The following is a 225,583-nucleotide window of genomic DNA, read 5'->3' as shown; positions in this document are numbered from 1 at the left end:
TTTTAGATTATCACAATAATCCGCCATGGGCGGAGTAGATGAAAACCTTTAGTCCTGCTTCAGTGGGACTTTTTTTTTAGATTATCACAATAATCCGCCATGGGCGGAGTAGATAAAAATCTTTAGTCCCGCTTCGGTGGAACTTTTTTTATGCGATAATAGGTTTTAAAAACCCTATATCTGGAAGACTAAGAATCCGTGTAAACGCAAACACAAGTACAAAATAAATTGGGAAGAAAAAATGCTTTTAAAACAGGAATTGATTCGTATTTCTAGAGGTTTCCATATATAAAAGATACGAGATTTTTAGATAGTATTAACTCCTTGCAACGGTCTTAATTTCTTGAAACCTACTATCCCCGAGGCAAGCCATAGGGCTATACCTCTACTGCGCTCAGTACGGGTTTCGCCGGTTTCATTTTGGCCTTTGAGCCAAAAACCGAAATGTTGTATTTTCCTCACCCGGAACTGCAAAAAGCAGTTCCGATCGCTCCAAAGGAGCGATAAATAGGAAACCCCGACCCTAAGCGCCGGGGAATCTTTAGATTGAATAGTTTTACATTCAAAATATGAATGTCGCATTTGGCCACTAGCTCACATCAAAATTAATCCCAAGCTGGGCACTAGTAGACGATACTGTCCGAAGTTATGGGTGGCAGGGTATACTTACCATACTCCAAAACCGTTTTTCCTCCGGCTAAAGTTTGCGTTCCCATTTGATCGGCCATAGTATTGTACAAAAACACTTTTTTTAATTGCCTCAACTTCTGTAGCTTGGGCACATGGCCTTCCTTAAAGTTTGTATGCGACACATTGAGGCTTTTTAGGTGTTGCAAAGAAGCCAACTGTTCAATTTGGTCTCCGGTTATTGAGGTATGATCTAGCTTTAAAATGGTAAGGTTGGGCAAGGTGGATAGGGTACTGAAAATAGCGTCCGAAATTTGGGTGCCTCCTAAATCCAATAGTGCGACCTGCTCCTTTACCGGCAAAAGAGATGCAACATCGGAATCCTCAAAGCTTGGCAAATTTAACGCCGATACTTTCAAAAAATTGGTCGTTTCGCTTATAGGGTGTACATGCAGACCCGTTTCCTTAACTTTCAAAATACTATCCTTGTGGGCTTCAACAATTTCACTGCTAGGATGATCTAACTCGGTTGATTTTGGAAAGAAGGCCGCAAGAAGGGACTTTTCCAGCCCTATTTCTCCTATGGTCTTATCAAAGGACATCCCGTTTTTAATCCAAGCCCCGATCAAGGCCACCTCTTCTTTAGTTGGCTGTCTTTTTCCATCAGGGGGCATATGTTTGTCATCTTCCTTTGGAAGTGCCATCCTTTTAAAAAGTTCACTGCGATCGGGCTGGTTGGCCATCACCACAGGGGCATTCTCACCGCTTGTCTCGATGCCCTCTTTGGTATGTAAAAGCAAATCGCCCTTAGATTTTTTGGGATTATGACAACTTACGCAATTATTGTTTAATATGGGTTGAACAATATCTGTATAGAGTACTGCATTTTGCCAATCCTCTTCTGATAGTACAATTTCCTTTTCCTCGAAAATTTCATATCCCAATGCAGCTTTTAGGGAATTGGGCAACGGTTCTACCAAATAATCTTCGCCATGGGTAATGTTTCCGCCCTGATGCCCCGTAAATGAAATAAGTATAAACATTAGAACGGAATATGCGCTAATAGGGACTTTAGCAAAACTCTTTTTTATTGGAATTTTACCCAGCCTTAGCCACATTAAGAAACAGAACAGCGCAGTGACGATCCCGGACCAGAGATGCCACTGGATCGTTTCGTAAGCATACCCTTCCCCTAGATATTGGAGATATCCCGTAAGGCAGGCAATCGCGGCCGCAAATCCGGCCCATAAATAAATGGTGGCAATGACCTTTCTTAGTTGGTTATGTGTACGGTCATACGCCTGAAAGAGTAAGGCCAGAATGATGAAACCTATTGGTAGGTGCACTAAAAGTGGATGTAACCTTCCTAGAAGTTGTTTTAAAATTTCCATTGCTATTCTTACTGAAGGCCCAATCGCTCCTTTATCATTTTCATCATATATACATTTAACTGCCACTGATCGGCCACGGGTACTTTTGTATAGGGCAAGGTTGGCATGTAGTTTGGAGGCCCGAACTCCGTTGTAAGGGTAAAGGTATCGTTTGTTTTCCAATGATTTCGTATCACTTCCTCCCAAATATCCAGGTGTCTGTCCAAGGCCGATTTCCACTCGGGCGCCCGGAGATCGTTGACCTGTGGCCCCTCGGCATGCCCCACTCGTGCATGAAGATGGGCCGTACGGGCTATGACGGCTTCTAGGTCTTCCTCATTGCTTTCCAACAAAGACTCATGAACCACCATCCAATGACTGATATCCAGATTCAATTTTAGTTTCGGAATCCTGGAAAGATAAGTTTTAGTGTCGGGCAGATTAAAACTAAAACGCCCTCTGTGGGTTTCGTGGTAAACGGGAATATCGTACTCCTTGGAAATTGCGTTTGCTACTTCTATAAACGTCTTGTTCTGCTCAAAAGTAAAAAAGTCGCTCCCTGTATGGCAGTTGATGTATTCCGGGGACAAAGCCACCAATTTTTTCAGATGATCGCCAAAAGCCTTTAGGCTTTCCCCAATGGGCAAGGACTTATTGGTCCCGTTCAAAAAACCTACTTTTAAGCCGTGCTTCGAAAGGGCTTCAAGGAGTTCCTGTTGTTCCTTTTCCGAACTTGGCAACCACACTTCGATTCCGTCATAGCCGGCTGCCTTAGCTTTTTCACAGAATTCATCTATGGTAGCGGTTCGCCCCCAATCCGTTTGGAAGAATAGTATCTTTTTTTGACCTTGGCCATAGCTGTTCATCGCAAGGAGTACCATTACGGTAAAAATTATGGCGCTATATCGTGAAACGTTCATGCCCTACTTTAAAGATTCCGAAATTTTAATCATCAGGATAGAATTTGATGAATTACCTCACCCTCTACATCCGTCAATCGAAAAGGCCTTCCCTGAAAATTGAAGGTAAATTGTTCGTGATCAAATCCTAAAAGGTGCAAGATAGTGGCATGCACATCGTGTACGGAAACCCTTCCATCTATACCTGAAAAACCAATGGCATCTGTCTGCCCATGCGACGCCCCTTTTTTGATACCGCCACCGGCCATCCACATGGTAAAGGCATCCCCATGATGGTCCCTTCCTTTGAACCCCATCGTTTTGCCTTCCCTGTTTTCCTGCATCGGCGTCCTTCCAAACTCACCGCCCCAAACGACCAAGGTATCCTCCAACAACCCCCGTTGTTTCAGGTCTAACAACAACGCACTCATGGGCCTGTCTATCTCCCTGCATTTGTTTTTCAATCCCAAATCTACGGCGGTACTGGGATCCGTGCCATGGGCATCCCAGCCCCAATCGAACAACTGAACAAAACGCACGCCATCCTCTACCAGTTTTCTTGCTAAAAGACAATTGTTGGCAAAGGATTCTTTGCCCGGCTCCACCCCGTACATTTCCTTGATATACTCAGGTTCACTGTTAATGTTCATGACCTCCGGAACCGCAATCTGCATTCTGTAGGCCATCTCATATTGATTGATACGAGCCAGAATTTCCGGATCGGCATATTTGGCATATTCCTTTTTATTGATCTCGTTGATGGCCTGAACGGTTTTCTTTTTTAGATCGCGAGACATTCCATCGGGATCGTCTATATACAGCACCGGGTCTCCTTTGGACCGGCATTGAACGCCTTGGTAAACCGATGGTAAAAACCCGCTTCCCCAAACACTTTTTCCGGCACTCGGGGCTTTTCCACCCGAAGTAAGCACCACAAAACCTGGTAAGTTCTGGTTTTCGGAACCGAGCCCATAGGTAACCCAAGAACCTATACTGGGCCTGCCCAATCTTGGGCTACCGGTATGCATGAACAATTGCGCCGGGCCGTGATTGAATTGATCGGTATGCACCGCCTTCAAAAAAGCTACCTCATCCACTACCTTCTTAAAATGGGGTAGGTTATCCGATACCCAATTTCCGGATTCTCCCTCCTGTTTAAAGGTTGCCTGCGGCCCTAACAATTTAGGCGTGCCACGAATAAAAGCGAATTTCTTTCCTTCCAAGAGCGATTGCGGACATTCTTGGTTATTGAGTCTGGCCAGTTCCGGTTTATAATCGAACATCTCCAATTGGGATGGCGCCCCGGCCATGTGCAAATAAATAACGTTCTTCACTCGGGGCGAAAAAGGTGGGGGCAACGTGGCCAAAGGATTCAAATCGCGTTCGGTAAATCCGGAAGCTACGATCGATTTATTTTTTGATCGGTCAAATGGATCGCATCCCAAAAAAAAGGAACCCAGGGCGAGACCGCCCATACCCGTGGCGCATTGTTTGATGAAATGGCGTCTTGTCTTGACTTCCAGTTCTCGCTGAATTTTTTCCGCTATAAGGTTATCGATATTGGGCTTCATATTTTTCTAAACTATTTTAATTATGCCTTGGTCAAAAATTCGTCCAAGTTCATGACCGCATTTGCGACGACTGTCAAGGCCGCGATTTTATGGGACGGTCTTTCCTTAAGTCCCATAAAGTTATATTCCTTTTCCAATCCCGATTCAAAATCCATCAAAGCATCGTCATAAAGGTTTTTCAGTACCGTTAGTTTTTCCGTGTCAATTTTGGAGCGCATAGCCTTTTCAAACCCCAATGCAATGCCTTCTTCCACATCCTCCCGATCCATTATTTTAGCCAATTCAAAGGCGGCTTCCAAATACACAGGGTCGTTCAAGGTTACTAAGGCCTGTAGGGGTGTGTTGGTGACCGTTCTGCGAATGGTGCAGACCTCCCTACTGCCGGCGTCAAAGGTTATAAAAGACGGGTACGGGCTTGTTCTTTTTAGATAGGTATAAATGGCCCTTCTGTACCGGTCATCGCCTTTGCTTTCCACCCAACTTTCATTACTATATACGGATTGCCAAACACCCTCTGGTTGTGGAGGCATTACCCCTGGACCATACATTTTATCGCTAAGCAACCCGGATACCGCCAGTGCCTGATCTCGTATTTGCTCTGCCGACAAACGCAATCTGGGTCCGCGGGCATACAGTTCATTGTGGGGGTCCTTTTGGTATAGTTCCGGTGTGGCAACAGAACTTTGTCTGTACGTACCGGACATCACAATCTCCTTGACAAGCGATTTTATTTGCCACTCCTGCTCGTTCATAAAACGCAAGGACAACCAATCGAGCAAGGCAGGATGGCTAGGCGGATCTGACTGGGTTCCCATATCCTCTATGGAAGCGACGATGCCCCTTCCAAAAATCTGATGCCATACCCTGTTGACCAAGGTTCTAGCCGTTAAAGGATTCTCTTTGCTGACCAACCATTTGGACATCCCCAAACGGTTCTGAGGCCATTCCTGTAAAAATGGGTTAAGGGATTTGGGCGTACCTGGTTGCACCGTATCCCCAAGAACCATCCAACTGCCTCGCTCAAAAATTTGCGTCGCCCTCGCCATTTGTTCGTTATTCTCAACCATGATGGGTAGTTTGTCCGTTTTGGCATTTAGTAAATCCAAAAATGTTTCGTTTCCCTGAGAATGCCCCCTTTCACCCTCCCCGGGAATATCTTCCAAAAAGGCGAACCAAGTGATATAGCTTGTAGAGACCTGAGGTGCGATTGCGTTGTTCTTGCTTTCAATAAATAAATCGACGGGTTCCTCAATTTGCCGGAAAGGTATCCGGCGGATAATCCTACCTTCGGTTTTATCAATTCCAAATTGGGCAAGTATCTGGCCTTGGGCATTGTTTTCTCGTATGGTCATTACTGTGCCGTTCAACGGGGCACTGTACTCCATATACATGAAGGATGCACCGTTGGTATGGATGTTTTTAAGCTCGCAGGAACCATCTTTCCAGAGGGCGAGATATTTGGTATCGGCAAGTTCCCCATTCACAAAGTTCGCCGCATTATGCGCCAAATATTTGGGTTCCTTAAAAAGTAAGAAGTCGCCATACTGCTGGGCAGTTTCTTGAGTTCCATATTGTTTTATCCAAGAAAGGAGCGCTTCCTTCCTTTTTAATTGTGCTTCATCAAAAAAACGGATGTTGGGACTTTCATCTGGGGTATCCTCGTCTCTTGTGTTATTAAAAAACGCCAAACTTTTGTAATATTCCTCAAATTTAAAAGGATCGTACGTATGAGAGTGGCACTGTACACATTCCATGGTGGTACTTTGCCAAACGGAATACGTAGTGTTTACCCGGTCTATTACGGCGGCCACCCGAAACTCCTCGTCATCCGTACCCCCTTCGTCATTGTTCATGGTATTCCTGTGAAATGCGGTGGCAATCAATTGATCCACCGAAGGATTGGGTAAAAGGTCGCCAGCTAACTGCTCCATGGTAAATTGGTCGTAGGGCATATCCTTATTAAAGGCGTCTATGACCCAATCCCTGTAACGCCACATCGTTCTTCCATTATCCTTTTCATAGCCTTTGGTGTCCGCATATCTGGCAAGGTCTAGCCACCAACTGGCCCATTTTTCGCCAAAGGTTTTCTGAGCCAAGAGTGTATCTACCACATTTTCGTAGCTAAGGTTGCCATTGGTAAAATCGGAATATAAACGTTCCGAAGGCGGCAGACCTGTAATGTCAAAGGCCAATCTCCTTATGAGTACATTTTTATCCGCTGGCGCATTTGGTGAAACCCGCTCATTTTCCAATCGGGCTAAGATAAAGTTGTCGATATCGTTTTGTAAAAAAACGTCTTCCCCTACTTGGAGCATACTCGCCTTTTGGACGATTGTCGGCACTGCTACTTCCTTTGGTAACGAGTACGCCCAATGAGTTCCCCATTTGGCTCCTTGGTCTATCCATTTTGAAAGCAGTTCTATTTCCTCATCGGATAGCCTTGGTTTCTCATAGGGCATCCGCAGTTCGGGATCATCTTCTTTCAACCGTCTTATAAATTCGCTGCCAGCCGCATTCCCAGGTATTATGGCCGGTTTCCCCGATTCGGTTACAGCGAAGGCCTCATCCTCAAAAAGCAGGCTGAAACCACCGCTTTTTTTGACACCCCCGTGACAGGTAATACATTTCGAATTTAATATAGGCTTTATCTGCGTACTGAAGTCAACCTGATCTGCAGAAGTATTACAGGAATAAAATAGTCCAATAAGAAACCATAAAAATGAAATCTTAAGCTCTTTTTTACGTATAATTTTAATATTCATAACCCGTTACGCATTATGCTTTAAAAGAAAAACGTTGTTCATTTTACTGATAATCAGCACCTTGTTTTAGCTATAACACATTTACAATGAACAACTTAAATGCAAATTACGAAAGAATAATGGAAGTATTGATAAAATATCAAAAGAAGACCTTTTAACCTATCCAAAACGTGAGCCCAAGTTTAGCGACTTAGAACGGGTTGGTTTGGCTATAACCGCTGAATTTCCGGGTAATAAAAAATTTCTTGAAACTGACTATCCCTATCCACAAAAAATGACCCGTAGGGTGCTAAATTTTCTATCAGAAATCAAATTAATTTTTGGAAGATTTTAGTTTCATAAAAGATGAATTAGCGGAACTAATAAAAAAACGACAAATGGAACTGAAAGTGATTTTTAGTGGTGCAAATTCTCGTTGTACCGTATAACAGCCGTTTTTTAGAACTTAATTTTACTTTTAAAATATCCGATATATGTGAAAAAGTTTGAACAGTTCAGCTTAGAGACAAGAGTTTGCCAGGGAATCAAAATTGATTTTCTACAATGAAAACTTTGCTCTTTTTTTTAATCAATTCTAAAATCCCAAGATGGTCTTTGTTTTCTACGAGGTTAACAAAATTTGGATCGGCTTTACAAAAAACAAAAAACTGCTCCTTTCTTTGTAGCCTTCCCCAAAATATTTATCCTGTAATTTAATCCGCAGGTTATCCCGCAACCTTATTCAGTACTATCCAAGACTTGTTTTATAGTATCCTTGAGAAAATACCCTCCTGTCTTTTTACTGCCGCAGTACTCAATAAAATCTTCGAGCCTATTAATATCAGATGTTATCGTTCTTTCAGATACATTAAGGGCTTCTTGTAGCTCTGTCGATTTAATGCCGGGGTTACTATAGATTTTGGCAACAAGCGTAACCAACCGGTTTTTTACTCCCCCGGTTAATCCATCAATTGCTCCTCCGATTGCTCCCTCAATTGCTGCATCATTAGCTCCACTAATTCGTCATATGCATCAATTAGATTGCTGGTACAGTACAACCGATCGTCATAACGCTCAACATTATCTTTGCGCACCAAAGCATAGATTTTATAGTGTGGTAAAATATGCTGTATGGTTTCGTCTTTACCAAATAGCAAAATGGCCGCCATAGTATACCCTTCCTTGCCGGTGTCATAGTCCTTTTCCAAAGCCCTGCCTTTTGCAACAATTGTTCGTCGGATAGTGATAACCACGGATGATTTTGATTCTTTCCCCGAATCAATTTCCTTGCTCGCGAGAACAATCAGGGATTAAAATCAGATAGTTGTACAAATAGATAAATTATATCCTTGGAATATTGGTCGCATTTCTCAGATAAATACGCTTATATCAATTTCTTTGCTATGGGCTTCCCTTTTAGCCCAGCATCTACCAAATAAGCTATGAATTGCGCAAAAGGTTCAATATTATTTTCAACACTCGCACTTTCAAGTGTCTTCATATAGACATCCCTTTCTTCAATGGGGATTACCGTCCAAGGATACCCCCCAGAGATAAGCATCGTATTCATTAAGAAACGACCCATACGACCGTTACCGTCCATGTAAGGATGTATGTACACAAAGAAAAAATGACCTAACACCGCACGTACGCAAGCCTCTTTTTCAGACGCCAGCAACTCAAAAAGCAAGGGCATCACATCCCTAACACCATGTACATTGACAGGGGTATGTTTGGACTGTCCAATATAGACTTGGGCATTTCGATACCCTGCCAAATCCGAAGGTTTTAATATTCCGGTGGTAATACTTGGGCCAAATAATTCCCTGTACCAATCGCCGTGTTCTTCATCTGCGACATTACCTGGGTTCTTTCCTTCAACAATCTGCTGTATACTTTTCTTGACCGCGTTGAATGCTAACCAATAACCTCTAGCGGCCATGGCATCCTTTTGTTTTAAGTCCTCTACATTATCCTCGGGATTCCAATTGCCACTTCGAACGCGTTCGATAAGTTCCGGTGTTACATTATATTTTTCTATGGATAAGGAATGATAGGCATCGGTTACGTAGATTTCATCGATTTTTTCCATATATGATTTCAAATCTTCTGGAATGCCCGGAGGTTTCGGAAAGACTGCAATCACAACTTCCCTCATTTCTTGCCACATCAATTTTATTCGATTCACATATGGGGAACGTTCCCTTGGGTCAAATTTAATTGTGGATGGTGCTGTAAATGGGTCTGTTTCCCTAACATCATATCCGGCCGCTGTCATCGTTTTTAAAATCGCGTCCGCAATTTTATCCTGTCCCAGATTTCGGTACGCTCCTACCAGTCTTCCTGCAATGGTTGAGTGCCCACCTTCTAACAGAATTGGTAGAAGTTCGGACGCGTCCTGTATCATCATAAGTGCTGTTCTTGAATCAATGGCCTGTTTCGTGAATATTGAAGGGGTGCTATGTACTATGGAAGAAGCCAAACTAACGATTCGCATTCCTTCACGAATCTCGATTTCAGCAATATCGGGCAAGGGCGATTTCATAACGAATATCGAGGTCCCGAATAACAAGTTTGTAGCTGAATTGTTTCCCTTACTCGATCTAATAATCAGTTGCCCTGGAACAGCATTATTTCCAGCATGGAACATGAGGGATTGTTCCGCTGAAACACAGTAGTCTTCCCCGTAGCGATCTTGTAGATATCTTGCGGAAAAGTCCCAAAAAGAGGTAAACCAAGAAGTACTATCGCCCTGTAGCTCGTCATGCGGTGTGGCAATGTACCAACCCTTTATCACTTCTTTTATAAATCCATTTTTTATTAGTCTTTCTTTATGAACCCTTGAAAGATCATCGGCCCTTATCGCAACAATGCCTGAATCTTGAAGTGCTTTTAACTTTTCCAATGATTCCGCTAATTTCTCTCCCGGTGTTGCCATTTGTATATTTTAATTTTACAGATATCTCTTTTTAAACCTAGATTTCAACGTTGTTCACTGATTATTAATTGATGTTGTGCTTAAATTATTATTAGAGGATGTGCATTATTTATTAATAAGTGTAGTGTTAAAATTATTATTTGATGTAAATTTAGTGATTATCTATTGATTATCAAATCGGTTAAATAAGCTTTTTGACAGAAATAGTCCAGTAGATACCACTTCGAAGAAATAAATTTCTATGAAAATAGTCCCATACTTTGTTACCGATAAAACTTCAAAATCAAATTTTGATTTAGACTGGAGAAAAACTTGCATTTACATTATACAGATGATAGTACTGTAAATCTTTCATAAACCCTTTCATGCTAAGTAGTTAGGAAAGAAGTTTGATATATTGATTGCGTGCAATCTACGTGCAACCTAAAATCAAAAAAGCTTCCAATTTCTTGGAAGCCCTTTATTTACTGGCTGTCCCGGACGGGACTCGAACTTTGCCTAAAAATCCCTCTATTTTATTGAGGCTTTTCACGTAAGATATTGCCTTACACGCCCATTTACTCACCTGAAAAATTTAACATTTTTAACATTTTTTCTGTTTGAATTCGGGGTTATTTGAGGGTTAAAAATGACCTACTTCACCCCATTTGAATTAAAATAGGTTGATAGTAAGAGCTATTTTGAGCCAATTAAATATCCTAATCAACTCAAATTTTCATTATATTTGAGCCGATTATTAAAGCTAATCGGCTCATGAAATACAATTGGCAACAAAATGACTGGCCTAATTTTCGATACGACATTATCGGTATTGAGGATATGTTATTTCAATTCGCTGAGCGAACCGGAAGAATAAGTGGGTTTTTAGAAGGACTTCCCAAAGAAATGCAAACGGAAGCCATGATTAACATTATGGTTTCCGAGGCGATTAAAACCTCTGAAATAGAAGGAGAGTATTTGAGCAGAAAGGATGTAGTATTGTCTATCAGAAGAAATTTGAATCTCCATGCTGAACTTCCTATAGTAAATGACAAAAGGGTAGAAGGCATATCTGAGCTGATGATAGCGGTTAGAAAAAGCGTTTTGGAGCCTTTAACAAAAGAAACCCTATTTTCTTGGCATACTATGCTGATGAAAGGAAACCAAGCTATTGAAGCCGGTGTCTGGCGAACCCACCAAGAACCTATGCAGATTGTGTCCGGTGCGATGGGAAAGGAGAAAGTACATTATGAAGCTCCTCCATCGGCCAAAGTAGAAACGGAAATGACCACCTTTATACAATGGTTTAATTCTACTGCACCGGATGGTTCCAATCCAATTAAACAACCCATTATACGAGCGGCAATAGCACATTTATATTTTGAATCTATTCACCCTTTTGAAGATGGCAATGGCAGAATAGGCCGTGCCATTTCGGAAAAAGCTTTATCACAAAGTATCCAAAGACCTATTTTATTAAGTCTATCAAAATCAATTGAGCAGCATAAAAACAACTTTTATGATGCGCTACAATTGGCTCAGCGCTCCAATGAAATAAAACCTTGGATAACCTATTTTGTAAAAACCGTTTTAGACGCACAAATACAAGCGGAGGAAGAAATTGAATTTACTTTAAAAAAGACCAAATTCTTTGACGTTAACCTAACCGCACTTAATGAACGGCAACTAAAGGTAATTAAAAGAATGCTGGAAGAAGGTCCAAAAAGATTTGAAGGTGAAATGAACGCCAGAAAATACGTTGGCATTGCCGGAACTTCCAAGGCAACGGCGACAAGAGATTTACAAGACTTAGTTGAAAAGCATATTTTTGTTCCGGTAGGAGCGGGTAGAAGTGCAAGGTATTTACTTCAATTGTAGTTTTGTTTTAGTAAGATATTGTTCCGAAAAATAGGCTGAAGAATTAATAATTCATTCCCTATTTTATCTTGTAATGAGTTAGGTTCAGTTAACCAATTGAGCCGATTAGAAAACTAATCGAGCTTCATCGTGTTCTTTAAAAGCATTACTTTTTTCTAATTGGTTCTGCATAATATCTATAGAATTCGCTGTTAGGGTACTACAAAAAAGCTGCGCTCTTTGCAACATCCTAATATATACCTCTGGTTCTGATTGCCTGGTCAATCGTCTCAAAGCCCCTAAATAGTCGTCCCTGTAAACGGTAGGGATCATAATTCTAGTCTGTCCTGCCTTTACAAGTTCAGCATTCATCATTACCCGTGCTATTCTTCCATTACCATCCAGAAACGGATGAATCTCACTGACCATAAACATAATGTAGGCTGCTTTGGCAAAAGGATCATTTAAAACATTGTAATATTCAAACCCTTTTATTAAAGTACCCCGGACCATTGTGTAATCCACAAAATGCGTATTTCCTGATCTATTGTTCTTGTCCTTAAACTTACCTGGCTGTTTGTCCAATCTAGCACCTAAAAGGACTTGATGTCGGTATTCCAAAATCCTTAAAAGCTCTTCTGCTGATGTAGGGAGGGTTTTTATTTCCTTCACATTGCTTACCAATTTATAGGTGCCCAATATATCATGAGAATCCTCATTTCTGTTGGGCAAAGGCTGTTCTGTACTTATTATATTTTTTGCTTCGCCAAGCTCAAATACCGTTCCTTCGATGTAATTGGAAAAATAGGCCTCAAAAAAAGCAAAGTTTTTAAATGCAGATGGCTCTAAGTTTGCATCGGGATAGCTTTTAAACTCACGTTGGTGCAATGCTAAAAATAAGGTTTCGAACAACTTAATTCTTGCCGGGTCGAATGGGGTTCCGAATGCCCTAGCCATCGCTGCGGGAGAGGTCAATATTTTTGAAGTATGGGTGGTTAATAAAGCACTTATCAACCTATCCAGTTTTTCAAATTCCTTTTGCATCATCAACTTTTCGGCTATGACCCTAGATCTATCCCTGACCTCATTTAAAGCATCTTCCCCATTTACCCTAACAATTTGTTCCAGTTTTTCTTCTATCTCAGATAGGGTCAGTGTTTTGGATTCTGGCCCTAGTCTTCTGGAAACTTGCAAATTTTCAAGAAAAACCCTTTCTCTTTGGGAAACATACAATTCCCCAGAAAACAATGTATCCCCTTCAATAGGACCTTCTCCCTGAAGAAACCGTATGGTTATTCCGGGTAAACTTACTTTTTTAGTATAGGTATAGGTTATGAATATATGCCCTTTTGAAGTAGGTTTGAATTCAATAGAAGATCTATGGCTTAATAATGATCCCGGGTATAGTTTTCCGAGAATGGTAAAAAGATTCCTTTTAACAATATCTTCATTGTTATCCGTAAAGTTTGAGGTATAGATACGGGATGCAATTTTCCTGATTTTCCCTTCCTTTTCCAATACCGAAATTTGCCTGCTTATATTGGAATCGCTCGAAGAAAAAATAATTTCTTGGAGGTGTATGGGTATACTTTTTTCCATTATAACTAAATTAAGTAGCTAAAATTACAAATATTTTCCATTATAAAATGATATTTGACCAAATATTTCCAATATAACACAAAAGAGAGATGAAAATATTTTCCATTAAGAAGGCACTTTATAGTATTTCAAACAAATATTTTCCATTATGAGCGCATTATAGTTGAATGTTTTCCATTAGTAGTCATAATTTACCCAAAATGAATTATCCCTTTATGGAGTTCACTCTGTATACTCTTACTTCTCTTTAAAACTTTATCAGGTTATTTTTAGTTAACAAATGGTTATTTATCAAGCTGTTACAGCTAATAGAATACAATATTAGCACACAAAAAAAGTTATTACAAACCAACCACTTTTGTAATACCATGCTTAAAAGGTCCATTTTAATAGAAAAAAAAGCCTCGATAACCTGTAAGCGAAAAGAATGTTAGTATATAGGACACTAATTTAAACCAAAGGCATTATTATTTCTGGATTTAGCAATATTAAATGTAGATAGCTGGAGTCATAATGCAAACAACGGTCAGTGAATGCGATAGGTTTCAGAGGTTGAGGTGAGTAAATTTTAAAAATAAAAGTACTCACCTCATTACTCACCCGAGAGGGCATATTAAATACCATTTAATAAAATGAAAAAAGCCCGTAAACATCATATTTACGGGCTTTTGATAAAATTAAACTAAATTTAAGCGGTCCGGACGGGACTCGAACCCGCGACCCCCTGCGTGACAGGCAGGTATTCTAACCAACTGAACTACCGAACCGTGGCGTAAAGCGAGTGCAAATATACACCGCTTATTTAATTGCACAAACAAAATACTATAAAAAAACACGAATTATAAAAACTTTTGACGCGCCACCAAAAAAGTGTTTAAAACCCTTGAAAATCCCGAGTGCACATCGGCTTCAACATACTGTATTTTGTATTGGGCACATTTTAATTTTACCGCATTAATATAATCGTTTATTGCGGTTTCGTAGTGCTTTCTTATTTGGTGGGCATATACATCTATCTGCGCTCCTGTTTCTACATCGACAAAGCGTTTTGGGGTGTCGTCAAAATTAAAATGAACCTCCTTTTCCTTATCTAATAAATGAAACAGAATAACCTCGTGCTTTTTGTATTTTAAATGTTGTAAGGCATCAAACATGTATTGGTCGTCGGTGTCTTGTAAAAGATCGGTAAAGAGAAAAAACAGACTTCTCCGGTGCATTTTTTCCGCAATTTCATGAAGATGGGTAACCATGTCTGTTTTCTTTTCCGGATTAGCAGCCTGTGCAATTGCATTTAATTTTGCAAATAACATCTGATAATGCCTCTCGCTGCCTTTCTCTGGCGCATAATAACTATAATTGCCTGCATATACACTAAGTCCAACAGCATCTCTTTGCTTTTTCAAAATTTGCATTAAAGCTGCAATAGCCAATACGCCAAAACTAATTTTGTTGAGATTATCCACATCCGGATTTTGAATCGATGGATAGTACATGGACGCCGAGTTATCCAAAATCATATGACACCTAAGATTGGTTTCTTCTTCATATCTTTTGGTATAGAGCTTGTCGGTTTTGGCGTAAAGTTTCCAATCGATATGCTTGGTACTTTCCCCTTTATTATAAATTTTGTGTTCTGCAAATTCTGCCGAAAACCCATGAAAAGGACTCTTGTGAATGCCACTCACAAACCCCTCTACAACCTGTGTAGCCAACAGTTCTAAATTGCTAAAAAGAGAAGATTTTTGAAGTTCCGATACAATATCCATCACACGAATATACGCATAAAAAAAATCCCACTGAAAGGGGATTTTTTACTTTAAGATTATTGTATAGTCAAAGATGCTTAGATCGCTGCATCAATGGCATCGGTATACACTTTTTTGGGAGATACACCTACCTGTCTGCTTACAATTTCACCATTTTTAAAGACCAAAACGGTCGGGATATTACGAACGCCGTATTTGGCTGCAAATTCTTGATTTGAATCTACATCTACCTTGCCCACAACGGCCCTACCTTCATATTCATTGCTTACCTCATCTATAATGGGCCCTACCATTCTACAAGGACCGCACCAAGCTGCCCAAAAATCTACTACTACCGGTTTATCGCTTTTGAGTACCACTTCATCAAAAGTGGCATCTGTTATTTCTAATGCCATATCTATGTATTTATTAATTGTGTAAATTTAGTCATTTATTTTTCGTTTTCCTTACTATGGGTAAATTCCTTTTCCTTATGGCTTTATTGATAAACTTTATATCTTTAAGAGTGCGCCCCCTTGAAAGGGTTTTAAGCTCTTTTATACGCCTCTAAGACCTCTTTTAGGCAGTGCCTTTTTTATGCCCCTCAATCCCCTTTACTGTACAAGAATTACTACTTCTTAGTTTAATTTATAATGTACTTCTTCTGCTTCTAAGGCCGCCAATAGGCTGCTACTAATTTCCACTTTTTGTTTTCTACTTGCTAAATTGACTTTAATTTTTTGCTGTTTTTCGAAGATCGAAAAATGCAACAAATGTTCTCCTTTGTGCGCCGTTAACGTTTTCTTTAATTGATGCACGCGTTCTTCTTGAAGCTGATTAATATCGAAATTAATCGTCAACTTCCGGGCATAGGTTTGCATGACATCCTGTAGCAACATTACATGCGTGAACTTTAAACGTGGTTCGCCCCTTTTACCGGTTTCTTTGTTGATCCATCCTTCCTGAACAAAGACCTTACAATAGACAAAGGCATTAATCATTAAAAAATGTCGGTATTTTAAATATTCTTCTCCAAAAATGCGAAACTCAAAGCTGTCTGTATAGTCTTCCAAGGTGAAAGAAGCCCAACCTTTGCCATTCTTAGACGTTCTATGCTGTACATCGGAAACGACGCCCGCAAAAGTGAGTTCTTTGTTGATGTGGTTTTCTAATGCCGTACATGCGGCCACTCCTGCATTACAAAAGGCGTTTATTTCAGTTTTAAAATCGTCTAAAGGATGTCCGGAAATATAAATACCCACCACTTCTTTTTCCCGTCTTAGCTTTTCCATGGTACCCCATTTCGTGCAAGGAGGAACCACCGGTTCTGCAATTTGCACCTCACTGCTATCTCCAAAAAGACTTACCTGACTAGAATTTTCATTTTCCTGATATTTGGCACCGTATTTTATGGCCTTCTCCAAAAAGGTAATACCGTCTCCGTCATCGTGAAAATACTGTGCTCTATGGGTAGGTTTAAAGGAGTCGAAACCACCTGCAACGGCTAAATTTTCGAACGCTTTTTTGTTAGCCGCACGGAGGTCTATACGTTTGGCTAAATCAAAAACAGATTTATAAGACCCTTGTTTCTTTCGGTGTGCTACAATCGTTTCTACGGCTGCCCGTCCTACCCCTTTTACAGCACCCATTCCAAAACGAATGGCATACGCTTTATTTACAGCAAATTTGTAGAAGGATTCGTTAACATCCGGCCCTAAAACTTGTAAGCCCATACGTTTACACTCTTCCATAAAGAAAGATACTTGCTTTATGTCGTTCATGTTATTACTTAATACCGCAGCCATATACTCTGCCGGATAATGTGCTTTTAAATAGGCCGTTTGGTATGCAATATAGGCGTAACAGGTAGAGTGACTTTTGTTAAAGGCATAGGATGCGAAAGCTTCCCAATCTTTCCATATTTTCTCTAGAATTGTTCTGGGATGACCGTTTTTTTCACCCCCATCCAAAAACTGAGGTTTTAATTTTTGAAGCAGTGCAAATATTTTTTTTCCCATAGCTTTTCGTAGCACATCGGCATCACCTTTAGAAAAACCGGCCAGTTTTTGAGATAAAAGCATTACCTGTTCTTGGTACACCGTAATACCGTAGGTTTCCTTCAGGTATTCTTCCATTTCGGGCAAATCATAGGTTATGCTTTCCATGCCGTTTTTCCTGGCAATAAAACTGGGAATATATTCCATAGGCCCGGGGCGGTAGAGGGCATTCATGGCAATAAGATCATCAAAAACAGATGGTTTTAAATCTTTTAGGTGCTTTTGCATTCCGGGCGATTCGTACTGAAATATTCCTACGGTATCTCCTTTTTGAAATAGGGCATAGGTCTTTTCATCATCTAACGGAAAATCGTCGGGCACCAAATCGATGTTTAATCGGGCTTTTACAATTTTTACAGTATCCTTAATTAAGGTGAGCGTTTTTAATCCCAGAAAGTCCATTTTTAGAAGACCGGCACTTTCCACCACTGAGTTATCGAACTGGGTTACATAAAGATCAGAATCTTTGGCGGTGGCCACTGGCACAAAATCGGTAATGTCGCTTGGGGTTATAATAACGCCACAGGCGTGAATTCCGGTGTTGCGAAGGGAACCTTCAAGAACCCGTGCCATTTGCAGGGTACGACCTTCCAAATCGTCACCTTCGGCGATATTCAAAAGTTGGTTTACCTTTTCAAAATCATCACTTCGAAACTTCTTTTTTAATTCGCCCTCATCTACTCCAAAAATTTTGTCTAGTTTAGACATGGTGGGAATAAGCTTGGCAATGCGATCGGCATCATTTAGAGGAAGATCCAAAACTCTGGCCGTATCTCGAATGGATGATTTTGCGGCCATGGTGCCGTAGGTAATAATTTGTGCTACCTGATTGGCCCCGTACTTTTTAATGACATAGTCCATAACACGTCCTCTGCCTTCGTCATCAAAATCGATATCAATATCGGGCATGGACACCCGATCCGGATTTAGGAAACGCTCAAAAAGCAAATCGTATTTTAAAGGGTCTATATTCGTGATTTTAAGACAGTAGGCCACTACCGACCCCGCTGCCGATCCTCTTCCGGGACCTACGGAAACATCCATATTTCGTGCTTCGCGTATAAAATCTTCCACAATTAAAAAATACCCCGGATAGCCCGAATTTTCGATGGTCTGTAATTCAAAATCAATCCGTTCCCGGATTTCGGGGGTGAGTTCCGGATATCTGTTTTTTGCTCCTTCGTAGGTAATGTGCCTCAAATAGGCATTTTCCCCTCTTTTTCCCCCATCTGTAGCATCATCAGGTACTTTAAATTCGTCTGGAATATCAAATTTGGGCAAAAGGACTTCGCGAGCTAATTCATACGCCTCTATTTTATCGGTAATTTCCTGAATATTAAATATGGCTTCCGGAACATCCTTAAACAACGCCTTCATCTCCTCCGGAGATTTAAAATAGTATTCTTGGTTGGGTAAGCCATAGCGATATCCGCGACCTCTGCCTATGGGTGTGGCTTGTTTTTCTCCATCTTTTACGCATAAAAGCACATCATGCGCATCGGCATCTACCTTACTGCAGTAATACGTATTGTTGGTAGCTACCAGTTTTACGCCATGTTGTTGTGCAAACGCGATTAACACCTGATTTACGCGGTCTTCATCTTCCTGTCCGTGACGAATCAGTTCTATGTATAGGTCGTCCCCAAATTGTGTTTTCCACCACAATAAGGCTTCTTCGGCCTGCTTCTCTCCTACATTTAATACTTTTCCCGGGACTTCCCCATATAAATTTCCGGTGAGTACAATAATGTCTTCCTTGTATTTTGCTATCGTTTGGCGGTCAATTCTAGGAACGTAGTAAAAGCCTTCTGTGTAGGCGATAGAGGACATTTTACAAAGGTTTTGATACCCTTTTTTATTTTTGGCCAGCAGGACTATTTGGTAGCCGTTATCCTTACTGTTTTTATTAAGGCGGTCTTCGCAAACAAAAAATTCGCAGCCAATGATCGGTTTTATTTCTTGCTCTGTGGGTTGTTCCCCTTTTTCGATAAGGGTCTTATTGCGCTCTTTAACACCACTGTTATGTGCTTTTATTTCCTTTACAAAATGAAAAGCCCCCATCATATTGGCATGGTCGGTTAGGGCAACCGCAGGCATCCTGTTTTTAGCAGTAGCCTGCACCAAATCCTTAATATTAATGGTAGACTGCAAGACGGAAAATTGAGAATGATTGTGTAAGTGCACAAAGGAAGCCTCTTCTAAATTGGCAATATTCGCTTTTATTTCGGCTTTAGAAATGCCGGTATCTTTTTGCCAAAGGGCGTCTGCAATTTTTTTTGACGCTTTTTTTAGATTGATGTGCTTTAGACCGATAGGCTGAATTTCTTGTGGATTGGCCATCGAGAATTTTTCAAAATAATCCGATGGAACATCCAGAATTTCTTTGGAATAGTGCTCACGGCGCAGCAGCTCTAGAAAACAACGCGTAGTTGCTTCAACGTCTGCCGTGGCATTATGGGCCTCATTAAAAGGTTCTTTAAAAAGGTAGTGGTGCAATTCGGTAAGGGTAGGCAGCTTAAATTTTCCGCCACGACCTCCCTGAAGTTGGCAGAGCAAAGCTGTTTCCTCGGTACAGGTATCCAATACCGGCAAGGCTTGCAAGGGGTTGGCTACTTGAAGTCGGTGAAACTCAGCCCCCATAATGTTGACATCGAAACCTACATTCTGGCCTACTATAAATGTTGCCTTGGAGAGCGCAAGATTAAATTTTTCCAAGACCTCAGCCAAGGGTACCCCTTCTTTTTCGGCCAGCGCTGTAGAGATTCCATGAATTTTTTCGGCGTCATAAGGAATATTAAATCCGTCGGGCCGAATAAGGTAGTCCTGATGTTCTACCAAAACCCCCATAGCATCGTGCAATTGCCACGCAATTTGTATGCAACGGGGCCAGTTATCGGTATCGGTTATTGGCGCATCCCATCGTTTGGGGAGCCCGGTAGTCTCTGTATCAAAAATTAGGTACATGTTTCGTTATTCGTTGTTGGTTGATGGTTGTTGGTTCTCGGTTGTCGGTTGATAGTTGTTCGTACTTCCTCCTTAAAAACTGTATAAAATTATAAAAACATCCGCTTGTGGTAAAGGTTAGTTGTAAGGAGTTATTAACCTCGGTTAAGCGCAGTCCGTTGAAGCTATTTCGTTGTATTTTGCATTGTGCATATGCTAACGAAGAAAACAGCCAATCACTCAATTATTTGATTTTTGTACGTATTGGTTTGAAGTTTGGTATATTGGTATACTTTATACTAAAAATGCCTAAGCTTTATAGGATGCGACTACATTTATTATCTAATGTGCTTAAGGTATTTAGTTTGGTAGGTTTATTACGTATAAATTCTTTTGACTATTGATAGTAAAGAGTCAAAAGAATTGACTGTTGGTAAATGAGCTACAACCAAAATTAGAGGCTTTGTTGAACAGTAATAAATTTGACGCGGTAGGGTTTGTGCCACCAACCATTAGACCTGAACTCCAGCTGATGAAATATTTGGAAACCCATTTGAAGATCAACTTGCCAAAAATCAATATTCAAAAAATTTCAGGAATTATTCCTATCCCTCAAAAATCACTACACAAACTTGAGGAAAGGATATATAACGCAGAAAATACTTTTGCCGTAACAAAAACAGTAGGTTATAAGCACCTCTTATTATTAGATGAAGCTGTCGGCAGTGGTTCCACCTTAAACCAGATTGCAGGAAAAATCAAAAAGAAAGGCATAGCGAACAAAATAACCGGACTTGCCATTGTGGGAAGTTTCAAAGGCTTTGATGTGGTAACGGATGTGTAAATTAGTGCTGTAGATTCAATCTAAAGATTCCCCGACCCTTGGGTCGGGGTTTCCTATTTACCTCTCCTTTGGAGAGGTCGGAACTGTCTTTTTGCAGTTCCGGGTGAGGTGAAATACAAAATTTCGGTTTTTGGCCCAAAGGCCAAAATGAAACTGGCGAAATACCCCTATGGCTTGCCTCGGGGATAGTCAGTTTCAAGAAATTTTTTATTCAAAAGAATTACCAGTAGCAGTGCTTTCGAGGAATTATTTGGAGTAAGGTTCTCATTATTAGGCATTTTTTTGACCCTTATAGATTTTTGTTTTCAAACATTTCCTAAATCATCTCGGATAATTCCCTTTTAATGGCAATAGCGGAACCGTTTCCACAAGTTCCAGCGATTGCACCATATGAAGCGTACCATTTTTGTACTTTAGGAAGTGTGGGGTTTGTATATGGGCTTTGTAGGCGTCCATATCCTGATAAATTTCCAAAATGGTAATGTAGTTGGGTCTTTCCTTTTCCGAAACCGCATATAGTGTCAGTACGCCCGGTTCTACTCGTAACGAGGTTTCTATCTCTTCTTTTAGAAAAACCTTATAATCTTCCAATTGCACCGAATCAATAACCAATTTGGCTAACCGAACCAGTTGTTCCTTCTCTTGTGCCTTAGCACTATGTAAGGCGAATTGGATAAGCAGTAGAAGAATTAGCGTTTTAAAAGATTTCATCTGTTTCTATGTTTTGGTACACTTTTTAAATTTTGCGAAGTACTTTGGCAGGAACACCCCCCACAATACAATTGTCCGGAACGTCTTTATGCACTACAGCACCCGCAGCCACAATGGCATTTTCACCCACGATAACACCGGGTAAGATTGTGGCGGCAGCACCAATCCAGGCATTGCGTTTTATGAGAATCGATTTTAGATCCAGGTGTTTCCGCTGTGTGGGGTCTATTGGATGGTTTTCGGTAATCAAATTTACTTTAGGACCAATCAACACATCGTCTTCAATGATAATGCCGCCCATATCCAAAAAACTGCATGCGTGATTGATAAACACATTTTTGCCTAAACGTGTGTGTTTTCCAAAGTTGGTATAAAAAGGTATAAACACCGTAGTGCTTTTATGAATTGGACTCCCTATAATTTCACTTAAACGCGCTCGCATCATTTGGATATCCGTAGAAACATTTAGCGCAGGTACAAGTTTTTGGGTTTCTAAAACCACCTTCCAGGCTTCCCGCATCACCGGGTCATCTTTTTTGATAATTCCTCCGGAAAGCAATTTTTTAAGGGTTTCCATATGCTACATATTTCAATAAATTAAATGCTTTTTATGGTGAAATCTAAATCACAATCCATGCGGATAAATGGATAAGCCATTTTTTGATGAAACCTAGCTACCCCCAAGAAGCACATAACTTAGCATTTTCATTTACTAATAAATATTGACTCCATTCTTGGCTAAAATTACAACAATTTTCGATCTCCGAGTTTGGCAAAAAAGGCATCCCTAAAGTTTCGGCTTATGGGGTAGGTTTCTCTACCAATAACCACTTCGTTGGCATGTACCTCATCTAAGTGGCGCATGTTAATGATATACGACCTATGTATACGCACAAAATCCGGTGGCAAGGCATTGGCAATACTGGTTAGGGATACCAACGACATTACTTTCTTAGTGTGGGATATGATTTTGATATACTCTCTTTGAGCTTCTATAACGAGCACTTCCGAAAACAAAAATTTTACAATCCGGGTATCGGTTTTAATGAAGAAATAATCATATTTTTCATCCTTTTCCTGCGCTTTAACCTGAACGGAAAGATAGTCTATGGCCTTATCTATGGCTTTCTTAAATCGCTCAAAAGGCACTGGTTTTACGAGATAATCAATGACATCCAACTCATAACCTTTTACGGCATACGCTTCGTAGGCCGTAATAAGAATCGTTATGGGTCTTTCCGGCAGGTTATTCAGCAGCTCTATCCCGGTTAACAAGGGCATTCGAATATCAAGGAGTAAAATATCCACACTGTTTTCCTTAAGAAAGCGAATGGTTTCCGCACCATTTGTGCAAACCCCTGCGAGTTCCAAATTTCCTATTCGGGACACATAGTCTGCCAGTAGCTTCCGTGCGGGCGGTTCATCGTCGGCAATTAAACAGCTGTACTTCATTTTAAGTCGATGGTTACATGTACCTCAAAATAATCTGATTCTCGATTTAAGCGCAAAGTGTGTTTATGGGGATAAATGAGTTCAAGTCGTTTTTTAACATTGGCTAATCCTACGCCACTTTTCTCCTCTAAGGTATTGCGAACCTCAAGAATATCGTTCTTTAAATAAAAATGAAGTATATCCTCTTTAGTTACGTTCAGTTTTATTTGGATATTGCCGTTCATGGTATTTCCGTGTTTAAAGGCATTTTCAAGAAAAACCAGAAAAATTAAATGGGCAATACGGTGTCCTTCATGAACCCCTTCATGTTCAAAAACAATATTGGGTTTTTCATCTAGCTTTAACCGCCATAAGGATATAAAATTTTCCATAAAATCGATTTCCTTGGACAGAGAAATAAACCTTCCCTGATCGTCGTGGAGCATATGCCGCATTAATCCGGAAAGTTTCATAATGGCGGGCGCCGTATTAGAATCCTTAAAATACGCCATAGAATAAATATTGTTCAAGGTATTGAACAAAAAATGCGGACTCAATTGAAGTTTTAAAAATTTGAGTTCGGAATTCAACTGATTGTTACGGAGTTCAATTTCCCTTTGTTGGGCAGCGATCATTGTAGTAAAGAACCAGATGACTGTGGTAATCAGATAAAAACCGACCACCGGAACCGACCTGATAAAATAGGTGTAGGTAACGGATCTATGGCTTATGCCTAAAAAATAAACGCGAAGCAATACCAGGAGCAGCATAAGGGTAATAGCAGCAATAATGTACAACGAGTACTTGCCCCTACGGTACAGTTTTGGCAAAAGCCATAAAAGGTTTGCGTAAGAAATGGCAGAAGAAATGACCACATCAGAAATCACCGCCTTCCAAACAGCTGCCGGGGAATCTATCCAATTGCTCAGCGAGGCGTACAAAATGGCACCATAACACAACCAGAAAAGTATATGAAAGAGGTATACCAAAAATTTTGATCGAGTAACTGTCTTCATTCAACAAAATTAAGTCGCTAGCGCTTTCTTTTAACCGATTGAAACCCATGGATAGGGGCAATCGTCATTTATTAACATCAACCTTTACCCTTATAGAAAAGGTTGAATATTCCATACGGCAAATTAGGATTTAAAATCATTCATGGCAAATACAATCAACCAAATGAACGGTATTCACTATGGATGCCACTTTTTTTTCATCAAACAGCTAATTCGGTGCCTATGTGCGCACTTATAAAATGAACAAATATGCACTCGTAGATAAAAAAGGGGGATTGGGTGAATGATTTAAGGCACCTATTGATTGGTGCTTTTTCAAGGCTATAAATTACCTAATTTGTAGCCATATAAGAATAAAACTATTAATGACACACATTATGAAATCTTCAATTTTAGCCGTTATTTTTTTAGTTGTGGGAACACAATTCATCTGGAGTCAATCACATTCGACCGCTCTGGAAAAAGAAATTATGCAACTCTCCAAAGACAAATGGCAATGGATGGCCGATAAGGATGTGGCTAAATTAGAGCCTCTGTTTCATGAGAAATCAAGGTTTGTACACATGAGTGGCTCTTGGAAGAAAGATCGGGAACTGGAAATTATAGAAACCGGAAGCATATGGTATAAAAATGCCGATATACACGATGTGGTAATAGAAATCTTTGATGCTACCACAGTGATCTTATGGAACCGCATTACGCTACAGGCCGTAGTTCGCGGCAACGAGGTAACTACCGAATTTACCGTTACCGAAGTCTACAAAAAACAAGGGGATACGTGGAAATTATTAGATTTAACTTTCAGTAGCGTTCGCGACACCCATGAAATTGCGCATTAATTTATTACCTCTAAACATACAACCTATGATTAAAAGAATTGCCTTTGGTTTTTTACTACTTATGTTTTGTGGGCAAATTGCAAGGGCGCAATCCGCAGATATGGAAAACGAAATAAGAGCACTATCTACCCAAAAATGGCAATGGATGGCCGATAAAAATGCCGATGCCTTGGCAGAACTTTTTCATGACAAATCCAAATTTGTACACATGTGAGGCACTTGGGGAAAAGAGCGAGAGGTAGAAATCATTAGAAACGGCTTCATCCACTACAAAAAAGCCGACGTGCTCGAGGTGATGGTAGAAGTGCTGAACGAAAACACCGTCATTCTTTGGAACCGTATTACACTTTTGGCTGTTGTGGGCAGCAATGAGGTTACCAACCCTTTTATGGTGACCGAGGTGTATGTAAAGGAAAATAACCAATGGAAATTGGCCGATTTGACTTTTAGTAAGCTGACGAGCTAAAATTAAAACAGCGCTGTTTTTGAGTGCATTAATTTAGGGTTGCTTAATTTAGAATAGTTAGAAAAATGAAAAAATACATTATAGGGTTGGCATTGGTTTTCAGTATAGCAATTACTGCTCAAGAAAGTGTTACAAGTGCTGTGAAGGTAAAAACAGAACCCGGGATGCTTAGTGGGGTTACCGAGGGAGATGTGGACAGCTTTAAAGGAATTCCTTTTGCCGCCCCGCCCGTGGGCGAGTTTCGCTGGCGACCGCCGCAACCGGTTAAACCGTGGGAGGGCGAATGGGATGCGACAGAATACGGTGCCAATTGCGCACAGTCCGGATGGGGCGGTGCACCCGGTACTATAAGTGCAGGTTCTTCAGAAGATTGTCTTTACCTTAATTTGTGGAGACCCGCTACTGTAAAAACAGACACCAAATTACCTGTAATGGTATGGATTCACGGCGGCGGTTTTGTAGGAGGCAGCGGCTCCGACCCCGGTGCGGCGGGCAATGCATTTGCCAAGCAATGCATTATCTTGATTACCATCAATTACCGTTTGGGACGTTTGGGTCATTTTGCTTTTCCCGCCTTAAGTGCAGCACATCCTGAAGAACCAAAGGGTAGTTATGCCTATATGGATCAAATTGCAGCACTGCAATGGGTTCAGAAAAACGTTGCTGCCTTTGGGGGCGACCCGGACAATGTTACTATTTTTGGTTTTTCTGCCGGAGGGGTTTCCGTTCATTCCCTAATGACCATACCCTCGGCAAAAGGTCTTTTTCATAAAGCCATTAGTGAGTCTGGTGGTGGCAGGGACGGTGTCCTTACGGGAAGACCCATCCGTAAAGAAAATGAGGATCCCTTCTATGCCGTATCCGCAGAAACTATAGGCATAAACTTTGCCCGTAAACATAGAATTACCGGAACAGATGCTGCCGCACTTACTAAATTGAGAGCTTTGAGTGTAGAAGATATTGTGGACAGCGGTCAGGAAACGGATGGCGAGGGAGGGCCACGAACCTATTCCGGGCCAATTTTGGATGGCACCTTGGTTGTAGAAACCGCAGAAAATGCCTACAAGGCAGGGCGTCAGTTAAATATTCCATTACTTATAGGATCTAATAGTGCCGAAATAGGAGGTAGTTTTGTCAATACAAGTACCACTAAAGAAGCACTATTTGCACTTTTTGGCGAATATAAAGATGAGGCCAAAAGCGCCTATGACCCCGATGGCACCAAAGAATTTGCTGAGGTCATTACAAAGTTCAATACCGATTGGGTATGGGCAGAGCCCGGACGGTTTACGGCCAAAGTCTTTGCGGCTAAGGCACAACCAACGTACATCTACCATTTTGGCTTTGTGCCGGCGCCCATGAAAGAGCGCATGCGCTACGGTGCAGGACATGGCTCCGAAGTGGGGTATGTTTTTAACAATTTGCATGCCCGTTGGGGCAACCCGGAAACAACGCCGGAAGAGAAAGAAGTGGCTAAAATTATGAATACGTATTGGGCTAATTTCGCCAAAACCGGCAATCCCAACGGAGATGGCTTACCAAAATGGCCTTCGTACACACCGGAAACCAACCAAATTCTCGATGTGCAGGCCGATGGTCAATTTTTAGGAATCCCGGATCCAAGAAAAGAAAGATTGGATGTCATTGAAAAAGCATTTAATAAATTGAAAAATCAACTGCAAACCCGGGGAATTTAAAAGAATCTCAAAGTAGAAATTGAATTAGAAAAAACAGAAATGAGAAAAGGTACTGAAAACTCGAAGGTGAACGACAAGGAGAATCGCAGCACAAGTCGACGCGATTTTCTTTCAAAATCTACGCTTTTAGGTGCGGGATTGGCAGCAACCCCTTTTGCATTTGCCCAAGGGAACACTACTAATGAAAAAGAAAAAAAACATAACCCTCATCCCGCCAACGAAAAGCGTAGGTTGGGTACCTTGGAGGTTTCCGCCATAGGTCTCGGTTGTATGAGTATGAAAAGTGGTAGCTACAATCCGCCCAGCGACACTAAAGACATGATTCCGGTCATAAGAGGGGCTTTTGATCTTGGTGTAACCTTTTTTGACACAGCAGAAGTATATGGCCCTTTTACCGATGAAGAATTGGTAGGCGAGGCACTACAGCCTATTCGTGACCAGGTGGTTATTGCCAGCAAATTTGGCTTTGAACTGTCAACCGGAAGTCGTGGAGGACGCAATAGTAAACCCGAAAACATAAGAAAGGCCGTAGAGGGCATGCTAAAAAGACTTAGGACAGATCGTATCGATTTAGTGTACTTACATCGCTTAGACCCCAATGTACCTATTGAAGATGTCGCAGGAACGGTAAAGGATTTAATCAAAGAGGGCAAGGCGCTCCATTTCGGACTATCCGAAGTAGCACCAGCAACTATTAGAAAGGCACATGCCGTCCAAAAAGTTGCTGCAGTGCAGAGCGAATACTCTATTATACAACGCACATTAGAAAACGAAGTTATTGACACCTGCGGAGATTTGGGCATCGGTTTTGTGCCTTGGGGCCCGGTATGCCGCGGTTTTTTGGCAGATAAATTTAACGAGTACAGTTGTTTTTCACAAGATTCGCGCCTCTCGGCCGTTCCCTACTTTACGCCCGAAGCTATAAAAGCGCACATGCCGGTACTTAGGCTTGTACGGGCATGGGCAATAAAGAAAGAGGCTACACCCGCACAAATAGCATTGGCTTGGCTAATAGCGCAAAGACCGTACATTGTTCCTATTCCCGGTACCATAAAATTGCACCATGTTAGAGAAAACCAAGGTGCGCTATCCGTTGCATTTTCTAAAGAGGAATTAACGGAATTCAGAACCGCTTTGGAAAAAATACCTTTAGTTGGTGTCAGAGGTCCTGAAACGGCTTTGGTAGATCAATAAAACTCATAAAACCCACTGTTTTTAATGCGAAAATTAGTTTTTCTATTTCTGATTGTTTTCTCCTCTCTGCCGCTATGGTCTATGTTCAGCCCCGGTCAGCTAGAGGAAAAGGTTCTGATTGTGTATTTGTCGCGAACAAACAACACGAAGGCTGTTGCTCAAATGATATATGAACATATAGGTGGGACACTTGTGGCCTTGGAGTTAGAAAGTTCCTATCCGGAAAATTATAAGGCTATTGTGGCGCAAGTTGCCAAAGAAAATGAAACAGGTTACTTGCCGCCGTTGAAAACAAAGATTCAAAAAATGGATGGGTACAAGGTGGTTTTCGTTGGTTTCCCTACTTGGGGAATGCAGTTACCTCCCCCTGTAAAAAGTTTTCTAAGCACCTACGATCTCAGTGGAAAAAAAGTGGTGCCTTTTAACAGCAATGCCGGATATGGTTTGGGCAACAGTATCAAAACGCTAAAAGAAATGTGTCCCAATAGCACTGTTTTAACTGCTTTTTCAACACGAGGAGGCATTGAAAGGGACGGCGTTTATTTTGTGATAAAGGACGAAAAAGAAAAGCAAGTGCGGGATGAAGTGAAAAGGTGGTTGTCCGGACTGGGTCTGTTAAGTGAATAAGCGCTATTTGGTCAATTTAATTTTCAAAAAATAATAATCTCAAATGCCAAATAAAAGATGAATGTTAATATAATGAAAAAGGCAAAGGCTATATCATTAAAAACCAGTATTTTTAGTCAAATGGAGTTTTTTTTTACTTGTCTTCATCAAATTAAAATATAGATATGACATCCACTATCAAAACCCTAAACCGAAGATCATTCTTAAGAGTATCCGCTCTTGCCGGAGGCGGAATGGTTATTGGCGTGAGTTGGTTGGTGGGATGCGAGTCTGGTGCCAAAACGGCTGATGTTCTTCCCAAAGAATGGGTTACATTAAATGGCTTTTTAAAGATCAGCGATACCGGATTGGTAACCATTATGTCGCCCAATCCGGAAGGAGGACAAAATGTAAAAACCGGGATGCCCATGATCGTCGCAGAAGAATTAGATGCCGATTGGGCTAAAGTTATCGTAGCGCAGGCTCCGCTGGACACAGCCAACTTTACCCGTCAGTTTATAGGTGGCAGTCAAGCCATACGTACAAGTTGGAAAACCCTGCGCACCGCCGGTGCAACAGCCAGACAAATGCTTATTGCCGCCGCTTCACAACAGTGGAACGTGCCTAAAGACGAAATAACGACCGATGCAGGAATGTTAAAACACTTGGGCAGTACTAGGTCTGCCCATTATGGCGAAGTGGCCTCATTAGCAGCCTCACTGCCCGTTCCCGAAGATGTTCCGCTTAAAGAAATTTCCGACTTCAAAATCATCGGCACCTCACAGAAAAATGTAGAAGCCAAAAACATCGTTACCGGAAAGCCACTTTTTGGCATCGACACGTATGCGGAAGGCATGTTAACGGCAATGATTGTACATCCTCCTGCTTTTGGCATGAAATTGAAATCTTTTGATGTTGAAAAGGCCAAAGCCATGCCGGGCATCAAAGCTGTGTTTCCCATTAAAGTGCTCGATGATGCCTATGTAAGACAACATTTTGATACCTGCACGTTTCTTGAAGTGATTGCCGTAGTGGGCACAACCACATGGGAAGTGATGAATGCAAAAAAGGCATTAAACGTAGCTTGGGAACCTTTTGAAACGTACACAGAAGAACGTGTTCCCTATGGTGGTCAACAATATACCGTAACCATTCCGGCTGGACTGGTACACACAGAATCCCTCAAAAAAGAAATGTCCGTAAGCGCCAAAAAAAGCGCAAAAACGGTACGCAGGGATGGCAATCCTGAAGAAGCCTTCAAAAAAGCTGCAAAAATTGTAGAGGCTACTTATGTAGCTCCTTTTTTGGCCCATAACTGTATGGAGCCTATGAATTTTTATGCCGATGTCAAGGAAGATAGCGCACAACTTTCGGGATCCTTGCAAAAAGCAGAGCTAACAGAACATGTTTTGGCAGCGAGATTGCAACTTCCTTTAGAAAAAATTGACATACAAATGACCCGTTTGGGCGGTGGCTATGGGCGTCGTTCCTATTCCCATTGGGCGGTAGAAGCAGCACTTATTTCCCAAAAAATGAAAGCCCCCGTAAAATTGGTCTATTCCCGTGAAGACGACATGACCGGCGGCATCTACCGCCCCATGTACCAAGCTACGTTCCGCGCTGCACTGGACGCCCAAAATGAGCTCATAGGGCTGCACGTCAACGCTGGGGGTGTTCCGGAAAGTCCTCTATATGCCAATCGTTTTCCGGCAGGGGCTGTGGCCAACTATTTAGCGGAAAGTTGGACTATGAATACTAATATTACCATTGGTTCCTTCAGAGCACCCCGATCTAACTTTATGGCTGCCTCAGAACAGTCGTTTTTAGATGAAGTGGCTGAAGCTGCAGGAAAAGACCCAATCGATTTTAGACTGGAGCTCTTACAAAATGCCAAAGAAAATCCGGTAGGGCAGCATAATGACTACGACCCGGAACGCTATGCCAGTGTGTTGCACTTATTAAAGGAAAAATCGAATTGGGGTGTTAAAAAACAAGGGGTTTCTCGAGGCGTTGCAGCTTATTTTTGCCACAATAGTTATGCCGCTCAGGTGGTAGATGTAAAGATTAAGAATAACCAAGTGCAGGTAGAAAAAGTGTACACAGCCGTAGATTGCGGATTGGTCATAAATCCCGATGCGGCCAAAAATTTGTGTGAAGGTGCAGTTGTAGACGCTATTGGAACAGCCTTATATGGTGAATTGGGATTTACTGAAGGAAAACCGGACAAAACCAATTTTGACACGTATAGAATGATCCGAATGAAAGAAGCACCAACGGAAATTGAGACTTATTTTGTTCAAAGTGAGATAGATCCTACCGGTCTGGGTGAGCCAGCCTATCCTCCGGTTTTCGCAGCATTGGCAAATGCGCTGTATAAGGCCAAAGGGAAACGAATTTACGAACAACCGTTTATAAAACAGATGAATTCATAAATGGAACAGGAATTTTATACTAAAAAGGAGCAATTGATTGTTTTTCGTAAGTTCTTGTTTGATTTGTATTTACGACATGTCTAAGACATCAGTTATATTTAATAAAATAAAAATCACATGGCACAATTTAATTTAGAAATCAATGGTCAAAAGAGCGTAGTTGATGTAGATCCTACTACTCCCATGCTTTGGGTTTTGCGCGACCATTTAAATATGGTAGGAACCAAGTACGGATGTGGTATTGCGCAATGCGGTGCTTGTACTATTCATATGGACGGCGTGGCTGTACGATCGTGTCAGCTGCCTGTTTCTGCTGCCGAGGGTAAAAAGTTAACCACAATAGAAGGACTATCAAAAAATGGCGATCATCCGGTGCAACAGGCATGGTTAGCACACGATGTACCACAATGTGGCTATTGCCAAGCGGGTCAGATTATGAATGCAGCAGCCTTCCTTAAAGACAATCCAAATCCGACTGATGAACAAATTGAAAACGCCATGAATGGCAATATTTGTCGCTGCGGCACCTATACAAGAATAAAGGCAGCAATTAAAACGGCAGCAACATCTGAATCCTTATAAATCCAAGTGACATGACATCTACAAAATCAACAATCGATAGAAGATCCTTTTTAAGAGTATCCACGCTAGCTGGTGGTGGTATGATGCTAAGCTTTAGCTGGTTGGCGGGTTGTAAACCAAGTAAAGAAGAAGCGTTAGCACTTCCCAAAGAATGGTTTGAACTAAACAGCTATATAAAGATAGGCGACAATGGGTTGATTACCTTATTTTCGCCCAATCCCGAATTCGGTTCTAATGTGAAGACTTCTATGCCCATGATTCTGGCGGAAGAGCTGGATGTGGATTGGAAGAAAGTACTTATTGAACAAGCTGATTTTTTCCCGGAACGCTATGAGCGACAGTTTACAGGAGGAAGTCAGGGCATTCGACAAGGTTGGAACCCATTGCGAACAGCAGGTGCTACGGCCAGGCAAATGTTGGTAAATGCCGCAGCCCAATCTTGGAGTGTTCCGTCTTCGGAAATTACCACTGAGGGAGGCTTTATTTACCACAAAGCTACTGAGAAAAAAGCCAGTTATGGTGAAATGGCCTCTTTGGCCGCAACACTTTCCGTACCGGAAGAAGTGGCATTTAAGGAAGTAAAAGACTATAAAATTATAGGAAACTCTAAGAAAAATGTAGAGGCCAAAAATATTGTAGTTGGCAAGCCTCTATTTTCTATAGATCATACCCCAGAAGGGACTCGCACAGCAATGATTGTCCATGCGCCGGCATTTGGAATGCAACTAAAATCCTTAGACACCTCCGAAGCTTTAGGTTTACCGGGTATTCAAGATATATTTCCTATTAAAGTTTTTAATGAGGATTATGCACGAAATTATTTTGATACGGCCGCATTCACAGAGATAGTAGCTATTGTAGGTGCTACGACCTGGGAGGTGATGAATGCAAAAAAAGCACTAAAAGTGGAATGGGAAAAAATGCCCGAAAGCAGTTTTACCATGGATGCCTTTGGCAATACAATACAGGCAAAAGTACCAGCCGGTTTAGAAAACACCGAAGACCATGTGGTAAAAATGGCCGAATTCGCCAAAAAACCCGGTAATATCTTACGGCGAGACGGCGATCCGGAAAACGCTTTTAAAAAGGCAGATAGGATTGTGGAACGCACGTACACCGCACCCTTCCTTTCGCACAATACCATGGAACCTGTAAACTGTTATGCGCACGTTACTTCGGAAAGCGCTGAAATTTACGGTCCGGCTCAGGCACCTGAATTTACCATGAGAACCCTTTCTGACCGCTTGGGACTTCCAAAAGAAAAAATCCAGATCAAACTGGCGCGCATGGGCGGCGGTTTTGGGATTAGAGCTTACGGACATCACATGGTAGAGGCTGCCGTGATTTCCCAAAAAATTAATGCTCCGGTAAAGTTAGTCTACACTCGAGAAGATGACATGACCTATGGCATTTACAGACCTACCTACAGCGCAACCTATAGGGCAGCTTTAGATAAAAATAATACACTTCTTGCTTTTCACGTAAAGGCAGGTGGCGTACCGGAATCGCCCCTTTTTCCAAATCGGTTTCCCGCAGGAGCTATAGACAATTATCTTGCAGAGGGTTGGGCAGTAGAAAGTAATATTACCATAGGCGCTTTTAGGGCGCCCAGATCTAACTTTATGGCCAGTGCCGAACAGTCGTTTTTAGACGAATTGGCTGAAGAAATGCAAAAAGACCCGATCCAATTCCGTTTAGAATTGCTAGATCGAGCTAAAACAAATCCCGTTGGAGAAAACAATGATTATGATGCGGCACGGTATGCGGGAGTGCTCGAATTGGTGCGAGAAAAATCGGATTGGAGCAACGCACAACTTGGTGTTTCGCGAGGCGTGGCGGCTTATTTCTGTCACAACTCTTATGTGGCAGAAGTGCTAGATATCGTTATAGAAAACAACCAGCCAGTCGTTAAAAATGTTTGTGCCGCAGTAGATTGCGGTATTGTCATTAATCCGGATGCCGCTACCAATATGGGCGAAGGAGGGATTGTGGACGGAATAGGAAACGCCTTTTTTGGAGAACTAACTTTTAAGGATGGTATGCCGGAAAAGAAAAATTTCGATACCTATCGCATGATCCGCATGAAGGAGACACCCAAAAATATCGATATTCATTTTGTGCAGAATGAAATAGATCCAACAGGCTTAGGAGAGCCTTTATTTCCTCCGGTTTTCGCAGCATTGGCAAATGCGCTGTATAAGGCCAAAGGGAAACGTCTCTACAACCAACCTTTTAGCAAGGAATACGCTGCATCCGAAATTCCAAATCAAGAATTAAAAACGTAATAGGCACACTCATAGGGCATAACAAACCCTAGGCAGGAATCAAGTGTTTGCACGGATGCTTTTTAAGGGAACACAAAAGCTGTTGTTTGAAGTAGCGCAAGACGCAACTTTAGCTAATGATATCCAAGCCATAACTTAAAATTAATACGTTAAAAATTCCTAAATATCATAAAGATTGCACAATTTTTAGTAATTTAAACCATTCATTATCAATTAAAACTCATTTTACAAATCAACAACCATGGCAACATTCAATTTAAACATCAACGGTAAAAATCAGGTGGTAGATGTAGATCCCACAACCCCTATGCTTTGGGTTTTACGGGATCATTTGAATCTAGTAGGCACCAAGTACGGATGTGGTATTGCACAATGCGGTGCCTGTACCATTCATTTGGATGGTGTGGCTGTCCGCTCTTGTCAACTACCTGCTTCTGCTGCCGAGGGTAAGAAACTGACCACTATAGAAGGGCTATCAGAAAATGGCGATCATCCGGTGCAACAAGCATGGCTAGAGCACGATGTGCCCCAATGCGGCTATTGTCAAGCGGGTCAAATCATGAATGCAGCAGCCTTCCTCAAGGACAATCCAAATCCTACAGATGAACAGATAGAAAATGCCATGAACGGGAATATTTGTCGTTGTGGCACCTACACACGTATAAAAGCGGCTATTAAAACAGCTGCTTCCAGTAATGTTGTGTAATACGCTTTTTCCTGCCTTTAACGCCAGGTGTACAAGTACTAAATAAAATAATGAACAGAAAATGACAACGTTAAAAACATCATACGGAAGACGATCTTTTTTGAAAACAACCGCACTAACCGGAGGAGGATTGATGCTTGGGTTCAGTTGGTTGGCTTCGTGCCAATCGAAACCAGAAGCAGTGTTGCAAATGCCGAAGGAATGGTTTGACCTAAATGGGTATTTAAAAATTGGTGAAAACGGACTTGTAACGATCATGTCTCCCAACCCCGAAATAGGTCAAAATGTAAAAACTTCTATGCCCATGATCGTGGCCGAAGAGTTAGATGCAGACTGGAACAATGTTCTTGTAGAACAAGCTCCGTTAAACACGGCTATTTTTACCAGACAATTGGCAGGTGGTAGTCAATCGATACGCCAAGGCTGGGAAGGGTTGCGCATGGCAGGAGCAGCCGCAAGGCAAATGCTCCGAGAGGCAGCATCGCAGGCATGGGATGTTTCTATTGACGAAATTACAACAGATGCCGGATTCTTAGTGCACGAGGCAAGTGGCAAAAAAGTGGGTTATGGTGAAATGGCCTCTGCCGCTGCCAAAATTGCAGTACCGGAAGAAGTACAACTCAAAGAAATAAAGGATTTTAAAATTATTGGCACTTCTAGAAAAAATGTCGATGGTTCAAAAATAGTAACCGGTAAGCCCCTATTTGGGTTGGATTACCAAAGCGAAGGAATGTTGATTGCTATGATGGCGCATCCGCCCGCATTTGGGATGAAGCTTAAATCTTTCGACGGTGGTGCTGCGGTAAAATCCATGCCCGGTATAAAAGATGTATTTACCATAAAATCCTATGAAGGGATAGACAAGAATATGTTTGATGCCACCGCTTTTACCGAATTGGTTGTCGTTGTAGGCACTTCTACTTGGGAGGTAATGAACGCTAAAAAAGCACTAAAAGTGGAATGGGAACCCATGGAGGGTTACTCGGATGCGTTTGCCCACTATCAATCAGGAGCAAAAAACTACAGAGAAATGCCGGCAGGATTAGAGAACTCTAGCACTCATATGGCAAAAATGGCCGAATTGGGTGCGAAGTCGGCCAACGTGCTTCGCAGGGATGGTGATCCGGAAGGAGCCTTTAAAAAGGCTGCTCAAGTCATAGAACGAACCTATTCCGCCCCTTTTCTTGCGCATAACACAATGGAGCCCATGAATTTCTTTGCCAATGTTACCCAAGAAAAGGCCGAATTAGTAGGACCCATACAAACTCCGGAATTTTTGGAGCGAAGTGTCGCAGCTCGTTTGGGGATGCCTGTAGAAAAAGTAGACATTCAAATGACCCGAATGGGTGGTGGTTTTGGACGGCGACTCTATGGCCATTTTGGCGTGGAAGCCGCAGTAATTTCTCAAAAATTAAAGGCTCCGGTAAAATTGGTTTACACGCGTGAAGACGATATGACTTATGGGGTGTATCGCCCTGCATACCACGCCACTTACCGTGCTGCTCTCGATGAAAATAAAAATCTTATCGCATTTCATGTGCGCGCCGGAGGAATTCCGGAAAGCCCCATAGCGGCAAATCGTTTTCCGGCAGGGGCGCTAGATAATTATCTCGCCGAGGATTGGGCTATAGCATCGAATATTTCCGTAGGAGCTTTCAGAGCCCCACGTTCTAATTTTATCGCAGGAGCAGAGCAATCATTCCTTGATGAGGTAGCCGAAGCTATGGGTAAAGATCCAATACAATTTCGTTTAGATTTGTTAGATAGGGCCATGAAAAACCCGGTAGGCGAAAATAATGACTATGAAGCGGAACGCTATGCCGGTGTATTAAAACTTGTTCGAGACAAATCGGGCTGGGGCAAAGAGCAAACCAAAACCAATCGCGGTGTTTCTGCGTACTTTTGCCATAATTCTTATGTAGCTCAAATATTGGATTTGGTGGTTGACAATGGCAAACCGGTAGTAGAAAAAGTACATTGCGCTATTGATTGTGGCATTGTCGTAAATCCCGATGCAGCCACAAATTTAGCCGAAGGAGGTATTGTAGATGGTATAGGGCATGCCTTGTATAGTGGACTCACTTTTAAAGACGGAGCTCCGGAGCAGAAAAATTTTGATACGTATCGCCTTATTCGCCACAGTGAAGCACCCAAATCGATAGATGTGCATTTTGTGGACAGCAATATAGACCCTACAGGCTTAGGAGAGCCTCCTTACCCGCCTATTATGGGTGCGCTGGCCAACGCACTATACAAAGCTACCGGGAAACGATTCTATGATCAGCCATTGCTTGTAAATCAAAAGATTATTGGATAAATTTTTAACCCTAGCTCATGGTTTAAGCCCGTGCGCTAGGGTTAATAAATCTAGTATTTAGGCCACTTCTTCGGCTAAAAATTGAGCTTCATACAGTTTTTTGTAGAAGCCGTTTTTCTTTAAAAGTTCCTTATGTTTGCCGCTTTCTACAATCTTACCAGCATCCATCACTAAAATTTTATCGGCTTTTTTAATGGTTCCCAAACGGTGGGCAATTATAATGGAAGTACGTCCTTCAGTAATTTTTTCAGTTGCCTTTTGTATTAATTGCTCGGAATAGGTATCAACGGAAGAGGTAGCCTCATCTAACACCAAAATGCTCGGATTGGTAACATAAGCTCTCAAAAAAGCGATAAGTTGTCGTTGTCCGCTAGACAACATAGCCCCGCGCTCTTTCACATTATACAAATAACCTCCCGGTAAACTCTCAATAAAATTGTGTACCCCAATTTGTTTTGCGGCCTCCTTTATGGTTTCTATGGTAATATTAGGATCCTTTAAGGAAATATTATGCGCTACCGTATCGGCAAACAAAAAAACATCCTGAAGCACCACGGCAATTTTGGATCGAAGTGAACTTAATTTATAGTCGGCAATAGGAACGTCATCTATAGCGATTACACCCGAGTTTATTTCATAAAAGCGGTTCAGCAGGTTAATGATAGTAGATTTTCCGGCACCGGTAGCGCCAACAATAGCTACGGTTTCACCCGCTTTTACTTCAAACGAAATACCGTGCAACACCTCCTCATCTTCGGAATACCCAAAACGCACCTCTTTAAAAGAAATGTCCCCTTTTATATATTCTTTTTCTATGATACCGAGATCGTCTATGTGACTTTGAGTATCTAAAATTTTGAAAACCCTATTGGCTGCCACCATACCCATTTGAAGCGTGTTAAATTTATCGGCAATTTGTCGTAAAGGTCTAAACAACATTCCGGATAACATAATGAACATAAAAATGGTTCCGTAGTCTTCTTTGTCTATATTCGCCACATTTTGAAGCCCTCCATACCACACAATAAGTCCCACCGTAATGGACGATACAATTTCGGCTATCGGAAAGAAAATGGAATTGTACCAGACCGTTTTGAGCCAAGCATTCATATGCTTTTCATTGATCTCTCTAAATTTTTCCTTTTCAATATCCTCTCGCGTAAAAAGTTGCACTATTTTCATTCCCGAAATACGTTCTTGTAGAAATGAGTTTAAATTAGATACTTCTGCACGCACCTCTATAAACGCACCTTTCATTGCCTTTTGAAAGAGACGTGTTGCGTAGCCAATAAGCGGTAAAAGGGCAAAAACCAGTAATGAAAGTTTCCAGTTTACGGCCAGCATCACGGCCGCCACAACGATCATTTTTAATAAATCGGACACAATCACAAAAAACCCTTGGGAGAATATTTCACCAATCCGCTGCATATCCGTCACCGAACGGGTTACCAAAACCCCCACGGAAGAGCTATCGTAATATTTCATCTTAAACCCCATTAAATGCGAAAAAAGATTGATTCGGATATCTTTTATCACCATTTCTCCCAACCAATTGGCATAATAGTTAAAGTAGAGTTGACTTAAAACTTCGCCCAAAAGCACCCCAAGAAGTGCCCAGGTAAGCCCTACTAATTTAGCGCTATCCTTTTCTTTGATAGCACCGTCTATAATTTCGCCAACAATAACGGGTGTTAAAACGGCAAAGGCCGAAAGTACTATGGCGGAGAATGCTACACTAAAAAACGTGATGCGATACGGTTGGGTATGGGCCACTAATCGCTTAAACAATCGGTAATCAAAAGCGTTTCCTGTGTCCTTATCCATGTGTTATATAAATGCGTTCGGGGTATGTTACTTTCATCAAATATAAACCTTTTGCAGGTACCGAAAAACCGGCGTTAGCCCTGTTCTTACTTTCAATAACAGCATTCAGATCTGCCATAGTTAATTTCCCTGAAGCTACTTCCAAAAGGGTGCCTACAATGGCTCGTACCATATTTCGCAAAAATCGATCTGCGGTTATGGTGAAAACCATTTTATCCTCGTCTTGTGTCCACATCGCTTTTGTAATATGGCATTGGTAGGTCTTTACATCTGTATTCGACTTGGAAAAACATTCAAAATTAGTGTATTCCAATAATACGGATGCGGCTTTATTAAGTACTTCTACAGACAACGTATTCTTGATATAATAGGCCGAATCTGTATAAAAGGGGTTTTTCCTTGTGGTAATCCAATACGCATAGGTGCGTTCTAGGGCGTCAAAGCGCGCATGAGCGTCTGTAGTTACCTGTAAAATTTCCGATAGGGCAATATCTTCGGGTAAAAAGGCATTGCATTTGTGTATAAAACGATCCTTTTCGGCAATTTCATCACAATCAAAATGCGCTACCATTTGTTTGGCATGCACCCCGGTATCGGTACGTCCTGCCCCAACCAAGGCAATGGATTTTTTTAGTACGGTAGATAGGGTTTCTTCCAAAACTTCTTGTACAGTAATGGCATTGGGCTGCCGTTGCCAGCCGTGGTACGCCTTGCCGAAGTATGAAAAAACCAGGAAATATCTCAAAAGATTGCTTTATTTTTGTAAGCTGCAAAGATATTGTAATCCCACCAAAAGTGAGTAACAACCTTGCTTTTAATCGCTATTGCACTGTAAAGAGACCATACACCACCTTATGAGACGTATTTTATTGATGTCGGATACCCACAGTTATTTGGATGAGCGGATTTTAGAATATGTAGCACAAGCCGATGAAGTTTGGCATGCCGGGGATATTGGCGCTATTACCGTTGCCGACACCTTAAAAGCGATGAAGCCATTAAGAGCCGTTTACGGGAACATAGACAATCATGAGATACAAATGGAATTTCCATTAGATCAACGCTTTACATGTGAAGAAGTGGATGTGTGGATGACTCACATCGGTGGTTATCCTAATAAGTACAATGTACGCATCAGAGAAGACTTAAAACAAAAACCTCCCAAACTTTTTATAAGCGGCCACTCCCATATTTTAAAAGTGATTTGGGATAAAAAACTGGAACTGTTGCATATGAATCCGGGCGCATGCGGTACACACGGTTTTCATCAGGTACGCACCATGCTCCGGTTTGCCATTGATGGAACAGAAATAAAAAACTTAGAAGTTGTAGAACTTGGAAAAAGAGGATAAGCCGACCAAAGAAGTTATTTGTTAGGTAAGGTCTTCTTTAATCATATTTTCTAAGGCACCTAGGTTGTCAAAAAAAACAAACTCTCCGTTTTTAATGTACGAGATAAGTCCGGTTTCTTCACTAACTACAAGGGCAAGGGCATCCGTTTTTTCCGTGATGCCCACGGCCGCCCTATGTCGGAGTCCAAAACGAAGTGGAATATTCCGTTCGTTAGACACCGGAAGAATTACACGGGTGGCTACAATGTAATTATTTTGAATCACGGCAGCACCATCGTGCAAGGGACTATTTTTATAAAAAATACTTTCAAGGATGGGTTGGGTTACTTCAATGTACATGCGATCGCCTGAAGATTTTACAAAATCGAGCGCATTGTTCCTCTCAAACACCAGCAAGGCGCCTGTTTTTGTAGCACCCATTTTTTCGCAAGCAGCCAAAACCGCCCTAACATCGGTAGATGTAGTGGCCACATCCCGTTTTAGAAATTTAAAATGGCGGACAAAATTCCGTTTGTTGGAAAAGTTGGTAGAGCCTACCATTAACAAAAACTTACGAATTTCTTGCTGAAAGACCACAATTAAAGCAATCAACCCAATATTCATAAACCCTCCGACCATGCTGCTAATCATTTTCATGTTGAGCAATTCGGTGAGTTTCCAAAGACCCCAAACGATAACAATGCCAATAAAAATATTGATGGCTACCGTGCCACGCACCAATTTGTAGATATAATACAACAACAAAGCAACCAACACAATGTCGATGATATCGGTCACTTGAAATTCAATAAAGTTTAAAAAGTCCAATGCGGTGGTTTTTGTAAAAATAGGAAAAATAGATGAACCAAATTTTACAGAGTTCTACCTTTAAAAGCGTCCACCAAGCGAATACACTCTATGGCTTCCCGCACATCATGCGCCCGCAAAATATGGGCTCCACGATCTAGGGCTAAAGTGTGCAAAACAGAGGTGCCGTTAAGCGCCTCTTTCGGGGTGGCACCCAAGGTTTTATAAATGGTTGATTTTCTGCTTAAACCTACTAAAATGGGCAGTTCCAAGGCATGGAATGCATCCAAATTAGACAATACCTCGAAGTTTTGTGCTATGGTTTTTGCAAAACCGAACCCTGGATCTATAATCACATCATTGATACCCGCTTGTCTGGCCAATGCCACTTTTTCTGAAAAATAATGCAATAGATCCTGAATTATATCTGTGTAAACCGCATGCTGTTGCATGGTTTGCGGTGTTCCTTTCATATGCATTAATACAAAAGGCACTTTATGTTTTGCTATGGTAGCCCGCATTTGTGCGTCCAAATTTCCACCGGAAATATCATTGATTAGTGCGGCACCCCGATGCAGGCATTCATCGGCTATGGTACTGCGAAAAGTGTCTACCGAGAAAAGGGCTTCAGGAAATTCTTTAAGAAGCAGTTCTAACACAGGAAGTACGCGTTGCAATTCTTCATCTTCAGATATATGAGGCGCATTGGGTCGGGAACTATACCCTCCAATATCGATAAAAGTAGCCCCTTCGGCCAGCATAACAGCCACTTTTTCGAGTACTGTTGCAGGGTGGTTGTACAAGCCGCCATCATAAAAAGAATCGGGGGTATTATTTAAGATTCCCATAACTTTAGGAAAACTCAGATCTATTAATTGGCCTTTACAGGTAACGGTCATGCTAGCGTGCTATTAAAGATGCGTATAAAAAAGATCAAAGAAGAAGTTTAAACCGCTACCTTTGACCATTTAAAAAATTTAAGCGAAATTTACGCAAATTACTAAGAATACATGCAACAAACCTTAGAACAATACGATGCAGTTATCTTTGTTTGTCGGGATCTATTTTCTAGAAAAATGAACGATTACGGTGCTGCTTGGCGTATTTTGCGCTTGCCTTCACTAACCGATCAAATTTTTATTAAAGCACAAAGAATTCGAGGGTTACAAGAGAATAAGGTTCAAAAAATAAACGAAGATCAAGCCACCGAATTTATTGGCATCATAAATTACGCTTTAATGGCTTTGATACAACTGGAAAAAGGAGTGGCAGAACAACCAGACGTGTCTGGGGAAGAAGCTTTAGAATTGTACGACGCACAAATAGCAAACACCAAAGCGCTTATGGAGGCTAAAAACCACGATTATGGGGAAGCTTGGCGCGAGATGCGCATCAGTTCGCTTACGGATCTCATTTTGCAAAAATTACTGCGGGTAAAACAGATAGAAAATAATCAAGGAAAAACAACCGTAAGCGAAGGCATAAGAGCGAATTATGAAGACATCGTGAATTATGCTGTGTTTGCCATGATACATCTTCAAACCCCATTTCATGAAAAATCAACTCAATTTTTAAAAAAGTAATTTGACGTAGTTTATGAAGTATTTGGTAGGATTTTCAAGGATTGTGGTCGGTGTCCTTTTTATTATAAGTGGTTTCATAAAGTTAAATGATCCTGTTGGTTTTTCGTTTAAGTTAGAGGAATATTTTAGCACCGGCGTATTAGACCTGCCGTTCTTTATGCCCTACGCCTTGGCCATTTCTTTATTTATGGTTATTTTGGAAGTGGTTCTAGGGGTTATGCTCTTAATAGGATTTCGGGTAAAGTTTACGCTCTGTAGTCTTTTGCTGATGATTGTATTTTTTACATTCCTCACCTTTTACTCTGCCTATTTCAATAAAGTTACGGATTGTGGTTGTTTTGGCGATGCCATTAAATTAACACCATGGGAGTCCTTTACAAAAGATGTGCTGTTGTTGGGACTTATCATCATTTTATTTTGGGGACAGCGGTTTATTACGTCCTTTTTAGGGTTTAAAGTAGAACGTATGCTCTTTTTAGGTACGCTGGCAGCCTGTATTTTCTATGGAATATATGTGTTGAGACATTTACCAGTTTTTGATTTTAGACCCTACAAGATTGGGGTAAATATTCAGGAAGGCATGAACACTCCCGAAAATGCACCAAAGCCAATTTATGAATACGCATGGAAGTTTAATGTAAACGGCGAAGAAAAAACAATTGTAACCAATGGCGATTATCCTACAGTTGACGGATCGTATGTTGGCGTAGAAACTAAAGAAATACAGAAGGGTTATGAACCCCCAATACATGATTTTTCTATAGAACAGGAAGGTGAAGATTTTGCTGCTACCCTTTTAGAGGAAGAAAAGTTGATTATGGTGGTGGCTTATGACCTTAGAAAAAGTAATTATGACGCTTTTGAAACGGTTAAAGAAGTTACCGATGCTGCCCTCAAAAAAGGCTATAAAGTGATTGGTATGTCGGCATCCGGGCCTGAATTTTCTAGCGAAGTTGTAAAGAAATACCAATTCGGATTCGAATTCTATTTTACGGACGAAACCACCTTAAAGACCATAGTGCGCGCTAATCCCGGTATCTTGGTAGTACACAAGGGCACAATAGTACAAAAGCTACATCACAACGATATAGACAAAATTGAATTAAATTAAAAATGTATAAATAAGTACCATGGGAAATAAAATAGTGGCAGGAAATTGGAAAATGAATAAAAACGCAGAAGAAACGAAAGCGCTGCTTACTGCACTAACCGCAAAAATTGGGGACACCCCCGCTGAGGTTATGGTAGCGCCGACCTTCGTAAATCTAGCTGCTGCGGTACAGCAGCTACAGCATTCTAAGATAGAGGTTATTGCGCAAAATATGCACTACGCCGATAGCGGTGCTTTTACCGGAGAAATATCGGCAGCAATGTTGTTAGGGGTTGGCGTGCAAACCGTGATCATTGGACACTCGGAAAGAAGAGCCTATTTTGGTGAAACCGACGAAATTCTTGCCAAAAAAGTTGAAGCTGCCTTAGCCAAAAACCTTCGGGTTATGTTTTGCTTTGGCGAAGAGTTGAATGAACGCAAATCTGACAATCATTTCAAGGTCGTAGAACATCAATTAAAAAAGGCTCTTTTTAGTTTGGCTCCGGAAAGCTGGAATCATATCATTTTAGCCTATGAACCCGTATGGGCCATTGGCACCGGAGAAACCGCCTCACCGGAACAAGCACAAGAAATGCATGCATTTATTCGTAAAACCATTGCGGATGCCTATACATCGGAAATTGCTGCTACCGTTTCTATTTTGTACGGCGGTAGTGTGAAACCTTCCAATGCAAAGGAAATCTTTTCGAAACCTGATGTAGATGGCGGACTCATAGGCGGTGCTTCGTTGGTGGCGGATGACTTTTTGGCGATTGTTGCGGCGTTATAACCATCACCACGGTATTTAACCAAAATAATTATAGTTGGGGCTGTCCTATATGGCAGCCCTAAAATTTTTTGAACCTTATGGCTTATAATCACTATATCGAATATGTATTTACCATTACACCACTACAACCGGCATCAGATATTCTCATGGCCGAGTTAGGCGAAGTGGGCTTTGAAAGCTTTCTCGAAACTGAAACCGGAGTGATGGCCTATATTCAAACGCAATTTTGGTCTGCAGATATCCTAAAAGATGTGGCCATCCTTTCCAATCCAATTTTCAAAATTGAGCACCACTATTCGGAAATTGCACAACAAAATTGGAACGCCACCTGGGAACAGAATTTTAATCCAATCTACGTGGAGGATGTGTGCATGGTTCGGGCACCTTTTCATCCTAAACCGCATGTGAAATACGATATTGTGATAGAACCCAAAATGAGCTTTGGTACAGGGCATCACGAAACCACCTATATGATGTTACAACATATTTTGGAGGAAGATTTTCAGCATAAATCCGTTTTGGATATGGGAAGCGGCACAGGTGTATTGGCAATATTGGCAGCCTTGAAGGGCGCTACTCGTATTGATGCCATAGATATCGATAATTGGTGTTACCAGAATGCGATGGAAAATGTAGCACGAAACCATTGTGAACAAATCCGTGTGTTAGAAGGCGATGTATCCTTGCTTGAAGGCTCTATGTATGATGTTATTTTGGCCAATATAAACCGCAATATATTGCTAGAAGATATTCCGCACTATGCGAAATCATTAAATAATGGCGGCATTTTATTGGTAAGTGGATTTTATCAGGAGGATTTAATTTTAATTTCTGAAAAATGTAATCAAATGAAGTTAAAATTTGAAAAAAAACGCATAAAAAACAATTGGGTTGCTGCAAAATATGTATTTTAGTTAGCGTTAAAACCAAAATCTATGAGCAATCAGGAAAAATTCTCAGAAGAACTTCTCATCGCTGAGGAGACGGTAAAACAACAAGAAATCGTTCTCTTTAATGATGAAGTGAACACTTTTGACCATGTCATAGAGACTTTGATTGCGGTATGCGATCATACCCCGGTGCAGGCAGAACAATGTTCGCTTATTGTACACTACAAAGGGAAATGTACCGTAAAAACGGGAGAGTATCAGGACTTAAAACCCCGTTGCAGCAAACTTTTAGAAGCCGGCCTCAGTGCGGAAATTGTATAAATTAGTTCCACCATGGTTGCGGTATGCCTTCCTTTTTTTTTCACCTCCTTTAGTAGCTCAAAATGACCCTGTAATACTATGGGAAGAAAATTTTGAAGGTGCTGCTTTAAACGAATTGTATTGGAATATAGCGCTTGGCAACGGCTGTCCGGAGAATTGTGGGTGGGGCAATAACGAACGCCAATATTATACCAAAGACAATTACAGAATAGAAGACGGCCTATTGTTTATCACGGCACAAAAGGACGGCAGTACTTATACTTCTTCCAAAATTACTACAAAGGATAAGTTTCAATTTCGCTACGGAAAAATAGAAATAAGAGCCAAATTACCCTCTGGCCATGGTGTTTGGCCGGCATTTTGGCTACTGGGTGCAAATATTGATACTGTAGGATGGCCTCTTTGTGGCGAAATTGATATCATGGAGTATGTAGGTAAAGAGCCAGAAATGCTGATGAATGCCATTCATACACAGGCAAGTTACGGCAATACCGTCAACACCAAGAAAACGTTGATTTCGGGTATCGATGAGGGGTTTCATATCTTTAGCGCCCTCTGGACACCGGATCGGATCGATTTTTTTGTGGATGATGTGCTGCGCTATAGCTTCAGCCCGCCAACCAAAACGGAGCAAACTTGGCCGTTTGACAAGCCATTTTATGTGATCTTAAACATGGCCATCGGTGGAAATCTTGGCGGCCCTCAAGTGGATGATACCATTTTTCCGCAAGATTTTGTAATTGATTATGTGCGGATTTTCAAAAACCCTTAAGTCGCATACGCCTTATAAAACGCTAAATGTAGATCTTTTTAGATGTTTATGGTGGATACATTTAAAGTTTGGGTAGGAAATTTAACCATCACCAAGAGATTCTAGGCGAAACGTTTTGATTCAACTTGCGCAACAACTCAACTTCGAAACATCTTTGCCAAAAGTGATGGCGGCCAATTTTATACCTTCTCCTAGGGTTAAATAGGGGTAAAAATTATCCGCCAAGTCTTTTACCGAAATACCGTACTTGATAGCCATGCTTAACGATTGTATTAATTCCCCACCTTCCGGTGCTACTACCCTAGCCCCAATTAAAATATCCGTTTTAGGGTTGCGAATGAGTTTAATGAAACCGCGGGTATCCTGAGCCGCTAACGCTCTTGGAAGGTGAATTAAATCTAATTTTGAAATTTCAAAAGGGATGCCCGCCTTTTCGGCTTCTAATTCATCCATTCCGGCTCCTGCAATTTGTGGGTCTGTAAATACAACCCAAGGTATGGAGGTATAATCTACTTTAGTGCCACCATCGGAAGAAGTGCTAAAGGCGTTTTCTATAGCAATTTTGCCCTCTAAAGCGGCTGTATACACAAATGCGGGTGTGTTAGCACAATCCCCGGCAGCATAGATATGCGACAGATTGGTTTCCATTCTTTCGGTAACAATAATATGCCCCGTTTCTTGAAGTTTTATATTTGTATTTTGCAGTCCCAATGGTTGCGTGTTGGGTTTGGTGCCCGTGGCAACCAGCACTTTCCCCTTCTCCACAATTTTTAGCATAGAGCCGTCTGGACATTGGCAATGAATGATCGTTTCAGTTCCATGCTTTTCAAATTTAATAGCCCGGTAATTGGGTAAGATTTCAATACCTTCTTCCCGCATTTGGGTTTCCAAGGCTTCGCTGATATCTGGAGTCTGGGTGCGCAACACTCTATCCGTAAATTGAATCATACGCACAGGAACGCCCAACCGGTTATACGCCATGGCAATTTCCAAAGCCACATAGCCGGCACCCATAATAGTGAGGCTTTCCGGTTTTACTTCCAAGTTAAAGAGCGAGCTATGGGTTAGGTAATCTATTTGCTGTAAGCCTTCAATATCAGGAATATTCGTGGCAGACCCAGTAGCCAAAAGAAATTTGGAAGCGGTATACTGCGTGTTGTGGTTTACGATGATCGTGTTGTTATCAATAAATGTTGCCCAACCCTTTAGTATGGTTAGATTTTTAAAATCGCTTACCACATCCAAATACTTTTTTTTCTGAAGGCTCGCAACCAATTTATTTTTATTCTGAATAATCTGAGCAAAATCGAAATCCACACCTTTAGGGCTAATACCTTCAAAATTAGAATGTGTGGCGCGGTATACCGTTTCGGCAGCACGAACTAGTATTTTAGAGGGTACACAACCCACATTAACACAAGTGCCCCCAATATCGAGACCCGCATTAACCATTAGGGTGGTTAATCCCAAACTTTCCGCTTTTATAGCTGCCGAAAATGCGGCCGACCCACCGCCAATTATAATGAGGTCATACACACCTACCCCCTTGGTATTCTTGCCCGAGGACGGCTCATTTTTAGTGTCTTTATCCATAGGGCGGGCTTTGTAGTTGGCTGTGCTGTTTATGGTTTTGAGTATGGCTTCCTTGCTGGTTTTAGACGGATCAAAAGTGCATTGACCCGTAGCTTCTGAATACCGTATATGGACAGAAGTGATACCATCCTTCGCTGCCAGCAAATGTTCAATTTCTGTAGCGCAATGATCACAAGTCATTCCTTCAATAGCTATGTGTAACATTGCTGCGCTTGTACTATTTTCATTTCTTTTCATTGGTACAGTGTATTTTTACGGGCAACCACAGTAGTGATTCCCTTTTACTTTCTCAAAACACTCCTTTCCTTCTTTAAAAGCAAAATAGGACAATCCTAAGGTTCCGATACTGTCTATATACTGGATGGCCGTTAATTCGTAGATAGCACTGCTTAGTAACAGAATTACGGACATATAAACGCAAATTTTTGTGCAATTGGCATCTGCTAGTAACGGGGTCGAATGTAATTGATGCCCAATCTTTTTTTTCCAAACGACCAAAATCCACATCACCAAAATGGAACTAATGGAGATAATGACACCCCAAAAAGTAGTTGCAGGAGTATGACCACTCCACAAGGCATATACGGCACTAAAAGTAAGTCCAAGAACCAAAATATAAAAAGCTATTCCCGTAATTTTAAGGGCAGTTCGTTCAAAATGAGCTCTTTGACTTTCAGGTCGTTTTTGGATGCGAAGAATCATAAAAGCAATGCCTATCCCCGAGATCACCTCAATAAAACTATCCGATCCAAAACCAAACAACGCCAAACTTTCATCCTCAAAACCGAGATAGGTTGCCAATATCCCCTCAAATACATTGTAAATTATTGTAAATAAGGCTAGTCCAAATGCGATATTGTAAAGCCTGCGCTGCGTCTTCATAGGTGTGTAGCATTTCTAAATTGTGTTCGTCTTAACTTTGTGTGCTACTCCTGTGTCGCCACCTGATACCCCGTTGTTTTTATTGCATTAATAATGGCTTCCATATTGGTTTTGCTGCTATCAAATTTCACAACCGTTGTGGCATCGTCATAGCTTGCTGTTACATCCAATATTCCGGGCAATTGGTGCACGGCATGAGTTACATGCACCTCACAACCGGAGCAGGTCATTCCGTTTACACGAAACGTAATTTCTGTTATATTCGTGGCTTGAACCACCACAATTTCCTTTTCTTTTGTGGGCGAAAAAATAGGAGCATAGCTAGGGAAAGCCAGCATTAAAGCGGAAAAAATAGTGACTATACCCAAGAAAGTGATGGACTGCATAAATGGCTTTTTTATTTTGCCTTCTTGCTGATTTTCTGTTGATTCGCAGTCGCATTGTGCGCCATTTCCCGGTTCTGAAGGTGTCGTTTTAGGTTTCAGTTTTAAATACCAAGCAAATCCTAATACCAATACGGAAATGGCAATGAGATAGGGTCGAAAAGGCGTGGTCCATGAAAAGGCAGCGGCCAAACCGGTTGTGCCCGAAAGAAGCGCCAAGATTGGGGTGATGCAACACAGGGAGGCAGAAAATGCGGCCAACAATCCGGCTCCAGCAAATGTTGTGGTTCTTATAGTGGAAATGTCAAACGATTTGTTCATGAGAATTTATTTTTTGACTGGCAATGTGTACAAATAGGGGTTTCAGTATATTCAAATTTTCCGTTCTAAGCGCATAGAAAATGGTCTGCCCCTCACGCCTACTTAGCACTACCTTCCTGTCTTTCAGTTTTCGAAGATGTTGCGATACGGCAGGGATGTTCATTCCAAGAATATCTGAAATATCGCACGGACACAGTTCGTTTTCTTCTTCTAACAGAAACAAAATTTTTAAGCGCACTTCATTTCCGGCCAAGGCCAACAAGCCGCTCAATTGGCTAAATGCTTTTTCATTCGCCTTAATAATTTCCCGACAGGTATCTATCTGTACCTTGTCTGCAAATTGTCGGATACATCCTTGCTCCTTTTCCATTTTTTAGAAATTAATTAGGCTGCAAGATACATAATTATATTATTATTTAAGCAAATACTTAAATATATTTTAAACATCCTTTAAACCATGTACGTTGCATGTTTTTCACTCTTTTTAATGCGCGGAAGGTTTAAGGACTATCCAATAACGTGTACTATCACCGAGCCACCTAGTGTGGCAATTTATCTTTTAACAAACCGTACACAAACGTGCCAATTAAGGCTGCAAAAATAACGAGCAGCATACTTAAAACACCCGTGCCTAAAAGAATATACATGGGCCCGGGACAAGCACCGGCAAGTGCCCACCCCAACCCGAAGACTGTGCCGCCAAGCAAGGCACTTTTATAATTTTTTTGTTTCTCAGGTACATTTATGCGTTGCCCATTGCTGTTTTTTATTCCGGCTTTTTTTAAAAAATATAAGGCTAGTATTCCGGTGAGCACGGCTGTACCTATAATACCATACATATGAAAGGATTGAAATTTAAACATTTCAAAAATGCGATACCAGGATACGGCTTCCGATTTTACGAGGACAATCCCAAAAAATATACCTACAAATACATATTTTAAAAGTTTCATTCGGATCAATTTAAGTTGAATAGTTTATTCTAAATATTTTACGTCATACCCCACATAAGTGCTATTGCCCATACCTCTTTTAATTTCTTCCTTCGCTATCGTCAAGGCAAATTTCTTAGTGATTTTAAAGTGCTCATAAGGGTTTTATGAACTAGAAAATTAACGGTAACAAAAAATGAGTCATTACTAAGCCCCCAATAAAAAACCCTATTACGGCAATGAGGGAAGGTAACTGCAAGTTGCTAAGTCCGGTAATGGCATGTCCGGAAGTACAGCCGTCTGCATAACGTGTTCCAAATCCTATTAAAAACCCGGCAAGAAGTAAAATGGAAATGCCTTTTAACGTAAGTACACTATCCCAACCGTAAATTTCTTCCGGGAGTAAAGACGCTCCCACATTAGTAAAACCCATAGCTTGCAAATCGTCAACCGTTTCAGGATTCAGTGCTATGGTAGCGCCGTCCGACAGGAAAAACACGCCGATAAAACCCCCGATAATCGCACCGATGACCACGGCTAAATTCCAACGGTTTGCCTTCCAATCGAACTTAAAAAAGTCTGAAAACTTGTCTGCTCCTGCAATACTGCATAGGGTTTTAAGATTGGAAGACATCCCAAACGTCTTTCCAAAATAAACCAATAACAACATTACCAAGCTAATCAACGGACCCGTAACATACCACGGCCAAGGCTGCAAAATAACTTCCATAGGTTTTGTTTTTTGCAAATATAGGATGAAATACGATTTCCAAGATAAAACGGCGTTCTTATTGCGTTTTATAATATGCTTTCGACAGCGTCTTAGCTTCGCTTACAGGTGTAATTTATCCTTAATTTTACGTAAAATTCGTTTAGGATGACAAAAAAGTATCAAATTTTAGCAGAATACAGGAAACAGGAACACCTTATCTGCATTAGTTTTGTAGATGTTCGTTGATAAGATTTTATAGTAAGAGTTTGGATTTTCTCAAAATAGATTAACTTTAATTGCTTAATCCATAGTTTCAATTGCTTTTTATAAGAAATTCTAAAATGCACAAAACCATAAGTACATGCAAGAACATAATTACCCTAAACTCCATAACGCTTCGTGGCCGGGCGTAGTAGGAAAAGGGCACGATTCAGAGCCACCCATTTCTTTAGATACTATAATAGACCTCACTGCCAAGGCAGAGGTTAATGGAGTAAAATTTGACGGTTTTGATCTGTTTCTATTTGACCCTCACATGAATATTGACTCCACCGAAGACGACATTAAAAAAATGGCTGATAAAGCGCGTTCCAGAAATCTTGAAATTGGCAGTTTGGTGGCGCCGGTTTGGACACCCACCGGGGGTGGTTCTGCCATGGGCACCCAAGAAGAGCGGCGGCAGTTCGTTACTCAAGTGCGAAAATCCTGCGTAATTGCTCAAAAACTAAGAGAATTAGGAGTTCGTCCTAACGGGGTTATCCGCATCGATTCTTCTGTAGATCCTGCCTCATGGGACGCAGACCCTGTAGGGAATACAAAACGTATTGCGCAAACCTTTCGTGAAGCCTGCGATGTTGCCGCAGATTATGGAGAATCCTTGGCAGCGGAAGGTGAAATTTGTTGGGGCGGAATGCATGGCTGGAAATCCATGTTAAACACCTTAGAAGAAGTTAACAGACCTAATATCGGATTTCAAGCAGATATGGCGCATACCTTATTGTATCTGTTGGGATATAACAAGGAAGATGAACGGATACTTCCGGTCGATTTTCAATGGGAAGACAGAGCAACGCTTACGGAAGGTCTCAAAACCTTAACCAAAGCACTTCGACCTTGGACCATCGATTTTCATGTGGCACAGAACGATGGAACTGTTTTTGGAGCCGGAACCCATGATAAGACGGGAAGGCATTGTTTAGCTACCGATCCCAATGGAAAACTAGATATAGCCACAGATGCTGGTCATTGGCTGCGCAATGAAGATGGAAGCCTTACCAAACGGTTTAAGCATATTTGTTGGGACGGTTGTATGTTTCCTAATGAAGTAATGATGCAACAAAAAACATGGAACGATATTTTGGCCACCATGATAGAAGTACGCAAGCGACATGGTTGGTTTGAGGCAGAATAGGATTTAAAAACATAGCTAAAACGATAAAAATGGCAAAAAAGAAAGCGCTTAGAATAGGATTAATTGGGTATGGCTTCATGGGCAGAACCCATTCCAATGCGTATAAGAGGGTGGGCGATTTTTTTCCGGAATTGGAATATCAACCCGTATTAAAGGCGGTATGCGCCCGGAATCCGGAAAGGGTTCAAGCCTTTGCCGAACAATGGGGCTATGAATCGGTTGAAACAGATTGGAAGGTATTGCTTGCACGCGAGGATATTGATGCCATAGATATTTGCACCCCCAATAATATGCATGCAGAAATAGCCATAGCTGCTGCCAAAGCAGGAAAAATGATCCTTTGTGAAAAACCCTTGGCCAGAACCATTGCCGAAGGGCAACCTATGGTAGATGCCGTGGAAAAAGCAGGAGTTAAAAATACGGTTTGGTACAACTACCGAAGGCTTCCCTCTGTCACATTAGCCAAACAACTTATCGATGCCGGAAAATTGGGGCGTATTTTTCATTATCGCGCTAATTTCCTTCAAGATTGGACTATTAGTCCGGAACTTCCCCAAGGAGGAGAGGGTTTATGGCGTTTAGATAATGATGCCGCCGGCTCCGGGGTAACCGGAGATCTTTTGGCGCATTGCATCGATACAGCCATGTGGCTAAATGGGGGCATCAAAGATGTATCGGCAATGACCGAGACCTTTATTAAGGAACGAGTACATACTCAAACGGGGGAAGTACAAAAGGTAGGAATAGATGATGCTTGTATTTTTCATTGTCATTTTGACAACGGTTCCCTTGGATTGTTTGAGTCCACACGCTATGCACGCGGTCATAAAGCCTTGTACACTTTTGAAATTAATGGGGAACACGCCTCCATAAAATGGGACTTGCACGACCTGAATCGATTAGAGTATTTTGATCATAGAAATGCTTCGGAGGAACGGGGCTGGCGGTCCATACATGTTACCGATGGCGATCATCCGTATATGGACAAATGGTGGGTACCGGGATTATCTATTGGATACGAACATAGCTTTGTACATCAGGTAGCCGATTTTTTGAAGAGTATAGAGGACGGAACCCCTTGTTCGCCAACTTTTAAAGAAGCACAAGAAACACAAAAAGTTTGTGAGGCGGTATTAGAATCAGCAAAAACAAAAAGCTGGAAAGATACCGGTGTAACGTGGTAAGTTTTTGTTGATGTGCCGTTTTTTAGTAAAATGCCATTTCCAGCCCACTGTAAAAAAGCAATAGGCGAATAAAATTGATATACATTGAGAACGAACACCGTATTTTTTAAAATTGAATATTCGGTATTTCGGATTTTGGAAGTTAAAGAATTGAAGCGTAAATGGATATGTTTTTAACTAATCGAATAATTACTTACGAATAACAAAAACGAACTTCTAAAAGTGTAAATTCAAATAGCCAACAGCCAACCGCCAACAGAATAGCCATTAACCATTTACAATTAAAACACACTGTACTCATATTAAAAATAACTATTTAAATGGGAGTTTCAATACAAGGGTTTTGTCTACATGGCAAGGAAAAAATAACACCTACCTCGGAGGGACTGGTTACCAGAAACACTGCCGTTGTTGATATGGAATTGCCCACTTTAAAGCACGGGGAAATTTTGGCAAAGACACTCTATACAGGGATTTGCGGTTCCGACAATAGTGCGGCTCTAGGCAAACCCAATTTCGATTGGGTAGAGCGCCCCCGAATTATTGGTCACGAATTCAGTGCAGAGGTACTAGCCACAGGGCCCGGAAATCATGGGAATGTAAAAGTGGGCGATATTTTTACTCCTTTGGCCATGTTGGGTTGTCAGGATGAAAATTGTCCCGCATGCAGTGTGGCGAAATGGAATTTATGTCCCTCCAAACAAATCATCGGTTTTCATAGAAATGGGGGATTTGGTCAGCAGGTTATTCTGGAATCGGATCGTGTGGTTCATTTACTGCCCGGACTAACACCGGAACAAGGAGCCTTGGTAGAACCGCTTTCGGTTGTAGTCAATGCGCTTCATAATAAATGCCATATCAAACCCGGTCAGGATGTGGTAGTTACGGGTTGTGGTATCATCGGATTAATGTCGGCCGAATTGGCCAGAGCTGCAGGAGCAAGGGTGGCTATTACAGGAATTGCCCATGACAGGGATATTCGGTTAAAAAAGGCGAAAGAACGGGGATTTATCACTATAGAAGTTTCTATGGACCGACCACTAAAACTGCAATTGGAAGAAGGAATATCGGATGCTATAGGTATTTCCTTTGGAAGTCACGGTAAGGTTGATTTGTTAATTGAATGCTCCGGAGTGCCACAGGTGCTTACCGAAGCCATTTCCGTAGTACGACCGGAAGGAGATATCTGTGTTATTGCCACCTATCCAAAAGATGTGGAAATCAATGCCACGCATTTAACGAGAACCTCTTTAAATATGAGAGGCTCCATGGGATCCTGTCGCGAAGACTATATGGTAGCTCAAAAATTACTTTTGACCGATATTTTTCCCGCAGCTCATTATATCAATCAATATGATTTTGTAGATATTACTCAGGCCTTTGAAGATTCCATTAAGGCGAATAATGTAAAGGCAGTGATTAAAATGAATTGACAATGCCTTCAATGTGAAAACGGGATAATGTGGAAATGTGAAAATTTGTGAATTTAAAGATTGATAAATTTTAGAAAAAATAATAGTAAGGGTGTACAAAAATTAAAGGAAGGAAATGCAAACCATATTTATCACAGGAGGAACAGGGTGTATAGGATCAGTCACCATTTACAAATTATTACAATCTAATGAGGTAACTAAAATTGTAATCGCCACCCGATCCAATAACACAGATCCCTTGAAGCTGTGGTTTGGGGAAGAATTGAGTCCAAAGCTGGAATTTGTTCAGGTAGATGTAGCCGATTATAAAGGGTTGGAATCCGTGTTGTTAGAGGTTAATCCCACCCATATTATTCATTTGGGGGCGTATCAAAGTCCGGATTGCTCCAAATACCATATCGCAGGAATGGAAATTAATACCGGAGGTACCATGGCTTTGTTTGATGCCGCTGAGAAGCTACCCAATTTAAAACGGTTCGTTTTTGCCAGTTCGGCGGCAGTATACGGAATGCGGTCTATGTACCCTGAACCGGGAATTACAGAAGATGCAGCTTTGGCACCACCAAACCATTACGGCATTTGGAAGTTGGCAGGGGAACATTTGGCCAGACTATTCTATGATACCACCAAGATACCTACCCTTTGTTTGCGGATTAATACCACCTATGGAAAAGGACGAGATAAGGGAAAAACTTCGGCACCCACCAATGCGCTTAAGGCCATTGCTATGGGAACGGTTACCGGAAAAAAAATACCTTTTGAAATGCCTTATAATGGCCGTGAAAATTATCATTTTGTGGAAGATGTGGGAGCTCATTTTGCCGCCTGTACGTTGCAACCCTATGACGGATTTGGAGCTTTTAACATTCATGGCGAAACCATTGCCATCGATACTTTTTTGGATATTGTAAAAGAAGAAGCCAACGCCTTAGGAATGGGCGATTTTGTGCAACTGTCCATAGCCGAAGGAGCCGAACCCAATTTGTTTGTATCCGATTTGAGTCACGCTAAAATAGCAGCTACGTTTAGCGATTTACCACGTACTTCCATCCCGGAAGGGGTACGTAAATCCCTCCAAGAATTTCAGGAAATGGCAAAGAAAGGAATATTAGAATTTTCATAAAAAAACAAATGCGAACCATAAAAATAGGATTACTCGGCTCGGGAGATGTAGCCGATTTACATGCCGAAGCCATAAACACTCTTCCGGGAGCGGTGCTGGTCGGACTCTGGAACCGCACAGCAGAAAAGGGCAAGCAAAAAGCTGCGCAGTATGGCTGTACAACTTATGCCACGGAGGAAGATCTTTTTAACGACCCCGAAATTGATGCCGTTTTCATAGTAACCAATATGGAAACCCACTGCGAATATACCTTACGAGCCGCTGCTGCGGGAAAGCATATTTTAGTAGAAAAACCGGCAGCTTCTAACATTGGAGAACTAGAGAAAATGCAAAAAGCGGTGGCGCAAGCAGGGGTACTCTGTATGCCGGTACACAATTATATTTACGAGGCAGGGATTCAGCGAACCAAAACCATGATCGATAGTGGTAAATTGGGGACAATAACCCAGTTTTATATGCTCTACAATATTCATCATGCAGACGAAATACGAGCGCGGTATCCCGGTGTTATCCGGCAGATTTTAACCCATCACAGCTATACCATGCTGTATCTGGCAGGGATGCCAAAGACCATTTCATGTTTAAAGTATACGGTAGATGCTACGCTAGCGCCTCAGGAAAATGTAGCCATGGCCAACATGCAGATGGAAAATGGAAGCCTGAGCCATCTTTGTGCCAGTTTTGCCAATGATGATCATGCCGGAGATCCATGGACCTGTATGATTAAAGTGATGGGCACCAAAGGAAGTGCCCGGTATAGCTATAGGGATTGGGTAATCAATGAGCGCAATGGACCGCATTCCCAAACCTATTTTTGCTATCCGGAATCGATCAAAAATACAGCCACTCATTTTATCAACAATGTGGTAAGAAACAACGAAAAGCCCCTTTCCAGTTTGGAAGATGCTATTACGTGTCAGCGCATTATTGAGGCCTGTGAAAAGTCGGTTTTGGAGGGAGTTCATGTGCAATTTTAGCCCACAACAAGAAAAATATAATGAAGCAATTTACAATCATATTTTTTTTGGTTTTCATTAGCTGTAAGAACGTATCAAAAATTGAAAGCCGCGTAGACAAAACAGTTTATGAAATGTGGAACAACTACACCAAATCGAATCCAGAATTTAAAAACAGTGAAATCCCAGAATCATGGTATTTCCATACTAATAGGGAAGATGCGAATCGGCTTGCAGCATTAACTGTGAATGGAAAAAAGAAAGCTGCTTCCGGATTATATGCTTGGTATAAAGAAGCTAATGCGGATTTACCAAAAATCGGAACAAAACATATTATAACTGATTTCGATGGAAAAGCACAGGCGATAATCGAAATAAAAAAAGTAGATACCATTCCATTTAATAAGATATCCAAAGATTATGCGGAACTGGATATGGGAACTACAAAGGAAGCACTCAAAAAATGGAAAAAAGCACATTGGGACTTTTTTGAAAGCACACTAGGAGAAAGTAATTCAAAACCAACAGAAGAAATGCTAGTTGTTTGCGAACGATTTGAAAAAATCTGGCCAAAATTGAAACTATAGCGATTGGGTTTGATACATTAAATAATACCAATAAATGGTATTGAGACATATCTTTACGATCTACCAAATATGGAAAGTGAGTGACTGCCTCAAAAAAATCAAATGAACTAATTTAAAGGCATTTCTTTTAAATGTGGGCTTACAAAAAAAATGGATATACGACTTGCAAATAAAATTCAACTTATAAAACAATCTAGGATTAATGCCATTAGAGCCGTAAACCATCAATTGATCAACCTTTATTGGAACATTGGGGAACAGATATGCAAGAAACTTGAAAAATCGGAATGGGGTGATGGTGTATTTACGGAATTAGCCAAGTATATCCAACACAATGAACCTGAATTAAAAGAGTTCTCCGACAAAAACATTTGGAGAATGAAGCAGTTTTATGAGACGTATAAGGTACGTCTAAAACTCTCAACGCTGTTGATGGAAATAAGTTGGTCGTATAATTTGGCAATATTCTCAAGGTGGAAGAGCAGTGAGAATAGGGCATTTTACATGAATATTACCAAACAAGGGAATTACAAGTTTAAATAACTCAATCTTTTTGAACGGATGAAAAATAATAAACCCCACAATCAACCAAACTAAATTAATTATGCCTGTTAAAAATAAAATTATACTGCCTATATTCTTCCTAACTGTTTTAGGTTTGCTTGTTCAAAGCTGTGAAAAATCTGAAAAGACCTTAGCATTAAAAAAAGAGGCTCATATTGTCTTAATAGGCAATAATCTGGCCTCCAGAATGCTGCATTTTGATCATTTTGAAACGGAAATGCAACTGCGCTATCCGGATAGTTTATTACGCTTTAGGAATATGGGCGATGGAGGAAACACACCCGGTTTCAGGCCCCATTCTTCCCGCAATTCGCCTTGGGCTTTTCCGGGAGCTGAAAAATTTCAAACCGAATTAGCGCAAAATTCGGGCAGTGAAGGACATTTTGAAACGGAAGACGAGTGGCTTGCCCGACTAAAAGCAGATATCATCATCGCTTTTTTCGGGTATAATGAATCGTTTCAAGGGGAAGCCGGCCTCGAAAATTACAAAGCAGAACTTCGGGCGTTTATTGCGCATACCAAAAATCAAAAATATAACGGTAAGAATGCACCACAACTGGCTTTGGTTTCACCTATTGCTTTTGAAGACTTGTCGGCTCAACGAGATCTACCCAATGGCGAAAAGGAAAATGAGAATTTAGCACGGTATACAGAAGCTATGAAAGAGGTAGCTGCCACCGATAGTATCTTTTTTGTGGATGCATTTAATGCCTCAAAAACATGGTATGCTGAAGAAAGTGAGAATGTAACCGCAGATGGCTTTCAGTTAAACGATTTGGGCTATCAAAAATTGGGAAAATTGTTGGCAGACACGCTTTTTGGCACTGTAAAAAGTAAGGCAGAAGAAAACAGAAAATTGGTATATAATGCCATTTTAGAAAGAAATTGGTTCTGGCACAATGATTTTAAAATACCCAACGGGGTACATGCTTACGGAAGGCGTTTTGATCCCTTTGGGCCGGACAATTATCCGGCTGAAATTGAAAAAATAAGAGAAATGACCGCCATACGGGACAAAGCGATTTGGGCGGCTACGAAAGGCCAAAAAGTAAATCTAGCTGCCGAAGACGCAAAGACAAAAACCTTACCTCCGGTAGCAACCAATTACAGGTCGAATGATAAGGAAGCAGGGCCAAAATATCTTTATGGAGAGGATGCCTTACATACCATAAAGGTGGCAGAAGGATATAAAATTGAATTATTTGCTTCGGAGGCAGAATTTCCGGATTTGGCCAATCCAACCCAAATCTCTTTTGACAACAAAGGACGATTGTGGGTAGGGGTGATGCCCAGCTATCCGCATTACCGACCGGGGGATAGTAAACCTAATGACAAGCTCCTAATTTTAGAAGATACCAATGGGGACGGTAAGGCCGATACACAGACCATTTTTGCAGACGGTCTTCATTTGACCATTGGTTTTGAATTTGCTCCGGAAGGAGTTTATGTCTCCCAAGGGACTAATTTGGTGCTAATAACGGATACCGATGGAGATGACAAAGCTGACACCAAGGAAATTATTTTAAGCGGCTTCGACGATCACGATACCCATCATGCCATTAGTGCCTTTACTACAGATCCGTCCGGGGCGCTCTTTATGGCCGAAGGTGTATTTCTGCATACCAATGTAGAAACCGCCTACGGACCTGTTCGCGCCACCAATGGCGGCTTTTATCGGTACAGTCCGCAACGGCACCACTTAGAGCGTACCGCACAATTATCCATTCCCAATCCGTGGGGTATTGCTTTTGACGATTGGGGGCAACAGTTCTTTGCCCATACCTCGGGTCCGGATATGACTTGGATGATGCCGGGCACGCTAAAACCCCGCTACGGGGTTGCTTCGCCTCTGCCCAAAAACCTCATTGAAGAGAAACACCGCGTTCGACCAACTTCCGGACTGGAATTTATATCGAGCCGTCATTTTCCCGATGATGTTCAGGGAGATATCATCATCAACAACACTATTGGTTTTTTGGGCACCAAACAGCATACCCTAAAAGATGATCCTAATTCGGCAGGATACCTCAGTACACACCGTATGGATTTGATCACTTCCAGCGATCCTAATTTTAGGCCGGTAGACATGGAGTTTGCGCCCGATGGGTCGCTCTATGTGATAGATTGGCATAATATCCTCATCGGACATATGCAGCACAACGCCCGCGATCCGTTGCGCGACCATGTGCACGGGCGCATTTATAGAATCACCTACCCGTCGCGACCTTTGGTAACACCGGCTAAAGTTGCTGGTGCTACGATTGAAGCACTTTTAGAAAACTTAAAACTCCCGGAATACCGAACTAAATATCGCACTAAAAGAGAATTAAGGGCACGAGACACCCCAGAAGTGTTGTCTAAATTAGCGGTTTGGGTGCAAAATTTGGATACGAATGACTCTAACTATGAACACCACCTGCTGGAAGCACTTTGGGTGAGTTGGGGACTGAACCAAATAGATACCGACCTGCTAAAGCACCTATTGAACGCTAAAGACTTCAGGGCCAGGGCTGCTGCCGTTAGAGTGCTGCGATATGCCGGACACCAAATTCCGGATCAAGCCGATTTGTTGCTGGTTGCGGCGCAAGATGAAAATCCACGGGTGCGTTTGGAAGCCCTTGTGGCTGCCTCTTGGCTAGAAAAAGACAAAGGGATTCCCATAGTAATCGCTGCCGGAACAATGCCTTTAGACGATTGGATGCAATTGCCTTATGAGGCCGCATTAGCGCATCTGAATGGCCATAAGCTTGGCGAGGTTCCCACCGGCCTTATAGAAGATACGGAACTTAAAGATGAGGAATTGTCGCTTTACCTAAAAGGAGAAGAAATTTACAAACGAGAAGGATTTTGTATGACCTGTCACCAACCCGATGGTAAGGGGCTAAGTGCTTCTCAATTTCCGCCTTTAGCCGGTTCTAAATGGGTTACCGGGAGTCAAGAACGCCTTATACGCCTTACGTTACATGGAATGATAGGCCCTATAGAAGTAAATGGCAAAAGCTATCCCGGTCAAGTGCCAATGACGCCTTTTGGCGGCATGTTAAACGATGAAGAAATGGCCGCCGTACTTACCTATGTGCGCAATACCTTTGGCAATAATGCCAGTAGTATTTCCGCCGAAAAAGTGAAGGCCGAACGAGAAAAGACAAAGAACAAAAAAGGATTTTATACCTCAGAAGAATTATTAAAAGACTTCCCCATGGAGTAAGCCAATTTTTCATTAAAATTTTTAGTTCACTGTAATCGTTGCCCTTTGATGATTTTGGCTTCTAGACCGTTACTTTAAATTGGATAGCAAAAAACACCTAAAATGCACCCTCATTTAAGAAAAAAATACAGCACGTAAAATGACCAATTACCTTGTTGATTCCTCTTTTTAATGGTACCTTTAAGGCTACAATAATGTTATTACACTATAGATATTTTCAATAAATCTATAAATATTATAGATAAAACTTATTGATCAAAATGTCGTAATTTAGACTTTTCAAAAGTATTAATCAATAAAAAGGAACAATGGAACACAGTAAAAACTCGAATGAATCTTATGCGACAAACGGCGAAAGCAAATGTCCTTTTAGTGGAGGATCCATTCATAAAGCAGCGGGCAGAGGTACAAAAAATAGGGATTGGTGGCCTAATCAGTTAGATTTATCGATCCTACGTCAACATTCCAATCTCACCAATCCCATGGGTGAAGATTTTAATTATGCCGAAGAATTTAAAAGTCTTGATTTACCTGCCGTAAAAAAGGATCTTGAAAAAGCACTTACCACATCGCAAGAATGGTGGCCGGCAGATTATGGCCATTATGGGCCGTTTATGATCCGCATGGCGTGGCATAGTGCAGGTACGTATCGTATTGCCGATGGTAGGGGTGGTGCCGGATTTGGCACGCAGCGTTTTGCTCCTTTGAACAGTTGGCCGGACAATGCCAATTTAGATAAGGCTCGCTTATTACTTTGGCCTATCAAACGAAAATATGGGAAAAAGCTTTCTTGGGCAGACCTCATGATTCTTGCCGGAAACGTAGCTTTAGAATCTATGGGTTTTAAAACTTTTGGTTTCGGAGGAGGACGCACCGATGTATGGGAACCTGCGGAAGATATTTATTGGGGTTCTGAAGGCGAATGGCTGGGTGATAAACGTTATGCGGGCGATCGCGAATTAGAAAATCCTTTAGGTGCTGTACAAATGGGCCTTATTTACGTAAACCCTGAAGGGCCTAACGGCAACCCTGATCCGCTTGCTGCAGCTAAGGATATTCGGGAGACCTTTGGCAGAATGGCGATGAACGATGAGGAAACAGTTGCACTCATTGCAGGTGGGCATACCTTTGGTAAGGCGCACGGCGCAGCAGATCCCGGTAAATATGTGGGTGTAGAACCTGCGGCTGCCGGTATTGAAGAACAAAGCCTAGGGTGGAAAAACACCTTCGGTAGTGGCAATGCAGGCGATACTATTACCAGTGGACTAGAAGGCGCATGGACTACCACACCGACAAAATGGAGCAATAATTATTTTTGGAACCTTTTTGGTTATGAATGGGAATTAACCAAAAGTCCGGCCGGAGCCAATCAATGGATTCCAAAGCATGGAATGGGTGCAAATACCGTACCCGATGCTCATGATCCGGCCAAAAGACATGTTCCTATCATGTTTACAACAGATCTTGCACTTAAAGTAGATCCCATTTATCACGATATTTCGAGACGTTTTTTAGATAATCCCGATCAATTTGCAGATGCGTTTGCCAAAGCTTGGTTTAAGTTGACGCATCGTGACATGGGCCCTGTAGCCCGGTATTTGGGTCCGGAAGTTCCTAAGGAAACGTTGCTTTGGCAAGATCCAATTCCGGCTGCTTCTTATAAAACCATCACAGAAGAAGATATTACGCTTCTAAAGGATAAGATTGAAGCTTCTGGTTTGTCTGTATCTCAGTTAGTATCCACGGCATGGGCATCGGCATCTACCTTTAGAGGTTCGGATAAACGAGGGGGTGCCAACGGTGCTCGAATTGCACTCGCACCTCAAAAAGACTGGGAAGTAAATCAACCTAAGGAATTGGCTACCGTACTTAAGACCCTTGAAGGCATTAAAAATGATTTTAATACCTCTCAATCCGGTGACAAACAGGTTTCTCTTGCCGATCTTATTGTCTTGGCAGGAGGTGTGGGTATAGAACAGGCCGCAAAAAAGGCTGGACATAAAATTAACGTACCTTTTACGCCCGGCCGTACCGACGCTTCTCAAGAACAAACAGATATAGCATCTTTTGCCGCACTTGAACCGGCTGCTGATGGCTTCCGAAATTATTTCAATGCAAAACACCGCGCTTCTGCTGAAGAAATGTTGCTCGATAAAGCGCAGTTGCTAACCCTCACAGCTCCCGAAATGACTGTGCTTTTAGGCGGTTTACGCGTTTTGAATACCAACTTTGATCAATCGAATCACGGAGTGTTTACACAAAACCCGGAGGTGCTTACCAATGATTTCTTTGTGAATTTATTGGATTTAGGCACCACTTGGCAAAGCACTTCGGATGCACAAAATGTGTTTGAAGGACGCGATCGTATTAGCGGCGACGTGAAATGGATAGGTACTAGGGTTGATCTTATTTTTGGATCTAACTCCGAACTCCGAGCGCTTGCCGAGGTCTACGCTTGTGAGGATAGCAACGAAAAGTTCCTGAACGACTTTGTAACCACTTGGTGCAAAGTGATGAATCTGGACCGATTTGATTTGGTTTCGTAAGGAGTAGCAAAATTTAAAACAAAAGGAGGCTTGGAAACGAGCCTCTTTTTTTATTGGTTATATTTGGTACGCCAGCAGGACTCTGCGCTATATAAAAACCTTAGAGTTTCATCTAAAAGAATCAATAGAAAAGATCCATCATCGTATCAGAATGTGCCTAAACCTGTCGTTAATAAATATTGATAATTAATACCCCCAAGGCTAGACTCACGGTATCGTATATTGTATTTTTACGAGGATTCTGAACTAAAAATTCCTTCTTAAGAATCTAAGGGCAATGAAACAATATCACGATTTACTAAGGCACGTTTTGCAAAATGGCCATCAAAAAGGAGACAGAACCGGTACCGGTACCCTAAGTGTTTTCGGGTACCAAATGCGATTTGACCTGGGTGAAGGTTTTCCTATGGTGACTACCAAAAAACTTCATCTTAAATCTATTGTACACGAGTTGCTTTGGTTTTTAAAGGGAGATACCAACATTGCGTATTTACAAGAAAACGGCGTTCGTATCTGGAATGAATGGGCAGACGAAAATGGAAATCTTGGCCCCGTATATGGCCACCAATGGCGCAATTGGAACAATGAAGACATCGACCAAATTACCGAAATTATCGCTACCCTTAAAAGCAATCCTAACAGTCGACGCATGTTGGTAACCGCATGGAATCCGGGCGTTTTGCCTGACAGTTCCATTTCTTTTTCAGAAAATGTGGCTCGTGGAAAGGTTGCCTTACCTCCTTGCCATGCTTTTTTTCAATTTTATGTGGCAAATGGTAAATTATCCTGCCAATTGTATCAGCGAAGTGCCGATATTTTTTTGGGAGTCCCATTTAATATTGCTTCTTATGCGCTTTTAACGCTTATGATTGCACAAGTTTGCGACTTAGCCCCGGGAGAGTTTATACATACGTTTGGTGATGCCCATATCTATAACAATCACATGGAGCAAGTGGAATTACAATTGAACAGAACGCCGAGACCACTACCTAAAATGATTTTAAACCCTAAGGTGAAGTCCATTTTCGATTTTACCTATGAGGATTTTACTTTGGTGGACTATAATCCTTATCCCCATATCAAAGGAATGGTGGCCGTATAACGAAATGAAGTCATTGTACACTGTAATTTTATACTAAAATGAAAGCTATTTGGAATAATGTTATTATCGCACAAAGCGATAAAACCATCGTGATAGAAAATAATCATTATTTTCCACCGGAAAGCCTTAATATGACTTTTTTTGAACCATCCGATACGCACACCACCTGCCCTTGGAAAGGAATTGCGTCCTATTATACCGTGGTTGTTCAAGGAAATAAAAATGTAGATGCCGCTTGGTACTACCCTGAGGTAAAACCTTTGGCCAAACCAATTAAGGGGTATGTAGCATTTTGGAAAGGTGTTACCATAGAAAATTAATTCTTTGGTAACACCTAAGAATCGTGTTACACTTCTAAGACACCGTTTTCGGTACCTGCAAAATCATTCCACTGAAACCGATCTGCTTCAGAATCATTTACATAAGCGCCATCGATAACATATTTAAACTCGTAGGTGTTTTCTTTCGGTAGTTCAAAAGTACCTTTGAAATTTCCGTTTTTTAATTTTTTTAAAGCACCTTCCTTAGCGCTCCATTTGTTAAAATCGCCTACAACGGCCACTTTTTTTGCGTCAGCCGCGGCTACGGTAAAGGTTACTTTGCATATGGGCTTACTCTTTAAATACTGTTTTGCTATTGCCATGATAATCCATTTTTAAATTTACGATGCAAAGCAATATATAAAAGTACTCATACACAACAAGTTAACAAAGAATTATCATTTTCATAAAAACCGCTACGCTTTCAAAAGGTTATCCTAAAAAACGGGTTCATATTTTCTGAAATAACTAAACTCCATTAGTACATTTTTAGGATCTTCACAATGCTATCAATGTCTTTTTCAAGGTTATAAAAATGAAAACTAAGGCGAATTCCGTCGCCACGTTGACTGCAAACGACATGGTGCTTCGTTACATGTTGAAACAGTTGGTCATCGCCCTTAATATTAAATATGGTACTAAGCGAGTTGCGTTTAAGAACCACATCACTGAGCAATCCTAATGCAGCGAATTCTTTTTTTGCTTTTTGGGAAAGCGCACTAAGGTGAGATTCTATACTATTTAACCCCAATTTTTCGATATACTTTAGGGAAAATTGAAGGCTTCCGAAATTAAAGGTATCCAAGTGCCCCGGTTCTAAAAGTGCACAAAAAGAGGGGTGTTCTTGTTGGGCAGCACTAAAGGCGGCGCTATGTAGCCCAATAGATTTTATATTAAATTGGCTGTGAACGGCCGCTTTGACTAAAAAAAAGCCGCAACCATACCCACCCAATAACCATTTATACGCACTGGCTCCTAAGATGTCGATGCCCGAGGTGTTAAAATTAAAATTTGTAGTACCGCAGAACTGAGTGCCATCTGCAATAATCAACACATCGGGATAGGTTTCCTTTAAAGTCTGTAAAAAACCTAGATCAATCTGAACGCCATCCAACCATTGCGTAAGACTAAGAGCAAGCACACTTATTTCTTCTCGTAGAATACAGGCCTCAATTTCTGCCTCAAGATTTTCCGTAACGGCTACATAGGAAATTGGGAATTCTCGCCGTTCGAATGGCAAATTTATCGACGGATAATCCCTGTCCAGCAATAAGACCCTACGGCGTTTATCTAGCCCTTCCAGCAGTAGATTTAATCCCAAAGAAAAATTTGGAATCAAAGCCACCTCTGTGGGGTTGCAGCCGAAAAACTGACTTACTGTCTGGCGAACGCCAATACAAAAAGCATCGCTTTTAGCTTTAAAGTGGCTCCCCCCAATTAAATAGTCTAAATCGTGTTCTTGGCGCCATTCCCATAGGTCATGGTACAACAGTCCGCAAGCGGCAGTATTCGCATAAATATGTTGCGCAGCTACCGGAAACTCATTTCGAATCTTTTCCATTGCCATTTCGGGTTAAAATGTATTAGGTTTATCTTTGTAGTAAAGATAGTTTTTGGATCGCTGCCTAAAAATTAAATTATCAGAAAATGAAACTTGAAGAACATGAGTTAATTGAATATGCGCAAAGTCGAATAAAACAAAAGAAACGACTTTATAGGCATTTCGTGTTTTTTATAATTGGCTGTATTTTTCTGTGGATTATTAATAAAAGTATGGATGTGGGAGGGCCTTCTGAGTGGTGGCTTTGGGTTGTTCTTTTTTGGTTATTTCTTTTCAGCTACCATACTTTTAATGTCTTTGTAACGCATAGATTCATGAATAGAAAGTGGGAACGTAAACAACGAGAGCAGCTGATTGCCAAGCAACGACAACGAATACAAGAACTACAAAAGGAAATTGAAGTTCATTTTCCTATGTCAGTCATTAACAAAAAAAAGGAATGAGATCACTAATTATGATAGCCGCAGCTGCGGAAAATAATACCTTAGGAAAAAATAATGCCTTATTATGGCACCTGCCGGACGATTTTAAGCGGTTTAAAAGATTAACATTGGGACACCCGATTATAATGGGCCGAAAAACCTTCGAAAGTTTTCCGAAACCCTTACCGCAGCGTAGACATATTATCATTACAAGAGACCAAGGGTACACCACACCTTTCATTGATTGTACTGTGGTGCATTCCATGGAAGAAGCTCTGGAAAAAGTAGCGGAGAATGAAGTTTCTTTTATTATTGGGGGCGGTGAAATTTATGCCCTGGGCTTGCCGTATGCCAATGTCATAGAACTTACCCGAGTACACCATTCATTTGAGGGTGATGCCTTTTTTCCCGAAATTGATGCCGCTGCATGGGAATTGATACAGCAGGAATACCACCCTAAGGATGAAAAGCACCACTATGATTTTACCTACTTCACCTATGTGCGGAAATAGGTGTTTTACATAAAAACCAAAATGGCCACTACCCTATTTCGGGAATTCCGATTAACATTCATTTAATTTGGCAATAAAGCAAAAAGCATTTAGAATCATAAATACCCAATATCATAAAGGGTTTTTACCCAAAGTTCAAGAATCTTCAACATCACCAACAAACATAAGCTTTACACGCGATTAGCACGCTTTTCCTTTTGAGTCGCATAGCCGTAAAGACTTCGGTGCAATCAGTGCTAAAATAATATCGCAAAAGGTGTAGCACCTTGCGATTGTGGAGCCATAACACCTAAAATACATACCAACGGATGTAGGGAACGTCAAAAATTTGCAACTCTGGTAATTAGTTAAAATCAAAAAAAAGATGCAATTTTAGAGGGCGTTTCAAAAATCAACCTAAAAAAAACAAATCCTTATGCAAAACCTGAAATCTGTATTTTATGCACTGATCCTCTTGGCATTTGTTTTCAGCGCATTCACTGAAATAGAAAATAGCAAGGATGATCCTGCTTCTTGGAAGCCTCTTTTTAATGGAAAAGATTTAGACGGATGGATTCCTAAAATTCACCATCACGAACTGGGCGATAATTTTGCGAACACGTTTAGGGTAGTTGACGGTAAAATTCAGGTAAATTATGATGACTATCCATCATTTAATGAACGTTATGGCCATTTGTTCTTCAAGGAATCGTTTGCCTCATTCCATTTAAAATTTCAGTACCGCTTTACGGACCAATGGCTGCAAGATGCGCCTTCGTATACCTACCGAAATAGCGGTATTATGTTTCATTCGCAAGATCCAAAAACCATTTTAAAAGAGCAAGATTGGCCCATATCGGTAGAGTACCAAATCTTAGCAGAAGAGGAAGCCGGCGTGGCGAGGCCAACCGGTAATATGTGTTCTCCGGGAACCGATGTGTTTTATAATGGCGAAAAAGACCCTAGACATTGTATTAATTCTGTTTCTAAAACCTACCCTTGGGATGAATGGGTCTCTGGCGAGCTAGTGGTGTATCGAGATTCGCTGGTAATCCACAAAGTAAATGGCGACATTGTGCTGCAATACACAAAGCCCCAAATAGGCGGTGAGGTAGCCACCGGATTCGATCCTGCCATAAAAATAGACGGTACACCCTTAACAGAGGGCTATATCGGACTTCAATCGGAAGGGCAGGGTATTGAATTTAAAGATATTCTTATAAAAGTATTCGACTAATCTTAAGAATTACGAATCATTTAATGCAATCGCCGGAATCTCATGATTACATTGCAACATTATTTTGACCACCCCCCTGTTTTAATACCCTTTGCGGACTATCAATTTCCCTGGGAAGTAACGAGTGCACTTAAGGAATTGTTAGAAAATTGTATTGCACAGCTGGGTGATGCTTTTATGATTCGGGACGGTATCGCCATTCATAAGTCGGCCACCATTGAAAAAAACGTAACCTTTAAAAGACCTGTCGTAATTATGGAAAAGGCCTATGTTGCTGCAAATACCTATTTCCGGGAAGGCGTATTTTTAGATACCTCGAGCAAAATTGGCCCGGGTTGTGAAGTAAAATGCAGCGTTATTGGCACGCATTCCGCATTGGCTCATTTTAATTATGTAGGCAATAGCCTCATTGGTGCGCATGTAAATTTTGAAGCCGGATCTATCGCCGCAAATCACTATAACGAACGAGACTCCAAAGAAATTCATGTCCATTTTAACAACACCATGATGGTAACAGGAGTATCCAAATTTGGTGCCTTGGTGGGCGATCATTGTAAAATTGGTGCCAATGCCGTGTTATCTCCTGGTACTGTCTTAGCCAAAAATAAAATTATACGTCGCTTAGAATTGGTGGAGCAAATTAAACTCTAAATCTGGCACCTTCCCCAACCGAAATCAGCCTCATAATGTACCCTGAAAACGTTTTCGGAAAATATATTGGGTGTTTTCAAGTTAAGAATCTGTTAACCATTAGATAATTATATTATATTGTAGCACATATTTTGGCTGTCTAATTATGAAATATCTATTTCCAGTGCACAAACCAACCAAAATGTACAATAAGACATAACAACTGACCTCATCGGATTAAACAAAAACAAGCAGATGAAAATTAACAAACCCGAACTAAGCTTTTGGCAAATTTGGAATATGAATGTGGGATTCTTAGGAATCCAATTCAGTTTCGGGTTGCAGCAGACAGCCATTAATCCTATTTTTTTGTTTTTAGGCGCAGCGGAAGATATGTTGCCCATTCTCAACATTGCCGGTCCTATTACCGGTCTTATCGTGCAGCCCATTATTGGTGCTATTTCAGATAAAACATGGTCTCCCAAATGGGGTCGGCGAAAGCCTTTTTTCCTCATTGGTGCCATTATTGGTAGTATTTGTTTGTTTGCCTTTCCGTTAAGTCCGGCCTTATGGTTTGCCGTGATGCTTCTGTGGATTCTGGATGTGGGCAACAATATGGCCATGGAGCCGTACAGGGCTTTTGTGGGCGACAAATTACCCGAAAAGCAATTAAGCCTTGGCTATCAAATGCAGAGTCTCTTTGTGGGTGCCGGTATTCTTTTGGCAACTTCCTCTATATTTTTATTTCAAGATTGGTTCGGAGGCGGAGAAATATCAGATGCCATAGGCACTATTCCGAAATGGTTGTACTATTCATTTTTTATTGGTGCCTTGCTCTCGGTAACCACAATTCTTTGGTCTGTTCTTAAGACACCCGAAATACCTCCCTCGCCCGAAGAGTTAGCAGAAATAAATCAAAACAAGAAATTACCGCTTCTGGAAAGAATGAAATTGCCCATCATTGAAATTGTTCGTGCAATTAAGGATATGCCTAAATTTATGTGGAAAATAGCTGCTGTTTATCTATTTCAATGGTATGCGCTTTTCGTGTATTGGCAATTTATTGTACCTCTTTTAAGGGTAACGATGAATATGGACACCTCCAATGCCGCTGCCCAGGCTGCGAAAATGAGCACCACATACAATGTGGTTACTATGGTAGTGGCTCTAGGACTAGTACCTTTAACGCTTAAATACGGTGGAAAAAAAATCTATGTGGCCAGTTTGTTGGGAACCGGTTTGGCGCTTTTAATCATCCCCTATATCTCAGATCCGCTTTATATTTTAATACCCATGGTGCTTTTTGGTATTGGTTGGGCTGCCATGATGGGCATCCCCTATACCATGGTCTCTAAAATTGTACCACAGGAAAGACGAGGGGTTTACATGGGAATATTAAATATGATGATTGTGATTCCCATGGGAATACAAACGTTGACATTTGGCCCTATCTACAGCTACCTTTTAGGTGGTAACGCTGTTAATGCAATTCTATTTGGAGGTGTTTTCTTCATTATTGCTTCCGTTTTGGCGCTGCGTTTAAATGTGCATACTGACAAATAACACGAATTGGTCCGCACATGACCTAAGGCAGTATTCATTAGAAATCCAAAATCAACAAAGATTTAGGTCTTCTGTGTGCAATAATGCGCAGTAGAACGGCTCTTTCGTTTTCCTTTTATATTCCTGCACAGCACGCTTACATGTGCGTAAGTCCGCAAAATAGGAGCATACCTATCGTATAGCATAGACATGACCGCTACGCTTTGTACCTTTCCTAAAGATACCTTTGCATCAATAAAAACAATACGATACAGACCTCTTTGTAAACTTCAATTTGGTTTTCTTTTAGTTATTCCAATTTATAAGGGCAATTCTCAAGAATACACTTAAATTTGTGATTCAAAGATTCTGATATGAGCACCGAAAAACAGCGAAGAGAAGCCTTAGTGTACCACGCAAAACCGCAACCCGGAAAAATAAAAATAGTGCCGACCAAGCCCTACGCTACACAGCGAGATCTAGGTTTGGCATATTCGCCGGGCGTAGCAGAACCCTGTTTAGAGATTGCGAAGAACAAAGACAATGTATATAAATATACTGCAAAAGGAAATATTGTTGCTGTAATATCTAATGGCACCGCCGTGTTGGGTTTGGGAGATATTGGACCGGAAGCTTCTAAACCGGTCATGGAAGGTAAGTGCCTGCTCTTCAAAATTTTTGCAGATATCGATGGTATTGATATTGAAATTGATACTAAGGATGTTGACAAATTTGTGGAAACGGTTAAAATGATTGCGCCTACTTTTGGCGGCATAAATCTGGAAGACATAAAAGCTCCGGAAGCCTTTGAAATAGAACGAAGGCTAAAGGAAGAATTAGATATTCCGGTAATGCACGATGATCAACATGGAACTGCCATTATTTCGGCCGCTGCGCTTTTAAATGCCTTAGAAATAACCGGCAAAAAAATTGAAGAAGTGCGTATCGTAGTCAGCGGAGCAGGAGCGGCAGCTGTTTCCTGTACCCGTTTATACAAGGCGTTCGGAGCCAACCCTAAGAATATTGTAATGCTAGACAGCAAAGGGGTCATCCGATCGGATCGAGAGGGGTTGTCCGAAGAAAAATTGGAGTTTGCCTCCGATCGAAAAATAGATACTCTAGATGAGGCTATGGTAGATGCCGATGTATTTATTGGGCTTTCTATAGCCAATATTGTAAGCCCCGAAATGCTGCTGTCTATGGCAAAAAACCCCGTCGTTTTTGCTATGGCCAATCCGGATCCCGAAATTGCCTATGAGTTGGCCTGTAGAACGCGCAAAGACATTATTATGGCCACAGGCCGATCTGATCACCCCAATCAGGTAAATAACGTGTTAGGATTTCCTTTTATTTTTAGAGGTGCATTGGATGTACGGGCCACAAAAATTAATGAAGCAATGAAAATGGCCGCCGTAAAGGCGTTGGCAGACCTTACCAGAGAACCTGTTCCGGAACAAGTAAATATTGCCTATGGAAAAACAAGGTTAACTTTTGGCAAAGATTACATTATACCAAAACCCTTCGATCCCAGACTCATTGCGGAAATACCCCCGGCAGTAGCACGAGCTGCAATGGAAACCGGTGTGGCAAAAAACCCTATTGAAGATTGGGACAAATACAAAGAGGAACTTTTACAGCGCTCCGGAAACGACAACAAAATTGTTCGGCTCTTGCGAGATAGAGCTCGGGTAGATCCCAAAAAAATTGTCTTTGCCGAAGCAGATCATTTAGATGTACTTAAAGCAGCTCAAATTGTCTCAGATGAGGGCATTGCCGTTCCTATATTGTTAGGCAAAAAGGAGGTTATATTAGAACTGAAAAAAGAATTAGAATTTGACGCCGATGTGCTTATTATAGATTCACATGAGGATGAAGAACATGCCAAAAGAGAGCAATACGCACAGCGTTATTTTAAAAACAGACAACGTAGTGGAGTTAGTCTTTACTCGGCCCGGCAAAAAATGAGAGAACGCACCTATTTTGGTGCCATGATGGTCTTAGAAGGTGATGCCGATGGGATGGTCACTGGCTATGCTCGTGCCTACCCTACCGTAGTAAAACCCATTTTTGAAGTTATTGGCAGAGCTGCAAATGTTAAAAAAGTATCTACCGTGCATATCATGGACACCGATAGGGGTCCGGTGTTTTTAGCAGATACTTCTATCAATATTGATCCCAATGCAGCAGAGTTGGCAGAAATCACCCAAATGACCGCCAATGTAGCTCTTACTTTTGGTTTTAAACCTGTTATAGCCTTGCTTTCATACGCCAATTTTGGATCATCGAACCATCCTCATGCCCGTAAAGTAAAGGAAGCGGTGCACATTTTGCATACAACACACCCGGAATTGGTTGTAGATGGTGAAATTCAGACCGATTTTGCCCTGAATAAGGAACTGCTCGAAAGTAAATTTCCGTTCTCTAAATTAGCAGGAAAAAAAGTGAACACGCTCATATTCCCCAACTTAGAATCGGCCAATATTACCTATAAGCTTTTAAAGGAGCTCAATGGCATAGATGCCATTGGCCCTATCATGGTGGGTCTTCGAAAATCTGTGCATATTACACAATTGGGAGCAAGTGTAGACGAAATGGTAAATATGACCGCCGTGGCCGTGATAGATGTACAAGAACGCGAGAAGCGAAAACTTGCCAAATCAAAAACGAACTAATTCGAAAATTGGGTTTAAGGCAAGGCGTCAAAATATAGCATTCATTATCGCAAGACATCCATACTATGATTACACATCTTAAAGGTAAATTGGTAGAAAAAAACCCGACTTATGTGGTCATAGAGTGCATGGGTGTAGGATATATTGTTCATATTTCGTTACATACCTATTCCAAAATCGGCGAAGACGAAAACATAGTACTCTTTACACACTTACAAATCAAAGAAGATTCTCATACGCTTTTTGGTTTTGCAGAGAAATCGGAGCGTGAAATTTTCCGCTTATTATTGTCCGTTTCCGGAATAGGCTCCGGCACGGCAAGAACCATGCTATCTTCCTTATCTCCGGTTGAAATTAGGGATGCCATTGCCAGCGGTAATGTCGCCGCCATTCAGGCAATTAAGGGCATCGGAACCAAAACGGCTCAGCGGGTAATATTAGATTTAAGAGATAAGATTCTTAAAGTTTACAATATTGATGAAGTTTCCTATAAATCAAACAATACAAATAAAGATGAAGCGTTATCTGCATTAGAGGTACTGGGATTTGTTCGACGAAATGCAGAAAAGGTAATCGACAAAGTTTTAAGCCAGGATCCTTCGCTAAGCGTGGAGAACATTATAAAATTGGCGCTTAAAAATTTGTAATAAATTTGAAAACAGGGGCGAAGTATTTTCTTATATCTTTATGTAAGCTTATTTTTCTTGTTCTCGTTTCTTTTGCACTGGCGCACAATGCCTTTGCGCAGGAGACTGACGCACAAGTAGAAGAGCAAGAAATAGATAGCACACAGACCGGTGTTGCTCTTGGGCGTATGGTCATGCCCAATCCCGACAGTGTAGTTTCTAAATACACCTATGACCCTGTAATGGATAGGTATATTTATTCTGAAAGTATCGGCGACTACAACATCAACTACCCGATCATCTTAACGCCCGAACAATACCTGGAACTCGTACGAAAAGAAGGCATAAAATCGTATTTTAAAGAAAAAGGAGATGCGTTTTCGGGCAAAAAGCAAGGCAGTGAGGAAGCCCGCAAGAATCTACTGCCCAATTTTTACGTAAACAACAACTTTTTCGAAACTGTATTTGGAGGCAATACGATCGAAGTGGTGCCTCAGGGTTCTGTCGCTATGGATTTAGGGGTAATATGGCAAAAAAATGACAATCCGGCACTATCACCAAGAAACCGAACCAATCTTTCGTTCGACTTTGATCAGCGTATTAGCCTTAGTTTATTGGGTAAAATTGGAGAGCGCTTGCAGGTAACCGCCAATTATGACACCGAAGCGACCTTTGATTTTCAAAATCTCATAAAACTAGATTATACCCCTACCGAAGACGATATTATCCAAAAAATAGAGGTGGGTAATGTGAATATGCCCTTGAACAGTTCCTTAATTACGGGAGCGCAAAGTTTGTTTGGGGTAAAAACGCAACTTCAATTTGGCAAAACCACGGTTACGGCAGTATTTTCTGAGCAACGATCGCAGAACAATACCGTTGTAGCACAAGGTGGTGGTACTGTAAATGAGTTTGAATTACGCGCACTGGATTATGATGAGGATCGACACTTTTTTTTAGCGCAATTTTTTCGCGACACGTATGACAGAGCGTTGGAAAACTATCCGTTTATCCGAAGTCAGGTACAAATAACCCGCTTGGAAGTTTGGGTAACCAATAGAGGCCAACAAACCCTAAATGTCCGAAATGTGGTGGCGCTACAAGATTTAGGGGAAGCCCTACCCGATAAAACCAGAATAGGACGTTTAAACGGTGATCCTGCCGGATTTTTTAACGGAGGTGCCGGTGACAGACCCAGAAACAATGCCAACGATTTTGATCCGGCACTGATTGGCAGCGGTGCACTAACACAAAACATACGCGATATTGCCACGGTAGACAATGGTTTTAATATCCCCGGATATCCCGTAAATCAGGGATTTGATTATGCCATTCTGGAAAATGCCCGAAAACTGGAACAAGGCCGAGATTTTCGATTAAACACGCAATTAGGTTATATTTCATTGAACCAGCGTCTTAGCAATGACGAGGTGCTGGCAGTAGCTTTTCAATACACCTTTAATGGAGAGGTTTTTCAGGTGGGCGAATTTGCCAATGGTGGTTTAGATGCTACTTCGGTAGCCCCTGGAGTAGACAACCCTGTAATTAACAACAATACCCTGATATTAAAACTTTTAAAAAGCAATATTACCAATGTGCAAGATCCCATTTGGGATTTAATGATGAAGAATATTTACGCTACCGGTGCCTTTCAATTAAGTCAAGAAGATTTTAAATTAAACATTTTATATTCAGATCCTACCCCAAGAAATTATATCACGCCCGTAGAAGATGGCCCGGGTTCGGGATGGCCCGATTTGCCAAAACCTTTAGAGGATCGTATTTTATTGGATGTGTTTAATTTAGATCGATTAAACATCTATAATGATGTTCAGAATGGAGGCGACGGATTTTTCGATTTTATTCCGGGCATTACCATTGACACCCAAACAGGGAGTATTATTTTTACAAAAATAGAACCCTTTGGCGAATTTTTGTTTGATCTTTTGGGAGGTGGTGTTTATGATGTTCCCAATGATCAGGGCTATAATCTAAATCAGCAACGGTACGTATTCCGAAATATGTATGCCTTAACCAAGGCTGCGTCTTTGCAAGATGCCGAAAAAAACAGATTCTTATTAAAAGGACGCTATAAATCCTTGGGCAGCAGCGGAATTCCTATTGGGGCATTTAACGTCCCCAGAGGATCGGTCCGGGTTACAGCAGGCGGAAGGCAATTGCAAGAAGGCATAGACTATACCGTTAATTATCAGGCAGGCACCGTGCAAATTTTAGATCCAAGTCTTGAGGCCAGCAATACACCCATCAATATTTCCGTAGAAAACAACGCTGTTTTTGGGCAACAGACCCGTAGGTTTACAGGGATTAATGTAGAGCATCAAATCAATAAAAATATAGTAGTAGGTGGTACCTTTTTAAATCTAAACGAACGTCCATTAACTCAAAAAGCAAACTTTGGCGTAGAACCCGTAAATAACACCATATTTGGTCTCAACGGTAATTTTTCTACAGAAATTCCTTTTCTTACCCGCTTGGCGAATAAGCTTCCGAATATCGATACCGATGTACCGTCTAATCTGTCCTTTAGAGGCGAAGTTGCGTTCTTAAAACCCGGATCGCCTAAAAATGCAGATTTTGCCGGAGAAACTACCTCCTATTTAGACGACTTTGAAGGGGCGCAGGCCTTAATTGATATCCGTTCATTTTTAGGTTGGAGCTTGGCCAGCGTGCCGGTAGAATTTGCAGAAGGGAAACCGGACTTAGAAACAGGATTTGAACGAGCTAAAATGGCTTGGTACACCATAGACCCCATTTTTTATACCAACCAACGCCCCGGAGGTGTAAGCGATAGCGATCTTTCTACGAATGCTACACGACGGGTTTTTATTGATGAGGTTTTCCCTCAGGTAGATATCGCACAAGGACAAACCACTGTACAAGGAACATTGGATTTGGCCTATTACCCCAATGCCAAAGGACCGTATAACAACAACCCCAGTTTTGAAGCCGAACAACCCAATAACAAATGGGCGGGGATTATGCGCTCCTTGAGCAGTACCAACTTTGAACAGTCTAACGTAGAATTTGTACAATTTTGGGTATTAGACCCTTACGTAGATGGAGTCGCTACAAGTCCTGGCGAATTGGTACTCAATTTGGGTAATATTTCCGAAGATATTTTAAAGGACGGGCGCAAACAATACGAGAATGGGCTACCTGGGGTAAACAGTAATGACTTAGTTACTTCTACCCCTTGGGGGCAAGTGCCCTCTACACAATCTTTAGTATATGCCTTTGATGTGAACGAAACCAGCAGGGCATTACAAGATTTGGGATTCGATGGGTTATCTGATGCTGCCGAAGCCAACATATTTAGTAATAACCCGGCAAATGACCCGGCATTAGATAACTACCAATATTATCTAAACAGAGACGGCGATATTTTAACCCGCTATTTAGATTTTAATAACCCCCAAGGGAACTCCCCCGTACAGGTAACCAATACCAACCGAGGTTCTACCACTTTGCCCGATGTGGAGGATATAGACCGAGATTTAACCATGAATACGGTAAACAGCTATTTTGAATACCGTATCCCGATAGCACCCAATACCACCATAGACAGTCGCTACGTAACCGATATTAAAGAAGGTGTAACCCCGCGGTTGCCAGACGGTTCTCAATTAAATAGACGATGGATTCAATACAAGATCCCTTTGAGTGATTTTACAGATGCTGTTGGGGGTATTGCCGATTTTAGATCTATCAGTTTCATGCGGATGTACCTTACCGGCTTTTCCAGTGATGTGGTTCTGCGCTTTGCTACCCTCGATTTGGTGCGTGGCGATTGGCGGTCTTATACCAAATCCCTGCAGCCCGATGTAGACAACGATCCCTCGGATGATGGGACTTTTGTGGATGTAAACACGGTGAACATTGAAGAAAACAATTCTAGAATACCCATCCCTTATGTATTGCCTCCCGGGGTCATCCGTGAACAATTAAACAATAACAACACCATCATTCGCCAAAACGAACAATCCCTTTCCTTTAAAGTAGAAAACCTAGAAGCACAGGATTCCCGAGGTGTTTTTAAAAATGTAAACATCGATATTAGGCAATACAAAAAACTAAAGATGTTTATGCATGCCGAAAAGTTGTTTGATGCCGATTACGCCAATGATGAAACTCCCTTGGTTGGATTTTTACGGATAGGAACCGATTTTTCACAGAACTTTTACCAACTTGAAGTGCCCTTGCAATTTACACCATTCGGAGCCGTATCCGAACGAGAAATATGGCCGGAGGATAATGAACTTGATCTGGTATTAAGCGATTTAGGAAAAGTGAAATCGCTTGGTATTGCCAACCAGTCGCTTAACCAAATCAATTTCTACGAAGTTATTGATGGTGAGGTTATTTTGGTAGATGAATTTGCGCCTAGAACACCCGGTGTCATCCGTATAGGAATTCGCGGTAATCCTTCACTGGGAAGTATTCGCAGTATGATGGTGGGGGTTAAAAATATTGATGATTTACCTGCCCGAGGCGAAGTATGGTTCAATGAACTACGACTGGCAGGATTAGACAACAACGGAGGTTGGGCGGCCATAGCAGCCTTAGATGCCAACATGGCCGACTTTGCAAATATATCGGCTACGGGAAGTAAAAGCACTTCGGGCTTTGGCTCTATAGACCAAATGCCAAACGAAAGGTTGCGGGAAGATGCTATTTCCTATGATTTGGTCACCAATATTAATGTAGGACAATTGTTTCCCAAAAAATGGGGCTTGCAAATTCCTTTTAATTATGGCATTTCCGAGCAACGTATTACTCCGGAGTTCGATCCGGTTTTTGATGATCTCAAGCTCAAAGATAGAATTGCAGCAGCAGAAACCACCGAAGATGCAGAAACCATAAGAGAACAGGCCGAAGATTACACCAAAAGAACCAGTATTAATTTTATAGGTGTGCGAAAAAATAGAGGCGAAGATGCCAAAGCCAATTTTTATGACATCGAAAATTTCACCTTTAACTATTCGTACAATGAAACCAATCACAGGGACTTCGAAATCGAAGAATTAAGAGATCAGAACGTAGTCACGGGGTTTGTGTACAATCACAACTTTAAGCCAGCTACCATAGCTCCCTTTGCCAAAAAAGATTCTCTTTTTACCGGAAAGTATTGGCAGTGGCTAAAAGAGTTGAATCTTAATTTACTACCCACCAGCATTTCGGTGAATTCTAATTTTAACAGATCCTTTAATCAGCAACGTTTTAGAGAGGTTTTAGAGCCCGGTATAGATGCGCTAGACCTGCCTTTACTGCAACAGCGTAATTATATGTTCAGTTGGCAATACGCCCTTAATTACAGCATTACAAAGTCGTTGCGGCTAAATTTAACCGCCTCTAATAACAATATTGTTCGAAATTTCTTTAATGAAGACGGAAATCCGGATTCCGGAATAGATCCCACTATGGGTATTTATGATGGGTTTTTAGACATTGGCGAGCCCAACCGGCATTCCCAGCAGATGCAACTCAATTACGAAATTCCCTTTAGTAAAATACCGGCCTTAGATTTTATAAGTGCCCAATATACCTATACCAGTAATTTTGATTGGCAACGGGGTGGCGATGCCGTCCGTGAAGTTGCCGGCGAAGATATAAACACCATACAAAATGCCAATACCCATACCCTAACGGCTGCATTGAGTATGCAAAAATTTTATGATAAAATAGGGCTTAAAAAACGAAGCGGCACTACGCTAGCCAATGCTAACCGCACAAACCCGTTTATAAATGCTGCGGGAGGGACTACCGCACCGCAAAAAGAAACCGGGGAAACAAGTAAATTTTTTAATACAGCAGTGGATGTCCTTACCATGATAAAACGCCTTAATATAAACTACAGCGAAAATAATGGAAAGGTCTTACCGGGCTACACCCAATCTATAGGTTTTATTGGCACCACCAGGCCATCTTTGGGTTTTGTTTTTGGAAGTCAGGCCGATATTCGCTTTGAAGCGGCACGCAACGGATGGCTTACCGTTTTCCCGGAATTTAACGAGCAATTTATACAACGTACCAATACACAACTAAACATTACCGCTACCGCACAGCCTACACCCGATTTAACGATCGATTTATTGGCCGACAGGCAACTTTCTGAAAGTTTTCAGGAAACCTTTAATGTGATTTCGGAAAATGGAGAATTGCGATTCAATAGCCTTTTAGGAAATAATTTTGGCAATTTCAGTATTTCTACCGTTATGATTGGCACTTTTTTTAGCAAGAGTGACGAATTTACATCAGAAAATTTTGAGACTTTTAAAGAAAATCGACTCACTATAGCCAACAGATTAGTTGCCGAAAGGAATCAAGATACCGGTACCGTAGATGCAGACGGCTTTCCGGAACGCTACGGCAAAACAAATCAGGACGTATTATTGCCCGCTTTCTTTGCTGCATTCACAGGTAAAAGTGCCGATAAAGTAAGTTTAGGGGCATTCCGAAACTTCCCCATTCCGAACTGGAATATTAAATATACCGGATTGATGAAAAACAAGTGGTTCAAGAGCAAATTTAAACGATTTTCTTTGGCACACGGCTATAGAGCAAGCTATAGCATCAACTCGTTTCAGACCAATTTGGAACGTCAGAATACACTAATAGATCCGGATACCCAAGACTTTCTTCCCGAGAATATCATCAATAATGTGGTGCTTACAGACCAATTTAATCCTTTGATCCGCGTAGATTTTGAAATGGTAAACGCACTGAGCGTATTGGCAGAAGTACGTACAGATAGAGCCTTATCACTAAGTTTCGATAACAACCTCCTTACCGAGATACGAGGCAAAGATTTTACATTGGGACTGGGCTACCGATTTAAAGATGTACAGTTTGTAACCAATATTGGCGGAGAACAACAACGCCTAAAAGGCGATTTAAACTTAAAAGCCGATGTGACGCTGCGCGACAATATAACCATTATTCGAAATTTAGATATTGATAACAATCAAATTACATCCGGCCAAAATCTACTTTCTATAAAATTTACGGCAGATTACGCCTTGAGCAAAAGCCTCAATGCTTTGTTCTTTTATGACCATTCTTTTTCCCAATTTGCAGTATCTACCGCCTTCCCTCAAACCACCATTAACACCGGGTTTACCATTCGGTACAATTTTGGAAATTAAATTCAAAGAAAACGTAAAGTACAAAGAGCAGTAGAATACGCCCTTGCCTCTAAACACATTTTTTTTAGCAATTCATCACTTTCTTTTTTTTGAATGTCATTTAAACTGTTACATTTGTTTTTGATAAAAAATTACAAAAAATGAATATTCCAGCCGACTTAAAATACACAAAAGACCATGAATGGGTACGAATAGAGGGCACTATGGCTACGGTGGGTATTACCGATTTTGCGCAAGGCGAATTGGGCGATATTGTGTACGTAGAGGTAGAGACGGTAGGCGATAGTTTAGAAAAAGACGAAATATTTGGCACCGTAGAAGCGGTAAAGACAGTATCCGATCTTTTCTTGCCCCTTAGTGGTGAAATTGTTGCACTTAACGAAGCCTTAGAAGATGAACCGGAAAAGGTGAATACCGATCCTTATGGCGACGGATGGATGATTAAAATACAAGTAAAAGACGCTTCAGAAATTGCCGATTTACTAAGCGCTGATGACTATAAGACACTAATTGGTGGCTAAATTTAAGTTCAAATTCTTATTTTTCGGCTGGCTTATTCTTATCACCTTTCTCAGTTTAGATTCTTTTGAGGGTTTGGACACAGGTGGTTTCAACATTCCTCATTTAGATAAAGCAGTACATTTCACTTTTTATTTTGTCGCTGCCTTATTAGGATGCCTTGCGCTACGGGAACAAACAAATGGCCATTGGAACATCGTAAAAACAAGTATTTATGTTTTTCTTTTCTGTATCCTATATGGCATAATAATTGAGGTAATTCAAACGAACTATACTGAGACGCGACAAGGCGAAAGTTGGGATGTTCTTGCCAATTCCGTAGGTGCACTTGCAGGTCTTATGGTGCTAAAAATTCTGTTTTCTGGAAAATCCGGGATAAAATGGAAAATTTAGTTGTACTTATATCAAATTAATTTTTAAATTAGCAAACATTAAAAAATGAATTATGGAACCAAAAAAGAGCCCAAAAGCGGATTTATCCAAAAATAGTGGATTATATTTTGTAATTGGATTAGCACTTACGATGCTGCTTACCTATGTTGCCTTAGAATGGAAAACCTATGATAAGGGCAATGAGTTTGACTATACCTTAAACGTGGAAGATCAGTTAGACGAGGAAGTTCCAATGACAGAGCAAATAAAGACACCTCCGCCACCTCCGCCGCCGGCTGCTCCCGAAGTTATTGAAGTAGTAGAAGACGAAAAAGAAGTAGAAGAAACGGTAATAGAGTCCACCGAAAGTAGTGAAGAAAAGGTGGTAGAAATCGATGATGTGGTCGTAGAAGAGGTCTTTGAGGACGTAGACGTGCCCTTTGCCGTTATTGAAGATGTACCTGTTTTTCCGGGATGTGAAGGTGCTAAGGACAAAAGAGCTTGTTTTAATGAAATGATGCAAAAACACATCGCTAAAAACTTTCGTTATCCAGAAATTGCTCAGGAAATGGGCGTTCAGGGTAGAGTAAATGTAATGTTTACCATTCAGAAAGACGGTAGCATTGGCAACGTAAGAATGCGAGGTCCCGATAAAAATTTGGAAGCCGAAGCTGCACGAATTATTGGCAAGTTACCTAATATGACCCCAGGAAAACAAAGAGGCAGACCGGTACGCGTTCCTTTTAGTATTCCGATTACCTTCCGCTTACAATAATAAAATTTTATACCTATCTAAAAATCCCGGTCATTCACCGGGATTTTTATTTTATATAGTAATTTTTGCTTCCACTTCCATATAGTACTTGTGTACTTCTCAATAGTGCCGTAGCATACACACAACTCGGGTAAGATAAACATAGAGTTTTGGTTGTTTAAAAATCATTTGAGGCTTATCTTTGCCGATCGAAGCAGATTTTTAATGAAAACCGCCATACATTCCGCAAAGACCTCTGTGATGTCTCTTGCCGATTTTAAAGAAATCACCAAGGCCAGACTTGCGATTAGCGTGGTATTTTCATCTGTAGCCGGGTATCTTCTCATCGTTGAAAACATTCAATTCTCTTCCATAGCCCTTTTAACGCTCGGAGGATATTGTACTGTGGGTGCTTCTAATATTTTTAATCAAATTCTGGAACGCGATTTAGATGCATTAATGTCAAGAACCAGAAACAGACCCATACCGGCGGGGCGTATCTCCGTAAATACGGCTTTGGCGCTGGCCATCCTTTTAACCTTGGTCGGTCTAGCGATGCTCTATATTTTAAACGCTAAAACAGCCATGTTTGCGGCCATTTCTATATTTCTTTACACCTGCGCGTACACGCCGCTTAAAACAAAAACGCCTCTGTCTGTTTTCGTAGGTGCGTTACCGGGTGCCATACCCTTTATGTTGGGTTGGGTCGCGGCTACCAATGAGTTTGGTATAGAGCCCGGCACCTTGTTTATGATACAGTTTTTTTGGCAATTTCCCCACTTCTGGGCACTGGGCTGGATGTTAGATGAAGACTATAAAAAAGGAGGTTTTAAGATGTTGCCCACAGGACATAAAGACAAAGGAACTGCTTTACAAATAATTATGTACACCCTTTGGATGATCGTCATCTCGGTCATTCCCGTTTTTGGAATTACCGGAAGGCTCCATCTATCTATTCCTGCTGCCATTATTGTGTTTTTATTGGGCTTAGCCATGTTAATTTTTGCCATTCAACTTTACGAAAAACGAGATAACCCTTCGGCCAAAAAGCTCATGCTCATGAGTGTTGCTTATATTACCTTGTTGCAATCGGTATATGTAATAGATCGTTTTATTTAAAAAATTATGAACCTAACAGAAAGCACACAGAAAGAGAAAAACAGCAGAGCAAAAAAAATGATGCTTTGGTTTGGCATTGTAAGCCTTATCATGGGCTTTGCGGGCTGGACCAGCGCGTACATTGTAAGCAGTGCTCGCGAAGATTGGATTAAGGAATTGCAGCTCCCCTCCTCTTTTTTTGTGAGCACCGTGGTGTTGATTTTGAGTAGCCTAACTTACATTCTTGCAAAAAAAGCACTAAAAAATAACAAACAGACATACTGTACGTCTTGGCTTCTTGCAACCTTGGGTTTAGGGATACTCTTTATTGTGTTACAATTTTATGGCTTTTCGCAAATGGTAGCCAATGGGTATTACTTTACCGGCCCTACAAGCAACATAAAGACATCTTATGTCTTTTTAATTGCCGCAGTCCACATTGTACACTTGGCGGCAGGGCTTATCTCTTTATCTGTAGTACTCACCCAACAATGTAGAGGGCGGTACACAGCTCATAATATGTTGGGGTTAGAATTAGGTGCCACTTTTTGGCATTTTCTGGATATCCTCTGGGTGTATCTTATTTTATTCATGTACTTTGTAAAATAGATTTGGGTGCAACACAGGTCTCGAGTATTATTTTTAAAAATTCATAGATAAACAAACTTTGCTTATTCAATGTATTTATTGCATCTATACCATGGCTTTCAACCGCTTGGTATGATTAGTAGTTTAATGGGTATTATGGCTTAACCTAAAATAAAATTAATTTTTGTAGATTTTTTAAAAGCCCATAATTTCCAACTGCCAAAAAAAATGTAAATTTGTGAACATTTTATTAAATATTAAAGGAAACATATGGATTCTACGGTAGTAACTGGTACAGACGAAAATGTTTGGGACGGTGGCAATGAGCCCCTTGGCGCAAGTTATGGTAAGTTAATGATGTGGTTTTTTCTGGTGTCCGACGCCTTAACTTTTTCGGGCTTTTTAGCATCCTATGGCTTTATGAGGTTTAAGTTTATAGAAACTTGGCCTATTGCCGATGAAGTATTTACCCACGTCCCCTTCTTTCATGGCAATTACCCCATGTATTATGTAGCGTTTATGACATTTATTTTAATTATGTCGTCGGTTACCATGGTATTGGCGGTAGATGCCGGACATAAAATGCAAAAAACCAAGGTGATTTGGTATATGTTTTTAACCATCATTGGAGGAGCCATTTTTGTGGGGTCTCAAGCATGGGAATGGGCTACTTTCATTAAAGGTGATTACGGAGCCTTAGAAACCAAAGGTGGGCGGATTCTGCAATTTGTTAAAGCGGATACCGGTGAACGAGCTTCGTTGGCAGAGTTTTCGGCAACACTTCCAAGTGAGCGACTCCGAAATGATCGTAAAAGCGGTGTGTGGTTTTATGACGAAGGCAGTTTGCCCTCTTTTACGGTAAACGAAGTCTTAGAAGGCTTTAAAAGCAATTCGAATATTTTAGTGCGTACCGAAACCATTAATGAAGAAGGAGAAAAAACCGTGCTCTCACGCGACGAATCCCTTAAAAAACTTGGTGAAGCCGTAATGGTAGTAGAAGGCGCCAATTTAAAACACAACGAATACGGAAGTCGCCTATTTGCCGATTTCTTTTTCTTTATTACAGGATTTCATGGCTTTCACGTATTTTCCGGAGTATTGATAAATCTGATCATCTTTTTCAATATCATATTAGGTACGTACGAAAAAAGAGGCCACTATGAAATGGTAGAAAAAATAGGACTTTATTGGCACTTTGTAGATTTGGTATGGGTGTTTGTCTTTACGTTCTTCTATCTTGTATAAATGATTTATTATAACGCATTAGGTCTAAACAGAATTTTAAACAGTGTAAACAAATGGCTCACGAACATAAATTAGAAATTTTTAGAGGACTTTTAAAATTTAAGTCGAACACCCAAAAAATTTGGGGGGTATTAATTTTTTTAACCATTGTTACCATTATAGAAGTTGCTTTGGGTATTGTAAAACCTGAAGTGTTATTAAAAACAAACTTTATTGGGATGAAAATTCTTAACTGGATTTTTATCATTCTAACCTTGGTAAAAGCCTATTATATTGCGTGGGATTTCATGCATTTACGCGATGAGAAATCTTCCTTGAGAAGATCTATTGTATGGACACCCATTTTTCTGGTGTTTTACCTAATCTTTATTCTGCTTTTTGAAGCAGATTACATCCATAATATCATGGCAGAAGGTTTTGTAAAATGGAATTTCTAACATTTAATTAACGGATTAAAAAGGACGGTATTTATACCGTCTTTTTTATTTTTACATCAATTTATTACGCATACCCAAAGGAAGTAGTTTAGTAAATCAACACACACCCAGCTACATCCAAAGAAATACATTAAAAACCTGTATGCCGGTAGCGAACCAATACGAAATGAAATGTGTATCTTAAACGTTTTCAGTAAGAAATACGCATAAACTGATACTATCCGAAATACGTGTTAGTACATCTCATTCCGGCGCGCAGCGCAGCCCTAGAGAGCCTTTTAAAAAGTAGTACTATAAGCCAATGAAAAAGACCTTAGTTTTAACGATCCTATTTGTGTTTCCCATTGTGGTGTACCTTTTCTTCGCTTCCGGAGTTACGCATTTTGGAAAATTGGCTGTATTAACAAATGAGGTTGATGAGGTATCGCGTTTAGATGCTTCGGTGAGTTTCACCGACAAGATTACCATATTAGGATTTTTAGGCAGTGATGTTCAAGGTAAAAGAGGAAATGCTTTTAATCTCAATCAAAAAATTTACAAACGATTTTCTGAGTTTGATGATTTTCAATTTGTAATGGTTGTAAAAAAGGGGTTCGAAAAAGAAGTTACCGATTTAAAAAAGGAATTAGGCCATCTTGGCAACATCAATAAATGGCAATTTGTTTTTGGTGATGAGCAAACCATCTTCGCCTTATTTAATAGTTTAGATACCGATCTTAGTTTAGACGAAAAACAAAGCACCCCTTTTGTTTTTATCATTGATAAAGATCGAAATTTAAGAGGACGAAACGACGATGAAGATGAGGGTATTAAATATGGTTTTAGGACAGACCAAGTGGCAGATCTTAACAATAAAATGGAAGATGATGTTAAAATAATATTAGCGGAATATCGATTGGCATTAAAAAAAAATACGACAAGACCCAATGAAAAAGAATAAATACACCTATGTATGGATATCCTTAGTGGTTTTGGTTTTTGGAATAGTATTTATCCCAAAAATTATAGACAGGATACAACATAGCACCACCACACAAAACGACCGGCTGAACAAGAAAGATAATGCCGGAAAACTTGCCTACATTTTAGGAAACAATCAGAAACGACGTGTTCCTCATTTTGCATTCATGAATCAAGACAGCTTGGTGGTCACCGAAAAGGACTATCGCGGAAAAGTCTATCTCGTAGAGTTTTTCTTTACCACCTGCCCCAGTATTTGTCCTCTTATGAATAAAAATTTGGTAGAAATACAAAACGAATTTAAAGCTTTTGAACAATTCGGCGTTGCTTCTTTTACCATAAACCCCGAACACGATACGCCAACTGTGCTAAAAACCTATGCCGAAGAATACGGTATTACCAATATGGATTGGCACCTGCTTACCGGCCCACAGAATGAAATTTATGATTTGGCTTACAACGGCTTTAATTTTTATACCGCCGAAACACCCGATGTTCCGGGTGGTTTTGAACATTCTGGAATGTTTGCGCTGGTAGACAAAGAAGGTTATTTGCGTTCGCGAGTAGACGACTTTGGCAATCCTATTGTATATTACAACGGCATTATTTCCGAAAGTCAAGGTACTAATGCAGAAGGCCAAACACAACAAATAACCATCCTTAAAGAAGATATCGCTAAATTATTGAACGAGTAAGGGCTATGGATACTAAGACCATAAAAGAAAAAAAAATCAATAAAATAATCACTATTGTATCCATAGTAGTACCCATTGTGGTTGCCCTTTTATTTGGGGTTAAAATCCCAAATACTAAACCCCTTAGCTTTTTACCTCCTATTTATGCGTCGGTGAATGGGGTAACCGCTATTCTTTTACTTCTAGCTGTATGGGCTATTAAAAACGGAAAAAGAGATGTACACCAAAAACTAATGACAAGTTGCATAGGACTTTCCGTCGCTTTTTTGCTCATGTACATCGCCTATCATATGACTAGCGATTCTACCCCTTTTGGGGGACAAGGTGCCATAAAATACGTATATTTTGCGATTCTAATTTCACATATTATCCTATCTATAGCCATTATACCCTTGGTACTAAAAACATACGCCAAGGCCTATTTACAGGATTTTGTTGCGCATCGTAAACTGGCAAAAATAACATTCCCGATATGGTTATATGTCGCAGTAACAGGAGTACTAGTCTATGTAATGATCGCTCCATATTATAAATACTAAAAAGCACAGCGCAGAATAATGAATTTTAAGGATGTACATTTGAAAAGGATTTTTTGTACGAGCATAGTGGTATTTCTTTTGTGGCATCAGCCCATAGAAGCCCAATGTGCCATGTGTCGTGCTGTTTTAGAGAGCGAAGGCAATACTGCGGCCGCCGAAGGGGTTAATAATGGTATCGTATATCTCATGGCTATCCCTTACATCCTTATTGCAGGGCTATTCTATTTTGTATTTAAATCTAAAAAAGGGTAAATACATACAAATACCCATAATTTAACATTGTAAGGTGTAACATTTTCTTAGGAACCGAGTCTATTTGCTGTACCCCTTTTTAGTACCACATCTAAAACGACACTATCCAAGTTATGTTAGACATTGAACGGTGGCAAGAAATTTTTGACACCATCCGCAAGAACAAATTACGCACCTTTCTTACCGGTTTATCCGTAGCTTCTGGCATCTTTATATTGGTTATTTTATTGGGCTTTGGGCAAGGGATGCAAAATGGTATCGCCAAGGAATTTGAAGCCGATGCCAGCAATCGCATATGGGTTTGGACACAAGTAACTACTAAAGAATACAAAGGACTTAATCCGGGGAGACCTATTCAATTAAGAAATAGCAATTATGACTTTGTAGAAACCCGATTTACAGAGTATATCGATCAACAATCGCCCGTTGTTCGGGTTCGGGATGTGGCTGTAAATTATAAGCGAGAATCAATAGGGTATCCTGTACAAGGGGTTGCTTCGGGGTATCAATTTATTGAAAATATGTACCTGTCGCAAGGACGTTTTATCAACCAAAAAGATGAAGAAAGCACTGTCAAAATAGCAATCATCAGCAATAAAATAAAAAGGGAAGTATTTAAAAATGGGGAAAATCCTTTAGGAGAATACCTCACAATATCTGGACTTAAATTTAAGATTATTGGTGTTTATGGCGATGCGGGTGGCGAGCGGGAGGAAGATCGAATTTTGATTCCTGCAACTACCGCACAAAAGGTATTTGGCGGTACCGATGTGCTAGATAATGTTTCATACACCCTAAAGTCATCGGCAACCTTTGATCAGGCCTTGGCGGAGTCCATGCAATTTACAGAAGAGCTTAAAGCCTACTTAAAAGAAGCACATACTGTAGCCCCTGATGACAACAGTGCTATTAATGTTTTTAATACGCTAGAAGAGGTAAAACGTTTTTTAACCCTTACGAACGGAATCGCGTTTTTCTTTTGGTTTGTAGGTATTTGTACTATTATTGCAGGCGTGGTGGGCGTAAGTAATATTATGCTCATCGTAGTAAGAGAAAGAACAAGAGAAATTGGGATTCGGAAGGCTTTAGGAGCCAGACCTTGGAGCATTATTGGGATGATTCTTCATGAAGCCATATTTATTACCACCATATCGGGGTTTTTAGGCTTAATTTTTAGTATGGGACTCCTAGAACTTGTGGGTCCACATATTGAAGTAGATTACATTCTTAACCCCTCTGTAAACTTTAATGTGGCCTTAGCAACCGTTTTTGTTTTAATTGTTGCCGGTACGGTAGCAGGCTTTTTTCCGGCCTATAAAGCAGCCAACATCCATACTATAGATGCCCTAAGGGACGAATAATAAACCCAATGACCCGTATAACCGAAAACGATAAGGATGTTTAATAAAGATCGATGGAAAGAAATCTTGGAGGTGCTTACCAGCAATTGGTTCAGGACCATACTTACTGCGTTTGGGGTGTTTTGGGGAATTTTAATTCTGATCATTTTATTAGCTGCCGGAAAGGGCATGGAAAACGGTATTAAGCAAGATTTTGGAGATATTGCTACCAATACTATGTTTATGTGGTCTCGCAATACCACCAAGGCGTTCATGGGTTTACCTGAAAGAAGATCCTACACCTTCAAACTGGACGATGTGGATGCCATTCGGGACAACGTCCCAAATTTGAGGTTTATTTCACCGAGAAACCAGCTAGGGGGCTTTGGTGGTGCCAATAATGTAGTTCGAGGCATAGAAACGGGTGCCTTTAATGTATATGGCGATTACCCGGAGATCATCAATCAAGACCCTATGTCCATTACCTCCGGACGCTTTATAAATCATTCAGATATAAAAGAAAAGCGAAAAGTAGCCATTATTGGCGAAGGTGTTCGTTCCAGCCTATATCAGAAGGAAGAAGAGGTAATGGGCAGTTATATCAAAATTCAGGGGGTAAACTTTATGGTGGTAGGCACCTATAAGAAAAAAACCACCGGGGGCAATGGCGAAGAGGCGCAAAAGGAAATTTATGTTCCATTTACGGCCTTCTCACAAGCTTTTAATAAAGGGAATGATGTAGGCTGGATGGCCATTACGGCAAACGACGGTACTTCTATTACCGACCTTAAAGCGCAAATTTTAACACTGGTAAAACAAAATCGAAAGATTCATCCGGAAGACGAACGCGCTGTAGGTTATTTTGATTTGTACCAGCAGTATAACAGGGTAGAGAGTTTGTTTGGTGCTATGCGCTTCATAGCTTATTTTGTGGGGATATTAGTTCTGTTATCCGGCATCATCGGAGTCAGTAATATTATGTTGATCGTCGTAAAAGAACGCACTAAAGAAATTGGTATTCGCCGAGCTTTGGGTGAAGATCCTTGGTCTATAAAAAAACAGATTCTGATGGAATCTTTATTTCTTACCATTATCTCAGGTATGATGGGTATTAGTTTTGGAGCTTTTTTTATCTATGTTATCAATACCATTCTGGATATGAATGGTCCGGTAGATATGTTTTTAAATCCCAGTGTGAGCCTCGGGGTGGTACTGGCCGCACTTTTTATCCTTATAGTGTCGGGACTCTTGGCAGGGTTTATCCCGGCAAACAGTGCCATAAAGGTACGCCCCATTGATGCCTTAAGAACTGAATAAAAATGATCGCATAATTTTTACCATTCATCAAATCAATCAAAAAATGAAAAAATCAGTGACTAGAATTATTTTAATAGCTATCGTACTTTCCTTTGGCGTTGCCCTGTTTTATTTGTATCAGAAAAATGCCGAAGACCCGGTAGTGTATCAAACCGAAAAACCAACCTATCAAACCATTATAAAAAAGGCGGTCGCTACGGGTAGTATATTGCCTTTAGAAGAAGTGCTGATAAAGCCCAATATATCGGGAGTTATTGAAGAAATTTATGTTGAGGGGGGCGATTTTGTAAAGTCGGGCGATTTGTTGGCAAAGATTAAAGTTGTACCCAACCTTAATGCGCTTAACGATGCCAGAAACAGTATTGAAGACCTTAAAATAACATTGGCCGATCAGAAACGAAATTACGAGCGGCAATTAAGTCTGTTCAATAAGGGGGTCATTCCCAAAACAGATTTAGAACGCGCAGAGGTAGCCTATGATCAGGCGAAACAGGCCTACAGTGCCGCAAATAAACGCTATGAAATTATAAGCACTGGTACCACAACCGGATTTGGCAATGCCGCCAATACCATGATTAAAGCCACGGTGAGCGGAATGATTTTGGAGGTACCTGTAGAAGTTGGGAATCAGGTCATAGAAAGTAACAATTTTAACGAGGGTACCACAATTGCAGCTATTGCAGACATCAATAAGATGATTTTTGAAGGCAAAGTAGATGAATCTGAAGTGGGTAAAATAAAGGAAGACCTTCCTTTGGAGATCACCGTAGGTGCCTTGGAGAATATTGTTTTTGATGCTGTTTTAGATTATATCGCTCCCAAAGGAAAAGCAGAGAATGGTGCTATTCAGTTTGAAATTAAAGGAACTCTAAATCGACAAGATTCTATTTTTATTCGTGCGGGGCTCAGTGCTAATGCCGCTATTATTTTGGGTAAAGCCACCAATGTGTTGGCCATAAAAGAAGGGTGGGTACAGTTTGATGCTGAAACAAAAAAATCTTTTGTAGAGGTAGCCACTTCAGAAAAAGAATTTACAAGAAAAGACATCGAACTCGGATTAAGCGACGGTATCTACGTGGAAGTAAAATCTGGAATTTCAGAAGAAGATTCCATTAAAATATGGAATCAACTAAAACCGGACGAAACCGTAAAATAAAAATTTCTTGAAACTGACCGTACCCGAGGCAAGCTATAGGGGTTTGCTTCTACTGTGCTCAGCACGGGTTTCGCCAGTTTCATTTTGGCCTTTGGGCCAAAAACCGAAATGTTGTATTTTACCTCACCCGGAACTGCAAAAGGCAGTTCCGACCGCTCCAAAGGAGCGGTAAATAGGAAACCCCAACACAAGGGTCGGGGAATCTTTAGATGGAATTTAACAAAAGATTTAACTATAGCCTGTAACAATTTAGACACTTTTAAGTCCTATAAGCAGCATTGAAGCAAGCGTAAAAAAACGTCGTATTATGATTGAGATCAAAGACCTTCACAAATCGTATAAAATGGGAAGCAATTCCCTACATGTATTAAAGGGGATAAATTTTTCAGTAAAAGAAGGAGAATTAGTGGCAATCATGGGATCCTCCGGATCGGGAAAATCTACCTTACTCAATATTTTAGGAATGTTAGATGAGTTAGACGAAGGCAGCTATATGTTAGACGGCGTTCCTATTATAAATCTAAATGAAACAAAAGCAGCCAATTATAGAAACAAATTTTTGGGCTTTGTTTTTCAATCGTTTAACCTTATCAATTATAAAAATGCCATGGAAAATGTGGCATTACCTTTATATTACCAAAAAGTGCCCCGAAAAGAAAGAGAAGAAAAAGCATTGAAGTATTTAGAGCAGGTAGGCCTTAGAGAATGGGCAACCCATTTGCCTAGTGAACTGTCCGGGGGGCAAAAGCAAAGAGTCGCCATAGCCCGTGCCATGGCCGCAGAACCTAAGGTGCTATTGGCCGATGAGCCTACGGGTGCCTTAGACAGCACCACTTCGTATGAGGTTATGGATCTTATTCAGAAAATAAACGATCAAGGAAACACCATTTTGATTGTAACTCACGAGCCAGATATTGCGAATATGTGCAAACGAATCGTACATCTAAAAGATGGCGTTATCATTGAAGATAAAGTAGTAAATCAAGTAAGAGCAGCTGCTTATGTTCAGTAGAGATAGCTGGAAAGAAATTTTTCAAACCATCGGGAAAAATAAACTTAGGACGTTTCTGTCGGGGTTTACCGTAGCCATAGGCATTCTTATTTTTGTGGTGCTTTTTGGTTTCGGAAATGGGTTAATCAACACCTTTGACAAGTTTTTCGGGCAAGACGCAACCAATGTATTTTATCTTTTTCCGGGGCGTACCACCATTCCGTATAAGGGGTACAAATCTGGCAGGCAAATTGAATTTAAGAACGACGATCTCGCCGATATTGAAAAGAATTTTCCTTTGTTTTTAGAGTATATTACACCGCGCATTTCTAGGAGTGCGCTGGTAAAATACAATAACGAATCTAATAATTACACCACGCAAGGTGTTGCTCCGAGCCATCAGTTTAGTGAATTAACGATAATGATGAAAGGCCGATACTTAAACGAGCAAGATATTACAGACAAAACAAAGTATGCCGTCATTGGGAGATTGGTAGAACAAGATTTGTTTGGATCAAAAAACAGTATTGGAGAATTTATAGACGTCGGTGGTAGTGCGTTTAAGGTGATAGGAGTTTTTCAGGATGATGGCGGCGATAACGAGGAGCGCATCATTTTTATCCCCTATACCACACGGCAACTCATAGAAAAGAACACCGACAAAATAGATCAGATCATTGTGGGGTTTAAGCCGGAAATCGGGTATGTGGGTGCCATGGCTTTTGACCGAAGTCTGGATAAATTTATAAAAGACAAAAAGAACATCAGTCCGGACGACCAAGGTGCACTTTTCTTTCGCAACGTTGCCGATCAACTACAGCAAAACCAACAATTTGCCAGAGTATTACAGCTTATTGTGGCCTTTGTGGCCTTTGGCACCATCATAGCCGGAATTATCGGAATTAGCAATATTATGGTCTTTGTAGTTAAAGAACGAACCAAAGAACTGGGCATTCGTAAAGCTCTGGGAGCTACACCAAAGGCCGTAATCGGAACTATTTTGTTAGAATCTGTCTTTATAACCACCATCTCCGGGTTTATCGGAATGCTCATTGGCATTGCTTTGTTAGGTTCGTTGGGTGAAAAGTTAGATGATTATTTTATTACAAATCCCTATATAAATATGGGCGTAGCCATTTTTGCCACGGTGCTCCTCATCATTTTTGGGGCTATTGCGGGTTATATTCCGGCAAAGCGAGCGGCAAGCATAAAACCCATTGTAGCACTTAGAGACGAATAATATGCGTATACTTTTTGACAGCAATACATGGCAAGAAATTTTTGGCTCTATTAGCAAGAACAAAACACGTACCATCATTACCGTTATTGGGGTGCTTTGGGGCATCTTTATTTATATTGCTTTGGCTGGTGCGGCTAAAGGCTTAGACAACGGTTTTGAACGTCAGTTTCAGACCATAGCCATGAACAGCATGTTCGCTTGGGCACAAACGACCAGCATGCCCTATGAGGGATATAAAACCGGTAGACAAGTACAACTAAAACTAACAGACATTCCTATACTGCAGAATAGGATACCTGAAATTAAAGACATTGCGCCTAGAAATGTACGAGGTGTTTTTGGCGATGCGCCGGGGGCAATTGTTAGAGGTCAAAAAACAGGGAATTATTCTGTTTACGGCGATTTTCCGGTGCTGACCAAAATAGCAACCAAAAAAATATACGATGGTGGCCGGTTTATTAATGATGAGGATATAGATCAGGCCAGAAAGGTTTGTGTTATAGGCGAGCGTACACAAAAAGAACTCTTTGAAAAGGATGAAAATCCTATAGGCGGATACATTCGCATAGACAATATTTATTTCCAAGTGGTTGGCGTACATAAGTTTACGCCAGGCGGCGGTTTTGAAAGCGATAGCGATATTTACATTCCGTTTACCACCTATCAAAAATTATACAATACCGGCGAAAATGTAGGGTGGCTCATTATAGCCGCCTATGATGACGCCGATGTGGTACAGGTAGAAAAAGATGTAAAATCCATTTTAAAAAGCATACACCATGTAAACCCTAAAGATGAAAGGGCTTTTGGTTCCTTTAACCTTGGAGAGGTTTTTAAACGGATAAAAGGCTTTGCTAATGGCCTGACCTTCTTATCCTTGGTCGTAGGCATTGCCACCATTTTGGCTGGTGTAATCGGTATTGGAAATATCCTACTTATTTCCGTAAAGGAACGCACCAAAGAAATTGGGGTACGCCGCGCTCTGGGAGCAACACCAGGAGAGGTAAAAGCGCAGATTATATTAGAATCTGTTTTTTTAACGATGGTAGCCGGGGTAATGGGTATTATTTTAGGAGCAGGCGTCCTCAGCTTGATTAATAATGCCACCAAGGATATCGATTTTCCCTATACAAATCCTACGGTACCCATCCCCTATGTATTAGGCGCATTACTAATTATGATTATTTTGGGTACGTTAATCGGATTGATCCCCGCACAGCGTGCTGTAAGCATTAAACCCATAGACGCATTAAGAGAAGAGTAACCCAACCCATTATACAAATACTAAAATCAAAAAAATGAATAAAATTTTAAAATACGTAGGAATCGGTGTTTTGGTCATTGCCGCCTTGTGGGCAGCCGTTTTTTTTGTAAAATCGAATAGTAAATCGGCCATTACGTATGATACCCAAACGCCCTTTATTGGCGATGTCGAGAAAAAAACCGTTGCTACCGGAAAAGTTATTCCGCAGGACGAGGTAGAAATTAAGCCCCAAATAACGGGTATTATTGATAAAATTTATTTAGAGGAAGGGGTAGAAGTTAATGCTGGCGATTTAATAGCCACCATAAAGGTGGTGCCCAATGAACAGACGCTAAACCAAGCCGGTGGCAGGGTACGTAATGCACAATTAGCCTTGGGAAATATCAAAATTGAATACGATCGTAACAAAGTATTGTTTGATAAAGGTGTTATTTCTAGCCAAGATTTTAACGCACTGCAATTACAATACGATCAGGCGCAACAAGAGTTGCAAAATGCCCAATCCGATTACCAAATTATTCGGGTAGGTTCTGCCGGCGGATCTTCTATCGCCAACACCAACATTAGAGCCACAGTTTCCGGAACCTTATTGGAAATCCCCATAAAAGAAGGAGATCAGGTTATTCAGAGCAACAATTTTAATGACGGTACTACCATAGCGACTATTGCCGATTTGGGAAAAATGATTTTTGAAGGCAAGGTAGATGAAGGAGAAGTGGGCAAGCTGGAACTCGGTATGCCATTAAAAATTAGTTTAGGTGCTATTCAAAATAAACAATTTGATGCTGCCTTAAAATTTATTGCACCCAAGGGCGTAGAAGAATCCGGTGCCGTGCAATTTAGAATTGAGGGCGATGTAACCATTGAGGATGAATTTTTTATCCGTGCAGGGTATAGTGCTAATGCATCCCTTGTATTAGAAAAAAAAGAAGGTGTTCTTCTTATTCCCGAAGCCCTTTTACAATTTGATAAGACTACCGATAAACCTTATGTAGAAGTTTCGGTAGGCGATCAAAAGTTTGAACGAAAGGATGTAGAAATCGGAGTTTCTGACGGTGTTAATGTAGAAATTGTTTCCGGTATTACCGAATTAGATAAGGTAAAAGTATGGAATAAGACAGAGCCTATTAAAAAAGGAGCCGAAGAAGCTAATGCACAATAAGAAGTACAAAAACAATCAGCAATCAAAAAATAAATCAGTAATGAAATTAAGAATCATTTTACTTACCCTGCTGTTTTCGGTAGCATTGGGTTCTGCCCAATTAAAAAAATGGACCTTGGAGGAATGTGTCTATTATGCGGTTGAAAATAACCTTAGCGTGGCTCAGTTCGAGCTCGATTTGGAAAACGCCACCATCGATAAATCGGATGCTATCGGTGCTTTTCTGCCGGATTTTAACGGGAGTTCTAATGTAACGAACAGTACCGGACTTGTTTTAGACCCTACCACCAACGCGCTTTCTTCGGGGACTATTCTTTCGGCATCTGCCAATCTCACTTCATCCCTTACTCTTTTTGATGGCCTGCGCAATTTTAAACGGCTCAACAGAGCCAAATTAAACGCCTTGGCCAATCAGTATCGGTTAGATAATTTAAAAGATGATATCCGCCTTTCCGTGGCCAATGGGTATCTTCAAATTCTATCGAACAAAGAATCGTTAAAAGTTTTTGAAGCCCAGTTTGCAGTTACTCAACAAGATTTATTGCGAACCAAAGAATTGGTAGATTCCGGAGTGCTTCCCAAGGGAGACTTATTAGAAATTGAGGCTACCGCTGCCAATCAGGAACAGCAAATCGTTAATGCTCAAAACTTAATTCTAATTTCCAGAATAAATTTAGCGCAACTGCTGCAAATTACAGACTATGAAAATTTTGATATTGCCGATGAGGATTTTGATGTTCCTTTCTCCGATATCCTAGACAATTCTCCGAAAACCATTTTTGACAAAGCACTCACCTTTAGAAACGATATTAAATTTGCTCAGTCTAACGTAGATGTAGCACTAAAAGATTTGGAGATTTCCAAGGGGGCACGATATCCTACGTTGGGTGCGTTTTTTAACTACAACACCCGGTATTCCGATCAAAATTTCGATCGACTTACCGGGCGACTCCTATCATTTAGAGAACAGCTATTTTTAAATGACGGAATTGCCTATGGCGCCCAAATAAATGTTCCTGTGTTCAACGGATTCAGTGTAAAAAACAACATTAAGCGTTCTGAGATCGCCGTGGAACGTGCCCGTTTGCAGCTAGAGCAAGACAAACAGACCTTAGAAACCAATGTAAACCAAGCCTATACCGACGTAAAAGGTTCTTATAAATCCTATGAGGCAGCACAAAAAACATTGGATGCCAGAAAATTGGCCTTTGACTATTCCAAAGAACGCTACGATGTGGGCTTGATGAATTCATTTGATTTTAGTCAGGCACAGGCTCGTGTAGATAATGCAGAAGCCGATCTTATCCGAACCAAATATGACTATATCTTCCGATTGAAGGTACTGGAATTTTATTTTGGGATACCCTTAGCCTTAGATTAGGAACAGTGTGCCCAACCAAGGACTTAGGCTGCATATACTTTGCATGTACCCCTTTTTTAAAATAAGGTTCCTACATTTGGTTTTAGGGCTATATTTGCACTCGTATGGGTATTATTTTAAACTTAGAAACAGCCACTACAAATTGTTCGGTGGGTATTGCACGTGAAGGTAGGTTATTAGCCTTGAAGGAAAATAACAGTATAAACTATTCACATTCGGAACAGCTTCATGTGTTTATTAAGGAGGTATTGGATGAAGCTTCTTTATCCTTTACAGACATTAGTGCTGTTGCCGTAAGCAAAGGGCCGGGTTCGTATACCGGTTTGCGCATAGGCGTATCCGCAGCCAAAGGCTTGTGCTATGCCTTGGATATTCCCTTAATTTCCGTAGCCACACTGCAAAGCATGGCACACCAAATAGCCGTAACTCCCGATGCCTATATTGTTCCTATGTTAGATGCCCGAAGAATGGAGGTCTACTCCGCAGTTTTCGACAGTAATTATCAACAAATTGCCGATACCAAGGCAGAAATAATAAACGAAGATTCCTTTAACGAATGGACGCAAAAATCCAAAGTGCATTTCGTAGGGAGCGGTGCCGAGAAATGCAGCACACTGCTTGATAGCCCTAACCTTACATTTCACCCCAAGGCACTACCTTCAGCTAAAGAAATGAGTGCCCTCTCTTGGGAAAAATATGCGGCTGCCGATTTCGAAGATCTTGCCTATTTTGAACCGTATTACCTAAAAGACTTTATGCTGCAGCAAAAGTCCTAATGCCGGCAGCTAAATCAATGAAAATAATTTGATTTTTATTTCTGATAAATCACCCGCTGTGGGAAAGGTATTTCTATACCGGAAGCATCAAACTGTGTTTTTAATTCTTCTAACACAAAAAAATGAGCTGCCCAAAAGTGTTCGTTTTTTGCCCAAAATCGCAACTGTAAATCGACCGAACTATCTCCTAAATTTTCAACGTACACTTCAGGAGCCGGCTCTTTAAGGATATCAGGGTGCGAGAGGCATATTTGTAACAGAATTTCTTTGGCTTTTTTAATATTAGCACTATACCCTATCCCTACCACGATTTTATCTCTTCGGAGGTCTTGAGCGTTAAAATTAATTATGTTGTTATTAGATAATTGTCCGTTAGGCACTATCGCTATTTGATTTCCGAAGGTGCTGAGTTTGGTGGTAAAAATTGTAATCTCTTTTACCGTGCCATCTACTCCTTGTGCCGAAATAAAATCGCCCACCTTAAAAGGTTTAAAAATCAATATTAAAACACCTCCCGCAAAATTGGCCAATGACCCTTGTAACGCCAATCCTACGGCAAGTCCGGCTGCACCCACAATAGCCACTAAGGAAGAAGATTGTACCCCTAATTGCGTTATCACTAAAACAAAAAGCACCGCTTTTAGGGCAATACTGATAAAACTCTGTAAAAAACTTTCAAGGGTGGGATCGTAGTCTTTTTTCACAAAGAACTTACGAACCATATTATTTATAAAGCGGACGACCCATAAGCCTATAACTAATATGAGAATGGCAGTTATAATATTGGGTAATATACTTACTAACCATGAAACTCCTTGGTTAAGATAGTTCTCAAATTCCGTATAATTTTGCATTATTTTTTAGTTTAGATACAAAACTACGGGCATAGGAGGGTACAAGTCAAGGAAAAAACACTAAACTATTGTTAAGGCTATGGGCTTACGATTTTTAGAATGGATGAGGATTCGGTGTCCGGTAATTGACACGCCCCACCCACACAACAATAATACAAGGTTTTATCTTTTACATAGCGCTGCTGTAAGAGTGGTATGCGGCTGTCTTGCTTTGTTGCAGCTAAGATTGCGTTGGGTACATAATGCGAGCTTATTTCTCGTGCCTTCTTTAGGTAATCTTCTCCTACCATGCCTATTTCATAAAAGGGAAGCTTGTAGTACAGCACCAAATGCAACCAATGGGCATAGCTTTGCGGATTTGCAAGGTATTCTTTTTGCATAGTGACCGCCATTTTCTGGCATACTTGATCGTACTGTACATCAGAAAAAAACCGAGATAATAGGAAACTATTTTGGGCCATTATGGAGTTTGATGATGGAATGACATTGTCATAGGTTTCTATGGTTTTCCGAATAAAAAAATCATCCTCAGAGGAGGTAAAGGAAAACAATCCACTTTCGGAATCGTAGAAATAGGTGAGACAATACGCGTGTAATGCCTTGGCCTTAAACAACCACTTTTCGTCGAAAACCACCTGATATAAATTAATATACGCCGCAATAAGCGCGGCGTAGTCTTCCAAATACGCATTTAAGGATGCCTTTCCGTTTTTATAGGTTCGGTAAAGACTCCCATCTTTTTTAGTCAGGTTTTCCGCTATAAAATGGGCAAGATTCAAAGCCAGCTTTAAAAAAGTCTCATGCCCCACATACCGATAGGCATCAATGAGGCCGTTAAGCATTAGCGCATTCCAACTGGTAATTATCTTGTCGTCTCTTCGGGGTGCATTTCTTTTGGCTCTTACCATAAGTAAGTCTTGTTTGCAATCGTCTATAATTTCGGTCAAATGCGCTACGGAGATGCCGTGCTTTTGAGCTAGTTCCTGATTGGATGTCTTTCGTATCAACACGTAGCGACCCTGCTCCCAATGCCCATAATCGTTAATATTGTAATAGTCCCTAAAAATAGGAAACCGATCTGTAAGCAATACTTTTAATTCGTTCTCAGTCCATACATAATAGGCTCCTTCTTCCAAATCACCTTCGGGAGTAAGGCTGTCGGCATCTAAGGAAGAAAAAAAAGCGTTTTCGGCACTGTGCAGTTCCCGGCAACAAAACGTAATGGTTTCCTCAACAACCTGTTTATACCATTGGTTTTTAGTAACGGCATAGGCTTTGGCATACAAGCTTATGAGTTGTCCATTGTCGTAAAGCATTTTTTCAAAATGGGGCACATGCCATTTGGTATCTACAGCATAACGCGCAAAACCACCTCCAATTTGGTCGTATATTCCGCCATAGGCCATGGCAGTTAATGTAGTATTTACATACGACATAATGGCTTCATCCTTGTTTTGTGTGGCATAAAACAAAAGAAACTCAAGGTGATTGGGCATCATAAACTTTGGTGCACACAGATATCCTCCCATTTGGTTATCGAAAGTTTGCGCCCATTTTTGTACCGCGTGACCCAATTGGGACAGGGTGCATAGGGTTGTATCTTTCGCTTTCGGGATAAGGTTTATAGATTTTATTCCTTCTGAAAGTTGCGTGGCATAGGTGATGACCTTTTCCGGTTCAGTACGATACAAGGTAGACAGTTGCTCTAAAGCCTGTACCCATGGTACTTTTTTTACAAATGTAGCTCCCCAAAAAGGACGTCCGTCCGGAAGGGCAATGATATTTAAAGGCCAACCTCCGCTTCCGGTTATCATTTGTAGGGCATCCATATACACATGATCTATATCGGGACGTTCTTCGCGATCTATCTTAATGTTTATAAAATTTCGGTTCATGACCTCTGCCACATCTTCATCTTCAAAACATTCGTGTTCCATAACATGGCACCAATGACAGGCTGCATAGCCAATACTAACCAAGAGGAGTTTATTTTCTTTTTGAGCATATTGCAGTACATTCTGGCGCCAAGGGTACCAATGTACAGGATTATGAGCATGTTGTAGAAGATAAGGACTGCTCTCGTGAATAAGCGCATTGGTGTGTTTCTGCGTCATACCAAACCATTTTTAGGGGCAACGAACTATTTATAAAAATTATAGTGCATAAAAAGCGCCAAAAAGGCGCTTTTTATGCACGTAAACCATGTAGAAATTAAGAGTTACTGGATTTCGAAAGTGATTTTTACATTTACCCGAAATTCGGATATTTCACCACCTTCAACAACGGCATTCTGTTCCTGTACATACACCGAACGAATATTCTTTACGGTTTTAGAAGCTTGTGATACTGCCTTCCTTGTAGCATCTTCCCAACTGGTTTTAGAATTTGCCAAAACTTCAATTACTTTTAAAATTGCCATAATCTTATAATTTTTATGAATTTTGATAAAAATAGGGATTTCATCCCAAAGGAAAAAATGGCTGCTAAAAAATTACCCATTGAGTGCAACTACGTGACTTACTTTATCACCCATCATATTTTTCAGCATAGTTTCGATCCCGTTTTTAAGGGTAAAAGTCGATGACGGACACCCGCTACAAGCGCCTTGCAAAATTACATTTACGGTTTTGCTTTCCGCTTCGTAGGATTTAAACATGATATTGCCTCCATCGCTTGCCACGGCGGGTTTCACATATTCTTCCAAGATATCTATAATCTGTTTAGAGGTGTCGTCTAAGGTTGCATCCTGCAACTGCATCACCGGGGTTATTGCCTGTTTGTGCGCAACGCTATCGGGAGCAACGACGTCGTTTCCTTCGGCGACAAAATGGCGAATGAGTTCGCGAATTTCATGAATCACATCATCCCATTCGGTGACATTGTATTTATTGATAGACACATAATTTTCATCAATAAAAACCTCTTTTACAAACGGAAGTTGAAAAAGAGCCGTAGCAAGAGCAGAATCTGCCGCGTCTTCAATATTTTTAAATTCAAATCCGGTAACAACCAATCGCTGATTGGTTACAAACTTCATTACGGCCGGATTTGGCGTTACTTCCGCATATACGGTAATCGCTTTTTTTTGTGGACTACTACCTTCAATAACTACTTCTTCTCCTGCATTTAAGTATTCTACTAATTGCTGTGCTACTTCATCCTGCACATCTTCCCAAGCCACAATATCAAATCGTTCTATAGCAATAAAATTTGCCGAAATATAGACTGTTTTTACAAACGGAAGGTAAAATAATTGTTGTGCCAGGGGAGACTGCTTAGCTTCATCGATATTTTTAAATTCGTAGCTGGTATTTTTAGTGATAAACTGATTGGTCTCGAATTTTATGATCGCCGGATTGCTTGTCGGGATCAAGGTTATACTATATTCTTTCTCCATGAGATGTGTTTTCTGCAAAAGTACAAAGGTTTTGCAACATCACCTACACATACTAATGTTGTCTTTAGTTCGTTATACACTATATTTGAACCCTTAAGAAATCCTTGAGTCCCTTCTCTTTATATGAAAAATAAAATAGGCATCTTCATTCTTTTCGTAATTTTTGGTTCTAAATTAAGTGCACAAGAAGGGATACCCATATATTTTGATTACTTAGCCGATAATTATTACTTAGTCTATCCGTCCATGGCAGGCATAGGCGAAGGCGGCAAGATTAGAATGACTGCCCGAAAACAATGGTTTAATGTAGATGAGGCACCCGCCCTGCAAACCCTTAACGCACATTTCCGGATTAAAGACACCAACAGTGGTGTAGGTGCTATTTTGTTCAATGATTCTAATGGCTTTCACTCTCAAACAGGGATTAAGGCCACCTATGCCCATCATTTAAAAATGGGAGGAGATTTTCGCAGTTTAAATCAACTCTCTTTCGGCTTGAGTGTTGGCGGCATCCTAAGCAGTTTAGACGAATCTGAATTTAGATCCGTATTCCCCGATCCGCTGATTACCGGTGTTAAAAATACGGTGGGTTATTTTAATGTGGATTTTGGGATGTCGTATAATTTTTTGGAGTTCTATGCGCACACCGCCATACTTAATGCCTTGGGAAGTGGTCGCGATTTGTATTCTGCTCAAGAATTTGATAACCTCCGCAGGTATCTTTTTTCGGTAGGTTATGTCTTTGGTAAGAGTGTTTGGCAGGTAGAACCGTCTGTGTTGTTGCAGCTTACAGAATTTACCCAAGAAAAAACAGTTGATCTTAATGCAAAAGTCTACCGCGATGTGGATTTTGGAAGGGTATGGGCAGGCCTCTCGTACCGAAGAAGTTTTGATGGGGCACAGTTTTTAACCAATGGTAATTTTGGCGAGCAACGCCTACAGTTATTTACACCCATTGTGGGCGTGAATTATAAAAATTTCTTGGTTTCGTATAATTATTCGTACCAATCCGGGGATATTCGTTTTGACAATGGCGGATTTCATCAAATTACTTTGGGTTATGATTTTGGACAAACCGAAAAACGTTGGGATTGCAACTGCCCCGCCGTTAACTATTAACAAAATCAACCTTAGCTACCATACAATTCAGTTCAACGAAAGAGATTTTTTATTTCCTTGTAAAGGCTACTACCTTTTTCCTCTTCATATTAATAAGGTTATAACGAAATCATATTCCCCTTAAAAAGGCAATAATATATTGTTTTTTAAATAGCTTTGTACCCTGTTGAGGATGTATAATTCGCCTCAAGAGTCTAGTACCTTTTCAACCACAAGCAGCATGATAAAGACCATTAACGGCAAAACCCCAAAAATAGGAACCGACTGTTACATTGCCGAGAACGCCACCATTGTGGGTGAAGTAACTATGGGCGACCAATGCAGTATTTGGTTCAACGCCGTGTTGCGCGGCGATGTACATTTTATTAAAATGGGGAATAAGGTAAATGTACAAGATGGTGCCGTAATACATTGCACCTATCAAAAATCGCCTACTACAATTGGCAACAATGTATCTATTGGCCACAATGCCATTGTACATGGATGCACAATTCACGACAATGTATTAGTAGGAATGGGCAGTATCATCATGGACGATTGCGTAGTAGAAAGCAACAGCATTATTGCGGCCGGTGCCGTCCTAACCAAAGGCACCCATGTGCCTTCAGGAACTATTTTTGCAGGAATGCCGGCCACAAAACTAAAAGACATCAGTCCGGAATTAAGTTCCGGAGAAATCGATCGGATAGCGAACAACTACGTCACATACTCCAGTTGGTTTAAGGAAACCTAAGTAGATTTTTTCAGTAGATCGTCAACAAATAATAGTTCTAACTTCCTTTTTCAGAAGTATCGAGAACATTCTTAACTTTCAAAGTTTTCAATGTTTTTTAAAGTTTCTCTACATTGAATATCTTATTTTTGACCAACCAATACTTTTAAAAAATGAACGCATATATTTTTCCCGGACAAGGCGCACAATTTGTGGGTATGGGCCTCGATTTATACAATACCTATCCCCTTGCTAAGAGTCTATTCGAAAAGGCCAATGCTATTTTGGGGTTTTCCATCACTGATATTATGTTCCACGGAACGCCGGAAGACTTAAAAGAAACCAAAGTAACCCAGCCCGCCATTTTTTTACATTCGGTGATTTTAAGCAAGGTCCTGGGAGCCGGTTTTACCCCCGACATGGTGGCCGGACATTCCTTAGGCGAATTTTCTGCCTTGGTAGCCAACGGTTGTCTCACTTTTGAAGACGGATTGCAATTGGTTTCCCAACGGGCATTGGCTATGCAAAAAGCATGCGAGCTACAGCCCAGTACCATGGCGGCGGTTTTGGGGTTAGAAGATGCCCTTGTAGAAGAAATATGTGCTGCCACGCCGGGAATTGTTGTAGCGGCAAACTATAACTGTCCGGGACAACTGGTAATTTCCGGAGAGGTAGAAGCCGTAAATTTGGCGTGCGAAAAATTGAAAGAAGCCGGTGCTAAAAGAGCCTTAGTTCTGCCGGTGGGAGGCGCCTTCCATTCCCCTTTAATGGAACCCGCCCGCGAAGAATTGGCATCCGCCATTGAGCAAACCACTTTTGGTATTCCGAAATGTCCTATATACCAAAATGTAACGGCAACTGCGGTTCAGGATGCAGATGAAATTAAAAGAAATCTCATTTCCCAACTTACGGCTCCGGTGAAGTGGACACAAAGCGTGCAGCAAATGGTAACCGACGGTGCTGCCGTTTTTATCGAAGTCGGCCCGGGAAAAGTGCTACAGGGCTTGGTAAAGAAAATAGCGCCCACAGTTGAAACCCAATCGTCGCAACTCCTTTAAGTGGTTTAGACTTAATTATTTGCATTTCAACTGAAAAATCCATTTTTAAACCTAATAATGGAAGATTCGCCTTTTTTTTTAGTAATATTGACCCTCCTTTTTTGTACGCCAAAAGCGGTTGCCTAGGCGATAAGGCAGGGAGATAACCCACTGTAAAATATGGCAGTAAAAAAACTTTTAAGCGCATTGGCCTTTAACCGAAAAACCATCTTTCGCTATCTTAGTATAGTCGTTTTTATGGCTATTCCACTTCAATCCATAGTAGCACAAGTAGCTTCTATTACGGCTTCGCAACCAACTGCAAATGAAGCTGGATTGGTTCCAGGGGAGTTTATCCTAAGCCTTACAGATGAATTAATAATTGAAAATTTACAAGTTTCATTATCTATAAATGCATCTTCTACAGCTACTTCCGGATTAGATTATGCTCCATTGCCTAGTTTCGTAAATGTTCCAATATCCATAAATGCAGGAAATACCTCTTTACCCTTAAACGTCCTTCAAGATTTTATAGCCGAGGGTAATGAAACCGTTGTTTTGGAAATTATGCCAAGTGCTAATTACACCATTGACACTAATAATTCATCAGCCACCATTACCATTCTAGATAACGACACGGCAGGGATTCTACTTTCCCCTATAAGCGGCAATACCACTGAAGCCGGCGGAACAGCTACATTTACAATTTCCTTGACCTCCGAACCCACCGATGATGTCATCATCGATTTGGTAAGCAGCAATCTCGGAGAAGGTACGGTACCTGCAACGGTTACCGTACCGGTAGCTTCATGGAACACAGGCGTAGTAGTTACGGTTACAGGTGTAGACGATAGTATTGTTGATGGGAATCAAAGCTATACGATTTCTATTGATGATATTGAATCTAACGACAATTTGTATAATGATTTAGACGAAGATCTCATACCTCCTATTACGGTTATTAATGAAGATAACGATACCGCCAGTATTTCCATTAATGATGTCTCAATACCGGAAAATGCAGGAAATGCAGTGTTTACAGTTACCTTAACAGGCAATGTGGCACCTTTTACCATAAACTACACCACGGTTAACGGAACAGCTCTTGCCGGTACTGACTTTACCACTACCAACGGTACACTCAATTTTTTAGGCACCAACGGAGAAACGCAAACCATAACCGTACCCATTACCAATGATGGAATTATAGAACCGGATGAAACCTTTACCGTAGTACTAAGTGGCATAAGTGGTCCTGCCACGATAGCCAAAGGTACGGGAACAGGAACGATACTTAATGATGATAGCTGCGCCGCAGGTAGTGCGGCACCTGTTATCAATGAAACGCAACCAACCCAATTTTGTGATAGCTTTTCGGTTAATTTAAATAATTATACAGTCACTACTGCGCCGCCAAATGCGGTACTTACTTGGAGTACAGATAGTAACCCGCTAACTATTGGAAGTCATTTGGGGAATACAACGGTTTCTGATGCAGGTACGTATTACGGCTTTTTCTTTGACGCCCTTAATAATTGTGCCAGTGCGGTTTTACCGGTTACGCTGACCTTAAATACAACACCCTCAGTTACAACTACCACTCCGGCAGCCCGATGCGGTACAGGATCCGTCGCTTTAGGAGCCACCGCCAGTTCAGGAACGCTCAATTGGTTTGCGGCAGCCATAGGGGGTGCAAGTATTGGAACAGGAATTACGTTTAATACGCCTACCATTTCAGCTACAACCACATTTTATGTGGAAGCTACGGATGGCAATTGTACTTCGGCAAGAACTCCGGTTATCGCTACCGTGAATACGCAGCCCACCATTACAGCCACTGCTCCGGCAGCGACTTGTGGTCCCGGCTCAGTGACTTTAGGAGCCACCGCCAGTTCGGGAACGCTCAATTGGTTTGCGGCAGCCGTAGGCGGTACAAGTATTGGAACAGGAACCACGTTTAATACGCCACCTATTTCCAATACAACCACATTTTATGTAGAAGCTACAGATGGCAATTGTACTTCGGCAAGAACTCCGGTTATCGCTACCGTGAATACGCAGCCTACCGCAGGAATTACGACCAACACTTCGGCATGTAATACCATTGTGAACGGAGCCACCATTGTAGATTTAGATGATCTCATCACAGGTGCCAGTGCCGGTAACTGGACTTTGAGCAGTCCGGTTGCGGGGTCTAGCATCAACATTAATGGGAATAATGCTGTTAATTTTAACAATCAACCTGCCGGAAATTACCAATTTACGTACACCACTACAGGCGCATTAGCACCTTGCACCAACGCATCCTCTGTTGTTACCATTACAGTAACCGATTGTGCTGCGCCCTGCATCGCCGGAAATACCGCACCTAATTTAAACACCGACGTACCCACCCTATTCTGCGATGTGTTGAGTCAGCCGCTTAATGCCTACACCAATAGCATTCCTCCCACAGGAACCGTGCTACGATGGAGTACCAATCCCGATTTATCGGTTACAGCCGCCTTCTTGGCAAACAACCCTGTGGTGACGGCGCCTGGCAGTTATTTCGGATTTTTCTATGATGAAAATAATGCATGTGCAAGTCCGGTATTACGAGTAGATCTACAACTAAACCAAACCCCTACAATTTCTGCTACGCCAAGCACCCGCTGTGGTGAAGGTTCGGTAGTTTTAGGCGCTACCGCAAGTGAGGGCAGCAATATCCGTTGGTACGATTCCAGTAGCAGTACCCTGCCCCTGGGCACCGGTCCTATTTTTATGACCCCTTCTATAACAGAAAGCCGCGATTTTTTTGTAGAAGCCACCGCCAACGGTTGTACTACCAGCCGAATACCCGTAACCGCTACTGTAAATCCGCAGCCTTTTGCAGGAACCGTATTGAATACTTCGGCTTGCAGCCTTTCCGGTAACGGTGGTCCTACCACTATAAATTTAGACAACAGGCTTTCAGATGCCGATGCCGGAGTGTGGACAATCACTACCGATCCATCAGGAACGCTTACGATTGCAGCAGGCAATATTGTTGATTTTACGGGAAGGCCAGATGGAAATTATGTATTTACCTATACCACCACCGGAGCCATTGCCCCGTGTACCAATACAGCAGTAACCCTCACGATTTCAGTGACGGACTGTATTGTAGATTCTGATGGAGATGGACTTACCGACGGGGAAGAGGCGGTTTTGGGTACAGATCCCAACAATCCAGATACCGATGGGGATGGTATTAGCGATGGCGACGAAGTACTTAATGGAACAAATCCTTTGGATGCGTGCGATCCTAATCTTACCTTAGATTGCAATCCGGCACCTATTGATCTCTCCATCACAAAGACAGCAAATAGAGACAGGGCTACAGTTGGGCAAGAAGTTATATTTAGCATAACCGTAACCAATGAGACCGCAGATAGAACCATCAACATTGAAATTAACGAAGAAATACAATCCGGCTTTAGTTTTGTAGAGGCCAATGCCTCTTTAGGAACCTATAACGAAGTGGCCGGAATATGGGAAATTCCCGAGCTCCTGGGAAGTGATAGTGCCACCTTGACTTTAACGGTATTGGTACTGGAAAATGGCAGTTATGAAAATAGTGTGCAAATAACCGATTCGTTCCCAATCGATGGCGATCCTGTAAATAACAATGCGTCTGTTACAATTACCATTGATCAACGGACTACAGAAGAATGTGGCTTTTTATTCAATCAGTTTTCACCCAATGGCGATGGTACCAACGATCGATTGGTCATTAATTGTATCGAAGATTTCCCCAATAATACCATTGAAATTTATGACCGATTTGGAAACGAAGTATTCAAGAAAAGAGCGTACGACAATACTTGGGAGGGCACAAGAAACAACAAGGATTTACCTAAGGGTACCTATTTTTATATACTGGATCTGGGAGATGGTACAGAGGTGAAAAAAGGATGGATTCAAATTATAAGATAATCGAATGACTTATTTTAATACCCGATTGATCTATAAAAAAGCACTAATCTTTGTGGTAGTGGCAGTTGTTGGCACCTTTGGAGTCCATGCCCAAAAACAGCCGCAATACACGCAGTATATGTACAATATTGGCAGTTTTAATCCGGCCTATGTAGGTACCGTAGAAACGGCCGAAATTATAGGGCTGTACAGAGCGCAGTGGACGGGAATTCCCGGGGCACCCCGCACCATGAGGTTTGGCACCAATATCCCCTTTGCCAATAAAAAAACAGGTTTGGGTCTCAATGTGGTTAATGAGGAGCTAGGGCCTACTTCGCAAACTTTTATAGATCTATCTTATTCCTTTCAGGTGCAACTTTCGGAGACCACACGGCTTTCTTTTGGTATTGCGGCAGGAGGATCTATTTTGGATGTAGATTTTAGCAAGGGTAGTTTTGAAATAGAAAATGAGCCGCTTTTAAGTTCGGCTACAGTCAATAATTTTTATCCTACCGTGGGTGCAGGAATGTTTTTGTACGACGAAAATTGGTATTTGGGGCTTTCGGTCCCCAGTTTTCTTACCGATGGCCTCTTTACCGATGAAGTTGCCGGAATTGTAGAAGATAACATTCAGTTTAATTTTATTGGAGGCTATGTGTTTGAACTGTCCGAAGGTCTTAAATTTAAACCGGCCTTTTTATTAAATTATTTGGATGGTGCGCCGGTAAATTTTAATTTTTCGACTAATTTTTTAATAAGCAACGCGCTGACTTTAGGAGCTTCGTACCGTATAAACAACGATATAAGTGGCCTCGCTGGCTTTCAAATTTCGAATAGCTTATTTTTGGGATATGCCTATGATTACAACACGAATGGGCTAGGCGAATTTAGCCAAGGATCTCATGAAGTTATTTTGAAATTCTATTTAGGGCGGTCAGGGGAGCCTAGAGAGAAAAAGGAACCCACCCAAAAAGGAAAGCCAAAACAAATAGACAGCCCTCGTTTTTTTTAGTTGGGGTGGCATAGGTATCCTTGAAGGAATCTTTTGCTAATAAAAGTAAAATAGTAGCTGCAAAACAATCAAACAAAAAAAAAGAAAAACATTGGACACTCAAAAAGTACAGCTAACGGATATCCAATGGGAGACTTTAAGAATTAAAAATAACTCAGCAATACGAATTAGCTTATGAAGTTCCGCATACTCATACTGCTCATTTTCTTTTCCCTGAATTTAGGTTTCGGGCAAGAAAAAAAATCAAAGGCAGATAAGCTTTATTTTGAATATGCCTATAAATCGGCCATTGCAGCCTACACCAAAGAGCAGCAGAAAAAGCCGTTGGCCAATTATCAGCTACTCAATTTGGCAGATGCCTACATAAAAACAGGAGATTTTAAAAACGCAGTCGAAACCTATCTTAATTTTTATAAAAAGGACACCCTAATCCCCAATCATGATTTTAATAAAATGTTACGGGCGTTAAAAAACACCTCGGGAATGGATAGAGTAAAGGCATTTTTAGCAACAAAGCGCCATCTTTTGTCCGATGAATGGATAGAAAATGCAGAATTTAATGCCGAGTTATTAGCTACAGATGAGAACGCACAAACCGATCTTGCCACCTTTAACCTAAAAATAAATAGTGCACAAGCCGATTTTTCACCTACGTTTTATGACGGCCGTTTGTTGTTTACGAGTGCTAGAGGAAATGGAAAAAAAGGCACCTATATTCCTTCTGGAGAAGCGTATTTAGATATCTATCTGGGCCGCATTGAGCCCAATGGAGATGTGATTAGTGCCATCCCTTTTGACGGTATTCCCCAATCGCTCTTTCATAAAGCAACACCCTTTTATTCTAACGAAATTAATCGTATTTTTTATGTGCTTTCCAATGCCGACGGCGATCAACTTACGTACGACTCTAAAGGCAAAAATGCCTTGGCTATGGGTGCCTCAGATAGCAAAGGCTCTTTTGAATATTTGTTGCGCGACCTAAGCACCTCCTTTTATTATCCCTTTTATGAGGCTGCAACCGGTAAACTTTATTTTGCTGCCAACTTTCAAGACAGTTATGGGGGTACCGATATTTATTATGTGTATACCAATAACGGGCAAATTATGTCCGCTCCCGTAAATTTAGGGCCTCGCATTAATACCCCCGGAAACGAAATTGCCCCTTTTTTGTTTGAAAATAGTCTGTATTTTTCTTCGGATGTATTCTACGGCCTCGGCGGTATGGATGTGTATGAAACCAAAATACAGCCCGATGGAAGCCATAGCATCCCCATTAATTTAGGATTCGAGATTAATTCGGATAAAGATGATTTTGGCTTTATCATTAAGAGAAACACACCGGAGGGGTTAACCGGGTATTTTTCATCGAATAGAGCCGGTGGTAAAGGCAAGGATGATATGTATGCCTTTAAGGTCTCCGAAAAGCCGGGATTAAAAACATTGGTATTAAAAGGATCGGTTGTGACACCCAATAAAAATGAAGGCATCGCTAAAGTTTCAGTGCAACTTTTAGATGCTGCTAAAAATGTAATAAAAGAAATTTTTACTAAAGAAAACGGGGAATTTCAGATAGAAATACCTTGGCGCGACACAGTAGCAATTTCCATTCACAAAGAGCGGCATGCACATTTCTCGGATCTATTTTTGGAAAAAGATTTAGAAGGACTTCAGAAAAACCCAATGGTAGTAGAATTGGCTCTTTTGGACGATCTGGTACAGGAAAAAGAAAACCAAACCGTACTTAAACTCGGAAAATTCTATTTTACCAAAGGAAAGACCGAGGTAACTTCTGAAATCGCGAAGGAATTAGACAAAGTAGTTTATGCAGTAAGCCAATTCCCGGAACTCCAATTAAGCATAGAAACGCATACGGACAGCAGGGGAAGCAACGCCGCCAACCTTAAATTATCGCAGGAAAGGTCTAATGCCATTAAACGCTATCTCACTAAAAATGGAGTACCCGCTAAAAACATTGAGAATACAGTAGGTTATGGAGAGGAGAAAATTATAAACAATTGTAAGAATGGGGTCTTTTGTTTGGATATGCTACATCAACAAAACGAACGCTCTTTAATTGTAGTGCGGAATTACGACACTTTATTTAAGCAGCCCTAACGTTTTGGCGCTAAGCTCTAGTGCGTTTTAAAGTATGCATTGGGACTAATGAACAGACCTCAATTTTAAAAAACCACCATCCAAAAATAGTAGATGGCAAAAAGCGAAAGAAAGAAAATACCCAAATACGTTAGTAATCGCAAGCCTTTTTTTGGTCTTAGATGTGCCGGAATATCTTCGCTCATCACGTTTTTTAGATTCATATATCCTATTACGGGTGCCAACACAAATGACACAAAAGTGGCTATGGCCACCAACTGACCCATATTAGCGCTAAAAACAGAAACCACTATAAAATTTATAAGCGCTAATACTACTACCATGATAGCGAAAAAGAGCCGTTTATCGATGCCTTTCGCCTTCGCAAAAAGCAATTCAATGACATCGACACTCACTCTAGAGACGGCATCGTGAGCCGTCATACACGTACTAAACATGGTCGCAAAGGCCGCAGTAGCAATAAAGAAATAACTCCAAGCTCCGATATGACCTGTAAAAAGAGTGATAAGCTGGTCTGCAAAAACAACCGCGCTACCACTGAGTTCCGTATTTGTTCCGTACAAGGTCATCCATCCGATAATCAAAAAAAACAAGGCTAATACACCGGTAAGGATGTACCCAAAATTAAATTCCTGCAAGGCTTCCTTTAAAGAGCGCTGTACCCCGCTACTCTTAAATTTTTCTATACTCCAAAGGCTTACCCAACTTGACGCTTCTACGGTTGTAGGCATCCAACCTACCAAACCAATCAAAAACAACACACCAACTTCGTTAAACAAGGTCGGTGGCTCAAAATGGGCAACGGCTACAACATTCCCTTTATACACGACCATGGCTGTGGTAAACAAAAGGGCTACAAAAAGGATAGAAATGACAAATTTTAAGGAAGTTTCTAGAAATTTATAGCGCCCAATAATCAACATGGAACTTATAAAAATAAATAGTCCAAGCGCCACCATACTCACAGAAAGAGTTGGGAGCCGAAGTACATTGATCAGCAAACCCGCTGTAACTACGTACAAGGCAGCCAAGATGGTAAAAATTGAAAAAATACTGATAAAGGCATAAAACCATAGATATCCCTTTCCTCTTTTTAAATAGCCTTCGATAAGTGATATTTTGGTGATATTGGTGTAGCGAATACCAAACTCGAAAAAAGGATATTTTAACACATTCGCCAAAATAATAGGAATACACATGAGCCAACCGTATTGCGCTCCAGCCTTAGTGGAAAGCACCAAATGGGACGTGCCAATAGACATGCTCGCAAATAAAAGTCCGGGACCTAAGGAGCTAATAAATGTTTTGGTTTTAGACATGCCGATGTAGGTTATAACAAAAAACTAAAATAGTACTTTTTAAAACAAGAGTAATGCTTATTTTATCTCGATACGCTCGCCATAAAATTTGGGTTGGGTATTTAGCAATAAATCTATAAAAACCTTCACTTTTGCCAAATATTCTCGGAGGGTCACTTTTATTCCCTCGGTGCCCGTAACATCGTCTGCTATAAACCCTATAGCCGGCAATCTCTTCTTTTCAGCCAAATAAATGGCTCGTTCTAAATGAAATTTTTGCGAAATTACAGTAACGCGCTCCAAACCGAAAACGTATTTTGCTCTCACCATAGAATCTAGCGTACGGAAGCCGGCATAGTCTAAAAAAATCTTTTCGGCAGGAATGCCTTTCGCCACAAGGTCTTTCTTAAACGTATGGGGTTCGTTATAGTATTGGGTAGCATTATCGCCGCTAACCAATACAAAATCTATTTTTCCGGCTTTAAAGAGGGTAACCGTCGCATTAATACGCTGGGTGTAATAGGCATTGGGCTTCCCATCAACTAATTTTTTAGAAGTTCCTAAGACCAGACCTACCTTGTTTTTGGGGATTTGCACACTATCTGAATAAATTTTGCCGTCAACACTCCATGAAATTATAAAATTACATAGGAGAATAAGAAACCCCAAAAATATCGAAATAGCTACTACAACATATCCAGTTTTTTTTATCATTCCTATGAATTGATTAGGTCGATAAAAATAGTGAAAACCTTTGTGTTTACTACCGTTAAAATTTATGCAGTGAATCCTAAAAATTATACTGCGAGCTCCTTTATGTAAAATTTGCGCACATTATTTAACATGTAATTAACAAGACAAATAAGCTATGGGATAGTGAGTGATTATTACAATATCTTTTATCAAAGATTATCAAATCCTCAAATTAAAACCTTTTTGGTTGGCAATCAAGAATAAAAACGGCTCTAAAATTCATGAATTTTAGAGCCATTATTGCTTCATCTCCCTAGTCCATAATTTATTTAAGATAATTTTGGCAACAGATATAAATGATCATTTGAAATATTTTAACAAGAATACTTCTACTAAGATCCTTTTATCAACAACAACAACTTTCATTTACTATTAACCAATTTAAACTATTTCGTATGAAGATGAAATTAACAAAAAGTATGGTGCTTTTGGGTGCGCTTTTGATAACCGCACTTACGCAAGCACAGACCATTACCGGAAGCGTTTCCGACTCTTCTGGGCCATTGCCAGGTGCTAATGTAATTGTAAAAGGAACTTCAAATGGAACGCAAACAGATTTTGATGGTAATTACGCCCTAGACGGAGTGCCTAACAATGCGACACTTGTTTTTAGCTATATCGGTTTTCAAAAACAAGAAATTGCTGTAAACGGTCGCACTGAAATCAACGTTACTTTAGAGGAAGACGCCAGCCAATTGGATGAAGTAGTCCTCATTGGTTATGGTAGCCAAAAACGTTCTGATTTAACCGGATCTGTGGGGCAGGTTGGCGAAAGCAAATTGAGTGAGCGCCCAGCCGCTTCACTTAACCAAGCCTTATCTGGAAGAATTGCGGGGGTTCAAGTAAACACCAATTCTGGACGACCGGGAGGTAGATCTACCATTAGAATTAGGGGGTTTAGTTCCATAAATTCATCAAACAATCCTTTATATGTTGTTGATGGGGTTCAACTACCTCAAGGTAATCAAGATCAATTTTCAACGGCTATAGATTTCCTAAATCCTAATGATATAGTATCCATTGAGGTGCTAAAAGATGCGTCATCAACCGCAATCTATGGTGCAAGAGGCGCTAATGGTGTTATTTTAGTTACAACCAGAAGAGGAAAGTCCGGTGAAGGTCGCATCACCTACGATGTTGATTATAGCCTTGTTGGCTACGGCCCAAATAAACCTGAGGTACTAAATGCCCGAGAGTATTTAGATATGGAGCAACTTGCTTGGGAAAATGCGCAAAAGTTTGATCCGGCCGGTTGGGCAGCTGGAAATTATGCTGCCTTAGAACCAAGACTCAGAAGATTAGATCCTCAAATGGCCACATTGTTTGACAGCAATGGTAACCCCTTGTACGACACCGACTGGTCCAAAGCCATTCAACAACGAGATTTATCTCAGAATCATCAACTTGGTTTCTCTGGTGGCAACGAAAGAACAACCTACAGTTTATCCCTGGGTTTTAGAGATGACAAAGGTCTTATAAAGACTTCCTTTTTAAGACGATATTCAGGAAGATTTGCCATTGATGATCAAATCAAAAAATGGATGAAAGTTGGGGGTACTCTAAGTTATAATTTTCAAAGAGAAAATTTAGTAGATATTAATGATGCTGTAGCGAGGCAGATGGTAGAAGATTTCCCCTTTTTACCTGTACGTTATGAAAGCGGACCTTTGGCTGGGAGATTTGCCGAAAACCGAGATTATCCTTTCGCAGAAGGAACTAGAAGTTCTGTACATAGACTGGATGGTCGTAAATACAATCTTAATACCCAAACCGTAACGGGTAGTATGTATGCTGATATAAATTTGACCAAAAATCTGGTTTTTAGATCCGTCTTAGGTACCAATATTTCCACTCAGGAAACTAACCAGTTTAGTGATAGTACACTCGACAGTAATGGCAATGCCTTTGCTTCATCCAGAAATTTGAAACAAACATTTTGGTCTACTGAAAATTATTTAACGTATGACAAAACCTTCAATGACAATCATTCTGTAACGGCACTTCTAGGTTTGTCATGGCAAGAATCTGAACTATTTTCGGTTAGTGCACAGTCTCGTAATTTTCCAACTGATTTTTTTGAGTTTAATAATTTAGGAGCCGGATCTCAAGATTTTGGAGTGGCTTCAAATGCAGCAAGAGAGGCTTTAAATTCCTATTTTGGAAGGATAAACTACAATCTCATGGGCAAATATTTATTTACAGTAACAGGCAGAGCAGACGGGTCTTCAAAATTTGGTGATAATAATAAATTTTCCTTTTTTCCATCAGCGGCAGTCGCATGGAGAGTCTCGCAGGAAGATTTTCTGGCAGACAGTAAAGTCATCTCCAATTTAAAACTTAGGTCTAGTGTTGGCGTTACAGGCAACTCAGAAATCCCTCCCTTCTCATCCTTATCTCTTTTGAGTTCTAATTTTGCTACCATCTTCGACGGCAACCGAGTAGGTGGAACTGGATTGAACCGACTTGCAAATCCAGACTTAAAATGGGAAAAGACCACACAATATGATATAGGTTTAGAACTTGGACTGTTTCAGAACAGAATAAATTTTGAAATGGATTTATATTATAGGGAAACTACGGACATGTTATTAGATGCACCCGTTCCCCAATCCAGTGGATTTGCTACTATAAGAAGGAATGCAGGTTCCATGGAAAACAAGGGTATCGAAATGGCGGTAAATACAATTAACATTAGAAATGATAATTTTTCGTGGACATCCACATTTAATATTTCAGCCAATAGAAATAAAGTGTTATCCTTAGCAACGCCTTCTGACATATTTGGAGTAGGTGGCCCTAACTTTACCAACCAAACCAATATAATTCGTATCGGTGAACCGGTCGGGTCTTTCTGGGGTCTTACCAGATTAGGGATATGGGGAACAGATGAGGCAGCGGAAGCCGCTTCATTTGTAAGTTACCGTAACGGACTTACTTTGCTACCTGGAGATGTAAAATACTTGGATAGAAACGGTGACAAAATTATAAATGACGAGGACAGATCTATAATAGGAAACGGAAGCCCAGATGCTTGGGGCGCATTTACCAATTATTTTACCTACAAGAACATTGATTTAACTATAGAATTGCAATACTCTATAGGAAATGACGTGCTAAACATGAACCTTCATGCTAGTGAAGATAGACAGGGACTTGCCAATAGTTACAGAACGGTTTTAAATGCCTGGACACCTGACAATCAAGATACAATGATTGCTCAAATCCGTGAGTCTAGAGCAGGACATGTTACCAATGTAGATTCGCATTGGGTACAAGACGGTTCATTTTTAAGGGGAAGAAATCTTATGTTAGGGTATAATTTTGACACTGATGTGGTTGAAAAATTTGGACTTACCAAACTAAGATTGTACTCTTCTGTGCAAAATTTCTTTTTGCTTGTAGATGACGGGCTTATTGGCGATCCAGAAGTAACGCCAACAAACCAAGGAAATGGAAGCAGTGCTTTTTCTCAGGGACAAATGTGGCACAATTTTCCAAAGACAACCACATTTATGATTGGACTGCAAGTTGGCCTATAATTTATAAAAAATAAAGCAATAGTATTATGAGAAAAAATATAATAAAATCAAAAATCATTTTTTTGTTCTACCCAGTACTACTGATATTAATCGTAGGCTGCTCGGATTTTTTAGAAGAGTTAGATCCTTCTAACTTAGGACCACAAAGTTTTTATACAACTGCCAAACAAGCAGAAGCTGCTGTTGCCGCCGTGTATGCCGATGCACGCTTTGTAGGTAATGGTGCAGGTATATTTTCATCAAATTGGCAATTATTGGAAGGCCCAACGGGTAATGCCACCACACAAACCTCTCAGAATTCGGACCTTAATAACTTGTATTCCTTATCCTATGACGGCAACACTGGTCATGTGAGGAACTGGTGGAGAGGGGTTTACAGAGTAATAGGAAATGCCAATTTAGTGCTTGAAAATGTACCCGGCATTGACATGGATGAAACTGCAAAAAGCAGGCTTCTAGGTGAAGCAAGATTTTTAAGAGCTTGGGCCTATTTCTATGCCGTGAGGTTATGGGGCGATGTGCCGTTAATTACAGCTCCCCAAAGTGCAAGTTCCGAAGATTTTTTTGCAATACGAACTCCTCAAAGTGAAGTTTATGATCTTATAGTAGGCGATTTATTAGTGGCTGAAACTTCTGGTCTACCTTGGACCGATCAAAGTGGCAGAGTTTCTCAATCTGCCGTTAAATCACTGTTATCTAAAGTGTATTTAACCATGGCGGGATTCCCATTAAACGATACAGGACGTTATGCCGACGCGGCTTCTAAAGCTAAAGAGGTCATTGATAATGCCGGTCCTATTGATCTTTTTGACACCTATGGCGAGATACATGACGAGCGATTCAATAATATGGTAGAACATATTTTCAGTCTTCAATATAATGCATTGATCGCTGAAAATCCAATGGGTAATATGTTTCCTAATTTTCAGCCCGTTACCTACAGAGGGCCATCGGGTACTGGTAGTACAATTCCACATATTAGCTTTTTCAATTCCTTCGAAGATGGGGATCTTAGAGCCGTTGATCGCGAGGGTTGGTTTTACACCAATTATTATAGAAATGGTTTCGAAGATCTCTTCTCGTTAGGAGCCCCCTTTATCTTTAAGCATTTTAATGTAATTGCAAACGGCACGTTTGGAGTGCCAGGCACGGCCAGAGACAACCTTAACTTACCTATGATCCGTTTTGCAGAAGTGTTGCTTACTTATGCTGAGGCAAGTAATGAAGTTAGTGGTCCAAGTCAAGAGGGGCTTGACGCCCTCAAAAGAATTCGCGACAGAGCACAACTTAGCACTCCCACTTTAGCCGAATTCACCAAAGACTCATTTCAAGAAACCGTTTGGAGAGAAAGATGGTTTGAACTTTGCTATGAGCAGATCACCTGGTTTGATATGGTGCGTTTAAGAAAGGTTTTTAATGTTGAAAATGGTGGTTTTGACAATTTTGTTGGGCATGTTAATTTAAACTCCAGTCAATCTCTTCAGGAAAAGCACCTACTTTTCCCAATACCCGAACAGGAACTGATAAACAATCCGAATCTTACTCCGCAAAACCCTGGGTATTAATTAATGATAAAATAAATAATAAAGATTTGTTGTGAGTTAGTTTAGTTTGAGTTAGTAAGAAAGCGACATCTATAATTTTAGATGTTGCTTTTTTTTTGGGACATGACCAAATCCCTATTACTATCCTGGTTGATGACTTTCTTGCGGTGTTTTGATGGTTGGAATGTGAGCGTAACCTTTTTTTAATTTAGTAATCACTGCGTAATTAGAAACCGCAATATCGTTGTTTAATTCTTTAATAAAATAAGATGGTAAAATCCCTAACCTTTTTTTAAAGGCATCATTAAATGTATTAAGGTTGTTGTATCCTATGGTAAATGCTATATAGGTTAGCTTACTATTTCTAAACTCTAAATTTTCTATAAGCTTGGGCAACAAATAATTTATTCTAAGGCCATTAATATAATTGTTAAAGTTGGTGTTTTTTTCTTGATTTATCACTTGCGATAGATATTTTGGATTGGTTTTAAGGGTATCCGCCAGTTGATATAGGTTGCAATTTGGCTCCAAAAAAAAGTGCTTGCTTTCGAGTTTTTCCAATTTTGTTAAAATAATTTCTTTAATATCTTCATCGATCGATTTGTTTGGATCTACTATTTTTACTTTTGACACTTTTTTAGAATTAGCTGTGCTAACCTTCAGATCTCCATTCAATTTCCTGTTCTGTGTAATTTGTAAATTAACCAGTTCTACTGTTCTTTGGTATAACAATTTATTCTTCTTTTTCACTTTTAAGTAGGAAAATAGACCAACGCCAAATAGAACCAAAAAAAGAATAAAAAATATTTTTAATGTATTCAGGTTGGCTCTTTGTATGCCATTCTGGTATTCTAATTCCTTTTTTTTGAGAGAAATATCTTTAATATAACGCTTTGCTTCAAGAATAATGGTCCTTTGTAGGCGTTCATTCGTGTAAAGGGAATCATTTATAATTCTATATAAGTCAGCATATTCTTTAGATTTTTCGGGTTGCTTGCTCTGTGCAAATAATTTAGCTACTATTTTACTATTGGTTTTTATTACATCAAAGGCATTTATATTTTCTGCCGCATCAATACTTTTTTCAAAATAGGCTATGGCTTTAGAAGTTTTCCCTTGCTTTAGGTAAAGTTCTGCTTGTATTGTTAAACCTCTTGGTATTCGAAATCTATAATTGTTTGCATAGGCGATGTTTAGTCCAAGACCGATTTGCTTTTGAGCCATTTCGAACTGGCCAATAGATAGATAAATATTAGCCATATTCATATAAACAGAACTCTTAATATAATCGCCAGGCGGTGGCGTTCTTTTCTCTAGCTCAAAAAAAACTTCATAAACACCTAAAGCGCCCATTGGATTACCAAGTTGTGCGGTCATCCTCGCAATTTCATCTAGTTTAGGATAAAAAAATTCAGTTCTTTTAAGTTTTATAATGTAGTGCAGCCCCGTTAAGCAATAGCTTAAAGACTTAGAAAATTTTTCCTTTCTTAAATAATAATGAGACAAGGCAGCGTTGGCCTTCATAAACAAATAATCATTATTTATTGTTTCTGCAAGGTCTAACAGTTGTAAACCAATTTCCAATGCAATATCATATTCACCCTTTTCCGTGTATATGTCAGATTTAAGCGTGGCTACATCGCCGTAAATGCTAGGATATAACACCTTATCCAAAGAAGATTCTAACTCTTGAACCAAACGCATAGCATCATCAAATTTCCCATTCACAAAAAGAATATAGGCCTGATTGTATGTGGCTTGTAATTCACCCTCTGTAAAACGCCATACTTTTGCCAGCTCCAAGGCTTCCTCATTATACCATCTAGCGTCTTCGGTTGATTTATAAATACTTGAAGTGTGTAATTTTAAAAGAATGCGTACCTTTTCTTGTCCTTCAGCTTCCCGTACCTGAGCTTCTAAATATTCGTGGTCTAAAAAATATTTTCGGAACATACTTTTGTCATTTGCCATTCTCCCTATTTGGTGCACATAAAGATCAATTGAGTCCTTTTGTGTTTTTTGGGCAATTGAAAAGAGGCAAAAGAATAAAAATAATAGGATAAATACGCTTCTAGTTGAGTTTTCCATCAGCCTGAGATTAAAGCTTATTATAAGAAGATTCGTTGGTTAAACGCAAAAGTACAATCGAGCAATTACACGTGCAAAAGTTTAAAAGTAGCTTTTTAAACTATCCCTTTTAACTATGATACCGGTAAAATTTTGTTACAAAATTGAATAATTTGCCGGAAACACTTCTATTGTTCAGGTTTAAAGCAACTGTATAAAATCACATATACCTAAAAGATATAAAAGTTTGAACAGTTTTAAAAAAACTCAAAATAGCTCTCAATAGTTCTTTTACCTATGCCGTTCTAGGTGTAATGAGGTGTCTAAAGGCCAATTAGCCCTTTTCATCTTCTAAAAAAGCAATATTCCGTTTTAAACCTGAAAATTTTGTGCGCTTTACGGCCGATTTCTGAAATACCTTTCTAAATACATCTTCGGTAATTTCGTTCCAGTCTTTTTTGGTCATGGAAAGAAGGTCTGGATGCGGATTAAACAGGGGTTCCGTATGGGGTGTAGCGAAACGATTCCATGGACACACATCTTGGCACACATCACATCCAAAGACCCAATCATCAAAAGTAACTTTAAATTGGTTCGGTATTTCATTTTTTAGTTCAATGGTGAAATAGGAGATGCATTTGCTACCATCTACCACATACGCCTTGGTAATGGCTTGTGTAGGACACGCATCTATACAGGCAGTGCAGGTGCCACAGTGGTCGGTTACCGGATTATCGTACTCTAATTCTAAATCTATTATTAATTCGGCAATAAAGTAAAACGATCCTACTTTTTGGGTTAAGAGGTTGCTGTGCTTTCCTATCCATCCCAAACCACTTTTGGCCGCCCAAGCCTTATCAAGGACCGGTGCAGAATCTACAAAAGCCCTACCATTGACCTCGCCAATATGTTCCGTGATAAATTCGTGAAGTTGTTTTAGTTTTGATTTTATAACGTGGTGGTAATCCTGTCCGTACGCGTATTTCGACAATTTATAACTGTTATCTTTCTGGGTTTCGGAAGGAAAATAATTGAGCAAAAGAGAAATCACTGTTTTTGCACCATCTACCAATAATCGGGGATCGAGCCGCTTATCAAAATAATTTTCCATATACACCATTTCCCCGTGCATATTGTTTTTTAGCCATTTTTCCAATCGCGGAGCTTCTTCCTCTAAAAAAGCTGCCTTGGCCATGCCACAAGACAAAAAACCAAGACGCGTGGCTTCTTCCTTAATCATCTGGCTATATGTTGTTTTGTTATCCAATGTGTCGTTCCTTAAATTGTATGGGGACATTTTTGGGTTTTAATGAAATTAACGGATTTATCTCCATAGACTGAATGGGCGATGATAGCTCGAATTTTTTAATGATTTCTGCAATGGTAAAAATCATTTCATACATCGCAAAATTATTGCCCACGCACATGCGAGGCCCGGCTCCAAAGGGGTAATAATAATCTCCTATCTCTTTTTTGTCCGCCATGGCAAATCGATCGGGGTTAAAGACCGAAGGGCGATCCCAAAAATTTTCGTATCGGTGCAATTCGTATATAGATAGCAAGACCAAAGTGCCCTTTGGGATATGGATATCTTTATACTGATCATCTTCCGTAGCGATGCGATCTATAACATACACAGGCGGATATAAGCGCATGGCCTCTTCCAGGCATTGTCTGCAGTAGGGTAGCCTACCCAGTACCTCCATTAGATTCGAAGTTTCAAATTCAACTTGAGTTACCTCTTTAAAGGCTTTTTTTTGAATTTCCGGATGTGTTGCCAATAAAAACAAAGTGAAACTTAGTGCATTGGCTGTAGTTTCGTGGCCGGCCGTAAATAAAATAAGCACTTCATCTATCAATTGCGAATTCGACATAGACGAGCCGTCTTCGTAGGTGGCTCGGAGCAACATATCTAGTACATCATCCTTTTCTTGTACAGACAGGCGGCGCGCTTCTATACGCTCTAAAAGGATGTTTCTAGCCTCTTCAGCATAACCCAAGTGTGTTGAAATATCCCCTTTTAGGCGATACCACCATTTTAAATAGGGTTGTCGCATTTCCTTAATGAGCATTTGTTGATTGTCTTCGGTAATTTTTTTGAGCCTTGCCATACGACTTCGGCTATCCGAGGTACTAAATAAGGATGTTGCCACTACCTGAAATGCCAGATCGCCCATTAAAGAAAAGGCATCCTGAACCGTATCGGGTTCAATGCGTTTTAGTTCTAACCGAATGGTTTCTAGCATAATACCCAGAAGGTTGCTTAGTTTTTTCTTATGAAACGCGGGTTGTACCATACGCCTATGCGTACGCCAGTGCTCACCATTGGAAGTAAGAATGCCATGACCAATATACTTGGCTAAATCTACCGTTTGTAAAGGCGATTTCCAGTATATTTTGTGCTGCTTTTGAAGTACGTGTTTAATGAGTTCCGGATTTCGAGTAAATAATACGGATTCCTTAGTACCAAGTTTCACTCTAAAATGATCGCCGAATTTGGTAAAGTTCTGATGATGAAACGGCAACGGATTTTTAAGAATGCGTTGCGCATTTTTAAAAACCTGAAAAGTAGAAATACGAGGTAAATTTTTCATTTGTTTTTATCGCTACAGCTCCTTGGTCTTTATGAATTGTTATTCCCTATCAAAACAACACTCTAGAACAATCCTCCCTGAATATTTCCCTTCGTTTTTCCCAAATGCTTATATGCCAATTCGGTTACCTCCCTACCTCTGGGGGTGCGCATTATAAATCCTTGCTGTATTAAAAAAGGCTCGTACACTTCCTCTATGGTTTCTGCACTTTCCGAAACCGCAGTTGCAATGGTAGAGATGCCCACAGGACCTCCTTTAAATTTGTCGATCAACGTACTCAGAATTTTATTATCCATTTCGTCGAGACCGTATGTGTCTACATGCAATGCCTTAAGACTAAATCTGGAGATTTCGATATCGATCTTTCCGTTCCCTTTTATTTGGGCAAAGTCGCGCACCCTTCGTAAAAGGGCATTGCAAATACGCGGTGTTCCTCTGCTTCGTCCGGCTATTTCTATAGCTGCTTCTTGGGTTATTGGCATTTTTAAAATGGCTGCGCTGCGCGTTACGATAGTCGCTAATAATTCGGTAGAATAATATTGCAATCGACTCTGTATTCCAAAGCGAGCTCTCATGGGCGCTGTTAATAAGCCGGAGCGCGTGGTGGCGCCAATTAAAGTAAAAGGATTAAGGTTGATTTGTACCGACCGTGCATTGGGACCGGTTTCTATCATAATATCAATCTTGTAATCTTCCATGGCAGAATACAAATATTCTTCCACAATAGGGCTCAGCCGATGAATTTCGTCTATAAACAACACATCTCTTTCCTGAAGGTTGGTCAACAATCCGGCCAAATCGCCGGGTTTATCCAGAACAGGACCCGAGGTTATTTTAATGCCCACCCCCAATTCATTGGCCAAAATATGAGCCAAGGTAGTTTTTCCGAGACCTGGAGGGCCATGAAAAAGAGTGTGATCCAAAGCTTCACCGCGAAGATTGGCTGCCTCTACAAACACTTTAAGGTTCTCCAAAATTTGCGCCTGACCCGTAAAATCATCAAAAGTAATTGGGCGCAATACCCTTTCAATATCTAGTTCTTCTTGCGAAAAATGATCGGATGATGGGTCTAAATATTCGTTCATAGGATAACAAAGATACGCTAAAATGGCTAAGTTTAATACCATCCATAATGGCAAACAACCCTGTTAAGAATAATTTAAAAGCTTGTGCCAAGGAAGAAAACTTCTTTGCGACAAATGTTGTAAATTAAGACCATGAACAAAACCAATTATTCCGCCGGAATTCTCCAATATATTCCTTTTTTCTATGTTATTTGGGCCGACGATCTTCTGTCGGCTTCTGAAATTAATGTAATTCAAAAGGCAATTCTTAACGATAGTTCTTTAGACAACCAAGACCGAGAAACGCTTCTTTCATGGCTTGATAAGGCAGTTCCGCCCTCGGACACATTACAAAAAGAGTGGCGTTTTCTTATTAACAAGGCCCAGGTGCGACTTGTGGAAGGAGATACGTATCCGCTAGCCTCTTTTAGCCAAAAGATGGTGTGTTATTACAAGACGGAGTGTCCATTTAACCAGCAATTAAAGGATATAGAACTAAATTTAGGCATACAACCCAATCACTACCATCATCTTTTTGATGTAGAAATAGACCATGAAATTATATCCAATTACTATAAGGCCTCAGAAATAGATCATATTCTTAAAGGAGATTATAGCGCTATCATTGATGCCTTTCGAAAGGTTCTTGCCGATCCCATTTTCCATTGGGAAATTGAAAGAGATAAAACCGCTTTTAGAAACAAGGTTTTAGAACAAGTCCGGTTTTTAGCCAATGCCGGCTATGGTGCCATGGCCTACCCACCAGCCTACGGCGGTACAAATGATATGCCAGGATATGCGCTGATCTTTGAGCACCTTATGTTTGTTGATGGAAGTTTGGCGGTAAAATTTGGGGTTCAGTTTGGACTTTTTGGTGGTAGCATTCAAAAGCTGGGCACCAAAGAACATCAGGATCGTTATTTAAAAGCAACAGGGGAAGCAATGCTTTTAGGGTGCTTTGCTATGACAGAAACCGGACATGGATCTAATGTGCGCGGCATTAAAACCACCGCAACCTACGACAAAGAAACAGACCGCATCATTGTACATACACCGGGCAAAAACGACAATAAAGAATACATTGGTAATGCGCTGCACGCCACTATGGCTTCCGTTTTTGCCCAATTAATTGTAAACGGGGAAAATGAAGGAGTCCATGCTATTTTAGTGCCTGTTAGAGCTAAAAACCACCAATTAAATCCGGGTGTTCGCATTGAAGATAATGGCTATAAGTTAGGATTGAATGGTGTGGACAACGGAAAAATATGGTTTCACCAGGTTGCTGTGCCGCGAGAAAATCTGCTCAATAAATATGGTACTATTACCGAAGATGGCGCTTATCATTCGTCCATAAAAAACCCTAACAAACGCTTCTTTACCATGTTGGGCACCTTGGTTGGCGGAAGAATATGCGTGGCGAGAGCCGGCTTAGGTGGTGCAAAATTGGCCTTGACCATTGCCGTACATTATGCGCTGAAGCGCCGACAGTTTAACGACAGTATAAAAATTCAGGAAGATTTACTGATGGACTATCCTACCCATCAATTTCGTTTAACTCCAGCAGTTGCTTCGGCTTATGTGTACGATATAACGCTAAAGCATTTTATGGCGGTCTACAGTGACGATACACAAGAGGACAAACGTATGATAGAGGCACAGGTAGCAGGTTTAAAAGCCGTGATAACCTGGTTTGCAAACGACACCATACAAGAATGCCGCGAAGCCTGTGGCGGCAAAGGCTACCTCATAGAAAATAGAATTGCCGATTTAAAAGGAGATGTAGATATATTTACCACTTTTGAAGGAGATAATACGGTCTTATTGCAATTGGCGGCCAAAGGAGTGTTGTCCAATTTTAAATCGGAATTTAATAGTGCCGGTTTCGCTGCCGTATTAAAATTGTTGAGCACCCAACTAAGTGACCGATGGACAACCATAAATCCGACCTATCCTAATAAAGTAGATAAAGATCATTTGTATAATCCAAAATTTCATCAGCACGCCTTTAATTACAGAACTAGACGCCTTACTTACAGTGCGGCGCAACGAATTAGATCTTACATCAAAAAAGGCATTCCGGCCTATCAAGCTTTCTTAAAAATACAAACGCATTTATTGGCTCTTGGCAAAGCTTATAGTTGCGAATTGGCCTACACTACCTTTGTAGATTTTACCGCAAATATACCCGACGAAAAAAACAGATTATTGTTTGAAAAATTAGGGACGCTACACGCCTTGCATGAAATTCGAAATGATGCTTCGTGGTATTTGGAACAGGGCTACATCTCGGGCACAAAATCTAAAGCCATTCGGCAACGCGTAGAACGACTATGTACGGAACTACGACCACATATCGCTGTTTTAGTGGATGGTTTTGGAATTCCGGATCATTGTATCACAGCACCCATCACTAAATAAGACTTATTTTTTTTTGATTAATTGTGAGGTGTCTAAAAATTCCCGAATTTCAATTTTAGGGTCTCCATACAAAAATGTGCGTGCCGAACCTTTAGACGAAAGCATCAAACTATCTGTTGCCCATACGCTAAGGGTAGCACTGTCATTTAAAGATGCTGAAACCGCGGATGACTGAAGCGTTGTGGCCTTAAATTCTGAGTTTTCGTACAATAGTGCTTCCAATTGGTTTGTAGTACCTTCTGCGTCTACTTTCGCATTGCGATGCAGCCTAACAACTTGGTTATCTGTGTTGCCATAGTAAGACGCCCTAACCCGATCTTTGGCTTCAAAATTCAGAGAATCACATGCTACATTAAAATTGCCTGAACTAGAATCGGCCATACGAATGTTTATAATAGATCCTTTAGCTTGTAATTCTATTTTAGAGAATCCAAAGGTATGTACCTCTAATTGCTCATAAGCCTTAAGTTGGGTCTTGGTTTCCAGACGCCCATCATGCAGGCGTATAGCATCTAGCGCTTCATAGTGAATCGTTATTTCTAATTTCTTTTTGGACTTTATCTTATAATAAGAACTAATAACAAGAACACCATCTTCTACACTAAACTTTAGGATATCTACCAGATTTTCATCGGCAATGAGGCTATATCCATGCGCAGCGGATTCCGCTATATAAATGTCCAAATTGCTTTGGAGTTCAATAGTGTGAAAAGGTGGCAAATTTTCATTAATCGTTACTACATTTCTATTTCCCTTAATGGTAGGAGTTCGTTGCCCGATAACCGGAATACAGGCAATCAAAAAAAATAACACTACGATGCCCCTTAGTAACATTTGTTTCTATTTAACGATGCGATATAATTTCTATGGATAAAGTTATTGCAAAAAATTGCAACACCCAATGCATATACGGAATAAAAAAATCCTGTCCCATAACAGTGCTGTTATAAGACAGGATTTTTTGTACTACTATTACGATATGTTAATGTTCAAACTCCTCTTCACCATCAAATAAGGGTACGGTCTGTGGTACAAAATCCTGATCGGGTATAATATACTCGCCATTATCGTCGGTTTTACTGTAATCGTAAGCCCACCGATATACGTGAGGTATTTCCCCGGGCCAGTTGCCATGCATATGCTCTACCGGAGCAGTCCATTCTAAGGTAGTTGATTTCCAAGGATTTAGCTCGGCCTTTTTGCCGTAGAAAATACTAGCAATAAAATTGTAAACAAAAACCAATTGTGCCAATGCGGCAATGATCGCAAAACTAGTCATGAGCACCTGAATATTGGTGAATTCATCGAACATAGGAAAGGCTGTATTTTCATAATACCGACGGGGTACCCCTGCCATTCCAATAAAATGCATGGGGAAAAAGACACCATACGAACAAACGGCAGTGATCCAAAAATGAACGTATCCCAAATTTTTGTTCATCATTTTACCAAACATTTTGGGAAACCAATGATAGACCCCGGCAAAAAGACCGTATAATGCTGATATTCCCATCACTAAATGGAAGTGAGCCACTACAAAATAGGTATCGTGCACATTAATATCCAGTGTGCTGTCTCCCAAAATAATACCCGTAAGACCTCCGGTTATAAATGTAGACACCATGGCTATAGAAAACAGCATACCCACATTAAATTGCAAATTGCCTTTCCATAAAGTGGTGATCCAGTTAAATGCCTTAACCGCCGACGGTATTGCAATTAAAAGGGTCGTAAAGGTGAATACCGAACCTAAAAACGGATTCATTCCCGAAATAAACATATGGTGCCCCCATACAATGGTAGAAAGAAAGGCGATCGCTAAAATTGACGCAATCATTGCCCTATAGCCAAAAATCGGCTTTCTTGAATTGGTCGCCATAACCTCGGAAACAATCCCCATTGCGGGCAAAATAACAATATATACCTCTGGATGTCCTAAAAACCAAAATAAATGCTCGAACAACACCGGAGAACCCCCTTGGTAATGCAACACTTCCCCTTGGATAAAGATGTCCGAAAGAAAAAATGAAGTACCAAAACTACGGTCCATGATAAGCAATAGTGCGGCAGACAGTAAAACCGGAAAGGATATGACTCCAATTATTGCCGTAACAAAAAATGCCCAAATGGTTAAGGGTAGCCTTGTCATAGACATCCCCTTGGTTCTGAGATTAATTACGGTAACTATATAATTTAAAGATCCCAAAAGTGAAGAAGCAATAAAAATAGCCATTGACACCAACCAAAGTGTCATTCCCATTCCTGAACCTCCTTGCGCCATTGGAAGTGCGCTTAAGGGAGGATAAATGGTCCAACCGGCCGCAGCTGGCCCAGCCTCTACGAAAAGAGAGAGTAACATTATAACAGAAGAAGTAAAAAACAACCAATAGGAAATCATATTTAGAAATCCAGATGCCATGTCCCTTGCGCCTATCTGTAATGGAATTAGTAAGTTACTAAAGGTACCGCTAAGTCCTGCGGTAAGGACAAAGAACACCATAATGGTACCATGAATGGTTACTAATGCCAAATACACATCCGCATCCATAACCCCTCCAGGCGCCCATTTTCCAAGCAACGCTTCAAAAATAGGGAAGGATTCTCCGGGCCATGCCAATTGCATCCGAAACAAAATGGACATGGCAATACCTATAGCGCCCATAATTAAGCCCGTAATAAGATACTGCTTAGAAATCATTTTATGATCCTGGCTAAAAATATATTTTGTCACAAAGGTCTCCTTATGATGATGACCGTGATCGTGTGCATGATGTTCTTCGTGATGATTCGTTACTGAAGACATAATCCCAAAAGTTTTAATATTATTAATTTTCTCTTAATAGCCTTTTACTCTGCTGCTACCGAAGCTAACGTTTCGCTAAACGTTTGCTGCGTTGCAATCCATTTATTGTATTCTTCCTCTGTCTCCACAATAATCTTCATCTGCATGTTGTAATGGGAGGTACCACAGATTTTGTTACACAACAAAATATAGTCGAACTCCCAAGGATCCGAATTATCTTCCCCGTTCAAAGCCCTTTCGGCTCTGATGGTATTGGTTCGTTTTACTTTATCAATAACATCCGGATTTTGTCTCATTTCCGCAGTAGTTATCGTAGGCGTAAATGAAAACTGGGTTATCATTCCGGGGACACAATTCATTTGCGCTCTAAAGTGAGGCATGTAGGCCGAATGAAGTACGTCTTGCGACCTCATTTTAAAATTTACTTTTCTACCTACAGGAAGATGCAATTCCTTTACAATAATATCATCTGCCGCATTGGGATCTGATTCATCGATTCCTAATACGTTGGCCCGATCAATATCAATCATCCGCACATTGGCTTCACCTAATACGTTGTCGTCACCGCCATATCTGGCTGTCCAATTAAACTGCTGCGCGTACAATTCTACAATTAAAGGGTCGTCTTCATCATTGATATCCATAATGGTGGTCCAGGTGTACAGACCCCACAGGATTAATCCAGCCAAAACAATAACTGGTATAATAGTCCAAATAAATTCTAAGGTATTATTATCGGCAAAAAACAATGCTTTTCGTCCTTTTTTTCCACTGTATTTATAGGCATAAAAGTGAAGTAAAGCCTGAGTGATTGTCTGTACAATGAAAATAATGATGAAGGACACTAACATCAGATAGTCGAACTCCCCTCCATGTGCCGAAGCCGCCTCAGGTAATAAGAACTTTCCGTACTTCCAAAAGCTGAAAATTGTAATTCCGTATATAAAAATTAAAAATGCGAACATCAGATAGCCATTATACCGGTTATCTGTATCATTTGCTATTTGGGAATTATCTGCTTTAATTTGCGACAATTCAAATATTTTGGTCATCTGCCAAATTGCAATTGCCACTAATACTAAAACAGCTATGGTTAAAAGTGCAGTCATTGTATCTTATTATGTTATGCTTTAAACTAAATTCTAGTAATGAAAATGCTTACTTTCTTCTATATATGGATTTCTCTTAGGTTCTAAAGGAGCACTGGCTAGTGCTCTAAACACCCAAAAGATGAACAATCCGGCGAAAAACAAAATGGAACCGATTTCAGGTATTCCAATAAACCATTGATCGCCAACAGTAGCCGGCATAATCATATTAAAAATATCTAAATAATGCCCTGCTAGAATAACAATACCAGCCATGATCACAAACCAATTCATTCGTTTAAAATCGCTATTCATTAAAATAAGGAATGGAAACACAAAGTTCATTACCAACATGCCAAAGAAAGGTAATTTATAATCGGCAATGCGCGTTACAAAATAGGTAACCTCTTCCGGGATGTTTGAGTACCAAATTAACATAAACTGCGAAAACCACAAATACGTCCAAAAGATACTAATACCAAACATGAATTTGGCCAAATCGTGAATATGACTATTATTTACCTGTTCCAAATACCCTCGTGATTTCAGATAAATGGTAACGATCGCAATTACGGTAATACCGGACACAAACATACTGGCAAATACGTACCACCCAAACAAGGTGCTAAACCAATGCGGATCCACGCTCATAATCCAATCCCATGACATTATTGATTCTGTCACCAAATAAAAAACTAAAAACCCAGCCGAAATACGAAAATTCTTTTTAAAATTACTGTCGTCCGTAGCGTTGTCTTGCGCCAACGAAAATTTTCGAGAAAATTCACGATACAAAATCCATCCGCCTAGAAAAAAAGCGGCACGAACCAGAAAAAATACCGGATTTAAATATCCTGCCTTTCCTTGAAGTAACTTGTCATGAGCCACTACCTCGCTATCCATCCAAACAAAGAGATGATTCATATGGAGTACAGAACAAACCAAGATCACAAAAACGATAATACCGCCCGGCACCAAATACGCTGTTATACCTTCCATTACCCTAAAAAGTAGCGGGGACCAACCTGCTTGAGAGGCTCTTTGTACGGCATAAAAAGCTAAGGTTCCCAACGCAATCATCATAAAGAAAAATGCAGCCACGTACAATGCGGACCAGGGTCTGTTTTGAAGTTGGTGCAACAAATGTTCATCATGCGAGGCATCGTGCGCTTCGGCATGAGTAGCATCAGCTTGACCATGATCATCACCATGACTGGCAACCATCTCCTTGGCCTGTTCTACGGTGCTTGGTGCCGTAACAAAGCCAATGCCTATTCCCAGAATACCTAGGATCATCAATACGAATGAAGCTGTTTTTAGTCTATTTGAAAAGGTGTACATATTTCTAAGTCTATGTATTATTTTGTTAAGTCTTCTTTTAATTTCATTACGTATTCTGCAACTTGCCAACGTTCCTCAATATTTAATTGACCCGCATAAGAACCCATGGCATTTAGACCATGATATATGGTGTGATATGTGCTTCCTACCGTAATATCTCTAGCCGCATCGGCGTAGGTGGGAATCCCCAATAATTTTTCTCGTTGCACCAAATACCCCTTCCCGTCTCCTTTATCGCCATGACAAATAGCACAATACACCGTATAGAGTTGTTTGCCCTTGTTAAGATTATCTGCAACAGCTATAGAATCTAAAGGGCTCTCTTGCCATCGAGCTGCTTCTTTCCCCTCCAATGAATTATCGTATTCATAAGGTAACCAGCCTCGTGCTATGGTACCCTCCACCGGTAAGCCAGCCTCCATGCCATTGGGCAAAAATCCAATTTCACCATAGGTTTCATAACCTACGGGTTCATACATATTTGGCATAAACTGGTAATTTCTACTATTCTTATGGGAACAAGAAGCCGAAACCAAAACCAAAACCAAAACCAAAACTATTACAATGTTTCTTTTACTTTTCATTCGTTCATTCTCTATTTTATTATATCGATCGGATGTTTACCGCTTCAAAAATCTTTGTGTTACCTTAATTAGATCTCTTTTTTGTCTGTAATGTTAATTTCTACAGCTCCAGTATCGGCTAACAATTCTCGCAACTCATGTTCATTGTCATGCACTTCAATTTCCATAACAAAATGATCATCGGTAGATCTTACATCGGGATTTTCTGCCTTTTTAAAAGGCCATAGTCTACTGCGCATATAAAACGTAATTACCATTAAGTGCGCTGCAAAAAATACCGTTAACTCAAACATTATGGGCACAAAGGCGGGCATATTTTCAATATAACTAAAACTGGGTTTACCCCCAATATCTTGAGGCCAATCTTCGATCATAATATAATTCATCATCACTATAGCCACAGTAAGCCCTACACAACCATACATAAAGGATGTAATGGCCAACCTAGTGGGAGCAAGCCCCATAGCCTTGTCTAAGCCGTGTACTGGGAAAGGACAAAATACCTCTTCGATGTGGTGCTTGGCTGCCTTAACTTTTTTCACCGCGTGCATCAGCACTTCATCATCGTTATAATAAGCATGTACAACTTTGGAAGCCATATCTATTTTTTAGTGTTTAGTTTTTTAGCCTGTCCGGCCCAATCATCACGTTGTGCTCGTCCTGGAAATGAACCGGTAATTGAATCTAACAAATCATATTCCTTTTGAGTCATTCTCGCCACTTGTGCAAAACTGTAAATTCCAATTTCATTCAGCGTTTTCTCCATTAAAGGTCCTATACCTTTAACTTTTTTTAGATCGTCCGGAGTGTTCACGGAAGCATCAAAAACACCAATAGATTCTAAAAGTGAAGCTACCTGTGCTTGACTCTCCTTTTTGGAAACAGTTTGTTCTTTTGCGGAAGTTGGCGCCGTTGACGACAACTTAACCACAGTGTAGGTTGGTTTACCTTCGGCTCTTAATTTTTTGTACCGCTCCCCAGACGACTTTAAAATCGATTTTACCTCGGCTTGTGCAATAACAGGAAAAGTACGTGCATATAATAGAAAGAGCACAAAAAAGAAGCCCAATGTACCAATAAAAATTCCAATGTCCACGAAAGTCGGAGAAAACATGGTCCAGGAAGAGGGTAAATAATCCCTGTGCAACGAAGTAACGATGATCACAAAACGTTCAAACCACATTCCAATATTCACTACAATAGAAATAAAGAAAGAGAACATAATACTGGTTCTAAGTTTTTTGAACCACATAAATTGCGGCGAAAACACATTGCAGGTCATCATCGCCCAATACGCCCACCAATATGGCCCTGTAGCTCTATTTAAAAAAGCATATTGTTCGTACTCTACACCAGAATACCACGCCATAAAGAGCTCTGTAATATATGCGCATCCCACGATAGAACCGGTAATCATAATGATGATATTCATCAATTCGATGTGCTGAACGGTGATGTAAGCCTCTAAGTTGGATACCTTCCGCATAATAATCAACAAGGTATTTACCATAGCAAATCCCGAAAACACGGCTCCTGCCACAAAGTAAGGTGGAAATATAGTGGTGTGCCATCCCGGGATTACCGAGGTAGCAAAGTCAAACGATACTATGGTGTGTACGGAAAGCACCAAAGGGGTTGCTAAACCGGCCAAAACCAAAGACACTTCCTCAAATCGCTGCCAATCTTTGGCACGACCGCTCCATCCAAAACTTAGTAAACTATATATTTTCTTTTGAAATGGTTTTACCGCTCTATCTCGTATCATGGCAAAATCAGGCAAGAGACCTGTCCACCAAAATACCAAGGAAACAGAAAGATACGTTGATATCGCAAAAACGTCCCAAAGAAGTGGGGAATTAAAATTGACCCACAAGGATCCAAATTGGTTTGGAATAGGCAGTACCCAATAGGCGACCCAAACCCTACCCATGTGTATTACCGGAAAAAGACCGGCTTGAATCACTGAGAATATGGTCATGGCCTCCGCAGATCGGTTAATTGCCATTCTCCATTTTTGTCGAAATAGCAAGAGCACTGCTGAAATAAGTGTTCCAGCATGACCGATACCTACCCACCATACAAAGTTGGTAATATCCCAAGCCCAACCAACGGTCTTGTTTAATCCCCAAACCCCTATCCCGGTAGAAATAGTATAAATGATACAACCAACTCCCCAAAGGAAGGCTATCAAAGCAATGGAAAACACAATCCACCATTGTTTGTTGGCTTTCCCTTCAACTGGAGCGGCAATATCCACAGATACATCGTGGTAGCCTTTATCTCCAATTACCAAGGGCTTTCGTATAGGTGCTTCGTAATGCGACGCCATAATTTATGTTAAAGTTACTTTTAATTACTTACTTAGGATTGGTTTGTATTTCGCACTTTAACGTGATAAAATACATTTGGTTTTGTACCCACGTGTTCCAACAAATGGTACATGCGCTCACTTTCTTTTAGTTCTGCCACTTTACTTTGGGAATCATTGATGTCTCCAAAAATAATAGCGCCATTACCACAGGCGGATGAACAAGCCGTTTGAAATTCACCATCCGTAATAACACGACCCTCTCTTTTAGCATCCAAAATCGTTTTTTGCGTTTTCTGAATACACATAGAGCACTTTTCCATTACCCCTCTGGAACGTACATTTACATCAGGATTTATAACCATTTTGCCGAGATCGTTATTCATATAATAATCGAACTCATCATTATTATTATACAAAAACCAGTTAAAACGTCTTACCTTATAGGGACAGTTATTAGCACAGTATCTTGTACCAACACATCGGTTATACGACATATGATTTTGTCCTTGTCTACTATGAGAAGTAGCCGCAACCGGACAAACGGTTTCACAAGGTGCATGATTACAATGCTGACACATCACAGGCTGAAAAGCTACTTGAGGATTAGCCGACGGATTTTCCAATTCGCCAAAACCACTTAAAGACCCTTTGTTACCCACAAGCCCATCGAATTCGTCTTTCTTGGTATTATCACCCTCAAACGTTTCTTCTGAAGAATAGTACCGATCTATACGAAGCCAGTGCATATCTCTAGACATTCGAATCTCTTTCTTACCTACCACGGGAACGTTATTCTCTGCATGGCATGCAATAACACAGGCACCACAACCGGTACACGCATTAAGATCTATAGACATATTAAAATGATGGCCAATAGAACGATCAAAACTATCCCATAAATCTACAGTTGTTGCGGGTACCTCTTGATGATTTAGAGAAACCACAGGAACCTCATTCCATTCATGAGCATCCTTAGTGTTGAATATTTCTAAGGTAGTTTCTTTAATAATGTCGCCCCGGCCCATTAATGTTTTATGCAACTGAACGCATGCAAACTCATGCATTCCGGATGCCTTTTCTACGGCTACCTCTTGTATGCTAGAGAAATTTTGGTAAAGTGCATAGGCGTTTACTCCGGTTCTCATTTCTTCTTTCATGCCTGCCCTTCTTCCGTAGCCAAATGAAAGTCCCACTGTTCCATTGGCTTGCCCCGGTTGAATAATAACAGGTACTTTATCTAATGAAACGCCGTTGGCAGTAATTTTAACATAACTACCATCTAGCCCCCCATTGGCCACGTTTACATTTTTCAATCCCCATTTTTCCGCATCTGCTTTGGAAACGGTAAGATAATTATCCCAAGACACTCTAGTGATTGGATCGGGAAATTCTTGAAGCCAAGGATTATTAGCCTGTAGACCATCACCCATACCCACTTTTGAATATAGGGTTAATGTTATATCAGATGCAGTTGTTCCGGCCAAATTGCGAATTGCAGCCGCAATATCAGGAACCGAACTTTCGGAAGCATCATCACTTGTTTCTAATCCAATTTCGTCATTTTCAAGAGAAAGCGTATCGACCACAAAAATTCCGTCATGCAAGGCCGTGTTCCACTCCGTGGCATCTAAAATTTCATCGTCCCAAGTTTCCTTTATGTAGTCATAATAGGATTGATCCATTTCCATCCACTTTAATAAGGACGATTGAAACTGTCTTGTATCAAATAATTCCTTAATCGTGGGTTGCATTAGGCTGTAATGCCCTTTCTTTATTTGTGCATCGCCCCAACATTCTAAGTAATGCGGTGAGGCTGCCACATAAGGCGTGGCAAAAGCGGTTTCGGTATCATTCGTAGCAAAAGTAACCGCTACATCTACATTTTGAAGCCCTTCTTGGAAATCGGCTGCATTTGGCAACGAATACATGGGATTAACGCCGTCCATAATAAGCACTCCCACATTTCCGGCTTTCATATCATCCACCAATTGCATTACGGCCTTTGTATTTCCTTGTCTGCAATATTTAGGTTGTATAGGATCGAATGCATCACTGCCCAAACCTTCGTTAATCGCCAACACAACGGTCTGTGCATCAACATCATCTATACCGGTTAAAACAACCCCCTTTTTTCCTGCTTTTTTTAATTCCTGAGCTGCAGCGTCTACCGCTCTTTCGACGTTTTCGGGAAGTTCTCCGGCCACCGATGTATTTTGAAGTTTGCCGTACAATTTAGCAAGTGCTATTTTCTGCTGTGCCGGAGTAAGCGGTATTCGTATATCGGCATTGGCTCCAGTTAGGGACATATTAGATTCAAACTGAATATGCTTGGACATGGTTTTGCCGCTACCTCCCTTTGCTTGAGGTATGCGCCCTTTGGCATAACCGGAATCATATCCGCCCCCTTGCCAATCTCCAAGAAAATCAGCGGCAAAAGAAACAATCACTTGAGCCTTTTCTAAATCGTAGTCCGCCAATGCTCTTTCCCCGTATTTTGTTTCAAATGCATCTAAGGCTGCATCTTCGGCTATTGCATCGTATGTAATATGCGTCACATTTCCATAGATTTCTATAAATTCAGAAATCAATTTTGTCGTAGACGGACTTGCATAGGTTTGTGTGAGCAAAACAGCTTGCTTATCCTCATCCATAAGATTCTCAAGTGCCGTAACGACAGCATCGTCTAAATCGCTCCATTCTATAGGTTCTCCCCCCAACATAGGGCCTTGTAATCTGGTACTGTCATACAAGGACAACACGGAAGCTTGCACACGAGCATTGGTCGTCCCTGCCACCTTAGCCTCTGTATTTCGTTCTATTTTGATAGGTCTTCCTTCACGGGTTTTTACCAATATACTGGCAAAATCAAAACCATCAGCAATGGTAGTGGCGTAATAGTTAGACACGCCTGGAATAATATTATCCGGCTTTACTACGTAGGGTATCGATTTAATCACCGGACCTTCACAGGCGGCCAAAGAAGCAGCTGCTGTACTGAAGCCAATGTATTTTAGGAAATCCCTTCTGTTCGTAGAACTTGCCGATAAAGTTTCCTTATTGCCCAGAAAATCATCCACAGGGATTTCCTGAATAAATTCGTTTTGTTGTAGCGTCTCAACAATGGAATCGTTAGGGTTTAACTCCGCCTCGCTTTTCCAATATTTTTTGTTTGATGCCATACGATATATCTGAAATTATCTTCTTTGATTATTCTAATTAATAGTGACACTTACCACATTCTAAACCGCCCATTTGAGCTGCTGTAAGCTGATCTACTCCATATTTTTTGGAAAGTTCGGCGTGAATTTTTTCGTAATACGCATTGCCTTCTACTTTTACATTAGTTTCTCTGTGACAGTTGATACACCATCCCATGGTAAGCGGCGAATATTGATACATGATTTCCATTTCCTCCACAGGACCATGACAGGTTTGACACGCTATGCCTGCTACCGAAACATGTTGCGAATGGTTGAAATAGGCAAAATCCGGCAGATTATGAATTCTCACCCACTTTACAGGTTGTGTTTCACCGGTATATTTCTGGTTCTCCTCATCCCAACCGACAGCCTTGTATAATTTTTTGATTTCGCCTGTATAAAATTCATTGGTGTATCCATTGGCTAAATCGTCTTGTGTAGGTCCTTCGGGATTGCCATTGTATTCGTATATGGATTTATGACAATTCATACATACATTTAAGGATGGAATACCGGAATGTTTGGATACCCTAGCTGAAGAGTGACAATAGTTACAATCGATCTTATTATCTCCGGCATGAATTTTATGCGAATAGTGAATCGGTTGTATAGGCGCATAACCTTGGTCAATACCAATCTGCATCATCCATCCATACGCAAAATACGCACTTACCAACAATAACAAAATAACACTCACCAATACCAAGAATTGATTTTTTACAAAGGCTTTCCATATCGGCAAACGCTTTTCCGATACCTCTTCTTCAAGTACCACTCCATTCGCTGATGCAATACGTCTTAACGTTTTATTCACCAATAAAAGCATCATCACCAACAACCCGAATACTAAAACCAGCGCGCCTAAAATAAGCTCGTTAGATATTCCAGATGCCGAAGACGCAACACCTTGCTGGCCAACCGCTCCTCCTGCGGGAGCTTGGGGTACTGGTGGCGGAGCTGATGTATACGCCAAAATATCGTCAATATCGCCATTTGAAAGCGTAGGAAACGCCGTCATCGCCGCCTGATTGTATTCGTTGTATATTTTAAGCGCATCAGGATCCCCCGCTTTTATAAGGCCAGCACTATTCTTAATCCAAGCGTAAAGCCACTCGCGATCATATTTATCAGCAACACCTGCTAACGGCGGCCCCGTCATTTTCTTGTTCAGTGCATGGCAAGCAGCACAATTCTGATTAAACAATGTTTTTCCTTTCGCAGGATCCCCATCTTGAGCTGCGGCTTCATCTTGAGACCAAAGAGAAATGGAAAAAAACAGGAAAAATACAAAGCCTATACCTAAAACTTTAGAAATTTGATTGCGGTCTGGAGCCTTTTTCATATTTAAAATATTGCTGTCGAAATCTTGGCACGATTGTTACTGTTTTCACAAACAAAACAGTTTTTATCGTTATGCGGATTAGGCGCAAAAATACGACATAGACTTTATTTGGGAAATGTTAAGGTATCTATAATTTATAATTTATAATTATTCTAAATAACTAGCAAGAGAAGTGCTTTATTCCATAAAAATTTACCTTTGTTGGTCTACTGGTTTTGCTTAAATTAGAGGGGATAAAATCGGTAATAGCAGTTGCAAAAAATAGATAAATCACTGATTATAAATAAAACCATATCAATGACTTTCACTGTATATAAAGATGAAGCGAGCCATGCTAAAAAGTATAATACAAAAGAAAATGAGTATTGGCCAGTTACATGTTACCGATTTAAAAAATAAATAGAAACACATGAAAAAAACAATTTATAGTATTATACTACTAACCATAACGTCTTTCACTATGGCGCAAGAGGGCCAAATTAAGCTAGAACAAGATCCGAGAATCGAAACGTTATTAGCTATTTATAAACGAAGTGTAGCAGACGTCAGCTTTTATCGTATCCAAGTTGGGTTCGGATCTTTCGATGCCGCTCAGAAACTTAAAATGCAAGTAGATGGAGACTTTCCGGGATGGTATTCTAAAATTGATTTTGAATCGCCCAGTTATCGAGTTCGTTTGGGTCAATTTAAAACCAAACTTGAGGCAGAACGGAAATTGATGGAAGTCCGAAAAAAATATCCGCAAGCCATGCTTTTAAAACCCGAAAAAACGACCTCCTAGGTCGTTTTTTGGTTTATACCCGGTTGACAAAATATACTTATTTCACCCGTTCTGCATTTTGATTATTTAGTGCTTATTTGACACTAAAATTTTCATTAGTTGCCTCGATCCTGCAGGAAGTAATGATGATTTCTTCGATGTACCCTAAAGGCCAAAGAAAAAAAGAAAAAAACTCTTGAAACTAACTATCCCCAAGGCAAGCCATAGGGGTATACTTCTACTGCGCTCAGTACGGGTTTCGCCAGTTTCATTTTGGTCTTTGGGCCAAAAACCGAAATTTTGTATTTTACATCACCCGGAACTGTAAAAAGGCAGTTTCGACCTCTCCAAAGGAGCGACAAATAGGAAACCCCGACCCAAGGGTCGGGGAATCTTTAGATTGAAGAATTCAAGTCAATATGAACAACAGGTGCCTATTTCAACTTTTTCTTAACTGCCACTTCTTGGAAAGCTTCTACAATATCGCCCTCTGTAATCTCGTTGTAGTTCTTTATTTGTATACCGCAATCGTATCCTTTTGCGACCTCCTTTACATCGTCCTTAAATCGTTTTAGCGAAGCAAGTTCTCCGGTGTAAATTACTACCCCATCGCGGATTAGGCGTATACTGGAATTTCTAAATATTTTACCACTTAGTACCATACAGCCCGCAATAGTGCCAACCTTCGATATTTTGAAGGTTTCACGAATCTCTGCAGTACCCGAAATTTCTTCCTTCATTACCGGAGACAACATGCCTTCCATGGCATCTTTTAGGTCATTAATTGCATCATAAATGATAGAATACATTCGAATATCTATTTCTTCATTTTCTGCCAAACTTTTTGCGTTCCCCATAGGTCTTACATTAAACCCTATGATAACCGCATCGGACGCAGAAGCCAACAATACATCCGATTCTGTGATGGCTCCTACTGCCTTATGAATAATATTGACCTGAATTTCCGGCGTAGATAGTTTTTGGAAAGAATCGGTTAAAGCTTCTACCGAGCCGTCTACATCGCCTTTCAAAATAATGTTTAATTCTTTGAAATCGCCCAATGCAATTCGTCGTCCAATTTCATCTAAGGTAATATGCCGTTGGGTTCTTACCGATTGTTCTCTTAATAATTGAGATCTTTTGGTGGCAATTTGCCGCGCTTCCCTTTCGTCTTCTAATACATTAAACTTATCGCCAGCCTGTGGAGCTCCATCGAGTCCGAGGATAGAAATAGGACTTGACGGACCTGCTTCTTTAACAGATTTGCCCCGTTCATCGTGCATCGCTTTTACCTTTCCACTACAAGTACCTGCAAGCACATAATCCCCAATTTTTAATGTTCCGTTCTGAACCAAAATAGTAGACACATAGCCTCTTCCTTTATCTAAAAAGGCTTCTACTACCGTACCGGAGGCTAATTTATCTGGATTGGCTTTTAGCTCTAACAACTCCGCTTCTAACAACACTTTTTCCAAAAGTTCCTTTACGCCTTGCCCTGTCTTGGCTGAAATATCATGAGATTGAATTTTACCTCCCCAATCTTCGACCAACAAGTTCATTTGTGCTAAGCCCTCTTTAATTTTATCGGGATTAGCCGTTGGCTTATCAATTTTATTGATTGCAAAAACAATAGGAACTCCGGCCGCTTGGGCGTGACTAATAGCTTCTTTGGTTTGCGGCATTATAGCGTCATCGGCAGCCACTACAATAATGGCGATATCGGTAACCTGAGCACCGCGAGCCCGCATCGCTGTAAAAGCCTCATGCCCAGGGGTATCTAAAAATGCTATTTTCTGACCATTTTCTAGAGATACACCGTATGCCCCTATGTGCTGTGTAATACCGCCACTTTCGCCGGCAATGACATTTTCTTGGCGAATAAAATCTAACAAAGACGTTTTCCCGTGATCTACATGCCCCATCACCGTAACAATGGGAGCTCTAGTTTTAAGGTCTTCGGGCGCATCTTCCGTTTCAATAATAGCCTCTTTTAAATCTGCGGTGATAAACTCTACTTCGTACCCAAATTCTTCTGCTACTATCGATAATGTTTCGGCATCTAACCGCTGGTTCATAGTCACCATAATCCCCAAAGACATACAGGCCGAAATAATGTTGGTAGTCGGTATATTCATCATGGTGGCAAGTTCACTGGCAGAGACAAATTCCGTTACTTTAAGGATTTTACTCTCTAGTTCTTGTTGTTCTAAATCTTTCTCTGATTGTTGCCTGTGAAAATCCCTTTTATCTCTTCTATATTTGGCACCTTTGCCCTTTTTTGTTTTGCCCTGCAATTTTTCAAGGGTTTCCCTTACCTGCTTTTGTACATCCTCTTCGGACGGTTCGGCTTTGGCTGTTGGCACAAAACGTTGACCGGGAGCAGGTCGCTTATCCCCAATGCCTTTTCCTCTTATATCTTTGCGCTGTGTGGTATCTGTGCCGGGAGTGTTGGGTGTAATAATTCGTTTACGCCTTTTTTTCTTATCGGCCGCACTTCTTTCATTTTCCTTGGGTGCTTCCTTCTTTTTCTTCGCTTTTTGAAATTGGGACAGGTCTATTTTATCGCCAGTGATTTTTGGCCCTGTTAATTTCTGATATTGTGTCGCGATTGCGTCACCCGTTTCAACTGTCTTTTCATCCGGGTTGGGCGTAGCCTCTATTTCTTGCTTTTCTACCTTAGTCTCTTCAGCCGGTTCTATTTCTTGTTCTTTCTCGTTTACAGGTACTTCGGGGATTACTTTTTCTTCAGAAACAGGATTTTCCTGCTCCGCAACAGGTTCTTTTTCTTCCTTAGCCTTAATCGGTGCTGTTTCCTTTTTGGTGCCTCCAAGGTCTATTTTACCCACCGTTTTGGGACCCGTTAGTTCGCTTCGAGCTCTTATAATTTGTTCCGAGGCCGCTCTTTTTTCACGTAGTATTCGTTTCTCCTCTTGCTCCTGCTCTAACTGTAATCGTATGGCTTCTTTTTCCTTACGCTTCTCTTCACCAACTTCAATAGATGCAACTTTCTTGCTCATGTCCGTTTGGAACTCATCTATTAGAACCTGATGAATTTCACCGGATATTTTAGTGGTGGGTCGCGCCTCTATGTCGTGCCCTTTGGAGGTGAGAAAATCCACCGCCCTATCCAAAGAAATATTGAGTTCTGTTAGAACTTTATTAAGCCTTATTGTTGCATTATCTGCCATAAATGATATTCCTGTTCGTAATAATTCGCTGCTAATATATAGCTTAATCTTCTAATTCTTCCTTTAGGATACGTACAACTTCTAAAATAGTCTCCTCTTCCAAATCTGTTCTTTTGATAAGATCGTCGAGGTCGTGCTCTAGAATGCTTCTTGCCGTATCTAGACCAACTTTTTTAAATTCGTCAATAATCCACCCGTCGATTTCATCTGAGAACTCCGTAATTTCTACATCTTCTTCCACTCCCTCGCGGAACACATCAATCTCATAACCGGTTAACTGACCTGCCAACCGGATGTTATGCCCTCCTCTACCGATAGCCTTGGAAACTTCCTCGGGTCGTAAATAGACCTGTGCGGTCATTTTGGTGTCGTTTAATTTCACAGAGGATACACGTGCCGGACTTAATGCCCTTGTAACCAAAAGCTGCGGATTGTTGGTCCAGTTGATAACATCGATATTTTCATTACCTAATTCTCGTACAATGCCATGTATCCTGGAACCTTTCATTCCTACACATGCCCCTACGGGATCGATGCGATCATCATACGAATCTACCGCCACTTTGGCCTTTTCACCGGGAATTCGGACTACTTTTTTAATCGTAATTAGACCGTCAAAAACCTCCGGAATTTCCTGAAAAAACAATTGCTCTAAAAATTTGGGCGAACTGCGCGACATAATGATCATGGGTTTATTGCCCTTTAGTTCCACGCTTTCAATAATACCTCTTACATTATCTCCTTTCCGGAAAAAATCGGAAGGAATCTGTTTTTCTTTGGGTAGTATAATTTCGTTACCCTCATCATCTAATAAAATAATAGCTTTATGACGTATATGATGTACTTCGGCTGTATAAATTTCTCCTTCTAAATCCTTAAATTGTTTGTAAATAGTGGTGTTGTCGTGCTCATGAATCTTAGATATCAAATTTTGCCTCAAAGCTAAAATAGCTCTTCTTCCGAGTTGTATCAATTTAACTTCCTCAGATACGTCTTCCCCTACTTCAAAATCGGGTTCAATTTTACGGGCTTCGGAAAGCGAAATTTCCTCATTAGGATCTTCGACCTCTCCGTCTTCTACTACTACCCTATTTCGCCATATTTCCAAATCTCCTTTGTCGGGATTTATGATGATGTCAAAATTGTCGTCCGAACCAAATTTCTTTTTTAGCGCATTCCTAAAAACATCTTCTAAAATAGCCATTAAAGTTACCCTGTCTATGAATTTGTCATCCTTAAATTCGGAGAAAGATTCTATCAGCGCAATGTTTTCCATTTTTATTTACAATTAAAATTTTAATACCACTCTTGCTTCTTTAATATCTGAAATCGCAATTTCTTGTTTTTTCTGTACTGTTACTTTACCCTTTCCTAAGGGTTTGGGCTCTCTGGCTTTCCATTCCAAGGTAATATCATCTTCCGTGGCCTTTATAAGGGTGCCTTCTATTTTTGTTTCTCTGGTTCTTACTTCTAATTCTCGTCCTATGTTTTTACGGTATTGCCGTGCAAGCAATAAAGGAGCCGTAGCACCTGCCGAAGCCACTTCTAAGGCAAAGTCCTCTTCTTCCCTATCTAGATTGTGTTCTATGGCTCTGCTTACATTCATACAATCTTGCACCACTACACCTTGATCTCCATCTATAACAATGGTTATTTTATTGTCCGGTGAAATTGAAAAATCAATTAAAAAGAGTGCCGGATTTTCCGCTAGTGCTTTTTCTAAAAGTGCCTCAACTTTTTCCTTCAACATAAATTTCAGTAATAGAAAAGGGGACTAATTGTCCCCTCATGAATACGTTATATTCTTTCAGCACTGCAAATATATAACTTTTTATGAGACAATAAAAAACTATTTAAAAACCTGAAAGTAAGAATAATATTGATGTTTGGCGCGATCCTGTTTCACAAAGATATTTCCGCAATCGCTTCAGTTGTCTTTAAAACTTGTAGTAAAAGCCATAGTAGCTATCGTATACTAACGTATAAAGACAGCACTACAATAGGGTGCACTTGTGCTTTATTTTATTCAATACTTTTAAATAATTTGAAGGACTTACCTAAGGTGTGAAGATTTTTAGATTTGAATCATTCTACGAACACTATAGGTAAAAGAAGAGACCATAACCGCAATCTTTTTTGAAGCGATACACTATTACGATGCGATAGAAGAAAACAAAATGTTCTTCGCTTTTTAAAAGGGAGCTGGTCCGATGCGCGGAACCGCAGGGGTAAAGAAACAGCAGCCCTTTCTAGAACCGTTTAAAACGTATTTCACTCAAAATAAAGACTATAAAACCATCGCTTTCTTGTCCTTCCTACACATCAAAATCCCGAAATCTTTCGAAATCGGGATTTACGTACATTTCGTTGGTCTACTGGGACTCCCTTCGACCTTGCTCAGGGTAAACTTCTCGTCCTAGCTTTCTCAAAAAAAAATCAAAATCCCGAAATCTTTCGAAATCGGGATTTACATACATTTCGTTGGTCTACTAGGACTCGAACCTAGAATGACTGGACCAAAACCAGTAGTGTTGCCAATTACACCATAGACCAGTAGTTTTAACAAGGGTGCAAATTTAAGAGAAAGTTTCGTTTGCACAAACATTTTTAGCTACAATAATTAAAAATCAATACAAGACCGAAGTTAAAGGTTTGCGAAATATTTATATCCATTTCTATTATAATTAGTAAATTCGCCCTTCGGACAAATAAATTAGGCATGTTTGCAACAAACTTTGAGAAATGGAACACTATCCTAGGATGGTTTGTTTTTTTTGTAGCCCTTATAACTTATGGCATTACGGTAGAACCTACCACAAGTTTTTGGGATGCGGGAGAATACATTGCAACTTCGGCTAAATTGCAAGTAGGCCATCCGCCAGGAGCACCCTTATTGCAAATGATTGGTGCTTTTTTTGCCATGTTTGCTCCCGATGTAGATAAGGTGGCGCTCATGGTAAATTACGTCTCTGGAGTTTCCAGCGCGCTTACCATCCTTTTTATGTTTTGGACGCTTACCAACCTCACCAAAAAGCTAATCGCAAATGAAGGCATTCTTACCAATAGTAAAGCCATTGCCGTTTTTGGAAGTGGGCTAGTAGGTGCTTTGGCCTTTACGTATTCTGACAGCTTTTGGTTCAACGCCGTAGAGACCGAAGTTTATGCTATGGCCAGTTTTATTATGGCTTTATTATTGTGGATGGGATTAAAATGGACTGATAATCTGGAAGACCCTAGAGGTCATAAATGGTTAGTTCTTATTTTCTTTATTATAGGTCTAACTTTTGGTATCCAGTTCATGGGATTTTTGGCTATACCCTCCATTGGTTTACTGTTTTATTTTAAAAAATACAAAACCACAACCGTTAAAAACTTTTTGCTTGCCAATGTTTTAGTGGTAGCTGTTTTAATGCTAGTATATAAATTTTCATTGACCTACGTACTCAAATTTTTTGGTTGGGGTGAGGTTTTCTTTGTAAACCAATTAGGATTACCGTTTAATTCGGGTACCGCCATCATTGGAATCATTTTTATTTTATCTTTTTATTTGGGATTACGGTATACGCGGAAAAATAACTTTAGAACCGCTAACACCATTGTGCTCTGCGGATTGTTCTTGTTCTTGGGGTTTTCTACCTGGTTCATGTTGCCCATACGAGCAAACGCCAATGTGGTCATTAATGAAAATGACCCGTCTGATGCAAGATCACTCTTGGCATATTACAATAGGGAACAATATCCCGGTGTAGACAGCCCAGTTTACGGCACCTATTATTCGGACACTTTTGCGGCATCCGGACCTGAAAGAGACGATAAACCAAAATACGAAAAAGATGAAAAATCAAGAAAATATATTATTGTAAACCACTACAAGGATGCATTACCCGGGCCCAACGAAAAACACGTAGGCATACTGCCCCGTATGTGGAGCGAACAAAATGCAGAAAATTATATGAAGTTTTTTGGCCCCCTCGATTTTAAAATGAAACAACCTAATGAGGAGTTGCGACAAGCTATTGTGCAAATAAAAACGGGGTATGCTAACGGCGAGATCGATGAACAACAATACATTCGCTTTTTACGAGAGTTTAGCTCCTATATTGAAGTTGAACCTCCTACCATTTGGCAAAACGTAAAATATATGTTCCAGTTTCAGTTTGGTTATATGTTTTGGCGGTATTTTATGTGGAATTTTGTAGGCAAACAGGATGATCTGCAAGGTAGATACAACAAAAACGGCAATTGGCTTAGCGGAATTGATTTTATAGACAGTTTACGCCTTGGAAGCCAAAAAAACCTTCCAAGTGACATCAAAGACAATAAAGGCAGGAATACCTATTTCTTTTTACCTCTAATTTTAGGGATTATTGGTTTGCTTTTTCAAATCACCAAAAACCCGAAGCAATTTTGGGTATTGTTTGTATTCTTTATGTTTACCGGAATTGCCATACAGTTTTACACCAATCCTGCCATTTTTCAACCTCGAGAAAGGGATTATTCTTTAGTAGGTGCCTTTTACATTTTTGCCATTTGGATCGGTCTTGGGGTCTACGGACTTTTTGATGAATTCAAAAAATTAATTTCACCCAAAATTTTAGCTCCGGCAGTTACCCTTTTGTGCCTTTTAGCCGTACCCGTTGTAATGGCCTACCAAAATTGGGACGACCACGACAGATCTAATCGGTTTACAACAAAATCAATGGCCAAGGCATATTTAGATTCCACGCAAAAAGATGTAGGTTCCCTTTTGTTTACCATAGGCGATAACGACACCTTTCCGCTCTGGTACATGCAGGAAATTGAAAACTACCGCACCGATGTTAGAATCATAAATACCAGTCTTTTTGCTACTGATTGGTACATAGACCAAATGAAAACTAAGGCCTACGAGAGTGATCCTATTCCGTCCCAATTAACCCATGACCTTTACCGATACGGAAGCCGTGATGTAATTTATCACCAAGGACTAACGGAGAACCGATGGAACATACAAGATTTTATGAACTGGGTAGCCAGCGACAAACCACAGACAAAGATAAAGCACCTTATTCAGCAACAAGGCGGAGACCTTTCAGGTTATTCAGAGAGCAATCTGGACGTAGTGTATTACCCCACAAATAAAATTCGGGTTCCGGTAAACAAGGAAAATGTATTAAAAAATGGTTTGGTAAAAGAAAAAGATTCGGCACTCATTGTAGATTACATAGATATTGATCTTCCCCAAAGCGCCCTTACCAAAAACAGGATATTGATGTTAGATATTCTGGCCAACAACGACTGGAAACGTCCCATCTACTTTTCTGGAGGAAGTTTTGATAGCGCCGAATATATTTGGATGAAAGATTACCTACAGTTAGAAGGACTCGTCTACAAATTAGTACCCATAAAAACTACCAACAGAAGTTCGTATGAAATGGGGCGAATAGATAGTGATTTAATGTATGACATTGTTAAAAATTGGGATTGGGGCAACTCCGGAAGTTCCGAAATATATCATGACCCCCAAACAAGAATTCAAGGACTTTCGTACAGAGGAAATTTAGCACGATTGATGGAAACCCTGATAGAGGAGGAAAAAATAGATAAGGCCCGCGATATAATTACCATAGCTATGGAAAATATTCCGGTAGATTATTTTTATTATTATGCCTTTGTAGAGCCCTTTTTAGACGGATATTATAAGGTAGGCGAAACAGAAAAAGCCCGAAACCTTTTTGAGAAGCTTAAGACGAAATATCAAGAGCGATTAAGCTATTACGCCGGTGTGCCCTTAAATGAACAGTATGAACAAATGGGCGATATCATTGCAGATATGGAAGCGTACCAACGGAATATCGATATTTTAATCCGCAATAAAGATCGAGAATTGGCAGAAAGGGAAACCTTGATCTTTAACGAATTTATAGATAAATTTCAGCATTTTTACAAAGACAGTCTTTTACGAGAAGATAGCGACTGGGACGAAAATCCGGACATGCTAGACACCATAGATGTAGACGAGCCTACACTTACAATTGAAGACAGTACCGCAATACCGCTTCAGTAAAGGTACGAAGTATTGATTTTTTTCTGGATTAGGTGTATTCGTTTAAGATGCCTATTAGCGTATTGGCGTCTTGTTCCCCGCTTTGGCGCCAAACCATCTCCCCCTTTTTATAGATCATAAGGGTAGGCAAACCTTTAACTCGAAGTGCCTGTGCTAACTCCTTATTTTTATCGACATCTATTTTTATCACCTTGCCTTTATCTCCTAAGGCTGCAGCCACATCCCTTAACACCGGATGCATTGCGGTCGCTTGCTCGTTCCATTCTGCATAGAAATCTAGCAGTACGGGCACATTTACATCTATGAGTTCACCAAATTTAGACATATATATCGCATTGTGTTACCGATCAAATGTACTAAAAAATGCTAAAATAGGAACGATACCCTAACTTTTCGCTTCATTTATAGGTTCAAAATTAAACCAAGGGCTTCTTTTTTAAGGTGATCACTGAAATTTCGGGCCATATACCTACTCTTCCCGGATAGCCCAAAAACCCAAAACCTCTATTTACATTAATATATTGGCCCATTTCTTTATAGATTCCGGCCCAATGCGTATACCGCCATTTTACCGGACTCCACTTTATCCAGCCCGGAATTTCTATTCCAAACTGCATGCCGTGCGTATGTCCACTAAGGGTGAGGTGATAATGATACTCGTCGTGTATGACTTGAGCCTCCCAATGAGACGGATCATGACTCATTAAAATCTTAAAATCATCTTTAGCAACCGACTTGGCCGCCCGTTTTAAATCGCCTGCCTTTTTAAAACCACCTTTGCCCCAATTTTCTACCCCTACCAATGCAATTCTATCCTCGCCCTTTTGCAAAAACCGACTTTCATTGAGCAGCAAGTCGAAACCCATTTCGCGCTGTATTGCCTTTAGATCTTCCAAATTTTGCTCCTTTTCCGCCACTGTATCCCATGGTACATAATCGCCGTAATCATGGTTTCCCAGTACCGCAAATTTACCATCCTTAGCTTCAAGGGTAGCAAAAAGACTTTTCCAAGGCACCATTTCTTCGGCCTTGTTGTTTACCATATCTCCGGTAAATAAAAGGAGATCGCTTTTTTGTTGATTTACCAAATCTACGGCATAGGCTACTTTCTCCGAATCATCAAAACTACCACTGTGAATATCTGATATTTGTGTGATTTGATATCCATGAAAGGCATCCGGAAGATCCTCAAATTCTAATTCATATTTTAGTACTTTATAGTTGTACTTCCCCTTATACATCCCGTAAAGCAATGCGCCAAAAGGCACGGCAGCTATCCCCATAGCCAATAGGCTGAGAAACCTTCTGCGTGCCGGCACAGTAAATTCCTTTGCTGTTCCAAAAAGTTTTTGGTAACTCCCCGAAATGAGCCTAAATAGGTCTTCAGAAAAAAGGAACACAATGGTAATGAGCATAAAGGTGAGCATCGTCAACAAAAACCCAAATGCATAGCTCTTAGGCCTATTCAACACCCTTCCAGGATCGTCCCCAAACGTAAATTGATACACAAAATTGCCCAATACCAATAGGGCAAGTGCGCTAAAAATATAGTATACATAGGGAAATCTACTGACCGTTTTTAAGGCTTGTAAGCTATACAAACTCAACAAAAGATATATCACCACAAAGAAAATCCAACGAAGCATTTTGTTTTTTTACAAAGATATTTCATTCCTCATAGCCACCTTGTGCTTTAGCCTTTATTTAACGGAGCTAAGAACATTCTGGATTATTTCCCTTTGGGTAACTGCTACTGCGTTCTCCCGCAGATGTGCTATAGAGTTCATACTAATTTGTGGCGTAGATGATAAGGTAGCTTTAAAACGCGTGCCGGATAAATGAATGGCCTTAAATCCTTTTTCCTTAAATGACAGGGCATTTTCTGGGTTAATGCCTCCGCCGGGCATAATGGTTATCTTTTTTGCCCTTTCTTCCAGTTTGCAAAGTAATTCCATACCCTGAACGCAGGATGCAGCCTGTCCGGAGGTCAACAAGGTATGCACGCCCATGGTTTCTAATTGCAACATGGTTTCCAACGGATCTTTCAGCCAATCAAAAGCGCGGTGAAAGGTAAATTGCAACGGATGCGATAGTGCTAATAAGGCCTTGGTCCTTTCTGCGTCTAAGGTAAAATCTGCATGTAAGATTCCAGAAACAATACCGTTAAAACCCAGCGCCTTGCAGTGCTCAATATCCGCTTTCATGGTATTGAACTCCGTGTCGCTATATGTAAAATCTCCACTTCGGGGACGAATAAGCACATGCACAGGAATGGAAATGTGTGCTTTTATTTGCTGTAGCAGTCCAGAGGACGGGGTGATGCCACCTACACCTAATTCTGTACAAATTTCAATTCTGTCGGCACCTGCTTTTTGCGCATTCAGGGCAGATTCTAAAGAATTGGCACACACTTCTACTAACATTTTAGCTATATTTAGCCAACTAAAATAAGCATCCTTAACCCATGAAACGAAGAAAGTTCCTAAAAAATTCCGCTACCGGTTCTGCTGCCTTAATGGCTGCTCCTATTTTAAGTTCATGCCAAACAGAAACCAATAGCAAAACGACCCCTGCAACAGCTATAAAAGCAGTTAAACCCATTGTAATTTGCACTTGGGATTTTCATAATGCCACCTCAAAAGCCTGGGAAGTGCTCCAAAATAAGGGGAATGCCCTAGACGCCGTAGAACAAGGCGTAATGGTAGAAGAAGCCGACGAAAATAACCAAACCGTGGGCAAAGGTGGTAGACCGGATAGAGATGGAAAAGTGACTTTAGATGCCTGTATTATGGACAAAGACGGCAATTGCGGTGCGGTTCTCTACCTGCAACATATTGCGCATCCTATTTCGGTGGCACGCAAAGTCATGGAAGATACCCCACATGTGATGTTGGCCGGTGCCGGTGCCGAACAATTTGCCTATGAAAATGGGTTTGAAAAAGTAAATTTGCTTACCAAAAAATCGGAACTAGAGTTCATAGAATGGAAAAAAACAGCGGAGTATAAGCCCATTATCAACATAGAAAACCATGATACCATAGGCATGCTAGCCATCGACGAGAATGGCGATATGGCCGGAGCCTGCACCACTAGTGGCATGGCATATAAAATAGGTGGTCGTATTGGGGATTCGCCTATTATTGGAGCCGGACTCTTTGTAGACAATGAGGTAGGTGGCGCTACGGCTACCGGTGTTGGAGAGGAAGTGGTGCGTACCGTAGGTAGTTTTCTTATTGTAGAACTTATGCGTCAAGGCAAAACCCCACAAGAGGCCTGCGAAGAAGGTGTAAAGCGGATTATGGCAAAAAACAAAGACCGAACTGATTTTCAAATAGGCTTTATTGCACTGAACAAAAACGGGGAAACAGGAGCTTACTGCATTCAACCGGGATTTAGCTATCGCAAGTTTTCTGAGGAAGGCCATCGTAATATTCCTTCGGGTTCGTACTTGTAATAATTGCCTTTTTAGAACAATTGCCTAGGTTGATCTTGAACTGAACATGTACGATAGAAATTCGTAAAAGGATTCCTTCGGCATAACTACTTTAATATATCTTTTCTGATCTTAGGCACTCTTTGTTGCGGTTTCTTTTGCAATTCCATAGGGTGTCCAAACTACCTTTTGTTTTTTGGTGTTTTTACGAATCGCTTTATTTTTTTCTATGGATTCCTTTGTTTTATAGCTGCGTTGATGATGTAAATGCACACAGACCGCACTAAACCGAATTTGTTTCGATTTAATACCGAGATTAAAAAGACGCTCGCCGAGCTCCCGGTCTTCGCCTCCGTATTGCATACGCTCATCAAATCCGTTTACACTGAAGATATCGCTTTTCCAACCCGATGCGTTGTGACCATTCCATGAAGCTTTTGAGGTGGTAACACTATTTAAAAAATGAGCAATCTCCTTATTCTTTTGCAGTTTCAAGGTTTTTATGGAAGACGCTAATCCTCGTTTTTCCAACCATAGCTTTTTAAAACACTTTCCTTTTAGAATATGTTCTTTATCAATTTCCTCGGAAATCCTTTTCGGCAGTTTAAAATAGCCCCCCGAAAGAAAATATCCCTGCTGTCTGTGGGTATAGTGCACTTCCAAGAAATCCTTTCGCGGAATACAATCACCATCACTCATTACAATATAATCCGCACGGCATGCGGCAATAGCCTTATTAAGAATCCGTGTCTTTTGAAAGCCTTCGTCCGGCTGCCAAATATGAATTATAGGAAAGAATACTTCCAATTGCATACGTTGCAACAGCATTTTAGTTTTTGCGCTAGAACCATCATCAGCAATAACAATTTCAAAATCTTTAAAAGATTGGTTCTGATACCCCCAAAGGGCTTTCTCTAGCCAATCTTCGGCATTGTACGTACTCAGAATAACAGAAAGGGTTGGTTGTTCATTCTTCATAAAACAAAATTATTTGCCAACCCACTCCTTTCATAAAATAGCAGTTTATCTTTTTATGAAATAAACGAAACCTTAACGTTATGCATACCCTATTCATGGGTAGAACAACATTGTAATCTGCTTCAATTGTTCATGTAAAGAAGGATTTTGTTAGGAACAAAAAAGAGTGACGCAGTATGGCTAAATACGCTTCCTACGGAAAAAATCATCCATTGCACGCCCCAATTACAGCAGAAGGAACACAAACAAAAATCCTTACATTTATGCAACTTTTAAAAACCTTATTCGACGTACCCGATTATCTTAGTACCTTTGAAACCAATCAATCTGTAAAAAAATGGCCGATCAAAAACGACTTTTTCTATTAGATGCCTATGCGCTAATTTTTAGAGGGTATTATGCCCTTATAAAAAACCCAAGAGTAAATTCCAAAGGCATGGATACTTCTGCCATACTCGGTTTTGTAAATTCGCTCTTTGACGTTATAAAAAGGGAAAAACCCGATCATTTGGCCGTCTGTTTTGACAAAGACGGCAGTGCGGAGCGAACCGAAATGTTCGCCGATTACAAAGCCAATAGAGATGAAACCCCAGATGCCATTCGAATAGCCGTTCCGTATATCCAAAATATCTTAAGAGCCATGCATATTCCTGTGGTAGAGTTGTCCGGTTTGGAAGCCGACGATATTATTGGCACCTTGGCCAAACAAGCCGAGAAAGAAGGTTTTAAGGTTTTTATGGTAACCCCGGACAAGGATTTTGGACAGTTGGTCTCCGAGAACATTTTTATGTACCGTCCGGCCAGAATGGGCAACGGTATCGAAATATGGGGTATTCCGGAAGTACAAAATCGATTTGGAGTAGAACGACCGGAACAAGTGATAGACTATTTAGGCATGATGGGCGATGCCAGCGACAATATTCCCGGTCTGCCCGGGGTAGGCGACAAAACGGCGAAGAAATTTATCGCCGATTTTGGAAGCATGGAAAATTTATTGGCCAATACCGACAAACTTTCCGGAAAAATGCGTGAAAAAATTGAAGCGAACGCAGAATTAGGGCTCCTTTCCAAAAAATTAGCCACCATTTGTGTTACCTGCGACGTTACTTTTAACGCTACGGATTATGAACTATCCGTGCCCGATGCGGAAAAGGTGCAGCATATTTTTGAAGAGCTGGAATTTCGCCGTTTAAAAGAACAATTTCTTTCTCTATTTTCAGCATCGAACCCATCCGGTTCCGAAGCGGTTACTACCCCCAGCGAGAAAAAAGAAGCTCGGGAAGCGGGCGGCGGACAATTTTCGTTGTTTGGCACATCGGAAGCTTCGGAAATGCCGGTTGCCGTATCGGGCAGAAAAACGATCTCGGACATCCCTCATGTATACCAAAGCATACTTCCCGGCCTAGCCATGAAGCTATTTGTACAAAACCTACTAAAGCAACCTTCGGTATGTTTTGACACGGAAACCACCTCCCTAAACCCGCTCGAAGCAACCCTTGTAGGCATTGCCTTTAGCTGGGAAGCCCACAAGGGCTTTTATATTCCTATTCCGGAAGAAAAAGAAGCGGCACAAGAGATTATTGAGCAGTTACGTCCATTTTTTGAATCGGAACAGATCGAAAAAATTGGCCAGAATTTAAAATACGATATTAAAGTATTACGAAAATACAATATTCGTATAAAAGGTGCTTGCTTTGATACGATGATAGCCCATTACCTCATTAACCCTGATATGCGGCACAATATGGATGTTTTGGCAGAAACCTATTTAAATTATACCCCCATTCCTATTTCCGATCTCATTGGAAAAAAAGGCAAACATCAATTATCCATGAGGGATGTACCCTTAGATCAACAAACCGAGTATGCCGTTGAAGACGCCGATATTACCTTTCAACTCGCCCAACACTTTAGACCGGAACTTGTTGAAGCCAACATAGAAGACCTATTTCTTACGCTAGAAATTCCCTTACTGCATGTATTGGCCGAAATGGAATTAGAGGGAATTAACCTCAATAAGGGTTTTTTAAATTCCCTTTCCAAAAAATTAGATGAAGATATAAAAGCACTGGAATCAAAAGTTTTTGAAGCCGCCGGGGAAACCTTCAATATAGGATCTCCCAAACAATTGGGCGAAATATTATTTGATAAATTAAAATTGATAGAAAAACCTAAGAAGACAAAAACGGGGCAATATTCTACTGCAGAGGAAGTGCTATCGTATCTGGCCAAAGACCATCAAATTATACAAGATATATTAGATTACAGAGGGTTAGCCAAACTAAAAAGCACCTATGTAGATGCCCTTCCAGAACAAATAGAGCCCAGCACCGGTAGGGTACATACCGACTATATGCAAACTGTGGCTGCCACGGGACGTTTAAGCAGTAATAATCCGAACCTGCAAAATATCCCTATACGTACAGAAAGAGGCCGTGAGGTACGAAAGGCTTTTATTCCAAGAGACGAAAACCATGTACTCCTAGCCGCAGATTACTCGCAAATAGAATTGCGAATTATAGCTGCATTAAGTGAAGAACACACCATGATTGAAGCCTTTAAGAATGGGGAGGATATTCACGCCTCTACAGCCTCAAAAGTATTTAATGTACCCTTAACCGAAGTAACACGTGAACAACGTGGTAATGCAAAGACAATCAATTTTGGTATCATTTATGGCGTTTCCGCCTTTGGTTTAAGCAACCAAACGAATCTTTCACGAGCCGAATCTAAAGAACTAATAGATACCTACTACAAAACCTATCCGAAATTGCGAAATTACATACAATCGCAAATAGACTTTGCCCGTGAACATGGGTATGTGCAAACGGTTCTTGGTCGTCGTAGGTACTTGCGCGACATCAATTCCGGCAATGCGGTTGTGCGGGGTGCTGCAGAGCGCAATGCGGTGAATGCACCCATACAAGGTAGTGCAGCCGATATTATAAAAATAGCCATGATTCGTATTCACCAAAAACTTAGCGAGGACAACTACAACTCCAAAATGCTCTTACAGGTACATGATGAATTAGTGTTCGACGCCTACAAGCCAGAGTTAGACTCCTTGAAAAAGTTGATAAAAAATGAAATGGAAAATGCGTACCGTCTTAACGTTCCCTTAGATGTAGAATTAGGTGTAGGTGAAAACTGGTTAGAAGCACATTAGAACATCGCATACATGACCTTATAAAAGAGAGAAAGGCTCTTCGTTAAAAAAACTAAAATAATCGGAAACAACCATTTGCATTTCAAGTTAATTAATGTACATTTGCAGCCCGTTAAACGAGATTGAAGTATAAAATCATTAAATAAAGTAGTGTGGATACATTAAGTTATAAGACTATTTCGGCCAATAAAGCCACCGTTGATAAACAATGGTTGGTGGTAGATGCAGAAGGAGAAATATTAGGTCGTCTTGCTTCTAAGGTTGCAAAATTGCTTAGAGGAAAATACAAACCCAATTTTACGCCACATGTAGATTGCGGTGACAACGTTATTGTGATCAACGCAGAAAAAATAAATCTATCTGGCGACAAGTGGGAAACCAAAACCTATATTCGCCATACCGGCTATCCGGGGGGTCAACGGTCTGCAACAGCCAAAGAAATTGCGGCAAAACATCCGGAGCGCATCGTCGAAAAATCGATAAAAGGAATGCTTCCAAAGAACAAATTAGGCGCAGAAATCTTCAGAAATTTAAAAGTTTATGTAGGTTCGGCCCACAATCAAGAAGCGCAGAAACCAAGTGCAATTAACTTAAACGATCTTAAGTAATGGAGATAACCCACAAAATCGGGAGAAGAAAAACAGCAGTTGCTAGAGTATATCTGTCTCAAGGAAATGGAATAATTACCATTAATAAAAGGGAATTGAAGGATTATTTTCCTACTTCTACCCTTCAATACAAAGTAAAACAACCCTTTACACTCACGAATAACGAAGCTAATTTTGACGTTAAAGTAAATGTATTTGGAGGTGGTATTACCGGACAAGCAGAAGCTATTCGTCTTGCCATTTCTAGAGCATTGTGCGAACTTGACGTTGAAAATCGCAGTATCTTGAAGCCCGAAGGCCTCTTAACTAGAGATCCCCGAATGGTAGAGCGTAAGAAATTCGGACAAAAGAAAGCCCGTAAAAAATTCCAGTTCTCCAAACGTTAATATCGAGCTTTACCTGTAGTAAGAAGGTAGCGGTATATGTTTGTTAACAATTTATATTCATTTTTTTTAACAAAGTTCCTTGGAATATCCCGCTTATGGGATCAATTAAAACCTAAAAAAAATCATTTCTTCGAATTTTTTTAGGCTAAAATTAGTTTAGCATCTAAATGCAAAAGGCTATACAACGGTATACCACTTTGGCATTGCTAATTCAAAAGAACGTAAACTAAGTATAACACATGGCAAGTAACATTGAAATTAAAGAATTATTAGACGCAGGTGTACATTTTGGCCACCTCACCAGAAAATGGAATCCTAATATGGCGCCCTATATCTACATGGAGCGCAACGGAATCCACGTGATCAATCTCTACAAAACCGTAGCCAAATTAGAAGAGGCCAATGAAGCCTTAAAGAAAATTGCAGCTTCTGGCAGAAAAGTACTTTTTGTAGCTACAAAAAAACAGGCCAAAGATATCGTGGCGGAAAAGGCAGCGAAAATGAATATGCCGTACATTACGGAAAGATGGCCGGGCGGCATGTTAACCAATTTTGTTACGATCCGAAAAGCCGTAAAGAAAATGGCCTCTATAGACCGGATGAAAAAAGACGGTACGTTTAACACCCTCTCTAAAAAAGAACGTTTACAAGTAGACCGTTTACGAGCTAAATTAGAAAAAAACCTTGGTTCTATCTCGGAAATGACGCGACTTCCTGCCGCTATTTTTGTAGTAGACACCATGCGGGAACACATTGCTGTAAAGGAGGCTTTAAAACTCAATATTCCGGTTTTCGCTATGGTAGATACCAATTCTGATCCGCGCCCTATTGACTATATCATTCCTTCAAACGACGATGCTTCTAAGTCCATTGAAGCCATACTTACGCATGTACAAAATGCCGTAATAGAAGGCCTTACCGAGCGCAAATCTGAAAAGCAATCGGAAGGAGATGCAGAAAGTGGTGCATCCCAAACTAAATCTGCCCCTGTAAAAGCGGCAGCAGCAGCGGATGCTAAAAAAGCGGACGACCTTACCTTAATAGAAGGTATTGGTCCAAAAATTGCAGAATTATTCAATGAAGCCGGAATACTAACCTTTGAAGACTTGGCCGGTAAAACAGAAGATGATTTAAAGGACATTCTTACAGAAGGTGGTGCTAATTATGCCTCTAAAAATCCCGGTTCATGGCCTAAACAGTCAAAAATGGCTGCCGAAGGTAAATGGGATGAATTAAAAGCGTGGCAGGAGAGTGTGAAAGGCGGAATTGAATAGCGATACCTTAAAAAACAACAGTACACATTACTATTAATTAAGATTGTTTTTGCCCAATTACGGAAAAACATTATTAAAACGAAACTAAAAATGGCAAATATAACAGCAGCCGACGTAAACAAGTTACGACAAACAACAGGCGCAGGCATGATGGATTGCAAGAAAGCATTGGTTGAAGCCGATGGAGATTTTGAAAAAGCAATTGAATTACTGCGAAAAAAAGGACAAAAGGTAGCCGCTAATCGTTCGGATCGAGAATCTTCCGAAGGTGCAGCCATCGCCAAAGTAAATGCCAACCAGACTTCTGGGGTAGTAATTTCTTTGAACTGTGAAACGGACTTTGTGGCAAAAAACGAAAGTTTTGTGAGCTTAGCCAACGCCTTGGCCGAACTTGCATTGCAATTTGAAACTAAGGATGCCTTTCTTGCCGCAGATTTTAATGGAATTTCCGTACAGGAAAAACTCATAGAGCAGACGGGAGTGATAGGAGAGAAAATAGAAATTGGAAGTTTTAAAAAACTTTCTGCTCCTTTGGTGGGTTCTTATATTCATGCCGGTAATAGAATAGCTACATTGGTAGGCCTTTCGGCCTCACTAAGCGGTGCAGAAGTAGTTGCCAAAGATGTGGCAATGCAAGCCGCAGCCATGAATCCAGTAGCATTAGATGAAAGCGCTGTAGACCAATCCATTATTGATAAGGAAATAGAGATCGCTAAAGACATGTTGCGCCAAGAAGGAAAACCGGAGGCCATGTTAGATTCTATTGCCAAGGGAAAATTAAATCGCTTTTTTAAAGATAATACCTTGGTAAACCAAGATTTCATTAAAGACAGCAAATTAAGTGTTGCACAATATGTAAGTACACTAGACGCAACCTTAAAGGTAATTGCGTTTGAAAGAGTTGCCTTGGGCTAGATATTAAAATTAATGTATAAAAAATCCGCGTTTTTCATAGAAAAACGCGGATTTTTTTTACCCGATATTATAGTTTATTGTTTTAGCCAGAGGTTGCGCAATTGTACCTGTGGATTGTTGTCTTGCTCCGATTCTATAATCGTAGCCCTTTCTACGGTAGGTGCCCCTACCTTACCGTGTAGGGTAATTTCATTGTCATCCCTTTCTACCACAATTTCAATATCCCTATCGGCCGTCCAGCTAAAACTTTCTCCAATTATAGGTCTAATTGCCTCTAAATTTATAGCCTTTCCATCAATAGTTTTAATACGATCACCTCCTTGGGCTCCCAAATCTAAAAAGAAGCTGTTTAGCGCGATACCCTCCCGAATAAAAATGGTATTCCCATTAGCTACATCCACATCAATAAATGGCATATTGCCATCTAAAAAATAACCCGTTTCTTGTTCTATTTGCGCTATGGCGAGTCCTACTTTTTCCAAATACGTCTCATAGGCTATCGGAGTTGTTCCTATGACATGAGTATCGAAAAAATCTCGTACTTCCGGAAACGTCATCGACACAATTTCATCTATCAGAGCATCATCGTCAAAAGGAGTATATTCATCATATTTTTTTGACAATTCTTTCATCAACCCTAATAAACTAAGTTCCCCTTTACTCGATTCAAGCAAGATGAGGTCTAACACCATCCCAATTAAAGTTCCCTTTTCGTAGACATTTGCGTAATTCTCCTTGTAAGGAGTGCTTAATATGTTTTTGCTCATCACTGTAAAAGACATGGTATCATCGTAACGTTGCGCATTCTGCATTTTACCCATAATGCGTTCGTAAAACTCCGTTTTATCGATTAATCCTTGTTGAATTTGAAAAAGATTAGCGAAATATTCGGTAACGCCTTCATACATCCATAAGTGCTGGGACATTTTTGGATCGTTAAAATTGAAATATTGAATTTCCTTGGAGTGTACATTTAATGGCGTTAACGTGTGAAAAAATTCGTGTGAGACCACATCGACCATGGCCTCTTCCAATTCTTCTTTGGGCATTTGTTCCGGAAGTACCACCACGGTAGAAGTATGATGCTCTAATGCTCCAAAGCCTGTAGCATCATCCTCTTCTAGCGTAGATAAATACAAGAGAATATTGTATTCCTTAGTGCTGTTAATATCACCTAAAAATGCCTTTTGTGCCGTCATCATTTTCTCCATTTTATCCTTTAAGCTCATTGCGGTAACCGTATTATTTGGAGAATATACACTTATAGAAACTTCGATATCTTTGATCTGAAATGAAACTGAAGGTGCCTTGGCATACATAATAGGACTATCGGTAACTTCAAAATAACGTTTGGCTTCAAAGACGTCTATACTGTTATTCTCGGCAGTCGCAGTCTTTCTCTGCAACGAAGTGGTCGCCTTTAAATTCACAGGTTTGGTAATTTGCAAGGTATAGGGAGTTTCCTCTAGGCCGGAAAAATACCCCACAAAGCCATGCAGATTTAACATAAAGTTTTTACCTTCAAGAATATTAGTGCCCGCCGGAGAGAACACCTTCTCTGCTACACGTAATTCCGTATCGTAGGTATCGTTCACATAATAGGTCACCTTGTCCAACTTTTTGGCATCAGAAATACGCCATGTATTAGGATCTAATTGAGATACCGAAAGTTCAGAACCCTTGTAGTCATAGGCTTTAAAACCTTCAATATACTGGCCGTAATTATCCGTGCTATAGGTGCCCGGTACTGTTTTCGGAATATAGAACGCTATGGCGTCCTCAACCAATTGGCCCGGATCTACTGTAACCATCACTTGATCATCTACCACATTTACCAAATCTAAATGAACCACGACGGGTGCGTTGCCCTGAGGTATCAAAACTTTTGAACTTCCACAGCCTATAAACAGGATCCCTATTACCGCTAAAAACACAAATTTTTTCATCACCTCTATTTTTACTTTTACGTAGTATTTTACCTCTCTGATCTTTCCAAAGATCGAAAAAATCATGCCACACAAGATTATAAAAATAAATGAACCTAATCACCATATTGATTAAATTTTTACAGTTTAATTCTAGAAATAACCATCACAACCTCTTTTCTTACCTTAAAAAAATCATGTATTCTATAGCAACCTCTGTTAATGCCTACTTATAGGCTTTCGTAAATTATTTTGATTATTTTTGTTGAGATTTAACCATTGATGATGCGATACAAACGAATCCTTTTAAAACTTAGCGGAGAAGCCCTTATGGGCGATAGACAATACGGCATTGACCCCAAGCGATTGGCCGAATATGCCGATGAAATAAAGGAAGTTGTAGACCAAGGCATTGAAGTAGCTATTGTTATTGGGGGCGGCAATATTTTTAGAGGGGTATCCGGAGCCAGTAATGGTATGGATCGGGTGCAAGGCGATCATATGGGCATGTTGGCTACCGTAATAAACGGACTGGCCTTACAAAGTGCGTTGGAACTTAAAGGTGTTCAGACCCGGTTACAAAGCGCTATAAAAATAAATGAGGTGGCAGAGCCCTTTATTCGCAGACGTGCCATACGTCATTTAGAAAAAGGACGGGTAGTAATTTTTGGTGGGGGTACAGGAAATCCATATTTCACGACCGATTCGGCAGCGGTGCTTCGCGCTATAGAAATTGAGGCCAACGTGATTTTAAAAGGTACCCGAGTAGATGGCATTTACACCTCGGATCCGGAAAAAGACAAGACAGCCACAAAATTTGAGACCCTTTCTTTTAAAGAAGTTCTATCTAAAGGGCTTAAAGTGATGGATACCACAGCCTTTACATTGAGTCAGGAAAACGAACTTCCTATTGTGGTTTTCGACATGAACAAAAAAGGCAACTTGCTCAAAATTATTGCCGGTGAAAATATAGGAACCGTTGTAAATATTTAGTTTTGTAGCTTATAAAATTGCTTATAGAAGATTTACGTTATGGATGAAGATATTAAATTTATTCTAGACACTACCCAAGAAGGTATGGATGATGCTTTGGCGCATTTAGAAAAAGCTTTTGTAAAAATTAGAGCGGGCAAAGCCAGCCCTATTATGCTATCGGGTGTTATGGTAGAATATTATGGTTCTCTTACACCCTTGCACCAAATAGCAAACATAAATACACCCGACGCCCGTACCTTATCCGTGCAGCCATGGGAAAAAAACATGCTTCATGAAATTGAAAAAGCGATTATGAACGCCAATTTGGGTTTTAATCCCATGAATAATGGAGAAAATATTATCATAAATGTGCCACCACTCACCGAAGAACGCCGCAAGGATTTGGTGAAACAGGCCAAAGCAGAATCCGAAGATGCCAAGATTGGGGTACGAAGTGCGCGGCAAGAGGCCAATAAAGAATTGCGCAGTTTAGAAATCTCTGAAGATTTGCAAAAGAAAGCAGAAGCCGATGTGCAAACCCTAACCGATACTTATATTAAAAAAATAGATTCTATTCTTGCGGTAAAAGAAGCGGAGATTATGAAGGTGTAATCAACATTAAATTATTCATAGTTTCTCGAGTACCGCCCACCGGGTACCAATTCTTTTATTTTGTCTCCATTTCTACCGGTTCTAAACTTTGTTGAAACTGTTTCCTTGTGGTCAAATTTTTGTAAATAAACAGCAAAATGAAGATGAGGTCCTTTGGAATATCCTACATTACCACTCTCAGCTATAAGTTGACCAATTTCAACCATTTCCCCTACTTTCACTTTAGAGCCATTCATTTTTATGTGGTGATACTCTGCAAAGGTGCCATCTGAATGCATAATAACTACATAATTATTATATTTTGTACATTCTTCTTCTTCGCAGGTGATATTATTTCCGTCAACCACCTTAACAACTTTTCCACCCCTTGCAGCATGTATTTTTGTACCCAATGGCATAGTAAAATCTAACGCTAAAATTCCTATATGGGATTCACTACCATTGTAACCTTGAAAAAGTTCAAAAACCTTTCCCTTTTCAAAAGGCAGGTAATATTCAAAATCTTTATCAAATTCGGTTAAAAAGGAATTTCCAATTTGAGTGCGATAGGTAAGTTGGACATTTGAATTTTTAGTGGAATCTATCGTTTTTAATCCACATAATCCAATACGACTGCTATATTCTGGCACTACAAAATAATTATTTTCATCTAACCGACTTAGGTTTTCCAATTGAAAGACAATTTGAATCGTTACAGGATAGTCTTCATAATTGTCACTGTAAATTTGAAATCCATCTTCTACCTGTTTAGGATAAACTCTAACCTTAACCTGACAATACGCTCGAAAAAAAGCAACAGTCCAGAGGATTAAAACTAAAAGAAAAATTTGTCTTACCATATAGCTCATTTATAATCTTTACGGGCTGTACCATCGGTTTTATGGGTATCAACAGGGTGCCATCCGGGCATGAACGGGTGCCTTATGGTTTGCAAGTGCTTTTTGTTTTATCTCATTTCGGTGTTAAACCAAGCATTATATTAGTTGCTGATGTTTTATTAGAATATCCATTGCGAAACCTCCATTTCCATAAAAATCCTGTCTTTGCCACAGCCTAGAACAAGGATCACCACATTGGCACTCATTCTACTAATTATCTTCTCTACAGGGCCAGCGGCAAAACCAGGCTTGGACTCTTCCATGGTAATCACATGCTTTAAAAAATCCTTTAGAGTTATTAATTTACGAATCTTTAAACTATGGTGGATTTTGATAATACTTAAGGAAATGCCATTCGTTTTTCCAGAATATGGCATAATGATAAATTCGCCAGCGTTATATTCACTGGGAAGCAATATTTCCTTATCATAGCTGAACATTAATGTATCTTTTTGCACTTTTGCAACATTTATCTTCTGTGCGCTGGTAACAAAGTACATAGAAAAGATCAAGAGCGATAAAACCAGTTTTTTCATTAGTTACATAGGTTAGTCAACATACCTGTACGGGCTTGCAATGTCGTGAATTTTTTTCTTTCAGACTCCGGGAGGTTTGTCCAGGCGGTTACGCCTTGGTTGGATAGGCCTTCCCAAGCCAACGCCTTATAGAAGTCGAAGCTAGGAAATTCTCCAAAAGCGGATTTGTATTTGTTATAGTCTTCTTTGAGTTCATTCTTATGGAAGGATGCCAATCCTTCGGCCATGGAGTTTACATATAAATCTGCCATGGTCTGGTGTGCGGGCGTTGGCTCAAACTCCGTTTTCTCGTAAGAATCATAGGTGTTACGGAATTTTACCGCATCAGGTGCCGTGGGTACTAATTTAGTGCCCAACATACTAACCATCCGTGCATGAATATATTCATGTAGAATGGTCTTTGCCAAAGATAGCCCAGGTTTACCGTTGGCCTTTGAGGAATTTATCTGTATTAATATGGTTTTGCTGTTAGAAACGTGAGTAGTTTTACCGTTTTCATTATCTGATAAAGTGGGCACAGAAACAATCTTGATGTCGAAAACCGAGTTTCCCTTGAAATTGCTCATTACCCCCGCAATATAATTGTTCTTTGTGTTCTCCATCTTGTTATGGATACAGAGTTCCTTACCCTTTAGCTCGTTTATGATCTTTACGGGCTGTACCACCGGTTTTATGGGTATCAATAGGGTGCCATCGGGGCAGATTACAATGTCGTCCTTGCCAAAATCGCTTCCTTTCTGCGTCCCTGCATCATCATCTTTTAAAGCAGGCAGGAAATGGCCTTCGCCCACCACAACCTAACCAAATTGATTCCCCTTATTTTGATTTGAAACGGATTACTAAGGTCATTCGATTGCCCAACCAGGTGCTACCCTAATATATTCTTTTGTACCATCAATGTCCAGTACCAAAAAAATCACAAATTGCTCAAAATGGTGAAACAGTCCTTCATCATACAGTTTTCTTCCTTTTCTTTTGTCATAAAAATTAGACGATCGAACGTACTTCTTTAATGAGATCGGTTTTTTAGGGGACAAACCGTAAACACTTTCTTCTTTTTCAAAAAAGAACGTTCCGGAGCCTATATCATTACTGTCCATTAATAGAAACGTATTTGGCACATAGATAGATTCATATATATACTCACCTTCTAAATTAAAATATAACGTATCCCTCTGAAATCTCTGGGCATTTATGGTAACAACAATAGTCACAAAACAATAAAAACAAACAAATGACTTAACCATTATATATTATTTTATTTGTTAGGGCAAACGCTATTTGTAAGTTCATCAACCCTCAAAGAAAGATCAGCTAGAACTCTTTTTCGTTCTGGACTTAAATCTGTCCAAGCCTTTACATCGTGTTCTGCCAGACCTCGCTAAGCCAATGCCTCATAATACTTGTTGGCCGAGACATTGTTCTGGAGCGCAGACAGGAAATGAGCTAAACCAGCACTATTATGTCGTCTTTGTTTTACCTTGAACACCTTACCATTATTCAATCACATGATTTGGTTCCAATTTTATAAGTCTATTGTTTTTTCTCATGATTATGGTGTAGTCGATAAAATAATCAAATAGAACCATGTCATTCAAACCCTTTCCTTTTAAAACTTTAAACTTAAGATCCAGATTTTCAATATATTTTTTGAAGCAGTTTTCTTTGATTGCGCTTATTGAAGGTAATTCCCCCTTTTCAATAAAGAAAAATTGGCCATTGTTACCTGATCCCTTGAATTTGTAGTACACGTATTTATCTATTGGATTATATTCTTCTATCAAATAGGTTCTGCTATATTTAAATAGCAAAGTGTCTTTGTCATGATTTTGTCCTCTGGTTATAGTTGAGATCATGACCAATACTAGAAAAACCATTGGTATTTGCATAACTAATTTAAGTTAAGGGATAAGATAACAATTCCTTATTTGTGTAATCCTTTCAATCAATACTGAATAAAGAAACAGATATCTTTAAGTACCTCCTTGGATACCTTGAATTATCAACAAAAAAAACAATGTTATGTTTAAATCGTTCGAACACTTTTTCATCTAAAGATGCCTTACTTCCTTCACCATCCATTTTTTTTAAGTTTTCTAAAAAATCCGCAAAATTCAATATTTTGTCCGGGTTTAAATCCGCATAGGTTTCCTCTACCTCAAAGGCAACGCCATCTACCACCTCAGAAGAATATAGGACCTTCGTATTCTCTAAAAAAGCACTTGCTTTAAGACAACAATCGTAAGAATTGAAATATAACGTATCCTGAACAACTTTTTGTTCCTTGCTACCCTTTTTTTGGGCACAACAAGTACTAAAAGCAAACACTAAAACTAAAACAATCCTTACCATCTAGTCACACTTTTTTAGTAAAACACCTGTTCTTGCCTGCATATCCGCAATGCGTTTTTTATCAGATTCAGAAAGTGCATTCCAGGCGCGCACCCCATTATTGGATAGGCCTTGCCATGCCAATGCTATATAAAAATCGCTACACTATACCCCTTTTTAGGTCTAAGCTATTCTATTTCCCATCCGGGATCTACTTTAATAAAACAATCGTCTCCAACCAAAAAAATGATATAATTTTTAAAATGTTTCCAAAGTCTATAATCGTTCAGACTCCCATAAATACTGTTTCCATATCGTAATTTAGGAATCCTCAGATATTCAAAAAAACTTTCGGTTTTTCCAGGCTTTAAATCCTGGAATAATCGATTTTCCCTAAAGTAGAACATTTGATCACTATAAATATCCTGAAAAAAATATTTGTTTCCATCTTCAAAACTTTTTTTAAGATAACCACTATCCAGTTTAAAATACAAGGTGTCTTTTAATCTAGGATCTATTGCTTCATCTCCTTTACCAACGGGGTAATACGAATTGTATTCAATGAAATGGGGCTTGATGAACTCTTTGCCCTTGACTATAAAAATGATGTGTTTCTTAAGAAGTAAGTTGTCCATTTTCCAAGGATCCACTATTGTATTGTATTTTCCATCATAATAGAACCTTCTATTCTCTAGATAATCCTTGAAGGACAGAATCTCCTTTGGCCGTAAATCGTGTATTATGGTATCCTTTAAAAAATAGACATAGCCATTAGTATCTGATCTGGACATGTCCCGAATCCTGCTTTCTGAGAATTCAATCCATGGGATTCCTTCGGATTTCTCCCCATCTATGGTATAAATTTCATCATACCAAAAGAAAAGAGTATCTTTTGAAATTGCTTGCCCGTTAACAACGCAACAAAAGCCGATGGTCATAAAAATTGTATTCACTATGTTTTTCATGTCGGTAGCTAATTAGTTAGGACATGTCTTGGTAGCCACAAAAAAACTTTCCTGAAGTGCAGCCTCTAAGGCGCTTTTACGCAATTCGGGAACTGTGTTCCAAGCGATCACACCATCTTCTTTTATCCCTTTCCATGCGAGGGCTTCGTAAAAATCGTCCAACGATTTTCTGCCACCATTTGATAGAAAATTATAATCACTTGCCAAGGCTGTTCTGTGGAACTCTTTTAAAGTTGTCTTGACCGATTTTATGTAAAGATCTGCCATGGAATTATGTTGCGCCGTTGCCTTGAATATTTTACTTTACTATGCTTCATACGTTTGCCTAAAGTTCAGATCCAAAATGCTCGGGGCTATCGTATTTAATTTCCTAAGCATATCTGCATGAATATATTCATGTACCAAAGTGTGTGCCACTTCTAGGGCAGAATTCTTATCCGCATTCGTTGTGCTTATAAAAATCTCTATTTTGCCAGCCTTAATTGGATTTGTCAATCCATTTACAAACGCGTTTAACCGTGGGGAGAAGACCTTCTCCTTCGAAACAATCTTGATATCGAACTCGGATGTTCCCTTAAACTTGGCCATTAGGTCTTGTACAAATGAACTTCCTTTCTTGTCCAACAGGTTATGGATACATAGTTCCTTGCCCTTTAGCTCGTTTATGATCTTTACGGGCTGCACCACCGGTTTTATGGGTATAAATGGTCATGTGTCTCTTTTCTATTCTATCCATTCTGAAACCTCCATTTCCATAAAAATCCGGTCTTCGTCACAACCGATAACTATGATTATTACATTTGCACCCATTCTACTCATAATCTTTTGGAATGCGCCATATTCAGATCCATGTTTGGTTTCTTTCATATTAACCACATGCTGAAGAAACTCTTCTAAATTCAGAATTTTATTGACTGCTAAATCTTTATGGATCCTTATAATACTAAACCTAATACCAAAGGAAGGTCTTGAAAATGGGGCAAGATCGAATTCGCCAACGACATATGCGCTCGGAACCAATAATACTTTGTCATAGCGGAACATTAATGTATCTCTTTGCACTTTTTCAACATTTATCTTCTGTGCGCTGGTAACAAAGTACATAGAAAAGATCAAGAGCGATAAAACCAGTTTTTTCATTAGTTACATGGGTTAGTCAACATTCCTGTACGGGCTTGCAAGGTCGTGAATTTTTTTCTTTCAGACTCCGGGAGGTTCGACCATGCGGTTACGCCTTGGTTGGATAAGCCTTCCCAAGCTAACGCCTTATAGAAGTCGAAGCTAGGAAATTCTCCAAATGTAGATTGGTATTTGTTGTAATCTTCTTTGAGTTCGTTTTTATGAAAGGATGCCAATCCTTCGGCCATGGAGTTCACGTATAAGTCTGCCATGGTCTGGTGTTGCGGGCTTGGTTCAAACTCCGTTTTCTTGTAAGAATCGTAGGTAGTACGGAATTTTACCGCATCAGGTGCCGTGGGTACTAATTTAGTGCCTAACATACTGAACATACGGGCATGAATATATTCGTGGAGAATGGTCTTCGCCAAAGATAACCCCGAGCTTCCCCTGGCCTTTGCGGAATTTATCTGGATTAGTATGGTTTTACTTCCGGAGATCGGTTTGGTTTCACCATTGATATTACTTGCCAAAGTAAGATCAGAGACAATTTTGATACTGAATTGCGAGTTTCCCTTGAAATTGCTCATTACCCCCGCAATATAATTGTTCTTTGTGTTCTCCATCTTGTTATGGATACAGAGTTCCTTACCCTTTAGCTCGTTTATGATCTTTACGGGCTGTACCACCGGTTTTATGGGTATCAATAGGGTGCCATCGGGGCAGATTAGAATGTCGTCCTTGCCCGCTATGCCTCCTTTTCTTTGCGGATCTTTGTCGGGTAGTGCCGACAGGAAATGGCCTTCGCCCACCACTACCTAACTAAATTGATTCCCCTTATTTTGATTTGAAACGGATTACTAGGGTTCACGTGCCCATTCAGGCACTATCAGGGATTACTTTGAGCATGCTTGTTTTTGGAATTGGTTTTTTAAAACATAACATATGGTTATTAAAAAGGTTACAACAGTAAAAGACATTGGAATTATGGAATACTCGATTAAAAGAAAATTATCCTTTATGTGAATTTCGATAAAGTAGCCTTTGTTGAAAAAAGCGATAACCCATAGAAAAAAACAAATCGCACTACTAGTAATTAGTATATTTCTCATGCTGTTAGACTTAAATTATCTTGTATAAAAACTATTTAAAAAAAACGCATTATAAAAAGTAAACTCGCCAAAATCAGAATTTTCATAGCTTATATCTGGTATTACCTTATTAATCAAATTTTCTGGAAACAAATAAAGTCCTAACTCTACGTTTAAATAATTTTTAACCTTACTAATAAGTTCATTGTAAATTGTCGCTTCTAAATGTATCATTCTTTCTGGACCACCTATCCTTTTTTTAAAATTCTCGCTCCTTCTTACTTCCAATATGTGGATCGTATAGTAGGGTATCAGTACACTTAAATTAATACAAAGCGAATGACTTTTGCGTTCCTCATGAAAATCTTTGATTAATTGGATATTATAACATCTATCGCCTCCTTCAAATAAAGTGTAATCATGTAGGGTATAGTTTTTATTCTCTTTGATTAGGCCATTGAGAAAATATTTCAGACTTATGGTAATCTCATTTTCGATCAAAGCCTTTTTAAGAACCCTATTCAATCGCACGCATTGCACGCTCTTCCTATATTCCGAACTTCCAGACTGTATAAATGCAGGATAATACTCGTTTATCACCCGCAAAAAATCTTTCTCTAATAAATCCTTCATAGGTCAGTTGCAATTGTCAGAACCAAACAAGGTTGTTTTATAATCTGTAGGTGTCTGATTGTAACGGTTATTCCTAAAAGTTATTCTGCCGCCATCACTCATATCCGTAAACACCTGCTTTAACTTATCTTCGAACCATAACCTCACTTGTGTTTGACTAAAACCAAATTTATCCTTAAAATTATGCGCAGTAGCTTTTATGGCCGTTTTTAAGGCCTCTGCGAAAATTTCTGCGGCAGCACCTGCCGAGATCGTATTTCCAAACCTATCTTTCTTCCATGTTTCAAATAAAATGGGCTGATTGATGTAATCCTCAATTCTGTAAATTGTAATATTACCGTTTGTCAACAGGGTACCTACACCAAACTTAACTCCTTTAACAGCAGCAGATTGCCAATTTGCCCCAACGGATTCAAATTTAAAACTTTTACAACTAGGAGGCGGGGGCACCACCGGTTTTATGGGTATCAACAGGATGCCATCGGGGCAGATTACAATGTCGTCCTTAGCGGCTATGCCTCCTTTTCTTTGCGGATCTTTGTCGGGCAGTGCCGGCAAGAAATGGCCCTTGCCTACTTGTACAGAACCTCCTCGGGTCATAGTCACGGATATAGTAACCGAAAATATACCTATTGGAGTAAAACCAGAAGTTCCCGAAGGTGCGCCGCTACCCCCCGCACCATTGCCACCACCTGATCCTGAACCATTGTTACCGCTCGTCGCATTAGAGGCAACTGCTTTAGGGCCAATGTCATCCAAGCACGGTACAGGATCCCCGGCTTTGCCTTGCAAGCCTACCGCACTTGCAAACTCAGCAAGAGAAAAAACGTCCACCTTGCCTTCAAATTTTTGATGCTCCGCATGTACATAGTCATGGGTATTTCCGCTTTTTAACTTATAACGCATCACAAAAGGCGGTATGGGCTTGCCGTCCTTGCGTTGGGTCACCACCAGATTGTAAAATATGCCGTTTACGGGCTCGGTATCTTGTATGCCCAGGGCAAAGGTGTGGTTGCCCACAGAATCGGTTACTTTTAGAATTCCTTCTCTGTCAATGGTGAAACGGTCCTTGTCTCGTTTTTCATGAGTCCAAGCCAACGTGCCCTTGCCCACCGTACCATCAATGGCATTGGTTACTACGGACAAGGCTTCCGATCCGGCATAGTGCACGGATACGTTTACATGGTCATCGGCAGTCGAAGTCTGCAATTGCAGTACGTCTTCTTTTTCACAGCCCAAAGTGAACAATAAGACGCAAAGAGCGATACATTTTGTAATTGGTTTTTTCATGGTCTTGCAGTATTTAAATATAAGGAATTAATGCGTTTAGTAAACACGGAAATTGCTTTCCACAGTACAATGTAAGAAAAATCCCCCCCCCGCAAACCTAACCGTATTTATTCGATGAAATGCGCAAGTAAAAATAGTGACACACAGGAGTATGATTCTTGTAGGGCGTACCATGTGAGCCCCTAACAGCACTAAAAATAAAGGCATTAATTACGCCATATAAACATGAACTTATTTAGAAATAAGTGCTGTAAATTTAGGAACGCTTCTATGAGGTGCATTTCAAGCGCGGTTTCTAGGAACACTACCGATCATTTTCTACCTTTGGCGCGTAATACAATAGCATGGCCGGTACGCTTACCAAGGGATTTTGGGAAAAGATTGCAAGGATCATCCTTAGAAACAGGATCCTCATCCTTTTTATACTTGCAGCGGTTACCCTCTTTTTAGCGCTTCAATGGGATAAAATGCGTTTTTCCAGTACACAAGCCGTATTATTGCCCGATGACCATCCTGTAAACATAGAATATCGAAGCTTTTTAGATCGGTTCGGGGAAGAAGGCAATATCATTGTTTTTGCGGTAAAAGACAGTAGTTTGTTTACCCCGGCAAAATTTAATCGTTGGAATAGATTCAGCAAACAACTAGATGCTTTTCCCGAAGTAGATTTTGTGCTTTCTACAGACAACCTTCAAGAACTTGTAAAAGACAATGAAAAACAAGAGTTTGTGCTAAAACCCTTGGTGGAGAATAATCTGAAAACCACAGCCGAAGTAGATAGCATTACCCATAAGCTGTTTAATGAATTGCCCTTTTACGAAAGTCTGCTCTACAACAAAGAGAGCCGTACCATACGCACTATTGTGTACTTAGACAAAGACATCGTAAACACCAACGTGCGCAAAGATTTTATTTTGGAGGACATTACCAACCTCGTTGCCGATTTTGAAGCGGAGACGACTTTAGATGTTCACGTTTCGGGAATGCCTTATATACGAACCTTAAATTCTCAAAATATTATTGATGAAATAGGAAAATTTATAGTGGCGGCTCTCCTAGTTACTTCCCTTATTTTCTTTTTCTTTTTTAGAAGTTTTAGAGCTACATTAATATCTATGTGCGTGGTTATTATTGGGGTGATGTGGGCTTTTGGTATTTTGGGACTATTGCAATACGAAATTACCATTCTTACAGCACTTATTCCGCCGTTGATCATTGTGATTGGTATTCCGAATTGTATTTTTCTGATTAACAAATACCAACAAGAGGTTAAAAAGCACGGCAACCAAGCACTTTCCTTACAACGTGTCATTTCTAAGATTGGCAATGCTACCTTAATGACCAATATCACCACCGCTTCCGGTTTTGCAACGTTTATCGTTACCGATAGTAAGTTGTTGAAAGAATTTGGCATCGTGGCATCTATCAACATTATAGGAATTTTTATGCTTTCGTTGCTCATCATTCCTATTGTGTACAGTTTCATGTATCCTCCAAAAGACAAGCACCTGAAACATCTCAACAAAAAATGGATCTATTCTTTTGTAAATACCATGGAAGCCATCGTACGAGACAAAAGAATATCGGTGTATGTCGTTTCTGTGATTCTCTTGGTGTTGAGTATTATTGGCATTTATCAAATTAATATATCGGGAAGCCCTATAGAAGACATGCCCAAAGGAGCTGCTTTTTTTAAAGATATCCGTTTTTTTGAAACCGAATTCGACGGCATTATGCCTATCGAGATTATGATAGACACCAAACGAAAAAATGGTGTACTAAGACTCCCTACCTTACGTAAAATGGAAGAACTGGGTGAGGTGATTGAAGAAATTCCAGAATTTTCAAAACCCACCTCGGTAGTGAATTTAGTAAAATATTCCAAACAAGCGTTTTATAACGGACTTCCAAAATACTATCAGCTCCCTACGTCTCAAGAAAACACATTTATTATGGATGTGGCTCGAAAATCGTCGGGAAATGGAAATTTATTGAAGAGTTTTGTAGATACTACGGGACAGATTGCACGGATGACGACCTTTATGAAAGATACCAAAACGGATCGCATGGAGGAGATCGAAAAAAAATTACGGGAAAGTGCCGATAAGATTTTCCCCACAGACCAATATACGGTTACCATAACCGGGAATGCACACTTATTCCTTAAAGGAACCAAATACTTGGTAAAGAATCTTGTAATTTCGTTGGCTCTAGCTGTTTTGCTAATCGCCCTGTTCATGGCTTATTTGTTCCGATCCCTTAGAATGATCATCGTGTCGCTTATCCCCAATTTACTGCCGTTGATTATTACAGCTGGGGTAATGGGTTTTTTAGGAGTACCTATAAAGCCTTCCACTATTTTAGTCTTTAGCATTGCATTTGGCATCTCTGTAGACGATACCATTCATTTTTTGGCAAAGTACCGACAGGAACTAGCGGCAAACCATTGGCGCATTAAAAAATCGGTGTATGCCGCCCTCAGAGAAACCGGCGTAAGTATGTTTTATACCTCCATAGTACTTTTCTTTGGTTTTTCGGTATTTATCATTTCCAGTTTTGGCGGTACAGTGGCCTTGGGGGCACTTGTTTCTGCCACATTGCTCTTTGCCATGCTTGCCAATCTAATCTTGCTGCCCTCTTTACTGCTATCCTTAGAACGAAGCATTGCCAATAAACGTGTATTAAAAGAACCACAGATCGATATACTGCCTTTGGATGAAGATGATAGTTAATCCCAAAAAAGGAATACTAGCACTGTAATTTAAAGGGTATAGCCAAGCACTCCTTTTGTTAAAAGGGTTATCTTTGCAATCTTAATTTTCAAGTATCCAAAAATGAATACGCATACCGTTAAAGAATTATTTACCGGAGATTTTATAGGTCAAGAAGTCGTGGTAAACGGCTGGGTTCGCACGTTTAGAAGCAATCGATTTATTGCGCTAAACGATGGTTCTACCCTAAACAACATTCAGTGTGTGGTAGCTTATGAAAACTTTGACGAAGATCTTTTAAACCAAATAAATACGGGTGCCGCACTACAAATTAGCGGGATGTTGGTAGAAAGTCAAGGGAAAGGGCAATCGGTAGAAATCCAAGTATCAGCTATTAAAATCTTAGGAGAATCAGATCCGGAGACTTATCCCATACAACCCAAAAAACACTCCTTAGAGTTTTTAAGAGAAAAGGCGCATCTGCGTATTCGTACCAATACTTTTTCGGCCATAATGCGTGTTCGATCTGCCTTAGCATTTGCCATTCACCAGTATTTTCAACAAAATGGTTTTTATTATGTACATACCCCAATAATAACAGGTTCGGATGCCGAAGGAGCCGGAGAAATGTTTCGGGTAAGTACCCTAGATGCCAAAAATCCGCCGCTGACCGATGATAGTCATGTAGACTACAGCAAAGATTTCTTTGGAAAAGAAACCAACTTAACCGTTTCCGGGCAGTTAGAAGCAGAAACCTATGCCATGGCTCTTGGTAAGGTGTACACTTTTGGCCCTACGTTCCGTGCAGAAAACTCGAACACTTCCCGTCATTTAGCCGAATTTTGGATGATAGAGCCCGAAGTGGCCTTTAATGACCTAAACGACAATATGGATTTGGCGGAAGATTTTATTAAAAAAGTCATTCGCTACGTCTTAGATCACTGCCAAGAAGATCTTCAATTTTTGGCGCAACGCTTAGCCGATGAAGAAAAATTGAAGCCTCAAATAGAACGAAGTGGCATGACACTCATAGAACGGCTGCAATTTGTGGTGCAGAACACTTTTAAAAGAGTATCTTATACGGAAGCTTTTGAAATATTAAAGCACAGTACGCCCAACAAAAAGAAAAAGTTTACATACCCTATTAACGAATGGGGGGTAGACTTACAAAGTGAGCACGAACGCTATCTCGTAGAAAAACATTTTAAGTGTCCGGTGATTTTATTTGATTATCCCGCGAAAATAAAGGCGTTTTACATGCGCTTAAATGAGGACGGAAAAACCGTAAGAGCTATGGATATTCTTTTTCCAGGCATTGGCGAAATCGTGGGTGGCTCTCAAAGGGAAGAACGCCTAGACGTGCTTAAAGAAAAAATTAAAGCGCTGGGTATAGACGAAAAGGAACTTTGGTGGTATTTGGATCTTAGGAAATTTGGAACGGCAGTACACAGTGGTTTTGGACTTGGTTTTGAACGGCTTGTACTTTTTACAACCGGTATGGGAAATATACGCGATGTAATTCCCTTTCCCAGAACCCCCCAAAATGCAGAGTTCTAAACAGTTTTTGTTACCTTTATACGGATAATTGACCCATGTTAAAACAACACTTACAGTTTAAATTATCCCAAAAGCTGTCGCCTCAGCAAATTCAGTTAATGAAACTGATACAATTACCTACGCAATCTTTTGAACAGCGTATTAAACAAGAACTTGAAGAAAATCCGGCGCTGGAAACCGGTAAGGAAGAGGTAGAAGGGCAAGAAGATTTTGATGAAATCTATGATCAGGATGGTGATAATGACAGCGAAAATATCGCCGCCGAGGATATCAATATTGATGAATACCTCAGTGATGATGAAGTTCCTGATTACCGCACGCAAACCAATAATTACAGTACAGATGATGAGGAAAAGCATGTGCCTTATGCCTCGGGCATATCGTTTAATCAATACTTACTAAACCAACTCAATACGGTTTACTTGAGTGATGAAGAGTGGACCATTGCCGAATTTCTTGTAGGCAGTGTAGATGAAAGCGGTTATATCCGTAGAAAACTAACCGACATTGTAGATGATCTGGCTTTCACCCAAAATTTATACACGGATGAAGCTACCGTAAAAAAAGTTTTGAAAATAGTGCAGCAACTAGATCCGCCTGGTGTTGCGGCGCAGTCTTTAGAAGAGTGCCTGCTCCTTCAATTGTACCGAAAAGATCCCACCTCCAGTACGGCCATTGCAATTGCCATTTTGGAAAAATCCTTTGAGCATTTTTCAAAAAAGCATTACGATCAACTGTTGCAAAAACATGGTATTAGCGAAGCTATTCTTAAAGATGCCATATCGGAAATAGAACGGCTAAACCCAAAGCCAGGTGGCTCTTATGCTGGAAATACGCGTATTGTAGAACATATAGTGCCCGATTTTTCTATTAAAATAGTAGAAGGTGCATTAGAACTGACATTAAACGGCCGTAATGCCCCGGAACTTCATATTTCTAGAGAGTATACCCATATGCTAGAAGGATATAAAAGTGCCAAGGAAAAATCGAAATCACAAAAAGATACCGTACAATTTATTAAACAAAAACTAGATGCGGCTAAGTGGTTTATTGATGCCATTAAACAACGGCAACAAACCCTATATATTACAATGAACGCCATCATGCAATATCAAAAAGAATACTTCCTTACCGGCGATGAACGCAAGCTAAGACCCATGATTCTTAAGGATATTGCAGACATTATTGATATGGATGTGTCCACGGTTTCCAGAGTAGCCAACAGCAAATACGTAGACACGCCTTATGGTACCAGATTAATCAAGGATTACTTCTCAGAAGCCATGAAAAACGAACAAGGCGAAGACGTATCCACAAAAGAAATTAAAAAAATACTGGAAACTGTGATCGCTGAAGAGACGAAAAAACGTCCTCTTACGGATGATCGTTTAGCCGAAATACTCAAAGAAAAAGGGTATCCCATTGCCAGAAGAACGGTCGCAAAATACAGGGAACAACTTGGAATTCCGGTGGCCAGATTACGAAAAGAAATTTGATGAAGCGATTTTCAATATTCGTCTCCTACGTTTTTCATCCCTTATTTGTCCCTATAGCGGGTAGCCTAGTCTATTTTAAGATTACGCCTAAATACAGCCCCCTACCTGTTCAAGGCGGTACTATCTTACCAATTTTTATACTAACGGTGATCATCCCGATTATTGCCTTTCTAATTCTTAAAAATCTCGGCTTGGTTCGTTCTTTATTTATGCCGGAACCCAAGGAACGAAGATACCCGTACTATATCGCTATTTTACTTCTGTTTATGGTATTGTTCCGGGTCATTCCCAATAATTTTATTATTGAACTGCACTACTATTTTTTAGGCCTGGTATTGGCTACAATGGCCTCGTTACTTCTCCTTTTTTTTAATTTTAAAAGCAGTATGCATGTAATGGGAATAGGCAGCCTTAGTGCCTATCTTCATCTTCTAAGTATTCATTTTGAAATAAACCTGATTTGGGCGCTAAGTGCGGCCACCTTAACAACCGGTATAGTGGCCAGTTGCCGTCTGTATCTTAAAGCTCACAATTCGCAAGAAATTCTTATCGGCTTATTTATTGGCCTTGTATCCCAATTGGTATTAGTTAAGTTTTGGCTATAAAATATAAAATATGATACCTATTCGAAGCGGTTTAAACTCTATCGGAGTATTCGTGGTTCCGAGATTTGTGCCATCTTTAAAAAGCGCTGACAGTGCATAATAGGTATGTATATTAAACGTATTGTACCCAAAATTTAGCGTGAGTCCGTACTGAAAATTAGTATTGTTCCCATTCGAAAAGGCAATTTTATCAGTATTAGTCACAAATTTAAAGCGACTGGAAAAGACATATCCAAATTTTATACCGCCATAAATTCGCCAAAATTTATACTCCTCGGGCGTGGAGGTACGCCATCTAAATTCTAAAGGAAATTCGATGAGATGATTTTCCAATTTCCCACGCCTAAGACCCACTGAATCTGAAGCTATTGCATAGGTAATAGTATTATCTGCTTGGGAGGCGAACAAATTACTGTAATACGAATTTACGGCATACCCTACACCAATACCCAGCGCTACATTGCGTGTTTTGTTGAGCGGAATATCTTTAATAACCCCAAACTGCAACCCATACGACAAATTTTGTTGGGAGATACCGTCAGGTTTATCCCGTATAAAATTATAGCTTAATCCCACGTAAAACTGATCTTCCAAATACTTTGTATCGGCTACCTCAGCACCTACTTCATTTAGTTGTGCATACAAAAGCCATGGCACCACCACAAAAAGAAATACGATCTGCCCTTTCATTACCTATAAATGTACTATTAATTACAACTAAATTCATAAAAAAACGCTTCAAATAAAAACATTTGAAGCGTTCAAGTAAGTTTGAAATGATCTAGTAACTACTGTAAATTTCTAAAAGCATCACCCTCATACGTGGTATAATTCACTTTAAGTGCATTTACCTTTCTAAGCTCTTGCTTAATATCTGAGATAATCCCCATATTCGCATTCTTGTCAACTTTCAAGGCTGTTGTGAGTACGTTTTGTAATTCCTGCGGCTTTTTGGCTCGTTCGGCCAGAATATAGGATCCTACTTCATTCACATTGGCAAATTTATCATTTAATTGAATCTTAGACTCCGTGCCAAATACCTTTTCGTATTCACGTGTTGGCTTACCCACATAGATATAAATAACCCTATCTTTCTTTTCTAATTTTTTGATCTCCGTTGCATTTGGCAACGTATTCTCCACCTTTAAGGTACTGTCTTTCATAACAGTTACCGTCATGAAGAAAAACAGTAACATAAATACGATATCCGGAAGGGAGGCCGTATTTACTGCCGGCAATGCTGCGTCTTTTTTCTTATTAAATTTTGACATAATACAATGTATTTACTTTCAATTAGTGCTAGACGTAGAGGTCTCTGCTTCTGACAATTTTTGTGGAAACAAATCTTGAATTCTCTTTACCTTCTCCTTTAAATCGTCTCTAATAGCAGATGGTGTTTCAGGATTAAGATATTGCGCCTCCATATCGGTAAAGTCCTTCTTAAACAATCGCTGCGCCTCTCGGTTACGCAAATCGTTATAGGCACCCACAAGTTCATTTTGTACCGTAATGTAAGTAGAGTACTTTGTTTCTCTATCGTTTTTTAATGAGATAATGGCCTTGTCGGGATTATCGGAAGAACTGGCATCTCTTTTGCCCTTGCAGTAATCGCAATACTCCGGAGTTCCGGCAGGAGCTCCTCCATTATCTAAAAATTCGACTGCCTTTTTTCGAAGGTTCTTAATGTCGGTGAGTTCATTCTCAACCAACAATTGCCCATTTCGGTTAATATTTACCGTAAATATATTTTTCTCTCTGATTATCGGTGGATCTTCAGTTGGAGGTTCAATGGGTGGCAACATCCGATCTAAACCTGCATCAGTTTCTATAGTAGTGGTTACTAAGAAAAATATCAGCAACAAGAATGCGATGTCTGCCATAGATCCTGCATTTACCTCTGGTGGTGCTCCTCTTCTAGGCATAATCTGTAGTTTTTATTTAGTAAATATTTTTTTTACTCCCGGTAATAACATTAAGATCACTGCAATGGCGGTTAAGATAAAAAATACATTAAGTCCCATTCCAATGGTTTTTACGGTACTTTCCGTTGTGGGGATACCCCTGTTCGCCATTTCTGCCAAATCTACATCCGTGCCACTGGCCAAGCCATACGAAATTGCTACTACCAATAATAATCCGCCAATAGTAAACAATGCCTTTTTGAGGCCTGTCGGGTTGGCAAATAAAATTTTAAGGGCGTAGAATAGGCTAAAAAACACGGCAATACCCAAAAGCAAATAAGCAACCAAAAACATTAAGTTGAGTGCCCCACTTTCGGCCGCTTGTGCCGCAGGCATTTCAGCCTCTGGCAGCATGAACCAACAAACGGCTCCCACAGCACTTAACAGCACCAATACAATTTTAATTATTTTATGCATGATATACGTTTTATATTAGATGCGTTTCTTATTTTTTGTGTTCTACCAGCAAATCAACCAAAGCGATAGAAGAATCTTCCATATCATTCACAATACTGTCAATCTTAGCGATAATATAATTATAGAAAATTTGAAGAATAATCGCTGTGATCAAACCAAATACGGTAGTTAATAAGGCTACCTGAATATCACCAGCAATAAGAGATGCACTTAAGTTACCTACTGCCGCAATCTTTTGAAACGCCTGAATCATCCCTATTACCGTACCCATGAACCCAAGCATCGGTGCAATTGCAATAAACAAGGACAACCAAGACACGTTCTTCTCTAATTGTCCCATTTGAACACCTCCATAGGCTACAACTGCTTTTTCTGCAGATTCAATACTTTCACCTGCTCTATCTAATCCTTGATAGAAAATAGAAGCCACAGGACCCTTAGTGTTTCTGCATATTTCTTTAGCAGCTTCTACACCTCCGGAAGCCAACGCATCTTCCACTTGTTGTTTTAACTTGGCGGAGTTGGTCGTTGCCAAATTCAAATAAATAATTCTTTCAATAGCTACCGCTAATCCTAAGATAAGACAAAGCAATACAATGCCCATGAATCCGGCACCACCCTGAATAAATTGTTCTTTTAAAACTTGGGTAAACCCCCTTGACGATTCTGCAGCAGCTTCATCTTGAAGCATTACAGTTGTAGTTGTCATCGCATTTACCGCGTTTGCACTTAGGACAAAGAAACCAGCCATGGCCAGCGTAGAGAATGATCTTTTCATTTTTTCAAACTTAAAATTAGTTAGTTAATAGGTTAAAGATAAAAAAAAATTACAATAAAAAAATTAAAACTTAACAGCAGAGAGGAAGGGATTCGAACCCTCGATACACTTGTGGTGTATACACACTTTCCAGGCGTGCGCCTTCGACCACTCGGCCACCTCTCTTGGTGAACGTTTTAGATCGACCAAATAACAAAAAAAATATTAGTTAAAGAAATTAAACGAGTTAATTTTATTATAACTCCCCTCTTAATGGGGTTTCAAACATAGTTTTAAACCGTTTAGCGGACGTTTTTCTACCCAAAAGGTACATGAGTTTTGTGATGGCCGCTTCTGTGGTAATGTCCTTACCATTAATTACTTGCAGCTCTTGTAACTGACGGCTGGTTTCGTAATGCCCCATAAGAACTCCTCCTGCGGAACACTGTGTTACGTTTACGATATAAATATCTTGCGCAATGGCTTTTTTTAAGTCCTCTATCAGCCATTTTGCCGTAGGGGCATTTCCTGCGCCATAGGTTTCTAGCACCAAAGCACGCAAATCGGGAATATGCAAAACGCCTTGCAATACATTTCTATTTAACCCTGGAAAGAGCTTTAAAATGGCTACATTATCATCCATTTGCTTATGCAGTACCAAGGGTTTGGATGGCTTAGGACGTAAAAGATTGCTTTCATAAACTTTTAAATGAACCCCTGAGGCTGCCAAAGCCGGAAAGTTGGGCGACATAAAAGCCTCGAAATGTTCTGCACTAATTTTAGTTGTCCTATTGGCTCTAAACAGTTTATTCTCAAAATACAGACCTACTTCCTGAATATAGGGTTTCCCTTCTTTGCGCAGTGCCGCTATTTGTATTGCTGTAATCAGATTTTCCTTGGCATCGGTTCTGAGGTCGCCCACCGGCAATTGAGATCCGGTAAAGATGACTGGTTTTCCCAGATTTTCTAACATATAACTCAGGGCAGACGACGTATAGCTCATGGTATCACTTCCATGCAACACTACAAAACCATCATAAGCGCTATAATACTGCTCTATGAGGGTTGCTATCTGAACCCAATGAGTTATGCCCATATTAGAAGAATCGATGGGCTCATGAAAAGAAACACTCTCAATGTGGCAGCCTAATTGCTTTAATTCAGGGATATTCTTTAAAAGTTTTTTAAAGTTGAACGGTTTTAGAGTTCCGGTCTTGTAGTCCTTAAGCATCCCTATGGTACCTCCTGTATACACCAGCAAAATTTTGGTTTCTACGTTCATGCGTTAGCTATTTAAATCCCAAAAATAGTCTTGGAATTGGCTGTTGTTATTGAAGCTATCTCTTCCTTACTTAAGTTATAAATCTCGGAAAGTTTATCTAGCACACATATTAAGTATGCGCTTTCGTTGCGTTTACCTCGGTACGGAACAGGAGCTAAATAAGGGGCATCAGTTTCTAATACAATATGTTTTAGATCAATTTTTTTTAAAAATGTATCTAGCTTTCCGTTCTTATACGTTACTACCCCGCCAATACCTAGTTTCATATTTAAGGTTATGGCCTTTTCAGCTTGTACTTCTGTTCCCGTGAAACAATGAAATATGCCCCGTAAATCGGCATCCCTTTCTTGTTCCAAGATTTCAAAAACTTCATCAAAGGCTTCCCTACAGTGAATCACAATGGGCAACCGATGCTTTTTGGCGAGTTCAATTTGCATTTTAAAGGCTTTTTGCTGCTCCCTAAGATAGGTCCTATCCCAATAGAGGTCTATTCCAATTTCCCCTACGGCAAAAAATGCCTCCTTTTGGAGCATTTCGCTTACGTGCGCCAACTCATCCATATAATTTTGGTTCACATGGGTAGGATGAAGACCCATCATCAAAAACATATTATTGGGGTATTTAGATCGCAATTGCAGCATGGCATTAGTGTAGCTTGAATCTATCGCAGGAATAAAAAAGCGCGTTATGCCTGCGTCCAAAGCCCTGCCGATAACGGTATCCCTGTCATTATCGAAAGCTTCACTGTATAAATGCGTATGCGTATCTGTAAGTATCATAGAACAAAAATAGGGTTATCTTTATCAAAAAAAATAAATGAACACCTCTAAAAAATACATCTCTCTAAAAAAATATACCAAAGTTCCACTCGTATTGACGGCCACCAACCATTTTGAAATTGCAGCTAGTATAAATGGTGTTAAGGGTCGGTTTATTTTGGATACCGGGGCGTCTAATACCTGTGTTGGTTTTGATAAGATTTTGTTTTTTAATCTTGTTCCGAAAAATTCGGAAATTAAAGCAGCGGGTGCCGGTGCTGTGAACATGGAAACCCAGATAGCTACTAAAAACAAAATTAAAATAGGAAAGTGGAAACAAACCCATCTAAGTATTGTACTTTTTGATCTGGTGCATGTAAACGAAGCGCTACTGAATCATAAGGCATTGCCTGTAGATGGGATTATTGGGGCAGACATTCTAAAAAAGGCCAAGGCGATTATTGATTACAACCAAAAATGTATCTATCTTAAAAAATAAAACATTCGCTATACCCTAAAGCAAGCGAATGTTTTACAAAATTATACGCAACCATACGTTACCTATTGTTATAGTTCTAACGCTTTCTTTACATTATTATCCATTAGTATTTCTTCCGGATTTTCCAATGCCTCTTTTACCGCCACTAAAAACCCTACCGATTCCTTACCGTCAATAATACGATGATCATAGGAGAGGGCTACATACATTATGGGAGCTATAGCGATAGCACCATCCCGAACGATGGGTCTTTCTACGATATTATGCATTCCTAGAATGGCGCTCTGAGGCGGATTGATAATGGGTGTAGATAACATGGAGCCAAAAACACCGCCATTGGTAATGGTAAAAGTACCACCCGTCATTTCGTCGACTGTTATTTCTCCTTCACGGGCACGGATGGCCAAACGTTTCACCTCAGCTTCTATACCCCGAAAGGATAGGTTCTCGGCATTCCTGATTACCGGCACCATGAGTCCTTTAGGGCCGGAAACTGCAATACTAATGTCGCAAAAATCAAAAGAAATCATTTCCTTTTCATCGATCATAGAATTTACCGCAGGGTACATTTGCAGAGCTCTAATCACTGCTTTTGTAAAAAAGGACATGAATCCTAGACCCACATTGTGCCGCTCCGCAAAGGCCTCTTTATATTCTTTTCGCAATTCAAAAATGGCCGACATATTAACTTCGTTAAATGTAGTGAGCATAGCGGTTTCGTTTTTGGCTGCCACCAAACGTTCGGCCACTTTACGGCGCAACATGGATAGTTTGGATCGCGTTTCGCCCCTATGCCCTCCTGTGGCCGTGCCCATGGAGGGCACAGATTGTAGTGCATCTTCCTTGGTAATTCTGCCAGCTCTTCCTGTTCCTGTAACTGCGGAAGGACTAATTCCCTTTTCATCCAATATCTTCTTTGCAGCGGGTGAGGGTGTGCCACTGGCATAGGATTTACTCGCAGGTGCCTTTTCCGCTTCCTTCTCCTTTTTTGGCGCCTCTTTTACCGCTTCTTTTGGGGTCTCTTTTTGCACGTCTTCTTTCGGTGCAGCACCTTCCGGTTTCGCAGCACCCGTGTCTATAATACATACCACCTCGCCAACGGCAACGGCATCGCCTACTTCCGCTTTAAGCGTTATAACACCACTGGCTTCGGCCGGTAATTCTAAGGTTGCCTTGTCCGAATCTACTTCTGCAATGGCCTGATCTTTCTCTACATAATCGCCATCTTGTACCAACCATTCTGCAATTTCTACTTCGGTGATAGATTCTCCCGGAGAGGGAACTTTCATTTCTAATATCATGGTCTTTTCTTTAATTTAAATGTACGCTAATTATTGCTATTTTTTATAAAATCTTCCTTAACGGGAAGGTAATCTGTCCGTAACTCTCCATTGACCCACAATTGGTTAAAAAACAACATGGCGCCGGTGGCGTCTTCCATATCAACGGTATTTTGTAGGCTTAAATGCAAATGCGGTTCTGTAGAATTTCCGGAATTACCACATTTCCCCAATACGGTACCCTGGGCCACCATTTGCCCTTCGGTTACGGCAATGGAACCTTCCATAAGATGGGCAAACAATACATACTCCTTGTTGGGTGTTTCTAAAACTACCGTATTTCCGGTGAGTTGCTCGGGATTGGTCTCCCCCGGAATATTATCTTTTACACCTGTAATTACTTTAATGACTTGCGCATTGCAGGGCGCCAATATTTCCTTTCCAAAAGCAAAATAACTTTCATTCTTTAGAGGATCGCCTTCAAATGATTTTCCATTGGATACCATTAATAAATCATACGCATACCGTTGACTTACTTCATTCACATGATAATTCTGGGCTTCGGTAGTACCACCCCAAAATACAAACCACTCCTCGTTCAGGTTAAATGGCAATTGCATCGGGGTTAAATTACGATCTAGAATGGGAATAGTAAGCGGCTTCGGAGGTGAAATATACAATCCGTTAATTTTATTATTTGGGTTCAACGAAATTAAGATATCGGCAGTAGCCTTATCAAAATAGGTTCTATAGACATGTGCGCCATTTTTGAACTCTAAAAATTGCATGTCTTGAATATTTCCCATTTTGGCTTTCACGTTTTGCGAAAAAAAGGATATTGTATTTTGTTGCGGTAACGCCTTTTTCATATCTGCATCAAACAACCCGAAAATACCCACATAATCGCCATTGTTATATAACGACATAAAATTGGTGGCGGCTAGGTTATAATTTCCTAATGCACCTTGGCCATAGAAACTTACTCCTTGAAACAAAAGAAGTAGACAAAGCCCATATTTCACGTGTAGTCGTTGCTTCATTTTGGCCGTACCATATTGTCTTTTGTCTTGTCAAAAACGTAATCTATTACTTGTTGATGGCGTCGTTTAGAACGTACCGAACTGCCAGCCGCCGGAGCAGCATAAAATCGTCTCGAGGCTACTCTGAGTTGGTGTACCTCGCTAAAATGCATCAATAAATGACTCCATGCCCCCATATTACGAGGTTCTTCTTGCGCCCACACCACATCTTCCGCATTTTTGTATTTTTTTATTATGGCCTTCATTTGTTCGGAAGGCAATGGAAACAGTTGCTCTACGCGCACTAGTGCCACATCATCTCTGTTTTGTTCTTCTTTTACGGCTAATAAATCATAATAAAATTTACCCGTACAAAAAACCAAACTTTTTATATTTTTTACAGTCGCGGTGGCATCATCAATAACTTCTTGAAAACTTCCTTCGGTAAATCCCTTAACCGAAGAGACGGCTTTTGGATGACGCAATAGACTTTTTGGTGTAAATACAATTAACGGCTTTCTAAAATTTGCTTTCATTTGTCTACGCAACAAGTGAAATAAATTGGCCGGTGTGGTACAATCGGCCACAAACATATTGTCTTTTGCACATAATTGTAAGTAGCGTTCCATACGGGCGGAAGAATGCTCGGCGCCTTGGCCTTCGTACCCATGTGGTAAAAGCATGACAAGACCATTCTGTAATTTCCATTTGTCTTCGGCAGCTGATATGTACTGATCTATCATAATTTGCGCTCCGTTGCTAAAATCGCCAAATTGCGCCTCCCAAATGGTTAATGTATTAGGACTGGCCATGGCATACCCATAATCAAACCCCACCACGCCATATTCGGATAACAAGGAGTTGTAAATATGAAATTTGTTTTGATCTGCGGAAAGCAGGTTCAATTGCACTATTTCCTCCTCACTGTCTTCTACTTTGATTACGGCATGGCGGTGCGAAAAAGTGCCACGTTCTACATCTTGGCCCGAAATACGTACCCCGTATCCTTCTTGCATTAAAGAACCGTAGGCCAGAAGTTCACCCATGGCCCAATCTAAATTGTCCGATTCAAAAAACATTTTTTTACGATCATTGACCAGCTTTTGAATTTTTCGCAAGAACTTCTTGTCCTTCGGCAATTCGGTCAATACCTTAGCTACGGCTGTTAATTTATCCAAATCATAGGCTGTGTCTACCGGCTTCATCATGGCCTCTTCCTGCACGGTATCAAAACCACTCCATTCATCGGCCATAAATGGGGTGATGACCGTTTTCTCTATTTTTCTGGAATCTTCCAATTCTTCTTCTAAAGAAGCCTTGTACTTTTCTTCTAATGTTGTAATGTAAGAGGCATCTATAACACCCTCCTCTATAAGCTTATCCGCATAGATATCGCGTGGATTTTTATGATTGGCAATTACCTTATATAACTTTGGCTGTGTAAACCGGGGTTCATCGCCTTCATTATGTCCGTACTTTCGGTAACCCAGCAAATCGAGGAAAATATCTCTTCTATACCGCATTCTGTATTCTACGGCAAACATGGTTGCGTGTACCACGGCTTCAGCATCATCTGAGTTTACGTGGAGTACAGGACTCAAGGTAACCTTTGCCACATCGGTACAATAGGTTGATGTCCTAGCATCTAAATAATTGGTAGTAAACCCAATTTGATTGTTTACGACGATATGAATTGTGCCATTGGTTTTATACCCGTCTAAATTGGCCATTTGTACAATTTCGTAGACTAGGCCTTGCCCCGCAATGGCAGCATCACCATGCACTACAATAGGCAACACTTTAGAAAAATCTTCCGGGTAATGTGCTTCTTGTTTCGCTCTGGTAATTCCTTCAACCACGGCACCTACCGTTTCTAAGTGCGATGGGTTTGGGGCAATATTAATACTAATTTTTTCGCCGTTTGCCGAAATGCGATCGGAAGTCCAACCCAGGTGATATTTTACATCTCCATCAAAAATATCGAGTTCATAATCCTTCCCATCGAATTCGCTGAAAATATCTTTTGCCGATTTGCCAAAAATATTGGTAAGTACGTTAAGGCGTCCTCTGTGCGCCATTCCCAAAACAAATTGTTTTACCCCCAGTTTGGCGCCGAGTTCAATGATGGTATCGAGTGCAGGAATCAACGATTCATTACCTTCTAACGAAAATCGTTTTTGACCTACATATTTGGTATGCAAAAAACTCTCAAAAGAAACCGCCTGAGTTAATTTATCTAAGATGTGCTTTTTCTCGTCTGTACTAAAACTGGGGTGGTTATCATTAACATTTAGCCATTTCTGAATCCATTCTATGCGCTCCGGACTTCTGATATACATATACTCTACACCAATAGCATCACAATAGATACTGGTAAGGTGCTTTATAATTTGCCTAAGGGTCGATGGCCCAATCCCTAATATATCTCCGGCCGTAAACACGGTGTCCATATCACTCTGTTCTAAACCAAAGTTTTCGATATCCGGGGTAGGATAATACTGCCGCCGATCGCGTACCGGATTGGTTTTGGTAAACAGGTGCCCGCGACTTCGGTAACCGTCTATTAATTTCACTACTTTAAATTCCTTCTGAAGGGTTTCAGGGATAGGAACCTGCTGTGTGTTGGCAGAGGCTTCGGTATACTGCTGAGGCGGTAGATCTTGCTCCTCCCTAACGGATTCTATACCAAAATCAAACCCCTGAAAAAAAGCCCTCCAACTGGGCTCTATACTATCGGGATTTATAAGATACTTATCGTATAAGGCCGCAAAAAACGAAGTATGAGCGGCATTTAAAAAGGAATATTTATCCATGTATGCTATGATTGTCTTTTGAACAAAATTTAATCAAAAATACGACTTTTAACATTTACAAAGGCAACCCACTACCGATTATTGGGAAATTTTAACGGTTTTATTAAAAATAATACAACTTGTAAAAATAGGGTGTTATTTTGGCGTTTTGTAGCCATCTCATGTGGTTCATTTTTAATAAAAATGAAAAGAGATTTACTTTTTCTATTTTTCAGATTTTATGGCATTTACCCCTTCGGGTGCTGATGTCTACTGTGGATCGTCTTGTTCTTGTGCTTTATCCTCACCCAGATTTTTTTTATTGAGTATATTTGGTTGTTGTGTGCCATACAGGATTGAGCGTTAAACGTACATAATTAAATTATATAAGAATTGAATTCAATCAATTGGTCAGATTTTAATGGGGATAAATTCCAATCGTTCTGCAATGACTTTTTGAGCTTTGAGATAGGGAAGGACTTTGTTCCTTTTTCCGCTCCGGGTGCAGATCAAGGTATAGATGGCCTTTTTGAAGGTGAATACAATAGCAAACAAAGGAAATGGAGATTTCAAGCAAAATTTCATCATCCTGATACTGGCAGAATAGCAGGTTTCAATCAGCTAAAGAGCCAGGTCAAAAAAGATATTGAAAAGAATATTCAGGATGAGACAGCGGTAGTATTCATTACCAATGTTGAATTGAATCCTGCGCAAAGAAAAGAGATAAAGCAAATAGCCGATAAAGCTCTTGAAGATGTTGATAAATCAGTTGAATTTGATGTTTGGGACGGAGCCAAAATTCATACATTTTTAGCTCATCATCCGATTGTTAAACTTTGGTATACTGACCAAACAAAGTTTCTTATTCAGGAATATTCAGAGTTTTTCCATGAAGAACTCAATTCGTCCACAAATACTTCTTATGAGCTATACAATAAATTCTATCATAGAAAGGATAAGCTTAAAGTGATCAATAAGTTTATTCAGGATAACACTAAAAAAATTGCAGTTGTTAGTGGTGAAGCTGGAATTGGCAAGACAAGACTTTGTGTTGAGTTCTTCAAAAAATATGTGGACCAGAACAATGACTGGAAAGCATTAGTAATTGTAACACACAAAATCAATTTACAAGTGTTACAAACTGCCTTATCAGGTGAAAGGAACTATTTAGTTTTGCTTGATGATGCAGATAAATTTGACCAAAAAGATATTGCCGATTTAATTACTCTCATTAAAGGCATAAAGAATAATGAAGTAAAGCTGTTATTAACGGTTAGAACTCCATTTTTGAACCAAGTTCTTAGCCAGATAACAGCAAAGGATAAAACCGATCGAATTGAGCCTATCCAACTTGATCAATTAACAAGAGGGGAAACAGTTCAGTTTTTGGAATGGGAGCTAAAAGGGTATAGAATTGAAGAATACTTGGGATTTTTCGTTGAACTAACCCATGGAGTACCGATTATGATTATGACATTGCTCAGAACCATTAAAGCCGGAACTCGTCTCACGGATATTAAGAAGGATTCCTTTCTTAAAACATACGTAAAGCAATATTTTGAACAATTCATAACAACAACGAGTGAAGAAAAGGAGATTCCCAAGAAGGATATTAAAAAAATCGTAACGCTAATTGCTCTTATTGAGCCAATTCAGATTGAAGACAGGAATCTCATCCAGCAAATTTCCTCTACAGAAAGCCTTTCAGAAGAAGATGTAGACATGGTGCTACAAGCAATGAAAGCGCAAAACATTATTTCTGGAAGGTATCAATTTGACATCAAACCAGACATGTACAGTGATTTGATTTTAGAAGAGGCTATCAGCTCGAAAAAATGGTTGGAGAAAAAATTACCAGAATACGGAGCCTTTATTAATAATATCATAAAGAACATAGGCTATGTATATCAGGACAAACAAGAAAATTCTATTCTGGAAAACCTTTTGAAAGAATACATTACTCGGATAGATAAGTCCAATGATGACAGGGAGATTACAAGAATTCTTGATACAGTATATGCCATAACTTATACTATGCCATTATTGGCCGTAGAGACCATTAAAAAAATACTCTCCATATACTCAGATGTAGAACATCCTTTGTATGAAGAATTTCTACGATCATTAGCCTATAAGAATTATTCCTTTGATTCCACTATTAACAACCTTAAGCGTATACTTCATAGCTTATTTCAGTTGGAAGATTACTTCTTACAAGCATACTCGTATTCAGGAAGACTTTACCAAATACTAAACGATGATGGAGTAATTTCCAATATTGCCAGTTTTGGAAAAAGCGACCGATTTGAAGGTTTTACATGTAAAAGACAGAATCGAATACTTACAGCGAGTAAAGCTGAATTAGAAAAAATAGATGGGGACTTGAAGTTATTTGCACTCAAAGCCTTAAAAGCAATACTGAAACTTGAGTTTACCGATACTGAATCACACCTATTTCAAAAGCACTCAATTCAAATATATACACTTCACATCCCTGAGAATAAATATGTAAAAAAGCTTAGGGAGGAGATAATTGACCTAATAATTGATTTCTTTCAGAATGAAACATCCAAAGAACTTAAGGAAGAAACTTTTAAAGTAATTGTTGATATACCGAGGGAAATATTTGCCGCTAAGAATAAAAACTATAAGGGTAAAAAAGAAATTAAAACTGTATTGGATTTCTTACTCGCAACTTCTTCCAAAAATGTTCTTGAATTAAAGCATAAACAATTTGTCAAAGACCAACTGTACTGGTTCAAACGATGGGGAATTGATGCTTCTTATCTTGAAACCATTTATAAAATAAATGAGAATCTATCTGAGAATGATCTCGCTGAACGATTGTTGGATTTATTTAATCCGAAGTATGAAGGAAAGATTAACGAAGAAAGAGAACGTTATCAAATAGAATCAGAAAAATTGGTTAATAGCAACTCCGGTACTAACTTGGGAAACGCATTAGTTAAGGTTATTGATCAAAGTGAATATGAACCACACTACTTTTATCAATTTTTAGATGTCATTTCATCTGACCTGAACAAAACAAAAGAATTCGCTAATCACCTTTGGAAAGGAAACAAAGCCTTTGTTGTTAAGTATTGTTCGGGCATGTTAAGGCAGTTTAGGTTTTCAGAAGATTATAAGAACATATATTGGGAATACATACAAAAACTTCAGAAGGAAAAAACGATTGAAGCAAGGAATTGTATGCTTCATGTGTATCATTCTTTCATGATTCACAATGTTTTTAATAAATCTGGGAATTGGAGTGCATTGACAAAGAAGGATATTGAACTTATCAGTTCTGTATTTCAAAATTCTACAGTAGAGAATTATTTCAATCTTTCGTCAAGCCTTCCGACCCTTTTCTTTTTTGATAAAGACATAGCCATAAAGAATATAAAAGAGTTCTTACTGAATTGCAATGAAAGGCATTTGGATAGCTTGTTTTTGGCATTTGATCCAGCCGAAGAGAAGAATTACACAGAAATCAAAGACTTACTACTTAAATACACTCTTCATCTTAATATCCCTTATTCGATTGAACGGTTCCTAAACAAAATCATTAGGAAAGATGGTTTTTCAATCGTTCTGGAATATATCCAAAATCGCTTTCTATATAAACGTAAATATGTAGTTGAAAAGAAGAGCCTTTTAGGATATGAATATGTGCCAACCCATACCGGAAATACGATTACTGCTCAGTTATCGGAAGAGCAAAAAGTAGAAATATTTTCAATGATTTTAAATTGGTTTGTAGATTTTGATTTCGAGTTGTACGAGCACTTCTATGCAAAAAACGTCATTAAATTATTTGCTATAAGCAAAAGCGTAGACAGTCCTATAAAAAACACCTATGCTGAGCTGATTAAAAAATACAATTCGGACTACAAAAAATTATTGAGCATTGTCCAATCACTATCTGAATTCAAACAAAAAAATGAGGCATTTTTGGATTTGATAATAATGCTTCTAGAAGCAGGGAACGAAAATATCAAGGAAGAAAAACAGCTTAAAGAGTTCACCTCTCAATGCTATATTTCGTTGACTTCTTTGGGCGTTAAATCAGGCACACCTGGTCAACCATTTGCTGTAGACTTACAATTAAAGGATTTGTTAGAGAACACTTTAAAAAGTTCGAAGGTTAAGAGCCCAGAGACCAAAGACTTTTTTCAAAAGGTGCTAAAATCAATCCAAGCTGATATTGACCAGGATAGAGATGAAAATGGAAGGGAAGGATGGTAAGAGAAACATTAACAGATTATACAACTCAAAAGGATGCCATTGTTTCTGCATTGGCTATAAAACAAGGTAATGGCCTATTTGATCAAAATTTGCACGCTATTTTTAATAGCGGAACACAAAGTAAGGACAAATTAAAAATTCAAGATGTACAGGTATTAATTGAAACAATTGAATTAAAGTTGCGAAATGCTGAAATTATTTACCATACTTACTTTGCCCAGAATTCGAGAAGAATATTTTTATCTACAATACATTGGTTGGAACTACGAAATGGAATCGGTTAAAAATTTGTTGGTGTCTGATTTCATGAAGTAAAGAATAGAAAAAATTACTTGTAACAATGCTATAATTTATATACTATACATCGCAACTATTTCCTTTAACACATGCTAAAAAACAAAAAAACAACAGCTTTCACCCAAAAATCTTACGTATTTGCCCTGCTACTTCTTTGGTTCATTCCTTTAGGGGTATATGCCCAAAGTAGCGATTTGGGGAATTGGCTAATTTATATCGGGAACAAAAAAATAAACCAGAAATGGAATTGGCATCACGAAGTACAGTATCGTAATTATGACGCCATAAGCGATCTGGAACAGCTTTTGTTGCGCACGGGAATTGGGTATAACCTCACCGAAAACAATCACAATATACTATTGGGCTATGGCTTTATCCACAGTGAAAATTATATTTCCGGACTCGATGAGAAGGTTGACTTAGATGAACATCGCATTTTTCAGCAATACATTTACAGGCATACCTTCCGAACTTTTTCTGTACAACACCGGTTTCGGTTAGAACAACGGTTTATTGAAAGTGATTTCAGAGGCCGATTTCGCTATTTTTTGGCAGCAACGCTCCCTTTGACCCAAAAGGAAACAGACGACAACACTTTCTATCTTTCTGCCTACAACGAACTTTTTCTGAACACCGAAAATATTGTTTTCGATCGAAATAGACTCTACGGCGGCCTAGGCTACAAAGTAAACGGTACTTTGCGGTTTGAAGTGGGCTATATGAATCAGTTTTTAAATAAAGGGGGCAGGGATCAGGTTAATATTTTTGCGTACGTTACTTTGTAAGAAGGAGTACGCCTCGCATTTTTTAGGAACAAAGCGTACTCATTCAGCTATACGTGGCACGAAACCACACTTTTTGCCATTCTCTTTTTAAGATTAAAAAAGAAACGCGTGCTGCCACTTCTACTACGTCTTCCACGGCGCTATTTTTTACCGCACTTTCAGGCACATCAATAATATACAGTAAATTCAAATATTCCGTGAAGCGCTCTAATATAAGGCGATATATTTTTTCATGCAGCACAGTTTTTAAAATATGGGGCGACACATACTGCGCATCTGTTTTGGATTGAAGATCAATAGCGATATTGGCAAGATGAAAATCCTTTTGAAGCTGTGCCAGTAATTTTTCATACATGTTAGACTGTTGCGCATGCACCAATAATTCGGAACTGTTTGAAAAATTTACCGTCATATATATAATACGAAATAAACGCTTCTAAAGTTTGGCGGGCGGTTTCAAAATATGCACTTCCTTGACGGACCCGAGAATCCTCCCTGCTGTTTTGAGGCTGCCAATTATTCGTTTTTATATATTTTTCCGTCTTTCATAACAAAAACGACCTTTTCTAAGGTACGCACCTCATCCATTGGATTGGCTTCTACGGCAACAATATCGGCTAAAAACCCTTCTTTTAATTGCCCCAATTGCGTATCCATCCCCAAAAGGTAGGCATTAGTAACCGTAGCTGCCTTTAAGGATGCCGCTACCGAAATTCCGGCCTCTAATAAGTAACCAAATTCTATGGCGTTTAACCCATGAGGAAAAACACCAGCATCGGTACCAAAACCCATTAGCACCCCTTTGCTATTTGCCTTACGCACCGTAGCCATGTGTTTTGGGCCAATCTCCAGTGCTTTTCGTGCTACCACCTCAGGGAAAAATCCGGGTACTCTTGCCTTTTCTGCTACTTGAATTCCGGCACTTAGTGTTGGAATTAAATAACACTTATTGCTAATCATCAAATCCATAGTGTTTTCACTCATTAGCGTACCGTGTTCTATGGTAGTTACTCCACCTAATACAGCCAATTTCATACCTTCGTCACCATGGGCATGGGCGGCCACCGAAAACCCATAATCTTTGGCAGTTTCCGTGATCGATTTAATCTCTTCGAGTGTAAATTGCGGATTTTGGCCACTTTTCGCAACGCTAAGCACCCCTCCTGTAGCGGTTATTTTGATGACATCTGCACCGTCCTTATAGCGTTGCCTAACGGCCTTCCTGCCGTCTTCAGGAGAATTTACTACTCCTTCCTTTGGGCCGGGATCGCCCATAAGCTCCTTTCTCATTCCGTTTGTAGGATCGGCATGACCTCCCGTAGTTGCCAATGACTTGCCGGCGGTAAAAATCCGAGGCCCACTTACCAAGCCTTTGTTTACAGCGTTTCTTAGGGAAATATTTACGCCCGTACCTCCTAGATCGCGCACGGTAGTAAACCCCGCCATGAGCGTTTTTTGTGCATAAACTGTGGCTGCAAAAGCGACATCGGCTTCATTCATCAGAAATTTGTCGGTATACGTCGTAGGACCAAATTCTTGTTCTATATGCACGTGTAAATCGATAAGTCCCGGGAGCACCGTTTTATTTCGCAAATCGATAACCGCATCGCCATCTGCCCCATTTACATACCCATTTTGAATGGATTTTATTCTATTACCGGCAACAACAATGGTTTTTTCGGTGGCTATTTTACCTGTTTGCGTATCTACAATACTACCGCATTGGAGGTACCTATCTTGTGCCCACATACCGGTGCAGACAAGCGCAAATAAGAGTGTCATGGAATTTTTCATAAGGGTATGGTTTAGGTTAATTTCTAATTTTTTGTTCCCAATCCCAAGCCGATTTCATGGCTTCATCTAAGGTAGATTGTGCTTTCCAGCCCAAAATCGTATTGGCCTTGGTAGTGTCGGCATAGGCTGAAATGACATCGCCCGGTCTCCGTGCTACCACTTTATAATTTAATTTCTTGCCAGAAACTCTTTCAAAACTCTGTATAACCTCTAACACCGAACTTCCCTTGCCTGTACCAATATTAAAAACCTCATAATTGGTTTTATTTTTTCCCTGAAGCAATCGCTGCATGGCTACCACATGGGCTTTGGCCAAATCTACTACATGAATATAATCGCGAATACAGGTACCGTCTGCTGTAGGATAATCATCTCCGAAAACGGAAAGTTCCTGGCGAACACCAATTCCTGTCTGCGTTATAAATGGCACTAGGTTTTGTGGTATCCCTATGGGAAGTTCACCAATTTTAGCACTCGGATGGGCACCCATAGGATTAAAATAACGCAATGCGATGGCTTGCAATCCGGGCATCACTTTACAGGAGTCCCGAATAATCTCCTCGCCGATCTGTTTGGTATTTCCGTAAGGCGATTCCGCCGGTTTTATAGGTGCATTTTCTGTAATGGGCATCGTGTCTGCCTGACCGTAAACGGTACAGGATGAACTAAAGATAAAGCGTGCCTGCTTTTTAACTGCCAATTCTTGCAACACATACACTAAAGTGCCAATATTGTTTTCATAGTACAATAAAGGTTTTTCTACACTTTCGCCAACGGCCTTGGACGCTGCAAAATGAATGACTCCTTCAATGTCCTTATGCCGATTAAAGAAATTCTGAACCTTTGATTTTTCTCTGAGGTCGAGTTGTTCAAAAACGGGTCTTTTGCTAGTAATTGCTTCTATGCCTTCCAACACCTTTTCAGAAGAATTGGAAAGATCATCAATAATGACCACTTCAAAACCCTGATTTTGCAATTCCACCACGGTATGCGATCCTATAAATCCTAGACCTCCGGTAACAACTATCTTCACACTACTATCTTTAAATTATACATTTAGTATTTCGGCATATCAAAATAACGCACCGAATATAGGTTATTCCCTTCAAACCAATACCGTTACAGCGCTTTAACTCCCTCAGCCTTTTACAAATATTTCATGAGTGTTTCGGGTGAAGGTATTTGTGGTTCAAGGATGCTTTTATCATTACCGAGCACTAGTTCCCCAAAAAATCTAACACAGCACTGGTAATTCGTTGAATCTGCTCGTCATCCAATTCGGTATGCATGGGCAAAGAAATTACTTCTGTCACCAATTGATTGGTAACGAGAAAATCGGATTCTTTATAGCGATCATCCGAATACGCTTTTTGGCGATGCAGCGGTATGGGATAATACACGCCACAGGGAATTCCCTTTTCTGCCAAATGTGCCACCAAAGCGTCTCTTTTTCCGTTTAAAATTCTCAGGGTATATTGATGAAATACATGACAATCACAATTTTCACATATACCGGAGCACCCACTGACCATTTTGGGAATCAAAATATTTTTATGGCCTTCTAAAACCTTTGAATAAGCACGGGCAGCCGTTCTGCGTCGATTATTATATTCGTCTAACAGTGGCAGTTTTGCTCTCAATACAGCGGCTTGAATTGAGTCGAGCCTAGAATTAACCCCCACCACATCATGATGATACCGTTCGTACATGCCATGGTTTACAATTCCCCTGAGGGTATGCGCCAGAACATCATCGTTCGTAAAAATGGCACCACCATCACCATAACACCCTAAGTTCTTAGACGGGAAAAAGGAGGTGGCTGCTACATGCCCCATAGTACCTGCTTTTTGTTTAAGTCCGTCTTTAAATGTATGTGTAGCGCCAATGGCCTGCGCATTATCTTCAATAACATAAAGTCCGTGCTTTTCAGCAATTTCTAAAATGGCATCCATAGGAGCGCATTGGCCAAATAAATGTACGGGGACAATAGCTTTCGTTTTGGAGGTAATGGCCTTTTCTATGGCTACAGGATCTATATTAAACGTATCAGGATCTACGTCTACCAAAACCGGGGTAAGTTGCAATAGTGCTATAACCTCCACTGTGGCCGCAAAAGTGAAATCCGACGTTATAACCTCATCGCCCGGTTTTAACCCCAAGCCCATCATTGCAATTTGCAAGGCATCGGTACCGTTAGCGCAAGGAATTACATGTTTTATCCCTAAATAGGTTTCCAATTCCTTTTGAAACCCATGCACATCCGGCCCATTAATAAAGGTTGCGTTTTCTAGAATAAAGGAGATGGAGGCGTTTATTTCTTCTTTAATATCTTGGTATTGGCCATTGAGGTCAACCATTTGTATTTTCTTCATACGGGTCTTCTTTAGTTTTGGCAAAAGGTGCATTGCGCTAACGATAGTACAAAAATACGGAACTGTGACCAATGATTTTAGGGAAAGTACCGTATTTTAGCCCTAAAGAAAATTCGGGTGTACCTAATCTATGACTTTATTATTCACATTGCCTCGCTAATCGTCGGATTTACGGGTCTATTTCATCCGAAATTAAAATTGTTTGCCTCAGGGCGAAAAAGGGTTTTTCCTTATTTGGAAAAGCACATTACCAAAGGCGACAAGGTAGTTTGGATGCATTGCGCTTCTTTGGGCGAATTTGAACAAGGATTGCCCGTTATTGAAAAAATAAAGGCCCAGTACCCGCATTACAAAACACTTATAACATTCTTTTCTCCATCGGGATATGAAGTAAAAAAGAATAGTGATGCTGCCGATTTTATAACCTACTTACCCTTAGATACACGCCGCAATGCGGTTCGTTTTTTAGAGATTACACAGCCGGTCTTGGCTATTTTTGTAAAATACGAGATCTGGCCTAATTTCCTTAGAACCTTGCAACGCAAAACGATTCCTACGCTTCTCATATCGGCAATTTTTCGCCCTAATCAACTGTTTTTTAAATGGCACGGAAGCCTCATGCGTAGGGCACTTGGGGCCTTTACGCATCTTTTTGTGCAGGACGAACAATCAAAAGAACTGCTACAATCTATAAAAATTACCCGGGTTACCGTAAACGGAGATACCCGTCTGGATCGCGTGTCGGAAATTTTGGAACGCGATAATACGCTGTCGTTTATGTCACAATTTAAACAAGATGCCCTTTGTGTCGTTGCAGGCAGCACCTGGCCCGAAGATGAGGCTGTTATTGCCAACTATATCAATACTTCTAATGCACCGACGAAATACGTTATTGCACCTCATAAAATAATTCCGGAAAAAATAAATGGCCTGAAAAATAGTCTTCAGAAAAAAACGATTCTCTATTCTGAACTCTCGAAAAAAACCATTGAAGATTATGATGTGTTGATTTTGGATACTATAGGTTTATTGACCAAAGTGTACAGTTACGCCGATACAGCCTATGTTGGCGGGGGATTTGCAACTGGCCTACATAATACCTTAGAGCCCGCCGTATTTGGAATTCCGGTAATTATAGGCCCGCGCTATAGCGGTTTTAAAGAGGTAGCAGATTTAGTTGCTTTACAAGGTGTTTTTAGTATAAATAATGCGACCGATTTTTCTGAGTTGATGGATCGGTTTCTTGCCCATACTAGTTTTCGAAAGACGGCAGGACAAGCGAATGCCACTTACATTCTGCAAAACAAAGGCGCTAGCTCTAAAATTAGTTCCTTTACTAATACCCTTTTACTTCCCTAACCGATCTTGTGTATGCGCATTATACCCCTTGGTGCACCCAGGGAACTTTGATCGGTGAATGTTTATGTACCTGTAATTAATGCCGTTCCTGTTTCGCCTTCCTTCGTTGTTCGGTGGATATGCTGCTTAGCCGAACGTCAACATCCGCAACGGAATGATAATCTTTTATCTGGCGAAGTAGTGCAATAAAAAAATTCTTGAAACTGACTTTTCCCGAGGCAAGCCATAGGGGTATACTTCTACTGCGCTCAATACGGGTTTCGCCAGTTTCGTTTTGGCCTTTGGGCCAAAAACCGAAATTTCGTATTTTACCTCACCTGGAACTGCAAAAAGGCAGTTCCAATCGCTCCAAAGGAGCGATAAATAGGAAACCCCAACCCAAGGATCGGGGAATCTTTAGATTGAAAAGGGTTTGAACAAATCTTGCTTAACCTTACTTTTTTTTGTTAGTTTTACACAAACCAATACCCACTTTTTATGGATTCCAAGATTTTAAGAATTTCCCTTATAGCCGCTCTAGCCGGCTTTTTGTTTGGATTTGATACCGTAGTTATTTCTGGAGCGGAAAAAAAATTACAGCTCTTATGGAATTCATCAGACGTTATACATGGTACCGTCGTTATTGGTATGGCTTTATTTGGTACTGTTGTAGGCGCCATTTTTGGTGGTATCCCTACCAACAAAATAGGAAGAAAAAAAACCTTAATATGGATTGGAATACTTTATTCGGTCTCTGCCATAGGTTCTGCTTTTTCAAACGACCCCATCACCTTTGGCTTTTTTAGATTTCTCGGTGGTTTGGGTGTAGGTGCATCTACGGTAGCTGCTCCGGCTTATATTTCCGAAATAGCCCCAGCCAAAGATCGTGGCCGACTGGTAGGGCTCTACCAATTCATGCTTGTATTTGGAATTTTAATCGCCTTTTTCTCCAATTACCTATTGAGTGGCATGGGCGAAAACGATTGGCGTTGGATGGTTGGTGTAGAAGCAATTCCTGCCATTGTATATTCTATTTTTATCCTTTTTGTGCCGGAAAGTCCGCGTTGGCTTCTAACAAAAAACCGAACTCTTGAAGCCGAAAAAGTGTTGGCAAAATTAAATCCGGAACTTACCGTAGCACAACTGCAGCACGATATGGATGTTCATAAAAAAGACAGTGATGCCACAGAAAGTATTTTTATGAAAAAATACCGATTTCCGTTAACCTTAGCCTTTCTTATTGCTTTTTTTAATCAATTTTCAGGCATCAATGCCTTTCTATACTACGCTCCCAGAATTTTTGAAGCCGCCGGCTTGGGTGAAAGCACGGCACTTTTGAGCAGCATTGGGATTGGAGCTACAAATCTATTATTCACCATAATTGGCATATCCCTGATAGATAAGCTCGGCAGAAGACAACTGATGTATTTTGGCTCTGTAGGTTACATTATTTCATTGTCTCTGGTTGCAGCCGCTTTTATCCTAGATTGGCAGGGTATGGCGGTACCCATCTTTCTCTTCATATTTATTGCTTCACATGCCATAGGACAAGGTGCGGTGATTTGGGTGTTTATCTCGGAAGTATTTCCGAATCATTTAAGAGGCTCAGGACAGGCCTTTGGCAGTTCGGTGCATTGGGTTTTGGCTTGGATTATCCCTTCATCAATACCAACCTTATTTGCCCTTATTGGCCCCGGTATTGTTTTTGGAATATTTGCTTTTATGATGGTGCTTCAGTTACTTTTTGTTCGTTTTATGATGCCGGAAACCAAAGGAGTTTCCTTAGAAGCGCTTAGCGAAAAACTCAGTGGAACAAGGCTAAAAGCCTAAACTTCATTTATAAATACAATTGGTCGCCAAAAACTGTAGCCTGTGGTTTAAACACGATAGGTATTATGATTGATATAATAAAAATCTATCTGCACCATTATTAGATTTTTATACTGTTCTTCAAAAGAAACAATGAAATTTATAGACGACCATATTCCTTCTAACGCCAAGGTCTTACATGGGTTTTAAGCCTTTTGGCTATAGCGCTTATTGGCATTCTGTTTGCCTTAGTGGTTTGCCCTTCATTAGCAGTTGTCGCTAAGGGACTTTTTGTTGTGTAATGGGTTCTATTTTGCCGCAAACCTATCACCCCGCTAGGGTGTAAAGAAAAAAATTAAAAATTGATAGGTAGTGATTTTATTTTTCAAATGAGTGAATTTAAAATTAGTTGTGCATTAGCGCCTGTTTTATAGGCCGTTACTACTTATTTTAGAATTCCTCAAAGTGGAATACCATTGTTAAGACGTTAAAAACCTGCAGTTAGAAATAGAAGAACGTCCGTGCTACCACCGGGCTTTTTTTGTGCTAAGAACACGACCAAATAAAAAATTTCTTTAAACTGACTATCCCCGATGAAAGCCATAGGGGTATACTTCTACTGCGCTCAGTACGGGTTTCGCCAGTTTCATCTTGGCCTTTGTGCCAAAAGCCGAAATGTTGTATTATACCTCACCCGGAACTGCAAAAAGGCAGTTCCGACCCCTCCAAAAGAGCCATAAATAGGAAACCACGACACAAGGGTCGGGGAATCTTTAGATTAATATGATTATTTTGTTTAACACTTTTTGAAAATATTTAAACAATAATTATGATTTGTCCACCATAAATAGACTTACTTTTGATAAAATCTAAAAAAAATTGTTATGAAATTAGTAAAAACTATGAGCACCTTGGCCCTGGTAGGAGTTATCGCAACTTCTTGCGGCCAAACAAAGAAAGAAACCACAGAAATCTTGGATCAAGCCTCTCTCGAAACTACCGAAGTGCGTATTGAAACACCGCAAGCGGTAGCCGAACCAAACATTGTGGAAGTAGCCGTTTCTAACGAGAACTTTACAACACTTGTAGCTGCGGTTAAAGCAGCAGGTTTGGTAGAAACCCTAAGTAGTGCTGGCCCATTTACGGTATTTGCCCCTACTAACGACGGTTTTTCAAAACTACCCGAAGGCACGGTAGCGGGTCTTTTAAAACCCGAAAGAAAAGATCAGTTGACCGGTGTTTTAACGTACCATGTCGTTTCAGGAAAATTTGAAGCCGCTACCGTAATTGACGCCATTAAAAAAAATAACGGCAAATTTACCGTTACCACCGTACAAGGCGGAACCATCGATTTAAGTCTAAAAGATGGTAATGTTATTTTGACTGATGCCAATGGCGGAACAGCAACTGTTGTAATAGCCGATGTTGCTGCCTCAAATGGCGTTATTCATGCTATTGATGCCGTGATATTACCAAAATAAGATTGAACCCGATCCCTTCCAAAAACCGCTACACCTATGTGGCGGTTTTTTTATTGCCTAGCTAGACCGAGTAGTTTCCAAATTAATTCCACGAAATAACCGGGGCATTATATTAAATTCTAATGTGAATAAGACTATTCGTAAAATTCCCTAAGACCACATTCATCTTCCCTTTTATAAGACAGACATCCTCAAAATTTCCAATAAAAAATTCCTTGAAACGGACTATCCCCGATGAAAGCCATAGGGGTATACTTCTACTGCGCTCAGTACGGGTTTCGCCAGTTTCATTTTGGCCTTTGGGTCTAAAAACCGAAATTTTGTATTTTACCTCACCCGGAACTGCAGATCCTTTTCCTGTGCCGATTCTGTTCGTCCTTCCCAGGGATGCCGGAAACCAAAGGAGTTTCCTTTGAAGCTCTTAGTGAAAAACTCAGCGGAGAACAACTGCAAGCCTATACGCCATACACAAATACCTTTGGTCGATAAAAACGGTCGCCCGTCGTTTAAAAACAATAACGGCACTACCGTTGGTCGAAATAAACAGCTACCTATTTCATTATTAGGTATTTATTTATTATTTTAGTGAAAACAATTCAATATATGGAAGACCATGTTACTTTTGGCACCAAGGTGTTGAATGGGTTTCTTAGCCTTATGGTTATTGTACTCATTGGCATTCTTGCAGCGGTTCTAATCTGCCTGATTTTGGCCGCATTTGGTTTCTTTTAAGCCAAGTTTATCCCTGTCTCCCCAAAATTTTGAACATAGTACACCCAAAAACCTATTTTTGTAAACTGTAATATTTTAATAAAACCCGAGCACTTCGGGTTTTATTAATTGATAGAACCCTTCTACCTTAAAAAATATAAGGTATTTACCTACTTTCACACTGCGTTTAACAACGTGCCTTTTGGCTCGTAGTTTTCCTAGTGAAAACTGAACTTCTATTGCCGAAAGACGGATAACCCGCCTTTGGCTTTTAACCATGGGTGCCCAAACTAAAGGACTAGGATCATAGTACCCCGCGTTATAGCTTTCAAATGGGTATTGAGATTGTGCTTTTGCTATTACCCTTCAAAAAAAATAGCAATTAGAAGTAGATAGTAGTATATTTAAGGAGAATAAACGCTTCATTTATGGCTCTAAAATGGCTTTTTCTACTCGTATCGATACGCCTTTTTTCGCAAGCCCTACCCCCGGTGCAAAACTATGCGCCACTTCATTATAATGCCGAAAATCAAAATTGGGGTGTATCACAAGCCGTTGATAAAAAAATTTATGTCGCCAACAATGGTGGCTTGTTAGCCTTTAATGGAGCCGTCTGGAAACTGTATCCATCGCCAAATGGTTCTATCATTAGATCTGTAAAAGCTATTGAAGATCGAATTTATACGGGCTGCTATATGGAATTCGGTTTTTGGGAAAAGGATAAATTGGGGCAACTACAATATCACTCATTAACCACCGAACGCCAAGTGCCTTTAATAGAAGACGAACAGTTTTGGAATATTTTGCATTACGAGGATTGGGTATTGTTTCAATCGCTGGAGCGTATTTATATGTTTAACACTGCGGATGGCAGTTTGGAAATCGTAGATTCTAAATCAACAAGGGCGCGTATTTTTAAACTAAAGAACGAAGTGTTTTTTCAGAAAGTAAACCATGGGTTATATAAAATTGAACACGGAGCAGCCATCTTGGTATCCGATCACCCCGTGGTGAGGGAAAATATCATCATTGGAATGATGGAAGCTGAGGATATGCCTTTACTCCTCACAGAGCAAGGTTCCTTTTATTTTCTGAAGGAGAAAGAATTAAGCCCGTGGAACATCAGTTGGCAGCCCACCAACATCTATAGCAGCTTGCAATTAAACGACGGAAGTATCATTTTAGGTACCATTTCTGATGGAATGTATCAAATAGATATCACCGGTAAAACCCTACAGCATATCAACAAAGTAAAAGGTCTAAACGACAATACGGTCCTGGCCTTATTTGAAGACCATGAAAATAACCTTTGGCTCGGTTTAGACAATGGCGTTAGTGTTATCAACATGAACTCTCCTTTTACCGAATTCAGAGATGAAGCAGGTAAATTAGGGGTGGTCTATGCTGCCAAAATTTTTGAAGATAATTTGTATTTAGGCACCAATCAAGGGTTATTCATTAAAAACATGCAATCCCAAGATGATACATTTCGGTTAATCCCGGACACCGAAGGTCAAGTATGGTGTTTGCGTGAAATTAAAGGCCTTCTCTTCTGTGGGCACAACAAAGGAACATTCCTCATTAGCGAAAATAAGGCTATTTCTATTTCCGATTTTCCGGGAACATGGGAAATTAAAGAAATAGAAGGAGCCGAAAATTTACTGCTTCAGGGCAATTATAACGGGCTTAGTGTACTTCATTACCACAATGAGCAATGGAGTTTACGCAACAAAATAGATGGCTTTGATATTTCTAGTCGCTTCTTCGAATTTATTGCCCCAAACGAGCTATTGGTAAACCATGAATATAAAGGAGTATATAAAATTAAGGTTGATGACAATTTTACTCAAATCATCGGTTTAGATAAAGAAGCACCTCAGGGGACCGGTGCCAGTTTAGTGAAACATGAATCGCGCATACTGTACAGTAGTGATCGTGGTATTTTTGCCTATAACGATGCACAATTTAAATTGGATACCTTGTTAACAAAGGCCTTCTTTATGGACGACGAACATCCGCTAGGCATCTTAGTATCGGACCCTTATTCTAAAGGCCTTTGGGGGTTTGCCGAGCATAATATTTTAATTGTTGCCCCCGATAAATTCAAAAATAGTCCAAAAACCGTAAAAATAGCAGTGCCCTCATCCTTCAGAAAAAGCATGGGTGTTTTAGGCTTTGAAAGTCTTACGTTTTTAAAAGATCAGCACTATCTAATAGGAACGTCTAATGGCTACATAACGATCGATTTGTCTAAGATTGAAGACAAAAATTATAGCATTCATATCGATGCTGTATTTGCTTCATTTTTGGCAACCGAAGAACGGCCCATTTCTCTTACCACAGAAACTGAATTTAAGTCTAATGAAAATAACCTGCGTTTTTTTTACAGTGTGCCCGAATATGATAAATATACCGAGGTAAATTATCAATACAAATTGGTTGGCCTTTATAACGAATGGAGCAAATGGAGTACCACTCCAGAAACCACCTTCAATAATTTACCTCATGGCGCATATACCTTTATGGTACGCGCCCAAATTGGAAATACCTTTACCGTAAATGAAGGAATCTATGAATTTGAAATTGCCAAACCATGGTATTTATCCCCATGGGCGATTCTCACCTATATAGGATGCGGTATTTTTATGTTGATAGGAGTTCACAAAATTTACAAAGCGTATTACCGAAAACAACAAGAACTATTGGTAAAAGAAAACAAAAAAAAGGTAAAGCGTAAAAAACTTAAGGCCATGAAAAAAATAGTTCAGGTAGAAAACGAGAAGCTCGCACAGGAAATTGACAGTAAAAACAGAGAATTAGCGGTATCTACCATGAGTCTCATTAAAAAGAACGAATTTTTAAATGCAGTTAAAGATCAATTAAAGAATTTAGAGAGCAAGCAGCAGATAAATTCAGTTATTAGAACCATAGATAGGAATATCAATAACGAAGACGATTGGTTGTTTTTTGAAACTGCCTTTAACAATGCCGATAAGGATTTTCTCAAAAAAATAAAACAATTACATCCCGATTTAACTCCAAATGATCTAAAACTATGTGCGTATCTCCGATTAAATTTGGCCTCTAAAGAAATTGCACCGCTCCTTAATATTTCTGCAAAAAGCGTTGAAGTAAAACGGTACAGACTCCGAAAAAAGATGGAATTACCGCACGAAACAAGCCTCACCAATTATATATTAGAATTATAAAATTACAATTTGCCGAAATTACCACTACATTACCTATACAAAACCAGTATTTACCCCTACAGATTCCAAAAATGGACTTCACCTTCAAATGTTAAAAATTGATTATAATCCCTATATAAATAAGGATTTCATATTAATTGATCCTATTTTTTTGTAATTGTATATTTTTTGTAGTGTTCCTTTTTGATAAAGCCTTAATGGTTGTACCTATATTGTGGTTTTAAAAATCACAACGTATGAGGTACCTTACTTTTGTTATTTGCTTTTGTGTCTTCCCATCCCTTTTGTGGGGGCAACTGTCCATTAACGGTACAATTACGGCTGCCGACAGTAATGAACCGCTGCCGGGTGTGAATATAGTGCTTAAGAATTCTACCCGAGGAACCACATCCGATTTTGATGGAAACTTTACTTTTGATGCTGTTTCAGCAGGCGATGTTCTTGTGTTTTCCTACTTGGGTTTTGTTACCAAAGAGGTGACCCTTACCAACACTTCCACGCTACAGATACGACTTGAAGCCGATTTTAATGCATTGGATGAAGTCATTGTTGTTGGGTATGGCGCTCAAAAGAAAAAGGAACTCACCGGAGCCGTATCGGTAGTAAGTTCGGAAACCATAGAAGATTTAAATCCGGTCCGCATAGAACAGGCCTTACAAGGTCAGGTAGCCGGAGTGCAAGTAACCTCTGCCTCGGGCTCACCGGGTAGCGGTTCAAATATCAGAATAAGGGGAATCTCTACTAACGGCGATAACCGACCGCTTATTTTGGTCGATGGTAACGTTATCGAAGATCTAAGTGTAGTAAATCCAGGAGATATAGAAAGTATCAATATCTTAAAAGATGCCACTGCCGGAATCTATGGGGTAAGGGCCGCCAATGGCGTTGTATTAATTACCACCAAAACCGGCCGAAAAAACACAGGCTTAAAAATAAGTTATGATGCCTATGGAGGTGTACAGGAAACCTCAAGGGAAATTCCGGTCTTGAATGCCACGGAATACGCAGTGCTTGTCAACGAAGCTTTTGCTGCCGGAGGAGGCAATCTTCCCTTTCCAGATGTTTCAGGCATAGGTGCCGGAACCGATTGGCAAGAACAGGTTTTTCAACGTGCACCAGTTTTTAATCACAACATTACCTTAAGTGGTGGTACCCAAAAATCCACATATTCCTTCGGAGCGTCTCTTTTAACACAAGATGGTATCGTCGGAGGTCCCAAAGCTAATTTTAGGCGGTACACTACAAGAATAAATTTCAATTCAGATTTGTTAGAAAATGTCAAGCTTGTTGCCAATGCTATATATACGGGTACCACAAGAAAAACCTTGCCTGAAAATGCAATTGGTTCCGTGTTGTTCAATGCCCTAAACAATGCCCCGACATTTCAGGTTAGGCAGCCTAATGGCGATTTTACACTTGCGGAAGGCTTAGGAAACGAGGTTATTAACCCTTTAGCACAAATTGCGAATACCTTTAATGGTACCGATGTCGATAAAATTAGTGGTAAAATAGGCCTGACCTATACCTTTCTAAACGATTTTACAGCAGAAACCAGTTTGCAGTTCAATTATGCGGAAGTAGCGGGTAGAAATTTTTCGCCTACCATCTTTTTTGGCTCGGGAAAGGTGTTGAACAATACCGGACGCCCCTCATTATCTGTTAATAAAGATATTTTTAAAGATTATACGTTTGATGCGTTTTTAAACTACGATAAAACACTTGGCCAAGATCACAACGTAAAGGCCACCTTAGGGATGTCTGTTTTTGATACTCGAGGTATATTTTCCGGAAGTACACAAGGATTTTTTGAAAACCCTGTGCTATTTTCGGAAGCGCGAATAGAGGACACCGTAGATCAAAGAAACGGTCTTTTAGATAGTGGTCTTAGTGGTCGCTTTAAGGAGCGCCTCTTGTCCTATTTTACGCGACTGCAATATAATTATCAAGGGAAATACATCCTTTCGGGTATTATCCGCCGCGACGGATCTACCCGATTTGGTCCTAATAATAAATTCGGATACTTCCCCTCCGGTTCCGCAGCATGGCTCATTTCAGAAGAGAATTTTTTAAAAGACAGTAAGGTTATTAATTTCCTTAAACTTCGTGGCAGCTATGGTATTGTAGGAAACGATAGAATTGTAGGCAACGCCTTTAGATCCATATTGGGTGGTGAAGCAGCGTATGTGCTTAATAATTCTTTGGTGTTTGGCAAGGCGGTTGGGGTACTTTCTAATCCCGAAATTCAATGGGAAGAACAGAAAACCCTAGATATCGGTGTAGATCTAAAACTGTTCGACAATAAAGTAGACATCACTGCCGATTATTTTACAAAGCGTACCGAAAGCTTGCTGTTGCAGCCCCCGGTTTCCGGAATTTTGGGTGCAGCGGCACCGGGATCTTCCCCACCCGTAGTAAATGCCGGAACGGTAGAAAACAAAGGTTTTGAGTTCGCTATAGGGTTTGCAGACAGTCCGTCCGATAATTTTTCATATAGTATTAATTACAATGTTACCTTTCTGGATAATGAAGTGCTTTCTGTAAACAATGGTGTGGGCTTCATTTCCGGGGGCTCCTTTGGCGTAGGGCAAGAACCGCCATCCCGTATGGAGGCCGGCAAGCCCATCGGCTACTTTTTTGGGTTGCAAACCGACGGTATTTTTCAAAATCAGGCAGAAGTAGATGGGCATGCGCAACAAACGAATGCCGCCCCGGGAGATCTTCGTTTTGTAGATACCAATGGAGATGGTATAATCGATTCTAATGATCGTACCCAAATTGGCAGCCCAATTCCCGATGCTACTATGGGTTTAAATATTTCCTTTAACTATAAGCAATGGGATTTTGGTGCTTATGCCTTTGCATCAGTAGGCAATGACATTGTCCGTAATTACGAACGCAACCAGCCGCTTGTAAATCGGTCGGTGTTTACTTTAAATCGATGGACCGGAGAAGGGACTACTAACCGCTACCCAAGAGTAACCACAGGAGCCACACAAAATAGTCTTTTTTCTGACTTTTTTGTAGAAGATGGTTCTTTCGTAAGACTACAAAACGTGCAAGTAGGCTATGCCCTACCCCAACCCATCATCGAAAAAATTGGCATAGAAAAACTTAGATTTTACCTTGCAGTAAACAACCTTTTTACATTGACCGAATATAGGGGATTCGACCCTAGCGCTTCCTCCGGAGACCCTATTGGTGCCGGTATTGATCAGGGATTTTATCCGGTACCCAGAATGTATATGCTTGGTTTAAACCTTAAATTTTAATTGTGATGAAAAAAAAATATACCCCTTTGAGGTTCTTATATGCCCTGTTATTCACTGGATTCCTTTCCGTGTCCTGTAGTGATGATTTTGTAGATGTGGACTCTTTTAATGAAGATTCTGAGAGCTTCTTTAATTCTGAAGCCGACTATCAAGATGCTTTAATTGGCGCCTATGATTTATTGCAATCTACCTATATCAATGTAATGCTGGGCGAAATAGCATCAGACAATACGCTCGCCGGGGGAGAAAGCGCTACCGATGTTCCCGGTATACAGGAAATAGACGACATGATTCATACGCCCGTAAACCAACAATTGCGCGATATCTGGAGCTGGATGTTTGCCGGAGTCAATAGAGCTAATTTTATATTAGAGTTTAAAGATACAACAGATTTTCCAGGCAAGGAAAGGGTGCTGGCAGAAGCAACTTTCTTGAGAGCCTATTACTATTTTGAATTGGTAAAATGGTTTGGCGATGTGCCGCTTGCCGTAGATAAACGTTTCTTATTTGGAGATCAAGATATAGTAGAAAGAACACCTAAGGCTCAAGTATACGCACAAATAGAACAGGATCTACAATTTGCTGCTGCAAATTTGCCCTTTGTACAGAATGAAACCGGTAGGGTTACCAAAGGTGCCGCAGAGGCCTTATTGGGGAAAGTATTTCTTTTTCAAAATAAGTTTTCGGAAGCTGCAAACATACTAGAAAGTCTTATCATCAACGGCCCTTATGATTTAGTGAGCGACTACAGCACTATTTTTGAAAATGACAATGAGAACAATATAGAATCTGTTTTTGAAGTACAATACACCGACGTAGAAGGTGCCGGTTTTGGGTGTCTGCAATGTAGCGAGGGAAATGTGGCCGTGGGCTTCAACGGAATTCGAAATTATACCGGACCAGTATTCGAATCGGGGTTTAGCTTCAATATTCCTACGCAAGAGGCCTTTGATGCTTTTGAACCCGGAGATATCCGCCGAGACATCGCCATTTTAGATATTAACACCTGGGCCGCTCAGAATCCTAGTGTTTCTTTTACAGAAGGTTTTGAACATACCGGCTTTTACAATAGAAAATATATTGCTCGTCAAGGCGATTTAAATACCGGAGATGCCAATCTCACCAATCCTAATAACTACAGAGCAATCCGATTTGCCGACGTACTATTAATGGCCGCAGAAGCCTTTAATCGCGGTGCTATAGATGATACCAAGGCACAACAATTCCTGAACAGGGTTAGAACAAGGGCAGGTTTGCCGGCTATTACCGCCACAGGAACAGCCCTTACCACCGCTATTTACAATGAACGAAGAGTAGAATTGGTTGGTGAAGGACATCGCTTTTTCGATTTGGTTCGCACCGGCCGTGCGGCACAGGCAATTGATGGGTTTCAGGAAGGCAAGCACGAGTTGTTTCCCATTCCGGCCATAGAAATAGAATTGGCAGGCAATCGATGGTCTCAAAATCCGGGTTACTAAATTAAAAGAAATACAAAACTGCACTACGACACTCGAAGCAAAAGCATAGTGCATCAGATCAATAAAAAAGAAACAGATGAAACATCAACAATTTACTTGTAAACATCCAGAGCAAGGATTACTTAGATGCTTCATATGACCGATGAAAAACAATAAATACAAACATATGAAAACCTTTAAACGACTTTTAATTCTTTTCCTTGCCATTGGTTTGGGCAATTCTTGTTCAGACGATGATACCTCCTTTGCTTTGCAAGAAGTATCGGCACCCACCAATGTCAATGCGATTTTTAATATAGCGCAAGACGATTCCGGTATAGTTACCGTTACCCCCACCGCTGAAGGCGCTACGCTTTTCCGAATCCTTTTTGGCGATACGGATGGGGAAACCCCAACAGAGGTGGCTCCGGGCGATACCGTAACACATAGCTATGCAGAGGGTGAATATACACTTCGTATTGTAGCTGTGGGGCTTACCGGTCTTACCAGCGAACTCGCTAGAGTAGTAACCATTTCGTTCCAAGCTCCTTCAAATTTAGTGCTAGGTGTGGAGAAGTCTACCAGCAATCCGTTTGAAATTTCAGTAAGTCCAACCGCCACAAATGCCACCGTTTTTGATGTATTCCTTGGCGATGTAGAAGATGAGGAACCCACCACCATTATGGCAGGTGAAACCGCCACGCACGTATACGCCGAAGTAGGGCAATATACCGTTAGGGTTGTGGCAAGAGGTGCCGGTGCAGGCACCATAGAAGGCACAGAGATTGTTGACATTACTGGTGCATCTAATGCCATTTCTTTGCCTATTACTTTTGATGATCCCTTAGTGAACTATGATTTTGTTACCTTTAATGGGTCAAGTTTTGAAGTGGTAGCCAATCCGGATCCATCGGGTGCCAATCCCGAAAATTCCAATGTCGGTGCCATTACCAATTCCGGAAATGCTTTTGAAGGTGGTGCTTTTAATCTCGGAACACCGGTCGATTTTAGTACGCCCGATAAAACCATTACCTTAAAATTTTGGTCGCAAGTGGCCGTGCCAATTTTATTAAAATTTGAGGGTGGTGTAAATGGAGAACGAGAAAACGAGGTAGTTTCTAATCACGGTGGAACCGGATGGGAAGAAATAAGCTTCGATTTTGCCAACAACGCCGTAAAAAGTTTTATTGATGGTAATCAAGGCGTTGGCGAACCCTTTGTGCCGGAAGGACAATACGCCACTATGGTCATTTTTATTGACGGTCCCGGAAACACCGCTGGCACCTTCTTTATAGATGACATTGCGAAAAGCGGTGGTTTGGCTGTGGGTAATGAGCCTACCGAAGCGGCCCCTAATCCCCTGAATCCGGAGAGCAGTGTTATTTCCCTTTTTAGTGAGGCATACACCAATGTACCCGTAGATACATGGCGCACCGTATGGTCCGATGCTACCTTAGAAGAAGTTACCATTGCCGGTAATGAAGTGAAAAAATACAGCGCGTTAGGTTTTGTGGGGGTCGAAACCGTAGAAAATCAAATAAATGCTAGCGAAATGACCCATTTTAGAACCGATATTTGGACGGCAGATGCCACCGCATTCAATATAAAATTGGTCGACTTTGGTGCCGATGGTGCTTTTGGGGGCGGAGACGATACAGAGCATGAAATTGTCATCGAGAACCCCGCGCAAGGACAATGGGTTAGTATCGATCTTCCGTTATCCGATTTTATCGGACTCACAAACCGTGAGCACATCGCTCAATTAATTTATGTGGGGGCACCCTTTGGCGCCAATACCGTCTATGTTGACAATGTGTTTTTTTACAATGAAAATGCGGCTTCACCCCCTACGGCACCAGCAACCGCGGCACCCACACCATCACAGGCGCAAGCCAATGTAATAGCTATGTTTAGTGATGCATATACCAATGTCCCTGTAGATACTTGGCGCACCGTATGGTCCGATGCTACTCTAGAAGAGGTTAGCATTGCCGGTAATGACGTAAAAAAATACAGCGCATTAAGTTTTGTAGGAATAGAAACGGTAGCCACTCAGATTGATGCGAGTGCGATGACTCACTTTAGAACCGATATTTGGACCGCAGACGCTACTGAATTTAGAATTAAATTGGTCGATTTTGGCGCAGACGCGGCTTTTGGTGGAGGCGATGACACCGAACATGAGATTGTTATTTCCAACCCACCTCAAGGGCAATGGGTTAGTTTCGATATCCCATTAAGCGATTTTGTTGGGTTAACGACCCGTAGCAATATTGCCCAATTAATTTATGTAGGGGCTCCCAATGCAGCAAATACGGTCTTTGTAGACAATGTGTATTTTTATAATGAGTGAGATACCTACGGCAATACAGCGCCACTTTAGGATTAAAAACAAGCACCGTATCATGCAGCGCAACAGTCGGGAAGTACCCATAGAAACAGAAACGACAAATAAAGTCAATGAAAAAAGTATAAGCAAATTTCATCGATTTATACCAACCGACAGGATTAATTTTTGATCACACAGAGAAAACGATTATTGGGTTGTTGCAAATGACCGCTGAAAAACAATAAATAATAACAGATGAAAAATTTTAGAAAATATGGATTCCTATTTTTCCTGCTAGCACTTTTTATGGCGTGCCAGGAAGATGAGCCAAGTTTGGGACTTATAACTGTGCCCTCTAATATTAACGTAGAAGCAGATATTAGTACCGATGGCTCGGGAATTGTAGTTTTTACCGCTTCCGCAGATAATGCTATAACCTATACGTTTAAGTTCAACGACGGCACCTCTCAAGTAGCTTCGGGGGGTACCACTACCAAACGGTTTACAAGAGTGGGACTCAATACGTACGATTACTCGGTCATTGCATTTGGTGCAGGAGGTGCTAGTAGTTCTGTCTCGTTGCAGGTAACGGTAGAGAGTAGCTTTTCGGATAATGAGGTTCTCGAATTTTTATCCGGTGGCGAAGTTGATGCCGAAGGCAATGTTATTTCTGGAGGTTCCAAAACATGGTATTGGGCAGTGGCTCAAAACGGGCACCTCGGTGTTGGTCCTACCTTGGCTTTTGATCAGCAGATTAATCCGGCCCCCACACAACATTGGTTTCCGGCATTTTTTGCAGCCTCACCATTTCAAATCTGTAGTGATGTAAGTCAGTGTCTTTGCAATGATGAGCTCACCTTTGCCTTAAATCCTCAAGGGCAGTTTACGTATCAACTCAACAATAACGGGCAAACGTTTTTTAATGGTGCGCATCAAGAAAGTGTACTGGGACAGAGTGCAGGGCAAGATGCTTGTTTCGATTTTGATACTTCGGGTACCCGAAATGTGAGCTTGGCACCATCAGAAACCGATTGGAGTTTGGTAGGAGATCCTGCCTTTCAACCAAGAGGAACCGTACTTAATTTCTCAGAAGGAGGCTTTATGGGATATTTTATAAGCTCATCTTCTTACGAAATCTTGGAAATTTCTGAAAACCGATTAGTGGTACGCACCATAGATGGCTTAGATTCTAATTTAGCATGGTATCATATTTTTACAACAACCCCGGTTGAAGCACAGGGAGATACAGGGGGTGGTGACGAAGATGCTACGTTTGATGAGCTGATTTGGTCCGAAGAATTTGATGTGCCAGGTGCTCCCGATCCAAACACTTGGAATTTTGACTTAGGTACCGGAGAAAATGGTTGGGGCAATAACGAATTACAATATTATACAGCCCGTCCCGAAAATGTGATCATCGAAGATGGGTTACTCAAAATTACCGCCAAAACAGAAAGTTTTAGTGGTAGTAATTATACCTCATCAAGAATACAAAGCCATCAAAAGTTTGAGTTTCAATACGGCAAAGTGGAGGTTAGAGCCAAACTGCCCAGCGGAGGTGGCACTTGGCCGGCAATTTGGACCTTGGGTGCCGATTTTCAGACCAACATTTGGCCGGCAGCAGGAGAAATAGATATTATGGAACATGTAGGCAATCAACAAAACCGTATTTTCGCAACTACCCACGATCCCAATAACTTTGGTGGTAATGGCAGAACCGGTTCCGTGATTATACCAGACGTGTCTGAAGCTTTCCATGTGTACGGGATGGTTTGGACCGCTAATTCCATTTCGTTTTCTGTAGATGGTGAAGTGTTCAATACGGTAAGTAACAGTCCTGATTTACCCTTTAATAAGAATTTCTTTTTTATTCTTAATGTAGCCATGGGCGGAAACTTTGGAGGGGCCATAGATCCCGCCTTCGTAGAATCTACCATGGAAGTAGATTATATTAGGGTGTATCAGTAAAAGGTTGTAGCTATATGTTACCCCGTTGTTCATTTGGACATGATTTCTTCCATTTTTACCCTGCCCTAAAGGGTACATCGAAAAAATCGTCATTACTTCCTTCAGGATCGAGGCAAATCATGAAGATTATAGTATCAAATAGGCACGAAATAAGCAAAATGGACAATGGGTATTTTAGTTAGTGGTTAGTTGCAAAAGAGAGGTTGATGCAAGCCAAATCACCTCTCTTTTTTTAAGATGATTCAAAGGGATTAAATGAACACCTAACTTAAATGGCTCTTGGTGGCACTATAGGTTCTAAAAAATAAAATCAACCAAAAATGAAATATCCTTTATACCTCTATGTAAGTTTTATATGCTGCAGTGCTTTTGGGCAATCAGTGATTACAACCGAAAAAAATACAATGGGTTCCATAAACCAAAAAGTAGATTCGCTGTTAAAGGTGATGACTCTTCAAGAAAAAATTGGTCAAATGAACCAGTACAATGGGTTTTGGAATGTTACGGGGCCGGTACCCGTAGAAGGTGATGCGGCCACGAAATACGCCCACTTAAAAACAGGTATGGTAGGTTCCATGCTCAACGTTCGAGGTGCTGATGAAGTGCGAAAAGTTCAAAAAATAGCCGTGGAAGAAACCCGTCTGGGAATTCCATTAATCATAGGTTTCGATCTTATTCACGGATACAAAACCATAAGTCCAATCCCCTTAGCAGAAGCCGCAAGCTGGGATATGGAAGCGATTCGAAAATCGGCGGAAATGGCTGCTGCTGAAGCGGCTGCTAGTGGCATCAACTGGACCTTTGCCCCCATGATCGATATTTCCAGAGATGCCCGGTGGGGCAGGGTTATGGAAGGTGCCGGTGAAGATCCATTTTTAGGAAGCAAAATTGCCTATGCCCGTGTCAAAGGATTTCAAGGAGATGATTTGGCGGCAACACACACTATAGCAGCGACTGTTAAACATTTTGCCGGGTATGGCTTTTCGGAATCTGGACGAGATTACAATACGGTAGATGTAGGCACTTCCACTTTATATAATATCATATTTCCACCCGTTATGGCAGCCATCGATGCCGATGTAAAAACGGTGATGAATTCCTTTAATGACTTAAACGGAATACCCGCTACCGGAAATGCATTTTTACAACGGGAAGTGCTAAAAAAAGAATGGAATTATCAGGGATTTGTGGTGTCCGATTGGGGTTCCATTCGTGAAATGATTCCACACGGCTTTGCAAAAGACGCCAAAGAAGCAGGGCTATTGGCTGTAAATGCAGGATCGGATATGGATATGGAATCCTATATTTATGTACACCATTTAGAAGCCTTAGTCCACGAAGGTAAAGTAGCTATTGAACATATTGACGATGCCGTGAAACGCATTTTAAAAGTGAAATACGAGTTGGGGTTATTTGATGATCCTTACAGCTATTGCGATACTTCTCGCGAAAAAGAGATTGTAGGAAGTGCCGAACATACGGCTATGGTCTTAGACATGGCCAAAAAATCTATTGTTTTGTTACAAAATGAGAGGCAAATTTTACCTTTAAAAAAGGAGGGACTCCACATTGCGCTTATAGGTGATTTGGCCGATGACAAAAATAGTCCCTTAGGCAGCTGGCGCATTGCGGCAGAAGATGACAGTGCGGTATCTGTTTTGGAAGGATTGCAACGCTATCCCAAGAACAAAGTAACATATGCCCGGGGTGTAGCGCTTACAGTAGGAGAAACCAATTTTATTACGGAAACGAAAATCAACACCACCGATAGAACCGGTATAAGAGAGGCCGTTGAAGCAGCAAAAGATAAGGATGTAGTCCTTATGGTGCTTGGCGAACATGGCTTTCAGACCGGAGAAGCGCGCAGCAGGGTGTCTTTAGATTTACCGGGACTTCAACAGGAATTATTGGAAGCCGTATATGCTGTAAACAAAAATATTGTTCTTATTTTAATGAATGGAAGACCCCTTGCTATTCCTTGGGCAGCTGCGAATATCCCGGCCATTTTAGAGACATGGCACTTAGGCAGCCAAAGTGGAAATGCCATTGCAGAAGTCCTTTACGGCGATTATAATCCCAGTGGCAAATTACCCATGACCTTTCCTAGACATGTAGGGCAGGTACCCATTTATTACAACCACAAAGCTACAGGTAGACCTACAAATCCGGGGAACGATATAGTGTTCTGGTCGCATTACATGGACGAAAGCAACGAACCGCTTTATCCATTTGGACATGGATTAGGTTACAGTAGCTTTGTGTATTCCAATCTGCAACTAAGTGCCTCATCGTTTCAAATAGACCAAAAATTAGAAGTCACCTTTTCTATAAAAAATACAGGCAAATTTGCAGGCCGAGAAGTGGCACAACTGTATATCAGAGATCTGGTAGGCAGTAGCACTCGACCGGTAAAAGAGCTCAAAGACTTTGCAATCATAGAATTACAACCGGGTGAATCTAAAAAAGTGACGTTTACCATTGACCAAAAAACTATTCAATTTTATACAGCCCAAAATAAGTGGGAGGCCGAACCGGGAGATTTTAAGGTATTTGTAGGTGGCAGTTCGGCAACGACTTTAGAGGCCAATTTTGCATTGGAACCTTAGTCTCTAGTATACCATGGCACTTAATTCATCTAAATATTTCTTTTGGTATTCTGTGGGAGTTCTATTCATTATGGTCTTAAACTGCCTGTTAAAATTAGATAAGGTTTGGAAACCGCTCTCATAGCACGCCTGAGAGCTGTTTCTTTTTTTATCAATCAACAATTTACAAGCATGACCTATACGAATTTCACTTAAAAATTCTGAAAAAGTCTTGTTGGCGTGAATTTTAAAATACCGACTAAATGAGGTTGGGGTCATGTTGGTGAGTGCTGCCAATTCTGAAACGCTAATCTTTTGGGTAAAGTGTTTCATCACATAGGCATATACCCTATTCATCCGGTCTGTATCACCTTCTTTTAAGGTATTGGTATACCCCGGACTGGCCAAAAAGCGATACTCTTTAGATTTGGCTAAAAGATTTAATATTTGCAACAACCCAAGTACTTGGTCAAACCCCTCCAATTGCAGAAGATTTCGGAGCATTACACCCACCTTTTCTGCTGTTTTGCCCAAAATATCGATGCCGCGAAGGCTCTTTTTAAAAAGCTGTCGAAGCGCAATCATTTCTTCTTTTTGCATGAGGTTTTCGCTGATGAGGTTTCCACCAAAATACACTACAATACCTTTTGCCATACCTTTTTTTTGGCTTCTTAGGCTATCCTGATCGCTACGCCATAAATGAGGAAGATTAGGACCGGAAAAAGTGATTTCGCCCTTTTTAAATTGCTTTACATGATCGCCCACAAAGCGGGTGCCACTGCCCTGTAGTACCATAAAAAGTTGGTATTCCGGATGAAAATGCCAGTTGGGATCAAAAAAAGATTGTTCCAAATAGTGCACTACTAAAGCATGGTTTACCGGTATGGGCGATTTTTGTAAGGCAGATTTCAAGGGTGTTTCAAAATTTAACGGTTTTTACAGTGCTAAATGGCGACACTAATTTACCATATAAATAGATTAAAATAAAATTTTGTGATATAATAAAGTCAATAACCGATAGAATACAGTCCTATTTCTATGACATTTATCAGTAATATTGATACGACTTAAAATATGCCCAATATGAAACCTTTAATTACTCGCTTTTTATGTGTCTTTGTTGTTGTAGCCGTATTGATCGGCTGTCAGTCCGCTCCTAAGACTCCCGTAGTTGATCAGCCGCGCCGGTTAGAACTATTATTTTTAGGCCACTCCATTGAGCATCACAATTCTAATGCTTATATGCCCATTTTGGCTTCTGCACTTACTAAAAGTGGCATTAACATAACCTATACCGAGAATCCGGATGATCTTAATCCCGCCAAACTAGCCTTGTATGATGGACTTATCATTTACGCCAATCACGATAGCATTACGCCGGCGCAGGACAAGGCTTTAATCGATTACGTTTCCGGCGGCAAAGCTTTTATTCCTATTCATTGTGCCAGTTTTTGTTTCCGAAATTCTCCGGAGTATGTAGACATGGTTGGCGGTCAATTTATGAGTCACGAAACCGGAACATTTACCACGACTATTATAGATAAAGCACACCCTATAACGGAAAATTTAGAACCATTTGCCACCTGGGATGAGACCTACGTGCACAGTAATATGGCCAAGGACATTAAAGTACTGATGGAGCGCGAGGAAGGAGGCCATAAGGAACCATGGACTTGGGTAAAAGAATATGGCAAAGGAAAAGTTTTTTATACCGCCTATGGTCATGATGAACGCACCTGGAACCAACCGGGATTTCAACATTTAATAAAAGAGGGTATTTTATGGGCGGTAGATGCCAATGCCAAAAAAAATTGGGAGGCCTTTGTAAAGGACATGCCTAAGCTACTGTACGAAGAACGCGCCAATATTCCAAACTATGAAAAGAGAGATCCCGCACCAAAATACCAACTTCCTTTATCTCCGGAAGAATCTGCTAAACTGATTCAGGTACCGGCCGGTTTTGAGGCACATTTATTTGCCTCGGAACCCGATATCATTAATCCGATAGCCATGAATTGGGATGAAAAGGGGAGGCTTTGGGTTATAGAAACTGTGGATTACCCCAATACCGTAAGAGACGATAAAGGACAGGGAGACGACCGTATAAAAATATGTGAAGACACTAACGGAGATGGCAAAGCAGACAAATTTACCATTTTTGCCGAAGGTCTAAACATCCCCACCAGTTTTACTTTTGCCAATGGCGGCATACTTGTATCCCAAGCACCCTATTTTCTATTTCTTAAGGATACCGACGGCGATGATAAAGCCGATGTAAAAGAGGTAATTATAGAGGGTTGGGGAACTTTTGATACGCACGCCGGACCGTCGAACCTTCAAAATGGCATTGATAATAATATCTATGGTGTGCTTGGCTATTCTGGGTTCAAAGGGGAAATCTTTGGAAAACCCTATGAATTTCGCCAAGGAGTGTATCGCTTTAACACGCAGTATACCGACTTTGAATTTATAAGTAGCACCAGCAATAATACTTGGGGTTTAGGTATTACAGAAGATAATTCCTTATTTGCCTCTACCGCGAACAACACACATAGTGTTTTTGTAGGTATTCCCAACGCCAGCTTTGCCGGTGTGGAGGGTATTCCTTCCCAAGGCAGTAGTAAAATAGACGGGCATTATGATATGAAAGCTATTACACCTAATGTGCGACAAGTAGATGTCTTTGGGGGCTTTACCGCCGCTGCCGGGCATTCCTTTTATACCGCTCGTAGCTTCCCGAGTGACTATTGGAATAAAGTCGCCTTTGTTTGCGAACCTACAGGAGGCGTGGTACATATTGCTAAGATTGAAAAGGAGGGTGCCGGATATATCGAAAAAGACGGAGGTAATCTTATAGCAAGTTCCGATGAGTGGTTTTCGCCCGTAGAAGCAAAAGTAGGGCCCGATGGCAATGTATGGGTGCTAGACTGGTATAATTTTATCATTCAGCACAATCCTACGCCAAAAGCGGAAAGAGGGGGATATGATGCCGAAAACGGTGAAGGAAATGCATACATCA

The 225,583-nt window shown here is 40.4% G+C and carries 179 protein-coding genes, 3 tRNA genes and 2 pseudogenes (1 of these 184 running past the window's edge); 99 read left to right on the top strand and 85 right to left on the bottom strand.

Features of this window, described 5'->3' with window-relative positions; translation table 11 throughout:
* Positions 1 to 623: 623 nt before the first annotated feature.
* From U1E44_RS01195 to U1E44_RS01180, 4 genes are read right to left on the bottom strand one after another with little or no spacing between them, the layout of a single operon-like run.
* Positions 624 to 2,018, bottom strand: coding sequence for a c-type cytochrome domain-containing protein (locus U1E44_RS01195; protein ID WP_322929079.1), 1,395 nt, complete (start codon positions 2,016 to 2,018; stop codon positions 624 to 626).
* An 8-nt stretch (positions 2,019 to 2,026) separates the two neighbouring features.
* A complete protein-coding gene (locus U1E44_RS01190) occupies positions 2,027 to 2,917 on the bottom strand; it encodes a sugar phosphate isomerase/epimerase family protein (RefSeq protein WP_322929078.1) in 891 nt (296 codons plus the stop codon).
* A gap of 32 nt (positions 2,918 to 2,949) precedes the next feature.
* Entirely contained in the window at positions 2,950 to 4,467 is a 1,518-nt protein-coding gene (locus U1E44_RS01185; protein ID WP_322929077.1) for a DUF1501 domain-containing protein, read from the bottom strand.
* Between the two features lie 20 nt (positions 4,468 to 4,487).
* Positions 4,488 to 7,229: a PSD1 and planctomycete cytochrome C domain-containing protein gene (locus U1E44_RS01180; protein WP_322929076.1), complete on the bottom strand. Its 2,742-nt coding sequence runs from the start codon at positions 7,227 to 7,229 to the stop codon at positions 4,488 to 4,490.
* Between the two features lie 86 nt (positions 7,230 to 7,315).
* Between U1E44_RS01180 and U1E44_RS16895 the strand changes: the two are divergent.
* Positions 7,316 to 7,461: pseudogene (locus tag U1E44_RS16895) on the top strand (IS982 family transposase); the annotation flags it as partial.
* 485 nt (positions 7,462 to 7,946) lie between these two features.
* Here U1E44_RS16895 and U1E44_RS16825 read toward each other — a convergent pair.
* The 3 genes from U1E44_RS16825 to U1E44_RS01170 form a co-directional block, all read right to left on the bottom strand.
* Positions 7,947 to 8,147: an HTH domain-containing protein gene (locus tag U1E44_RS16825; protein WP_416242039.1), complete on the bottom strand. Its 201-nt coding sequence runs from the start codon at positions 8,145 to 8,147 to the stop codon at positions 7,947 to 7,949.
* Positions 8,148 to 8,167: 20 nt separating this feature from the next.
* Positions 8,168 to 8,416 (bottom strand): hypothetical protein, encoded by a 249-nt coding sequence (locus U1E44_RS01175; RefSeq protein WP_322929075.1) that lies wholly within the window; start codon positions 8,414 to 8,416, stop codon positions 8,168 to 8,170.
* Between the two features lie 176 nt (positions 8,417 to 8,592).
* Positions 8,593 to 10,146, bottom strand: a complete 1,554-nt coding sequence (locus U1E44_RS01170; RefSeq protein ID WP_322929074.1) for a Fic family protein — start codon at positions 10,144 to 10,146, stop codon at positions 8,593 to 8,595.
* A gap of 753 nt (positions 10,147 to 10,899) precedes the next feature.
* Here U1E44_RS01170 and U1E44_RS01165 point away from each other — a divergent pair.
* Positions 10,900 to 12,003, top strand: coding sequence for a Fic family protein (locus U1E44_RS01165; protein ID WP_322929073.1), 1,104 nt, complete (start codon positions 10,900 to 10,902; stop codon positions 12,001 to 12,003).
* A gap of 105 nt (positions 12,004 to 12,108) precedes the next feature.
* Here U1E44_RS01165 and U1E44_RS01160 read toward each other — a convergent pair whose 3' ends face one another.
* The 5 genes from U1E44_RS01160 to dnaE all read right to left on the bottom strand — a co-directional run bounded on the left by U1E44_RS01160 (position 12,109) and on the right by dnaE (position 20,347).
* Positions 12,109 to 13,581, bottom strand: coding sequence for a Fic family protein (locus tag U1E44_RS01160; protein ID WP_322929072.1), 1,473 nt, complete (start codon positions 13,579 to 13,581; stop codon positions 12,109 to 12,111).
* 693 nt (positions 13,582 to 14,274) lie between these two features.
* Positions 14,275 to 14,348 (bottom strand) — tRNA-Asp (locus U1E44_RS01155).
* A 72-nt stretch (positions 14,349 to 14,420) separates the two neighbouring features.
* Positions 14,421 to 15,347, bottom strand: a complete 927-nt coding sequence (locus U1E44_RS01150) for a DUF58 domain-containing protein (RefSeq protein ID WP_322929284.1) — start codon at positions 15,345 to 15,347, stop codon at positions 14,421 to 14,423.
* A 77-nt stretch (positions 15,348 to 15,424) separates the two neighbouring features.
* On the bottom strand, positions 15,425 to 15,742 hold the full coding sequence (trxA, locus tag U1E44_RS01145) for a thioredoxin (RefSeq protein WP_322929071.1): 318 nt from the start codon (positions 15,740 to 15,742) through the stop codon (positions 15,425 to 15,427).
* A gap of 222 nt (positions 15,743 to 15,964) precedes the next feature.
* The gene (gene dnaE, locus U1E44_RS01140) at positions 15,965 to 20,347 is read right to left on the bottom strand and encodes a DNA polymerase III subunit alpha (protein ID WP_322929070.1); all 4,383 of its coding nucleotides are present in this window, start codon (positions 20,345 to 20,347) and stop codon (positions 15,965 to 15,967) included.
* Positions 20,348 to 20,792: 445 nt separating this feature from the next.
* On the opposite strand from dnaE, the gene U1E44_RS01135 reads away from it, so the two are divergent.
* The gene (locus tag U1E44_RS01135; protein WP_322929069.1) at positions 20,793 to 21,170 is read left to right on the top strand and encodes a hypothetical protein; all 378 of its coding nucleotides are present in this window, start codon (positions 20,793 to 20,795) and stop codon (positions 21,168 to 21,170) included.
* Between the two features lie 321 nt (positions 21,171 to 21,491).
* On the opposite strand, the gene U1E44_RS01130 is transcribed toward U1E44_RS01135, so the two are convergent.
* The 4 genes from U1E44_RS01130 to U1E44_RS01115 form a co-directional block, all read right to left on the bottom strand.
* Positions 21,492 to 21,881, bottom strand: a complete 390-nt coding sequence (locus tag U1E44_RS01130) for a putative quinol monooxygenase (protein WP_322929068.1) — start codon at positions 21,879 to 21,881, stop codon at positions 21,492 to 21,494.
* Positions 21,882 to 21,906: 25 nt separating this feature from the next.
* On the bottom strand, positions 21,907 to 22,458 hold the full coding sequence (locus tag U1E44_RS01125) for a DapH/DapD/GlmU-related protein (protein ID WP_322929067.1): 552 nt from the start codon (positions 22,456 to 22,458) through the stop codon (positions 21,907 to 21,909).
* A gap of 167 nt (positions 22,459 to 22,625) precedes the next feature.
* Complete coding sequence (locus U1E44_RS01120) at positions 22,626 to 23,333, bottom strand: LytR/AlgR family response regulator transcription factor (RefSeq protein WP_322929066.1); 708 nt, start codon at positions 23,331 to 23,333, stop codon at positions 22,626 to 22,628.
* A complete protein-coding gene (locus U1E44_RS01115) occupies positions 23,330 to 24,328 on the bottom strand; it encodes a sensor histidine kinase (protein ID WP_322929065.1) in 999 nt (332 codons plus the stop codon). Before U1E44_RS01115 ends, U1E44_RS01120 begins: the two co-directional genes overlap by 4 nt.
* A gap of 377 nt (positions 24,329 to 24,705) precedes the next feature.
* Between U1E44_RS01115 and U1E44_RS01110 the strand changes: the two genes are divergently transcribed.
* From U1E44_RS01110 to U1E44_RS01060, 11 genes and pseudogenes are all read left to right on the top strand, one after another.
* Positions 24,706 to 25,167: a nuclear transport factor 2 family protein gene (locus U1E44_RS01110; RefSeq protein WP_322929064.1), complete on the top strand. Its 462-nt coding sequence runs from the start codon at positions 24,706 to 24,708 to the stop codon at positions 25,165 to 25,167.
* A gap of 25 nt (positions 25,168 to 25,192) precedes the next feature.
* A complete protein-coding gene (locus U1E44_RS01105) occupies positions 25,193 to 25,381 on the top strand; it encodes a hypothetical protein (protein WP_322929063.1) in 189 nt (62 codons plus the stop codon).
* A 15-nt stretch (positions 25,382 to 25,396) separates the two neighbouring features.
* A pseudogene (locus U1E44_RS01100) lies at positions 25,397 to 25,633 on the top strand (nuclear transport factor 2 family protein); the annotation flags it as partial.
* 65 nt (positions 25,634 to 25,698) lie between these two features.
* Positions 25,699 to 27,330, top strand: a complete 1,632-nt coding sequence (locus U1E44_RS01095) for a carboxylesterase/lipase family protein (protein WP_322929062.1) — start codon at positions 25,699 to 25,701, stop codon at positions 27,328 to 27,330.
* 39 nt (positions 27,331 to 27,369) lie between these two features.
* Positions 27,370 to 28,524 carry an aldo/keto reductase gene (locus U1E44_RS01090; protein WP_322929061.1) on the top strand — a complete coding sequence of 385 codons (1,155 nt, stop codon included), beginning with the start codon at positions 27,370 to 27,372 and terminating at the stop codon, positions 28,522 to 28,524.
* Between the two features lie 24 nt (positions 28,525 to 28,548).
* Positions 28,549 to 29,151 carry a flavodoxin gene (locus U1E44_RS01085; protein ID WP_322929060.1) on the top strand — a complete coding sequence of 201 codons (603 nt, stop codon included), beginning with the start codon at positions 28,549 to 28,551 and terminating at the stop codon, positions 29,149 to 29,151.
* A gap of 164 nt (positions 29,152 to 29,315) precedes the next feature.
* Positions 29,316 to 31,562 (top strand): xanthine dehydrogenase family protein molybdopterin-binding subunit, encoded by a 2,247-nt coding sequence (locus U1E44_RS01080; RefSeq protein ID WP_322929059.1) that lies wholly within the window; start codon positions 29,316 to 29,318, stop codon positions 31,560 to 31,562.
* A gap of 117 nt (positions 31,563 to 31,679) precedes the next feature.
* Positions 31,680 to 32,144, top strand: a complete 465-nt coding sequence (locus U1E44_RS01075) for a (2Fe-2S)-binding protein (protein ID WP_322929058.1) — start codon at positions 31,680 to 31,682, stop codon at positions 32,142 to 32,144.
* Between the two features lie 11 nt (positions 32,145 to 32,155).
* Positions 32,156 to 34,429 (top strand): xanthine dehydrogenase family protein molybdopterin-binding subunit, encoded by a 2,274-nt coding sequence (locus U1E44_RS01070; RefSeq protein WP_322929057.1) that lies wholly within the window; start codon positions 32,156 to 32,158, stop codon positions 34,427 to 34,429.
* Positions 34,430 to 34,670: 241 nt separating this feature from the next.
* Positions 34,671 to 35,135 (top strand): (2Fe-2S)-binding protein, encoded by a 465-nt coding sequence (locus tag U1E44_RS01065; protein WP_322929055.1) that lies wholly within the window; start codon positions 34,671 to 34,673, stop codon positions 35,133 to 35,135.
* A 61-nt stretch (positions 35,136 to 35,196) separates the two neighbouring features.
* Positions 35,197 to 37,452, top strand: coding sequence for a xanthine dehydrogenase family protein molybdopterin-binding subunit (locus U1E44_RS01060; protein WP_322929053.1), 2,256 nt, complete (start codon positions 35,197 to 35,199; stop codon positions 37,450 to 37,452).
* A gap of 57 nt (positions 37,453 to 37,509) precedes the next feature.
* On the opposite strand, the gene U1E44_RS01055 is transcribed toward U1E44_RS01060, so the two are convergent.
* Positions 37,510 to 39,276, bottom strand: a complete 1,767-nt coding sequence (locus tag U1E44_RS01055) for an ABC transporter ATP-binding protein (RefSeq protein WP_322929052.1) — start codon at positions 39,274 to 39,276, stop codon at positions 37,510 to 37,512.
* Positions 39,269 to 40,021 carry a tRNA pseudouridine(38-40) synthase TruA gene (gene truA / locus U1E44_RS01050; RefSeq protein WP_322929051.1) on the bottom strand — a complete coding sequence of 251 codons (753 nt, stop codon included), beginning with the start codon at positions 40,019 to 40,021 and terminating at the stop codon, positions 39,269 to 39,271. Before truA ends, U1E44_RS01055 begins: the two co-directional genes overlap by 8 nt.
* A gap of 109 nt (positions 40,022 to 40,130) precedes the next feature.
* Here truA and U1E44_RS01045 point away from each other — a divergent pair, with 109 nt between their 5' ends.
* A complete protein-coding gene (locus U1E44_RS01045; RefSeq protein ID WP_322929050.1) occupies positions 40,131 to 40,628 on the top strand; it encodes a metallophosphoesterase family protein in 498 nt (165 codons plus the stop codon).
* Between the two features lie 21 nt (positions 40,629 to 40,649).
* Here U1E44_RS01045 and U1E44_RS01040 read toward each other — a convergent pair whose 3' ends face one another.
* Together U1E44_RS01040 and folP are read right to left on the bottom strand one after the other, a co-directional pair.
* A complete protein-coding gene (locus U1E44_RS01040; protein WP_322929049.1) occupies positions 40,650 to 41,435 on the bottom strand; it encodes a diadenylate cyclase in 786 nt (261 codons plus the stop codon).
* 44 nt (positions 41,436 to 41,479) lie between these two features.
* A complete protein-coding gene (gene folP / locus U1E44_RS01035; RefSeq protein ID WP_322929048.1) occupies positions 41,480 to 42,313 on the bottom strand; it encodes a dihydropteroate synthase in 834 nt (277 codons plus the stop codon).
* A 111-nt stretch (positions 42,314 to 42,424) separates the two neighbouring features.
* On the opposite strand from folP, the gene U1E44_RS01030 reads away from it, so the two are divergent.
* From U1E44_RS01030 to U1E44_RS01005, 6 genes are all read left to right on the top strand, one after another.
* Positions 42,425 to 42,997, top strand: a complete 573-nt coding sequence (locus U1E44_RS01030; protein ID WP_322929047.1) for a DUF1599 domain-containing protein — start codon at positions 42,425 to 42,427, stop codon at positions 42,995 to 42,997.
* A 13-nt stretch (positions 42,998 to 43,010) separates the two neighbouring features.
* A complete protein-coding gene (locus tag U1E44_RS01025; RefSeq protein ID WP_322929046.1) occupies positions 43,011 to 44,108 on the top strand; it encodes a BT_3928 family protein in 1,098 nt (365 codons plus the stop codon).
* Between the two features lie 19 nt (positions 44,109 to 44,127).
* Complete coding sequence (gene tpiA / locus U1E44_RS01020) at positions 44,128 to 44,877, top strand: triose-phosphate isomerase (protein WP_322929045.1); 750 nt, start codon at positions 44,128 to 44,130, stop codon at positions 44,875 to 44,877.
* A gap of 77 nt (positions 44,878 to 44,954) precedes the next feature.
* Positions 44,955 to 45,791, top strand: coding sequence for a 50S ribosomal protein L11 methyltransferase (prmA, locus tag U1E44_RS01015; protein WP_322929043.1), 837 nt, complete (start codon positions 44,955 to 44,957; stop codon positions 45,789 to 45,791).
* A 21-nt stretch (positions 45,792 to 45,812) separates the two neighbouring features.
* Positions 45,813 to 46,088, top strand: a complete 276-nt coding sequence (locus tag U1E44_RS01010; protein ID WP_322929042.1) for an ATP-dependent Clp protease adaptor ClpS — start codon at positions 45,813 to 45,815, stop codon at positions 46,086 to 46,088.
* Positions 46,072 to 46,860: a glycoside hydrolase family 16 protein gene (locus U1E44_RS01005; protein ID WP_322929040.1), complete on the top strand. Its 789-nt coding sequence runs from the start codon at positions 46,072 to 46,074 to the stop codon at positions 46,858 to 46,860. Before U1E44_RS01010 ends, U1E44_RS01005 begins: the two co-directional genes overlap by 17 nt.
* Before the next feature lie 120 nt (positions 46,861 to 46,980).
* Here U1E44_RS01005 and merA read toward each other — a convergent pair whose 3' ends face one another.
* The 6 genes from merA to U1E44_RS00975 form a co-directional block, all read right to left on the bottom strand.
* Positions 46,981 to 48,690 (bottom strand): mercury(II) reductase, encoded by a 1,710-nt coding sequence (merA, locus tag U1E44_RS01000; protein ID WP_322929039.1) that lies wholly within the window; start codon positions 48,688 to 48,690, stop codon positions 46,981 to 46,983.
* A gap of 15 nt (positions 48,691 to 48,705) precedes the next feature.
* The gene (locus U1E44_RS00995; protein ID WP_322929038.1) at positions 48,706 to 49,335 is read right to left on the bottom strand and encodes a cation efflux transmembrane domain-containing protein; all 630 of its coding nucleotides are present in this window, start codon (positions 49,333 to 49,335) and stop codon (positions 48,706 to 48,708) included.
* A gap of 44 nt (positions 49,336 to 49,379) precedes the next feature.
* Positions 49,380 to 50,039, bottom strand: coding sequence for a mercuric transport protein MerTP (gene merTP / locus U1E44_RS00990; protein ID WP_322929037.1), 660 nt, complete (start codon positions 50,037 to 50,039; stop codon positions 49,380 to 49,382).
* A complete protein-coding gene (locus U1E44_RS00985) occupies positions 50,023 to 50,409 on the bottom strand; it encodes an ArsR/SmtB family transcription factor (RefSeq protein ID WP_322929036.1) in 387 nt (128 codons plus the stop codon). The genes merTP and U1E44_RS00985 overlap by 17 nt, the downstream gene beginning before the upstream one ends.
* A gap of 169 nt (positions 50,410 to 50,578) precedes the next feature.
* On the bottom strand, positions 50,579 to 50,992 hold the full coding sequence (locus tag U1E44_RS00980; RefSeq protein ID WP_322929034.1) for a DUF6691 family protein: 414 nt from the start codon (positions 50,990 to 50,992) through the stop codon (positions 50,579 to 50,581).
* 151 nt (positions 50,993 to 51,143) lie between these two features.
* On the bottom strand, positions 51,144 to 51,701 hold the full coding sequence (locus tag U1E44_RS00975; RefSeq protein WP_322929033.1) for a YeeE/YedE family protein: 558 nt from the start codon (positions 51,699 to 51,701) through the stop codon (positions 51,144 to 51,146).
* A gap of 343 nt (positions 51,702 to 52,044) precedes the next feature.
* Between U1E44_RS00975 and U1E44_RS00970 the strand changes: the two genes are divergently transcribed.
* The 11 genes from U1E44_RS00970 (at position 52,045) to U1E44_RS00920 (ending at position 66,117) form a co-directional block, all read left to right on the top strand.
* A complete protein-coding gene (locus U1E44_RS00970; RefSeq protein ID WP_322929032.1) occupies positions 52,045 to 53,094 on the top strand; it encodes a sugar phosphate isomerase/epimerase family protein in 1,050 nt (349 codons plus the stop codon).
* A gap of 29 nt (positions 53,095 to 53,123) precedes the next feature.
* Positions 53,124 to 54,278: a Gfo/Idh/MocA family protein gene (locus U1E44_RS00965; protein ID WP_322929031.1), complete on the top strand. Its 1,155-nt coding sequence runs from the start codon at positions 53,124 to 53,126 to the stop codon at positions 54,276 to 54,278.
* Positions 54,279 to 54,598: 320 nt separating this feature from the next.
* The gene (locus U1E44_RS00960; RefSeq protein ID WP_322929030.1) at positions 54,599 to 55,711 is read left to right on the top strand and encodes a zinc-dependent alcohol dehydrogenase; all 1,113 of its coding nucleotides are present in this window, start codon (positions 54,599 to 54,601) and stop codon (positions 55,709 to 55,711) included.
* Positions 55,712 to 55,826: 115 nt separating this feature from the next.
* Positions 55,827 to 56,834, top strand: a complete 1,008-nt coding sequence (locus tag U1E44_RS00955) for an NAD-dependent epimerase/dehydratase family protein (protein ID WP_322929029.1) — start codon at positions 55,827 to 55,829, stop codon at positions 56,832 to 56,834.
* Between the two features lie 8 nt (positions 56,835 to 56,842).
* Positions 56,843 to 57,811, top strand: coding sequence for a Gfo/Idh/MocA family protein (locus U1E44_RS00950; RefSeq protein WP_322929028.1), 969 nt, complete (start codon positions 56,843 to 56,845; stop codon positions 57,809 to 57,811).
* A gap of 20 nt (positions 57,812 to 57,831) precedes the next feature.
* Positions 57,832 to 58,377: an ASCH domain-containing protein gene (locus U1E44_RS00945; protein WP_322929027.1), complete on the top strand. Its 546-nt coding sequence runs from the start codon at positions 57,832 to 57,834 to the stop codon at positions 58,375 to 58,377.
* Between the two features lie 150 nt (positions 58,378 to 58,527).
* Positions 58,528 to 58,920, top strand: a complete 393-nt coding sequence (locus tag U1E44_RS00940) for a DUF1016 N-terminal domain-containing protein (RefSeq protein ID WP_322929026.1) — start codon at positions 58,528 to 58,530, stop codon at positions 58,918 to 58,920.
* Positions 58,921 to 58,981: 61 nt separating this feature from the next.
* Positions 58,982 to 62,149 carry a PVC-type heme-binding CxxCH protein gene (locus tag U1E44_RS00935; RefSeq protein WP_322929024.1) on the top strand — a complete coding sequence of 1,056 codons (3,168 nt, stop codon included), beginning with the start codon at positions 58,982 to 58,984 and terminating at the stop codon, positions 62,147 to 62,149.
* Between the two features lie 308 nt (positions 62,150 to 62,457).
* A complete protein-coding gene (gene katG / locus U1E44_RS00930; protein ID WP_322929023.1) occupies positions 62,458 to 64,695 on the top strand; it encodes a catalase/peroxidase HPI in 2,238 nt (745 codons plus the stop codon).
* Between the two features lie 277 nt (positions 64,696 to 64,972).
* The gene (locus U1E44_RS00925) at positions 64,973 to 65,797 is read left to right on the top strand and encodes a thymidylate synthase (RefSeq protein ID WP_322929022.1); all 825 of its coding nucleotides are present in this window, start codon (positions 64,973 to 64,975) and stop codon (positions 65,795 to 65,797) included.
* 38 nt (positions 65,798 to 65,835) lie between these two features.
* A complete protein-coding gene (locus U1E44_RS00920; RefSeq protein WP_322929021.1) occupies positions 65,836 to 66,117 on the top strand; it encodes a DUF427 domain-containing protein in 282 nt (93 codons plus the stop codon).
* A 26-nt stretch (positions 66,118 to 66,143) separates the two neighbouring features.
* Here U1E44_RS00920 and U1E44_RS00915 read toward each other — a convergent pair whose 3' ends face one another.
* Positions 66,144 to 66,440, bottom strand: a complete 297-nt coding sequence (locus U1E44_RS00915) for an isoamylase early set domain-containing protein (protein ID WP_322929020.1) — start codon at positions 66,438 to 66,440, stop codon at positions 66,144 to 66,146.
* Between the two features lie 155 nt (positions 66,441 to 66,595).
* Positions 66,596 to 67,678: an aminotransferase class V-fold PLP-dependent enzyme gene (locus tag U1E44_RS00910; protein ID WP_322929018.1), complete on the bottom strand. Its 1,083-nt coding sequence runs from the start codon at positions 67,676 to 67,678 to the stop codon at positions 66,596 to 66,598.
* Between the two features lie 86 nt (positions 67,679 to 67,764).
* On the opposite strand from U1E44_RS00910, the gene U1E44_RS00905 reads away from it, so the two are divergent.
* From U1E44_RS00905 to tsaB, 28 genes are all read left to right on the top strand, one after another.
* On the top strand, positions 67,765 to 68,121 hold the full coding sequence (locus tag U1E44_RS00905; RefSeq protein WP_322929017.1) for a 2TM domain-containing protein: 357 nt from the start codon (positions 67,765 to 67,767) through the stop codon (positions 68,119 to 68,121).
* On the top strand, positions 68,118 to 68,612 hold the full coding sequence (locus U1E44_RS00900) for a dihydrofolate reductase (RefSeq protein WP_322929016.1): 495 nt from the start codon (positions 68,118 to 68,120) through the stop codon (positions 68,610 to 68,612). Before U1E44_RS00905 ends, U1E44_RS00900 begins: the two co-directional genes overlap by 4 nt.
* 415 nt (positions 68,613 to 69,027) lie before the next feature.
* Positions 69,028 to 69,828: a 3-keto-disaccharide hydrolase gene (locus tag U1E44_RS00895; protein WP_322929014.1), complete on the top strand. Its 801-nt coding sequence runs from the start codon at positions 69,028 to 69,030 to the stop codon at positions 69,826 to 69,828.
* A 42-nt stretch (positions 69,829 to 69,870) separates the two neighbouring features.
* Positions 69,871 to 70,479, top strand: a complete 609-nt coding sequence (locus tag U1E44_RS00890) for an LbetaH domain-containing protein (protein ID WP_322929013.1) — start codon at positions 69,871 to 69,873, stop codon at positions 70,477 to 70,479.
* A 234-nt stretch (positions 70,480 to 70,713) separates the two neighbouring features.
* Positions 70,714 to 72,021: an MFS transporter gene (locus U1E44_RS00885; protein ID WP_322929012.1), complete on the top strand. Its 1,308-nt coding sequence runs from the start codon at positions 70,714 to 70,716 to the stop codon at positions 72,019 to 72,021.
* A 353-nt stretch (positions 72,022 to 72,374) separates the two neighbouring features.
* The gene (locus tag U1E44_RS00880) at positions 72,375 to 74,672 is read left to right on the top strand and encodes an NADP-dependent malic enzyme (protein ID WP_322929011.1); all 2,298 of its coding nucleotides are present in this window, start codon (positions 72,375 to 72,377) and stop codon (positions 74,670 to 74,672) included.
* Positions 74,673 to 74,737: 65 nt separating this feature from the next.
* Positions 74,738 to 75,319 (top strand): Holliday junction branch migration protein RuvA, encoded by a 582-nt coding sequence (gene ruvA / locus U1E44_RS00875; protein WP_322929010.1) that lies wholly within the window; start codon positions 74,738 to 74,740, stop codon positions 75,317 to 75,319.
* A 5-nt stretch (positions 75,320 to 75,324) separates the two neighbouring features.
* The gene (gene sov / locus U1E44_RS00870) at positions 75,325 to 82,461 is read left to right on the top strand and encodes a T9SS outer membrane translocon Sov/SprA (RefSeq protein ID WP_322929009.1); all 7,137 of its coding nucleotides are present in this window, start codon (positions 75,325 to 75,327) and stop codon (positions 82,459 to 82,461) included.
* 140 nt (positions 82,462 to 82,601) lie between these two features.
* On the top strand, positions 82,602 to 82,982 hold the full coding sequence (gcvH, locus tag U1E44_RS00865) for a glycine cleavage system protein GcvH (RefSeq protein ID WP_322929007.1): 381 nt from the start codon (positions 82,602 to 82,604) through the stop codon (positions 82,980 to 82,982).
* A complete protein-coding gene (locus U1E44_RS00860) occupies positions 82,975 to 83,373 on the top strand; it encodes a VanZ family protein (protein WP_322929006.1) in 399 nt (132 codons plus the stop codon). The genes gcvH and U1E44_RS00860 overlap by 8 nt, the downstream gene beginning before the upstream one ends.
* A gap of 52 nt (positions 83,374 to 83,425) precedes the next feature.
* Positions 83,426 to 84,127 carry an energy transducer TonB gene (locus U1E44_RS00855; RefSeq protein WP_322929005.1) on the top strand — a complete coding sequence of 234 codons (702 nt, stop codon included), beginning with the start codon at positions 83,426 to 83,428 and terminating at the stop codon, positions 84,125 to 84,127.
* A 204-nt stretch (positions 84,128 to 84,331) separates the two neighbouring features.
* Positions 84,332 to 85,225: a heme o synthase gene (gene cyoE / locus U1E44_RS00850; protein WP_322929004.1), complete on the top strand. Its 894-nt coding sequence runs from the start codon at positions 84,332 to 84,334 to the stop codon at positions 85,223 to 85,225.
* Between the two features lie 6 nt (positions 85,226 to 85,231).
* Positions 85,232 to 85,813 carry a cytochrome c oxidase subunit 3 gene (locus U1E44_RS00845; RefSeq protein ID WP_322929003.1) on the top strand — a complete coding sequence of 194 codons (582 nt, stop codon included), beginning with the start codon at positions 85,232 to 85,234 and terminating at the stop codon, positions 85,811 to 85,813.
* Between the two features lie 249 nt (positions 85,814 to 86,062).
* Complete coding sequence (locus U1E44_RS00840; protein WP_322929001.1) at positions 86,063 to 87,037, top strand: cytochrome c oxidase subunit 3; 975 nt, start codon at positions 86,063 to 86,065, stop codon at positions 87,035 to 87,037.
* Between the two features lie 53 nt (positions 87,038 to 87,090).
* Positions 87,091 to 87,474, top strand: coding sequence for a cytochrome C oxidase subunit IV family protein (locus tag U1E44_RS00835; RefSeq protein WP_322928998.1), 384 nt, complete (start codon positions 87,091 to 87,093; stop codon positions 87,472 to 87,474).
* 301 nt (positions 87,475 to 87,775) lie between these two features.
* On the top strand, positions 87,776 to 88,414 hold the full coding sequence (locus U1E44_RS00830) for a hypothetical protein (RefSeq protein ID WP_322928997.1): 639 nt from the start codon (positions 87,776 to 87,778) through the stop codon (positions 88,412 to 88,414).
* Positions 88,401 to 89,129 (top strand): SCO family protein, encoded by a 729-nt coding sequence (locus U1E44_RS00825; RefSeq protein WP_322928996.1) that lies wholly within the window; start codon positions 88,401 to 88,403, stop codon positions 89,127 to 89,129. The genes U1E44_RS00830 and U1E44_RS00825 overlap by 14 nt, the downstream gene beginning before the upstream one ends.
* Before the next feature lie 5 nt (positions 89,130 to 89,134).
* The gene (locus U1E44_RS00820; protein WP_322928995.1) at positions 89,135 to 89,668 is read left to right on the top strand and encodes a DUF420 domain-containing protein; all 534 of its coding nucleotides are present in this window, start codon (positions 89,135 to 89,137) and stop codon (positions 89,666 to 89,668) included.
* Positions 89,669 to 89,707: 39 nt separating this feature from the next.
* Positions 89,708 to 89,920 carry a hypothetical protein gene (locus U1E44_RS00815; RefSeq protein WP_322928994.1) on the top strand — a complete coding sequence of 71 codons (213 nt, stop codon included), beginning with the start codon at positions 89,708 to 89,710 and terminating at the stop codon, positions 89,918 to 89,920.
* Between the two features lie 113 nt (positions 89,921 to 90,033).
* On the top strand, positions 90,034 to 91,281 hold the full coding sequence (locus U1E44_RS00810) for an ABC transporter permease (protein WP_322928990.1): 1,248 nt from the start codon (positions 90,034 to 90,036) through the stop codon (positions 91,279 to 91,281).
* A gap of 36 nt (positions 91,282 to 91,317) precedes the next feature.
* Positions 91,318 to 92,577 carry an ABC transporter permease gene (locus U1E44_RS00805; protein ID WP_322928989.1) on the top strand — a complete coding sequence of 420 codons (1,260 nt, stop codon included), beginning with the start codon at positions 91,318 to 91,320 and terminating at the stop codon, positions 92,575 to 92,577.
* 43 nt (positions 92,578 to 92,620) lie between these two features.
* A complete protein-coding gene (locus U1E44_RS00800; protein WP_322928988.1) occupies positions 92,621 to 93,733 on the top strand; it encodes an efflux RND transporter periplasmic adaptor subunit in 1,113 nt (370 codons plus the stop codon).
* 307 nt (positions 93,734 to 94,040) lie between these two features.
* Positions 94,041 to 94,745 carry an ABC transporter ATP-binding protein gene (locus U1E44_RS00795; protein ID WP_322928986.1) on the top strand — a complete coding sequence of 235 codons (705 nt, stop codon included), beginning with the start codon at positions 94,041 to 94,043 and terminating at the stop codon, positions 94,743 to 94,745.
* Positions 94,735 to 95,964: an ABC transporter permease gene (locus U1E44_RS00790; protein WP_322928983.1), complete on the top strand. Its 1,230-nt coding sequence runs from the start codon at positions 94,735 to 94,737 to the stop codon at positions 95,962 to 95,964. Before U1E44_RS00795 ends, U1E44_RS00790 begins: the two co-directional genes overlap by 11 nt.
* Position 95,965: 1 nt before the next feature.
* A complete protein-coding gene (locus U1E44_RS00785; protein WP_322928981.1) occupies positions 95,966 to 97,228 on the top strand; it encodes an ABC transporter permease in 1,263 nt (420 codons plus the stop codon).
* 34 nt (positions 97,229 to 97,262) lie between these two features.
* Complete coding sequence (locus tag U1E44_RS00780) at positions 97,263 to 98,390, top strand: efflux RND transporter periplasmic adaptor subunit (RefSeq protein WP_322928980.1); 1,128 nt, start codon at positions 97,263 to 97,265, stop codon at positions 98,388 to 98,390.
* A gap of 40 nt (positions 98,391 to 98,430) precedes the next feature.
* Positions 98,431 to 99,771 carry a TolC family protein gene (locus tag U1E44_RS00775; RefSeq protein WP_322928979.1) on the top strand — a complete coding sequence of 447 codons (1,341 nt, stop codon included), beginning with the start codon at positions 98,431 to 98,433 and terminating at the stop codon, positions 99,769 to 99,771.
* 104 nt (positions 99,772 to 99,875) lie between these two features.
* A complete protein-coding gene (tsaB, locus tag U1E44_RS00770; protein ID WP_322928977.1) occupies positions 99,876 to 100,547 on the top strand; it encodes a tRNA (adenosine(37)-N6)-threonylcarbamoyltransferase complex dimerization subunit type 1 TsaB in 672 nt (223 codons plus the stop codon).
* A gap of 35 nt (positions 100,548 to 100,582) precedes the next feature.
* Here tsaB and U1E44_RS00765 read toward each other — a convergent pair whose 3' ends face one another.
* From U1E44_RS00765 to U1E44_RS00750, 4 genes are all read right to left on the bottom strand, one after another.
* Positions 100,583 to 101,401: a mechanosensitive ion channel family protein gene (locus tag U1E44_RS00765; protein WP_322928973.1), complete on the bottom strand. Its 819-nt coding sequence runs from the start codon at positions 101,399 to 101,401 to the stop codon at positions 100,583 to 100,585.
* A gap of 77 nt (positions 101,402 to 101,478) precedes the next feature.
* The gene (locus U1E44_RS00760) at positions 101,479 to 103,515 is read right to left on the bottom strand and encodes a thioredoxin domain-containing protein (protein WP_322928967.1); all 2,037 of its coding nucleotides are present in this window, start codon (positions 103,513 to 103,515) and stop codon (positions 101,479 to 101,481) included.
* A gap of 104 nt (positions 103,516 to 103,619) precedes the next feature.
* Positions 103,620 to 103,820 carry a dodecin family protein gene (locus U1E44_RS00755; protein ID WP_322928965.1) on the bottom strand — a complete coding sequence of 67 codons (201 nt, stop codon included), beginning with the start codon at positions 103,818 to 103,820 and terminating at the stop codon, positions 103,620 to 103,622.
* Positions 103,821 to 103,892: 72 nt separating this feature from the next.
* Positions 103,893 to 104,798, bottom strand: a complete 906-nt coding sequence (locus U1E44_RS00750; RefSeq protein ID WP_322928963.1) for a NifU family protein — start codon at positions 104,796 to 104,798, stop codon at positions 103,893 to 103,895.
* A gap of 123 nt (positions 104,799 to 104,921) precedes the next feature.
* Here U1E44_RS00750 and U1E44_RS00745 point away from each other — a divergent pair, with 123 nt between their 5' ends.
* From U1E44_RS00745 to U1E44_RS00720, 6 genes are all read left to right on the top strand, one after another.
* Complete coding sequence (locus U1E44_RS00745) at positions 104,922 to 105,917, top strand: PorP/SprF family type IX secretion system membrane protein (RefSeq protein WP_322928962.1); 996 nt, start codon at positions 104,922 to 104,924, stop codon at positions 105,915 to 105,917.
* A 220-nt stretch (positions 105,918 to 106,137) separates the two neighbouring features.
* Positions 106,138 to 106,650, top strand: coding sequence for a gamma carbonic anhydrase family protein (locus tag U1E44_RS00740; protein WP_322928961.1), 513 nt, complete (start codon positions 106,138 to 106,140; stop codon positions 106,648 to 106,650).
* Between the two features lie 152 nt (positions 106,651 to 106,802).
* On the top strand, positions 106,803 to 107,687 hold the full coding sequence (fabD, locus tag U1E44_RS00735; RefSeq protein ID WP_322928959.1) for an ACP S-malonyltransferase: 885 nt from the start codon (positions 106,803 to 106,805) through the stop codon (positions 107,685 to 107,687).
* A gap of 159 nt (positions 107,688 to 107,846) precedes the next feature.
* On the top strand, positions 107,847 to 111,620 hold the full coding sequence (locus U1E44_RS00730) for an Ig-like domain-containing protein (protein WP_322928958.1): 3,774 nt from the start codon (positions 107,847 to 107,849) through the stop codon (positions 111,618 to 111,620).
* Positions 111,621 to 111,624: 4 nt separating this feature from the next.
* On the top strand, positions 111,625 to 112,611 hold the full coding sequence (locus U1E44_RS00725) for a PorP/SprF family type IX secretion system membrane protein (RefSeq protein WP_322928957.1): 987 nt from the start codon (positions 111,625 to 111,627) through the stop codon (positions 112,609 to 112,611).
* 174 nt (positions 112,612 to 112,785) lie between these two features.
* The gene (locus U1E44_RS00720; protein ID WP_322928956.1) at positions 112,786 to 114,726 is read left to right on the top strand and encodes an OmpA family protein; all 1,941 of its coding nucleotides are present in this window, start codon (positions 112,786 to 112,788) and stop codon (positions 114,724 to 114,726) included.
* A gap of 65 nt (positions 114,727 to 114,791) precedes the next feature.
* Here U1E44_RS00720 and U1E44_RS00715 read toward each other — a convergent pair whose 3' ends face one another.
* Together U1E44_RS00715 and U1E44_RS00710 are read right to left on the bottom strand one after the other, a co-directional pair.
* Entirely contained in the window at positions 114,792 to 116,045 is a 1,254-nt protein-coding gene (locus U1E44_RS00715) for an NRAMP family divalent metal transporter (protein WP_322928955.1), read from the bottom strand.
* 57 nt (positions 116,046 to 116,102) lie between these two features.
* The gene (locus tag U1E44_RS00710; RefSeq protein WP_322928954.1) at positions 116,103 to 116,738 is read right to left on the bottom strand and encodes a SanA/YdcF family protein; all 636 of its coding nucleotides are present in this window, start codon (positions 116,736 to 116,738) and stop codon (positions 116,103 to 116,105) included.
* Between the two features lie 434 nt (positions 116,739 to 117,172).
* On the opposite strand from U1E44_RS00710, the gene U1E44_RS00705 reads away from it, so the two are divergent.
* Together U1E44_RS00705 and U1E44_RS00700 are read left to right on the top strand one after the other, a co-directional pair.
* Positions 117,173 to 120,316, top strand: a complete 3,144-nt coding sequence (locus U1E44_RS00705) for a SusC/RagA family TonB-linked outer membrane protein (protein WP_322928953.1) — start codon at positions 117,173 to 117,175, stop codon at positions 120,314 to 120,316.
* 26 nt (positions 120,317 to 120,342) lie between these two features.
* Positions 120,343 to 121,881: a RagB/SusD family nutrient uptake outer membrane protein gene (locus U1E44_RS00700; protein ID WP_322928952.1), complete on the top strand. Its 1,539-nt coding sequence runs from the start codon at positions 120,343 to 120,345 to the stop codon at positions 121,879 to 121,881.
* A gap of 120 nt (positions 121,882 to 122,001) precedes the next feature.
* Here the strand turns inward: U1E44_RS00700 and U1E44_RS00695 are convergent, their stop codons facing one another.
* The 4 genes from U1E44_RS00695 to ruvB form a co-directional block, all read right to left on the bottom strand.
* Complete coding sequence (locus tag U1E44_RS00695) at positions 122,002 to 123,588, bottom strand: helix-turn-helix domain-containing protein (protein WP_322928951.1); 1,587 nt, start codon at positions 123,586 to 123,588, stop codon at positions 122,002 to 122,004.
* Between the two features lie 673 nt (positions 123,589 to 124,261).
* Positions 124,262 to 125,167: a tRNA epoxyqueuosine(34) reductase QueG gene (gene queG / locus U1E44_RS00690; RefSeq protein ID WP_322928950.1), complete on the bottom strand. Its 906-nt coding sequence runs from the start codon at positions 125,165 to 125,167 to the stop codon at positions 124,262 to 124,264.
* A 19-nt stretch (positions 125,168 to 125,186) separates the two neighbouring features.
* Positions 125,187 to 126,521 carry a cytochrome P450 gene (locus U1E44_RS00685; RefSeq protein ID WP_322928949.1) on the bottom strand — a complete coding sequence of 445 codons (1,335 nt, stop codon included), beginning with the start codon at positions 126,519 to 126,521 and terminating at the stop codon, positions 125,187 to 125,189.
* 62 nt (positions 126,522 to 126,583) lie between these two features.
* Positions 126,584 to 127,606 (bottom strand): Holliday junction branch migration DNA helicase RuvB, encoded by a 1,023-nt coding sequence (gene ruvB, locus U1E44_RS00680; protein ID WP_322928948.1) that lies wholly within the window; start codon positions 127,604 to 127,606, stop codon positions 126,584 to 126,586.
* 132 nt (positions 127,607 to 127,738) lie between these two features.
* On the opposite strand from ruvB, the gene U1E44_RS00675 reads away from it, so the two are divergent.
* The gene (locus U1E44_RS00675; RefSeq protein WP_322928946.1) at positions 127,739 to 130,003 is read left to right on the top strand and encodes an acyl-CoA dehydrogenase family protein; all 2,265 of its coding nucleotides are present in this window, start codon (positions 127,739 to 127,741) and stop codon (positions 130,001 to 130,003) included.
* A 3-nt stretch (positions 130,004 to 130,006) separates the two neighbouring features.
* On the opposite strand, the gene U1E44_RS00670 is transcribed toward U1E44_RS00675, so the two are convergent.
* The 9 genes from U1E44_RS00670 to U1E44_RS00630 form a co-directional block, all read right to left on the bottom strand.
* The gene (locus U1E44_RS00670) at positions 130,007 to 130,837 is read right to left on the bottom strand and encodes a GIN domain-containing protein (protein ID WP_322928945.1); all 831 of its coding nucleotides are present in this window, start codon (positions 130,835 to 130,837) and stop codon (positions 130,007 to 130,009) included.
* 148 nt (positions 130,838 to 130,985) lie between these two features.
* Positions 130,986 to 132,806, bottom strand: a complete 1,821-nt coding sequence (locus tag U1E44_RS00665; RefSeq protein WP_322928944.1) for a cytochrome c oxidase subunit I — start codon at positions 132,804 to 132,806, stop codon at positions 130,986 to 130,988.
* A gap of 44 nt (positions 132,807 to 132,850) precedes the next feature.
* Positions 132,851 to 133,915 (bottom strand): cytochrome c oxidase subunit II, encoded by a 1,065-nt coding sequence (locus U1E44_RS00660; protein WP_322928943.1) that lies wholly within the window; start codon positions 133,913 to 133,915, stop codon positions 132,851 to 132,853.
* 33 nt (positions 133,916 to 133,948) lie between these two features.
* A complete protein-coding gene (locus tag U1E44_RS00655; protein ID WP_323673823.1) occupies positions 133,949 to 135,235 on the bottom strand; it encodes a quinol:cytochrome C oxidoreductase in 1,287 nt (428 codons plus the stop codon).
* Positions 135,236 to 135,252: 17 nt separating this feature from the next.
* Complete coding sequence (locus U1E44_RS00650; RefSeq protein ID WP_322928941.1) at positions 135,253 to 135,819, bottom strand: c-type cytochrome; 567 nt, start codon at positions 135,817 to 135,819, stop codon at positions 135,253 to 135,255.
* 68 nt (positions 135,820 to 135,887) lie between these two features.
* Positions 135,888 to 136,418, bottom strand: coding sequence for a DUF3341 domain-containing protein (locus U1E44_RS00645; protein WP_322928940.1), 531 nt, complete (start codon positions 136,416 to 136,418; stop codon positions 135,888 to 135,890).
* A gap of 2 nt (positions 136,419 to 136,420) precedes the next feature.
* Entirely contained in the window at positions 136,421 to 138,148 is a 1,728-nt protein-coding gene (gene nrfD / locus U1E44_RS00640) for an NrfD/PsrC family molybdoenzyme membrane anchor subunit (protein ID WP_322928939.1), read from the bottom strand.
* Positions 138,149 to 138,180: 32 nt separating this feature from the next.
* Positions 138,181 to 141,309: a TAT-variant-translocated molybdopterin oxidoreductase gene (locus U1E44_RS00635; RefSeq protein WP_322928938.1), complete on the bottom strand. Its 3,129-nt coding sequence runs from the start codon at positions 141,307 to 141,309 to the stop codon at positions 138,181 to 138,183.
* A gap of 37 nt (positions 141,310 to 141,346) precedes the next feature.
* Complete coding sequence (locus tag U1E44_RS00630) at positions 141,347 to 142,672, bottom strand: c-type cytochrome (RefSeq protein WP_322928937.1); 1,326 nt, start codon at positions 142,670 to 142,672, stop codon at positions 141,347 to 141,349.
* A 409-nt stretch (positions 142,673 to 143,081) separates the two neighbouring features.
* Here U1E44_RS00630 and U1E44_RS00625 point away from each other — a divergent pair, with 409 nt between their 5' ends.
* Positions 143,082 to 143,453, top strand: coding sequence for an SPOR domain-containing protein (locus tag U1E44_RS00625; RefSeq protein WP_322928935.1), 372 nt, complete (start codon positions 143,082 to 143,084; stop codon positions 143,451 to 143,453).
* Positions 143,454 to 143,866: 413 nt separating this feature from the next.
* On the opposite strand, the gene infB is transcribed toward U1E44_RS00625, so the two are convergent.
* The 4 genes from infB to U1E44_RS00605 form a co-directional block, all read right to left on the bottom strand.
* Positions 143,867 to 146,620: a translation initiation factor IF-2 gene (gene infB, locus U1E44_RS00620; RefSeq protein WP_322928933.1), complete on the bottom strand. Its 2,754-nt coding sequence runs from the start codon at positions 146,618 to 146,620 to the stop codon at positions 143,867 to 143,869.
* A 43-nt stretch (positions 146,621 to 146,663) separates the two neighbouring features.
* Complete coding sequence (gene nusA / locus U1E44_RS00615) at positions 146,664 to 147,896, bottom strand: transcription termination factor NusA (RefSeq protein WP_322928932.1); 1,233 nt, start codon at positions 147,894 to 147,896, stop codon at positions 146,664 to 146,666.
* 12 nt (positions 147,897 to 147,908) lie between these two features.
* Positions 147,909 to 148,370 (bottom strand): ribosome assembly cofactor RimP, encoded by a 462-nt coding sequence (rimP, locus tag U1E44_RS00610; protein WP_322928930.1) that lies wholly within the window; start codon positions 148,368 to 148,370, stop codon positions 147,909 to 147,911.
* Positions 148,371 to 149,101: 731 nt separating this feature from the next.
* Positions 149,102 to 149,173 (bottom strand) — tRNA-Gln (locus tag U1E44_RS00605).
* A gap of 166 nt (positions 149,174 to 149,339) precedes the next feature.
* Between U1E44_RS00605 and U1E44_RS00600 the strand changes: the two genes are divergently transcribed.
* Positions 149,340 to 152,666 (top strand): glycosyltransferase family 117 protein, encoded by a 3,327-nt coding sequence (locus U1E44_RS00600; protein WP_322928929.1) that lies wholly within the window; start codon positions 149,340 to 149,342, stop codon positions 152,664 to 152,666.
* 28 nt (positions 152,667 to 152,694) lie between these two features.
* Here U1E44_RS00600 and U1E44_RS00595 read toward each other — a convergent pair whose 3' ends face one another.
* The 3 genes from U1E44_RS00595 to U1E44_RS00585 all read right to left on the bottom strand — a co-directional run bounded on the left by U1E44_RS00595 (position 152,695) and on the right by U1E44_RS00585 (position 155,089).
* Entirely contained in the window at positions 152,695 to 152,991 is a 297-nt protein-coding gene (locus U1E44_RS00595; RefSeq protein WP_322928928.1) for a thioredoxin family protein, read from the bottom strand.
* Positions 152,992 to 153,082: 91 nt separating this feature from the next.
* Positions 153,083 to 154,312, bottom strand: a complete 1,230-nt coding sequence (locus U1E44_RS00590; RefSeq protein ID WP_322928927.1) for a metallophosphoesterase — start codon at positions 154,310 to 154,312, stop codon at positions 153,083 to 153,085.
* A 54-nt stretch (positions 154,313 to 154,366) separates the two neighbouring features.
* Positions 154,367 to 155,089 (bottom strand): copper homeostasis protein CutC, encoded by a 723-nt coding sequence (locus U1E44_RS00585; RefSeq protein WP_322928926.1) that lies wholly within the window; start codon positions 155,087 to 155,089, stop codon positions 154,367 to 154,369.
* A gap of 41 nt (positions 155,090 to 155,130) precedes the next feature.
* Between U1E44_RS00585 and U1E44_RS00580 the strand changes: the two genes are divergently transcribed.
* Positions 155,131 to 156,120, top strand: coding sequence for an isoaspartyl peptidase/L-asparaginase family protein (locus tag U1E44_RS00580; RefSeq protein ID WP_322928925.1), 990 nt, complete (start codon positions 155,131 to 155,133; stop codon positions 156,118 to 156,120).
* 111 nt (positions 156,121 to 156,231) lie between these two features.
* Here U1E44_RS00580 and U1E44_RS00575 read toward each other — a convergent pair whose 3' ends face one another.
* On the bottom strand, positions 156,232 to 157,077 hold the full coding sequence (locus tag U1E44_RS00575) for a glycosyltransferase family 2 protein (RefSeq protein ID WP_322928924.1): 846 nt from the start codon (positions 157,075 to 157,077) through the stop codon (positions 156,232 to 156,234).
* A 176-nt stretch (positions 157,078 to 157,253) separates the two neighbouring features.
* Here U1E44_RS00575 and U1E44_RS00570 point away from each other — a divergent pair, with 176 nt between their 5' ends.
* The 6 genes from U1E44_RS00570 (at position 157,254) to tsf (ending at position 163,426) form a co-directional block, all read left to right on the top strand.
* Positions 157,254 to 157,445 (top strand): hypothetical protein, encoded by a 192-nt coding sequence (locus U1E44_RS00570; RefSeq protein WP_322928923.1) that lies wholly within the window; start codon positions 157,254 to 157,256, stop codon positions 157,443 to 157,445.
* Positions 157,415 to 160,243, top strand: coding sequence for a DNA polymerase I (gene polA / locus U1E44_RS00565; RefSeq protein ID WP_322928921.1), 2,829 nt, complete (start codon positions 157,415 to 157,417; stop codon positions 160,241 to 160,243). Before U1E44_RS00570 ends, polA begins: the two co-directional genes overlap by 31 nt.
* A 152-nt stretch (positions 160,244 to 160,395) precedes the next feature.
* Positions 160,396 to 160,851 carry a 50S ribosomal protein L13 gene (gene rplM, locus U1E44_RS00560; protein ID WP_322928920.1) on the top strand — a complete coding sequence of 152 codons (456 nt, stop codon included), beginning with the start codon at positions 160,396 to 160,398 and terminating at the stop codon, positions 160,849 to 160,851.
* Entirely contained in the window at positions 160,851 to 161,237 is a 387-nt protein-coding gene (gene rpsI, locus U1E44_RS00555) for a 30S ribosomal protein S9 (protein WP_322928919.1), read from the top strand. Before rplM ends, rpsI begins: the two co-directional genes overlap by 1 nt.
* A gap of 239 nt (positions 161,238 to 161,476) precedes the next feature.
* Positions 161,477 to 162,511, top strand: a complete 1,035-nt coding sequence (rpsB, locus tag U1E44_RS00550; protein WP_322928918.1) for a 30S ribosomal protein S2 — start codon at positions 161,477 to 161,479, stop codon at positions 162,509 to 162,511.
* Positions 162,512 to 162,601: 90 nt separating this feature from the next.
* The gene (gene tsf / locus U1E44_RS00545; RefSeq protein ID WP_322928917.1) at positions 162,602 to 163,426 is read left to right on the top strand and encodes a translation elongation factor Ts; all 825 of its coding nucleotides are present in this window, start codon (positions 162,602 to 162,604) and stop codon (positions 163,424 to 163,426) included.
* Between the two features lie 74 nt (positions 163,427 to 163,500).
* Here tsf and U1E44_RS00540 read toward each other — a convergent pair whose 3' ends face one another.
* A complete protein-coding gene (locus tag U1E44_RS00540; RefSeq protein WP_463669039.1) occupies positions 163,501 to 165,372 on the bottom strand; it encodes a M61 family metallopeptidase in 1,872 nt (623 codons plus the stop codon).
* A 264-nt stretch (positions 165,373 to 165,636) separates the two neighbouring features.
* Here U1E44_RS00540 and pyrH point away from each other — a divergent pair, with 264 nt between their 5' ends.
* Positions 165,637 to 166,344, top strand: coding sequence for a UMP kinase (gene pyrH / locus U1E44_RS00535; RefSeq protein WP_323673827.1), 708 nt, complete (start codon positions 165,637 to 165,639; stop codon positions 166,342 to 166,344).
* A 39-nt stretch (positions 166,345 to 166,383) separates the two neighbouring features.
* The gene (gene frr, locus U1E44_RS00530; RefSeq protein ID WP_322928912.1) at positions 166,384 to 166,938 is read left to right on the top strand and encodes a ribosome recycling factor; all 555 of its coding nucleotides are present in this window, start codon (positions 166,384 to 166,386) and stop codon (positions 166,936 to 166,938) included.
* Between the two features lie 11 nt (positions 166,939 to 166,949).
* Here frr and U1E44_RS00525 read toward each other — a convergent pair whose 3' ends face one another.
* The 13 genes from U1E44_RS00525 to U1E44_RS00465 all read right to left on the bottom strand — a co-directional run bounded on the left by U1E44_RS00525 (position 166,950) and on the right by U1E44_RS00465 (position 175,778).
* Positions 166,950 to 167,777, bottom strand: coding sequence for a M23 family metallopeptidase (locus U1E44_RS00525; protein WP_322928911.1), 828 nt, complete (start codon positions 167,775 to 167,777; stop codon positions 166,950 to 166,952).
* Positions 167,778 to 167,935: 158 nt separating this feature from the next.
* Complete coding sequence (locus U1E44_RS00520; protein WP_322928910.1) at positions 167,936 to 168,352, bottom strand: hypothetical protein; 417 nt, start codon at positions 168,350 to 168,352, stop codon at positions 167,936 to 167,938.
* Positions 168,352 to 169,146: a hypothetical protein gene (locus U1E44_RS00515; RefSeq protein ID WP_322928909.1), complete on the bottom strand. Its 795-nt coding sequence runs from the start codon at positions 169,144 to 169,146 to the stop codon at positions 168,352 to 168,354. The genes U1E44_RS00520 and U1E44_RS00515 overlap by 1 nt, the downstream gene beginning before the upstream one ends.
* Before the next feature lie 51 nt (positions 169,147 to 169,197).
* Entirely contained in the window at positions 169,198 to 169,599 is a 402-nt protein-coding gene (locus U1E44_RS00510) for a hypothetical protein (protein WP_322928908.1), read from the bottom strand.
* Positions 169,600 to 169,848: 249 nt separating this feature from the next.
* Entirely contained in the window at positions 169,849 to 170,136 is a 288-nt protein-coding gene (locus U1E44_RS00505) for a hypothetical protein (protein WP_322928907.1), read from the bottom strand.
* Between the two features lie 157 nt (positions 170,137 to 170,293).
* Positions 170,294 to 170,704, bottom strand: coding sequence for a hypothetical protein (locus U1E44_RS00500; protein WP_322928905.1), 411 nt, complete (start codon positions 170,702 to 170,704; stop codon positions 170,294 to 170,296).
* A gap of 167 nt (positions 170,705 to 170,871) precedes the next feature.
* Positions 170,872 to 171,648 (bottom strand): hypothetical protein, encoded by a 777-nt coding sequence (locus U1E44_RS00495; RefSeq protein ID WP_322928904.1) that lies wholly within the window; start codon positions 171,646 to 171,648, stop codon positions 170,872 to 170,874.
* Positions 171,649 to 171,660: 12 nt separating this feature from the next.
* Positions 171,661 to 171,915, bottom strand: coding sequence for a hypothetical protein (locus U1E44_RS00490; RefSeq protein WP_322928903.1), 255 nt, complete (start codon positions 171,913 to 171,915; stop codon positions 171,661 to 171,663).
* Between the two features lie 39 nt (positions 171,916 to 171,954).
* Complete coding sequence (locus U1E44_RS00485; RefSeq protein WP_322928902.1) at positions 171,955 to 172,335, bottom strand: hypothetical protein; 381 nt, start codon at positions 172,333 to 172,335, stop codon at positions 171,955 to 171,957.
* 36 nt (positions 172,336 to 172,371) lie between these two features.
* A complete protein-coding gene (locus U1E44_RS00480; protein WP_322928901.1) occupies positions 172,372 to 172,788 on the bottom strand; it encodes a hypothetical protein in 417 nt (138 codons plus the stop codon).
* Positions 172,788 to 173,579, bottom strand: a complete 792-nt coding sequence (locus U1E44_RS00475) for a hypothetical protein (protein WP_322928900.1) — start codon at positions 173,577 to 173,579, stop codon at positions 172,788 to 172,790. Before U1E44_RS00475 ends, U1E44_RS00480 begins: the two co-directional genes overlap by 1 nt.
* 312 nt (positions 173,580 to 173,891) lie before the next feature.
* Positions 173,892 to 174,488, bottom strand: a complete 597-nt coding sequence (locus tag U1E44_RS00470; RefSeq protein ID WP_322928899.1) for a hypothetical protein — start codon at positions 174,486 to 174,488, stop codon at positions 173,892 to 173,894.
* Between the two features lie 3 nt (positions 174,489 to 174,491).
* Positions 174,492 to 175,778 (bottom strand): hypothetical protein, encoded by a 1,287-nt coding sequence (locus tag U1E44_RS00465; protein ID WP_322928897.1) that lies wholly within the window; start codon positions 175,776 to 175,778, stop codon positions 174,492 to 174,494.
* A gap of 344 nt (positions 175,779 to 176,122) precedes the next feature.
* Here U1E44_RS00465 and U1E44_RS00460 point away from each other — a divergent pair, with 344 nt between their 5' ends.
* From U1E44_RS00460 to U1E44_RS00445, 4 genes are all read left to right on the top strand, one after another.
* Positions 176,123 to 178,510, top strand: a complete 2,388-nt coding sequence (locus U1E44_RS00460; protein ID WP_322928895.1) for an efflux RND transporter permease subunit — start codon at positions 176,123 to 176,125, stop codon at positions 178,508 to 178,510.
* A 102-nt stretch (positions 178,511 to 178,612) separates the two neighbouring features.
* Positions 178,613 to 180,046: an asparagine--tRNA ligase gene (asnS, locus tag U1E44_RS00455; protein ID WP_322928894.1), complete on the top strand. Its 1,434-nt coding sequence runs from the start codon at positions 178,613 to 178,615 to the stop codon at positions 180,044 to 180,046.
* Positions 180,047 to 180,081: 35 nt separating this feature from the next.
* On the top strand, positions 180,082 to 181,542 hold the full coding sequence (gene rpoN / locus U1E44_RS00450) for an RNA polymerase factor sigma-54 (protein ID WP_322928893.1): 1,461 nt from the start codon (positions 180,082 to 180,084) through the stop codon (positions 181,540 to 181,542).
* Positions 181,542 to 182,147, top strand: a complete 606-nt coding sequence (locus U1E44_RS00445) for a hypothetical protein (RefSeq protein WP_322928891.1) — start codon at positions 181,542 to 181,544, stop codon at positions 182,145 to 182,147. Before rpoN ends, U1E44_RS00445 begins: the two co-directional genes overlap by 1 nt.
* Here the strand turns inward: U1E44_RS00445 and U1E44_RS00440 are convergent.
* The 8 genes from U1E44_RS00440 to U1E44_RS00405 form a co-directional block, all read right to left on the bottom strand.
* On the bottom strand, positions 182,142 to 182,837 hold the full coding sequence (locus U1E44_RS00440) for a porin family protein (RefSeq protein WP_322928889.1): 696 nt from the start codon (positions 182,835 to 182,837) through the stop codon (positions 182,142 to 182,144). The two genes, U1E44_RS00445 and U1E44_RS00440, sit on opposite strands and share 6 nt — an antisense overlap.
* Before the next feature lie 98 nt (positions 182,838 to 182,935).
* Positions 182,936 to 183,418: an ExbD/TolR family protein gene (locus U1E44_RS00435; RefSeq protein WP_322928888.1), complete on the bottom strand. Its 483-nt coding sequence runs from the start codon at positions 183,416 to 183,418 to the stop codon at positions 182,936 to 182,938.
* An 18-nt stretch (positions 183,419 to 183,436) separates the two neighbouring features.
* Positions 183,437 to 184,069: an ExbD/TolR family protein gene (locus U1E44_RS00430; protein WP_322928887.1), complete on the bottom strand. Its 633-nt coding sequence runs from the start codon at positions 184,067 to 184,069 to the stop codon at positions 183,437 to 183,439.
* A 12-nt stretch (positions 184,070 to 184,081) separates the two neighbouring features.
* A complete protein-coding gene (locus U1E44_RS00425) occupies positions 184,082 to 184,525 on the bottom strand; it encodes a hypothetical protein (protein ID WP_322928886.1) in 444 nt (147 codons plus the stop codon).
* A gap of 28 nt (positions 184,526 to 184,553) precedes the next feature.
* Positions 184,554 to 185,303 (bottom strand): MotA/TolQ/ExbB proton channel family protein, encoded by a 750-nt coding sequence (locus U1E44_RS00420; protein WP_322928885.1) that lies wholly within the window; start codon positions 185,301 to 185,303, stop codon positions 184,554 to 184,556.
* A gap of 77 nt (positions 185,304 to 185,380) precedes the next feature.
* Positions 185,381 to 185,468 (bottom strand) — tRNA-Ser (locus U1E44_RS00415).
* Positions 185,469 to 185,538: 70 nt separating this feature from the next.
* Complete coding sequence (locus tag U1E44_RS00410) at positions 185,539 to 186,564, bottom strand: asparaginase (protein WP_322928884.1); 1,026 nt, start codon at positions 186,562 to 186,564, stop codon at positions 185,539 to 185,541.
* Positions 186,565 to 186,575: 11 nt separating this feature from the next.
* Positions 186,576 to 187,343 carry a TatD family hydrolase gene (locus tag U1E44_RS00405; RefSeq protein WP_322928883.1) on the bottom strand — a complete coding sequence of 256 codons (768 nt, stop codon included), beginning with the start codon at positions 187,341 to 187,343 and terminating at the stop codon, positions 186,576 to 186,578.
* Between the two features lie 37 nt (positions 187,344 to 187,380).
* On the opposite strand from U1E44_RS00405, the gene U1E44_RS00400 reads away from it, so the two are divergent.
* Positions 187,381 to 187,821 carry a retropepsin-like aspartic protease family protein gene (locus tag U1E44_RS00400; RefSeq protein ID WP_322928881.1) on the top strand — a complete coding sequence of 147 codons (441 nt, stop codon included), beginning with the start codon at positions 187,381 to 187,383 and terminating at the stop codon, positions 187,819 to 187,821.
* Positions 187,822 to 187,889: 68 nt separating this feature from the next.
* Here the strand turns inward: U1E44_RS00400 and odhB are convergent, their stop codons facing one another.
* The 3 genes from odhB to U1E44_RS00385 are packed head-to-tail and all read right to left on the bottom strand — an operon-like array spanning position 187,890 to position 192,933.
* Entirely contained in the window at positions 187,890 to 189,122 is a 1,233-nt protein-coding gene (gene odhB, locus U1E44_RS00395) for a 2-oxoglutarate dehydrogenase complex dihydrolipoyllysine-residue succinyltransferase (RefSeq protein ID WP_322928880.1), read from the bottom strand.
* Between the two features lie 26 nt (positions 189,123 to 189,148).
* On the bottom strand, positions 189,149 to 190,141 hold the full coding sequence (locus U1E44_RS00390) for a peptidoglycan DD-metalloendopeptidase family protein (RefSeq protein ID WP_322928879.1): 993 nt from the start codon (positions 190,139 to 190,141) through the stop codon (positions 189,149 to 189,151).
* Positions 190,138 to 192,933 carry a 2-oxoglutarate dehydrogenase E1 component gene (locus U1E44_RS00385; RefSeq protein ID WP_322928878.1) on the bottom strand — a complete coding sequence of 932 codons (2,796 nt, stop codon included), beginning with the start codon at positions 192,931 to 192,933 and terminating at the stop codon, positions 190,138 to 190,140. Before U1E44_RS00385 ends, U1E44_RS00390 begins: the two co-directional genes overlap by 4 nt.
* Before the next feature lie 372 nt (positions 192,934 to 193,305).
* Between U1E44_RS00385 and U1E44_RS00380 the strand changes: the two genes are divergently transcribed.
* The 3 genes from U1E44_RS00380 to U1E44_RS00370 all read left to right on the top strand — a co-directional run bounded on the left by U1E44_RS00380 (position 193,306) and on the right by U1E44_RS00370 (position 198,242).
* Positions 193,306 to 197,160, top strand: a complete 3,855-nt coding sequence (locus tag U1E44_RS00380; protein WP_322928877.1) for an nSTAND3 domain-containing NTPase — start codon at positions 193,306 to 193,308, stop codon at positions 197,158 to 197,160.
* The gene (locus U1E44_RS00375) at positions 197,154 to 197,444 is read left to right on the top strand and encodes a hypothetical protein (protein WP_322928876.1); all 291 of its coding nucleotides are present in this window, start codon (positions 197,154 to 197,156) and stop codon (positions 197,442 to 197,444) included. Before U1E44_RS00380 ends, U1E44_RS00375 begins: the two co-directional genes overlap by 7 nt.
* Before the next feature lie 102 nt (positions 197,445 to 197,546).
* Positions 197,547 to 198,242 carry a DUF2490 domain-containing protein gene (locus tag U1E44_RS00370; RefSeq protein ID WP_322928875.1) on the top strand — a complete coding sequence of 232 codons (696 nt, stop codon included), beginning with the start codon at positions 197,547 to 197,549 and terminating at the stop codon, positions 198,240 to 198,242.
* A gap of 43 nt (positions 198,243 to 198,285) precedes the next feature.
* Here U1E44_RS00370 and U1E44_RS00365 read toward each other — a convergent pair whose 3' ends face one another.
* The 4 genes from U1E44_RS00365 to U1E44_RS00350 all read right to left on the bottom strand — a co-directional run bounded on the left by U1E44_RS00365 (position 198,286) and on the right by U1E44_RS00350 (position 202,408).
* On the bottom strand, positions 198,286 to 198,654 hold the full coding sequence (locus tag U1E44_RS00365; protein ID WP_322928874.1) for a hypothetical protein: 369 nt from the start codon (positions 198,652 to 198,654) through the stop codon (positions 198,286 to 198,288).
* A 104-nt stretch (positions 198,655 to 198,758) separates the two neighbouring features.
* Positions 198,759 to 200,036 carry a metal-dependent hydrolase family protein gene (locus U1E44_RS00360; protein WP_322928873.1) on the bottom strand — a complete coding sequence of 426 codons (1,278 nt, stop codon included), beginning with the start codon at positions 200,034 to 200,036 and terminating at the stop codon, positions 198,759 to 198,761.
* Positions 200,037 to 200,052: 16 nt separating this feature from the next.
* The gene (gene galE / locus U1E44_RS00355) at positions 200,053 to 201,069 is read right to left on the bottom strand and encodes a UDP-glucose 4-epimerase GalE (RefSeq protein WP_322928872.1); all 1,017 of its coding nucleotides are present in this window, start codon (positions 201,067 to 201,069) and stop codon (positions 200,053 to 200,055) included.
* A 184-nt stretch (positions 201,070 to 201,253) separates the two neighbouring features.
* Positions 201,254 to 202,408: a DegT/DnrJ/EryC1/StrS family aminotransferase gene (locus U1E44_RS00350; protein WP_322928871.1), complete on the bottom strand. Its 1,155-nt coding sequence runs from the start codon at positions 202,406 to 202,408 to the stop codon at positions 201,254 to 201,256.
* Positions 202,409 to 202,525: 117 nt separating this feature from the next.
* Between U1E44_RS00350 and U1E44_RS00345 the strand changes: the two genes are divergently transcribed.
* The 10 genes from U1E44_RS00345 to bglX all read left to right on the top strand — a co-directional run bounded on the left by U1E44_RS00345 (position 202,526) and on the right by bglX (position 222,585).
* Positions 202,526 to 203,767, top strand: a complete 1,242-nt coding sequence (locus U1E44_RS00345) for a 3-deoxy-D-manno-octulosonic acid transferase (protein WP_322928870.1) — start codon at positions 202,526 to 202,528, stop codon at positions 203,765 to 203,767.
* 477 nt (positions 203,768 to 204,244) lie between these two features.
* A complete protein-coding gene (locus U1E44_RS00340; protein ID WP_322928868.1) occupies positions 204,245 to 205,576 on the top strand; it encodes a sugar porter family MFS transporter in 1,332 nt (443 codons plus the stop codon).
* A gap of 863 nt (positions 205,577 to 206,439) precedes the next feature.
* The gene (locus tag U1E44_RS00335; protein ID WP_322928867.1) at positions 206,440 to 207,036 is read left to right on the top strand and encodes a fasciclin domain-containing protein; all 597 of its coding nucleotides are present in this window, start codon (positions 206,440 to 206,442) and stop codon (positions 207,034 to 207,036) included.
* Positions 207,037 to 207,621: 585 nt separating this feature from the next.
* Entirely contained in the window at positions 207,622 to 207,768 is a 147-nt protein-coding gene (locus U1E44_RS00330) for a hypothetical protein (protein ID WP_322928866.1), read from the top strand.
* Positions 207,769 to 208,175: 407 nt separating this feature from the next.
* Positions 208,176 to 210,956 (top strand): helix-turn-helix and ligand-binding sensor domain-containing protein, encoded by a 2,781-nt coding sequence (locus U1E44_RS00325; protein ID WP_322928865.1) that lies wholly within the window; start codon positions 208,176 to 208,178, stop codon positions 210,954 to 210,956.
* Between the two features lie 236 nt (positions 210,957 to 211,192).
* Positions 211,193 to 214,225: a SusC/RagA family TonB-linked outer membrane protein gene (locus U1E44_RS00320; protein WP_322928863.1), complete on the top strand. Its 3,033-nt coding sequence runs from the start codon at positions 211,193 to 211,195 to the stop codon at positions 214,223 to 214,225.
* Positions 214,226 to 214,230: 5 nt separating this feature from the next.
* On the top strand, positions 214,231 to 215,703 hold the full coding sequence (locus U1E44_RS00315) for a RagB/SusD family nutrient uptake outer membrane protein (protein ID WP_322928862.1): 1,473 nt from the start codon (positions 214,231 to 214,233) through the stop codon (positions 215,701 to 215,703).
* A gap of 166 nt (positions 215,704 to 215,869) precedes the next feature.
* Positions 215,870 to 218,035 carry a hypothetical protein gene (locus U1E44_RS00310; protein WP_322928861.1) on the top strand — a complete coding sequence of 722 codons (2,166 nt, stop codon included), beginning with the start codon at positions 215,870 to 215,872 and terminating at the stop codon, positions 218,033 to 218,035.
* Between the two features lie 231 nt (positions 218,036 to 218,266).
* Positions 218,267 to 219,979 carry a family 16 glycosylhydrolase gene (locus tag U1E44_RS00305; protein ID WP_322928860.1) on the top strand — a complete coding sequence of 571 codons (1,713 nt, stop codon included), beginning with the start codon at positions 218,267 to 218,269 and terminating at the stop codon, positions 219,977 to 219,979.
* A 320-nt stretch (positions 219,980 to 220,299) separates the two neighbouring features.
* Complete coding sequence (gene bglX / locus U1E44_RS00300) at positions 220,300 to 222,585, top strand: beta-glucosidase BglX (RefSeq protein WP_322928859.1); 2,286 nt, start codon at positions 220,300 to 220,302, stop codon at positions 222,583 to 222,585.
* A 3-nt stretch (positions 222,586 to 222,588) separates the two neighbouring features.
* Here bglX and U1E44_RS00295 read toward each other — a convergent pair whose 3' ends face one another.
* A complete protein-coding gene (locus U1E44_RS00295) occupies positions 222,589 to 223,476 on the bottom strand; it encodes an AraC family transcriptional regulator (RefSeq protein WP_322928858.1) in 888 nt (295 codons plus the stop codon).
* A 171-nt stretch (positions 223,477 to 223,647) separates the two neighbouring features.
* Here U1E44_RS00295 and U1E44_RS00290 point away from each other — a divergent pair, with 171 nt between their 5' ends.
* Positions 223,648 to 225,583: the 5' portion of a PVC-type heme-binding CxxCH protein gene (locus U1E44_RS00290; protein ID WP_322928857.1), read on the top strand. 1,577 nt of this gene lie beyond the right edge of the window; the window shows 1,936 of its 3,513 coding nt (coding positions 1-1,936); its start codon is at positions 223,648 to 223,650; its stop codon lies off the right edge, out of view.

This window comes from Aurantibrevibacter litoralis (genome assembly GCF_034651555.1).
Taxonomy (GTDB): Bacteria; Bacteroidota; Bacteroidia; order Flavobacteriales; family Flavobacteriaceae; genus Aurantibrevibacter; species Aurantibrevibacter litoralis.
This window is presented reverse-complemented; position numbering and strand designations above follow the sequence as displayed.

What these genes read in the sequence shown, in the direction of transcription:
- U1E44_RS01195 (WP_322929079.1), bottom strand. Translation starts at nt 2,018, where the DNA reads ATGGAAATTTTAAAACAACTTCTAGGAAGGTTACATCCACTTTTAGTG.
- U1E44_RS01190 (WP_322929078.1), bottom strand. Translation starts at nt 2,917, where the DNA reads ATGAACGTTTCACGATATAGCGCCATAATTTTTACCGTAATGGTACTC.
- U1E44_RS01185 (WP_322929077.1), bottom strand. Translation starts at nt 4,467, where the DNA reads ATGAAGCCCAATATCGATAACCTTATAGCGGAAAAAATTCAGCGAGAA.
- U1E44_RS01180 (WP_322929076.1), bottom strand. Translation starts at nt 7,229, where the DNA reads ATGAATATTAAAATTATACGTAAAAAAGAGCTTAAGATTTCATTTTTA.
- U1E44_RS01170 (WP_322929074.1), bottom strand. Translation starts at nt 10,146, where the DNA reads ATGGCAACACCGGGAGAGAAATTAGCGGAATCATTGGAAAAGTTAAAA.
- U1E44_RS01165 (WP_322929073.1), top strand. Translation starts at nt 10,900, where the DNA reads ATGAAATACAATTGGCAACAAAATGACTGGCCTAATTTTCGATACGAC.
- U1E44_RS01160 (WP_322929072.1), bottom strand. Translation starts at nt 13,581, where the DNA reads ATGGAAAAAAGTATACCCATACACCTCCAAGAAATTATTTTTTCTTCG.
- U1E44_RS01150 (WP_322929284.1), bottom strand. Translation starts at nt 15,347, where the DNA reads ATGGATATTGTATCGGAACTTCAAAAATCTTCTCTTTTTAGCAATTTA.
- trxA (WP_322929071.1), bottom strand. Translation starts at nt 15,742, where the DNA reads ATGGCATTAGAAATAACAGATGCCACTTTTGATGAAGTGGTACTCAAA.
- dnaE (WP_322929070.1), bottom strand. Translation starts at nt 20,347, where the DNA reads ATGTACCTAATTTTTGATACAGAGACTACCGGGCTCCCCAAACGATGG.
- U1E44_RS01130 (WP_322929068.1), bottom strand. Translation starts at nt 21,881, where the DNA reads ATGAAATCTTTTAAAACGCTAATTCTTCTACTGCTTATCCAATTCGCC.
- U1E44_RS01125 (WP_322929067.1), bottom strand. Translation starts at nt 22,458, where the DNA reads ATGGAAACCCTTAAAAAATTGCTTTCCGGAGGAATTATCAAAAAAGAT.
- U1E44_RS01120 (WP_322929066.1), bottom strand. Translation starts at nt 23,333, where the DNA reads ATGAAGTACAGCTGTTTAATTGCCGACGATGAACCGCCCGCACGGAAG.
- U1E44_RS01115 (WP_322929065.1), bottom strand. Translation starts at nt 24,328, where the DNA reads ATGAAGACAGTTACTCGATCAAAATTTTTGGTATACCTCTTTCATATA.
- U1E44_RS01110 (WP_322929064.1), top strand. Translation starts at nt 24,706, where the DNA reads ATGAAATCTTCAATTTTAGCCGTTATTTTTTTAGTTGTGGGAACACAA.
- U1E44_RS01105 (WP_322929063.1), top strand. Translation starts at nt 25,193, where the DNA reads ATGATTAAAAGAATTGCCTTTGGTTTTTTACTACTTATGTTTTGTGGG.
- U1E44_RS01095 (WP_322929062.1), top strand. Translation starts at nt 25,699, where the DNA reads ATGAAAAAATACATTATAGGGTTGGCATTGGTTTTCAGTATAGCAATT.
- U1E44_RS01090 (WP_322929061.1), top strand. Translation starts at nt 27,370, where the DNA reads ATGAGAAAAGGTACTGAAAACTCGAAGGTGAACGACAAGGAGAATCGC.
- U1E44_RS01085 (WP_322929060.1), top strand. Translation starts at nt 28,549, where the DNA reads ATGCGAAAATTAGTTTTTCTATTTCTGATTGTTTTCTCCTCTCTGCCG.
- U1E44_RS01080 (WP_322929059.1), top strand. Translation starts at nt 29,316, where the DNA reads ATGACATCCACTATCAAAACCCTAAACCGAAGATCATTCTTAAGAGTA.
- U1E44_RS01075 (WP_322929058.1), top strand. Translation starts at nt 31,680, where the DNA reads ATGGCACAATTTAATTTAGAAATCAATGGTCAAAAGAGCGTAGTTGAT.
- U1E44_RS01070 (WP_322929057.1), top strand. Translation starts at nt 32,156, where the DNA reads ATGACATCTACAAAATCAACAATCGATAGAAGATCCTTTTTAAGAGTA.
- U1E44_RS01065 (WP_322929055.1), top strand. Translation starts at nt 34,671, where the DNA reads ATGGCAACATTCAATTTAAACATCAACGGTAAAAATCAGGTGGTAGAT.
- U1E44_RS01060 (WP_322929053.1), top strand. Translation starts at nt 35,197, where the DNA reads ATGACAACGTTAAAAACATCATACGGAAGACGATCTTTTTTGAAAACA.
- U1E44_RS01055 (WP_322929052.1), bottom strand. Translation starts at nt 39,276, where the DNA reads ATGGATAAGGACACAGGAAACGCTTTTGATTACCGATTGTTTAAGCGA.
- U1E44_RS01045 (WP_322929050.1), top strand. Translation starts at nt 40,131, where the DNA reads ATGAGACGTATTTTATTGATGTCGGATACCCACAGTTATTTGGATGAG.
- folP (WP_322929048.1), bottom strand. Translation starts at nt 42,313, where the DNA reads ATGACCGTTACCTGTAAAGGCCAATTAATAGATCTGAGTTTTCCTAAA.
- U1E44_RS01030 (WP_322929047.1), top strand. Translation starts at nt 42,425, where the DNA reads ATGCAACAAACCTTAGAACAATACGATGCAGTTATCTTTGTTTGTCGG.
- U1E44_RS01025 (WP_322929046.1), top strand. Translation starts at nt 43,011, where the DNA reads ATGAAGTATTTGGTAGGATTTTCAAGGATTGTGGTCGGTGTCCTTTTT.
- tpiA (WP_322929045.1), top strand. Translation starts at nt 44,128, where the DNA reads ATGGGAAATAAAATAGTGGCAGGAAATTGGAAAATGAATAAAAACGCA.
- prmA (WP_322929043.1), top strand. Translation starts at nt 44,955, where the DNA reads ATGGCTTATAATCACTATATCGAATATGTATTTACCATTACACCACTA.
- U1E44_RS01010 (WP_322929042.1), top strand. Translation starts at nt 45,813, where the DNA reads ATGAGCAATCAGGAAAAATTCTCAGAAGAACTTCTCATCGCTGAGGAG.
- merA (WP_322929039.1), bottom strand. Translation starts at nt 48,690, where the DNA reads ATGAAAAGAAATGAAAATAGTACAAGCGCAGCAATGTTACACATAGCT.
- U1E44_RS00995 (WP_322929038.1), bottom strand. Translation starts at nt 49,335, where the DNA reads ATGAAGACGCAGCGCAGGCTTTACAATATCGCATTTGGACTAGCCTTA.
- merTP (WP_322929037.1), bottom strand. Translation starts at nt 50,039, where the DNA reads ATGAACAAATCGTTTGACATTTCCACTATAAGAACCACAACATTTGCT.
- U1E44_RS00985 (WP_322929036.1), bottom strand. Translation starts at nt 50,409, where the DNA reads ATGGAAAAGGAGCAAGGATGTATCCGACAATTTGCAGACAAGGTACAG.
- U1E44_RS00980 (WP_322929034.1), bottom strand. Translation starts at nt 50,992, where the DNA reads ATGAAACTTTTAAAATATGTATTTGTAGGTATATTTTTTGGGATTGTC.
- U1E44_RS00975 (WP_322929033.1), bottom strand. Translation starts at nt 51,701, where the DNA reads ATGGAAGTTATTTTGCAGCCTTGGCCGTGGTATGTTACGGGTCCGTTG.
- U1E44_RS00970 (WP_322929032.1), top strand. Translation starts at nt 52,045, where the DNA reads ATGCAAGAACATAATTACCCTAAACTCCATAACGCTTCGTGGCCGGGC.
- U1E44_RS00965 (WP_322929031.1), top strand. Translation starts at nt 53,124, where the DNA reads ATGGCAAAAAAGAAAGCGCTTAGAATAGGATTAATTGGGTATGGCTTC.
- U1E44_RS00960 (WP_322929030.1), top strand. Translation starts at nt 54,599, where the DNA reads ATGGGAGTTTCAATACAAGGGTTTTGTCTACATGGCAAGGAAAAAATA.
- U1E44_RS00955 (WP_322929029.1), top strand. Translation starts at nt 55,827, where the DNA reads ATGCAAACCATATTTATCACAGGAGGAACAGGGTGTATAGGATCAGTC.
- U1E44_RS00950 (WP_322929028.1), top strand. Translation starts at nt 56,843, where the DNA reads ATGCGAACCATAAAAATAGGATTACTCGGCTCGGGAGATGTAGCCGAT.
- U1E44_RS00945 (WP_322929027.1), top strand. Translation starts at nt 57,832, where the DNA reads ATGAAGCAATTTACAATCATATTTTTTTTGGTTTTCATTAGCTGTAAG.
- U1E44_RS00940 (WP_322929026.1), top strand. Translation starts at nt 58,528, where the DNA reads ATGGATATACGACTTGCAAATAAAATTCAACTTATAAAACAATCTAGG.
- U1E44_RS00935 (WP_322929024.1), top strand. Translation starts at nt 58,982, where the DNA reads ATGCCTGTTAAAAATAAAATTATACTGCCTATATTCTTCCTAACTGTT.
- katG (WP_322929023.1), top strand. Translation starts at nt 62,458, where the DNA reads ATGGAACACAGTAAAAACTCGAATGAATCTTATGCGACAAACGGCGAA.
- U1E44_RS00925 (WP_322929022.1), top strand. Translation starts at nt 64,973, where the DNA reads ATGAAACAATATCACGATTTACTAAGGCACGTTTTGCAAAATGGCCAT.
- U1E44_RS00920 (WP_322929021.1), top strand. Translation starts at nt 65,836, where the DNA reads ATGAAAGCTATTTGGAATAATGTTATTATCGCACAAAGCGATAAAACC.
- U1E44_RS00915 (WP_322929020.1), bottom strand. Translation starts at nt 66,440, where the DNA reads ATGGCAATAGCAAAACAGTATTTAAAGAGTAAGCCCATATGCAAAGTA.
- U1E44_RS00910 (WP_322929018.1), bottom strand. Translation starts at nt 67,678, where the DNA reads ATGGAAAAGATTCGAAATGAGTTTCCGGTAGCTGCGCAACATATTTAT.
- U1E44_RS00905 (WP_322929017.1), top strand. Translation starts at nt 67,765, where the DNA reads ATGAAACTTGAAGAACATGAGTTAATTGAATATGCGCAAAGTCGAATA.
- U1E44_RS00900 (WP_322929016.1), top strand. Translation starts at nt 68,118, where the DNA reads ATGAGATCACTAATTATGATAGCCGCAGCTGCGGAAAATAATACCTTA.
- U1E44_RS00895 (WP_322929014.1), top strand. Translation starts at nt 69,028, where the DNA reads ATGCAAAACCTGAAATCTGTATTTTATGCACTGATCCTCTTGGCATTT.
- U1E44_RS00890 (WP_322929013.1), top strand. Translation starts at nt 69,871, where the DNA reads ATGATTACATTGCAACATTATTTTGACCACCCCCCTGTTTTAATACCC.
- U1E44_RS00885 (WP_322929012.1), top strand. Translation starts at nt 70,714, where the DNA reads ATGAAAATTAACAAACCCGAACTAAGCTTTTGGCAAATTTGGAATATG.
- U1E44_RS00880 (WP_322929011.1), top strand. Translation starts at nt 72,375, where the DNA reads ATGAGCACCGAAAAACAGCGAAGAGAAGCCTTAGTGTACCACGCAAAA.
- ruvA (WP_322929010.1), top strand. Translation starts at nt 74,738, where the DNA reads ATGATTACACATCTTAAAGGTAAATTGGTAGAAAAAAACCCGACTTAT.
- gcvH (WP_322929007.1), top strand. Translation starts at nt 82,602, where the DNA reads ATGAATATTCCAGCCGACTTAAAATACACAAAAGACCATGAATGGGTA.
- U1E44_RS00855 (WP_322929005.1), top strand. Translation starts at nt 83,426, where the DNA reads ATGGAACCAAAAAAGAGCCCAAAAGCGGATTTATCCAAAAATAGTGGA.
- cyoE (WP_322929004.1), top strand. Translation starts at nt 84,332, where the DNA reads ATGAAAACCGCCATACATTCCGCAAAGACCTCTGTGATGTCTCTTGCC.
- U1E44_RS00845 (WP_322929003.1), top strand. Translation starts at nt 85,232, where the DNA reads ATGAACCTAACAGAAAGCACACAGAAAGAGAAAAACAGCAGAGCAAAA.
- U1E44_RS00840 (WP_322929001.1), top strand. Translation starts at nt 86,063, where the DNA reads ATGGATTCTACGGTAGTAACTGGTACAGACGAAAATGTTTGGGACGGT.
- U1E44_RS00835 (WP_322928998.1), top strand. Translation starts at nt 87,091, where the DNA reads ATGGCTCACGAACATAAATTAGAAATTTTTAGAGGACTTTTAAAATTT.
- U1E44_RS00830 (WP_322928997.1), top strand. Translation starts at nt 87,776, where the DNA reads ATGAAAAAGACCTTAGTTTTAACGATCCTATTTGTGTTTCCCATTGTG.
- U1E44_RS00825 (WP_322928996.1), top strand. Translation starts at nt 88,401, where the DNA reads ATGAAAAAGAATAAATACACCTATGTATGGATATCCTTAGTGGTTTTG.
- U1E44_RS00820 (WP_322928995.1), top strand. Translation starts at nt 89,135, where the DNA reads ATGGATACTAAGACCATAAAAGAAAAAAAAATCAATAAAATAATCACT.
- U1E44_RS00810 (WP_322928990.1), top strand. Translation starts at nt 90,034, where the DNA reads ATGTTAGACATTGAACGGTGGCAAGAAATTTTTGACACCATCCGCAAG.
- U1E44_RS00805 (WP_322928989.1), top strand. Translation starts at nt 91,318, where the DNA reads ATGTTTAATAAAGATCGATGGAAAGAAATCTTGGAGGTGCTTACCAGC.
- U1E44_RS00800 (WP_322928988.1), top strand. Translation starts at nt 92,621, where the DNA reads ATGAAAAAATCAGTGACTAGAATTATTTTAATAGCTATCGTACTTTCC.
- U1E44_RS00795 (WP_322928986.1), top strand. Translation starts at nt 94,041, where the DNA reads ATGATTGAGATCAAAGACCTTCACAAATCGTATAAAATGGGAAGCAAT.
- U1E44_RS00790 (WP_322928983.1), top strand. Translation starts at nt 94,735, where the DNA reads ATGTTCAGTAGAGATAGCTGGAAAGAAATTTTTCAAACCATCGGGAAA.
- U1E44_RS00785 (WP_322928981.1), top strand. Translation starts at nt 95,966, where the DNA reads ATGCGTATACTTTTTGACAGCAATACATGGCAAGAAATTTTTGGCTCT.
- U1E44_RS00780 (WP_322928980.1), top strand. Translation starts at nt 97,263, where the DNA reads ATGAATAAAATTTTAAAATACGTAGGAATCGGTGTTTTGGTCATTGCC.
- U1E44_RS00775 (WP_322928979.1), top strand. Translation starts at nt 98,431, where the DNA reads ATGAAATTAAGAATCATTTTACTTACCCTGCTGTTTTCGGTAGCATTG.
- tsaB (WP_322928977.1), top strand. Translation starts at nt 99,876, where the DNA reads ATGGGTATTATTTTAAACTTAGAAACAGCCACTACAAATTGTTCGGTG.
- U1E44_RS00765 (WP_322928973.1), bottom strand. Translation starts at nt 101,401, where the DNA reads ATGCAAAATTATACGGAATTTGAGAACTATCTTAACCAAGGAGTTTCA.
- U1E44_RS00760 (WP_322928967.1), bottom strand. Translation starts at nt 103,515, where the DNA reads ATGACGCAGAAACACACCAATGCGCTTATTCACGAGAGCAGTCCTTAT.
- U1E44_RS00755 (WP_322928965.1), bottom strand. Translation starts at nt 103,820, where the DNA reads ATGGCAATTTTAAAAGTAATTGAAGTTTTGGCAAATTCTAAAACCAGT.
- U1E44_RS00750 (WP_322928963.1), bottom strand. Translation starts at nt 104,798, where the DNA reads ATGGAGAAAGAATATAGTATAACCTTGATCCCGACAAGCAATCCGGCG.
- U1E44_RS00745 (WP_322928962.1), top strand. Translation starts at nt 104,922, where the DNA reads ATGAAAAATAAAATAGGCATCTTCATTCTTTTCGTAATTTTTGGTTCT.
- U1E44_RS00740 (WP_322928961.1), top strand. Translation starts at nt 106,138, where the DNA reads ATGATAAAGACCATTAACGGCAAAACCCCAAAAATAGGAACCGACTGT.
- fabD (WP_322928959.1), top strand. Translation starts at nt 106,803, where the DNA reads ATGAACGCATATATTTTTCCCGGACAAGGCGCACAATTTGTGGGTATG.
- U1E44_RS00730 (WP_322928958.1), top strand. Translation starts at nt 107,847, where the DNA reads ATGGCAGTAAAAAAACTTTTAAGCGCATTGGCCTTTAACCGAAAAACC.
- U1E44_RS00725 (WP_322928957.1), top strand. Translation starts at nt 111,625, where the DNA reads ATGACTTATTTTAATACCCGATTGATCTATAAAAAAGCACTAATCTTT.
- U1E44_RS00720 (WP_322928956.1), top strand. Translation starts at nt 112,786, where the DNA reads ATGAAGTTCCGCATACTCATACTGCTCATTTTCTTTTCCCTGAATTTA.
- U1E44_RS00715 (WP_322928955.1), bottom strand. Translation starts at nt 116,045, where the DNA reads ATGTCTAAAACCAAAACATTTATTAGCTCCTTAGGTCCCGGACTTTTA.
- U1E44_RS00710 (WP_322928954.1), bottom strand. Translation starts at nt 116,738, where the DNA reads ATGATAAAAAAAACTGGATATGTTGTAGTAGCTATTTCGATATTTTTG.
- U1E44_RS00705 (WP_322928953.1), top strand. Translation starts at nt 117,173, where the DNA reads ATGAAGATGAAATTAACAAAAAGTATGGTGCTTTTGGGTGCGCTTTTG.
- U1E44_RS00700 (WP_322928952.1), top strand. Translation starts at nt 120,343, where the DNA reads ATGAGAAAAAATATAATAAAATCAAAAATCATTTTTTTGTTCTACCCA.
- queG (WP_322928950.1), bottom strand. Translation starts at nt 125,167, where the DNA reads ATGATTAAGGAAGAAGCCACGCGTCTTGGTTTTTTGTCTTGTGGCATG.
- U1E44_RS00685 (WP_322928949.1), bottom strand. Translation starts at nt 126,521, where the DNA reads ATGAAAAATTTACCTCGTATTTCTACTTTTCAGGTTTTTAAAAATGCG.
- ruvB (WP_322928948.1), bottom strand. Translation starts at nt 127,606, where the DNA reads ATGAACGAATATTTAGACCCATCATCCGATCATTTTTCGCAAGAAGAA.
- U1E44_RS00675 (WP_322928946.1), top strand. Translation starts at nt 127,739, where the DNA reads ATGAACAAAACCAATTATTCCGCCGGAATTCTCCAATATATTCCTTTT.
- U1E44_RS00670 (WP_322928945.1), bottom strand. Translation starts at nt 130,837, where the DNA reads ATGTTACTAAGGGGCATCGTAGTGTTATTTTTTTTGATTGCCTGTATT.
- U1E44_RS00665 (WP_322928944.1), bottom strand. Translation starts at nt 132,806, where the DNA reads ATGTCTTCAGTAACGAATCATCACGAAGAACATCATGCACACGATCAC.
- U1E44_RS00660 (WP_322928943.1), bottom strand. Translation starts at nt 133,915, where the DNA reads ATGACTGCACTTTTAACCATAGCTGTTTTAGTATTAGTGGCAATTGCA.
- U1E44_RS00655 (WP_323673823.1), bottom strand. Translation starts at nt 135,235, where the DNA reads ATGTACACCTTTTCAAATAGACTAAAAACAGCTTCATTCGTATTGATG.
- U1E44_RS00650 (WP_322928941.1), bottom strand. Translation starts at nt 135,819, where the DNA reads ATGAAAAGTAAAAGAAACATTGTAATAGTTTTGGTTTTGGTTTTGGTT.
- U1E44_RS00645 (WP_322928940.1), bottom strand. Translation starts at nt 136,418, where the DNA reads ATGGCTTCCAAAGTTGTACATGCTTATTATAACGATGATGAAGTGCTG.
- nrfD (WP_322928939.1), bottom strand. Translation starts at nt 138,148, where the DNA reads ATGGCGTCGCATTACGAAGCACCTATACGAAAGCCCTTGGTAATTGGA.
- U1E44_RS00635 (WP_322928938.1), bottom strand. Translation starts at nt 141,309, where the DNA reads ATGGCATCAAACAAAAAATATTGGAAAAGCGAGGCGGAGTTAAACCCT.
- U1E44_RS00630 (WP_322928937.1), bottom strand. Translation starts at nt 142,672, where the DNA reads ATGAAAAAGGCTCCAGACCGCAATCAAATTTCTAAAGTTTTAGGTATA.
- U1E44_RS00625 (WP_322928935.1), top strand. Translation starts at nt 143,082, where the DNA reads ATGAAAAAAACAATTTATAGTATTATACTACTAACCATAACGTCTTTC.
- infB (WP_322928933.1), bottom strand. Translation starts at nt 146,620, where the DNA reads ATGGCAGATAATGCAACAATAAGGCTTAATAAAGTTCTAACAGAACTC.
- nusA (WP_322928932.1), bottom strand. Translation starts at nt 147,896, where the DNA reads ATGGAAAACATTGCGCTGATAGAATCTTTCTCCGAATTTAAGGATGAC.
- rimP (WP_322928930.1), bottom strand. Translation starts at nt 148,370, where the DNA reads ATGTTGAAGGAAAAAGTTGAGGCACTTTTAGAAAAAGCACTAGCGGAA.
- U1E44_RS00600 (WP_322928929.1), top strand. Translation starts at nt 149,340, where the DNA reads ATGTTTGCAACAAACTTTGAGAAATGGAACACTATCCTAGGATGGTTT.
- U1E44_RS00595 (WP_322928928.1), bottom strand. Translation starts at nt 152,991, where the DNA reads ATGTCTAAATTTGGTGAACTCATAGATGTAAATGTGCCCGTACTGCTA.
- U1E44_RS00590 (WP_322928927.1), bottom strand. Translation starts at nt 154,312, where the DNA reads ATGCTTCGTTGGATTTTCTTTGTGGTGATATATCTTTTGTTGAGTTTG.
- U1E44_RS00585 (WP_322928926.1), bottom strand. Translation starts at nt 155,089, where the DNA reads ATGTTAGTAGAAGTGTGTGCCAATTCTTTAGAATCTGCCCTGAATGCG.
- U1E44_RS00580 (WP_322928925.1), top strand. Translation starts at nt 155,131, where the DNA reads ATGAAACGAAGAAAGTTCCTAAAAAATTCCGCTACCGGTTCTGCTGCC.
- U1E44_RS00575 (WP_322928924.1), bottom strand. Translation starts at nt 157,077, where the DNA reads ATGAAGAATGAACAACCAACCCTTTCTGTTATTCTGAGTACGTACAAT.
- U1E44_RS00570 (WP_322928923.1), top strand. Translation starts at nt 157,254, where the DNA reads ATGGCTAAATACGCTTCCTACGGAAAAAATCATCCATTGCACGCCCCA.
- polA (WP_322928921.1), top strand. Translation starts at nt 157,415, where the DNA reads ATGGCCGATCAAAAACGACTTTTTCTATTAGATGCCTATGCGCTAATT.
- rpsI (WP_322928919.1), top strand. Translation starts at nt 160,851, where the DNA reads ATGGAGATAACCCACAAAATCGGGAGAAGAAAAACAGCAGTTGCTAGA.
- rpsB (WP_322928918.1), top strand. Translation starts at nt 161,477, where the DNA reads ATGGCAAGTAACATTGAAATTAAAGAATTATTAGACGCAGGTGTACAT.
- tsf (WP_322928917.1), top strand. Translation starts at nt 162,602, where the DNA reads ATGGCAAATATAACAGCAGCCGACGTAAACAAGTTACGACAAACAACA.
- U1E44_RS00540 (WP_463669039.1), bottom strand. Translation starts at nt 165,372, where the DNA reads ATGAAAAAATTTGTGTTTTTAGCGGTAATAGGGATCCTGTTTATAGGC.
- pyrH (WP_323673827.1), top strand. Translation starts at nt 165,637, where the DNA reads ATGCGATACAAACGAATCCTTTTAAAACTTAGCGGAGAAGCCCTTATG.
- frr (WP_322928912.1), top strand. Translation starts at nt 166,384, where the DNA reads ATGGATGAAGATATTAAATTTATTCTAGACACTACCCAAGAAGGTATG.
- U1E44_RS00525 (WP_322928911.1), bottom strand. Translation starts at nt 167,777, where the DNA reads ATGGTAAGACAAATTTTTCTTTTAGTTTTAATCCTCTGGACTGTTGCT.
- U1E44_RS00520 (WP_322928910.1), bottom strand. Translation starts at nt 168,352, where the DNA reads ATGAAAAAACTGGTTTTATCGCTCTTGATCTTTTCTATGTACTTTGTT.
- U1E44_RS00510 (WP_322928908.1), bottom strand. Translation starts at nt 169,599, where the DNA reads ATGGTTAAGTCATTTGTTTGTTTTTATTGTTTTGTGACTATTGTTGTT.
- U1E44_RS00500 (WP_322928905.1), bottom strand. Translation starts at nt 170,704, where the DNA reads ATGGTAAGGATTGTTTTAGTTTTAGTGTTTGCTTTTAGTACTTGTTGT.
- U1E44_RS00495 (WP_322928904.1), bottom strand. Translation starts at nt 171,648, where the DNA reads ATGAAAAACATAGTGAATACAATTTTTATGACCATCGGCTTTTGTTGC.
- U1E44_RS00490 (WP_322928903.1), bottom strand. Translation starts at nt 171,915, where the DNA reads ATGGCAGATCTTTACATAAAATCGGTCAAGACAACTTTAAAAGAGTTC.
- U1E44_RS00480 (WP_322928901.1), bottom strand. Translation starts at nt 172,788, where the DNA reads ATGAAAAAACTGGTTTTATCGCTCTTGATCTTTTCTATGTACTTTGTT.
- U1E44_RS00470 (WP_322928899.1), bottom strand. Translation starts at nt 174,488, where the DNA reads ATGAAGGATTTATTAGAGAAAGATTTTTTGCGGGTGATAAACGAGTAT.
- U1E44_RS00465 (WP_322928897.1), bottom strand. Translation starts at nt 175,778, where the DNA reads ATGAAAAAACCAATTACAAAATGTATCGCTCTTTGCGTCTTATTGTTC.
- U1E44_RS00460 (WP_322928895.1), top strand. Translation starts at nt 176,123, where the DNA reads ATGGCCGGTACGCTTACCAAGGGATTTTGGGAAAAGATTGCAAGGATC.
- asnS (WP_322928894.1), top strand. Translation starts at nt 178,613, where the DNA reads ATGAATACGCATACCGTTAAAGAATTATTTACCGGAGATTTTATAGGT.
- rpoN (WP_322928893.1), top strand. Translation starts at nt 180,082, where the DNA reads ATGTTAAAACAACACTTACAGTTTAAATTATCCCAAAAGCTGTCGCCT.
- U1E44_RS00445 (WP_322928891.1), top strand. Translation starts at nt 181,542, where the DNA reads ATGAAGCGATTTTCAATATTCGTCTCCTACGTTTTTCATCCCTTATTT.
- U1E44_RS00440 (WP_322928889.1), bottom strand. Translation starts at nt 182,837, where the DNA reads ATGAAAGGGCAGATCGTATTTCTTTTTGTGGTGGTGCCATGGCTTTTG.
- U1E44_RS00435 (WP_322928888.1), bottom strand. Translation starts at nt 183,418, where the DNA reads ATGTCAAAATTTAATAAGAAAAAAGACGCAGCATTGCCGGCAGTAAAT.
- U1E44_RS00430 (WP_322928887.1), bottom strand. Translation starts at nt 184,069, where the DNA reads ATGCCTAGAAGAGGAGCACCACCAGAGGTAAATGCAGGATCTATGGCA.
- U1E44_RS00425 (WP_322928886.1), bottom strand. Translation starts at nt 184,525, where the DNA reads ATGCATAAAATAATTAAAATTGTATTGGTGCTGTTAAGTGCTGTGGGA.
- U1E44_RS00420 (WP_322928885.1), bottom strand. Translation starts at nt 185,303, where the DNA reads ATGAAAAGATCATTCTCTACGCTGGCCATGGCTGGTTTCTTTGTCCTA.
- U1E44_RS00410 (WP_322928884.1), bottom strand. Translation starts at nt 186,564, where the DNA reads ATGAACGTAGAAACCAAAATTTTGCTGGTGTATACAGGAGGTACCATA.
- U1E44_RS00405 (WP_322928883.1), bottom strand. Translation starts at nt 187,343, where the DNA reads ATGATACTTACAGATACGCATACGCATTTATACAGTGAAGCTTTCGAT.
- U1E44_RS00400 (WP_322928881.1), top strand. Translation starts at nt 187,381, where the DNA reads ATGAACACCTCTAAAAAATACATCTCTCTAAAAAAATATACCAAAGTT.
- odhB (WP_322928880.1), bottom strand. Translation starts at nt 189,122, where the DNA reads ATGATATTAGAAATGAAAGTTCCCTCTCCGGGAGAATCTATCACCGAA.
- U1E44_RS00390 (WP_322928879.1), bottom strand. Translation starts at nt 190,141, where the DNA reads ATGAAGCAACGACTACACGTGAAATATGGGCTTTGTCTACTTCTTTTG.
- U1E44_RS00385 (WP_322928878.1), bottom strand. Translation starts at nt 192,933, where the DNA reads ATGGATAAATATTCCTTTTTAAATGCCGCTCATACTTCGTTTTTTGCG.
- U1E44_RS00375 (WP_322928876.1), top strand. Translation starts at nt 197,154, where the DNA reads ATGGTAAGAGAAACATTAACAGATTATACAACTCAAAAGGATGCCATT.
- U1E44_RS00370 (WP_322928875.1), top strand. Translation starts at nt 197,547, where the DNA reads ATGCTAAAAAACAAAAAAACAACAGCTTTCACCCAAAAATCTTACGTA.
- U1E44_RS00365 (WP_322928874.1), bottom strand. Translation starts at nt 198,654, where the DNA reads ATGACGGTAAATTTTTCAAACAGTTCCGAATTATTGGTGCATGCGCAA.
- U1E44_RS00360 (WP_322928873.1), bottom strand. Translation starts at nt 200,036, where the DNA reads ATGAAAAATTCCATGACACTCTTATTTGCGCTTGTCTGCACCGGTATG.
- U1E44_RS00350 (WP_322928871.1), bottom strand. Translation starts at nt 202,408, where the DNA reads ATGAAGAAAATACAAATGGTTGACCTCAATGGCCAATACCAAGATATT.
- U1E44_RS00340 (WP_322928868.1), top strand. Translation starts at nt 204,245, where the DNA reads ATGGATTCCAAGATTTTAAGAATTTCCCTTATAGCCGCTCTAGCCGGC.
- U1E44_RS00335 (WP_322928867.1), top strand. Translation starts at nt 206,440, where the DNA reads ATGAAATTAGTAAAAACTATGAGCACCTTGGCCCTGGTAGGAGTTATC.
- U1E44_RS00325 (WP_322928865.1), top strand. Translation starts at nt 208,176, where the DNA reads ATGGCTCTAAAATGGCTTTTTCTACTCGTATCGATACGCCTTTTTTCG.
- U1E44_RS00320 (WP_322928863.1), top strand. Translation starts at nt 211,193, where the DNA reads ATGAGGTACCTTACTTTTGTTATTTGCTTTTGTGTCTTCCCATCCCTT.
- U1E44_RS00315 (WP_322928862.1), top strand. Translation starts at nt 214,231, where the DNA reads ATGAAAAAAAAATATACCCCTTTGAGGTTCTTATATGCCCTGTTATTC.
- U1E44_RS00310 (WP_322928861.1), top strand. Translation starts at nt 215,870, where the DNA reads ATGAAAACCTTTAAACGACTTTTAATTCTTTTCCTTGCCATTGGTTTG.
- U1E44_RS00305 (WP_322928860.1), top strand. Translation starts at nt 218,267, where the DNA reads ATGAAAAATTTTAGAAAATATGGATTCCTATTTTTCCTGCTAGCACTT.
- bglX (WP_322928859.1), top strand. Translation starts at nt 220,300, where the DNA reads ATGAAATATCCTTTATACCTCTATGTAAGTTTTATATGCTGCAGTGCT.